The sequence below is a fragment of the Streptomyces sp. JLBJ103 genome, assembly GCF_058215575.1.
The window spans coordinates 5,033,246-5,263,931 of the sequence record NZ_CM177089.1 but is presented as its reverse complement, the minus strand read 5'-3'; the positions used below and the strand labels follow the sequence as shown (position 1 = coordinate 5,263,931).

The 230,686-nt window shown below is 71.3% G+C and carries 184 protein-coding genes, 5 tRNA genes and 5 pseudogenes (1 of these 194 only partly in view); 88 read left to right on the top strand and 106 right to left on the bottom strand.

All coding sequences use genetic code 11. From position 1 onward, the window contains the following. Window positions 1-701: the 3' portion of a hypothetical protein gene (locus AC4BEG_RS23190; RefSeq protein WP_490701662.1), read on the top strand. It extends 190 nt beyond the left edge of the window; the window shows 701 of its 891 coding nt (coding positions 191-891); its start codon lies beyond the left edge, outside the window; the stop codon is at window positions 699-701. Between the two features lie 119 nt (window positions 702-820). On the opposite strand, the gene holA is transcribed toward AC4BEG_RS23190, so the two are convergent. The 3 genes from holA to AC4BEG_RS23175 form a co-directional block, all read right to left on the bottom strand. After that, on the bottom strand, window positions 821-1,810 hold the full coding sequence (gene holA, locus AC4BEG_RS23185) for a DNA polymerase III subunit delta (RefSeq protein WP_490701661.1): 990 nt from the start codon (window positions 1,808-1,810) through the stop codon (window positions 821-823). Between the two features lie 84 nt (window positions 1,811-1,894). Then, the gene (locus AC4BEG_RS23180; RefSeq protein ID WP_490707168.1) at window positions 1,895-2,140 is read right to left on the bottom strand and encodes a hypothetical protein; all 246 of its coding nucleotides are present in this window, start codon (window positions 2,138-2,140) and stop codon (window positions 1,895-1,897) included. Between the two features lie 89 nt (window positions 2,141-2,229). Next, entirely contained in the window at window positions 2,230-2,898 is a 669-nt protein-coding gene (locus tag AC4BEG_RS23175; protein WP_490701660.1) for an O-methyltransferase, read from the bottom strand. 58 nt (window positions 2,899-2,956) lie between these two features. On the opposite strand from AC4BEG_RS23175, the gene AC4BEG_RS23170 reads away from it, so the two are divergent. After that, a complete protein-coding gene (locus AC4BEG_RS23170; RefSeq protein ID WP_490701659.1) occupies window positions 2,957-3,868 on the top strand; it encodes a winged helix-turn-helix transcriptional regulator in 912 nt (303 codons plus the stop codon). Window positions 3,869-3,877: 9 nt separating this feature from the next. Here the strand turns inward: AC4BEG_RS23170 and AC4BEG_RS23165 are convergent, their stop codons facing one another. After that, window positions 3,878-4,618 carry a TetR/AcrR family transcriptional regulator C-terminal domain-containing protein gene (locus AC4BEG_RS23165; RefSeq protein ID WP_490701658.1) on the bottom strand — a complete coding sequence of 247 codons (741 nt, stop codon included), beginning with the start codon at window positions 4,616-4,618 and terminating at the stop codon, window positions 3,878-3,880. Window positions 4,619-4,752: 134 nt separating this feature from the next. On the opposite strand from AC4BEG_RS23165, the gene AC4BEG_RS23160 reads away from it, so the two are divergent. Next, a complete protein-coding gene (locus tag AC4BEG_RS23160; RefSeq protein ID WP_490701657.1) occupies window positions 4,753-6,228 on the top strand; it encodes an MFS transporter in 1,476 nt (491 codons plus the stop codon). 143 nt (window positions 6,229-6,371) lie between these two features. Beyond that, window positions 6,372-6,836 (top strand): pyridoxamine 5'-phosphate oxidase family protein, encoded by a 465-nt coding sequence (locus AC4BEG_RS23155; protein ID WP_490701656.1) that lies wholly within the window; start codon window positions 6,372-6,374, stop codon window positions 6,834-6,836. Here the strand turns inward: AC4BEG_RS23155 and AC4BEG_RS23150 are convergent. The 9 genes and pseudogenes from AC4BEG_RS23150 to AC4BEG_RS23110 all read right to left on the bottom strand — a co-directional run. Beyond that, window positions 6,829-9,537 (bottom strand): annotated as a pseudogene (locus tag AC4BEG_RS23150) (ComEC/Rec2 family competence protein); the annotation flags it as partial. The gene AC4BEG_RS23155 and the pseudogene AC4BEG_RS23150 sit on opposite strands and share 8 nt — an antisense overlap. A gap of 29 nt (window positions 9,538-9,566) precedes the next feature. Next, entirely contained in the window at window positions 9,567-10,568 is a 1,002-nt protein-coding gene (locus tag AC4BEG_RS23145; RefSeq protein WP_490701655.1) for a ComEA family DNA-binding protein, read from the bottom strand. 234 nt (window positions 10,569-10,802) lie between these two features. Then, window positions 10,803-11,648 (bottom strand): DegV family protein, encoded by an 846-nt coding sequence (locus tag AC4BEG_RS23140; protein WP_490701654.1) that lies wholly within the window; start codon window positions 11,646-11,648, stop codon window positions 10,803-10,805. Between the two features lie 113 nt (window positions 11,649-11,761). Next, window positions 11,762-12,511, bottom strand: a complete 750-nt coding sequence (locus AC4BEG_RS23135) for a hypothetical protein (protein ID WP_490701653.1) — start codon at window positions 12,509-12,511, stop codon at window positions 11,762-11,764. Between the two features lie 147 nt (window positions 12,512-12,658). Next, window positions 12,659-15,535, bottom strand: a complete 2,877-nt coding sequence (leuS, locus tag AC4BEG_RS23130) for a leucine--tRNA ligase (RefSeq protein WP_490701652.1) — start codon at window positions 15,533-15,535, stop codon at window positions 12,659-12,661. Between the two features lie 351 nt (window positions 15,536-15,886). Beyond that, window positions 15,887-15,959: transfer RNA gene (locus AC4BEG_RS23125), tRNA-Ala, on the bottom strand. Between the two features lie 102 nt (window positions 15,960-16,061). Continuing rightward, a complete protein-coding gene (locus AC4BEG_RS23120; RefSeq protein WP_176183008.1) occupies window positions 16,062-16,295 on the bottom strand; it encodes a hypothetical protein in 234 nt (77 codons plus the stop codon). Window positions 16,296-16,300: 5 nt separating this feature from the next. Then, window positions 16,301-16,459, bottom strand: a complete 159-nt coding sequence (locus AC4BEG_RS23115; protein WP_201875593.1) for a hypothetical protein — start codon at window positions 16,457-16,459, stop codon at window positions 16,301-16,303. Window positions 16,460-16,536: 77 nt separating this feature from the next. Then, on the bottom strand, window positions 16,537-18,054 hold the full coding sequence (locus tag AC4BEG_RS23110; RefSeq protein WP_490701651.1) for an MFS transporter: 1,518 nt from the start codon (window positions 18,052-18,054) through the stop codon (window positions 16,537-16,539). Window positions 18,055-18,234: 180 nt separating this feature from the next. On the opposite strand from AC4BEG_RS23110, the gene AC4BEG_RS23105 reads away from it, so the two are divergent. Continuing rightward, window positions 18,235-19,176, top strand: a complete 942-nt coding sequence (locus AC4BEG_RS23105; protein WP_490701650.1) for a helix-turn-helix transcriptional regulator — start codon at window positions 18,235-18,237, stop codon at window positions 19,174-19,176. Window positions 19,177-19,248: 72 nt separating this feature from the next. Here AC4BEG_RS23105 and AC4BEG_RS23100 read toward each other — a convergent pair. From AC4BEG_RS23100 to AC4BEG_RS23070, 7 genes are all read right to left on the bottom strand, one after another. Further along, window positions 19,249-19,321, bottom strand: a tRNA-Ala gene (locus AC4BEG_RS23100). Between the two features lie 72 nt (window positions 19,322-19,393). Next, window positions 19,394-20,047 carry a histidine phosphatase family protein gene (locus tag AC4BEG_RS23095; protein WP_490707167.1) on the bottom strand — a complete coding sequence of 218 codons (654 nt, stop codon included), beginning with the start codon at window positions 20,045-20,047 and terminating at the stop codon, window positions 19,394-19,396. After that, the gene (gene rsfS / locus AC4BEG_RS23090) at window positions 20,044-20,487 is read right to left on the bottom strand and encodes a ribosome silencing factor (protein ID WP_490701649.1); all 444 of its coding nucleotides are present in this window, start codon (window positions 20,485-20,487) and stop codon (window positions 20,044-20,046) included. The genes AC4BEG_RS23095 and rsfS overlap by 4 nt, the downstream gene beginning before the upstream one ends. Window positions 20,488-20,649: 162 nt before the next feature. Further along, window positions 20,650-22,446 (bottom strand): LCP family protein, encoded by a 1,797-nt coding sequence (locus AC4BEG_RS23085; protein WP_490701648.1) that lies wholly within the window; start codon window positions 22,444-22,446, stop codon window positions 20,650-20,652. Window positions 22,447-22,459: 13 nt separating this feature from the next. Continuing rightward, entirely contained in the window at window positions 22,460-23,071 is a 612-nt protein-coding gene (gene nadD / locus AC4BEG_RS23080) for a nicotinate-nucleotide adenylyltransferase (RefSeq protein WP_490701647.1), read from the bottom strand. A 59-nt stretch (window positions 23,072-23,130) separates the two neighbouring features. Continuing rightward, entirely contained in the window at window positions 23,131-23,292 is a 162-nt protein-coding gene (locus AC4BEG_RS23075) for a hypothetical protein (RefSeq protein ID WP_490701646.1), read from the bottom strand. A gap of 138 nt (window positions 23,293-23,430) precedes the next feature. Next, complete coding sequence (locus AC4BEG_RS23070) at window positions 23,431-23,583, bottom strand: hypothetical protein (protein WP_490707342.1); 153 nt, start codon at window positions 23,581-23,583, stop codon at window positions 23,431-23,433. A 104-nt stretch (window positions 23,584-23,687) separates the two neighbouring features. On the opposite strand from AC4BEG_RS23070, the gene AC4BEG_RS23065 reads away from it, so the two are divergent. Continuing rightward, a complete protein-coding gene (locus tag AC4BEG_RS23065; protein ID WP_490701645.1) occupies window positions 23,688-24,860 on the top strand; it encodes a M48 family metallopeptidase in 1,173 nt (390 codons plus the stop codon). Between the two features lie 60 nt (window positions 24,861-24,920). Here the strand turns inward: AC4BEG_RS23065 and AC4BEG_RS23060 are convergent, their stop codons facing one another. The 5 genes from AC4BEG_RS23060 to proB all read right to left on the bottom strand — a co-directional run bounded on the left by AC4BEG_RS23060 (window position 24,921) and on the right by proB (window position 30,265). Further along, complete coding sequence (locus AC4BEG_RS23060) at window positions 24,921-26,000, bottom strand: SCO2583 family membrane protein (protein WP_490701644.1); 1,080 nt, start codon at window positions 25,998-26,000, stop codon at window positions 24,921-24,923. 175 nt (window positions 26,001-26,175) lie between these two features. Next, on the bottom strand, window positions 26,176-26,796 hold the full coding sequence (locus AC4BEG_RS23055) for an SCO2584 family spore wall biosynthesis protein (protein ID WP_490701643.1): 621 nt from the start codon (window positions 26,794-26,796) through the stop codon (window positions 26,176-26,178). Between the two features lie 106 nt (window positions 26,797-26,902). Continuing rightward, window positions 26,903-28,201 carry a glutamate-5-semialdehyde dehydrogenase gene (locus AC4BEG_RS23050; RefSeq protein ID WP_490701642.1) on the bottom strand — a complete coding sequence of 433 codons (1,299 nt, stop codon included), beginning with the start codon at window positions 28,199-28,201 and terminating at the stop codon, window positions 26,903-26,905. 91 nt (window positions 28,202-28,292) lie between these two features. Continuing rightward, window positions 28,293-28,775: a DUF8830 family protein gene (locus tag AC4BEG_RS23045; protein WP_490701641.1), complete on the bottom strand. Its 483-nt coding sequence runs from the start codon at window positions 28,773-28,775 to the stop codon at window positions 28,293-28,295. A 320-nt stretch (window positions 28,776-29,095) separates the two neighbouring features. Continuing rightward, window positions 29,096-30,265, bottom strand: a complete 1,170-nt coding sequence (gene proB / locus AC4BEG_RS23040) for a glutamate 5-kinase (protein ID WP_490701640.1) — start codon at window positions 30,263-30,265, stop codon at window positions 29,096-29,098. Between the two features lie 300 nt (window positions 30,266-30,565). Here proB and AC4BEG_RS23035 point away from each other — a divergent pair, with 300 nt between their 5' ends. Both AC4BEG_RS23035 and AC4BEG_RS23030 read left to right on the top strand, forming a co-directional pair. Beyond that, window positions 30,566-32,653: a hypothetical protein gene (locus AC4BEG_RS23035; RefSeq protein ID WP_490701639.1), complete on the top strand. Its 2,088-nt coding sequence runs from the start codon at window positions 30,566-30,568 to the stop codon at window positions 32,651-32,653. A 79-nt stretch (window positions 32,654-32,732) separates the two neighbouring features. After that, entirely contained in the window at window positions 32,733-33,989 is a 1,257-nt protein-coding gene (locus AC4BEG_RS23030; protein WP_490701638.1) for an IS30 family transposase, read from the top strand. Between the two features lie 280 nt (window positions 33,990-34,269). Here the strand turns inward: AC4BEG_RS23030 and obgE are convergent, their stop codons facing one another. The 17 genes from obgE to AC4BEG_RS22945 form a co-directional block, all read right to left on the bottom strand. Next, a complete protein-coding gene (gene obgE / locus AC4BEG_RS23025; protein WP_490701637.1) occupies window positions 34,270-35,703 on the bottom strand; it encodes a GTPase ObgE in 1,434 nt (477 codons plus the stop codon). 199 nt (window positions 35,704-35,902) lie between these two features. Continuing rightward, complete coding sequence (gene rpmA / locus AC4BEG_RS23020; protein WP_176182992.1) at window positions 35,903-36,160, bottom strand: 50S ribosomal protein L27; 258 nt, start codon at window positions 36,158-36,160, stop codon at window positions 35,903-35,905. A gap of 14 nt (window positions 36,161-36,174) precedes the next feature. Further along, window positions 36,175-36,495 carry a 50S ribosomal protein L21 gene (gene rplU / locus AC4BEG_RS23015; protein WP_201875579.1) on the bottom strand — a complete coding sequence of 107 codons (321 nt, stop codon included), beginning with the start codon at window positions 36,493-36,495 and terminating at the stop codon, window positions 36,175-36,177. A 263-nt stretch (window positions 36,496-36,758) separates the two neighbouring features. Continuing rightward, a complete protein-coding gene (locus AC4BEG_RS23010) occupies window positions 36,759-40,907 on the bottom strand; it encodes an Rne/Rng family ribonuclease (RefSeq protein ID WP_490701636.1) in 4,149 nt (1,382 codons plus the stop codon). A gap of 220 nt (window positions 40,908-41,127) precedes the next feature. Continuing rightward, entirely contained in the window at window positions 41,128-41,904 is a 777-nt protein-coding gene (locus tag AC4BEG_RS23005) for a TIGR03936 family radical SAM-associated protein (RefSeq protein WP_490701635.1), read from the bottom strand. A 137-nt stretch (window positions 41,905-42,041) separates the two neighbouring features. Further along, window positions 42,042-43,967, bottom strand: a complete 1,926-nt coding sequence (locus tag AC4BEG_RS23000) for a TIGR03960 family B12-binding radical SAM protein (protein WP_490701634.1) — start codon at window positions 43,965-43,967, stop codon at window positions 42,042-42,044. A gap of 106 nt (window positions 43,968-44,073) precedes the next feature. Next, window positions 44,074-45,654 (bottom strand): CYTH and CHAD domain-containing protein, encoded by a 1,581-nt coding sequence (locus tag AC4BEG_RS22995; RefSeq protein WP_490701633.1) that lies wholly within the window; start codon window positions 45,652-45,654, stop codon window positions 44,074-44,076. A gap of 60 nt (window positions 45,655-45,714) precedes the next feature. Further along, entirely contained in the window at window positions 45,715-46,917 is a 1,203-nt protein-coding gene (gene rodA, locus AC4BEG_RS22990; RefSeq protein WP_490701632.1) for a rod shape-determining protein RodA, read from the bottom strand. Continuing rightward, window positions 46,914-49,058, bottom strand: a complete 2,145-nt coding sequence (mrdA, locus tag AC4BEG_RS22985) for a penicillin-binding protein 2 (RefSeq protein WP_490701631.1) — start codon at window positions 49,056-49,058, stop codon at window positions 46,914-46,916. Before mrdA ends, rodA begins: the two co-directional genes overlap by 4 nt. A gap of 76 nt (window positions 49,059-49,134) precedes the next feature. Beyond that, window positions 49,135-49,851 carry a rod shape-determining protein MreD gene (gene mreD / locus AC4BEG_RS22980; RefSeq protein ID WP_490707166.1) on the bottom strand — a complete coding sequence of 239 codons (717 nt, stop codon included), beginning with the start codon at window positions 49,849-49,851 and terminating at the stop codon, window positions 49,135-49,137. A gap of 6 nt (window positions 49,852-49,857) precedes the next feature. Then, entirely contained in the window at window positions 49,858-50,811 is a 954-nt protein-coding gene (gene mreC / locus AC4BEG_RS22975) for a rod shape-determining protein MreC (protein ID WP_490701630.1), read from the bottom strand. A gap of 145 nt (window positions 50,812-50,956) precedes the next feature. Beyond that, a complete protein-coding gene (locus tag AC4BEG_RS22970) occupies window positions 50,957-51,976 on the bottom strand; it encodes a rod shape-determining protein (RefSeq protein ID WP_060944038.1) in 1,020 nt (339 codons plus the stop codon). A 319-nt stretch (window positions 51,977-52,295) separates the two neighbouring features. Beyond that, a complete protein-coding gene (ndk, locus tag AC4BEG_RS22965; RefSeq protein WP_201875571.1) occupies window positions 52,296-52,709 on the bottom strand; it encodes a nucleoside-diphosphate kinase in 414 nt (137 codons plus the stop codon). A 75-nt stretch (window positions 52,710-52,784) separates the two neighbouring features. Continuing rightward, entirely contained in the window at window positions 52,785-53,141 is a 357-nt protein-coding gene (locus tag AC4BEG_RS22960; RefSeq protein ID WP_490701629.1) for a DUF4233 domain-containing protein, read from the bottom strand. Window position 53,142: 1 nt separating this feature from the next. After that, window positions 53,143-54,654 (bottom strand): bifunctional tetrahydrofolate synthase/dihydrofolate synthase, encoded by a 1,512-nt coding sequence (gene folC, locus AC4BEG_RS22955; protein ID WP_490701628.1) that lies wholly within the window; start codon window positions 54,652-54,654, stop codon window positions 53,143-53,145. A 51-nt stretch (window positions 54,655-54,705) separates the two neighbouring features. Next, window positions 54,706-56,154, bottom strand: a complete 1,449-nt coding sequence (locus AC4BEG_RS22950) for a peptidoglycan D,D-transpeptidase FtsI family protein (protein ID WP_490701627.1) — start codon at window positions 56,152-56,154, stop codon at window positions 54,706-54,708. Window positions 56,155-56,319: 165 nt separating this feature from the next. Next, entirely contained in the window at window positions 56,320-58,953 is a 2,634-nt protein-coding gene (locus AC4BEG_RS22945) for a valine--tRNA ligase (RefSeq protein WP_490701626.1), read from the bottom strand. Window positions 58,954-59,060: 107 nt separating this feature from the next. Between AC4BEG_RS22945 and AC4BEG_RS22940 the strand changes: the two genes are divergently transcribed. The 3 genes from AC4BEG_RS22940 to AC4BEG_RS22930 are packed head-to-tail and all read left to right on the top strand — an operon-like array spanning window position 59,061 to window position 61,938. Further along, on the top strand, window positions 59,061-59,993 hold the full coding sequence (locus tag AC4BEG_RS22940) for a hypothetical protein (RefSeq protein WP_490701625.1): 933 nt from the start codon (window positions 59,061-59,063) through the stop codon (window positions 59,991-59,993). Window positions 59,994-60,022: 29 nt separating this feature from the next. Next, a complete protein-coding gene (locus AC4BEG_RS22935) occupies window positions 60,023-61,066 on the top strand; it encodes a hypothetical protein (protein ID WP_490701624.1) in 1,044 nt (347 codons plus the stop codon). A gap of 29 nt (window positions 61,067-61,095) precedes the next feature. After that, window positions 61,096-61,938, top strand: a complete 843-nt coding sequence (locus AC4BEG_RS22930) for a hypothetical protein (RefSeq protein WP_490701623.1) — start codon at window positions 61,096-61,098, stop codon at window positions 61,936-61,938. A 98-nt stretch (window positions 61,939-62,036) separates the two neighbouring features. Here the strand turns inward: AC4BEG_RS22930 and clpX are convergent, their stop codons facing one another. The 5 genes from clpX to AC4BEG_RS22905 all read right to left on the bottom strand — a co-directional run bounded on the left by clpX (window position 62,037) and on the right by AC4BEG_RS22905 (window position 66,797). Beyond that, window positions 62,037-63,323, bottom strand: coding sequence for an ATP-dependent Clp protease ATP-binding subunit ClpX (gene clpX, locus AC4BEG_RS22925; RefSeq protein ID WP_201875563.1), 1,287 nt, complete (start codon window positions 63,321-63,323; stop codon window positions 62,037-62,039). 179 nt (window positions 63,324-63,502) lie between these two features. Beyond that, entirely contained in the window at window positions 63,503-64,159 is a 657-nt protein-coding gene (locus tag AC4BEG_RS22920) for an ATP-dependent Clp protease proteolytic subunit (protein ID WP_176182974.1), read from the bottom strand. Between the two features lie 61 nt (window positions 64,160-64,220). Further along, window positions 64,221-64,823 carry an ATP-dependent Clp protease proteolytic subunit gene (locus AC4BEG_RS22915; RefSeq protein ID WP_490707165.1) on the bottom strand — a complete coding sequence of 201 codons (603 nt, stop codon included), beginning with the start codon at window positions 64,821-64,823 and terminating at the stop codon, window positions 64,221-64,223. 304 nt (window positions 64,824-65,127) lie between these two features. Next, window positions 65,128-66,564, bottom strand: coding sequence for a trigger factor (tig, locus tag AC4BEG_RS22910; protein ID WP_490701622.1), 1,437 nt, complete (start codon window positions 66,562-66,564; stop codon window positions 65,128-65,130). Window positions 66,565-66,720: 156 nt separating this feature from the next. Next, window positions 66,721-66,797 (bottom strand) — tRNA-Pro (locus AC4BEG_RS22905). 174 nt (window positions 66,798-66,971) lie between these two features. Here AC4BEG_RS22905 and AC4BEG_RS22900 point away from each other — a divergent pair. Then, window positions 66,972-67,045, top strand: a tRNA-Gly gene (locus AC4BEG_RS22900). A gap of 143 nt (window positions 67,046-67,188) precedes the next feature. On the opposite strand, the gene AC4BEG_RS22895 is transcribed toward AC4BEG_RS22900, so the two are convergent. Further along, window positions 67,189-67,383 (bottom strand): hypothetical protein, encoded by a 195-nt coding sequence (locus AC4BEG_RS22895; protein ID WP_490701621.1) that lies wholly within the window; start codon window positions 67,381-67,383, stop codon window positions 67,189-67,191. Window positions 67,384-68,003: 620 nt separating this feature from the next. Here AC4BEG_RS22895 and AC4BEG_RS22890 point away from each other — a divergent pair. Next, window positions 68,004-69,191: an acyltransferase family protein gene (locus AC4BEG_RS22890; protein ID WP_490701620.1), complete on the top strand. Its 1,188-nt coding sequence runs from the start codon at window positions 68,004-68,006 to the stop codon at window positions 69,189-69,191. Window positions 69,192-69,266: 75 nt separating this feature from the next. Here AC4BEG_RS22890 and AC4BEG_RS22885 read toward each other — a convergent pair whose 3' ends face one another. The 3 genes from AC4BEG_RS22885 to AC4BEG_RS22875 all read right to left on the bottom strand — a co-directional run bounded on the left by AC4BEG_RS22885 (window position 69,267) and on the right by AC4BEG_RS22875 (window position 73,898). Further along, window positions 69,267-71,792, bottom strand: coding sequence for an ABC transporter permease (locus AC4BEG_RS22885; RefSeq protein WP_490701619.1), 2,526 nt, complete (start codon window positions 71,790-71,792; stop codon window positions 69,267-69,269). Beyond that, window positions 71,789-72,631, bottom strand: coding sequence for an ABC transporter ATP-binding protein (locus tag AC4BEG_RS22880; protein ID WP_490701618.1), 843 nt, complete (start codon window positions 72,629-72,631; stop codon window positions 71,789-71,791). The genes AC4BEG_RS22885 and AC4BEG_RS22880 overlap by 4 nt, the downstream gene beginning before the upstream one ends. A gap of 124 nt (window positions 72,632-72,755) precedes the next feature. Next, window positions 72,756-73,898, bottom strand: a complete 1,143-nt coding sequence (locus tag AC4BEG_RS22875; protein ID WP_490701617.1) for a SpoIIE family protein phosphatase — start codon at window positions 73,896-73,898, stop codon at window positions 72,756-72,758. A 128-nt stretch (window positions 73,899-74,026) separates the two neighbouring features. On the opposite strand from AC4BEG_RS22875, the gene AC4BEG_RS22870 reads away from it, so the two are divergent. Beyond that, window positions 74,027-75,256, top strand: a complete 1,230-nt coding sequence (locus tag AC4BEG_RS22870) for a GNAT family N-acetyltransferase (RefSeq protein WP_490701616.1) — start codon at window positions 74,027-74,029, stop codon at window positions 75,254-75,256. Between the two features lie 17 nt (window positions 75,257-75,273). Here the strand turns inward: AC4BEG_RS22870 and AC4BEG_RS22865 are convergent, their stop codons facing one another. Then, the gene (locus AC4BEG_RS22865; RefSeq protein WP_490701615.1) at window positions 75,274-76,083 is read right to left on the bottom strand and encodes an Fpg/Nei family DNA glycosylase; all 810 of its coding nucleotides are present in this window, start codon (window positions 76,081-76,083) and stop codon (window positions 75,274-75,276) included. Next, window positions 76,083-76,571, bottom strand: coding sequence for a ribose-5-phosphate isomerase (locus tag AC4BEG_RS22860; protein WP_490701614.1), 489 nt, complete (start codon window positions 76,569-76,571; stop codon window positions 76,083-76,085). The genes AC4BEG_RS22865 and AC4BEG_RS22860 overlap by 1 nt, the downstream gene beginning before the upstream one ends. 182 nt (window positions 76,572-76,753) lie before the next feature. Here AC4BEG_RS22860 and AC4BEG_RS22855 point away from each other — a divergent pair, with 182 nt between their 5' ends. Next, entirely contained in the window at window positions 76,754-78,220 is a 1,467-nt protein-coding gene (locus AC4BEG_RS22855) for an amino acid permease (RefSeq protein WP_490701613.1), read from the top strand. A gap of 158 nt (window positions 78,221-78,378) precedes the next feature. Here the strand turns inward: AC4BEG_RS22855 and AC4BEG_RS22850 are convergent, their stop codons facing one another. Next, complete coding sequence (locus AC4BEG_RS22850) at window positions 78,379-79,002, bottom strand: biotin transporter BioY (protein ID WP_490701612.1); 624 nt, start codon at window positions 79,000-79,002, stop codon at window positions 78,379-78,381. A gap of 296 nt (window positions 79,003-79,298) precedes the next feature. Here AC4BEG_RS22850 and AC4BEG_RS22845 point away from each other — a divergent pair, with 296 nt between their 5' ends. Together AC4BEG_RS22845 and AC4BEG_RS22840 are read left to right on the top strand one after the other, a co-directional pair. Further along, window positions 79,299-80,720, top strand: a complete 1,422-nt coding sequence (locus AC4BEG_RS22845; RefSeq protein ID WP_490701611.1) for an amino acid permease — start codon at window positions 79,299-79,301, stop codon at window positions 80,718-80,720. 161 nt (window positions 80,721-80,881) lie between these two features. Continuing rightward, the gene (locus AC4BEG_RS22840) at window positions 80,882-81,523 is read left to right on the top strand and encodes a superoxide dismutase (RefSeq protein WP_490701610.1); all 642 of its coding nucleotides are present in this window, start codon (window positions 80,882-80,884) and stop codon (window positions 81,521-81,523) included. Between the two features lie 119 nt (window positions 81,524-81,642). On the opposite strand, the gene AC4BEG_RS22835 is transcribed toward AC4BEG_RS22840, so the two are convergent. Continuing rightward, the gene (locus tag AC4BEG_RS22835) at window positions 81,643-82,278 is read right to left on the bottom strand and encodes a mycothiol-dependent nitroreductase Rv2466c family protein (protein ID WP_490701609.1); all 636 of its coding nucleotides are present in this window, start codon (window positions 82,276-82,278) and stop codon (window positions 81,643-81,645) included. Window positions 82,279-82,442: 164 nt separating this feature from the next. Between AC4BEG_RS22835 and pepN (AC4BEG_RS22830) the strand changes: the two genes are divergently transcribed. Together pepN (AC4BEG_RS22830) and AC4BEG_RS22825 are read left to right on the top strand one after the other, a co-directional pair. After that, window positions 82,443-85,043 carry an aminopeptidase N gene (gene pepN, locus AC4BEG_RS22830; protein ID WP_490701608.1) on the top strand — a complete coding sequence of 867 codons (2,601 nt, stop codon included), beginning with the start codon at window positions 82,443-82,445 and terminating at the stop codon, window positions 85,041-85,043. A gap of 111 nt (window positions 85,044-85,154) precedes the next feature. Further along, window positions 85,155-86,186: a hypothetical protein gene (locus AC4BEG_RS22825; RefSeq protein WP_490701607.1), complete on the top strand. Its 1,032-nt coding sequence runs from the start codon at window positions 85,155-85,157 to the stop codon at window positions 86,184-86,186. Window positions 86,187-86,230: 44 nt separating this feature from the next. On the opposite strand, the gene AC4BEG_RS22820 is transcribed toward AC4BEG_RS22825, so the two are convergent. After that, entirely contained in the window at window positions 86,231-87,964 is a 1,734-nt protein-coding gene (locus AC4BEG_RS22820) for a TIGR03767 family metallophosphoesterase (protein ID WP_490701606.1), read from the bottom strand. Between the two features lie 364 nt (window positions 87,965-88,328). Here AC4BEG_RS22820 and AC4BEG_RS22815 point away from each other — a divergent pair, with 364 nt between their 5' ends. Next, window positions 88,329-89,354, top strand: coding sequence for an aspartate-semialdehyde dehydrogenase (locus AC4BEG_RS22815; protein ID WP_490701605.1), 1,026 nt, complete (start codon window positions 88,329-88,331; stop codon window positions 89,352-89,354). A 123-nt stretch (window positions 89,355-89,477) separates the two neighbouring features. Then, window positions 89,478-92,051, top strand: coding sequence for an aminopeptidase N (gene pepN / locus AC4BEG_RS22810; protein WP_490701604.1), 2,574 nt, complete (start codon window positions 89,478-89,480; stop codon window positions 92,049-92,051). A 153-nt stretch (window positions 92,052-92,204) separates the two neighbouring features. On the opposite strand, the gene AC4BEG_RS22805 is transcribed toward pepN (AC4BEG_RS22810), so the two are convergent. The 6 genes from AC4BEG_RS22805 to AC4BEG_RS22780 form a co-directional block, all read right to left on the bottom strand. Continuing rightward, window positions 92,205-92,414 carry a hypothetical protein gene (locus tag AC4BEG_RS22805; protein WP_490701603.1) on the bottom strand — a complete coding sequence of 70 codons (210 nt, stop codon included), beginning with the start codon at window positions 92,412-92,414 and terminating at the stop codon, window positions 92,205-92,207. Between the two features lie 229 nt (window positions 92,415-92,643). Beyond that, complete coding sequence (locus tag AC4BEG_RS22800; RefSeq protein WP_490701602.1) at window positions 92,644-94,680, bottom strand: tetratricopeptide repeat protein; 2,037 nt, start codon at window positions 94,678-94,680, stop codon at window positions 92,644-92,646. Between the two features lie 21 nt (window positions 94,681-94,701). Further along, window positions 94,702-95,676, bottom strand: coding sequence for an acyl-ACP desaturase (locus tag AC4BEG_RS22795; RefSeq protein ID WP_490701601.1), 975 nt, complete (start codon window positions 95,674-95,676; stop codon window positions 94,702-94,704). Window positions 95,677-95,955: 279 nt separating this feature from the next. Next, window positions 95,956-96,198, bottom strand: a complete 243-nt coding sequence (locus AC4BEG_RS22790) for a hypothetical protein (RefSeq protein WP_490701600.1) — start codon at window positions 96,196-96,198, stop codon at window positions 95,956-95,958. A gap of 9 nt (window positions 96,199-96,207) precedes the next feature. Next, on the bottom strand, window positions 96,208-98,364 hold the full coding sequence (gene malQ / locus AC4BEG_RS22785) for a 4-alpha-glucanotransferase (RefSeq protein WP_490701599.1): 2,157 nt from the start codon (window positions 98,362-98,364) through the stop codon (window positions 96,208-96,210). Next, a complete protein-coding gene (locus AC4BEG_RS22780) occupies window positions 98,364-98,648 on the bottom strand; it encodes a hypothetical protein (RefSeq protein ID WP_201875536.1) in 285 nt (94 codons plus the stop codon). The genes malQ and AC4BEG_RS22780 overlap by 1 nt, the downstream gene beginning before the upstream one ends. A gap of 387 nt (window positions 98,649-99,035) precedes the next feature. Between AC4BEG_RS22780 and AC4BEG_RS22775 the strand changes: the two genes are divergently transcribed. Then, window positions 99,036-102,026, top strand: coding sequence for a glycoside hydrolase family 84 protein (locus AC4BEG_RS22775; protein ID WP_490701598.1), 2,991 nt, complete (start codon window positions 99,036-99,038; stop codon window positions 102,024-102,026). Between the two features lie 56 nt (window positions 102,027-102,082). Here the strand turns inward: AC4BEG_RS22775 and AC4BEG_RS22770 are convergent, their stop codons facing one another. After that, window positions 102,083-102,619 (bottom strand): HNH endonuclease, encoded by a 537-nt coding sequence (locus AC4BEG_RS22770; protein ID WP_201875534.1) that lies wholly within the window; start codon window positions 102,617-102,619, stop codon window positions 102,083-102,085. A gap of 455 nt (window positions 102,620-103,074) precedes the next feature. Here AC4BEG_RS22770 and AC4BEG_RS22765 point away from each other — a divergent pair, with 455 nt between their 5' ends. The 14 genes from AC4BEG_RS22765 (at window position 103,075) to AC4BEG_RS22700 (ending at window position 122,158) form a co-directional block, all read left to right on the top strand. Then, window positions 103,075-104,154, top strand: a complete 1,080-nt coding sequence (locus AC4BEG_RS22765) for a mechanosensitive ion channel family protein (protein ID WP_490701597.1) — start codon at window positions 103,075-103,077, stop codon at window positions 104,152-104,154. 193 nt (window positions 104,155-104,347) lie between these two features. After that, window positions 104,348-105,568, top strand: coding sequence for an ROK family transcriptional regulator (locus AC4BEG_RS22760; protein WP_490701596.1), 1,221 nt, complete (start codon window positions 104,348-104,350; stop codon window positions 105,566-105,568). A gap of 26 nt (window positions 105,569-105,594) precedes the next feature. Then, complete coding sequence (locus tag AC4BEG_RS22755; RefSeq protein ID WP_490701595.1) at window positions 105,595-106,923, top strand: ABC transporter substrate-binding protein; 1,329 nt, start codon at window positions 105,595-105,597, stop codon at window positions 106,921-106,923. Between the two features lie 11 nt (window positions 106,924-106,934). Next, window positions 106,935-107,888, top strand: a complete 954-nt coding sequence (locus AC4BEG_RS22750; RefSeq protein WP_490701594.1) for a carbohydrate ABC transporter permease — start codon at window positions 106,935-106,937, stop codon at window positions 107,886-107,888. Between the two features lie 26 nt (window positions 107,889-107,914). Next, window positions 107,915-108,820, top strand: coding sequence for a carbohydrate ABC transporter permease (locus AC4BEG_RS22745; protein ID WP_490701593.1), 906 nt, complete (start codon window positions 107,915-107,917; stop codon window positions 108,818-108,820). Beyond that, entirely contained in the window at window positions 108,817-110,079 is a 1,263-nt protein-coding gene (locus AC4BEG_RS22740) for a 6-phospho-beta-glucosidase (protein WP_490701592.1), read from the top strand. Before AC4BEG_RS22745 ends, AC4BEG_RS22740 begins: the two co-directional genes overlap by 4 nt. Then, window positions 110,070-111,092, top strand: coding sequence for an N-acetylglucosamine kinase (locus AC4BEG_RS22735; protein WP_490701591.1), 1,023 nt, complete (start codon window positions 110,070-110,072; stop codon window positions 111,090-111,092). Before AC4BEG_RS22740 ends, AC4BEG_RS22735 begins: the two co-directional genes overlap by 10 nt. Before the next feature lie 262 nt (window positions 111,093-111,354). Beyond that, window positions 111,355-112,728, top strand: coding sequence for a GlnX family signal transduction membrane protein (locus AC4BEG_RS22730; protein WP_490701590.1), 1,374 nt, complete (start codon window positions 111,355-111,357; stop codon window positions 112,726-112,728). Beyond that, complete coding sequence (locus tag AC4BEG_RS22725) at window positions 112,725-113,771, top strand: glutamate ABC transporter substrate-binding protein (RefSeq protein WP_490701589.1); 1,047 nt, start codon at window positions 112,725-112,727, stop codon at window positions 113,769-113,771. The genes AC4BEG_RS22730 and AC4BEG_RS22725 overlap by 4 nt, the downstream gene beginning before the upstream one ends. Window positions 113,772-114,012: 241 nt before the next feature. Then, window positions 114,013-115,344 carry a hypothetical protein gene (locus AC4BEG_RS22720; protein WP_490701588.1) on the top strand — a complete coding sequence of 444 codons (1,332 nt, stop codon included), beginning with the start codon at window positions 114,013-114,015 and terminating at the stop codon, window positions 115,342-115,344. Further along, window positions 115,337-117,850: a serine/threonine-protein kinase gene (locus AC4BEG_RS22715; RefSeq protein WP_490701587.1), complete on the top strand. Its 2,514-nt coding sequence runs from the start codon at window positions 115,337-115,339 to the stop codon at window positions 117,848-117,850. Before AC4BEG_RS22720 ends, AC4BEG_RS22715 begins: the two co-directional genes overlap by 8 nt. A gap of 3 nt (window positions 117,851-117,853) precedes the next feature. Then, window positions 117,854-119,158, top strand: coding sequence for a PP2C family protein-serine/threonine phosphatase (locus tag AC4BEG_RS22710; protein ID WP_490701586.1), 1,305 nt, complete (start codon window positions 117,854-117,856; stop codon window positions 119,156-119,158). Between the two features lie 227 nt (window positions 119,159-119,385). Beyond that, window positions 119,386-120,744: a vWA domain-containing protein gene (locus AC4BEG_RS22705; RefSeq protein WP_490701585.1), complete on the top strand. Its 1,359-nt coding sequence runs from the start codon at window positions 119,386-119,388 to the stop codon at window positions 120,742-120,744. Between the two features lie 61 nt (window positions 120,745-120,805). Beyond that, entirely contained in the window at window positions 120,806-122,158 is a 1,353-nt protein-coding gene (locus AC4BEG_RS22700) for an FHA domain-containing protein (protein WP_490701584.1), read from the top strand. Window positions 122,159-122,200: 42 nt separating this feature from the next. Here the strand turns inward: AC4BEG_RS22700 and AC4BEG_RS22695 are convergent, their stop codons facing one another. Continuing rightward, window positions 122,201-123,265 (bottom strand): methyltransferase domain-containing protein, encoded by a 1,065-nt coding sequence (locus AC4BEG_RS22695; protein ID WP_490701583.1) that lies wholly within the window; start codon window positions 123,263-123,265, stop codon window positions 122,201-122,203. Window positions 123,266-123,345: 80 nt separating this feature from the next. Between AC4BEG_RS22695 and AC4BEG_RS22690 the strand changes: the two genes are divergently transcribed. Beyond that, a complete protein-coding gene (locus AC4BEG_RS22690) occupies window positions 123,346-123,750 on the top strand; it encodes a globin (RefSeq protein WP_201875520.1) in 405 nt (134 codons plus the stop codon). Window positions 123,751-123,823: 73 nt separating this feature from the next. Here the strand turns inward: AC4BEG_RS22690 and AC4BEG_RS22685 are convergent, their stop codons facing one another. The 7 genes from AC4BEG_RS22685 to AC4BEG_RS22655 all read right to left on the bottom strand — a co-directional run bounded on the left by AC4BEG_RS22685 (window position 123,824) and on the right by AC4BEG_RS22655 (window position 133,060). Beyond that, window positions 123,824-124,606, bottom strand: a complete 783-nt coding sequence (locus AC4BEG_RS22685; protein WP_490701582.1) for a DUF8185 domain-containing protein — start codon at window positions 124,604-124,606, stop codon at window positions 123,824-123,826. Next, complete coding sequence (locus tag AC4BEG_RS22680; protein ID WP_490701581.1) at window positions 124,603-125,055, bottom strand: acyl-CoA thioesterase; 453 nt, start codon at window positions 125,053-125,055, stop codon at window positions 124,603-124,605. The genes AC4BEG_RS22685 and AC4BEG_RS22680 overlap by 4 nt, the downstream gene beginning before the upstream one ends. A 4-nt stretch (window positions 125,056-125,059) precedes the next feature. Further along, the gene (gene ettA, locus AC4BEG_RS22675) at window positions 125,060-126,724 is read right to left on the bottom strand and encodes an energy-dependent translational throttle protein EttA (protein WP_490701580.1); all 1,665 of its coding nucleotides are present in this window, start codon (window positions 126,722-126,724) and stop codon (window positions 125,060-125,062) included. A gap of 258 nt (window positions 126,725-126,982) precedes the next feature. After that, window positions 126,983-128,377 carry a Cys-Gln thioester bond-forming surface protein gene (locus AC4BEG_RS22670; protein WP_490701579.1) on the bottom strand — a complete coding sequence of 465 codons (1,395 nt, stop codon included), beginning with the start codon at window positions 128,375-128,377 and terminating at the stop codon, window positions 126,983-126,985. Window positions 128,378-128,585: 208 nt separating this feature from the next. Beyond that, window positions 128,586-129,089 carry a single-stranded DNA-binding protein gene (locus tag AC4BEG_RS22665; RefSeq protein ID WP_490707164.1) on the bottom strand — a complete coding sequence of 168 codons (504 nt, stop codon included), beginning with the start codon at window positions 129,087-129,089 and terminating at the stop codon, window positions 128,586-128,588. Window positions 129,090-129,400: 311 nt separating this feature from the next. Next, the gene (locus AC4BEG_RS22660; protein ID WP_490701578.1) at window positions 129,401-131,443 is read right to left on the bottom strand and encodes a GTPase; all 2,043 of its coding nucleotides are present in this window, start codon (window positions 131,441-131,443) and stop codon (window positions 129,401-129,403) included. A 6-nt stretch (window positions 131,444-131,449) separates the two neighbouring features. Then, complete coding sequence (locus AC4BEG_RS22655; protein WP_490707163.1) at window positions 131,450-133,060, bottom strand: dynamin family protein; 1,611 nt, start codon at window positions 133,058-133,060, stop codon at window positions 131,450-131,452. A 382-nt stretch (window positions 133,061-133,442) separates the two neighbouring features. Between AC4BEG_RS22655 and AC4BEG_RS22650 the strand changes: the two genes are divergently transcribed. Further along, a tRNA-Arg gene (locus AC4BEG_RS22650) sits at window positions 133,443-133,515 on the top strand. A 279-nt stretch (window positions 133,516-133,794) separates the two neighbouring features. On the opposite strand, the pseudogene AC4BEG_RS22645 reads toward AC4BEG_RS22650, so the two are convergent. The 3 genes and pseudogenes from AC4BEG_RS22645 to AC4BEG_RS22635 all read right to left on the bottom strand — a co-directional run. Further along, window positions 133,795-133,959, bottom strand: a pseudogene (locus tag AC4BEG_RS22645) (IS1380 family transposase); the annotation flags it as partial. A gap of 134 nt (window positions 133,960-134,093) precedes the next feature. Further along, window positions 134,094-134,432 (bottom strand): GNAT family N-acetyltransferase, encoded by a 339-nt coding sequence (locus tag AC4BEG_RS22640; RefSeq protein ID WP_490701577.1) that lies wholly within the window; start codon window positions 134,430-134,432, stop codon window positions 134,094-134,096. Between the two features lie 35 nt (window positions 134,433-134,467). Continuing rightward, complete coding sequence (locus AC4BEG_RS22635) at window positions 134,468-135,457, bottom strand: pirin family protein (protein WP_490701576.1); 990 nt, start codon at window positions 135,455-135,457, stop codon at window positions 134,468-134,470. 121 nt (window positions 135,458-135,578) lie between these two features. On the opposite strand from AC4BEG_RS22635, the gene AC4BEG_RS22630 reads away from it, so the two are divergent. The 3 genes from AC4BEG_RS22630 (at window position 135,579) to AC4BEG_RS22620 (ending at window position 138,253) form a co-directional block, all read left to right on the top strand. Further along, window positions 135,579-136,118 (top strand): carboxymuconolactone decarboxylase family protein, encoded by a 540-nt coding sequence (locus AC4BEG_RS22630; protein WP_490701575.1) that lies wholly within the window; start codon window positions 135,579-135,581, stop codon window positions 136,116-136,118. 217 nt (window positions 136,119-136,335) lie between these two features. Continuing rightward, window positions 136,336-137,514: a low temperature requirement protein A gene (locus AC4BEG_RS22625; protein ID WP_490701574.1), complete on the top strand. Its 1,179-nt coding sequence runs from the start codon at window positions 136,336-136,338 to the stop codon at window positions 137,512-137,514. A gap of 244 nt (window positions 137,515-137,758) precedes the next feature. Continuing rightward, window positions 137,759-138,253 (top strand): hypothetical protein, encoded by a 495-nt coding sequence (locus tag AC4BEG_RS22620; protein WP_490701573.1) that lies wholly within the window; start codon window positions 137,759-137,761, stop codon window positions 138,251-138,253. Window positions 138,254-138,271: 18 nt separating this feature from the next. Here AC4BEG_RS22620 and AC4BEG_RS22615 read toward each other — a convergent pair whose 3' ends face one another. Then, window positions 138,272-139,270: a zinc-binding alcohol dehydrogenase family protein gene (locus AC4BEG_RS22615; RefSeq protein WP_490707162.1), complete on the bottom strand. Its 999-nt coding sequence runs from the start codon at window positions 139,268-139,270 to the stop codon at window positions 138,272-138,274. Window positions 139,271-139,519: 249 nt separating this feature from the next. Between AC4BEG_RS22615 and AC4BEG_RS22610 the strand changes: the two genes are divergently transcribed. The 4 genes from AC4BEG_RS22610 (at window position 139,520) to crcB (AC4BEG_RS22595) (ending at window position 141,903) form a co-directional block, all read left to right on the top strand. Continuing rightward, window positions 139,520-140,557, top strand: coding sequence for a polyprenyl synthetase family protein (locus AC4BEG_RS22610; protein WP_490701572.1), 1,038 nt, complete (start codon window positions 139,520-139,522; stop codon window positions 140,555-140,557). Window positions 140,558-140,666: 109 nt separating this feature from the next. Continuing rightward, window positions 140,667-141,167: a fluoride efflux transporter CrcB gene (crcB, locus tag AC4BEG_RS22605; protein WP_490701571.1), complete on the top strand. Its 501-nt coding sequence runs from the start codon at window positions 140,667-140,669 to the stop codon at window positions 141,165-141,167. Then, on the top strand, window positions 141,164-141,532 hold the full coding sequence (locus AC4BEG_RS22600; protein WP_490701570.1) for a DUF190 domain-containing protein: 369 nt from the start codon (window positions 141,164-141,166) through the stop codon (window positions 141,530-141,532). Before crcB (AC4BEG_RS22605) ends, AC4BEG_RS22600 begins: the two co-directional genes overlap by 4 nt. After that, window positions 141,529-141,903, top strand: a complete 375-nt coding sequence (crcB, locus tag AC4BEG_RS22595) for a fluoride efflux transporter CrcB (RefSeq protein ID WP_490701569.1) — start codon at window positions 141,529-141,531, stop codon at window positions 141,901-141,903. The genes AC4BEG_RS22600 and crcB (AC4BEG_RS22595) overlap by 4 nt, the downstream gene beginning before the upstream one ends. Window positions 141,904-141,957: 54 nt before the next feature. Here the strand turns inward: crcB (AC4BEG_RS22595) and AC4BEG_RS22590 are convergent, their stop codons facing one another. Continuing rightward, the gene (locus tag AC4BEG_RS22590; protein ID WP_490701568.1) at window positions 141,958-142,941 is read right to left on the bottom strand and encodes a LysR family transcriptional regulator; all 984 of its coding nucleotides are present in this window, start codon (window positions 142,939-142,941) and stop codon (window positions 141,958-141,960) included. A gap of 82 nt (window positions 142,942-143,023) precedes the next feature. Between AC4BEG_RS22590 and AC4BEG_RS22585 the strand changes: the two genes are divergently transcribed. The 3 genes from AC4BEG_RS22585 to AC4BEG_RS22575 are packed head-to-tail and all read left to right on the top strand — an operon-like array spanning window position 143,024 to window position 146,501. After that, window positions 143,024-143,791: a succinate dehydrogenase gene (locus AC4BEG_RS22585; protein ID WP_490701567.1), complete on the top strand. Its 768-nt coding sequence runs from the start codon at window positions 143,024-143,026 to the stop codon at window positions 143,789-143,791. Between the two features lie 2 nt (window positions 143,792-143,793). Continuing rightward, a complete protein-coding gene (locus tag AC4BEG_RS22580) occupies window positions 143,794-145,749 on the top strand; it encodes a fumarate reductase/succinate dehydrogenase flavoprotein subunit (protein ID WP_490701566.1) in 1,956 nt (651 codons plus the stop codon). Then, window positions 145,746-146,501 carry a succinate dehydrogenase/fumarate reductase iron-sulfur subunit gene (locus tag AC4BEG_RS22575; protein ID WP_490701565.1) on the top strand — a complete coding sequence of 252 codons (756 nt, stop codon included), beginning with the start codon at window positions 145,746-145,748 and terminating at the stop codon, window positions 146,499-146,501. Before AC4BEG_RS22580 ends, AC4BEG_RS22575 begins: the two co-directional genes overlap by 4 nt. On the opposite strand, the gene AC4BEG_RS22570 is transcribed toward AC4BEG_RS22575, so the two are convergent. Next, window positions 146,476-148,056, bottom strand: a complete 1,581-nt coding sequence (locus tag AC4BEG_RS22570; protein WP_490701564.1) for a PH domain-containing protein — start codon at window positions 148,054-148,056, stop codon at window positions 146,476-146,478. The genes AC4BEG_RS22575 and AC4BEG_RS22570 overlap by 26 nt on opposite strands. After that, window positions 148,053-148,556, bottom strand: a complete 504-nt coding sequence (locus tag AC4BEG_RS22565; RefSeq protein WP_490701563.1) for a PH domain-containing protein — start codon at window positions 148,554-148,556, stop codon at window positions 148,053-148,055. Before AC4BEG_RS22565 ends, AC4BEG_RS22570 begins: the two co-directional genes overlap by 4 nt. Before the next feature lie 100 nt (window positions 148,557-148,656). On the opposite strand from AC4BEG_RS22565, the gene AC4BEG_RS22560 reads away from it, so the two are divergent. Next, complete coding sequence (locus AC4BEG_RS22560; RefSeq protein ID WP_490701562.1) at window positions 148,657-149,262, top strand: TetR/AcrR family transcriptional regulator; 606 nt, start codon at window positions 148,657-148,659, stop codon at window positions 149,260-149,262. Window positions 149,263-149,309: 47 nt separating this feature from the next. Here AC4BEG_RS22560 and AC4BEG_RS22555 read toward each other — a convergent pair whose 3' ends face one another. From AC4BEG_RS22555 to iolC, 8 genes are all read right to left on the bottom strand, one after another. Then, window positions 149,310-151,391 carry an FUSC family protein gene (locus tag AC4BEG_RS22555; protein ID WP_490701561.1) on the bottom strand — a complete coding sequence of 694 codons (2,082 nt, stop codon included), beginning with the start codon at window positions 151,389-151,391 and terminating at the stop codon, window positions 149,310-149,312. Between the two features lie 58 nt (window positions 151,392-151,449). After that, window positions 151,450-151,911: a hypothetical protein gene (locus AC4BEG_RS22550; protein ID WP_490701560.1), complete on the bottom strand. Its 462-nt coding sequence runs from the start codon at window positions 151,909-151,911 to the stop codon at window positions 151,450-151,452. Window positions 151,912-151,992: 81 nt separating this feature from the next. Further along, on the bottom strand, window positions 151,993-154,701 hold the full coding sequence (locus tag AC4BEG_RS22545; RefSeq protein WP_490701559.1) for a type 1 periplasmic-binding domain-containing protein: 2,709 nt from the start codon (window positions 154,699-154,701) through the stop codon (window positions 151,993-151,995). Between the two features lie 141 nt (window positions 154,702-154,842). Then, window positions 154,843-156,336 (bottom strand): CoA-acylating methylmalonate-semialdehyde dehydrogenase, encoded by a 1,494-nt coding sequence (locus AC4BEG_RS22540; protein WP_490701558.1) that lies wholly within the window; start codon window positions 156,334-156,336, stop codon window positions 154,843-154,845. Between the two features lie 25 nt (window positions 156,337-156,361). After that, entirely contained in the window at window positions 156,362-158,248 is a 1,887-nt protein-coding gene (iolD, locus tag AC4BEG_RS22535; protein ID WP_490701557.1) for a 3D-(3,5/4)-trihydroxycyclohexane-1,2-dione acylhydrolase (decyclizing), read from the bottom strand. Then, window positions 158,245-159,150, bottom strand: a complete 906-nt coding sequence (gene iolB, locus AC4BEG_RS22530; protein WP_490701556.1) for a 5-deoxy-glucuronate isomerase — start codon at window positions 159,148-159,150, stop codon at window positions 158,245-158,247. The genes iolD and iolB overlap by 4 nt, the downstream gene beginning before the upstream one ends. 91 nt (window positions 159,151-159,241) lie before the next feature. Then, window positions 159,242-160,120, bottom strand: coding sequence for a Cgl0159 family (beta/alpha)8-fold protein (locus AC4BEG_RS22525; RefSeq protein ID WP_490701555.1), 879 nt, complete (start codon window positions 160,118-160,120; stop codon window positions 159,242-159,244). Between the two features lie 241 nt (window positions 160,121-160,361). Continuing rightward, complete coding sequence (gene iolC, locus AC4BEG_RS22520; RefSeq protein WP_490701554.1) at window positions 160,362-161,309, bottom strand: 5-dehydro-2-deoxygluconokinase; 948 nt, start codon at window positions 161,307-161,309, stop codon at window positions 160,362-160,364. Between the two features lie 280 nt (window positions 161,310-161,589). On the opposite strand from iolC, the gene AC4BEG_RS22515 reads away from it, so the two are divergent. From AC4BEG_RS22515 to AC4BEG_RS22485, 7 genes are all read left to right on the top strand, one after another. Then, window positions 161,590-162,600, top strand: coding sequence for a sugar ABC transporter substrate-binding protein (locus AC4BEG_RS22515; RefSeq protein WP_490701553.1), 1,011 nt, complete (start codon window positions 161,590-161,592; stop codon window positions 162,598-162,600). Window positions 162,601-162,607: 7 nt separating this feature from the next. After that, on the top strand, window positions 162,608-163,678 hold the full coding sequence (locus AC4BEG_RS22510) for an ABC transporter permease (protein WP_490701552.1): 1,071 nt from the start codon (window positions 162,608-162,610) through the stop codon (window positions 163,676-163,678). Window positions 163,679-163,683: 5 nt separating this feature from the next. Next, window positions 163,684-164,544: an ATP-binding cassette domain-containing protein gene (locus AC4BEG_RS22505; protein ID WP_490701551.1), complete on the top strand. Its 861-nt coding sequence runs from the start codon at window positions 163,684-163,686 to the stop codon at window positions 164,542-164,544. Between the two features lie 187 nt (window positions 164,545-164,731). Then, on the top strand, window positions 164,732-165,652 hold the full coding sequence (locus AC4BEG_RS22500) for a sugar phosphate isomerase/epimerase family protein (RefSeq protein ID WP_201875492.1): 921 nt from the start codon (window positions 164,732-164,734) through the stop codon (window positions 165,650-165,652). A 63-nt stretch (window positions 165,653-165,715) separates the two neighbouring features. After that, the gene (locus AC4BEG_RS22495; RefSeq protein WP_490701550.1) at window positions 165,716-166,735 is read left to right on the top strand and encodes a Gfo/Idh/MocA family protein; all 1,020 of its coding nucleotides are present in this window, start codon (window positions 165,716-165,718) and stop codon (window positions 166,733-166,735) included. A gap of 134 nt (window positions 166,736-166,869) precedes the next feature. Then, window positions 166,870-167,910 carry a Gfo/Idh/MocA family protein gene (locus AC4BEG_RS22490; RefSeq protein WP_490701549.1) on the top strand — a complete coding sequence of 347 codons (1,041 nt, stop codon included), beginning with the start codon at window positions 166,870-166,872 and terminating at the stop codon, window positions 167,908-167,910. 190 nt (window positions 167,911-168,100) lie between these two features. Continuing rightward, window positions 168,101-168,307 carry a MerR family transcriptional regulator gene (locus AC4BEG_RS22485; protein ID WP_490701548.1) on the top strand — a complete coding sequence of 69 codons (207 nt, stop codon included), beginning with the start codon at window positions 168,101-168,103 and terminating at the stop codon, window positions 168,305-168,307. 143 nt (window positions 168,308-168,450) lie between these two features. Here AC4BEG_RS22485 and AC4BEG_RS22480 read toward each other — a convergent pair whose 3' ends face one another. After that, a complete protein-coding gene (locus AC4BEG_RS22480) occupies window positions 168,451-170,754 on the bottom strand; it encodes an MMPL family transporter (protein WP_490701547.1) in 2,304 nt (767 codons plus the stop codon). A gap of 168 nt (window positions 170,755-170,922) precedes the next feature. Between AC4BEG_RS22480 and AC4BEG_RS22475 the strand changes: the two genes are divergently transcribed. The 3 genes from AC4BEG_RS22475 (at window position 170,923) to AC4BEG_RS22465 (ending at window position 174,416) form a co-directional block, all read left to right on the top strand. Next, window positions 170,923-171,579, top strand: coding sequence for a TetR family transcriptional regulator (locus AC4BEG_RS22475; RefSeq protein ID WP_490701546.1), 657 nt, complete (start codon window positions 170,923-170,925; stop codon window positions 171,577-171,579). 220 nt (window positions 171,580-171,799) lie between these two features. Beyond that, window positions 171,800-172,039 (top strand): heavy-metal-associated domain-containing protein, encoded by a 240-nt coding sequence (locus AC4BEG_RS22470; RefSeq protein ID WP_490701545.1) that lies wholly within the window; start codon window positions 171,800-171,802, stop codon window positions 172,037-172,039. Window positions 172,040-172,124: 85 nt separating this feature from the next. Further along, window positions 172,125-174,416: a heavy metal translocating P-type ATPase gene (locus AC4BEG_RS22465; RefSeq protein ID WP_490701544.1), complete on the top strand. Its 2,292-nt coding sequence runs from the start codon at window positions 172,125-172,127 to the stop codon at window positions 174,414-174,416. Between the two features lie 718 nt (window positions 174,417-175,134). Here AC4BEG_RS22465 and AC4BEG_RS22460 read toward each other — a convergent pair. Continuing rightward, window positions 175,135-176,424, bottom strand: a complete 1,290-nt coding sequence (locus AC4BEG_RS22460) for a citrate synthase (protein ID WP_490701543.1) — start codon at window positions 176,422-176,424, stop codon at window positions 175,135-175,137. A gap of 152 nt (window positions 176,425-176,576) precedes the next feature. After that, window positions 176,577-178,817, bottom strand: a complete 2,241-nt coding sequence (gene recD2, locus AC4BEG_RS22455) for an SF1B family DNA helicase RecD2 (RefSeq protein ID WP_490701542.1) — start codon at window positions 178,815-178,817, stop codon at window positions 176,577-176,579. 208 nt (window positions 178,818-179,025) lie between these two features. Between recD2 and AC4BEG_RS22450 the strand changes: the two genes are divergently transcribed. The 5 genes from AC4BEG_RS22450 to rbsD all read left to right on the top strand — a co-directional run bounded on the left by AC4BEG_RS22450 (window position 179,026) and on the right by rbsD (window position 185,009). Then, complete coding sequence (locus AC4BEG_RS22450; protein WP_490701541.1) at window positions 179,026-180,042, top strand: LacI family DNA-binding transcriptional regulator; 1,017 nt, start codon at window positions 179,026-179,028, stop codon at window positions 180,040-180,042. Further along, window positions 180,039-181,625: a sugar ABC transporter ATP-binding protein gene (locus AC4BEG_RS22445; protein WP_490701540.1), complete on the top strand. Its 1,587-nt coding sequence runs from the start codon at window positions 180,039-180,041 to the stop codon at window positions 181,623-181,625. Before AC4BEG_RS22450 ends, AC4BEG_RS22445 begins: the two co-directional genes overlap by 4 nt. After that, the gene (locus AC4BEG_RS22440; RefSeq protein WP_490701539.1) at window positions 181,615-183,564 is read left to right on the top strand and encodes an ABC transporter permease/substrate-binding protein; all 1,950 of its coding nucleotides are present in this window, start codon (window positions 181,615-181,617) and stop codon (window positions 183,562-183,564) included. Before AC4BEG_RS22445 ends, AC4BEG_RS22440 begins: the two co-directional genes overlap by 11 nt. A 117-nt stretch (window positions 183,565-183,681) precedes the next feature. Continuing rightward, on the top strand, window positions 183,682-184,608 hold the full coding sequence (rbsK, locus tag AC4BEG_RS22435) for a ribokinase (RefSeq protein WP_490701538.1): 927 nt from the start codon (window positions 183,682-183,684) through the stop codon (window positions 184,606-184,608). Further along, the gene (gene rbsD / locus AC4BEG_RS22430; protein WP_490701537.1) at window positions 184,605-185,009 is read left to right on the top strand and encodes a D-ribose pyranase; all 405 of its coding nucleotides are present in this window, start codon (window positions 184,605-184,607) and stop codon (window positions 185,007-185,009) included. Before rbsK ends, rbsD begins: the two co-directional genes overlap by 4 nt. Window positions 185,010-185,376: 367 nt before the next feature. On the opposite strand, the gene AC4BEG_RS22425 is transcribed toward rbsD, so the two are convergent. Together AC4BEG_RS22425 and AC4BEG_RS22420 are read right to left on the bottom strand one after the other, a co-directional pair. After that, the gene (locus tag AC4BEG_RS22425) at window positions 185,377-185,844 is read right to left on the bottom strand and encodes an NUDIX domain-containing protein (protein WP_490701536.1); all 468 of its coding nucleotides are present in this window, start codon (window positions 185,842-185,844) and stop codon (window positions 185,377-185,379) included. Then, entirely contained in the window at window positions 185,837-186,592 is a 756-nt protein-coding gene (locus tag AC4BEG_RS22420) for a DUF5919 domain-containing protein (protein ID WP_490701535.1), read from the bottom strand. Before AC4BEG_RS22420 ends, AC4BEG_RS22425 begins: the two co-directional genes overlap by 8 nt. 510 nt (window positions 186,593-187,102) lie before the next feature. Between AC4BEG_RS22420 and AC4BEG_RS22415 the strand changes: the two genes are divergently transcribed. The 4 genes from AC4BEG_RS22415 (at window position 187,103) to AC4BEG_RS22400 (ending at window position 188,545) form a co-directional block, all read left to right on the top strand. Continuing rightward, complete coding sequence (locus AC4BEG_RS22415) at window positions 187,103-187,414, top strand: hypothetical protein (RefSeq protein WP_490701534.1); 312 nt, start codon at window positions 187,103-187,105, stop codon at window positions 187,412-187,414. Continuing rightward, window positions 187,414-187,632 carry a hypothetical protein gene (locus AC4BEG_RS22410; RefSeq protein ID WP_490701533.1) on the top strand — a complete coding sequence of 73 codons (219 nt, stop codon included), beginning with the start codon at window positions 187,414-187,416 and terminating at the stop codon, window positions 187,630-187,632. Before AC4BEG_RS22415 ends, AC4BEG_RS22410 begins: the two co-directional genes overlap by 1 nt. Window positions 187,633-187,776: 144 nt before the next feature. Further along, entirely contained in the window at window positions 187,777-188,022 is a 246-nt protein-coding gene (locus AC4BEG_RS22405) for a hypothetical protein (protein ID WP_490701532.1), read from the top strand. Between the two features lie 100 nt (window positions 188,023-188,122). Then, complete coding sequence (locus AC4BEG_RS22400; protein WP_490701531.1) at window positions 188,123-188,545, top strand: hypothetical protein; 423 nt, start codon at window positions 188,123-188,125, stop codon at window positions 188,543-188,545. Here the strand turns inward: AC4BEG_RS22400 and AC4BEG_RS22395 are convergent. Genes AC4BEG_RS22395 through AC4BEG_RS22385 form a run of 3 tightly spaced genes read right to left on the bottom strand, consistent with a single transcriptional unit; the run spans window position 188,473 to window position 191,707 of the window. Beyond that, window positions 188,473-189,381: a sugar phosphate isomerase/epimerase family protein gene (locus AC4BEG_RS22395; protein WP_490701530.1), complete on the bottom strand. Its 909-nt coding sequence runs from the start codon at window positions 189,379-189,381 to the stop codon at window positions 188,473-188,475. The genes AC4BEG_RS22400 and AC4BEG_RS22395 overlap by 73 nt on opposite strands. Continuing rightward, on the bottom strand, window positions 189,378-190,550 hold the full coding sequence (locus AC4BEG_RS22390) for a dihydrodipicolinate synthase family protein (RefSeq protein ID WP_490701529.1): 1,173 nt from the start codon (window positions 190,548-190,550) through the stop codon (window positions 189,378-189,380). Before AC4BEG_RS22390 ends, AC4BEG_RS22395 begins: the two co-directional genes overlap by 4 nt. Continuing rightward, the gene (locus AC4BEG_RS22385) at window positions 190,547-191,707 is read right to left on the bottom strand and encodes a Gfo/Idh/MocA family protein (RefSeq protein ID WP_490701528.1); all 1,161 of its coding nucleotides are present in this window, start codon (window positions 191,705-191,707) and stop codon (window positions 190,547-190,549) included. Before AC4BEG_RS22385 ends, AC4BEG_RS22390 begins: the two co-directional genes overlap by 4 nt. A 179-nt stretch (window positions 191,708-191,886) precedes the next feature. Between AC4BEG_RS22385 and AC4BEG_RS22380 the strand changes: the two are divergent. From AC4BEG_RS22380 to AC4BEG_RS22365, 4 genes and pseudogenes are all read left to right on the top strand, one after another. Then, window positions 191,887-193,090, top strand: a pseudogene (locus tag AC4BEG_RS22380) (RNA-guided endonuclease InsQ/TnpB family protein); the annotation flags it as partial. A gap of 360 nt (window positions 193,091-193,450) precedes the next feature. Next, window positions 193,451-194,503, top strand: a complete 1,053-nt coding sequence (locus AC4BEG_RS22375; RefSeq protein WP_490701527.1) for a LacI family DNA-binding transcriptional regulator — start codon at window positions 193,451-193,453, stop codon at window positions 194,501-194,503. A gap of 155 nt (window positions 194,504-194,658) precedes the next feature. After that, the gene (locus AC4BEG_RS22370) at window positions 194,659-195,801 is read left to right on the top strand and encodes a methyltransferase (RefSeq protein ID WP_490707161.1); all 1,143 of its coding nucleotides are present in this window, start codon (window positions 194,659-194,661) and stop codon (window positions 195,799-195,801) included. 227 nt (window positions 195,802-196,028) lie between these two features. Then, window positions 196,029-196,703 (top strand): annotated as a pseudogene (locus AC4BEG_RS22365) (sugar phosphate isomerase/epimerase family protein); the annotation flags it as partial. Here the strand turns inward: AC4BEG_RS22365 and AC4BEG_RS22360 are convergent. After that, on the bottom strand, window positions 196,693-197,694 hold the full coding sequence (locus tag AC4BEG_RS22360; RefSeq protein WP_490701526.1) for an EamA family transporter: 1,002 nt from the start codon (window positions 197,692-197,694) through the stop codon (window positions 196,693-196,695). The pseudogene AC4BEG_RS22365 and the gene AC4BEG_RS22360 overlap by 11 nt on opposite strands. A gap of 110 nt (window positions 197,695-197,804) precedes the next feature. Between AC4BEG_RS22360 and AC4BEG_RS22355 the strand changes: the two genes are divergently transcribed. From AC4BEG_RS22355 to AC4BEG_RS22345, 3 genes are all read left to right on the top strand, one after another. Next, window positions 197,805-198,719 (top strand): LysR family transcriptional regulator, encoded by a 915-nt coding sequence (locus tag AC4BEG_RS22355; RefSeq protein ID WP_490701525.1) that lies wholly within the window; start codon window positions 197,805-197,807, stop codon window positions 198,717-198,719. A 180-nt stretch (window positions 198,720-198,899) separates the two neighbouring features. Continuing rightward, a complete protein-coding gene (locus tag AC4BEG_RS22350; RefSeq protein WP_490701524.1) occupies window positions 198,900-199,406 on the top strand; it encodes a hypothetical protein in 507 nt (168 codons plus the stop codon). A gap of 110 nt (window positions 199,407-199,516) precedes the next feature. Continuing rightward, on the top strand, window positions 199,517-201,460 hold the full coding sequence (locus tag AC4BEG_RS22345) for a glycoside hydrolase family 3 protein (protein ID WP_490701523.1): 1,944 nt from the start codon (window positions 199,517-199,519) through the stop codon (window positions 201,458-201,460). 137 nt (window positions 201,461-201,597) lie between these two features. Here the strand turns inward: AC4BEG_RS22345 and AC4BEG_RS22340 are convergent, their stop codons facing one another. After that, window positions 201,598-203,001, bottom strand: coding sequence for a S28 family serine protease (locus AC4BEG_RS22340; protein WP_490701522.1), 1,404 nt, complete (start codon window positions 202,999-203,001; stop codon window positions 201,598-201,600). A gap of 266 nt (window positions 203,002-203,267) precedes the next feature. Here AC4BEG_RS22340 and AC4BEG_RS22335 point away from each other — a divergent pair, with 266 nt between their 5' ends. Continuing rightward, window positions 203,268-203,711, top strand: coding sequence for a hypothetical protein (locus tag AC4BEG_RS22335; protein ID WP_490701521.1), 444 nt, complete (start codon window positions 203,268-203,270; stop codon window positions 203,709-203,711). A gap of 128 nt (window positions 203,712-203,839) precedes the next feature. On the opposite strand, the gene AC4BEG_RS22330 is transcribed toward AC4BEG_RS22335, so the two are convergent. Both AC4BEG_RS22330 and AC4BEG_RS22325 read right to left on the bottom strand, forming a co-directional pair. Continuing rightward, window positions 203,840-207,889 (bottom strand): ABC transporter ATP-binding protein, encoded by a 4,050-nt coding sequence (locus AC4BEG_RS22330; RefSeq protein WP_490701520.1) that lies wholly within the window; start codon window positions 207,887-207,889, stop codon window positions 203,840-203,842. A 114-nt stretch (window positions 207,890-208,003) separates the two neighbouring features. Next, entirely contained in the window at window positions 208,004-208,282 is a 279-nt protein-coding gene (locus AC4BEG_RS22325) for a helix-turn-helix domain-containing protein (protein WP_490701519.1), read from the bottom strand. Between the two features lie 77 nt (window positions 208,283-208,359). Here AC4BEG_RS22325 and map point away from each other — a divergent pair, with 77 nt between their 5' ends. Together map and AC4BEG_RS22315 are read left to right on the top strand one after the other, a co-directional pair. After that, complete coding sequence (gene map / locus AC4BEG_RS22320; protein ID WP_490701518.1) at window positions 208,360-209,127, top strand: type I methionyl aminopeptidase; 768 nt, start codon at window positions 208,360-208,362, stop codon at window positions 209,125-209,127. A gap of 234 nt (window positions 209,128-209,361) precedes the next feature. Further along, a complete protein-coding gene (locus AC4BEG_RS22315) occupies window positions 209,362-210,375 on the top strand; it encodes a helix-turn-helix domain-containing protein (protein ID WP_490701517.1) in 1,014 nt (337 codons plus the stop codon). A 91-nt stretch (window positions 210,376-210,466) separates the two neighbouring features. On the opposite strand, the gene AC4BEG_RS22310 is transcribed toward AC4BEG_RS22315, so the two are convergent. Further along, window positions 210,467-213,202: a glycosyl hydrolase family 65 domain-containing protein gene (locus AC4BEG_RS22310; RefSeq protein WP_490701516.1), complete on the bottom strand. Its 2,736-nt coding sequence runs from the start codon at window positions 213,200-213,202 to the stop codon at window positions 210,467-210,469. Window positions 213,203-213,313: 111 nt separating this feature from the next. On the opposite strand from AC4BEG_RS22310, the gene AC4BEG_RS22305 reads away from it, so the two are divergent. After that, the gene (locus AC4BEG_RS22305; RefSeq protein ID WP_490701515.1) at window positions 213,314-214,042 is read left to right on the top strand and encodes a hypothetical protein; all 729 of its coding nucleotides are present in this window, start codon (window positions 213,314-213,316) and stop codon (window positions 214,040-214,042) included. A gap of 81 nt (window positions 214,043-214,123) precedes the next feature. Here AC4BEG_RS22305 and speB read toward each other — a convergent pair whose 3' ends face one another. Further along, window positions 214,124-215,113, bottom strand: a complete 990-nt coding sequence (speB, locus tag AC4BEG_RS22300; RefSeq protein ID WP_490701514.1) for an agmatinase — start codon at window positions 215,111-215,113, stop codon at window positions 214,124-214,126. Between the two features lie 182 nt (window positions 215,114-215,295). Further along, entirely contained in the window at window positions 215,296-215,598 is a 303-nt protein-coding gene (locus tag AC4BEG_RS22295) for an SCO5918 family protein (protein ID WP_490701513.1), read from the bottom strand. Between the two features lie 280 nt (window positions 215,599-215,878). On the opposite strand from AC4BEG_RS22295, the gene AC4BEG_RS22290 reads away from it, so the two are divergent. Beyond that, window positions 215,879-216,082, top strand: coding sequence for a cold-shock protein (locus AC4BEG_RS22290; RefSeq protein ID WP_010986199.1), 204 nt, complete (start codon window positions 215,879-215,881; stop codon window positions 216,080-216,082). Between the two features lie 291 nt (window positions 216,083-216,373). Then, window positions 216,374-217,183 carry a phosphatase gene (locus AC4BEG_RS22285; RefSeq protein WP_490701512.1) on the top strand — a complete coding sequence of 270 codons (810 nt, stop codon included), beginning with the start codon at window positions 216,374-216,376 and terminating at the stop codon, window positions 217,181-217,183. A gap of 93 nt (window positions 217,184-217,276) precedes the next feature. On the opposite strand, the gene AC4BEG_RS22280 is transcribed toward AC4BEG_RS22285, so the two are convergent. The 3 genes from AC4BEG_RS22280 to AC4BEG_RS22270 all read right to left on the bottom strand — a co-directional run bounded on the left by AC4BEG_RS22280 (window position 217,277) and on the right by AC4BEG_RS22270 (window position 220,215). Further along, the gene (locus AC4BEG_RS22280) at window positions 217,277-218,164 is read right to left on the bottom strand and encodes an acyl-CoA thioesterase (protein ID WP_490701511.1); all 888 of its coding nucleotides are present in this window, start codon (window positions 218,162-218,164) and stop codon (window positions 217,277-217,279) included. Window positions 218,165-218,297: 133 nt separating this feature from the next. After that, entirely contained in the window at window positions 218,298-219,455 is a 1,158-nt protein-coding gene (locus tag AC4BEG_RS22275) for an acyl-CoA dehydrogenase family protein (protein WP_490701510.1), read from the bottom strand. A gap of 112 nt (window positions 219,456-219,567) precedes the next feature. Next, the gene (locus AC4BEG_RS22270; protein ID WP_490701509.1) at window positions 219,568-220,215 is read right to left on the bottom strand and encodes an SACE_7040 family transcriptional regulator; all 648 of its coding nucleotides are present in this window, start codon (window positions 220,213-220,215) and stop codon (window positions 219,568-219,570) included. A 99-nt stretch (window positions 220,216-220,314) separates the two neighbouring features. On the opposite strand from AC4BEG_RS22270, the gene AC4BEG_RS22265 reads away from it, so the two are divergent. Genes AC4BEG_RS22265 through AC4BEG_RS22250 form a run of 4 tightly spaced genes read left to right on the top strand, consistent with a single transcriptional unit; the run spans window position 220,315 to window position 226,216 of the window. Next, window positions 220,315-221,958, top strand: coding sequence for a carboxyl transferase domain-containing protein (locus tag AC4BEG_RS22265; protein WP_490701508.1), 1,644 nt, complete (start codon window positions 220,315-220,317; stop codon window positions 221,956-221,958). A gap of 14 nt (window positions 221,959-221,972) precedes the next feature. Beyond that, window positions 221,973-224,084: an acetyl/propionyl/methylcrotonyl-CoA carboxylase subunit alpha gene (locus AC4BEG_RS22260; RefSeq protein ID WP_490701507.1), complete on the top strand. Its 2,112-nt coding sequence runs from the start codon at window positions 221,973-221,975 to the stop codon at window positions 224,082-224,084. Further along, the gene (locus AC4BEG_RS22255; protein ID WP_490701506.1) at window positions 224,084-225,046 is read left to right on the top strand and encodes a hydroxymethylglutaryl-CoA lyase; all 963 of its coding nucleotides are present in this window, start codon (window positions 224,084-224,086) and stop codon (window positions 225,044-225,046) included. Before AC4BEG_RS22260 ends, AC4BEG_RS22255 begins: the two co-directional genes overlap by 1 nt. Window positions 225,047-225,049: 3 nt before the next feature. Beyond that, the gene (locus AC4BEG_RS22250; protein ID WP_490701505.1) at window positions 225,050-226,216 is read left to right on the top strand and encodes an acyl-CoA dehydrogenase family protein; all 1,167 of its coding nucleotides are present in this window, start codon (window positions 225,050-225,052) and stop codon (window positions 226,214-226,216) included. A 253-nt stretch (window positions 226,217-226,469) separates the two neighbouring features. On the opposite strand, the gene AC4BEG_RS22245 is transcribed toward AC4BEG_RS22250, so the two are convergent. After that, window positions 226,470-226,655 carry a zinc ribbon domain-containing protein gene (locus tag AC4BEG_RS22245; protein WP_490707160.1) on the bottom strand — a complete coding sequence of 62 codons (186 nt, stop codon included), beginning with the start codon at window positions 226,653-226,655 and terminating at the stop codon, window positions 226,470-226,472. A 208-nt stretch (window positions 226,656-226,863) separates the two neighbouring features. Here AC4BEG_RS22245 and AC4BEG_RS22240 point away from each other — a divergent pair. The 3 genes and pseudogenes from AC4BEG_RS22240 to glmS all read left to right on the top strand — a co-directional run. Beyond that, a pseudogene (locus AC4BEG_RS22240) lies at window positions 226,864-227,169 on the top strand (SHOCT domain-containing protein); the annotation flags it as partial. A gap of 61 nt (window positions 227,170-227,230) precedes the next feature. Then, window positions 227,231-227,506 (top strand): hypothetical protein, encoded by a 276-nt coding sequence (locus AC4BEG_RS22235; protein WP_176182841.1) that lies wholly within the window; start codon window positions 227,231-227,233, stop codon window positions 227,504-227,506. Between the two features lie 77 nt (window positions 227,507-227,583). Next, complete coding sequence (gene glmS, locus AC4BEG_RS22230) at window positions 227,584-229,416, top strand: glutamine--fructose-6-phosphate transaminase (isomerizing) (RefSeq protein WP_490701504.1); 1,833 nt, start codon at window positions 227,584-227,586, stop codon at window positions 229,414-229,416. A 517-nt stretch (window positions 229,417-229,933) separates the two neighbouring features. Here the strand turns inward: glmS and AC4BEG_RS22225 are convergent. Beyond that, entirely contained in the window at window positions 229,934-230,455 is a 522-nt protein-coding gene (locus AC4BEG_RS22225) for a universal stress protein (RefSeq protein WP_201875442.1), read from the bottom strand. Window positions 230,456-230,686 lie beyond the last annotated feature (231 nt).

The following is a 230,686-nucleotide window of genomic DNA, read 5'->3' as shown; positions in this document are numbered from 1 at the left end:
CGATGCCTCCGAAGGGCTCGGGGGGCGGCCCCGCGGGCGGCAAGGTCTGGCTGTGGGGGCTCGGCGGGGCCCTCGTCGCCTCGGCGGTCTGGGCCGGTGCCCTGATGGCCACCGGAGGGTTCGGCGGCGGCGACGAGGCGAAGGCCGATCTCGCCGGGTACACGTACACGGACGACCTGTGCGACCAGACCGACACCAAGACCTTCGAGGACGAGGGCTACGAGCTGGACGGCAAGGAAAGCCGCTCGAGCTCCAACCCGGAGCACAGCAGCTCTCAGGACCCGGCGCTGGACTCGATGGACTGCAACATCAACTTCAAGCCCGACGGCACGTCCAGCACCGAATACTCCACGCTGCGGGTCTACACCACGGCGTTGCTGCACAAGAAGACCGACCCGGAGCCCGAGTTCGAGGCCAGCTACCGGGCCTACGAGAACCGGAAGTCCTCCAGCTACGGCTATGACGTCAAGACGGTCGGCGGCCTCGGCGACGAGGCGTACGTGGTGACGCAGACCAACGAATCCAGCTCCAGCGGCGGGACGTATGTGATCCTCGGGGTCCGCGACGGCTGGATGACGTACCAGTCGACGTGGTCGGAGTATGTGTCCAGCTCGTCCGATGCCAAGGGCAAGACGAACGCCGAGGCCGTCGACCTGCTGAAGAAGAGCGCCAAGGCGACGCTCGAGAAGATGAAGGGGTAGGCGGGCCCGCCGCACAGGGGCGCTCGCCTCGCGGAGGCGTTCCCGCTCGCGGGAGCGTTCCCCTCGTGGGTGCGTTCCCGCTCGCGGGAGCCGTTCCCCTTGTGGGGCGCTCGCCTTCGTCAGGCGCGGCCTGAGCGGGCGGCGCGGGCGATGGTCACGACGGCCTTCTCAAGGGCGTACTCCGGATCGTCCCCGCCGCCCTTGACCCCCGCGTCCGCCTCGGCGACCGCGCGCAGCGCGACCGCCACACCCTCCGCCGACCAGCCGCGCATCTGCTGCCGGACCCGGTCGATCTTCCAGGGGGGCATCCCGAGCTCCCGGGCCAGATCGCCGGGGCGGGCCCCGCGCGGGGCCGAGGCCAGCTTGCCGATGGCGCGTACGCCCTGGGCCAGGGCGCTGGTGATCAGCACCGGCGCCACTCCGGTGGCCATGGCCCAGCGCAGCGCCTCCAGCGCCTCGGCCGCCCGCCCTTCCACGGCCCGGTCGGCGACGGTGAAGCTGGACGCCTCGGCGCGGCCCGTGTAGTAGCGGGCGACGACGGCCTCGTCGATGGTGCCCTCGACATCGGCGGCGAGCTGCGACACCGCGCTGGCCAGCTCGCGCAGATCACTGCCGATGGCGTCGACCAGCGCCTGGCATGCCTCCGGGGTGGCCGACCGCCCCGTACCGCGGAACTCCGACCGGACGAACGCCAGCCGGTCGGCGGGCTTGGTCATCTTGGGGCACGCGACCTCGCGCGCCCCGGTCTTACGGGCGGCGTCGAGCAGCCCCTTGCCCTTGGCTCCGCCCGCGTGCAGCAGCACGAGGGTGATCTCCTCGGCGGGGGCGCCGAGATAGCCCTTCACGTCCTTGATGGTGTCGGCCGAGAGATCCTGTGCGTTCCGCACCACGACCACCTTGCGCTCGGCGAAGAGCGAGGGGCTGGTGAGCTCGGCGAGGGTGCCGGGCTGGAGCGCGTCGGGGGTGAGGTCGCGTACGTCGGTGTCGGCGTCGGCCGCGCGGGCGGCCGCCACGACCTGCTGCACGGCGCGGTCGAGCAGCAGCTCCTCCTGCCCCACGGCGAGGGTCACGGGGGCGAGCGGATCGTCGGTCGTCGTCTTCCTGGCCATCGCGGTCCAGCATCCCACGGACCACCGACATCGCCCGCCGGGTGTCCGGGCGCCGGACGGCGCGGGCTTCGCGGGCCCGGGGCGTTACTCGGCCTCGAGCCAGCCCTCGTACTCCTCCGCGAACGCGTCCAGCGCCGCCGGGTCCAGCTCCCCGGCCGGGTCCTCGACCACGACCAGCCACTGGGCGTCCTCGGCGTCGTCCTCACCCGCCAGCGCGTCCCGGACCAACTGGGGTGCGTGGGCGGCGCGGAACCGCTCGGGCAGCGCCTCGGCGACCTCCTCCGCCGCGTCGCGGTCGGGCAGCACCAGGATGTGCCGTACGCCGTTCAGTCCTTCATCGATCACCGGGCCATTGTCCGGCATCATGCGTCCCGCGCAGGCGCCGGGCCGGGCCCCGGCCGGTGACCGGACCCGCCCGGTCAGCCGGTGACCAGGGCCAGCGCGAAACCGTCGTAGCCCTTCTCGCCGACCGTCTGCACCGCGGTGGCCGTCAGTCGCGGCTCCCGGGCCATCAGCTCGGTGAAACGCCGTATGCCCTGGACGTTCGGATCGGTGCTGGAGGGGTCGGCCACCGCTCCGTCCCGCACCACGTTGTCGCCGATGATCAGGCTGCCGGGACGGGTCAGCCGGAGCGCCCAGTCGAGATAGCCGGGGTTGTTCGGCTTGTCGGCGTCGATGAACACCACGTCGAAGGGGCCCTCGCCCTCCTCGGCCAGCCGGGGAAGGGAATCCAGCGCCGGTCCGGTGCGGATGTCGACCACCCCGGCCAGCCCCGCCCGTGCCACATTGGCGCGGGCCACCTCGGCGCACCCCGGATCGGCCTCCAGGGAGATCAGCCGTCCGTCCGCGGGCAGGGCCGTGGCCAGCCAGATGGTGCTGTAGCCGCCGAGGGTGCCGATCTCCAGCACCCTGCGCGCGCCCCGGATCCTCGTCAGCAGATGCAGCAGCTTGCCCTGGTTGGGCGCCACCTGGTGCGGCGGCAGACCGGCCGCCGCACTGAGGTCCAGCGCCGCGTCCAGAGCCGGGTCGGAGGGGGTGAGCAGGGCGTTGAAGTAGGCGTCGACCTCGGTCCATCGGGCCAGCGACATCAGTGAGTTTCCTTTCGGAACGTACAGGGTTTCGAAGGGGAACTTACTATGGATGACCATGACAAGGAAGCGAGACTTCGACGACGTCTGCGGCATCGCCCAGGCCGCGGCCGCGCTCGGCGACTGGTGGAGCCTGCTGGTCCTGCGCGAGGTCGCGCGTGGGCATACCCGCTTCGACGAGCTGACCCGGGAACTGTCCATCTCCCGCAAAGTGCTGGCCGAGCGCCTGAAGGAGCTGGTCGACCACGCGGTACTGGAGCGACGCCCCTATCAGGACCGGCCGGTCCGGTACACCTACGAACTGACCGAGCGCGGCCGGGCGTTCCTGCCCGTGCTGATCGGCATGCAGGACTGGGCCGACCGCTGGCTGCTCGGCGACGGCGCCCTGACCGCGACCGCCGAGGACAGCAGCGCGGAAACGGCCCGGGTCCGGGAGCTGGTGGGCACCGCCGTACCGCCCGGTCTCGCGCTCACCGGCACCGACGGCACCCACGGCCCTGACGGCTCCGTGCATGATGTGGTCGCGGAACACAGCGCCGTCACGGTGCTGTTCACCTATCCGGCGACCGGGGCTCCCTCTCCCCTCCCGGACAACTGGGCGGACATTCCCGGCGCGGTGGGCTGCACTCTGGAGAACCGGCTGTTCCGCGACGCCTGGGAGTCCTTCCGCGCGGTGGGCGCGGCGGTGCGCGGTGTGAGCACCCAACGCACCGATGAGCAGGCCGCCTTCGCCGCCGCCGAGAAGGTGCTCTTCCCCCTGCTGTCCGACAGTGAGCTGCGGTTTGCCGCCGCACTGCGGCTGCCCGCCTTCCGCGCGGCGCAGCAACTCCGCCTCAAGCGGCTGATCCTGGTGATCTCGGGCGCGGACCGCGTCATCCGGCACACCCTCTTTCCGGTGACCGACATCCCGGCAGCCGTGGACGAGGCCCTCGCCCTGGCCCGGGAGGTGGCCGGCGCCGCCACGGCGTGAGGTGGCCGCCTAGCGGTCCAGCTGGGCGCGGTCCAGCTGGGCGCGGTCCAGCTGGGCCTGGAGGCCGTCGAGGAGATAGCGCAGACCGGTGGTGAAGCTGCCGTCCCAGTCGTCGTCGTAGAGATAGCCGTTGGCGGCCAGGGACGGGTACCGGTCGCTGTTCAGCCGCAGTTGTTCCTGGCCGACGCGGCGTTCCTCATCGGTGATATGCAGGGCGATTTCGGTCGAGGCCGACCCCATGACGTGGTTGTAGAGCGCCCAGGTGGCCGCGGAGAGGCTCTTTCCGGTGAACCCGGCGCGAATGAGGGTCGCCTGGAGGAGTTCCATCCAGGCCAGGAAGTTGGGGCCGATGGTCGGGCGCCGCCGCGCGGGAACGGCGGCCGCCCAGGGATGACGCAGCAGCGCGCTACGCCAGGTGGTGAGCACGGTGGTGATGTCGTCACACCACTCGGCCGTCTGTCCGGCCGGGGGCGGGACCTCGCTGAAGACGGCGTCGACGGCGAGGTCGATCACATCGTCCTTGGTCTCGACATGCCAGTACAGCGAGGGGGCCACCACACCGAGCCGGTCGGCCAGCCGGCGCATGGTCAGCCGGTCGATCCCCTCCTCGTCGAGGAGGGCGACGGCCTCCTCGACGATGCGCGGGAGCGTGAGCGGCGGCTCCCCGCGCGTGGCACGCCGGGATCGCAGCCAGATGCTCCGCACACCGTCGTCCTGCCGCTGACCGCGCTTGCCACCCGCCGCAACCACCGTGCCTCACCCGTCACTTGATGTCGTCTCTGTCGTCCGACCGCTCGGGCCAGTGTAGTACGTTGTTCGCCGCCCCTAACAACGTTAGGGACTCCCATACGTTGATAGACGCACGGTGGTGAACGATGAGGGAGATGAGGGACAACATGGCGGATTCCGCTCCTGATCGACGGCGATGGTGGGCTCTGCTGGTGGTCAGCGCGGCGCAGCTACTGGTGGTCCTGGACGGGACGATCGTGAACATCGCGCTGCCGTCCGCGCAGAGAGCTCTGGGGATGTCCGACGCGAGCCGGCAATGGGCCATCACCGCCTATGCGCTGGCCTTCGGCGGACTGCTGCTGATCGGCGGCAGGGTGAGTGGTGCGGTCGGCCACCGGCGCACCTTCACGGCCGGGCTGATCGGTTTCTCGGCCGCGTCCGCATTGGGCGGGGCGGCGGTCAACCCCGAGATGCTCTTCGGGGCGCGGGCGTTGCAGGGAGTGTTCGCCGCGGGGCTGGCGCCCGCCGGGATGTCCCTGCTGGCCACGACCTTCACCGAACCACGCGAACGCGGCCGGGCCTTCGGGGTCTTCGCCGCGGTCGGCGCGGCCGGATCCGCCGTCGGTCTGATCGCGGGCGGACTGCTGACCGAGTACACCAGCTGGCGCTGGTGTCTCTACATCAACGTCCCCATCGGCCTGCTCGCCGTACTCGGCGCCACGCTGGTGCCCGCGGACCGGCCGATCCGGGACGGCGGTCGGCTGGACATCCCCGGTGCCCTGCTCGGCACCGGCGGTCTGGCAGCGGTGGTGTACGCGTTCAACCAGGCCGAACCGCACGGGTGGGGCTCGATCCAGGTGCTCGGGCTGCTGGCCGCCGGTCTGCTGCTCCTGGTCCTCTTCACGGCCGTCGAGCGCCGCGCCGCTGATCCCCTGCTGCCGATGCGGGTACTGCTGCACCGCGCCCGCGCGGGCGCGTTCCTGGCCATCACGCTGATGTTCATCGCGATGTTCGGCTTCTACCTGTTCATGAGCTACTACACGCAGACGGTTCTGGGCTATTCACCGGTCCAGGCGGGCTGGACGCTGATCATCAACGCCGCGGCCGCCCTGGTGGGTTCGACCGTCGTCGCCGGACGCCTCCATGGGCGGGTCGGGCCCGTGGCGGTCATCGTGCCGGGCCTGCTCGCCGCGGCGGCAGGCATGCTCGTCCTGACCCGGCTGACCGCGGACAGCGCACATGTCCTCCCGCTGTATCTGGTCCCGGCGCTCGTCCTCACCGGGGTCGGCCTGGGCTGCGTCATCGCCTCGACCGCGAGCCTGGCCATCGCCGGACTGCGCCACCATGACATCGGCGCCGGCTCGGCGGCCTACAACGCCGCACAGCAACTGGGCGCGGCCCTGGGCACGGCACTGCTCAACACCCTCGCCGCGAGCGCCGCCACGTCCTACCTGGCGGACCACACCGAGGCCACCCGGGCGGCGGCCTCGGTACACGGCTACACCACAGCGCTCACCGTGGCCTTCGCCATCCTGCTCGCCGCGGCCTGTCTCACCGCGCCCCTGCTGACCCGCCGCCGCACGGCGGAGGCGTCCCCCGTACGGGAGGAGGAGAACACCCCGGTCCCCTGATGGCCCGGGTCCGTCCGGGGCGTACGGCCGCGGTCCGTCCGGGCGTACGGCCCCGGCCCTACGCCGCATGCCCGAGGCACCGGACGCCGCCACGTGGATAGCGTGCGCTGAGGCAGACCGGTCGAGAGGGGAACGGACGGACCATGGGGAACGGTTCAGTGGCGATACGCGATCAACGGCAGCGCAAACGCGATCTGTTGGAGCGACTGGCGCGGGAGGCGGACATCTGGGTGGCGTCCGCCGACGGGCAGGGAGTGCCCTGTCTGGTGCCGCTGTCGTTCCTGTGGGACGGCGAGGCGATCTGGCTCTCCACCCGGCGGACCAATCCCACCGGCCGCAATCTGCGGGAGGTCGGCCGGGCCCGTCTCTCCCTGGCCGACACCCGTGATGTGGTGCTGATCGGGGGAACTGTGGAGGAGTTCGCCCGGGACGAGGTGCCGGTCGCCACCGCCGACGCCTTCGCGGCCAAGTCGCTGTGGGAGCCCCGCAGATCGGATAGCGGCTCCTACGCGTACTACAAGGTGGCACCCATCGAGGTACAGGTCTGGTACGAGGAGCCCGAGCTCCCGGCCCGCCACCTGATGCGGAACGGCGTGTGGGCCGTCTGAGCACCGCGCGCAGTGCGGGCCCCGTCACGGCGATCGGCCCGTCGGTGTCCGTCCGCAGCACGGCCGCCCCCTGGGCCCGCAGGGCCGCGATGGTGCGCGGGGCCGGATGGCCGTACGGATTGTCCGCACCGCAGGAGATCAGCGCGAGGCGCGGGCGGAGGCGGTGCATCAGCCGGGGGTCTTGATAGGCCGAGCCGTGGTGGGCGACCTTCACCACATCGGCCCGGGGCAGCTCGGGGTGTGCCGCCAGCAGGGCCCGCTGGGCGGGTGGTTCGAGGTCACCGAGGAGCAGCAGGGTCAGCCCCGCGGTACGCACGAGCAGAGTGACGCTCGCGTCGTTCGCCCCCTCCGTCGGCGGTACGGCGGGGGTGGCCGGGGACGATGCCGGAGGTGGCGGCGCGGGCCACAGGACCTCCCAGGACAGCGGGCCGAACCGGCGCCGCTCCCCCGGCTCCGCCGCGACCACCGGAACCTGCGCCGCCCGCGCACGGCGCCGCACGAACTCGGCCTGGCCCGGCGGATCCTCCAGGCTGGTCGTCTCGATGGCGCCCACCCCGCGCCCGCGCAGCGCACCGGCCAGCCCGGCCACATGGTCGGCGTGGAAGTGGGTGAGCACCAGCAGCGGGATCCGGACAACGCCCAGGGAGCGCAGACAGCGGTCGACGGCGTGGGGCTCGGGGCCGGTGTCCACCACGATGGCCGTGCCGGATCCAGCCGCCAGGACCAGTGCGTCGCCTTGGCCGACATCACACGCCACCAGCCGCCAACCGGACGGTGGCCAGCCGGTGATGACCCGGGCCAGCGGCGCCGGGCGGACCACCGCGAGCAGCAGGCCCAGCGCGCACACCGCGCACAGCCACCGGCGGTGCAGTACGCGGCGGCCCACCAGAACGGCGGCCAGGGTGGCGAGGGCCAGCAGCAGTCCGCCCTGCCACCCGCCCGGCCAGTCCAGCTCCGCCCCGGGCAGGGCCGCGCCCCTCCGGGCCACCTCGGCGATCCACTCCGCGGGCCATCCGGCCGGCCAGGCGATCCACCCGGCGAGCGGCGGAGCGAACGGGGCCACGGCGAGGGCGGCGAACCCGAGGACGGTGGCCGGGCCGACCGCCACCTCGGCCAGCAGATTGCAGGGAATCCCCACCAGACTCACCCGCTCGGCCAGCACCACGACGACCGGTGCGCAGACCGCCTGGGCGGCCGCGGCCGCCGCCAGCACCTCCGCCCATCGCCCCGGCACACCACGCCGGCGCAGCGCGTCCGACCACACCGGCGCGAAGGTGAGCAGCGCGCCAGTGGCCAGGACGGAGAGCGCGAAACCGTAGTTCCGCGCCAGCCATGGGTCGTAGAGGACCAGCGCGAGGACGGCGGCGGCCAGGGCGGGCAGCAGGGATCTGCGCCGTCCGGTACCGAGGGCGAGCAGGGTGATCAGCCCGCACACAGCCGCGCGCAGCACACTGGGCTCGGGACGGCACACGATGACAAAGCACAGGGTGAGCGCGCCACCGAGCACGGCCGTCGCTCTGAGCCGCAGCCCGAGCGCGGCGGCCAGCCCCCGCCGCTCGGCCCGTGCGGCAAGGCGGGGCGGACCGATCAGCAGGGCGAGAACGAGTGTCAGATTGCTGCCGGAGACCGCCATCAGATGAAACAGGTCCGTGGCCCGAAACGCCTCGTCGAGGTCGGGCGGCACCCGGGAGGTGTCCCCCACGACCAGCCCCGGCAGCAGCGCCCGCGCGTCCGAGGAGAGCCCGTCCGTCGCGGTCCGCAGCCCCGCGCGCAGCCGTCCCGCCTGCCGCTGGAGAGCGCTGGGCTCACCGATGACCCTCGGTGGCCCGCCCCCGTCGACCCGCACCACTGCCGCGACACGGTCCCCCTCGCGCAGCGGCGGCGCCAGCCGGCCGTGCAACCGCAGCCGGGTCGAGGGCAGCAACTCGAGCCAGCGTGCCCGCTCCCGCGCAGCCCTCGCCCGGACCGTCATCAGCACGGGGGCACGAGTGACGGTCGTTGTGCCGTCGGGTCCGGTGACCCGTCCAACCTCCGCCTCGATCAACACCGCCACGGGCGCGACCGCGGCGCCCCGCACCCGGGGGCGGGTGAGCCGGGGGTCACCGGTGACCTTCACCTCGGCGGTGATCCCGGCGTACTCCCGGGCCAGCGACGGAACCGGGCCCTTTCGCACCTCGGCCGCGTGCAGCGCGGCGACTGCCCCCGCCACCGCACCGCAGAGCAGCGCCGCCGCCACTGCCCCCGCAACGCTCCGACGCCGCCCACCGCCGTGCGTGGGGGAGTTGGTGGCGCGCGCAACCCCACTCCCGCCCGTGCGGGTCGCCGGGTCATGCCCCGGGAGCACGGCGCCGGGAGGGCGGGTGCCGTCGGGGCCGTGGCGGGGACGGGGTGTGCCCGCGCGTCGCGGACCAACCGTGCACGGGTGCGTTCTATGGCCGACCCCCAACAGGGCGCGGTCCCGGAGTAGATGGCGGGTCCAGAACGGGGGGCGGGCCCGGATCGGACGACGGGTCCTGAGCAGCAGGGCGGCTGCCGTGAGGCAGGCCAGCGCACAGACCACGGCGACGGTCCGGCCCGGCGTACCCAGGGCGATGGCTGCGGCGATCCAGGCCGTGACGGCGGGTGGCACCAACCGGAGGTCGGGCGGGCCCTCCTGACGAGGCTCGGACGCCCCGCGCGGAGAGGCGGCCGCGGCATGCACCGGTGCGCGGGCCCGGGTGGGCTGTGTCGTCATGGGCGGACCAGCGGACGCAGATCGGCGAACCGGCGCTCACCGATCCCATTCACCTCGCGGAGTTCATCGATGCTGCGGAAACCGCCGTGCTGGGTGCGGTAGTCGATGATGTGCCGCGCCAGGACCGGACCGACGCCCGGCAGGGTGTCGAGCTGCTCGGGGGTCGCGGAGTTGAGGCTGACCGGACCGCCCGGCGCACCCGGACCGCCCGGCGCGCCAGGAGCGCCATTACCGGGGCCCGTACCGGCTCCGGGGCCAGTGCCGGCTCCCGAGCCCGTACCGCCACCCGTGCCCGCGGCGTTTCCCCCTGCCGAGGGCGGGCCGCCGCCGAGGGCCTGGCCCGCCGGGGCGCCGACCACGATCTGTTCGCCGTCGACCAGCGGACGGGCGCGGTTCAGCCCCCTGGTGTCCGCACCCGGCCGTACCCCGCCCGCCGCCTCCAGAGCGTCGTCGACCCGTGCGCCGGACGGCAGCGTACGCAACCCCGGGCGGCGGACCTTGCCCGTCACATCGACCACGACCGAACGGCCCGCACCCGCGCCGGACCGCCCACCAGGGGTGGGAACAGGCCCGGCCGGTGCGGCGCGCGGCGGCTCGGGCTCCGGTGCTCGCACGGTCTGCGGACGGCCGGTCCAGAAGTGGTACACCGCGAAGGCCACCGCCACGAGCAGGGTGGCCGACAGTGCCGCAAGGGTTCTGAGCCGCATACCGCAGCGCACCTGGAGCCATGTCGGCAGCCGCTCCCGCAGCACCAGCCGGATCCGCTCGCGGCGCCGCACCGCCCCACCACCACCGGTCCCGGCTCCGGCCCCGACGCCGGTGGTCCCGGCTCTGACTCCGGCCCCGGCCCCGGCCCCGGCCTCACCGTCGTCCTCGGCCTCGACCGTGTCGGCCCACCGGGGTGCCGGACGCGCCGGAGCCTGCGCCTCGGGGCCGTCCCGGCTACCGAGGGCGACAGTGCCGCATCCGCTCTGCCGCCCAGCGCGGCCCGCGGGCAACAGAGCCGCGGCCCGCGCCGCAGACGACGGCTTTCCCGTCGGCGTGACCGCCCCACCCCCGCGATGACGACCGCGCTCCGCACCGATGATTACTGTCTGTGATCGTGACCTCATGCCTCCCGACCGTAGGCACATCCGGCTGATCCCGCTGAGCCGCCCCAAATCCCGGGGAAAACCCAGCGGTTGTGGATATCCCGTTCACCCCGACGGGTGACCCGCCCCAGCCCCCGGCCCCTACCGCGGCGAAACGATCGCGCCCAGCAGTCCCGGCCCGGTGTGGGCGCCGATCACCGCGCCCACCTCCCCCACATACAGCTCCACCAGCCCCGGCACCCGCTCCCGCAGCCGCTCCGCGAGCGCCGCCGCCCGCTCCCCCGCCGCCAGATGCTGCACCGCGATGTCCACGGAGCTCTGTCCGGCCCGATCCACCACCAGCTCCTCCAGCCGGGCAATGGCCTTCGAGGCGGTGCGCACCTTCTCCCGGAGTGAGATCCGCCCGTCGTCGAGCTGGAGCAGCGGTTTGACCGCCAGCGCGGAGCCGAGGAGGGCCTGCGCCGTGCCGATGCGGCCGCCGCGCCGCAGATAGTCGAGGGTGTCCACGTAGAAGTAGGCGGCGGTGCCGTCGGCCCGCTTCTGGGCCGACGCCACGATCTCGTCCAGCGTGCCCCCGCCGTCCGCCGCCTCGGCCGCGGCCAGCGCGCAGAAGCCCAGCGCCATCGCGACCATGCCGCTGTCCACCACCCGTACCGGCACCGGGGCGTCCTGGGCGGCGAGCACCGCCGCGTCGTAGGTACCGGAGATCTCGGCGGACAGATGGAGGGAGACGATGCCCGTCGCCCCCTCCGCGGCGGCGGCGCGGTAGGTCGCGGCGAACATCTCGGGGCTGGGCCGGGAAGTTGTCACCGGCCTGCGCTTCTGGAGAGCCTGCGCGAGGGAACGCGCCGAGATCTCGGTGCCCTCCTCCAGGGCCCGGTCTCCGAGCACCACCGTCAGCGGAACGGCGGTGATGCGGTGCCGCTCCATCGCCTCCTGCGGCAGGTACGCCGTTGAATCGGTCACGATCGCGACATGGCGGGACATGACAGGGAGGTTATCGGGGGACGCGCCGGGCCGACAGCTCGACCCCGCCAGATGATCACTGACCGTACCGGTCAGCCCCGATCCGGCTCGCATCGGCGCCTGTGCGATCCGCGTCAGGCCGTGTTCTCCGGACGGGCGGATTTCTGCCACGGCTTCTGCCAGGAGAAGCCCTCCGTCCGGGGCGTCGTAGCGATCGAGGGCGGCTCCGGCGACCTCGCCCGGTCGGAATCCCGGTCGGAACGCTCGGAACCCTCGGAACCCTCGGAACGCCCGGAAGCACCCTGGGAGACCCCCTGCGCCCCCCGCGGCTGCCCCGGCTCCTCCGACGTCCAGTGCCGCAGCGCGCCCGCCTCCATGTCGATCTCGCGGCCCAGTGTTTCCAGATCGTCCCGGGCGAACCGCTGGGCCCGGTCCTGCGCCGCCCATCGCAGCGAGTCCGCGGAGTGGGTGATCCGCTGGGTGCGCTCCCGCAGCTCGGGCAACAGGGCGGTGACCCTGGCCTTGTCGGGCTCCCGCTCCAGCCGCTTCAGGTCCTCCTCCAGCTCCTGCCCGTGCTCGGTGAGCCGCCGGAACAACCCCAACGACTCGGACAGCGAGCGGTCTTGCTCCGCCGAGGCGTTCAGCGCCTGCTCGGTGGCCTGCATCGAGGAGCGCAGGGACAGCCGCAGCTCGGCCAGCTCACCGGCGGTACCCGGCTGGGCGAACTGGCGGGCCCGCAGCCGGGTGTCCTCCACCGTGCGCCGGGCCTGGTGCACAGTGCGGTCGATGCCCCGCTTGGCCGCCTTGACCGCCCGCGCGGTCGCGTAGACCCCCATTCCGGCACAGACGAGGAACAGCACCAACAGGATCCAAACGGCTTCCATGCGCGCTCCTTCAGGCGTCGGTCACGGCGGCGGCACGCGTCAACGGGCACTCGTTCTTCCAGCCTAAACGGACCGGGCGGGCCGGGGGTTCCTGAGGAACCCCCGGCCCGCCCGTACGGGGAAACGATCACGCCGGACCGACAGCGATCACGCCGGGACGATGTTGACCAGCTTCGGCGCCCGCACGATCACCTTGCGGATGTCCGCGCCGTCCAGCGCCGCCACCACCGCCGGGTCTCCCAGGGCCAGCTTCTCCAGCTCGTCCTCCGAGACCGACGGGGACACCTCCAGCCGCGCCTTGACCTTGCCCTTGACCTGCACCACGCACGTCACCGTCTCGTCCACCACATACGCCGGGTCGGCGACCGGCAGGGACTCGTGGACGACCGAGGTGGTGTGGCCCAGCGTGCGCCACAGCTCCTCGGCGATGTGCGGGGCCAGCGGGGCGATCAGCAGCACCAGGCCCTCGGCCACCTGGCGCGGCACCTCACGCACCTTGGTGACGTGGTTGTTCAGCTCGGTGATCTTGGCGATGGCGGTGTTGAAGCGCAGGCCCACCATGTCCTGCCGGACCCCGTCGATCGCCTTGTGCAGGGCGCGCAGCGTCGCCTCGTCGGGCTCGGCGTCGACGACCACGGGCTCGCCGGTGTTCTCGTCCACGACATTGCGCCACAGCCGCTGCAACAGCCGGTACTGACCGACGACCGCGCGGGTGTCCCAGGGGCGCGAGACGTCCAGCGGGCCCATGGCCAGCTCGTACAGCCGCAGCGTGTCGGCCCCGTACTCGGCGCAGATCTCGTCCGGCGTGACGGCGTTCTTCAGGGACTTGCCCATCTTGCCCAGCACCCGGGTGACCTTCTCGCCCTGGTACCAGTATGCGCCGCCGCGCTCTTCGACCTCGGCGGCCGGAACGGCGACGCCCCGGCTGTCCCGGTAGACGAACGCCTGGATCATGCCCTGGTTGTACAGCTTGTGGAACGGCTCGGACGAGGAGACATGGCCCAGGTCGAACAGCACCTTGGACCAGAAGCGGGCGTACAGCAGATGCAGTACGGCGTGCTCGGCGCCGCCGATGTACAGGTCGACGCCCCCGGACGGCTGCCCCTCGCGCGGGCCCATCCAGTAGCGCTCGATGTCCGGGTCGACCAGCCGATCGTCGTTGCGCGGGTCCAGGTAGCGCAGCTCGTACCAGCACGATCCGGCCCAGTTGGGCATGGTGTTGGTCTCACGGCGGTACCGGCGGGGGCCACGGCCGTCGCCCAGGTCCAGCACCACGTTGACCCAGTCCTCGTTCCGGGACAGCGGGGTCTCCGGGGAGGTGTCGGCGTCGTCCGGGTCGAAGGTGCGCGGTGCGTAGTCGTCGACCTCGGGCAGTTCCAGGGGCAGCATCGACTCGGGCAGCGGATGGGCGATGCCGTCCTCGTCGTAGACGATCGGGAAGGGCTCGCCCCAGTAGCGCTGGCGGCTGAACAGCCAGTCGCGCAGCCGGAAGTTGACGGTGCCCTCGCCGATCCCGCGGGCCTCCAGCCACTCGGTGATACGCGCCTTGGCCTCGACAACGCCCAGCCCGTCCAGCGAGACGGACTCCCCCATGGAGTTGACGATCTTCGCGTCATAGGAGGCGAAGGCGTCATCCCAGGTGGAGGGGTCGGTGCCACGGTCGTCCGAGGGCTCGACCACACAGCGCATGGGCAGCTCGAAGGCGCGGGCGAAGGCGAAGTCACGGGTGTCGTGCGCCGGAACGGCCATGATCGCGCCGGTGCCGTAGCCCATCAGCACATAGTCGGCGATGAAGACCGGCACCGGTTCACCGCTGACCGGGTTGACCGCGAACGCGCCGGTGAAGACGCCGGTCTTGTCCTTGGCCTCGGCCTGCCGCTCCACATCGGACTTGGCCGCGGCCTGCTTGCGGTACGCGGCGACGGCCGCGGCCGGGGTGGCGTGCCCGCCGGTCCACACCTCGTGGGTGCCCTCGGGCCAGGCGGCCGGGACGATCTCGTCCACCAGGCCGTGCTCGGGGGCCAGCACCATATAGGTGGCGCCGAACAGGGTGTCCTGGCGGGTGGTGAAGACGGTGACCTTCGCCTCGGGGTGGTCGGCCACCGGGAAGTCCACCCGGGCACCCTCGCTGCGTCCGATCCAGTTGCGCTGTTGCAGCTTGATGGCCTCGGGCCAGTCCAGCGCGTCCAGGTCCGACAGCAGCCGGTCGGCGTAGGCGGTGATGCGCATGTTCCACTGGCGCAGCTTGGCCTTGAAGACGGGGAAGTTGCCGCGCTCGGAGCGGCCCTCCGCGGTGACCTCCTCGTTGGCCAGCACGGTGCCCAGCCCGGGGCACCAGTTGACGGGCGCGTCCGAGGCGTACGCCAGGCGGTAGCCGCCCAGGACGTCCGCGCGGTCGGCCTCGGTCAGCTCGGCCCAGGGGCGGCCGTCGGGGGTCGGGCGCTCACCGGAGGCGAACTGCTCGACCAGGGTGGCGATCGGGCGGGCCTTCCGCGCCTCCGGGTCGTACCAGGAGTTGAAGATCTGGAGGAAGATCCACTGGGTCCACCGGTAGTAGCCCGGGTCGATCGTCTCGAAGGACCGGCGCGGATCGTGGCCCAGGCCCAGTCGGCGCAGCTGGCGCCGCATGTTCTCGATGTTGGCCTCGGTGCTCACCCTGGGGTGGGTGCCGGTCTGCACCGCGTACTGCTCGGCGGGCAGGCCGAAGGCGTCGAAGCCCAGGGTGTGCAGGACGTTGTGGCCCGTCATGCGGTGGTAGCGGGCGTAGGCGTCGGTGGCGATGTAGCCCAGCGGATGGCCGACGTGCAGCCCCGCACCCGAGGGGTACGGGAACATGTCCATGACGAACTTCTTGGGCCGGGCGACGGCCTCGGCGTCACCGGCCAGGTCACCGCTTGGGTTGGCCGCGTCATACGTGCCGTTCGCGGCCCAGAAGTCCTGCCAGCGGGCTTCGATGTCAGCGGCCAGGGCGGCCGTGTAGCGGTGCGGCGCGGCCACCTCGGCCGCGGCATTGGTCTCGCTCATGATCCTCAAAGCTCCATCGGTCGTCTCTGCCTGCGGTAGGGAACGACTCCCTCTTGCCTCCGAAACAAAAAGACCCCTCGCACAGGAGGGGACGCCGCGCCGATGCCGACCGGAACTGTTCTCGGTCGGTACGTGATCAGCGCGGCCCGCTAAGCAGAAGGCGTACGGCACGCATGGAGCCAGGTTACCGCAGGGCACCAATGGCTCGCATCGAGGGAGCCGCGGTGGCGGGAAGAAGGAACGACGGGCGGAACGAAACCCGAAGAACCCCAAGCGACAAACTCGAGCGACAAACCCGAGTGACAAAAGAGACGGACCGCCCATATCGGACAGCCCGTCTCCTGGTAACTGTGGAGCTAAGGAGAATTGAACTCCTGACCTCCTGCATGCCATGCAGGCGCTCTACCAACTGAGCTATAGCCCCAGGTCTTGCTCCGCCCGGCTCCCCGCGGCGGCATCGCCTACATTACACGGACGCCCCGGCCTTCCGCCAAATCGATTGCCGCGAGGCCGGAGCGGGGCCGGGTTACGCCGTCGCGAACGAGTAGAAACGCTTGAGCGTGCAGTGCTCGTCGAGGAGCCGACCGTAGATCGGCTCCCCTTCCAGCTCCCGGTAGGTCTCGATGGGATCACCCTTGATGATCAGCGCCCGTGCGCACTCCGCGCACCAGTACTGGTAGTCGGAGTTGAGCGGCTCCATGTCGCGGACGATGGGTGTGCCGCTGCCGCACCAGTCACATTTCCGGCTGTGTGCTCCCATGTCACTCAGCTCCAGCTGTGGCCGCAGGCCGTACACACGTAGGAAACACCGCCGTTGTCGCCGAGGACCTGAGCCACTTTGCCGGAGCCGCAGGACGGGCATGCGATGCCCGGCCGGTCCGCGTCGGAAAGGTCCTCGATCGCGTCGAGGATGCTGGTCGGCATCCCACCTGCCCTCCCCATCGGACTGTCGGCCCCTGCCCCTCCGGCCGTCCGATTCTGCCACGGGACGACGCACCAGGTCAGCGGAGATGCCTCACCCGCCTCACAAGACTCGGCAGCGTTCCGCATGCTGCCGCCATGGCCAGTGCGACGCAGGTCACCCACAGGGCGTCCGCCGAGGCATGCGCTCCGGGCGCGGCCCCGTCCGTCGCGTTCAGGAACACCGTGCCGAAGACCGCGACTCCGCTCAGCAGACCGAGTTGAGCCGCCGTCACCAGAACGCCGCTGGCGTCCGCCGCGTCCTGCTGCCGTACGGTCGCCAACGTCCGCGTCAGGACGGGGCTGTAGGCGAGCGAGAGGCCCGCTCCGACGCCCACCAGGACGACGTAGAGCCACGGGCCGCCGTCGCCGCCGTCCCGCAGCGCCAGACCGAGCCCGAGGAATGACAGGGCCGCCAGCGTGAATCCGGCCGGTACCACGACCGTCTGCCATCGCACCGGCAGCCGCTGCCAGTTGAGGCCCAGCACGCCGAACGCCGCCGTCGTGGGCACGAAGGTCAGTCCGGCCCGCATCGCGCTGTAGCCAAGCCCGCCCTGCACGTGCAGGGTGCTGACGAACAGGAAGCCCCCGTTTGTCCCCATCGCCAGCACGATACGGAGCACCGCCACCGCCATTCCGGGCGCCCGCACCACCCGTGGCGAAATCAGCGGCCTGCCGCCGCGCCGGGCCAGCCGCGCCTCGTACGCCGCGAACAGCCCCGCCACGACCACGCTCAGCCCCAGCATGATCCAACCCCACAGCGGCCAGTCCCACTCCTGGCCGAGCACCATCGGCACCGTGAACAGCAGGACCGCCGCGGCCAGCAGCACCAGACCGGGCAGATCCAGGCCATTCCGGAGCGTGGTGGCCGCTCCGCGCGGTGCCTCCTCCGGGGAGTGCATCAGCCGCGGTCCGAGAACGAGCAGCAGCAGCCCGATCGGCACGTTGACCAGGAAGACCGGACGCCAGCCCGTGCCCATCAGGTCGGCCTCGACCAGCACCCCGCCCACGATCAGCCCGGCGGCGGCACCGGAGGCGAGCACCGCGGAGTACGCGCCGAGCGCCCTCGCCCGCGAACTGCCCGTGTACGTCCGCTGGATGAGGCTGAGCACCTGCGGCAGCATCATCGCCGACGCCGCGCCCTGGACGAACCGGAAGGCGATCAGCTGCCCGGTGCTGTCGGCCAGCCCGCAGGCGAGCGAGGCGGCGGTGAAGGCCGCGAGCCCGGACAGGAACATCCGCCGGTGGCCGAACAGGGCACCCAGTCGGGCCCCGGTGATCAGCAGTACGGCATAGGAAATCGTGTAACCGGCGATGACGAGCTGGAGTCCGGCGCCGGAGGCGTGCAGATCGGCGCGCATGGTCGGCGCCGCGACATTGACGATGAAGACGTCGAGCACGGCCATGAGCTGGCCGGTGAGGACGATGGCGAGCAGCCAGCCGGGGCGCGCGGTCCGCCGCTCGGCCGGGGCGGCGCCGGCCGGGATGTCAGTGGGGTGGCCTTTACTGGTCGCGGAGTCCTCTGCGGGGAGAGGGGTGGTCGGGGTGGTGTGGGTCATGAACCGAGCCTGCCGGCGCGCCGATACGGGTAACGAGAGCCCGCCGATGCTGGTAGTGGCAGCACCTGGCAGCCTCCGTCCGCCGCCGGGAGCATGGAGGACCGGCCGCCCGCGCGGGGGCCGTCACGGGAGTCGCCGTCACGGGGGACGGCGCCACCACGGGGGACATGGGGAGCGACGATGGCCGTGAACACCACCGCACAGCACCGGCAGACCGCCCGGCGACGGCGGCCCGAGCTGGCCGCCTTCCTGCGCAGCCGCCGCGCCCGGGTGACCCCCGCGGACGTGGGGATGGCGCCCGGGTTGCGCCGCCGCACCCCCGGGCTGCGCCGGGAGGAGGTCGCCCAGCTCTCCGGCGTCGGCGTCACCTGGTACACCTGGCTGGAGCAGGGCCGCCCGATCAACGCGAGTGTGCAGGTGCTGGACGCGGTCGCGCGTACCCTGCGGCTCGACACGGCTGAGCGCGAGCATCTGTACCAGCTGGCCGAGGTGCCGTACGTCCCGGACCGGACGCGGGACGCGGGCACGGTCGGCCCCGAGGTGCGGGGCATCATCGAAGCACTCGACCCGCTTCCGGCCGTGGTCTACAACGCTCGGTACGACATCCTGGCGTACAACGCCGGCTACCAGCTCCTCTTTCCAGCGACCGAGCTGAACGCCCCGCCGGAGCGGAACGTGCTGTGGCAGCTCTTCGTCGATCCGGGCTGCTGCGTCTCGCTGCTCAACCTGGACCAGGAGCTGCCGGTCCTCGTGGCGACGCTGCGCGCCGGGTACGGACGGCATGTGGGCGACCCCGCATGGGAGGAGTTCCTCGCCCGGCTGCTGGCCGCCAGCGACCACTTCGCCCGGCTCTGGCGCACCGGGGACGTCGTCCCGCCCGGTGCACGGATCAAGGTGGTGCAGCACGCCTCGGTCGGCGAGATGCGGCTGCTCTCGACGTCGATGCAGATCAGTGGTGCGCCCGAGACCCGGGTCGTGGTCTACACCCCGGACGACGAGGAGAGCCGGGGACTCCTGGAGCGGCTGCGGACCATCCACGACCCGCTCATCGGCTGCTCCGCCCATGCCCGGCCGCTCTCCGCGATGCGGGCCGAACGTGCTCAGCGCACCGAGCGGGCCTGACGGGCCGGGAACGGGCTGGGAAAAGCAGCGATCCCGCCCCCTCGGAGAGGGGACGGGATCGGCGCGGTGCTGTGGAGCTAAGGAGAATTGAACTCCTGACCTCCTGCATGCCATGCAGGCGCTCTACCAACTGAGCTATAGCCCCGCTGTTCTGTGCGCCGGAGCGCTTCGAACGAGAAGGAGCATAGCCGGTGACCTGCCGGAAAAGGAAATCCGCTCAGTCGTCGTCGCCGAGCACCGGCTCGGGCAGCGATCCGGCGTTGTGCTCCAGCAGCCGCCAGCCGCGCACTCCCTCGCCCAGCACCGACCAGCAGCAGTTGGACAGACCGCCCAGCGCCTCCCAGGTCCGGGGCTCCAGACCGAGCAGCCGGCCGATGGTGGTGCGGATGGTGCCGCCGTGGCTGACCACCACGAGCGTGCCGCCGTCGGGCAGCTTCTCGGCGCTCTCCAGCACCACCGGGGCGGCCCGGTCGGCGACCTCGGACTCCAGTTCGCCGCCACCGCGTCGCACGGGCTCACCGCGCTTCCACGCGCTGTACTCCTCGCCGAACTGCGCCATGATCTCGTCGTGGGTGAGCCCTTGCCACCGACCGGCGTAGGTCTCGCGGAGCGAGGCGTCGTGGGAGACCGTCAGCCCGGTGACGGCCGCCAGTTCGGCGGCGGTCGCCGCGGCCCGCTTGAGGTCGGAGGCGACGATCGCGTCCGGCTTCAGCGCGGCCAGCAGCCGGGCCGACCGGCGCGCCTGCGCTGTCCCGGTCTTGGTCAGCTCGATGTCCAGGGAGCCCTGGAAGCGGCGCTCGATGTTCCAGGCCGTCTGGCCGTGCCGCCACAGGACAACGCGGCGGCCCCGGCCGCCCGTGGTGCCGTTCAGCTGAGCTCACCGCCGACCGGGCCGCCGTCGGTTGCCTGCGCCTGCGCGTACTCCTCCGCCTTGCCCCGGGTGGCGACGGCGTCGGCCGGAAGCTCCAGCTGCGGGCAGTCCTTCCACAGCCGCTCCAGGGCGTAGAAGACCCGCTCCTCGCTGTGCTGAACGTGCACCACGATGTCCACGTAGTCCAGCAGCACCCAACGGGCCTCGCGGTCGCCCTCGCGGCGCACCGGCTTGGCGCCGAGCTCCTTGCTCAGCCGCTCCTCGATCTCGTCGACGATCGACTTCACCTGGCGGTCGTTGGGCGCCGAGGCCAGCAGGAAGGCGTCGGTGATCGAGAGCACATCGCTGACGTCGTACGCGATGATGTCGTGCGCGAGCTTGTCGGCGGCTGCCTGGGCGGCGGCGTTGATGAGCTCGATGGAGCGGTCCGTGGCGGTCACAGGCAAGCTTTCGGTCGTTGTCGTACCTCGAAGGTCTGGCACCCCAAGGGTCTCACGCCCCGCCGCCACCCCGCCGGGCCATTTCCCGCGGTGGCCCGACAGCGCCGCGGCGGCCGCCCGGAGGCGGCCGCCGCAACGATCCGGTGAGGGGGTCCGGGGCGCTCAGCCCTTGCCCGTGTAGTCCTGGCCGAGGACGACCGTGATGTCCGCGTTGGCCGCACCCTTGCCCTTGCGCACCGCGCTCGAGGGCAGGCCGAGCGTCTTGGCGACCTCCTTGGCCTGGGCCGCCTGGGCGGCCTCGGCGTAGGTGACCCGCGAAGCCGTCTGCGGGGTGCCCTTGCCCTCGGTCGCGGAGACGACCGTAAAGCCGCCGTTGACCAGCGTGACCCGGGCCGAACCGGCCGCGTCCGCGGTGCCGCCCTCGTTGGTCACACTGACCCGCGGGGTGTCACCGCCGGTGTTCTTGACCGTGCCGCCGAGGATGTCCTTGACCACATGGTCGGTGGCCCGGGTGCTGAGCGTTCCGTCCTGCTGGACCGGCAGCATCGCGGTGTTGTAGTCGCCGCTCTTGGCCTGCCCGGCCAGCCGGGCCAGCGAGGCGCCGAGCTGCTGCTCCGACAGCGACGGATCGGGGATCTGGGCCAGCGACTCCACGGTGTTGGTGGCGCCCTTCTCATCGCTGGAGAGCTTCTTCAGCGATGCGTGCATGACCTGCCCGAACCGGGCCAGCTGCTTGGTCTGGGGCTCACCCGGCGCGCGATAGGTGGCGTACGCCACAGCCGCCTGCCCGCCCAGAGGCTGATCCTGGCCCTTCTTCACCAGCGGAGCGGCGCCCTTCTGCCGGTCCGGCACGGTCGCGTCGGTGGTCACGGTGATCCCGCCGACCAACTCGACCAGGTTCTCCAGATACGGGGTGTCCAGCCGCCAGGTGCCCTGGATCTTCGAGCCCAGCAGGCTGCTCAGGGACTCCCGGGTGGAGTCCGAGCCCTCGTCGGTGACCGACTTGCCGAGCGTGGTGGAGCCGCCCTCCTCGGTGGAGACGGACAGCGCGTTGGGCAGCAGGACGGTGGTGCCCTTCTTGGTGGTCTCGTTGTCCACCAGCAGGGCGGTGGAGCTACGGCCGCCCCTGGTCTCGCGCAGATGGACCACGATCACATCGCGCTGCTGCGGACCGCCCGCCGTCTGGTCGGCGTTGCCGTCGGACAGGCCGGGCAGCTTGCCCACGGCCCAGAGGTAGCCGACCCCGCCGGCGGCCACCAGGACCAGCACCACGATCAGCGCGACCATGCGGTTGCGGCCCTTGCGCTTGCGCTCGTCACGCCGCTCGCTGCGGGTCTCGGCGAACTTCAGCCAGTCGATGACGTCGTCGGTGTCCTGGTCCTCCTCCTCGACGAAGGAGAACTGCTCGGTGCGGTAGTCCTCGTCGTGCTTCTTCGCCTTCGCCGCCCCCGGCTCGCGGCCCGGCTCCGGTTCGGCGGGGGGCTCGGGGCGCGACTCCCGCAGCGCCTCGGGGCTCAGCTCCTCGTAGGGGTTCGACTCGCGCTGCGGCGGCACGGTCGGCGTGTAGCCATAGCCGTAGCCCTGCTGCTGGGGGTCGTCGTACGCGTACTGCTGCTGCCCCTGCCCCGCGTAACCGTCGTACGGCTGGACCTGGGGATGGTGTTGGGTCTGGGGGTGTTGGGCTTGGGGGTGTTGGGCTTGGGGGTGTTGGGCTTGGGGGTGTTGAGTCTGCTGTGGCGCCTGCGCGTAGGGGTCGTAGCCGTAGCCGCCCTGCCCCTGCCGCCCGCCCTGGGACTGCGCCTGCCCGTACGGGTCGTAACCCGGCTGCGGGTCGTAGGTCTGCTGCCCCGCCTGCGGCTGGTAGACCGGACGCCCATAGGCGTCATAGCCGTAGATCCGCGGCTCCTGGCCGTACGGATCCTGTGCGTACGGGTCGTACGGGTGCTGTCCGTCATTCACCGGGCATGCCCCTTCAGCAGTCGTGCCGGTACAGCTCGCGCTTGTCGATGTAGCGCACCACACCGTCCGGCACCAGATACCAGACGGGTTCGCCATGGGCGACACGCGAGCGGCAGTCCGAGGACGAGATCGCCAGCGCGGGCACCTCGACCAGGGACACCCCGCCCTCCGGCAGACCCGGGTCGGCCAGTATGTGCCCCGGCCGGGTCACCCCGATGAAGTGGGCGAGCGAGAACAGCTCTTCGGCGTCGCGCCAGGTGAGGATCTGGGCGAGCGCGTCCGCGCCGGTGATGAAGAACAGATCCGCGTCACCGTTGGACGCCCTCAGGTCCCGGAGGGTGTCGGTGGTGTACGTCGGTCCGCCGCGGTCGATGTCGATGCGGCTGACCGAGAACTGCGGATTGGAGGCGGTCGCGATGACCGTCATCAGATAGCGGTCCTCGGCCGGAGAAACCTTCTTGTGGCTCTTCTGCCACGGCTGCCCGGTCGGCACGAACACCACCTCGTCGAGATGGAACTGCGCCGCCACCTCGCTCGCCGCGACCAGGTGTCCGTGGTGGATCGGGTCGAACGTCCCGCCCATCACACCGAGCCGCCGCTTGCCGGGCACCTTCTGCTCTTCCATGCGTGCAGACCCTACTGGGCCCGGTCCGCCGCCGGAGCCCACAGGGTCCACGGCCCCGGTCAGCGGTCCCGGTTGAAGCGGGTGGTGATCCACAGCAGCAGCAGGAGGATGACGAACGCGGCGCCACCGGTCATGTACGGGCTGATGCTCGCATGGGTGTCGGTGTGGTGCTCGCCACCTTCGGCGGCGAGGGTGGCCAGGGCGTGTGCGGTGCTGTTCATCGCAGGCACTACCTATCGGGGTCTAGGCGTCGAGTCACGTCGGGCACATCGTATGCGAGCCGGATTCCGCGCTGCTCTCCGTCCTGCGTCCGGCCCCGGCGCCCGGTCCGGCGGCCCCGTGGCGCCGGTCCGGTGGCGTCAGTCCTTCTTGCTGTATCCGCGCAGCAGGAACCAGGCGAGCAGAACCGCGCCCACCACACCGACGACGATGACCGTGCGCAACAGCGCTCCCGGTCCGGCGTCCTTGGAGGTGGCGGCGAGCACTTCGGTGAGGCCAGTCATATCGGGCATGTCTCCACGCTAACGCCCCGCCGGTCAGGGCCTAGGCTGGGGTCGGCCGGGGGACGGGGCAGTACCGAGGCAGTCCGGCGGAACATCGGCGACGAGGGGACCACATGGGCGACAACGGCAGCTTTGGACAGGGCGGGCAGGAACGGATGCCGAGCCGCAACCGGCGGCGGTTCCCGGGCATCTCCTCACGCGCGTACGAACATCCCGCGGACCGCTCGGCCCTGGTCGCCCTGCGCAAGCTGACCGGTTTCGACACCGCCTTCAAGGCGATGAGCGGACTGCTGCCCGAGCGCAGTCTGCGGCTGCTGTACCTGTCCGATTCGGTACGGGTGAGCGACCGGCAGTTCGCACACCTCAACGACATGCTGCGGGACGCCTGTTACATCCTGGACCTCCAGAAGGTCCCGGCCATGTACATCACTCAGAACCCGCAGCCGCAGGCGATGTGCATCGGCATGGACGAGCCGATCATCGTGCTGTCCACCGGGCTGGTGGAACTGCTCGACGAGGAGGAGATGCGGGCGGTCATCGGCCACGAGGTGGGCCATGCGCTGTCCGGCCACTCCGTCTACCGGACGATACTGCTCTTCCTCACCAGCCTGGCGCTGCGGGTGGCCTGGATCCCGCTGGGCAATGTGGCGGTGCTGGCCCTGGTGACGGCGCTGCGCGAGTGGTTCCGCAAGTCGGAGCTGTCGGCGGACCGGGCGGGGCTGTTGGTGGGCCAGGACCTCCAGGCGTCGATGCGCGGTCTGATGAAGCTCGCGGGCGGCCACCATCTGCATGAGATGAACGTGGACGCGTTCCTGGAGCAGGCGGAGGAGTACGAGTCCAGCGGGGACATGCGCGACTCCGTGCTCAAGATCCTGAACATGCTGCCGCGCAGCCACCCGTTCACCACGGTCCGCGCGGCCGAGCTGAAGAAGTGGGCCGCCACCCGTGACTACCAGCGGCTCATGGACGGTCACTACCCGCGACGCGACGAGGACAAGGACACCTCGGTCAGCGACTCCCTGCGCGAGTCCGCGAACCACTACGCGGAGTCGGTGCGCTCCAGCAAGGACCCGCTGATGACGTTCGTACGGGACGTGGCGGGCGGCGCCGGGGACCTGGGCAGCAAACTGCGCGACCGGTTCACCGGCGGCGGCCGGACGGGCGGGGAGACGTCCGAGGGCTCGGGTCCGGAGGACACCCGGCCCGAGGAGGGGCGCGAGGACGGACCCCAGGGCCGCCCCGAGGACGGACCTGAGGACGGACCTGACACCCCGCGTCGGGACTGAGCGCGCCGGAGGCGACCCGCAGCAGGCCCCGCGCGGCCCTCGCACAGCCCTCACGCGGCCTTACGAGCCGCCGCCCATACGGGGCTGGGAGCCGGGCGTCAGGGCGCCGCAGAGCGAGACGGTGGTCCGGCCCGGCGCGTAGGGGTCGGTGCCGCCCGGGGCGTCGCCCTTGGCGCTCTGCCCGGCGAGCAGCGGCCGCAGATAGCCGGAGGCGTTCGCCGCGCAGGTCTGCGGACCCGCCAGCACGGCACTCTGCACCAGCTCGAGATGGTGGTCGCGCAGATCCTCGCGGTCGAAGTGGAACCGCGTCTCGCGACGCACGGTGAACAGCGAGGCGTGGTCCGGGCCGCGCTCATGGGCCCGCTGTACCGCGTAGACGAAGATGTGGTCGGCGGTGACCTCCAGGGCGGCGGGGCTGCGCTCGACGACGGTGAGCGTGCCCTGCACCCGCACCGGGGTGTCGGCCAGGGCGACCTCGGCCGGGTTGAAGCGGGTGAGCCAGCCGGTGGCGGCATGGCGTCCGTCGTCCACCGGGTGCTCGAAACTCTGATCGAACTGATCCTGCTGGGCCGGGTCCAGCAGCAGCCGCACCGACCGCACCGGGCCGCCGGTGAGCACGCCCGGATCGATGGCCGAGGTGACCAGGTACTCCTTGGCGATGGTGAGCGCCGACATCACCTGGCTCTCGGAGAAGCTCTGGGTGCGCCGGGCCCCGGGCAGGGTGACCCCCTCGGCGCCGGTGCGGAACTCGGCGGCCGGGCTGTTGCGGAACAGCTCCGCCGGCGCCCCGCCGGGCACCTCACCGCGCGGCGCCAGCGGCACCACGCTGCTGTGCAGCGGCTCGACGGTCTGCGGCGGCGGGGCCTGGTACGGGTGGCGCACACCCATGTAGACGGCCGCGGCGAAGGCGAGGGCGATCAGCAGGATGAGGATGACGGCCTGCCGTGACGCCCCGGCCCGGGCCCAGGCATGGCGGCTGCGCACCGCCCGCGCATGCTCGCCCATCCGCTCCTGGGCGGAGAACTCCTGGAGCCGGGCAGCACGAACGAACGACTCGTCGAACACGACGGAGCGATACTCGTCCTCACCACCCGGGACGCCGTCGGGTGTCCCCTCGGGAGGGTCTCCACGCCCGGTCATACCTCAAGAGTAGGTCGCGGCGGGCAGCGGTAAACGCGGTGGTACTCCACAACTTCGGACGGCTCCAGGAGGAAACGCCGCATACCGCGCGGCATGCTAGGCCCCCGTCTGCACTCGTCTGCAAAGGGTGCCACGCCTGCGTCTGACGCCTGGCACGCACCTCGCCAAGGGGTGCTCAGGGCGACCGGGGCGCGGTGGAGGCGGGCGGCGCCTCGGACTCGGCCGTGGAGGACGCCGAGGGCTCCAGACGCGGCGGCCCGGTGGGGCTGCCGTCGACACCGCTGGTGGCGGGTGGCGGGGCCGGGTCCTGGCGGTTGCCCGAAGCGCCGCGGTAGACGGCGGTGAAGGCCAGCGCGACCACGCCGACGCCCATGAGGACGGCCAGCAGCCAGGCCACCGGGCGCTGCCAGCGGGCATGGCCGCGATAGGGGCGCCCGGCGCTGCCGTACCGCCCGTAGGGTCCGTACGGGCCGTAGAGGCCGTCCATCTCCCGGCCGTGGCCGAAGCGGCCGTCAGGATCGGTGCCGTCGGGGTCATAGCCGAACTCGGCCTCGCCGTCCGCGCCGTAGCCGTCCTCGAACAGCTCGTCCTCGGGGGGCACTCCGGCGGGACGCCGGCGGGACGCCTCGGCCGCGGCCAGTATCCGTTCCACCGCGGTCGGTTCATGGATGAGGGCCGACCGTACGAAGTCCTCGTCGAAGACCACGGCGGCGAACTCGTCGTTCGCCTCTCCGTGGCTGCGGTCGTCGGGCTCGTCGCCGTTCGGGAACGGCGTGCCCCCCACGTCGTCCGGCACCCATTCAGAGTAGACCGGACGGGTCAATTTGGGCAGGGCGAAATGGTATTCGGGGGAAGATCCACCCCAGCGGGGCCTGGAATCGGGTATCCCCCGAACGGGTGAGTCAGCGGGTGTGTCCGTCGCCGGTGACGATGTATTTGGTCGAGGTCAGCTCGGGAAGTCCCATGGGACCGCGGGCGTGCAGCTTCTGGGTGGAGATGCCGATCTCAGCGCCGAAGCCGAACTGCCCGCCATCGGTGAACCGGGTGGAGGCGTTGACGGCGACCGTGGTGGAGTCCACCAGCTGGGTGAAGCGGCGGGCGGCCGCCTGGGACGTCGTCACGATGGCCTCGGTGTGACCGGAGGACCACAGCCGGATGTGGGACACCGCGGCCTCCAGGGAGTCCACCACCGCCGCCGCGATGTCGTACGACAGGTACTCGGTCTCCCAGTCGTCCATCACCGCCGGGACGACGGTGGCCTTGCCGCCCTCGGCCAGCGCCACCACGCGCTCGTCGCCGTGCACGGTGACCCCGGCCTCGGCCAGCGCGTCCAGGGCGCGCGGCAGGAACTCCCGCGCGATGTCCTGGTGCACCAGCAGCGTCTCGGCCGCGTTGCACACACTCGGCCGCTGGGCCTTGGAGTTCACCAGGATGTCGACCGCCATGTCGAGATCCGCCTGCGCGTCCACGTACACATGGCAGTTGCCGGTGCCGGTCTCGATGACCGGGACGGTGGATTCCTCGACGGTGGTGCGGATCAGGGACGCGCCTCCGCGCGGGATCAGCACATCGACCAGACCGCGGGCGCGCATCAGCTCGCGCACCGACTCGCGGCTCTCGCCCGGCACCAACTGCACGGCGTCCGCGGGCAGTCCGGCGCCGCCGACGGCGTCCCGCAGGACCTTCACCAGCGCGCTGTTGGAGTGGTACGCGGACGAAGAGCCGCGCAGCAGTACGGCGTTGCCCGACTTCAGGCACAACGCGGCCGCGTCCACCGTCACATTGGGCCGGGCCTCGTAGATGATGCCGACGACACCGAGGGGCACCCGCACCTGACGCAGGTCGATCCCGTTGGGGAGCGTCGAACCGCGCACCACCTCGCCGACCGGGTCGGGCAGCGCGACCACGTCCCGGACGTCCGAGGCGATGGCCCGTACCCGCTCGGGGGTGAGGGTCAGCCGGTCGACGATGGCGTCGCTGGTGCCCGCCGCACGGGCCCGCTCCACATCGACCGCGTTCGCCTCGATGATCTCCTTGGTGCGCACCTCGAGGGCGTCGGCCATCGCGAGCAGCGCGTCGTCCTTGAGGGCGCGCGGCAGCGGGGCGAGATCGGCGGCCGCGGCACGGGCCCGGTAGGCGGCCTGGAGGACCGGGGACTTCGGCCAGGGGTCGGTGAGCGGCGACGTGGGTGCGCTGGTCATGAGGGCAGCCTACTGAGCCGGTGGGCCCGATCTCGCTGCTATTCCGCACTTCGAGACGGGGTTCTCGCATTCCGGGAGGGCACACAGGTCCTCAGAACGGATGCACGCCCACCGGGGAGGCGGGCGGCGGACCGTAGCCCTCCGCGATCCGCTGGTGATACGTATCACGGTCGATGACCTCAAGCCCCACGATCTCCCACGGCGGGAGGTTGGCCGTCGAGCGGTGCTCACCCCACAGCCGCAGCGCGACCGCCGCCGCGTCGTGCAGATCGCGGGCCTCCTCCCAGTAGCGGATCTCGGCATGATCGTTGGCGTAGCGGCTGGTCAGCAGGAAGGGGTGGTCATGGGCGAGCTGCTCCAGGGCCCGCCGGACCTCCCGCAGGGGCGCCTCGACGCCCGAGACGCTGAGAGTGATGTGCCACAGCCGGGAGATCTCGACGCGTCCGGCGGCCCGCTCCGTGGCGGCGCCGGGCCCCGCCTCCGCGGCCGCCGTCCCGGTGTCGCCCGTTCCCACACTGGTCAGGGTGCGCTCCGCCGCCCCTCTGGGCGACGCCCCCGGGCGCCCTCGTCTCACCGGCGGCCTCCTGTAGCTCGCTGCTCCGCTCGTCCGCGGGCGGAGCACTAGTGGCGGTGTGGCTGACGGTCCGCGGCTTCCGCTCCGGGGCCGCCGCGGCCCACCACGGGCCCGCTGCCCTCGCGGCCCCGTGGAACAAAGTTGACCAGTCCGGGCGGTGCCGCGGGGGCTTTTTGCGCAAGGTCTCCAAGGAATGACGCGGACTTGTCGCGAATCCTCCCCCTCACCCACGCGCGCGCGGCCCGGGAGAGCCGGTGCGCGGGCGCCGGACGCCGGGGCGCGCGCCCGCCGGCGCCCCCCGGGGCGCGGCCTCGGCGGCCTCAGCGGTCCAGCACCACCAGGTCGTCGCGGTGCACGACCTCGCGCTCGTAGGCGGGCCCGAGCTCACGGGCCAGCTCGCGGGTGGACCGCCCGAGCAGCCGGGGGATCTCCTTTGCGTCGAAGTTGACCAGCCCGCGGGCGACCGCCCGCCCCTCGGAGTCCCGCAGCTCCACGGGGTCCCCGGCGGTGAACTCGCCCTGCACGGACGCGATCCCGGCCGGGAGCAGCGAGGTGCGGCGCTCCACCACGGCACGCACCGCCCCGTCGTCGAGGGTGAGGGCGCCGCGCGGCGTGGAGGCGTGCGCGAGCCACAGCAGCCGGTTGGCGGAGCGGCGTCCGGTGCGGTGGAAGTACGTGCCGGTACGGCGCCCCAGCAGGGCGTCACCGGCCCGGCTGGCGGAGGTGAGCACCACCGGCACCCCGGCCGCCGCCGCGATCCGCGCCGCATCGACCTTGGTGACCATGCCGCCGGTGCCGACCCCGGAGCGCCCCGCGCTGCCGATCGACACCCCGTCCAGGTCCTTCGGGCCCCTGACTTCGTCGATCCGGGAGGTGCCGGGGCTCCTGGGGTCTCCGTCGTAGAGGCCGTCCACATCGGAGAGCAGCACCAGCAGATCGGCCCGCACCAGATGGGCGACCAGGGCCGCCAGCCGGTCGTTGTCGCCGAACCGGATCTCGTCGGTGGCCACCGTGTCGTTCTCGTTGACGATCGGCAGCGCGCCCATGGCCAGCAGCTGGTCCAGGGTGCGGGTGGCATTGCGGTAGTGGGCGCGGCGGCTGGTGTCGTCCGTGGTGAGCAGCACCTGCCCGACCCGCCGCCCGTAGCGGGCGAAGGAGGCCGTGTAGCGGGCCACCAGCAGCCCCTGTCCGACGCTGGCGGCCGCCTGCTGGCGGGCCAGGTCACGGGGGCGCCGGTCGAGGCCCAGCGGGGCCAGCCCGGCCGCGATGGCGCCCGAGGAGACCAGGACTATCTCCTTGCCGCCCGCGGCCGCCTCCCGGTCCCCCGCCTCGCCCTCGAGAACCTTCGCGAGTACATCGACCAGCGCGTCGACCCGGTCCGCGTCCAGACCCCCCGCCGCGGTGGTGAGGGAGGACGAGCCGACCTTGACCACGATCCTCCGGGCGCCGGCCACCTCGTCCCGTGCCGCCGACCCGTCCTGCTCAGTCACTCCGCTCCCCTGCTCCGTCCCCGGCCTCGTCACGCACCCGGACGCGGTCGTCACGCACCGTACGCCCCACAGAACGCGTGCCTTGCACACTCATCATGACAAGGTGGCAATCTACGCCAGGCGCGCCCTCGCCCGCCTGCGCATTCCGGCCCCCGGACGAGCCGCGAAAGCCCTGTCCGGTGATCGTTTGGACCCGGTTCGAGGCGGTTGGCACCTGCGCGGATTGCTACCGGGCCGGGCGGCGGCATACGGTCAGGGGTCCCCCTTTTCGTCCGTGCCCTCCTGCCAGGAGCCCTCCCAGTGCCCTCTGCCGGATTCGCCCCACGCCGGGTCGTACAGCTGACGGCGTTGCTCGCGATGGTGGTGTTCTTCACCACACAGCTCGTCGGCGCCGTGCTTCCGAACGTACCTCTCCTCATCGTCGCTTCGGCGTGCGGTCTCGCGCTCGATCTTTTCCTCCAGCACAAGCAGCCAGGGCTGCTGTCGCTCCTGGGCAAGGTCCGTTTCGACGTCACGGTGCGCCAGCTGTTCCGCGACATGCTCATCATGGTCGGGCTGCTGCGGATCGAGGGCATCAATCCGCTGCACGAGCAGGCGCCGCTCACGGTGGCCCTGCTCGCCTTCTACGTGGTGCACTTCGCGTGCCAGGCAGTGGCCATAATGGTCCGCCGCTCCCGGCAGCTGCCCTTTGTGACCCGCAACATCGACGCGTCCGCGCTGCGGCTGTCCGAGGCCCCGCCGCGGCTGTTCGCCCGCCAGCACGGCCGTCGGCTGCTGCGTCTGGCCACCCCGGTCACCGCCGGTCTGCTGGTCACCGCGGCCACCAAGAACGGCTGGTGGGGCGGTGCCGGTCTGGCGGTCGCGCTGCTGATCGCCCTCGGCGGCACCGTGCACCTCGGCACCTGGCTGCTGCCGCGCAAGCGGGTGGCCAACGAGGCCAAGGCCCTGGAGTGGCTGGACACCTGGCTGGCCGAGTACCGGCCGACCGTGGGCATGTACTTCTCCGGCGGTAACTCCTCCGCCTACCAGGCCAACATGTGGCTCTCCACGCTCGCCGCGCTCGACGGCAACCCGATCATCGTGCTCCGTGAGCGGTTCATGGTGCAGAAGATCGACGCCACCGATGTGCCGATCGTCTGCCTCCCGAAGGTCGCGCATCTGATGCGGCTGGAGCACTCCACGCTCAAGCTGCTGCTGCACCCGGCGAACTCCGGCAAGACCTCGCAGGTGCTGCGCATCCCCTCGATCAAGCACGCGTTCACCAACCACGGCGAGAGCGACAAGCTCTCCAGCTGCAACCCGTACGCCAAGGCGTACGACGAGGTGTGGGTCGCGGGCCCGGCAGCCCGCGAGCGCTACCAGCTCGCCGACATCGGCGTCGAGGACAAGGACGTGGTCGAGGTCGGCCGTCCGCAGCTCGCGCCCATCCGCCCCCACGCGGGCGTGCCCACGGGCGAGTTCACCACCGTGCTCTACGCGCCGACCTGGGAGGGCTGGGACGGCAACCCGGGCAACACCTCGGTGGTGCTCGCGGGCGAGAACATCGTCCGCGCGCTGCTGGCCGATCCCAAGGTCCGGCTGCTGTACAAGCCGCACCCGATGACCGGCTCCGTCGACCCCCGCGCGGGCAGCGCCAACGAGCGCATCAAGGCGATGATCGCCGAGGCGAACACCCGGCGCGACGGGACCCGGCCCGGCCCGGAGGCCGCCGCCGAGCTGGCTCAGCGGGCGGATGAGCTCAACCGGCTCACCAGCACCGCCTTCCGCCCCAGCGCGGACGAGATCGAGCGGATGAAGATCCAGGGCGCCCCGGATGACAACCGCGCGGCAGGCGTCGCCGCGGCCACGGCCGCCTGGGAGAGCGCCTACTGGTCCTCGCTGCCGGACTGGGAGCACCAGATCATCACCGGCCCGCGTCCGGCGATCTTCACCTGCTTCAACCAGGCCGATGTGCTGATCAGCGATGTCTCCAGCGTGGTCTCCGACTACCTGACGAGCGAGAAGCCGTACGCCGTGGCGAACACCAGCGGGCTGCCGGAGGAGGAGTTCCGGGCGGGCTTCCCGACGGTGCGCGCCGCCACCATCCTCACCCCTGAGGCCTCGGGTGTCGGGGAGCTGCTGGAGGCGGTCCGGAACCCGGAGAAGGACACCCTCGCGGCGGCCCGCGCCGAGCTGAAGGTGCACCTCCTCGGCCCGTCCGACCCGCCGTCGCTGGTGCGCTTCAACCAGGCGTCGCTGGATCTGTGCGCCAAGGCCGACGAGCGCCGCGCCCGGATGGCCACCCGGCTGTCGGACGAGATCCCCGCGCAGCGGGAGGCCCGTGACGCGGCCGAGGAGATGGAGCTGGAGCCCGGCTCCCCGGAGCCGGAGGAGACGGCGACCGTCTGATCCTCGCAACGGATGCGCGAAGGGCCCGGGAGATTCTTGAGTTCTAGTGGTCGTCGCAACACCCCACTTCAGGGGTGCGATGGACTTCAAGATCCGGGACGACCGGAAACCGCAGGGCCGGAAGCAGTTGGTCCGGGAGCGGGAGGAATACCTTCGGCTTGTGGATCAAGGAACCCCCTATGAGGACGCCTGCCGGATCGTCGGCATCAACTCGAAGACCGGCAGGCGATGGCGTAACGGCCGCAGTGCGTACCGCCATCAAAAGGCGGCACTACCTATCACCGGGGTGGTGCCGCCTCACCTCGTTCCCGTGGCTGAGGGGTCAGCCGGCCCCTCGCGCTACCTGCGTGAGGCCGACCGCATCCACATAGCCGACCGGCTGCGGGAAAAGGCCACCGTCCGGACGATCGCGGCCGAGCTCGGCCGCAGCCCCTCAACCATCAGCCGGGAGATCCGTCGAAACCGGACCACCCTCCCCGACGGTCGTTGGTACTACCGGCCGCACGCCGCCCAGCGCCGGGCGGACAAGCGCCGACCGAGGCCCAAGCCAGCCAAGATCGGGCAGAACCCCGAGCTGCGCGACTTCATCCAGGACCACCTGGCCCGGCGGTGGAGCCCGGAGCAGATCTGCCAGGCTCTGCGCAGACAGTTCCGTGACCGGCCGGAGATGCACGTGGTCCACGAGACGATCTACCAGGCCCTCTACGTCCAAGGCCGCGGTGAACTCCGACGCGAGCTGACCCGCGCACTGCGGACCGGACGAGCCGTCCGCAAGCCCCACCGCCACTCCGCCCGCCGCAGACAGCGATTCCCGCACCCCATGGCGATGATCAGCGAGCGGCCCGCCGAAGTGGCTGACCGGGCTGTCCCCGGCCACTGGGAAGGCGATCTCATCGTCGGCAGCAACTCCCGCTCAGCCATCGCCACACTCGTCGAACGCAGCACCCGCTACCTCATGCTGGTCCACCTCCCGAACGGCCACGCAGCATCGGCCGTCCGCCAGGCGCTGGCCGACACCGTCCAGACCCTGCCGCCCCACCTGAAGCGGTCTCTGACCTGGGACCAGGGTGCCGAGATGGCCGCCCATCACTCCTTCAGCCTCGCCACCGACATCCCGGTCTACTTCTGCGATCCGGGCAGCCCCTGGCAACGCGGCTCGAACGAGAACACCAATGGCCTGCTGCGGCAGTACTTCCCCAAGGGCACCGACCTGTCCCGACACAGCCGGGACGACCTCGACACCGTCGCCGCCGAACTCAACAGTCGCCCACGCAAAACGCTCGACTGGGAAACCCCAGCCGAGCGCCTCGCTAAGCTCCTGGCGACAGCCAGTTGATCACTGTGTTGCTACGACCCCTGGAATTCGCCATTCCTCCCGGGCCCTTTGTCATGGGCTGCCGTCCAAGGCCCGCACAGCGCCGCACAGCGGTCGTAGGGGCCCGGCTGCCAGTCCTGGTGCCGCGTCAGCCAAGGTTCGCCCCGCTCGCCGCCCTGGCACGGACGCTCGCCGCGTTGGCCGAAAGCCCGAGCAGGCCCACTGCGAGGGCTTCCGGCCGCCTTGCGATCGCACGCACCAGGACACCTCGCTACCGGGCAAACCCTGGCCTGACGCGGCACTAGAACGGCTTGAAGGAGTCGAACTCCTCCTCGGCCTCGTCCCGCTCCGCCTCGCGCTCCCGGCGCCGCTGCGCGGCCGGGCGCGGGGCCTCGAAGCGGTGGTCCTCGCCGCGGCGGCCCAGCATCTCCGCGCCCGCGCTCATGGTCGGCTCCCAGTCGAAGACGACCGCGTTGTCCTCCGGGCCGATGACGACCTCGTCGCCCGCGCGGGCGCCCGCCTTCACCAGCTCCTCCTCGACGCCGAGGCGGTTCAGCCGGTCGGCGAGATAGCCGACGGCCTCGTCGTTGTTGAAGTCGGTCTGGCGGACCCAGCGTTCGGGCTTCTCGCCCAGCACCCGGTAGAAGCCGTCCTCGGCCACCACCGTGAAGCCCGCGTCGTCCACGGCCTTGGGCCGGATGACGATCCGGGTCGCCTCCTCCTTCGGCTTGGCCGCGCGTGCGTCGGCGACGATCTTCGCCAGGGCGAAGGACAGCTCCCTGAGGCCGAGATGGGCCACCGCCGAGATGTCGAAGACCTGGTAGCCGCGGGCCTGAAGATCCGGGCGGATGATGTCGGCGAGGTCCTTGCCGTCGGGCACGTCGACCTTGTTGAGCACCACGATGCGCGGCCGGTTCTCCAGACCGCCGTACTGGGCGAGCTCCGCCTCGATGACGTCGAGGTCGGTCACCGGGTCGCGCTCGGACTCCAGGGCGGCGGTGTCCAGGACGTGCACCAGCACCGAGCAGCGCTCGACATGGCGCAGGAACTCCAGGCCCAGGCCCTTGCCCTGGCTGGCGCCGGGGATCAGCCCGGGGACGTCCGCGATGGTGTAGACGGTCGAACCGGCCGTGACCACACCGAGGTTGGGCACCAGCGTGGTGAAGGGATAGTCGGCGATCTTCGGCTTGGCGGCCGAGAGCACCGAGATCAGCGACGACTTGCCCGCGCTGGGGTAGCCGACCAGGGCCACGTCCGCGACGGTCTTGAGCTCCAGGACGATGTCCTCGGCCTTGCCGGGCTCGCCCAGCAGCGCGAAGCCGGGGGCCTTGCGGCGGGCCGAGGCGAGGGCGGCGTTGCCGAGGCCCCCGCGGCCGCCCTGGGCGGCGACATAGGTGGTGCCCTGGCCGATGAGGTCGGCGAGGACGTTGCCCTGCTTGTCGAGGACGACGGTGCCGTCCGGGACCGGCAGGACCAGATCCGTGCCGTCCTTGCCGGAGCGGTTGCCGCCCTCGCCGGGCTTGCCGTTGGTGGCCTTGCGGTGGGGGCTGTGGTGGTAGTCGAGCAGCGTGGTGACCGACTGGTCGACGACCAGGATCACATCGCCGCCACGGCCGCCGTTGCCGCCGTCCGGGCCGCCCAGCGGCTTGAATTTCTCGCGGTGCACGGAGGCGCAGCCGTGGCCTCCGTTACCCGCGGCGACATGCAGCTCGACGCGGTCCACGAAGGTGGTCATGACGGGTGCCTCCAGGGGGGTACGGAACGGGGTGGGTGGTGGTGGTCAGGGTCGCGGCGGGGCCGGTCCGGCTGGGCCGCTTCTGGGGCCCGTCGGCGCTCTCCCGCTCCCGTCAACGCGCCGAGGGCGGACCCGCTTCCCCGTCACGGGAAAGAGCGGTCCGCCCTCGGAAAGGTGTGCGGTGTCGCGCCGGGGCTGATTACTCAGCGACCGGAACGATGTTCACGACCTTGCGGCCACGGTGGGTGCCGAACTGCACCGCACCGGCGGCCAGCGCGAACAGCGTGTCGTCGCCGCCGCGGCCGACGCCCGTGCCCGGGTGGAAGTGCGTGCCGCGCTGACGGACCAGGATCTCACCCGCGTTGACGGTCTGGCCGCCGAAGCGCTTGACCCCGAGCCGCTGGGCGTTGGAGTCGCGACCGTTCCGAGTGGACGATGCGCCCTTCTTGTGTGCCATGTCTCCTCAGTCCCTTACTTCGCAGCCGAGTCGATGCCGGTGATCTTCAGCGCGGTGTGCAGCTGGCGGTGGCCGATGCGCTTGCGGTAACCGGTCTTGTTCTTGTACTTCAGGATGTCGATCTTGGCACCCTTGTGGTGGTCAACGACCTCGGCGTGGACCTTCACGCCGGCCAGCACCCACGGGTCGCTGGTGACGGCGTCGCCGTCGACGACGAGCAGAGTCGAGAGCTCGACGGCGTCGCCGACCTTGCTGTCGGACATCCGGTCGACCTCGATGACATCGCCCACGGCCACCTTCTGCTGGCGGCCGCCGGTGCGCACGATTGCGTACACGCGGTTCTCACTCTCTCGTTCGTAGACGGGACCTCTGATGCCAGCCGCTCCACATGACCCGCCGCGGGTCATGACAACCGAGTGATTCCTCGCGACGGACCGTCGCTTGCGATTCATCTGCGGCCAAGCGGCCTCTCCCGACGGAGCGGGAGGGATCTGCTCAGGGGTTTGGCGTACAGACGCCGAGGGTCAAGGCTACCAGAGCCCGCGAGGGGCACCTGCTCGGGTGAGGAGGCGCCCCTCGCGGGCCGATGACGCGGCCGTCAGTCGTCGGCGGCGGCCGAAACCGACTGCGGCATCTGCTGCTCCGCCGCCGCGGTCTTCTTCGACGCCGACTTCTTGGCCGTGGTCTTCTTCGCGGTCGTCTTCTTGGCCGTCGTCTTCTTGGCCGCGGTCTTCTTCGCCGCGGTCTTCTTGGCGGCCGTCTTCTTCGCCGGTGCCTTCTTGGCGGCCGTCTTGCGCGCGGTCTTCTTCGCCGGCGCCTCGGTCACCGCCTCACCGTCGGCCGGTGCGGCCTCGGCGGCCACGCTGCCGGTCCCGGACGCCGGGGCCGTCTCCGGCCCCGCCGCGGACCCGGCGACGACCACCACGGCCGCCTCCTCGGCGCCCGTCGGCGAGCCCGCCGGGGCGGACACCTTCCGGGTCACCCGACGGCGCGTACGCGGCGCGGGAGCGGCCTCGGGAGCCTCGGCGGGCTCCGGGGCGGCGGCGGGAGCGGGCACCTCGGCCGTGGCCGCGGCGGCCTGCTCCGGCTCCGCCGCCTTCTCGGCCTTCCCGGGCTTCTCGGCCTTCCCGGGGGCTTCCTTCTGCTCGTCCGAGCCGACGACCACCACGGCCTCCCGCTGTGCGGCGGCCTTGGGGGCACCCGCCGGGGCGGACGCCTTCCGGGTCACCCGGCGGCGGGTACGGCCACGGGTGGCGGCGGCCTCGGCCTCGGCGGCGCTGCTGTACAGCTCCTCGTCGGCCGCGAAGACCGGCTCCGGCAGCGCCGTGGGCGCCGCGGCCTCGGCGGCGGCCTCCTCGGCCGCCTCGACGAACGTCTCGCCCTCGGCCTCGGCCTCGGCTTCGGCCTCCGCCTCGGCGGCGGCCCGCTCCTGCTCGGGCGCCTGCTGACCGCCCCCGGACTTCTTCTTCTTGCGCTTGCCGCCACCGCCGCCGACCGACGTGGGCTGATCCATGTGGACGATCACGCCACGGCCGTTGCAGTGCACACAGCCCTCGGAGAAGGACTCCAGCAGCCCCTGGCCGACCCGCTTACGGGTCATCTGCACCAGACCCAGCGAAGTGACCTCCGCCACCTGGTGCTTGGTGCGGTCCCGGCCCAGGCACTCCAGCAGCCTGCGCAGCACCAGATCGCGGTTGGACTCCAGCACCATGTCGATGAAGTCGATCACGATGATGCCGCCGAGGTCGCGCAGCCGCAGCTGGCGCACGATCTCCTCGGCCGCCTCCAGGTTGTTCCTGGTGACCGTCTCCTCCAGGTTGCCGCCCTGGCCGGTGAACTTCCCGGTGTTGACGTCGACCACGACCATCGCCTCGGTCCGGTCGATCACCAGCGAACCGCCGCTGGGCAGCCAGACCTTGCGGTCCAGCGCCTTCATCAGCTGTTCGTCGATCCGGTAGGTGGCGAAGACATCGACGTCCGAGGTCCACTTCTGGAGCCGGTCGGCGAGGTCGGGCGCGACATGCGAGACATAGCCATGGATGGTCTCCCAGGCATCGCCACCGCTCACGATGACCTTGGAGAAGTCCTCGTTGAAGATGTCGCGGACGACCCGGACGGTCATGTCCGGCTCGCCGTAGAGCAGCGACGGGGCGTTGCCGCTCTTCGCCTTCTTCTGGATCTCCTCCCACTGCGCCTGGAGGCGCCGGACGTCGCGGGCGAGCTCCTCCTCGCTGGCGCCCTCCGCGGCGGTGCGCACGATCACGCCCGCGTCCTCGGGAACGATCTTCTTCAGGATCTGCTTCAGCCGGGCCCGCTCGGTGTCGGGCAGCTTGCGGCTGATACCGGTCATCGAGCCCTCGGGCACGTACACCAGATAGCGGCCGGGGAGGGAGACCTGGCTGGTCAGCCGGGCGCCCTTGTGCCCGATCGGGTCCTTGGTGACCTGGACCAGCACCGACTGCCCGGACTTCAGGGCGGTCTCGATCCGGCGCGGCCCGTTGGACAGGCCCAGCGCCTCGAAGTTCACCTCGCCCGCGTACAGCACGGCGTTGCGGCCCTTGCCGATGTCGACGAAGGCGGCCTCCATCGACGGCAGCACGTTCTGGACCTTGCCCAGGTAGACATTGCCGACGTAGCTGCTGGCCTGCTCCTTGTTGACGAAGTGCTCGACGAGGACGTTGTCCTCCAGCACCCCGATCTGGGTCCGCTCACCGCTCTGCCGGACCACCATGACCCGCTCGACCGCCTCGCGGCGGGCCAGGAACTCGGCCTCGGTGATGATCGGCACCCGGCGGCGGCCCTGCTCGCGGCCTTCGCGGCGGCGCTGCTTCTTGGCCTCCAGGCGGGTCGAGCCCTTGATGGACTGCACCTCGTCGGCGCCCGTACCGGACTCGGCTTCCTTCTTGCGGGGCTCACGGACCTTGACGACGGTGCGCTCCGGGTCGTCACCGCCCGCCTCGACATCGACGTCCCCGCTGCGACGGCGACGGCGGCGGCGACGGCGGCTGCTGCTGGAGCCCCCGGCGCCCTCCTCGGCCTCGGCGGCCTCCTCGGCCCGGCCGGTGCCGGACTCCTCGGCGCCCTCGCCCTCGGCGGCGGTCTCGTCCTCGTACCGCTCCTCGCCCTCGGCACGCCCCTCGGCGCCCTCGGTGTCGGCGGCCTCGCCACGGCGGCGGCGACGGCCACCGCGGCGACGGCGGCGGGCTGGGCGGTCACCCGGCTCCTCGTCGCCCCGCTCGTCCTCGGCCGACTGCTCCACGGCCTCGGCCGGCTCGGCCGGCTCGGCGGACGCGGCGGTTTCGGTGGGCTCCTCGGCCTCCGTGCGCTCCTCGACGGGCTCGCCACGGCGGCGGCGACGGCGACGGGTGGGCGCCGCGGCCTCGGCGGCGGGCTGCTCCTCCTCGGCCTCGGTCGCGGTTTCCTCGCCCTGGACGGCCGCGGCCTCGGCGGCGGCGCTCTCCGGGGTCTGGAACACCGGCTCGGTGAAGACCGGCGCCTGGAACACGGCCGTCGGGGGACGCGCGGCCCGGCGGCGGCGCGACGCGGGCTCCTGCTCGGGCTCCGCCTCGGCGGCCTCGGTCTCGGCGGGCGTGGCCTCAGGCTCGGCGGCGGCCGCCACGCGGGTCGCCCGGCGGCGGGCACGGCCGCGCGGCGCCTCCTCGGACACCACGGCGGTCTCCTCGGCGCTCTCGCTCTCCTGCTCCTGCTCCTGCGCGGCGGACGTCTCGGCGGCCTCCGGCGCACCGGACGGAGCGGTGGCCTTGCGGGTAGCGCGACGGCGGGTCCGCGCGGGCGCGGCGGGCACGGTCTCGGCCACCGCGGTCTCCTCCTCGGAAGCCGCCGCCTCGGGCTCCGGCTCCGGCGCGACCGCGGCCGTCTCCGGCTCGGCCGTCTGCGGCTCACCGGCCGGGGCGGTCGCCTTACGGGTGGCGCGGCGGCGGGTACGGCCGCGCGGTGCCTCCTCGGCCGGTTCGGCCGGGGCGTCGGCTGCGACCGCGGCTGAGGCGGCGGCCTCCTCACCACGGCCACCAGCGGTCGCCGTAACCGACGCGTCCTCGTCGGCCGACCGCGGAGCGCCCGCCGGAGCGGTCGCCTTACGGGTCGCACGGCGACGCGTCCGGGCGGGCGGCGTGGCCTCGGCGGACTCGGAAACGGGCTCGGCGGCAGACTCGGCAGCGGCCTCGGCGGGCTGCTCCTCAGCCGCCACGACCGTCTCGGCGGCCGCGGGCGCACCGGCCGGAGCAGTGGCCTTGCGGGTGGCCCGACGGCGGGTCCGCGCGGGCGGCACGGCCTCGGTGACCGGCTCGGAAGCGGGCTCGGCGGCGTCAGTGGCCTCCGCGCCAGGTCCGGCATCGGCGGCTACGACCGTTTCGGCGGCCGCGGGCGATCCGGCCGGGGCCGTGGCCTTACGGGTCGCACGGCGGCGGGGCCGGGCGGGGGCGGCGGAATCGGCCTCGGAGCCGGACGCGGCGGCCAGGGCGGCCCCGGCGGCGACCGGCTCGGAGGCGGTCGCCTCGGCGATCTCCTCGGCCGGTATGGCCGGCACGGCGGGGGTGACGGTCTCTGCGTCGCTCACCGCGCCCACCGGCGGACCGGCGGGCCGGGAGGCAGCCCTACGGCGGCGCGGCGGCAGGGTGTCACTGGGGGTGCTGTCCTGAATGTCCCCGGGTGCGCCGACAGGCGGCGCACTCTGTCCCAGGGGCTGGACAGGCTGGACAGGTTCAATCGGCTCAATCGGCTCGAGCATGCGGGCGGTTCTCCCGTCACGCTCCCGGGCGCCGCGCCTGCTTCCGGCCGCAGCCGCGCGGTGCGCGGATGCCGCCGTCCGGGGCGCGGGCGCCGCACGGGAGCTGTCGTCTCGCTCGCCGGGACCGGACACGGCCGGGACCGGCGAAAGTCTCCTGGTCAGTGCGCCAGCCGGACCCGGGTGGCTCCCAAGTGCATCGGCGGCGCATCGACGGCGGTCCTTACGCGGAACCTTCCGGCGCCATCGCGGCGGTCAGCTCGGCGGCCGTGGGTGGGGCGGCCGGGACTGCCTCGCGATCGGGCGCGAGCGGGTCGGTCACCGTGCCGGACTCCTCATCGAGCAGCCCCTGCGCCAGCCTGGTCACCGCTGCGGGGACCGGCGGCGCCAGGTCGGCCGTAGCGCGGAGACCGGACAGGACGTCGTCGGGTCGTACGGCAGGTGTCAGATGCCGTACTACCAGCCGCAGTATCGCACAGCCACCGTCCACCGGCCTATCGGTCGGGGCATCGACCGCCTCCAGCCGGACCACCGCGCCACGCGCGTCGAAGGTTCGCAACCCGTTTTTGGTCCGGCGCTCCACCTCGACCGTGTCGGCCTCGAGGAACGCCGCGACGGCCCGCGCGGCCTCCGCGTGGGGGACCCGGTCCAGCCGCAGTTCCCATACGGACGCCTCGAGCCGGTCCGCCAGACCGGAGGTTCTGGCCTCGACGGCGTCGATGACGTCCAGGCCGGGGGGCAGCGACTCGTCGAGAAGGGCGCGCAGCGTGCCGGGGTCACGCGCCTCGGTGAGCTGGATCTCCAGATACTCGGCCTCACTGCCGGTGCCGGTGGGTGCGGCATTGGCGTACGACACCTTGGGGTGCGGGGTGAAGCCCGCCGAGTAGGCCATGGGCACCTCGGCGCGGCGCAGCGCCCGCTCGAAGGCGCGCTGGAAGTCGCGATGGCTGGTGAACCGGAGGCGGCCGCGTTTGGTGTAGCGCAAACGGATGCGCTGCACCGCCGGTGCGGGCGGCGGGCCTTCGGGCTGTCGCTTGCCCAGGGGAGTGTCTCCTTGTGTTCCTTGGCTGTTCCGTGCCGGGCCCGCTCGGCCCGGCACGTTCCAGCCTACTTTGTGAGCTGCCGGTTACCGGTCGGCTACTTCACGACGGACAGCGGCAGCAGCTTGCGGCCCGTGGGGCCGATCTGGATCTCGGTCTGCATCTGCGGGCAGACGCCGCAGTCGAAGCAGGGGGTCCAGCGGCAGTCGTCGACCTCGGTCTCGTCGAGCGCGTCCTGCCAGTCCTCCCAGAGCCAGTCCTTGTCCAGGCCGGAGTCCAGGTGGTCCCAGGGCAGGACTTCCTCGTAGGTGCGCTCACGGGTGGTGTACCAGGCGACGTCCAGCCCGAAGCCGGGCAGCGTCCGCTCGGCGCACTCCATCCAGCGGTCGTACGAGAAGTGCTCGCGCCAGCCGTCGAAGCGGCCACCGTCCTCGTAGACCGCGCGGATGACGGCGCCCACCCGGCGGTCACCGCGGGAGAGCAGGCCCTCGACGATGCCGGGCTTGCCGTCGTGGTAGCGGAAGCCGATGGAGCGGCCGTACTTCTTGTCGCCGCGGATCCTGTCGCGCAGCTTCTCCAGGCGCGCGTCCGTCTCCTCGGCACTGAGCTGCGGCGCCCACTGGAACGGGGTGTGCGGCTTGGGGACGAACCCGCCGATCGAGACGGTGCAGCGGATGTCGTTCTTGCCGGACACCTCACGGCCCTTGGCGATGACCTTGATGGCCATGTCGGCGATCTGGAGGACGTCCTCGTCGGTCTCGGTCGGCAGACCGCACATGAAGTACAGCTTCACCTGCCGCCAACCGTTGCCGTAGGCGGTGGCGACGGTCCGGATGAGGTCCTCTTCGGAGACCATCTTGTTGATGACCTTGCGGATGCGCTCCGAGCCGCCCTCGGGGGCGAAGGTCAGGCCGGACCGGCGGCCGTTGCGGGTCAGTTCATTGGCCAGATCGATGTTGAACGCGTCCACCCGGGTCGAGGGCAGGGACAGACCGATCTTGTCCTCTTCGTACCGGTCGGCCAGCCCCTTGGCGATGTCGCCGATCTCGGTGTGGTCGGCGGAGGACAGCGACAGCAGGCCGACCTCCTCGAAGCCGGTGTTCTTCAGCCCCTTCTCGACCATCTCGCCGATCCCGGTGATGGAGCGCTCGCGCACCGGACGGGTGATCATGCCCGCCTGGCAGAAGCGGCAGCCCCGGGTGCAGCCGCGGAAGATCTCCACCGACATCCGCTCGTGCACGGTCTCGGCGAGCGGCACCAGCGGCTGCTTGGGGTACGGCCACTCGTCGAGGTCCATGACGGTGTGCTTGGACACCCGCCACGGCACACCCGAACGGTTGGGCACCACACGGGAGATCCGGCCGTCGGCCAGGTACTCCACGTCGTAGAACCGCGGTACGTAGACCCCGCCGGTGCGGGCGAGCCGGAAGAGCAGCTCCTCGCGGCCGCCGGGGCGACCCTCGGCCTTCCAGGCCCGGGTGATCTCGGTGATCTCCAGCACGGCCTGCTCACCGTCGCCGATCACCGCGCAGTCGATGAAGTCCGCGATCGGCTCGGGGTTGAACGCGGCGTGACCGCCGGCGACCACGACGGGGTGGTCCGCGGTGCGGTCGGCGGCCTCCAGCGGGATCCCGGCCAGGTCGAGCGCGGTGAGCAGGTTGGTGTAGCCCAGCTCGGTGGAGAACGAGACGCCGAACAGGTCGAAGGCGGCGACCGGGCGGTGCGAGTCCACGGTGAACTGCGGCACCTCGTGCTTGCGCATCAGCTCCTCGAGGTCCGGCCACACGCTGTACGTACGCTCGGCGAGCACGCCCTCACGCTCGTTGAGCACCTCGTAGAGGATCATGACGCCCTGGTTGGGCAGACCGACCTCGTAGGCGTCGGGGTACATGAGCGCCCAGCGGACGTCGCAGCTGTCCCAGTCCTTGACCGTGGAGTTGAGCTCCCCGCCTACGTACTGGATCGGCTTCTGCACATGCGGGAGCAGGGCCTCGAGCTGTGGGAAGACCGACTCGACAGACATCGTGTGGGAGATACCTTCGTGAGCTGACAGGGGTGACCCTCAAGCGTACCGGTCCGCGGGGCGGCCTCTCGCCACACCGCGGCCGGGGGCCTCCCGCGCGGGCGGCTCAGTGCCGCAGGGCCGCCCGGTGCGCGGGTCTTGAGACCTCGGCCCACAGCCCCGGCAGCTCCCGCTCGCGGGCGGCGGCCAGCGCCTCCTCCCGCCCGTGGAGCAGCCCGTAGGTGAAGGCGCTCTCCCCCGCGGCGTGCGACTGGACGGCCAGCTCGCGCAGCGCGTCCCGGGCCACCACGCTGTCCTGGTGGTCGCCGAGCAGCTCCTGCACCCCGGTCATCAGCGTGGCGAACCGCTTGGCGGGCTTGCCCAGCGCCGGGCGGGCCGCCTCGGCGGCGTAGCGGGCCCGCTTGGCGTCCTTGCGCGCCTCGTGGAGGGTGGTGTCGCGCTCGGGGCTCGCGGGGGCGTGCAGGCCCGTCTCGACGCGGTCGGCGAGCCGCTGATAGTCGCGCAGTACGGCCTGGAGGATCACTTCCCCGGCGGGGCGGGCGGCGGCCGGACGCAGTGGCGGGTCGGCGAGCAGCGCGTCGAGGCGGTCGAGGAGCGCGAGATAGCGCTCGCCGTCCAGGACCTCGATCAGCCGGCCGCGCGAGCCCTTGCGGCGCGCCTCGGACCAGATACGCAGCCGGGCGGCCACCGGCCCGAGCCGCAGCTCGACCGGGACTTCTGAGAGCCGTTCCTCGATCCGCGCGGTGAGCACTTCGCGGTCGCGGTCGATGCCCAGTTCGGCGGCGAGCCACTTCAGTTCGGCGCCGATGGGGTCGGTGACGGTCCGGTCCAGGACCTTGCGGTAGGAGCGGAAGGCGGAGCGCAGCCGTCGGGTGGCGACCCGCATGCGGTGGACGGAGTCGAAGGTGTCCAGGCGTACGGCGGGGTCGAGGGTGACGATGGCGGTGATCTGGCGGCGTACGTAGCCGAGGACCACATCGCCCGCGGTGGCCTCCGCGCCCTTCGCGCCCTTCGCATCCTTGGTGGGCTTCTTCGCGGGCTTCTTCTCCTTGCCGGGCTTCTTCGCCGACCGCGCCGGGTCGGTCTCGGCCAGCGCTCGGGCCAGCTTGGAGGGGGCGGCCGAGCGGCGCAGCCCGGCCGAGGTCAGCCGCGGCTCCAGCGCGTCCAGCAGCGCGGGGTCGCCGCCCTCGGCCAACTCCACCTCGTACTCGGTCCACCGGACCGGCTCACCGGTCTCCGGTGCCAGCCGCCGGGCCGTGACGCGGTCGGCGGAGACCTCGGCGAGCAGCGCACCGTCCGCGTCCACCAGGTGCTTGACGTCCCGTTCCGAGAGCAGGTGGACCAGGGGGACGAGCTCGGTGGAGCGGACGCGGGAGCGGACCAGCGCGGCGAGTTTGCCGGGCAGGGTGTCCGAGAGCGGGGCGCGGATCTCGTCCCGGGTGTCCGCGCCGACGGGCAGTTTGAGGTGCCAGCCCTCGTCGCCGCCGCCGGTGCGGCGGCGCAGGGTGATGCCGTCGGCCGCGAGGCGCCGGCAAGGGGTGTCGTAGTAGATGGCGTCCAGCGTGACCACGCCGCGGTCCGTCATGCCCGCGACCGCTCCGATTCCGGTCAGGTCCGGCACTCCGCCGTCCTTGGTGGCCTCGCTCGCCTCGTACTTGCGTTCGATTTCCCGCATCATGTCCACCATGAACCGAATTTAGTCGCCCCGGGGCCGGTGCGGGAGCCCCCGGAGCGACATCCGCTGACGTCAGGCGGACACCGGACGCTGCACCCTGATGGACTGGAGCAGGCCGATCGCGATCCAGACGGCGAACATCGAGGAGCCGCCGTAGGAGACGAACGGCAGTGGCAGCCCGGCCACCGGCATGATGCCGAGCGTCATCCCGATGTTCTCGAACGACTGGAAGGCGAACCAGGCGATGATCCCGGCGGCGACCACCGTCCCGTAGAGCTCGGTGGTGTCCCGGGCGATACGGCAGGCTCGCCAGAGCACGATGCCCAGCAGCACGATGATCAGGCCCGCGCCGAGGAAGCCCAGCTCCTCCCCCGCCACCGTGAAGACGAAGTCGGTCTGCTGCTCGGGCACGAACTGGCCGGTGGTCTGGGTGCCGTGGAACAGCCCCTTACCGGTGAGCCCGCCCGAACCGATCGCGATCCGCGCCTGGTTGGTGTTGTAGCCGACACCGGCCGGGTCCAGGGCGGGGTTGGCGAACGCCGCGAAGCGGTCGATCTGGTACTGGTCCAGCACGCCGAGCTGCCAGACGAGCACCGCGCCGATCACCGCGGTGAGGATCAGCCCGGCGACCCAGCGGTTGGAGGCGCCGGACGCGAGCAGTACGGCGAGCACGATCACCGCCATGACCATCACCGAGCCGAGATCCGGCATCAGCAGCACGACGGCGATGGGCAGCGCGGCCAGGCCGAGTGCCTGCACCACGGTGCGGTGGTCGGGGTGCACCCGGTCACCCGCGTCCACCCGGGTCGCCAGCAGTATCGCCATCCCCAGGATGATCGTGATCTTGGAGAACTCGGAGGGCTGGAGGGAGAATCCGCCGCCGATCTGGATCCAGGCGTGGGCACCGTTGATGGTCGAGCCCAGCGGGGTGAGCACGGCCAGGACCAGCACCACGGAGAGCCCGTACAGGATCGGGACCGCGCCGCGCAGGGTGCGGTGGCCCAGCCAGATGGTGCCGATGGCCAGCAGCAGCCCGATACCGGTGTTGAGGGCGTGCCGGACCAGGAAGTAGTACGGGTCACCCTGGTTGAGCTCGGTGCGGTTGCGGGTCGCGGAATACACCAGCACCGCGCCGATGGCGGACAGGGCGAGCGCGCAGAGCAGCAGCACCCAGTCCAGGCGGCGCACCAGCGAGTCGCGGGCGGTGAGCTTGCTCCAGGTGCCGCGTTCGGGGGTGAAGCGGCGGACGGAATAGTTGCGGGTGGACGCGCTCATCGCTGTGCTCCCCGGCGCCGTTCGTTCGCCGCGAGGGCGAACTGCTTGCCCAGGGGCTGGGCTTCGATGGAGCCATCGGACTCGATCTTGGGAAGGTCGGCCTGCGGCGTCGGCAGCAGCGCCTTCTTCTTGTCGATGCCGCCCTTGCTGTCGATGCCGTACAGGGCGTTGTAGATCTTGCGCACGGCCGGGCCGGAGGCCCCGGAGCCGGTACCACCCTGGGAGATCGTCATGATGACCGAGTACTCCTTGGTGTACGTCGCGAACCACGAGGTGGTCTGCTTGCCGTAGACCTCGGCGGTACCGGTCTTGGCGTGCATCGGGATCTTGTTCTGCGGCCAGCCGCCGAACCGCCAGGCGGCGGTGCCCCGGGTGGCCACACCGGCGAGCGCGCTGTCGATCTTCTGGCGGGTCGCGGCGTTCATCGGCAGCTTGCCGTGCGGGGTGGGCTTGATCTTCGTGATCTTCTTGCCGTCGGGGCTGATGACCGCCTTGCCGATGCTGGGGTCGTACAGCGTGCCACCGTTGCTGAGGGCCGCGTAGATGGTGGCCATCTGGATCGGGGTGACGAGGGTGTCGCCCTGGCCGATGGAGAAGTTCACCGAGTCACCGGCGCGCATCTTCATGCCCTCGAGGCAGTTCTCGTAGGAGAGCCGCTGGCCGTAGTTGCCGTCCTTCTTGGCGCTCTTGCACCAGGCGTCCTTGTTGGCCGTCCAGTAGTCCTTCTTCCACTTGCGGTCCGGGACCCGGCCGCTGACCTCGTTGGGGAGGTCGATACCGGTCTCCTTGCCCAGGCCGAACTGGTGGGCGGTCTTGTAGAACCAGTCCGCGGGCTTCTTCTTGGGCTTGTTGCCGCCGTCCTTTTTCCACTGCTCGTAGGCGAGGTGGTAGAAGACGGTGTCGCACGAGACCTCAAGGGCGCGGCCAAGGTTGATGGAGCCGTAGTTCTCCGACTCGAAGTTCTTGAAGACCTGGCTGCCGATGTTGAAGGAGCTGGTGCAGGGGTAGTTGCCGTCGAAGTCGTAACCGGCATTGACGGCGGCGGTCGTCGGGATCACCTTGAAGATCGAGCCGGGGGCCGCCTGGCCCTGGATGGCCCGGTTCAGCAGCGGGTAGTTGGAGCCCTTGCCGGTGAGCTTCTTGTAGTCCTTGCCGGAGATGCCGCCGACCCAGGCGTTGGGGTCGTAGGTCGGGTTGGAGGCCATGGCCACCACCCGGCCCGTCTTCGCCTCCATGACCACGACCGCGCCGGAGTCCGCCTTGTAGTTGGTCCCGGTGTTCCGGTCGTGCGTCTTGCGGGCGTCCCTCATCGCCTGCGCCAGCTCCTTCTCCGCGACCGCCTGGACACGTGAGTCGATGCTGGTGACGACGTTGTCGCCGGGCCGGGCCCGCTGACTCTCCCGCTGGCCGATCACCCGGCCGAGGTTGTCGACCTCGTAGCGGGTGACCCCGGCCGTGCCGCGCAGTTGGCTGTCGTACTCGTGCTCGAGACCGTTGCTGCCCACCTGGTCGGAGCGGAGCAGCGGGGACTTGGAGTGTTCGGCCTTCTTGATCTGCTCATCGGTGACCGGCGAGAGATAGCCCAGCACCTGGGCGGCGTTGGACCCGGCGGGCGCGGCGTACCGGCGTACCGCGGTGGGCTCCGCGCTGATCCCGGGAAAGTCCTCCTCGCGCTCCCGGATCTGGAGGGCCTGCTGGGGGCTGGCCTCGTCGGTGATCGGGATGGGCTGGTACGGGGAACCGTTCCAGCACGGCTGCGGGGTCTTGGCGTCGCACAGCCGGACCTTGTCCAGCACGTCCTTGGGCTTCATCTTCAGCACGCCCGCCAGACGGGTCAGGACGGCCTTTCCGTCGTCCGGCTCCTTCATCAGGGCGGTCCGGCTGGCGGAGACCACGAGCCGGGTCTCGTTGTCGGCCAGCGGCACACCGCGGGCGTCCAGTATCGAGCCGCGCACCGCGGGGTGGACGACCTGCTGGACGTGGTTGTTGGCGGCCTTCTTGGTGTACTCGTCGCCGTTGCGGATCTGGAGGTACCACAGCCGCCCGCCGAGGGTCAGCAGCAGCGAGAAGGCGAGGATCTGGATGGCGACGAGCCGGACGGTGACCCGCGTGGTCCGCCCGGTCTCGGGGATGTTGCTCATGGCGCTCCCATGAGGGCGGTGGTGGGCGACGGGTGGGAGGACGGCGGGAGGACGGTGGACAGCGCGGGGGCAGTGCTCACAGGCGCTTGACCCCCTTGATGCGTCCCGACCGGCCCTTGCCCACCTTGGTCAGCAGTCCGCCGCTCTGGCCGCCGATCCGGGCGCTGCGGCCGGTGCGCTTCAGACGGCTCAGCCGGCCCGCCCGCGCGGTGCGGACCCCGCCCGCCGCGCTGATCCAGCGGGACGCGCTGTCGCCACCGGGGCCGCCGCCCGCGCTGTCGGCCATCGGATCGTTCTCGGCCTTCCGGGCCAGCGCCATGATCAGCGGCACCGCGAAGGGGGCCAGCAGCAGGTCGTAGAGGGCGGCGGTGAACAGCAGCTTGCTCAGGCCCACATGGCGCGACCCGTCGTCGCCGACGAGCTCGCCGACGCCCGCGTACAGCAGGGTGGCGCCCATGGCGGCCGCGACGACCACCAGCATCGGGCCGGTGGCCGACCGGAGCTGACCGCTCTCCGGCTTGGCCAGCCCGGCCAGATAGCCGATGACGCACAGCACCAGGGCATAGCGCCCGACCGCGTGGTCGGCGGGCGGTGCGAGGTCGACCAGCAGTCCGGCGCCGAAGCCGATGAGCGCACCGCCGGTGTGGCCGTAGACCAGCGCGAGCCCGAGGACGACGAGCAGCAGCAGATCGGGGACGGCGCCGGGCAGTTGCAGCCGGGCCAGGACGCAGATCTGGGTCAGCAGGGCGAAGAGGACGAGGAGGGTCGACAGGAGGATCCGGTTGAGGTGCAGCATCGGTCAGTCCCTGTAGTCCCTGTTGGCGGCGTTGCTCGAGGGCGAGTTGGTGGGGGTCGCCGTCACGGTGACCGTCGGTGTCGGCTTGGGCTTCGCCGGCTTGGGCGGCAGTACGGTGTCCCGCGGGTTGGAGGGCGGCGGCTCGACCACCACACCGACGATGTCCAGCTTGCTGAACGACACGTAGGGGCGCACCTGGAGGGTGCGGGTGAGGTCGCCGCCGGTGGGGTCGACCCGGACCACCTTGCCGACCGGAACGCCGGGCACGAACGGCTTGTCCGCCTGGGAGCCGAAGGTGACCAGCCGGTCGCCCTTCTTGATCTTCGCCTTGCCGTTGAGGAGCTGGACATGGAGCGATCGGTCGCCGCGCCCGCCCGCGAAGCCGAGCTCACCGGACTTCTCCATCCGGGTGCCAACGGTGAAGTCGGGGTCGATGGCGAGCAGCACGGTGGAGGTGGAGGGGCCGACGGTGGTGACCCGGCCGACCAGTCCGTCGCCGTTGAGCACGGTCATATCGCGGCGGATGCCGTCGTCGCTGCCGACGTCGATGGTGACGGTCCAGGAGAAGCCCTGGGCGGCGCCGATCCCGATGACCTCGGCGCCCTTGATGCCGTACTGGCCGCGACCGGCGACCTTCCGCAGCTTGTCGAGTTCGACCACCCGGGCGCGGTTGCGGTCGTTGCTGCCGAGCCGCGCCTTCAGCTTGGCGTTCTCCTGCTCCAGGGCCTTGATGCGGTCGTGCCGTTCGTCGGAGTCACGAACGGCCGCCACCGCGTTGCCGACCGGGTCGACGGCGGACGCGACGCCGTCCTCCACCGGGCCGAAGACCGAAGCGGCGGCCTGGCGCGCGCCGTCGAGGGGTGAGTCCTCGCCGCCGCGGATGTCCACCGTGATCAGCGCGAACGCGATGGCGACCAGCAGCACCAGAAGCAGCCGGCTCTCTCGTGTGTCCCTCACGTGCGGCGACGTGCCTTCCTCGTCGGAGTCGGACCGGTCGCCGGCGATATGTGGTCTACGGCCGGTCCTGGGGAGCCTTATGCCTGTATATCAGCGTTCTGCCGTACGGGCTGCCATCCACCCGTACGGCCGATACACCGGATTGTCATCTGCGGGGCTGGGCGTCCAGCACCTGCTGGAGCGCCTCGAACTCCTCGACGCACTTGCCGGAGCCGAGCGCGACGGAGTCCAGCGGGTCCTCGGCGATATGGATCGGCATCCCGGTCTCCCGGCGCAGCCGCTCGTCCAGGCCGCGCAGCAGCGCGCCGCCGCCGGTGAGCACGATGCCGCGGTCCATCACATCGCCGGAGAGCTCCGGGGGGCACTTGTCGAGGGTCGTCTTGACCGCGTCGACGATCGAGTTGACCGGTTCCTCCATCGCCTTGCGGACCTCGGCGGCGGAGATGACAACGGTCTTGGGGAGCCCGCTGACCAGGTCGCGGCCGCGGATCTCGGTGTGCTCCTCCTGGTCGCTCTCGAATGCGGAGCCGATGGTGATCTTGATGTTCTCGGCGGTGCGCTCGCCGAGCAGAAGGCTGTACTCCTTCTTGATGTGCTGGATGATCGCGTTGTCCAGCTCATCGCCCGCGACCCGGATGGACTGGGCGGTGACGATGCCGCCGAGCGAGATGACGGCGACCTCGGTGGTGCCGCCGCCGATGTCCACCACCATGTTGCCGGTGGCCTCGTGGACCGGGAGGCCGGAGCCGATGGCGGCGGCCATGGGCTCCTCGATGATGTGCACTTGACGGGCACCCGCCTGGGTGGACGCCTCGATGACGGCACGGCGCTCCACACCGGTGATGCCGGACGGCACACAGACCACAACACGGGGCCGGGCGAGATAGCGGCGCTTGTGGATCTTCAGGATGAAGTACCGCAGCATCCGCTCGGTGATCTCGAAGTCGGCGATAACGCCGTCCTTGAGCGGACGCACGGCGACGATGTTGCCAGGGGTGCGGCCGATCATCTTCTTCGCCTCGGCGCCAACGGCAAGAATTCCACCAGTGTTGGTGTTGATGGCGACGACGGACGGCTCGTTGAGGACGATCCCGCGGCCCCTGACGTACACCAGCGTGTTGGCGGTGCCGAGGTCGACAGCCATGTCACGGCCGATGAACGACATGTTGTTCCCCATGAGGATACGTCAGGCCTTCCCTACTGGAGCGATTGCATGCTTGAGGTTCGGCAGGATGTGTGCGCTGCGAGGCGCGGAAGCTCTCATCGTAGTCACGCCCGCTCGAACACGCTGCGGGGGTCCTCCGCCATTGTCGGCAGAACACGAGCCCGCCCCCTCTAATGGTGACGTCGTGTCGCGGAGATGCGTTCCCCCGATCGGGCCGCATATGCAGAGGGGCGGCCGAGAAATTCGACCGCCCCCAGGTCAGCAGGGGTGTGACGAGTTGATGATCGTTTAGCTCAAGCCGGGTGGGAACCGGCGGGAATCAGGCGAGACCGGGAAAGAAAATCTTGATTTCCCGCAGCGCGGACTCCTCCGAGTCCGAGGCGTGGATGAGATTCTCCCGAACGATGGTGCCGAAATCGCCGCGGATGGAACCCGGGGCGGCGGCGATCGGGTCGGTCGGTCCGGCCAGCGCGCGAACACCCTCGATCACGCGCTCGCCCTCGACGACCAGCGCCACGACCGGGCCGGAGGACATGAACTCCACCAGCGGCTCGTAGAACGGCTTGCCCACATGCTCGGCGTAGTGCTGCTCCAGGAGGTCACGGCCCAGCTCACGCAGTTCCAGGGCGCTGATGGTCCAGCCCGCCTTCTTCTCGATCCGCCCCAGGATCTCGCCCACCAGACCACGGCGTACGGCGTCGGGCTTGAGAAGGACGAGAGTGCGCTGGGTCACGGTGCGGGCTCCTTTGGGAAGTGGCATACGGGTGAAGCTGTGCCGCAGAGGCTACATGGGTGAACAGCGGTCACGTTACGCAGCGTCAGCGGACGGGGTGGCCCCGGTACCGGCGAACCGGGCCTTGGCCGCGTCGACCTTCCGGCCGAAGTGAACCGAGGCCCACCACAACCCGGCGAAGACCGCGCCCAGGAAGAACATCACGGGGACCACAATGCCGCTCAGCACCAGGCCCAGCTGGAGGGCCCAGCCGATCTGCACCGCCCCGGGACGGCTGAGCATGCCGCACAGCAGTACACACAGCGCCATGGCGATACCGCAGACCGTCCAGACCGTGCCGGTCGACAGATCAGACGTCTTCATCGCGACCAGCCCCGCGAAGCCGATGACGAAGAACTCACCGATCAGGGTGGAGGCACACAGCGTTCGCATATCAGCCCTTTCCCAGAAGCAGCCGGGCCTCGCCGACCGTGATCACTGATCCGGTGACCAGGACCCCGGCTCCGGAGTATTCGCCCTCTTCCTCCGCCAGGGTGACAGCCTGCTCCAGTGCGTCGTCCAGCCGGGGCTCGACCTGGACCCGGTCCGCGCCGAAGACCTCGACGGCGATGGCCGCCAGCTCGTCCGCGTCCATCGCGCGATGGGTGGAGTTACGGGTCACCACGACCTCGGCGAAGACCGGCTCGAACGCCTCCAGCAGCCCGCGTACGTCCTTGTCGTCGCTGACCCCGACCACACCGATCAGCCGACTGAAGCCGAACGCCTCGGTGACCGCCTCGGCCGCGGCGTGCGCGCCCGCCGGGTTGTGGGCGGCGTCCAGCACCACGGTGGGACTGCGGCGCACCACCTCCATCCGGCCGGGCGAGGTGACCGAGGCGAAGGCGGTGCGGACGGTGTCGATGTCGAGCGTGCGGGCGTGCTGGGTGCCGATGCCGAAGAACGCCTCGACGGCGGCCAGGGCCACCGCCGCGTTGTGCGCCTGGTGGGCGCCGTACAGCGGGAGGAAGACATCCGGGTACTCGCCGCCGAGGCCGCGCAGGGTCAGCAGCTGGCCGCCGACCGCCACCTCGCGGGAGAGCACTCCGAACTCCATGCCCTCGCGGGCGACCGTGGCGTCCACCTCGACCGCGCGCTTGAGGATCACCGACGCGGCCTCCACCGGCTGCTGTGCCAGCACCACGGTGGCGTCCTGCTTCACTATCCCGGCCTTCTCCCGGGCGATCTGCTCCGGAGTGGTGCCGAGCCGGTCGGTGTGATCCAGGGAGATCGGCATGATCACCGCGACCCCCGCGTCGATCACATTGGTCGCGTCCCAGGTGCCGCCCATGCCGACCTCGACGACCGCGATGTCCACCGGCGCGTCCGCGAAGGCCGCGTAGGCCATACCGGTGAGCACCTCGAAGAAGGACAGCCGGTGCTCCTGCTGAGCGTCGACCATGTCCACATAGGGCTGGATGTCCTGGTATGTCTCAATGAACCGCTCGGCGGAGACGGGCGCGCCGTCCAGGCTGATCCGCTCGGTGATGGACTGCACATGCGGGCTGGTGTAGCGGCCGGTACGCAGCTCGAAGGCGCCCAGCAGCGACTCGATCATGCGCGCGGCGCTGGTCTTGCCGTTGGTCCCGGTGATGTGGATCGAGGGATAGGCCCGCTGCGGCGAACCGAGGATGTCCATCAGCGCCTCGAGGCGCACCAGCGAGGGGTCCAGCTTGGTCTCCGGCCAGCGCTTGGCCAGCTCCGCCTCCACCTCGCGCAGCGCGCGATCCACCTCGGGGTCGGCGGGCCGGGCCGGGATGCCGTCACCCTGCGGCGGCCCGGACTGGGTACGCAGCGTCCGGCTGCCGGCCTCGATCACCGCCAGATCGGGGTCACGGTCGGTCTCCGCTTCGACGATCTCGTCAAATTCGTCTGGTTCGCCGGTTTCGTTCTGGGGGCGCTCGCTCACGCGGTCCAGTCTACGAGGGAGGACTCTCGCGCCCGGGGCCGCCTCGTACCCTCACGCCAGCGTGGCCCGCATCACCGCCCGGGCGATCGGGCCCGCCAGACCGCCACCGGAGACATCGGCGCGCGCCGCGTCGCTGTCCTCGACGACCACCGCGACCGCGACCTTGTGGCCCTCGCCGTCATCCGCGTAACTCACGAACCACGCGTACGGGGTACCGCTGTTGTTCTCGCCGTGCTGCGCGGTGCCGGTCTTGCCGCCCACCTCCGTCCCGGGTATCCGGGCATTGGTGCCGGTGCCCCGGTCCACGACGGTCCGCATCGCCGAACGCAGCTGGTCCGCGGTGTCCCCGGACATCGCCCGGCCGTAGGTCTTGGCCTCGGTGCGGTCCAGGGCGGAGGCGCCACCGTCCGTCGTACGGTCCACCAGGTACGGCGTCATCAGCTTGCCGCCGTCGGCGATGGCCGACGTCACCATGGCCATCTGGAGCGGGGTCGCGGTGACGTCGAACTGGCCGATTCCGGTCAGCCCGGTCTGCGAGTCGTTCATCCCGCTCGGATAGACGCTCTTCGCGGCGCGCACCGGGATGTCCAGCTCGGAGTCGTCGAACCCGAACTTCTCCGCCTGCGCGGCCACCTTCTTCTGCCCCAGGTCCACGGCCATCTTCGCGAAGACCGTGTTGCACGAGTACTGGAGGGCGGTGCGGATCGTCGCGTCCTCGCAGGGCGCCGACGGGTTCTCGTTGCGCATCGTGGTGGCCGTGCCCGGCAGCAGATACGGGTCGGGGCTCTCGGTCCGCTCGTCCACCGAGTCGTACAGGCCGTCCTCGAGCGCGGCGGCGGCCACCACCAGCTTGAAGGCCGAGCCCGGCGGATACGTCTGGCGCAGCGCTCGGTTCAGCATCGGCTGCTTCTTGTCCTTCTGGAGCGCCTGCCATGCCTTCTGGTCGTCGGTGGAGGAGCCCGCGAAGCTGCCGGGGTCGTAGGAGGGCGTGCTGACCAGGGCGAGGATCCGGCCGGTCTCCGGGTCGATCGCCACGGCCGCGCCGGTCTTGTTCCCCAGCCCCTCGAAGGCGGCCTTCTGGGCGGCCGGGTCGATCGTGGTGATCACGTCGCCGGGCTTGGAGGGCTCACGGGTGACCGCCTCGAGGGGGTTCTTCAGCCTGCTGTCGGAGCCGTCGAGGACCGAGCGCTCCAGGGCCTCCAGCTGATTGCTGCCGTACGCCTGGGAGGCGTAGCCGGTGACCGGCGCGTACAGCTTCCCGTCGGTGTAGGTGCGCTGGTAGCGCAGACTGCCCCCGGTGGACCGGGAGCCGGTGATCGGCTTGCCGTCGACGACGATGTCGCCGAGGGGGTTCGCGTACCGGGCGATGGCGATGCGGGTGTTGTGCGGGTTGTCCCGGAGTTCACTGCCCCGCGCCATCTGGACATAGGTGGCCCAGACGATGAGGGACAGCACCAGCAGCAGGGCGAATACGGAGGCCTTCCGCAGCGGCTTGTTCATTCAGCCAGAGCTCCTTCCGGGACGTACATGGAGAAGACTCCCGGAAAGTCCGTTGTGGTTCCCGATGGGGCATACCTGTGCATCGACTGTGAAATCGATGTGTCACAACGCGTCAGCGCCCCCGCCGGCAATCGGCGGGGGCGCTGCGGTTGCGAACGCGGTGGATCAGCCCTTGGGCAGGCCCGCCAACTGGGCGGTGATCCGGGCGATATCGGCCTCGGCGGTCGCCTGCCGGGTGCGGATCTTCTCCACCACATGGTCCGGCGCCTTGGCGAGGAAGCCCTCGTTGGCCAGCTTCGCCGTGGTCTGCGCCTTGTCCTTCTCGGCCGCGGCCAGGTCCTTGGCCAGCCGCTTGCGCTCGGCCTCGACGTCGATCGCGCCGGACAGGTCCAGCGCCACCGTGGCGCCCGCGACCGGGAGCGAGGCGGTGGCGGTGAAGTCCTCACCGGCCGGCTGGAGGCGCAGCAGCGAACGCATCGCGTCCTCGTGGGCGGCCAGCTGGGTGCCGGACAGCTCGAGCCGCGCGGGAACCCGCTGGCCGGGCTGGAGCCCCTGGTCGGCGCGGAACCGGCGGACCTCGGTGACCACCTGCTGGAGGTTTTCGATCTCCCGCTCCGCCGCCTCGTCCCGGAAGCCGCTGTCGTTCGGCCAGTCGGCGATGACCACCGACTCCTGGCCGGTCAGCGAGGTCCACAGCTTCTCGGTGACGAAGGGGACGACCGGGTGCAGCAGCCGCAGCGTGACGTCCAGGACCTCACCGAGGACCCGGCGCGAGGCGTCGGCCTCCGCACCGCCCTTGGCGAAGGTGGTCTTGGACAGCTCGACGTACCAGTCGAAGACCTCGTCCCACGCGAAGTGGTAGAGGACGTCGGAGAGCTTGGCGAACTGGTAGTCCTCGTAGAACGCGTCGACCTCGGCGACGACCTTGTTCAGCCGGGACAGGATCCAGCGGTCGGTGGCCGAAAGCCGCTCGGGGGCGGGGAGTTCGCCCTCGACCGTGGCGCCGTTCATCAGCGCGAAACGGGTCGCGTTCCAGATCTTGTTGGCGAAGTTGCGGGACGCCTGGACCCAGTCCTCGCCGATCGGGACGTCCACACCGGGGTTGGCGCCGCGGGCCAGGGTGAAGCGGACCGCGTCGGAGCCGTACTGGTCCATCCAGTCCAGCGGATTGACCGCGTTTCCAAAGGACTTGGACATCTTCTTGCCGAACTGGTCACGGACCATGCCGTGCAGGGCGATGGTGTGGAACGGCGGGGTGCCGTCCATCGCGTAGAGGCCGAACATCATCATCCGGGCGACCCAGAAGAAGAGGATGTCGTAGCCGGTGACCAGGACCGAGTTCGGATAGAACTTCTCCAGGCTCTCGGTCCGCTCCGGCCAGCCCATCGTGGAGAACGGCCACAGACCCGAGGAGAACCAGGTGTCCAGGACGTCGTTGTCCTGCGTCCAGCCCGCGCCGCTCGGCGGCTCCTCGTCCGGGCCGACGCACACGACCTCGCCGTTCGGCCCGTACCAGACCGGGATCCGGTGGCCCCACCACAGCTGGCGCGAAATGCACCAGTCGTGGAGGTTGTCGACCCAGTCGAAGTAGCGCTTGGACATGTCCTCCGGGTGGATCTTCACCCGGCCGTCGCGGACCGCGTCGCCCGCCTCCTTCGCCAGCGGACCGACCTTGACCCACCACTGCATGGACAGCCGCGGCTCGATGGTGGTCTTGCACCGCGAGCAGTGGCCGACGGCGTGGGTGTACGGCCGCTTCTCGGCGACGATGCGGCCCTCGGCGCGCAGGGCGCCGACGATGGCGCTGCGCGCCTCCAGCCGGTCCAGGCCCTGGAAGGGGCCATGGGCGGTGATCACCGCGTGCTCGTCCATGACGGAGAGATTCGGCAGACCGTGGCGCTGGCCGATCTCGAAGTCATTCGGGTCGTGGGCCGGGGTGACCTTGACCGCGCCGGTGCCGAACTCCGGGTCGACATGGGCGTCGGCGACGACCGGGATCCGGCGGCCGGTGAGCGGCAGTTCGATCTCGGTGCCGATCAGGTGGCGGTAGCGCTCGTCGTCCGGGTGGACCGCGACCGCGGTGTCGCCGAGCATCGTCTCCGCGCGGGTGGTGGCGACGACGATCGACGCCTCCCCGTCGCCGTAGCGGATCGAGACGAGCTCGCCGTCCTCGTCGTCGTACTCGACCTCGATGTCGGAGATGGCGGTGAGACAGCGTGGGCACCAGTTGATGATGCGCTCGGCGCGGTAGATCAGCTCATCGTCGTAGAGCTTCTTGAAGATGGTCTGGACGGCCTTGGACAGCCCCTCGTCCATCGTGAAGCGCTCACGGTTCCAGGCGACGCCGTCGCCCAGGCGCCGCATCTGGCCGGAGATCTGCCCGCCGGACTCGCCCTTCCAGCGCCACACCCGCTCGACGAACGCCTCACGGCCCAGGTCGTGGCGGGAGGCCCCCTCCTTGGCCAGCTCGCGCTCGACCACGTTCTGCGTGGCGATACCGGCGTGGTCCATCCCGGGCTGCCACAGCGTCTCGTAGCCCTGCATCCGCTTGCGCCGGGTGAGCGCATCGATGAGGGTGTGTTCGAAGGCATGACCGAGGTGCAGCGAGCCGGTCACGTTCGGGGGCGGGATGACGATGGTGTAGGGCTCTTTGTCGCTCTTCGCGCTGGCCTCGAAATAACCACGCTCTACCCAGCGCTCGTACAACTGCCCCTCTACATCGGCCGGCGCGTACTGGGTCGGCAGTTCGGGGTGGCTGTTCGGCCCGCTGTCGGGGCGCTGCGAAGAGTTCTCGGTCACGACGGCAGTCTAAAGGGCGGGGGCACTCCGTTACGAACCCGTTGTGGCCCCGGCGCCGAGCCACGGCAACGCGTCGGGAAGGATGTTCCGCACCTGTCATGCGCATCATGGAGAGAGGCACGATGAGCTATCAGCAACCGCCGCCGCAGCCCGGCCCCTACGGGGGTCAGCCAGGGCCGTACGGCGCCGGTCAGCCACCTGTGCCCAATCCCTATGCCCAGCAGCCCGGCTACAACCAGCCCCCGCAGGGAGGCTACGGACAGTCCCCGCAGGGAGGCTACGGCCAGCCGGGCCCCTACAGCGCGCCGGGGCCGTACACACCGCCCCAGGCGCCCACGCCCTACGGCCAGCCTCCGCAGCAGGGGGCGGGCTACTACGGCGGACCGCCGCCCGCACCCGCGCCCGGCGGCCGCGGCAAGGGGCGGACGATCGGGCTCACGGTGGGGGCCCTGGTGGTCGTGGGCGGTCTGGCGGCGGGGGCCTTCGTGCTGTTCGGCGGGGACAGCGGTCCGTACAAGCTGACGACACCCAAGACGGTCGCCGCGGAGTACCAGCGCCAGGGAGCCGGCACCGACGACAAGGATCTGTCGGCGGCGGGCAAAAAGGACCTCCAGAGCATTCCGGTCGTCAAGGATCCGCATCTGGTGGCCGCCGACTACCAGACGTCCGGCAAGAAGATGATGAAGTTCACCGGCGTCTGGGGCGAGGTGACCGATCCCAAGCGGGGCGCGGACCTCGTACTCGCGGTCATCGTCAAAACCCTGCGGGACAACGGCACCGCCGAGGCCAACGGCTCGGCCCAGGAGTTCACTCCGGACGGCTTCGACGGAGACGTCCTGAAGTGCCAGTCGATGAAGTTCACCTCCCAACAGGGATCCATGGAGGCGCCCGCGTGCGTCTGGGGCGATAAGAACACCCTGGGCGTCACGGTGATGGCGGACCCGGCTGCCGCGGTTCTGGGCGACAGCATGTCCCTGAAGGACGCCGCCGATGTGACGGCCAAGGTGCGCGAAGACGCACGCGTCGCGCGAGACAGCTAGCAACACCCAAGTTCAAACGAAGGACTGACATGAGCTACAACCAGCCGGGCCCCTACGGGCAGCAGCCGCAGACGCCGGGACCGTACGGGCAGGGCGGTGCCGCGGGCCAGCCCGGCTACGGCTACCCGCAGCAGGGTGGCTACGGGCAGCAGCCCCCGCCGCCGAACCCCTACGGGCAGCCGCAGGGCCAGCCGCAGCCGGGCTACGGATACCCGCAGGCGCCGCAGCAGCCCGCCCCGCCGTACGGCCAGCCCCAGCAGCCGTACGGTCAGCAGCCGCCCTACGGGCAGCCGGGCATGCCGGGCCCGTACCAGCCGGGCCAGGACCCGAACAGCAACAAGAAGAAGGGCATAGCCCTCGCCATCGGCGCGGTGGTCGTGGTGGCCGCGGTGATCGGCGGTGTGGTGCTGATGGGCGGCGGTGACGACGACAAGGGTGGCAACAACGCCAAGGGCGGCGGCAAGGGCGGCAGCTCGAAGGTCGCCGACGACGGCAAGCGCTACAAGCTCACCACGCCCCAGACGGTGGCCACGGACTACACCAAGGAGCCCGGCAGCAGCGGCGAGTCCGAGAAGCTGAGCGAGAAGGACAAGCAGGACTTCGCCACCTTCGGGGTCACCAACCCGGAGGGCACCGGCGCCAGTTACAAGTCGGGCTCCGGCATGGACCTCAAGGCCCTGGAGTTCAAGGGCGTCTGGGGCGAGGTGAAGGACCCGGCGGCGGTCGTCGACGGCGCCTTCGCCAAGATCGCCAAGGAAGCGACGAATGACCCGTCGGCCGGTTCCAACGGCGCCAAGGCCGAACTGGTCGGCAGCCCCGAGGAGAAGTCCCCCAGCGGGCTGGACAACGCCGTGATGAAGTGCCAGAACGCCAAGTTCACGCCGGGTTCCGCCGGGACCAGCGGCGCCAAGCCGTTCACCATCCCGATCTGCATGTGGGGCGACCACAGCACCGTCGGCTACGTGGTCGTCTCCGACACGGCGTCCGCGGTGTCCGGCAGGGGCCTGTCGCTGGACGAGGCCGCCGAGATCGCAGCCAACGTCCGCAAGGACGTGCGTGTCGAGGTCAGTTAGCGAACCGGAAAGGGGAATCCCCAGCACCCATGAGCCACAACCAGCCACCGCCGCCGCCCGGTCCGCCGCCCGGACCGTTCGGTGGCGGTCAGCCCAATCCGTACGGCGGGGGCCAGCAGCCGTCCGCGGAGCCCAACCCCTACGCCCAGCCCCCGTCCTACGGCTACCCCCAGCAGCCGCAGGCACCCCAACAGGGGTACGGCTACCCCCAGCAGCCGGGACCCTACGGACAGCCGCCCTACCCGGGGCAACCCACGCCCGGCGGGGGGCGCAACAAGACCAAGATCATCGCCATTACGGCCGCCGCGCTGGTGGTGACGGGCGCGATCGTCGCCGGAGCCGTGGTGCTCACCGGTGGCAAGGACAAGCCCAAGGCGATGAAGCTGGTCACCCCCAAGGAACTCGACGACGGCGATTACAAGCTGGACAAGGGCACGACGGACCTCAAGAACGAGGGCACCAGCGTGCAGGACAGCATGCCCGACGGCGCGACCTCCGTCATGGCCCGCTACACGCAGGCCTCCGACGAGAACTCGGGGCTGGTCTTCTCCGGTATGTACGGCGAGATCAGCGACCCCAAGAAGGTCCAGGACTCGATGTTCAAGAGCTTCAAGGGCGGCGACAGCTCCCCGAGCGTCGAGCAGAAGCGGAAGAAGTTCCAGCCCAACGGCGCGGACGGCCCCGCCATCGAGTGCGAGGTCGTCAAGCTCTACGGCCGGCTCTACGCCCCGGCCTGCGCCTGGGCGGAGAAGACCGACGCGGCGATGGTGCTGGACGTCGACGGCGAGCGGGAGACCGCGTCCGACGTCGATCTGGAGGACTTCGCCAAGGTGACCGCCGGCATCTACAAGGACACCCGCAAGCCCGCCTGACGCGTCGCGGGGGCGCCCTCAGGCGCACACAAGAACAGGAAGAGGGCCCCGGGATACCCACCGGGGCCCTCTTCCTGTGTTCAACGTTCAGCAGGCGGTCAGGCGCTCTTCTCGTGGCGCTCGCCCGGCTCGCTGCCGCGGGTGCGCGGGACCAGGGTCGGGTTGACGTTGGAGTGCACGACCTCTTCGGTGATGACGACCCGGGCGACATCCTTGCGGGACGGCACCTCGTACATCGCCGACATCAGCACCTCTTCGATGATGGCGCGCAGTCCGCGCGCGCCGGTGCCGCGCAGGATCGCCTGGTCGGCGATGGCCTCCAGGGCGGGGCGGTCGAAGTCCAGCTCCACACCGTCGAGTTCGAACAGCCGCTGGTACTGCTTGACCAGTGCGTTCCTCGGCTCGACCAGGATCTGGAGCAGCGCCTCGCGGTCGAGGTTGTGGACGGAGGTGATGACCGGGAGACGGCCGATGAACTCCGGGATCATCCCGAACTTCACCAGGTCCTCCGGCATGACCTCCTGGAACTGGTCGCTGGCCTCGATCTCGCGCTTGGAGCGGATGGTAGCGCCGAAACCGATGCCCTTGGCGCCCGCCCGCGACTCGATGATCTTCTCCAGACCGGCGAAGGCGCCGCCCACGATGAACAGCACATTCGTGGTGTCGATCTGGATGAACTCCTGGTGCGGATGCTTGCGGCCGCCCTGCGGCGGAACGGAGGCGGTGGTGCCCTCGAGGATCTTCAGCAGCGCCTGCTGGACACCCTCACCGGAGACATCACGGGTGATCGAGGGGTTCTCGCTCTTACGGGCCACCTTGTCGATCTCGTCGATGTAGATGATGCCCGTCTCGGCCTTCTTGACGTCGTAGTCAGCGGCCTGGATCAGCTTCAGGAGGATGTTCTCGACGTCCTCGCCGACATAGCCCGCCTCGGTGAGCGCGGTGGCGTCGGCGATGGCGAAGGGGACGTTGAGCATCCGGGCGAGGGTCTGGGCCAGCAGGGTCTTGCCGGAGCCGGTGGGGCCGAGCAGCAGGATGTTGGACTTCGCCAACTCGATGCCGTCGTCGCGGTTGTGGCCGCCGTTCTCCCCCGCCTGCACCCGCTTGTAGTGGTTGTAGACGGCGACGGAGAGCGCCTTCTTGGCGGCCTCCTGGCCGACCACATAGCCCTCGAGGAACTCGTAGATCTCGCGCGGCTTGGGGAGTTCCTCCCAGCGCACCTCGGAGGTCTCGGCGAGCTCCTCCTCGATGATCTCGTTGCAGAGATCGATGCACTCATCGCAGATGTACACACCCGGGCCCGCGATGAGCTTCTTCACCTGCTTCTGGCTCTTCCCGCAGAACGAGCACTTGAGCAGGTCGCCGCCGTCACCGATGCGTGCCACGAGGTGCTTCCCCTTCGCCTTGGATCCGCTTTGCCCGGCGGACCCGGGTGCTTGCGCTGCGCTTTCTGCTTCTGTTACCGGGGGCCTGACCCGGCCCTCTATGACGGTACCTTGCCGGGCCCCCGGTTCGGGCCCCCCTTGGACCTACTCGGTCCAAGGGGGGCAATGTCACCGTTGCTTCACCCGAGGCCGACGGAGGTCTTGCGGGTCGAGACGATCTGGTCGATCAGACCGTACGACAGCGACTCCTCGGCGGTCAGGATCTTGTCCCGCTCGATGTCGTCGCGGATCTTCTCGATGGGCGTGGTGGAGTGCTTGGCCAGCATCTCCTCCAGCTGCGAGCGCATCCGCAGGATCTCGTTGGCCGCGATCTCCAGGTCGGAGACCTGGCCGCGGCCGGTCTCGCTGTAGGGCTGGTGGATCAGGATCCGGGCGTTGGGCAGCGCCATCCGCTTACCGGGGGTACCGGCGGCGAGCAGCACGGCGGCGGCGGAGGCCGCCTGGCCCATGCAGACCGTCTGGATGTCGGGCTTGACGAACTGCATCGTGTCGTAGATGGCGGTCAGTGCGGTGAACGAGCCGCCGGGCGAGTTGATGTAGACCGAAATGTCACGGTCCGGGTCCATCGACTCCAGGCACAGCAGCTGCGCCATGACGTCGTTGGCCGAGGCGTCGTCGATCTGCACGCCCAGGAAGATCACCCGCTCCTCGAAGAGCTTGGCGTACGGATCGTACTCGCGGATGCCCTGGGAGGTGCGCTCGACGAAGCGCGGCACGACATAGCGGGATTCGGCCATCGGGCGGTCGTAGATGCCGCTGCCGGGAAAGTTGTTCATCTGGGTCTTCACCATCCTGTGGCGATCTGAGGGCTGGAGGTCGGCTACGGGACGGCGGGACTCAGGCCCCAGTGCCGCCCCCGCCCGGAACGCTGGAGGCGGACAGCATGACGTCGTCGACCAGGCCGTACTCCTTGGCCTCCTCGGCGGAGAACCAGCGGTCACGGTCCGAGTCGCGGGTGATCTGCTCCACGGTCTGGCCGGTGTGGAAGGCGGTCAGCTCCGCCATGCGCCGCTTGGTGTGCAGCAGCCGCTCTGCGTGGATCTTGATGTCCGAGGCCGAACCCGCCAGGCCCGCGGAGGGCTGGTGGATGAGGATCTCGGCGTTCGGCAGCGCGAACCGCTTGCCCGGGGTCCCGGCACTCAGCAGGAACTGCCCCATCGACGCGGCGAGGCCCATGGCGATGGTGACCACGTCGTTCTGGATGTACTGCATGGTGTCGTAGATCGCCATGCCGGCCGAGATCGAACCGCCCGGAGAGTTGATGTAGAGGTAGATGTCCTTGTCCGGGTCGGCTGCCAGCAGGAGCAGCTGCGCCGTGATCTTGTTCGCGATGTCGTCGTCGACCGGCTGGCCGAGGAAGATGATCCGCTCGCCGAGCAGCCGGTTGTAGACCTGGTCGCCGAGGCCACCGATGGTCGGCTCGCCGGCGGCGGAAGGCATCGTATTCGTCACGTATCCACCTGCTCGTCTCTGACGGCGACTGGCCGTCTCAGCGTCTTCTTCTGGGCGCGGGGGACATGGCCGCCGGTGCGCCCCGGCGGGCTTGTGAGACTCCCCTGCCCTCGTATCTACGGACCCTAACGCGCTGGTCGGCGGCGGCCATCCCGCATCAGGAACTGTTCGCTCTGAGCGCATGTCCCACCGCGGCACGGGGCCGTGGGGGTACCGCTTCGCGGAACACGAACGGGCCCGGACGTGTCCATACGTTCGGGCCCGTTCGTACGGGCTGCGGAGCGGACGAGGGTCAGCTCTCGGTCTTGTCCTGCTCGCCGTCCTCGGCCTGCGTGTCGTCGGCGGACGCCTCGGCGCCCTCGGCGGCCTCCTCGGAGCCCTCCTCGACGGTGGCCTCGACGGTCTCGCCCTCGTCGTCCTCGTCGTCCAGGTCGACGGTCTCGCCCTTGTCGTCGACGACCTTGGCGGCCTCGACCACCACGGCCAGCGCCTTGCCGCGGGCGACCTCACCCACGAGCATCGGGACCTGGCCGCCCTCGACCACGGCCTGGGCGAACTGGTCCGGGCTCATCCCGGAGGACTGCGCACGGCGCATCAGGTGCTCGGTGAGCTCCTCCTGGCCGACCGAGAGCTGCTCCTTGTTGACCAGCTCGTCCAGGACGAACTGGGTGCGGATGCCCTTCTCGGCCTGCTCCTTGAGCTCGGCGTCGAACTCCTCGGCGGTCTTGCCCTGCATCTGGAGGTAGGCGTCCAGGTTCAGGCCCATCTGGCCGAGCTGGTGGTGCTCCAGGTTGTGCTTGCGGGTGTTGATCTCGTCCTCGAGCAGCTTCTCGGGGATCGGGACCTCGACCAGCTCCAGGAGGGCGTCCAGCACCTTCTCCTGGGCCTGGGTGGCCTGCTCGAACTTCTTGGTCCGCTCAAGGCGCTTGCGGCTGTCCGCGCGCAGCTCCTCGAGGGTGTCGAACTCGCTGGCCAGCTGAGCGAAGTCATCGTCCAGCTCGGGCAGCTCACGGGCCTTGACCTCGGAGACCTCGACCGTGACCTCGGCCTCCTTGCCCTGGGCGGAGCCGCCCTTGAGCTCGGAGGTGAAGGTGGCGGAGCCGCCGGCCTCCAGGCCGGTCACGGCCTCGTCGATGCCGTCCAGCAGCTCACCGGAGCCGATGGTGTAGCTGACGCCCTTGGCGACGCCGTCCTCCAGGACCTCACCGTCGACCTTGGCCTCGAGGTCGATGACGACGACGTCGCCCTCGGCCGCGGCGCGCTCGACGGCGGCGGTGGTGGCGAAGCGGTCGCGCAGCTGCTCGACCGACGTGTCGATGTCCTCGTCGGACACCTCGACAGAGTCGACGGTGACCTCGATGCCCGAGTAGTCCGGGATCTCGATCACGGGGCGGATGTCGACCTCGGCCGTGAAGGCCAGCAGCTCGTTGTCCTTGAGCTCGGTGATGTCCACCTCGGGCTGGCCGAGCGGGTTGAGCTCACCCTCGTTGACCGCTTCGGTGTAGAACTTCGGGAGCGCGTCGTTGACGGCCTCCTCCAGCACCGCGCCGCGGCCGAACCGCTGGTCGATAACGCGGGCCGGGATCTTGCCCTTACGGAACCCAGGCACCGTGACCTGCTGGTTGATCTTCTTGTACGCCGCGTCGAGGCTGGGCTTGAGCTCCTCGAAGGGCACCTCGACAGTGAGCCGAACCCGGGTCGGGTTCAGGTTCTCCACGGCGCTCTTCACGGTTCGGTCTCCTTGGGGCTGACGTGTGGTGTTCTGCTGCTTGCGCTGATGCGTCCGCAGCGGATCGCGCCCGGTAGAGATAAAGACACAGACGCGCAGCTTGCATAGTAACCGCACGGCTGACGCGCCCCACAATGCGATCTTGATCGCCTGTGCTGGTCGGGGTGGCCGGATTCGAACCGACGACCTTCCGCTCCCAAAGCGGACGCGCTACCAAGCTGCGCCACACCCCGTCGGTGCGACACGTAGGGTACATGGCCGCGGACGCCCTGGCCGCCGGTTATTCGACTGGTGGGCAAGGGTGTGCGGGAGAGCACCGGAACCCGCTACGATGCATGCCGTGCCGCGCTCCGGGGGATGATTCCCAGACGGCTGCCGTCCCGGCGTACCGGGCGGACGCGGCGCGCGCGGGCGTAGCTCAATGGTAGAGCCCCAGTCTTCCAAACTGGCTACGCGGGTTCGATTCCCGTCGCCCGCTCCACAGCCCTCGGCCCGGTTCCGGACAACTGTTCCGGACCGGGCCGTTGCGCGTTCCCGCGGGTTTCCGGCGCTCGGTTCCGTGCCTGGCCCCGCACCCGTTTCGCGCCAGGTTCGCGCCGGTTTCGCGCGCCCCCGCGGGCGGGGTCAGAGGTCTATGTCACTGATGGAGTTCGCGACCGAGTCCAGGAAGTCCTGGATGTTCGGTGCGAGATCCGAGGAGGCGAGCAGGAAGCCGAAGAGGATCGCGACGAGGCCCGGCCCCCACTTGATCGAGCCATTGCGGATCATCAGCACCAGGACGATGCCGACCAGCACCACCAATGACAGAGAAATGACCACAGCTGATCACGCACCCTCGGTCGCACATGTCTCTCCGGCCCCGGAAGCACGCGACCCCGCACACCCCCGCGGCCACCATCGTGCCACCAACTCCCGCTCCACAGCAGCGGGGTGAAGCGGCCAACGGCGGACGGCCCGCAGCCCACCCACCCCTTCGGTACCCGTCCGGTAATCCATCACACAAGTGGACACGGGTGACGCTGCCCACAATTCGAGGAGCCATCCGAACATCAATTTCAGACCCCACCGGATAGCCAACTCGACGCCCCGGGCGATCAATTCGGAATTCTTTTGGCGGTCGCTCGGGAGGGTGACAAAACATCAATGAATCAGACATTCCACCAGCGCCCCCTGAGGGGCATATGCCCCATTTAAGGGGTATGAAGCATGACAGAACGGACAGCAAGAGTGGCGAAATCGCCTCCCTGGATCGCTTTGTCGACTTGATCGCGGAAGGCCATCGACCGAGGTACGGAAGGTATTAGCCACAAAGAAGTGAAGGAGGTTTTACGCAATACAGGTTCCGGCGCTATCGTGCCTCAGATGTTCCACGCTGCCATGACTCCCCCGCGCGCAGTGAGGTCCCGGACGGTTTCTCCCAGTTCCTGGTGGGAGGGCCTGTGACCAACTCCCTGCGCCCGCACGGCTATCAGCGGGCTCCCCTCCCCCCGGCCCAGGAGGCGGCGCCCACTTCTCCCATCTCGCGGGACAACGAAGCAGGACACCGGGCGACCCCGCCCGCCCCGAGCGCCTCGGCCGGACAGCAGCCGAAGCAGCGCGACGCGTTCTTCGACAACGCGAAGTACCTGGCGATCGTGTTCGTCGCGATGGCCCACTCCTGGGAACCGCTCACCGATCACAGCCGCGTCGCGGAAGCGCTGTACATGACGGTGTACACCTTCCATATGCCGGCCTTCATCGTGATCTCCGGCTACTTCTCGCGCAGCTTCGACATGCGGCCGGACCGGCTCAAGCGGCTGATCACCGGGATCGCCGTCCCGTACGTGATCTTCGAGGTGGCGTACACCTTCTTCAAGCGCTGGGCCGATGACGACCCCACCTACGACTTCAGCCTGCTGGACCCCTGGTACCTCACCTGGTTCCTGGTCGCGCTCTTCGTCTGGCGGCTGTCGACCCCTATCTGGAAGCTGGTGCGCTGGCCGATCCCGCTCTCGCTGGCGATCGCCACGCTCGCGTCGGTCTCCCCCGACATCGGTGACGACCTCGACCTCCAGCGGGTCCTCCAGTTCCTGCCGTTCTTCGTGCTGGGCCTGTGCATGAAGCCCGAGCACTTCCAGATGGTGCGGCGGAACTCGGTGCGCTGGCTGTCGCTGCCGATCGGTCTGTGCGCCCTGCTGTTCGCCTACTGGGCGGCGCCGCGGATGAACTCGGCCTGGTTCTACCACCGCGACAGCGTCCAGGAGCTCGGCGCTCCGCCGTGGACCGGTCCGGTGATGACGCTCGCCCTCTTCGGCTGCTCGATCGTGCTGGTCAGCTGCTTCTTCGCCTGGGTGCCGCGGCGCCATATGTGGTTCACCGCGCTGGGCGCCGGAACGCTCTACGGCTATCTGCTGCACGGCTTCCTCGCCAAGGGCTCCCGGTTCTGGGGCTGGTTCGACGAGTACGAGTGGCTGCACCAGCCGCTCGGCGAGGTCACGGTCACGATCATCGCGGCGAGCGTGGTCACCGTGCTCTGCACGCCGCCGGTGCAGCGTGCCTTCCGCTTCGCGATGGAGCCGAAGATGGCCTGGGCCTTCAAGAAGGACCCCGCCGAGCAGGCCCGCAAGCGCACCACGACGGCGGCCTGAGGACCCCCCACCCGGGAACGCGCGACGGGAACGATGAGGGCCGGAGCCATATGGCTCCGGCCCTCATCGTGTCCCCTACAGGCCCCGGCGCTCCCGGCGCAGCGCCGCCCGCGCGGGCAACCCCGTCGCCACCAGGCCGAGCGCCACGGCCGTGCCCGCGAAGGCGCCGTAGGTGAGCGGCGGGATGTACGGGCTCTCCCCGGTCAGCCCGCGGGTCATCGGGGTGAGCGTCGCCAGGGCGATGGCCGTGCCCAGGACGATGCCCGCGGTGGCCACCAGCAGCGCCTCCCAGCGCACCATCCCGAGAATCTGCCGACGGGTGGATCCGATCAGCCGCAGGGTGCTCAGCTCGCGGCGGCGGTCGAGCACCGTCATCACCAGGGTGTTGGCGGCGGCGACGGCGGCGAAGCCGCCGAGGACCGCGGCCATGGTGGTGTTGGCCCAGGCGTTGAGCTCGCGCTCCTCGTCCTGGCCGGCCGCGTAGCCGTCCCGGTCGGTGACCTGCGCGCCGATCCGGCCGAGGGCCGCCGCGACGGCCGCCCGGTCCGCGCCCGCGTCGTCCCGTACCAGCACCGTGCTGTCGAAGGACGACGTCACATGGGCCGTCAGCGCCGCCCGGGGGAAGGTGACCCGGGCGAGGCCCAGACCCCGCCCATAGGTGGCGATCACCTTGGGCCGCACGGCGGTGCCGTCCGGGAGCCGCAGCCGCAGCCGGTCGCCGACCTCGACGCCCGCCGCCTCCGCCACGTTCGCGTCGACCGCCACCCGGTCCGGGCCGAGCTCGTCCAGCCGGCCGGTACGGAGGTCCAGGTCCTGCACCGCCGCCAGGGCGCGGCCGCCGCCCGAGACACCCTGGGCGGAGACGCCTTCCAGTGGACTGGCTCCGCCCGAGCCGGTCGGGACCAGGACGCCGGTGCGCAGGACGCCCACCGCCGCCGTGACGCCCCGGACGGACGCGGCCCGTTCGGCGGTGCCGGACGGGAGGCCGTCGGGTGCGGTGAGCACCTGGTCGGCGACGATGCCCGCCCGGGACTGCTCCGCCGTCACGTGGTCCTCACTGGTGTGCAGGAAGACCAGGGTGGAGGAGAAGGCCATCGCCAGCACGATCGGGGTGATCGCGGAGGCGAGGCGGGTGGCGTTGGCCCGGGTGGTGGTGGAGGCCAGATGGGCCGCTGCGGATCCCGCGCGCAGCGGCATCCCGATCAGCCAGGCGCACAGCCGGGCGATCTGCGGGCCGAGCAGCCCCACGGCGAGCATGAAGAGCATCACGACGCCGAGGGCGGCGTTGGCCGCGTCCTCACCGGTGGACGAGGCGGCGACCCCGGCGAGTACGAAGCCGCCGACGAGGGCGGCCAGGCCCAGTGGCGTACGGATCAGTCCGGGCCGCAGCCGTTCGACGGCCGCCTCACCGAGGGCCTGGCCCGGTGTGATCCGCGCGGGGCGGCGGGCGGCCACCAGGCCCGCCAGGAGAGCGGTCAGCAGGACCGCGCCGACGGCGATCGTCGGCGGCAGCCAGGAGAGCGCGAACTCCACCTCTTCAGGGACCGCCCCCTTGTCCTTGAGCTGTCCGAACCACCAGCGCGCCAGGGCGATTCCGGGCAGACAGCCGAGGGCGCCCGCGAGCGGTGCGACCAGCAGGGCCTCGGTGGCGATCGACCGGCGGATCTGGCGCGGGGTGGCGCCGATCGCGCGCAGCAGCGCGAATTCGCGGCGGCGCTGGCCGACGGAGAGGGCGACGGTGCCCGCGGCGGTGAAGACGGCGACGGCGGTGGCCACTCCGCCGAAGGAGCCGCCGAGGGCGATGAGCGTCTCCTTCGCCCCGGCGAGCGCGGGCTCCTCGACGTCGCCACGGCCGTCGCCGGTGTGGACGCCCGGTGCGTGGGCGGCGCCCCGGAAGGCCCGCTCCAGACGGTCGGCGAGCGTGTCGGCGGTGGTGCCGGGTCCGGGGCGGACGAGGATCGCGTCGACGTCACGGGGGTGGCCGCTGAGCGCCCCCGCCCGGCGGTCGGTGAACCAGGCGGCCGGACCCTCGTCCTCGGCGGAGTGCGCGGCGCCGGTGGTACGGGCGAGTCCGGACACCCGGAAGGTGTGGTCGCCGCCCGGTGCGGTCACGGTGATCCGCCCGCCCACGCCGGTGCCCGCGGCGCGGGCGGCGGCCTCGGTGAGCACCACCTCGCCGCCGCGCGGTGCGGTGCCCTTGGCCAGGGCGATACCGGTGAAGGGGGCCGCGCCCCAGCCGTGGCCGGTCAGCCCGCCGTGGGCGGTGCGCAGCGGGAAGGTCAGATCGGGCGCCGCGGCGGCGGCGCCCGGGGTACGGGCGGCGGTGGTGACGAGAGAGGCGTCGAGCCGGGCCCGGTCGGGGACCTGCTTGCTGTCGGCCATGTCCCCGCTGCCGTAGTCGATCTCCTGATCGGCGGTGGCCACGATGGGGGCGGCCGCGTAGCGCTCCGGCGGTACGGAGGCCCTCAGGCCGGTCTCCAGCAGGATCCCGCAGGCGGACACGATCACCGCGGCGAGCATCAGGGCGATGAAGGTGCCCGCGAAGGCGGACGGTTTGAACCGGACGGCGGCGCGGGCCAGTCCGTTGGTGAACGATCTCATCGGCCCGGTCCCCCGGCCATGGCAGCGGCGGCGGGGACCCGGCCGGTGAGCCGGGTCATCCGCTCGGCGATCTCGGCTGCCGGGGAGCGGGGCAGCCGGTCGGCGATGGAGCCGTCGGCGAGGAAGAGCGTGTGGTCGGCGTAGCCGGCGGCCACCGGGTCGTGGGTGACCATGACGACGGTCGCGCCGAGCGCGTCCACGGCGTGCCGCAGCAGGACGAGCACCTCGGCGGCGGTGACGGTGTCCAGGGCGCCGGTCGGCTCGTCGGCGAAGACGACGTCGGGGCGGGTGACGAGCGCGCGGGCGATGGCCACCCGCTGCTGCTGACCGCCGGAGAGCTGCCCGGGGCGGCGCTGGGAGTGCTCGTGCAGTCCGACTTGGGCGAGCACTTCGCGGGCCAGGCGGCGGTCGGGGCGGACGCCCGCGAGCCGCAGGGGGAGCAGCACGTTCTGCTCGACGGTGAGCGAAGGCAGCAGATTGAATGCCTGGAAGACGAAGCCGAGGCGGCTGCGGCGCAGCGCGGTGAGCTTGTTCTCGCTCATGCCGGTGATCTCGGTGCCACCCAGCCGTACGGATCCCGCGGTGGGCCGGTCGAGTCCCGCGGCGCACTGGAGGAACGTGGATTTGCCGGATCCGGACGGGCCCATCACGGCGGTGAAGCTGCCGCGCGGCAGCACGAGGTCGATCCCGCGCAGGGCGTGCACGCCGCCGCGGCCGCGGCCGTAACTACGGCGCACGCCCCGCAGTTCGACGGCGTGGTCGCGGGTTCCGGCCGCGTCGTACTCGCCGGTGTGCTGCCCGCTGATGTGATGCTCGCGTCGCCGCTCGCGCAGCCGCATGGTTTCCGCCTTCCGAGGAGTTCGCCCGATCCCCTCGAACGTACGGAGCGCGGAGTGGCCGCGGCCATGGCGGTTTCCGGTGTGTACGGGGTGGGGCTAACCCCCGGTGACCTGGGGGGCCGTCCTACTCGCGGCAGATCAGCAGCAGCGCGCGGTCGTCGTTGACGTCCTTGGCCACGGTCTCGATCAGATGCCAGGCCGCGCCCTGGAAGCCGGAGGAGACATAGCGGTCGGCCTCGCCGGTGAGGCGGTCGATGCCTTCGCTGATGTCCCGGTCGGCGGTCTCCACGAGGCCGTCGGTGAAGAGCATCAGGACGTCGCCGGGGCGGAGCGTGCCCTTGGTGGGGTCGAACTGGGCACCGTCGTAGACGCCCAGAAGCGGGCCGTCGGCGGCCTTCTCCTCCCATTTGCCGGTGCCCGCGCTGAGTTGGAGGGCGGGGAGGTGCCCGGCGGAGAACAACTCGAAGTCGCCGCTGTCGAGGTCGAGGACGAGGTGGACGGAGGTCGCGAAGCCCTCGTCCCAGTCCTGCCGGAGGAGATAGCCGTTGGCGGCCGGGAGGAAGCCGTGCGGCGGCAGGGAGCCGAGCAGACCGCCGAAGGCACCGGAGAGCAGCAGGGCGCGGGAGGCGGCGTCCATGCCCTTGCCGGAGACGTCGGTGAGGACGACCTCGAGGGTGCGTCCGCCGCTGGTGCGGGCGGCCACCACGAAGTCGCCGGAGAAGGACTGTCCGCCGGCCGGGCGCAGTGCCATCTCACGGTGCCAGCCGCGCGGCAGTCCGGGCAGCTTGCTCTGTACGCGGATGCGCTCGCGCAGGTCGAACAGCATGGTGCCGCCGCGCCGCCAGGGCACCCCGACCCGGCTGCGGAACTGGGCGATCAGCAGGCCGAAGAAGCCGACGGCGGCGACGACCAGGATGGTGCCCGGGGTGACCCGGGAGGAGGCGTCCTCCTCGGTGTAGGGGCCGAGGACGGCGGACTCCACGATCAGGGCGGTGGCGGCGGCCGCGTAGAGGGCGAGCAGACTGGCGGGGCGCAGCAGCAGACCGCCCGCGACGATGGGCAGGACGAGGGCGGAGGGGGCGCACCAGTCGGGCTGGGCGATGGTGCCGCAGGCGATGGCGGGGACGCCGAGCAGCAGCACGGCCAGGGCCAGCCGGTCGGAGCCCTCACCGCGGAAATAGTCCACTCCGGCTTTGCGCACGGCTGTGCGAGCCCGGTGCAGTGCTCTGCGCACCCGGGCCATCGGAGTGTCCACGCCGCCTGTCATTGCACCGGGACCCTACCCACCCGTTTGGACGCGCGTCGATTCGTGGCGCGTCGAACCACCCGCGCAGGGGGGCAATCATAAGCGAAATTCGTTCGCGTGTACGGGAAACCGCTGCTAGAGATGGGAATATGACGACTGCGCTACGCGTGCTCGATCCTGCGATTTGGGATGATTGGTACGGAAAGCTGCTCCTCGCATTCGGCGGAGTTCCCGAAGCGCCCGAGGAAATCGCGCTCTGGCGGGAGTTGACCGAATGCGAGCGGTCACTCGGGGTGTGGGACGGCGAGGACCTCGTCGGTACCGCGGGGCTGTTCAGCTTCCGGATGACGGTTCCCGGCGGGGCGTCGGTGGCCGCGGCCGGTGTGACCATGGTCAGCGTGCAGCCGACCCACCGGCGGCGCGGAGTGCTGCGCTCCATGATGAGACGCCAGTTGGACGACATCCGCGCGGCGGGCGAGCCGCTGGCGGTGCTGACCGCATCGGAACCGGACATCTACGGCCGGTTCGGCTACGGCATCGCCACCCAGAACTTGTACGCGGAGATCGACACCGACCGGGTGCGGCTGTCCGTCCCCGACGGCACCGACGCGGTGACCCTGCGGGAGGTGGCCCCGGCCGACGGGGCCGCGGTCTGCGAGGCGGTCTACGCCCGGCTGGTGCCCACCCGGCCGGGCATGCTGGAGCGCCTCCCGGGCTGGGAGCGGCTGCCGGTGCTCGACCCGCCGGGTGAGCGCGAGGGGGCGTCCCCGCTGCGCTGTGTGCTGGCCGAGTCGGGCGGCGAGGTCACCGGGTACGCGCGGTTCGCCGTCAAGGCGGACTGGGACCTGGCGGGGCCCAAGGGCATGGTCCTGCTGCGCGATCTGGACGCCCTGGACCCGGCGTCCCACGCGGCGCTGTGGCGCTTCCTGTTCGAGATCGACCTGACCTCGGTCATCCGTACCGAAGGCCGTCCGGTCGACGACCCCTGGCAGCACCTGGTCTCGGACATCCGGCGGTGCCAGGTGCGGCTGAAGGACCGGCTGCACGTACGGCTGGTGGAGGTGGGCGCGGCGCTGGAGGCGCGGGCGTACACCGCGCCGCTGGATGTCGTGCTGGAGGTCACCGACCCCTTCTGCCCCTGGAACGAGGGGCGCTGGCGGCTGACCGGCGACGCCAAGGGCGCCTCGTGCGCCCGCACCTCCGACGCCCCCGATCTCCGGCTCGGCGTCCGGGAGTTGGGCGCGGCGTACCTCGGCGGGGTGTCGCTGGACGCCCTGGCGGCCGCGGGCCGGGTGCGGGAGGCGCGTGAAGGGGCCCTGGAGGCGGCGTCGGCCGCTTTCCTGAGCACCCGGGCCCCCTGGCTCCCCCACGGCTTCTGAGGCGGCCGACGGGGCGCTCAGGCCCGCTGACAGCCGGGGCACCAGAAGAGATTGCGGGCGGCGAGGTCGGCGGTGCGGACCTCGCCGCCACAGATGTGGCAGGGCTGCCCGGCGCGGCGGTAGACGTAGACCTCGCCGCCGTGGTCGTCCACGCGCGGCGGGCGGCTCATCGCCTCGGGGGTGTGCTCGGGCCGGACGGTGTCGATCCGGTTGTTCCGTACGCCCTCGCGCATCAACTCCGCCAGATCCGCCCAGATCGCGTCCCACTCGGCGCGGGTGAGCCCGCGGCCGGGGCGGTACGGGTCGATGCCGTGCCGGAACAGCACCTCCGCGCGGTACACATTGCCCACCCCGGAGACGATCTTCTGATCCATCAGCAGGGCGGCAACACTGGCCCGGCTGCGGGAGATCCGGTCCCAGGCACGCTCGCCGTCGTCCTCCGGGCGCAGCGGGTCGGGACCGAGCCGGTCGTGCACCGCCCGCTTCTCGTCCTCGGTGATCAGCGCACAGGCGGTCGGACCCCGCAGATCCGCGTAGGCCCCGGAGTTGGCCAGCCGCAGCCGGACGGTGTCGGTGGGCGGCGGGGCGGGGGCCGGGCCGAAGCCGTACTTCCCGAAGAGGCCGAGATGGACATGGACCCAGCCGGTGCCGGCGAAGTCCAGGAAGAGGTGTTTGCCGTGGGCCTCGGCGTGGTGCAGCGGCTGTCCGTCGATCAGGGCGGCGCCGTCGGCGAACTTGCCCTGGGGGCTGCTGGCCCGGACGGGCCGGCCGCCGAACCGCTCGAGGTGGTCGGCGGCCAGCCGGTGGATGGTGTGCCCTTCGGGCATCAGGCGTGATCGGGGTGGTGGGCCGGGATCGGGGGCAGTTCGCCGGTGGTCTCGTACGCGGAGAGCATCTCGATCCGGCGGGTGTGACGCTCCTCACCCGAGTACGGGGTGTTGAGGAAGATCTCGACGAACTTGGTCGCCTCATCCTCCGTGTGCATCCGGGCGCCCACGCTGATCACATTGGCGTTGTTGTGCTCGCGACCGAGCGCGGCGGTCTGCTCACTCCACGCGAGAGCGGCCCTGACCCCCTTGACCTTATTGGCAGCGATCTGTTCACCATTGCCCGATCCGCCGATCACGACGCCCAGGCTGTCGGGGTCGGCGGCGGTCCGCTCAGCGGCACGCAGACAGAACGGCGGGTAGTCGTCCTGGGCGTCGTAGATGTGCGGGCCGCAGTCGACGGGCTCGTGCCCGCCCGCCTTGAGCCACTCCACGAGGTGGTTCTTGAGGTCGTAACCGGCATGGTCGGAACCGAGGTACACGCGCATGTCCTGAGTGTGACACGCGCGTGCAGCCCCTGCCGCGCCGGGTAGACGACCGCAAAACCCTCGCCTATACCAAGGAACCTCATGGAAAGCTCAGGTAACAATCCGGAATCAAAGGTTCTTCAATCCGTCTTCCTGAGATTCACTGGCGACGCTCGTAACCCGAGAGCAAAGGAATCGAGTCCATGAGCGCACAACCCGCGACCCCCGCGGAGCAGCAGAGGCCCGGCGACACCGGCCCCGGCTCCCCCGACAGTCTGAAGGCCGGACTCAAGAACCGACATCTGTCGATGATCGCCATCGGCGGTGTGATCGGCGCCGGCCTGTTCGTGGGCTCCAGCGCGGGTATCGCCAAGGCGGGACCCGGCATTCTGATCTCGTACGCCCTGGTCGGCCTGATGGTCGTCATGGTGATGCGGATGCTCGGCGAGATGGCCGCCGCCAACCCCACCTCCGGTTCCTTCTCCGCCTACGCGGACCGGGCGCTCGGCCGCTGGGCGGGCTTCTCCATCGGCTGGCTGTACTGGTTCTTCTGGGTCGTGGTGCTCGCCGTCGAGGCGACCGCGGGCGCGGTGATCCTCGAGGGCTGGGTACCGGCCGTTCCGCAGTGGGCCTGGGCACTGATCGTGATGGTCGTGCTCACCGCCACCAACCTGGTCTCGGTCGCCTCCTACGGTGAGTTCGAGTTCTGGTTCGCGGGCATCAAGGTCGTCGCCATCGCGGCGTTCATCGTGATCGGCGGACTGGCCGTGTTCGGCGTCCTGCCGGGCTCGGACAACCCGGGCGCGGGCCTGGCCCATCTGACCGACCACGGTGGCTTCCTGCCGAACGGGCCGGGGGCGATCCTCAGCGGTGTGCTGCTGGTCGTCTTCTCCTTCATGGGCAGCGAGATCGTCACCCTGGCCGCCGGTGAGTCCGAGGACCCGCAGCGGGCCGTCTCCAAGGCCACCAACAGCGTGATCTGGCGTATCGCGGTCTTCTACCTGGGCTCGATCTTCGTGGTCGTCACCCTGCTGCCCTGGGACTCCAAGGCGATCGCCGACAAGGGCTCCTACGTGGCCTCGCTGGAGTCCATCGGCATTCCGCACGCCGGACAGGTCATGAACGTCATCGTGCTGACCGCGGTGCTCTCCTGCCTGAACTCCGGCCTCTACACCGCCTCCCGGATGGCCTTCTCGCTCGGCCAGCGCGCCGACGCCCCGGCCGCGTTCGGCCGGACCAACTCCCGCGGTGTGCCGCAGGCCGCGATCCTCGGCTCGGTCGTCTTCGGCTTCATCGCCGTCTGGTTCAACTACCAGTGGCCGGACACGGTCTTCGACTTCCTGCTGAACTCCTCGGGTGCCGTCGCGCTCTTCGTCTGGCTGGTCATCTGCTTCACCCAGCTGCGGATGCGCGGGATCATCCTGCGCGAGAACCCGGAGAAGCTGGTCGTCCGGATGTGGCTGTTCCCGTACCTGACCTGGGCGACCATCGCGATGATCTCGTTCGTGCTGGTCTACATGCTCACCGACAAGGACGGGCGCGAGCAGGTCATCCTCTCCGCGCTGGTGGCCGCACTGGTGGTGGCCTTCGCCCTGGTCCGCGACAAGCTGTCGCCCCAGCAGCAGGTGGACGGCGCCGAGAGCCGTGCCAAGGAGTCCGTGGCCCCGTAAGCCGCCTCCCGGTCCACCGGGACTTCGGGTGCCTACGAGCCGCACAAACGGAGCCGGGGCCCGCACCATCCGCTGGTGCGGGCCCCGGCTCCGTTTGTGCGGCGCCTGTGTCCCGTGGGGCGCCGTACTGCCCCGCGAACACGGCGAGGCGTACCGGCTCAGCCCCGGCGGCCCACCAGCTTCCAGGCGGCGGGCAGCGCCCCCATCGCCAGCGCCGCCTTCAGGGCGTCCCCGATGAGGAACGGGGTCAGCCCGGCGGCGACCGCCTGGGAGAGCGAGATGTCGGCGGCCAGCGCCAGGTAGGGGACGCCCACCGCGTAGATGATCGCGGAGCCGACCACCATGGTGCCGGCGGTGCGCAGCACCCCGCGGTCGCCGCCGCGCCGGGCCAGGGCGCCCACGACGGTCGCGGCCAGCAGCATGCCCAGCACATAGCCGAAGGACGGGGCGGCGGCGCCGGAGCCGCCCTCGGCGAACCACGGCACACCCGCCATACCGACCAGGGCGTACAGCAGCAGGGACGCGAAACCGCGCCCCGCGCCCAGCGAGGTGCCCACCAGCAGGGCGGCGAAGGTCTGGCCGGTCACCGGCACCGGCGAGCCGGGGACCGGCACCGACAGCTGCGCGGCCAGCCCGGTGAACGCGGCGCCGCCGAGCACCAGCGCGGCGTCACGGGCCAGGGTGCGCCGGTCGGGGAGACCGGCCGCGCGGGCGGAGCGGGCGGGGAAGACCACGTCCGCGAGGACCGTACCGGTCGAGGCGGCGGGCGAAGCGGTGCTCATCAGCGAAGCTCCCAGGTGAGAGGTGGTGCAGCGGGGGGTGGACAAGTAAACCGACGCTAACCCGGCGCGACCGCCCCGATCACCGTCGGTTGACCACAAAGGGCGGACCCGGCGCTTGGCGGCTTCTGGCATAGCGCCGCGATACGGAGCGTCACTGAGACGTCCGGTATCCAGACAATCCAGCTCGAGGTGTTGTCCTCACCGGACACTCCCCCCACACTGAGTTCGTTTTGCATCCGTCCGCCCCCACCAGAGGGACAGACGTTCGCCCCCATCCAAGGGACAGAGAAGACCACATGAACCGGACACCTGCGTCCTCCGCGCCACAGCGCGACATGGAGGACACCGGCGCGGGCACACCTGCCTCGCCCGCGCTCTCCCACGGGCTCAAGCAGCGCCATCTGTCGATGATCGCCCTCGGCGGCGTGATCGGAGCGGGCCTGTTCGTCGGCTCCGGCGCCGGTATCGCCGCCGCCGGCCCCTCCATCGTGCTCGCCTATGCCCTGTCCGGGCTGCTGGTGATGCTGGTGATGCGGATGCTGGGCGAGATGTCGGCCGCCAACCCGGCCTCGGGCTCCTTCTCGGTGCACGCGGAGCGGGCGATCGGGCCGTGGGCGGGGTTCACCGCGGGCTGGATGTTCTGGGTGCTGCTGTGCGTGGGCATCGCGGCCGAGGCGATCGGCGCCGCCGGGATCATGGTCCAGTGGTTCCCGAGCACCGACTCCTGGATGTGGGTCGCCCTGTTCATGGCGGTCTTCTGCGGCACCAACCTGGCCGCGGTCAGCAACTTCGGTGAGTTCGAGTTCTGGTTCGCCGCGCTGAAGATCGCCGCGATCACGCTCTTCCTGGTCCTGGGCGCCCTGGCGATAGCCGGTGTGCTGCCGGGCACCGATGCCCCGGGCGGCTCCAACCTCTCCGGCGACGGCGGCTTCCTGCCCAACGGTATGGACGGCCTGGTGGTGGGTCTGCTCGCCTCGGTCTTCGCCTACGGCGGCCTGGAGACGGTGACCATCGCCGCGGCCGAGTCCGAGAACCCGGTCAAGAGCGTCGCCTCGGCCGTGCGCACCGCGATGTGGCGGATCGCCCTGTTCTACGTCGGCTCGATGCTGGTGGTCGTCACGCTGATCCCCTGGGACGACAAGGCCATCCTGACCAACGGCCCGTACGTGGCGGTCCTGGACCACCTCGACATCCCCGCGGCCGGCAACATCATGAACGTCATCGTGCTCATCGCCCTGCTCTCCGCGATGAACGCCAACATCTACGGCGCCTCCCGGATGTCGTACTCGCTGGTGGCCCGCGGTGAGGGCCCGGCCTTCCTGGGCAAGGTCAGCAGTGGTGTCCCCCGGCTCACCGTGCTCGCCTCGTCCTTCTTCGGCTTTGTGGCGGTGCTGCTGAGCTACTGGTGGCCGGACACCATCTTCAAGTGGCTGCTCAACATGGTCGGCGCCGCGGTGCTGGTGGTGTGGGCCTTCATCGCCGCCGCCCAGCTGCGGATGCGCAGCAAGCTCCAGCGCGAGGCGCCGGAGAAGCTGGTGGTGAAGATGTGGCTGTTCCCCTACCTCACCTGGATCGCGCTGGCCGCGACGATCGGCGTACTGCTGCTGATGCTGCGCGAGGCCGACACCCGCAGCCAGCTGTACGCGACGGCCGGGCTGACGGTGACGCTGGCGATCATCGGCTATGTCCGCCAGCGGGCGGTGTCCCGCAACGCCTGATCCCGTGATTCCCGCTGGGAGGCGGGGTGGGTCCTCGGTCCGAGGACCCACCCCGCCTCCTTCTTTTGGCCCGGAGATCCCGTCCCGCCCGGCGGAAAACGTTCTTGCTGATACTGTGCAGTTGCAAGTCAATTGCATTAAGCCGGTCCCGGAGGGCTCGCATGGCCATCTACACACTTCCTGAACTTCCGTACGACTACGCGGCGCTGGCCCCGGTCATCAGCCCCGAGATCATCGAGCTGCACCACGACAAGCACCACGCCGCGTACGTCAAGGGCGCGAACGACACGATGGAGCAGCTCGCGGAGGCGCGGGACAAGGACCAGTGGGGCGCGATCAACGGCCTGGAGAAGAACCTGGCCTTCCATCTGTCGGGCCACATCCTGCACAGCATCTACTGGCACAACATGACCGGTGACGGCGGCGGCGAGCCGCTGGCGAAGGACGGTGTGGGCGAGCTGGCCGACGCCATCACCGAGCACTTCGGGTCCTTCGCGGCGTTCAAGGCCCAGCTCTCCAAGGCGTCCGCGACCACCCAGGGCTCCGGCTGGGGGGTGCTGGCGTACGAGCCGGTGAGCGGGCGGCTGATCGTCGAGCAGGTCTACGACCACCAGGGGAACGTCGGACAGGGCTCGGTGCCGATCCTGGTCTTCGACGCCTGGGAGCACGCCTTCTACCTCCAGTACAAGAACCAGAAGGTGGACTTCATCGAGGCCATGTGGAAGGTGGTCAACTGGCAGGACGTGGCGCGCCGTTACACGGCCGCCAAGGAGCGCGCGAACAACCTGCTGCTCGCGCCATGACAGACCCCCTGCTTGCGTGATCGTCTTCTCACCGAACACCTGGCAGGCGGAGAAAAGGGGCCCCGCGCGGTCGACTCGCGCGGGGCCCCGCCGTCCGCGGACGGCAGCTCGGTCACGGCTCAGTCGAAGATCGGGCCGACCGTCCGCGTCCGCTTGATCTCGTAGAAGCCGGGGATGGAGGCGACCATCAGGGTGCCGTCCCACAGCTTCGCGGCCTCCTCGCCCTTGGGCGCGGGGGTCACCACCGGGCCGAAGAAGGCGACGCGCTCGCCGTCCGGGCCCGGTACGGCGATCACGGGGGTGCCCACGTCCTGGCCCACCAGGTCGATGCCCTCCTTGTGGGAGGCGCGCAGCTCGGTGTCATAGGCGTCGGAGTCGGCGGCGTCCGCGAGATCGGCGGGCAGCCCCGCCTCCTCCAGGGCGGCCACGATCGTCTCGCGGCTCTTCTCCAGGCCCTCGTTGTGGAAGCGGGTGCCCAGGGCGGTGTAGAGCGGGCCGAGCACCTGGCTGCCGTGCTTCCGCTCGGCGGCGATGCAGACCCGCACCGGGCCCCAGGCCGTCTTCAGCAGCTCGCGGTACTCCTCGGGCAGCTCGTCCAGCTTGGGCTCGTTCAGCACGGCCAGGCTCATCACATGCCACCGCACCTCGACCGGCCGGACCTTTTCCACCTCGAGCATCCAGCGAGAGGTCATCCAGGCCCAGGGGCAGAGCGGGTCGAACCAGAAGTCGGCGGGAGTCCTGGTGGTCTCGGTCACGGTCTCTCCTTGCGCAGACACATACGGAACGCATACGGATATCGGGGCTCTCCTTACGCCAACGCGGCCACGCTCGGGCGCCATTCCCCGATTCCCCCGGGAAGTGCGGCGTGACATGATGCGCGCTGTCCGATATTCGAGACGAGGTCGAGGGAGTCCGCGTCGTGCCTGGTGAGAACCTGACCCGTGACGAGGCCCGGGAGCGGGCGAGGCTGCTGACCGTGGACGCCTACGAGGTGGCGCTCGATGTGCGGTCCGCGGTCGAGCCGCACACCGGTCCCGGGCCGCGCACATTCCGTTCCACCACCACCGTGCGGTTCCGCTGCGCCGAGCCGGGCGCCTCGACGTTCGCCGATCTGGTGGCCCCCTCGGTGACCTCGGTGACCCTCAACGGGCGGGAGCTGGACCCGACGGCCGTCTTCGACGGCGCCCGGATCGCGCTGGACGGGCTCGCCGCCGAGAACGAGCTGACCGTGGACGCGCGGTGCGCGTACAGCAGGACCGGTGAGGGGCTGCACCACTTCGCCGACCCCGAGGACGGTGAGATCTACCTCTACACCCAGTACGAGCCGGCCGACGCCCGCCGGGTCTTCACCACCTTCGAACAGCCGGACCTGAAGGCCCCGTTCACCTTCGCGGTGACCGCGCCCGACCACTGGACCGTGCTCAGCAACGGCACCGAGGCCCGCCGTGAGGCGGCCTCCGAGGGCTCCGGCACCACCACCCACTTCACCCCGACCCTGCCGATCTCCACCTACATCACGGCGGTCGTCGCGGGCCCGTACCACTACGAGACCGACACCTACCGGCGTACCCAGCCCGACGGCTCGGTCCTGGAGATCCCGCTGGGCGCGCTGTGCCGCGCGGGGCTGGCCAAGCACTTCGACGCGGACGACATCTTCACCGTCACCAAGCAGGGCCTGGACTTCTTCCACGACCGCTTCGACTACCCGTATCCGTTCGGCAAGTACGACCAGGCGTTTGTGCCCGAGTACAACATCGGCGCCATGGAGAACCCCGGGTGTGTGACCTTCCGCGAGGAGTTCGTCTTCCGCGGCAAGGTCACCCGGGCCTCGTACGAGCAGCGGGCCAACGTCATCCTCCACGAGATGGCGCATATGTGGTTCGGCGACCTGGTGACCATGGAGTGGTGGGACGACCTGTGGCTCAAGGAGTCGTTCGCGGACTTCATGGGCGCCTTCTCACTGGTCGGCGCCACCCGCTTCACCGACGGCTGGATCACCTTCGCCAACCGCCGCAAGTCCTGGGCGTACCGCGCCGATCAGCTGCCCTCCACCCACCCGGTCACCGCCGACATCCGTGACCTGGAGGACGCCAAGCTCAACTTCGACGGGATCACCTACGCCAAGGGCGCCTCGGTGCTCAAGCAGCTGGTGGCCTACGCCGGACAGGACGCCTTCCTGGAGGGCGCGCGGCGCTACTTCAAGCGCCACGCCTTCGGCAACACCCGGCTGTCCGATCTGCTGGCGGTGCTCACCGAGACCTCGGGCCGGGACATGGCCGCCTGGTCGAGGGCCTGGCTGGAGACCGCGGGCGTCAATACGCTCACCCCGCGGCTCACCTGTGACGCGGCCGGGCACATCACCGAGCTGGCGGTGGTCCAGGAGGCCCCCGAGAGCCACCCTGCGCTGCGCCCGCACCGGATCGCCGTCGGGCTGTACCGCAGGGACGAGGCGGGGGCGCTGGTGCGCTACGCCCGCGCCGAGACCGACATCGACGGGCCCCGTACCGTCGTCGGTGAGCTCACCGGCGCCGAACGGCCCGACCTGGTCCTGGTCAACGACGACGACCTCACCTACTGCAAGATCCGCTTCGACGAGGGCTCACTGGCCACCCTGCGCGAGCACCTGGGCGAGCTGAGCGATCCGCTGGCCCGTGCGCTGTGCTGGTCCGCGCTGTGGAACCTGACCCGGGACGCGCTGCTGCCCGCTCGCGACTACCTGGGGCTGGTGCTGCGCTTCGCCGGGGCCGAGACCGACATCGGCGTGCTCCAGATGGTCCAGGCGTGGGCGCTGTCCGCCCTGCACCACTACGCCGCGCCCGACGCGCGCGAGGCGGCCGGAGCCCGGCTGGCCGAGCGTGCGCTCACCGAACTGCGGCGCGCCGAACCGGGCAGCGGACACCAGCTGGCCTGGGCGCGGTTCTTCGCCCAGCTCGCCACGGCCGACTCCGAACTGCGGCTGCTGCACGGGCTGCTGGACGGTTCGGCCCGGATCGACGGGCTCGATGTCGACCAGGAGCTGCGCTGGACCTTCCTGGCGTCGCTGGCCGCGACCGGGGCGGCCGACGAGTCGGTGATCGCGGCCGAACTGGCCCGCGATGACACCGCCTCCGGCAAGCGCCACCAGGTGCGCTGTCTGGCCGCGCGGCCCTCGGCGGAGGTCAAGGCGGACGCGTGGGCGGCCGTGGTGGATTCGGACCGGCTCTCCAACGCCCTGGTGGAGGCCACCATCGCGGGCTTCGACCAGCCGGCCCAGCGGGAGCTGCTGACACCGTACGCACCGCGCTACTTCGAGATGATCGAACGCATCTGGCAGGAGCGGTCGATCGAGATCGGGATGGCGATCGTGCGCGGTCTGTTCCCGGCCACCCAGGGCGACGCCGCCACGCTGAAGGCCACCGACGCCTGGCTGGCGGACCGGCCGGACGCGGCGCCCGCGCTGCGGCGGCTGGTGCTGGAGGCGCGGGACGATCTGGCGCGCGCCCTGCGCGGACAGGAGTGCGATACAAGGGCAGCCGTCTGACGGCCCGTTTTCGGCATTCGAACTCCCGTACTTTAGGACGGTGTTGTCCGGGTTTGTCGACGAGTTGGTAACAGCGGTGAGTGGGGTGGAACGAGCGGGAATGGCGGGGGCATGAGCCACAACACGCCGCTGTCCCCCCGTCCGCTCCACCACCTCACCGATGTCCAGCGCCGGGTTCTGACCACCCGTCAGCTACGCGAACACGGTGTCACCGCGGCCGTCGCCGCCGAGCGCTCCCGGGAGGGCGGACCCTGGCAGCAGATCCTGCCGGGCGTCCATCTGCTCCACCCCGGTCCGGCCACCAGCGAGGAGCGGCTGCACGCGGCGCTGCTGTACACCGCGAGCCGCCGCCAGACGGCGGCGGCCGACGGAAGCGGGGCCGGGGACGAGGGTCCGTACGGCGAGGCGATGGTCACCGGACTCGCGGCACTGGCCCTGCACCACTTCTCCGCCGCTCCCCCGCTGTCCGCCCTGGACCATGTCGATGTGCTGGTGCCGCGCACCCGGCGGCTGCGCGCCACCGGCTTTGTGCGGTTCGTCCGCGCGCAGACCCTGCCCGGCCCCCGGTATCTCGCGGGGGTGCCCACCGCTCCGGTCGCCCGCGCGCTCGCCGACGCGGTCGCCCGGATCGGCGACGCGGTGCTGGTGCGCAGACTGCTCACCGAGTCCGTACGCCACGGCCACTGCGAGGCGACGGCCGTGGTCAAGGAGCTGAGCCAGGCCCGGCTGCTGACCCGGCCGCATGTGATCGACGCGGTGGACGCGCTGCTGGCCGAGGGCCGGGCCATCGCCGAGGGGCGGCTGTACGACATGGTGCGCGGCTACGGGCTGCCCGAGCCGCTGTGGAACGTCGAGCTGCGGCTGCCCGGCGGCCACCGCCTCGGCGAGGTGGACGCCTACTGGCGCGACCAGGCGGTGGCGCTGGAGATCGACGCACGGGCGCCGCGCCATGACGAGTACGCCCTGCGCGGCGCCTACGCCCGCAAGCGCGAGCATCTGGAGGAGCTCGGCATCACGGTGGTGCGGGTCACCCCGCGGAAGCTGCGGGAGGGTCTTGAGGATCAGGCGGCGGTGGTGCGCACCGCCCTGATCGCGGCGGCCGACCGCGACCCTGCCCCGTATGTGGTCGTCCTGCCGCGGTGAGGGACACCGCGGTGGTGGCGGCGCGCTGGTGGCGGTGCAGGTGATCAGCCCTTGGGCAGCAGCAGTTCGGTGTTGCGGTCGTCCGGGTCCCCGGCGAGCTTCTGGCTGGCGCCGGGCGCGTTGAAGGACAGTTCGCGGTAGAGCGCGGCGAGACCGGTCTGGGAGAGGTCGGTGAAGTCCGTGCGGCGCGGGGCCGCCGCCTCGATGAGCGTGGTGAACAGCGACAGGGTGCCGTCGTGGTTGTCCACGATCTCGACGACCCGGGCCAGCTGGGGGAAGTCCACGTGCGAGGCGGTGGTGATCTCCCAGAAGGTGCCGTGCGGGGTGATCTCGTTCTGGTGGCTGTGGCCGTTGAGCCAGGCTCGTACCTGGGGGTGGCGCTTGAAGAGGGCGACGATCTCGTCACCGCCGTGCCGGGCCTCACCGGGGCGGGCCGGGTCGTGGTTCATATTGGTCATGCTGCGGCTGTAGTGGTGGCTGAAGACCAGGATGTGGTCGTCCTTGTGGGCCTTCAGGGTCCGCTCCAGCCAACGGAGTTGGGCGGTGCCGACCGAGCCGGTGTAGTGGCCGCCCGGGTCGGTGGTGTCCAGGCTGATGCCGATGACGTCGTCCGAGATCCGGAACGAGTAGTAGAGGGTGCCCTGCTCCAGATTGGCCTTGGTGTAGCCGTGGCCGACCGGGCCGGGGCCGGTGTGGGCCGGGTCGAGGTGCGCGGCGAGGTACTCACGCTGACTGAAGGGCGCGCGGCGCTCGTCCGGGGTGACCCTGCGCATGTCGCCCGCGTGGGCGCGCAGCAGTTCCTTCATGTCCTTGCCGCGCGGGTCGGCGCCTTCGCGCTCGCCCTGGTAGATCTTGGCGGCCTCGGCGGCCGGGATGATCTGGAGCTTGCGGCCGCCGGTGGCCAGCTCCTCGAGATAGCCGCCGCCGAAGGAGTAGACCCCGCCGCCCAGATCGTCGTGGTTGCCGATGGTCGAGTACCAGGGCAGCCGCAGTCCGGGGCTCTGCACCGTGCGCATCGCCGCCTCCAGGAAGCCGTCGATCCGCGGGAAGCCGCGCTGCTTGTCGGCGTCGCGCAGGGCCTGGTCCGGGTGCCAGAACTCCTTGATGCCGCTGTTCTGGACCCCCTCGTAGTGACGGGGGTCACCGGTGTTGGGGGTGATCCGGCCGCCGTTCATGACGGCCAGGAACCAGTCCAGCTCGATCTTGGAGTTGTTGTCGGTGTTGTCCCCGGTGGTGATCACGAAGGACAGCGGCGCCCCGGTGACCGGTCCACCGCGCAGTCCGTTGACCCGCTCGATGAGCGAGGCGGCCCCGACCACGGTCAGCGCCTCGTGCGGCCGCCAGGCCCCGGTGCGCCCCGAGCGCAGGAACTCGTAGCGCATCGGGTGCTGGACATCGGTGATGTGCAGATCGGTGAGCTGGACGAAGGAGGCGAGCGCGGTGCGCCGGTCCTCCCGGCCGCCCTTGCCCGCGACGATGTCGGTCCGTACCCCACGCGCCCAGCCCGGGCCGTCGGCGAGTCTGCGGTAGCCGATGCCGCCGCGCGCCGCGGAGAACGTCTCGAGCGTCGTACCGGCCCGGGAGGGGGCGGCGGGCGCCTCCACCACCCGGCCGGCCGCGGCGCCCGCCGTGCGAGGCTGCGAGGCGTCCGCGGAGCCGGTGCCGGGCCCGAAGGCGACCCCCAGACCGGCGGTGGCGCCAGTGGCCGTGGCGGCGGCCAGGAAGGTACGGCGGTCGAGGGCGGCGACGGCAGAGGTGGCTGACCGTATGCGGGACATACGCGATCTCCCCGAGTGGATACGCGGAAGCGGGCGGGCAGGGAACTGCCCCTCACTCCGGATCGTTGGCAGCGGGGATGGCCTGCGCGTGAACGCGACGGCAACGCCGGCCGCCGATCTCCACACGTGGATCTCCGGGCCGGAAAACGGTTACCGCACCCATGTGAGCAGGCATTCTTCCGCTCACCCGGTGTTCACCCGGGAGGGAACCCGGTGCGGAACACGGCGGCGTCGCGGCGGGCCCCGGGCCCGGACCGCGACGGCGCGCGACCGGGCGAAAGTCACGAGCGGGCTACATCACAGCCTGAGACACTGGCCGGTGGGTAGGCGCCCGGAACAGGCACGACCAAGGAAAAGGGTAGATATGAGGATCGGAATCGTCGGAGCGACCGGCCAGGTCGGCGGAGTGGTGCGCAAGATACTCGCGGAGCGCGACTTCCCGGCCCAGGAGCTGCGGCTGTTCGCCTCGGCCCGGTCCGCCGGGCGTACGCTTCCGTGGCGCGACGGCGAGGTCACCGTCGAGGACGCGGCCACCGCCGACTACTCCGGTCTGGACATCGTGATCTTCTCCGCGGGCGGCGCCACCTCCCGGGCGCTGGCCGAGAAGGTCGCCGGCCAGGGCGCCGTCGTGATCGACAACTCCTCGGCCTGGCGGATGGACCCCGAGGTCCCGCTGGTGGTCTCCGAGGTCAACCCGCACGCCGCGGTGGACCGCCCCAAGGGCATCATCGCCAACCCGAACTGCACCACCATGGCCGCCATGCCGGTGCTGCGCCCGCTGCACCGCGAGGCCGGTCTGACCGCCCTGGTGGCCACCACCTACCAGGCCGTCTCCGGCTCCGGTCTGTCCGGTGTCGCCGAGCTCGACGGCCAGATCCGCAAGACCGCCGACCGCGCGGCCGAGCTCACCCACGACGGCGCGGCCGTCGAGTTCCCCGAGCCCGGTGTCTACGCCCGGCCGATCGCGTTCAACGTCCTGCCGATGGCCGGGAAGATCGTCGACGACGGCCGCCACGAGACCGACGAGGAGCAGAAGCTCCGCAACGAGAGCCGCAAGATCCTGGAGATCCCGGAGCTGAAGGTCTCCGGCACCTGTGTCCGCGTGCCCGTCTTCAGCGGCCACTCGCTCCAGGTCAACGCCCGCTTCGAGCGTCCGATCAGCGTGGAGCGCGCCTATGAGCTGCTGGCCGCCGCTCCGGGCGTGGTCCTCTCCGAGATCCCGACCCCGCTCCAGGCCGCGGGTCAGGACCCGAGCTACGTCGGCCGGATCCGGGTGGACGAGACCGTCGAACACGGCCTCGCGCTGTTCCTCTCCAACGACAACCTCCGCAAGGGCGCCGCGCTGAACGCGGTGCAGATCGCGGAGCTGGTGGCGGCCGAGCTCGGCTGAGACGCCCCGAGGGGGGGCTGGAGCGGACGGGCCGACGTCCACTCCAGCCCCCCTTTATTGCACCGCCGCGAGGGGGGTGTCCGTGGAAGGATGGCCGGAAACGCGACACAAGGAGATTGCCAGGTGCCTGGAACGAACCTCACCCGCGACGAGGCACAGCAGCGGGCCCGCCTGCTCACCGTCGACTCGTACGAGATCGAACTCGACCTCTCGGGCGCGCAGGAGGGCGGCACCTATCGCTCGGTGACATCGGTGCGCTTCGACATGGCCGAGGCGGGCGCGGAGACCTTCATCGACCTGGTGGCGCCCACCGTGCACGACGTGGTGCTCAACGGCGAGTCGCTGGATCCGGCCGAGGTGTTCGCGGACTCGCGGATCGCGCTGCCGGCTCTGCTGACCGGGCGCAACGAGCTGCGGGTGGTGGCCGACTGCGCGTACACCAACACCGGTGAGGGGCTGCACCGGTTCGTCGACCCCGTCGACCAACAGGCGTATCTCTACACACAGTTCGAGGTGCCGGATGCGCGCCGGGTCTTCGCGAGCTTCGAGCAGCCCGACCTGAAGGCCACCTTCCAGTTCACCGTGACCGCGCCCGAGGGCTGGACGGTGATCTCCAACTCGCCGACGCCCGAGCCCAAGGACAACGTCTGGCACTTCGAGCCGACGCCGCGGATCTCCACGTACATCACCGCCCTCATCGTCGGCCCGTACCACAGCGTGCACAGCTCCTACGAGAAGGACGGCCGCTCGGTGCCGCTGGGCATCTACTGCCGTCCCTCGCTGGCCGAGTTCCTCGACTCCGACGCGATCTTCGCGGTGACGCGGCAGGGCTTCGACTGGTTCGAGGAGAAGTTCGACTACCCGTACCCGTTCGCCAAGTACGACCAGCTCTTCGTGCCGGAGTTCAACGCGGGCGCGATGGAGAACGCGGGCGCGGTCACCATTCGCGACCAGTACGTCTTCCGGTCCAAGGTGACGGACGCGGCGTACGAGACGCGTGCCGAGACCATCCTCCACGAGCTGGCCCACATGTGGTTCGGCGACCTGGTCACCATGGAGTGGTGGAACGACCTGTGGCTCAACGAGTCGTTCGCCACCTACACCTCCATCGCCTGCCAGGCGCACGCCCCGGGCAGCAGGTGGCCGCACGCCTGGACCACCTTCGCCAACTCCATGAAGACCTGGGCCTACCGGCAGGACCAGCTGCCGTCCACCCACCCGATCATGGCCGAGATCCGTGACCTGGACGACGTCCTGGTCAACTTCGACGGCATCACCTACGCCAAGGGCGCGAGCGTGCTGAAGCAGCTCGTCGCCTACGTCGGCATGGACGAGTTCTTCACCGGCGTCCAGGCGTACTTCAAGCGCCACGCCTATGGGAACACCCGACTGTCCGACCTGCTCGGCGCGCTGGAGGAGACCAGCGGCCGCGATCTGAAGACCTGGTCGAAGAAGTGGCTGGAGACCGCGGGCATCAATGTGCTGCGCCCGGAGATCACCACGGACGCCGTCGGCACCATCACCTCCTTCGCGGTCCGGCAGGAAGCCCCCGCGCTGCCGGCCGGCGCCACCGGCGAGCCGGTCCTGCGGCCGCACCGCATCGCCATCGGCCTGTACGACCTGGACGCCACCGGCAAGCTGGTCCGCTCCGACCGGATCGAGCTGGACGTGGACGGTGAGCTGACCGAGGTGGAGCGGCTGACCGGCAGCAAGCGCCCCGCGGTGATCCTGCTCAACGACGACGACCTGTCGTATGCGAAGGTCCGGCTCGACCCGGACTCGCTCGCCGTGGTCACCGAGCACCTGGGCGACTTCGAGGCCTCCCTGCCGCGCGCCCTGTGCTGGGCCTCGGCCTGGGACATGACCCGGGACGGCGAACTGGCCACCCGCGACTATCTGTCGCTGGTGCGGTCGGGCATCGCCAAGGAGTCCGACATCGGTGTCGTCCAGTCGCTCCACCGCCAGGTCAAGCTGGCCCTGGAGCTGTACGCGGCACCGGACTGGCGGCCGACCGGCCTGGCCACCTGGACCGAGACCACGCTCGACCACCTGCGGGCCGCGGCCCCCGGCAGCGACCACCAGCTCGCCTGGGCACGGGCGTTCGCCGCCACCGCGCGCACCGACGCCCAGCTGGACCTGCTCGCCGGGCTGCTGGACGGCACCGAGACGATCGAGGGCCTGGCCGTCGACACCGAGCTGCGCTGGACGCTGCTGGAGCGGCTCGCGGCCACCGGCCGGGCCGACGAGGCGGCCGTCGCCGCGGAGCTGGACCGCGACAAGACCTCGGCGGGCGAGCGCCACGCGGCGACCGCTCGGGCCGCGCGGCCGACACCCGAGGCCAAGGCGGAGGCGTGGGCCTCGGTCGTGGAGAGCGACAAGCTGCCCAACGCGGTGCAGGAGGCGGTGATCGGCGGCTTCGTCCAGACCGATCAGCGGGAACTGCTCGCGCCGTACACGGAGAAGTACTTCGCCGCGGTGAAGGACATCTGGAACAACCGCAGCCACGAGATGGCCCAGCAGATCGTGGTCGGCCTCTACCCGACCCTCCAGGTCTCCCAGGCCACCTTGGACACCACCGACGCCTGGCTCGCCTCGGCCGACCCCACCCCGGCCCTGCGCCGCCTGGTCATCGAGTCCCGCGCGGGCGTGGAGCGCGCCCTGAAGGCCCAGGCCGCGGACGCCGCAGCGGCGAGCTGACGCCACCGACGACCACCGCGGGCCGGGTCCTGTTGGGCCCGGCCCGCGGTGTCGTACGTAGCCAAGCGGCGCGGCACCACGGCGACGGGGCCGAGCGGCCCCGGAGGCCGTGGGCGCTGGTGTCATCGCGACCGGGCGCAGCGGCCGTTGGTGTCAGTAACGGCCGTGGTGCTCGTGGTGGTTGTTGTGGCCGTGATGGTCGTGGCCGTGCCTGTTGTCGTGCTGCGCGTGCCGCCCGTTGTGGTGCTGGTTGTGGTGGTTGTCGCCGCAGGCGTACGCCGCACCGCCGAACAGGCCCGCGATGGTTGCGGCGGCCACGGTCACGCCGGCAGCCGTGAAGGCGCTCTTGAGGGGCTTGAGCATGATTCACCTCATAGGGTTAGAGATCGAATATTCCCCCGCAAAGGACGCTAGGGCGCGGTGAGAAGCGGTGCCAGCGGTGGAGTCCGCGGTTGCCCCTGTCGAGTGAGCGGTGCCTCCCCTGCTCGGTGTGGATCCACTGCCGGAGTAGCCCCAAGCGCAGAACCATGCGGCTGGAGCATCGGGAAGGGGCGGGGTGGGGGACCTCGCCACCACCCCGCGGCGCCCGGTGTCAGTGCTGGTGGGTGACCTGCTTCAGCAGGGCGCGGATCTCGTCCAGGCTCATCCGGGCGCTGCCGTCCGGGTCGTGCTCGACGGCCTTCTCGAAGTGTTTCTCGGCCGCCTCCAAGTCGCCGCGGCGCCGGGCGATGTCACCCGCCAGGCGGTGGGCCGTGCGGTGGCCGGGGGCGTCCGCGAAGACCTCCGCCAGCACCTCGCCCGCCTGCTCGTCCCGGTCCAGACCGATCAGAACCTCGGCCAGGTCCAGCCGTGGGTCGTCCACCCCCAGCCGGGCCAGGGCGTCGTACTGGCGCAGCACCCGCGGATGGTTCTCCACCGCGCGGCGCAGCCACGGTTCGGCCTCCTCCACGCGGTCCAGCCCGCGCAGCGCCTTGGCGAGCCAGTACGGGGCCTCCAGGTGGTCGCCGTCGCAAGCGGTGTGCAGCAGCGGTTCGGCCTCCGCGTGGGCGCCGCGGCGGACCATGCTGCGCCCGGCCAAGAAGGCGGGCGGGACTAGCCCGGTGCGGGCGGCGCGGACGAACCAGCGCTCGGCGTTCTGCGGGTCGCCGCCGCGCTCCTGCGAGGTCCAGCCGAGCTGCCAGGCGGCGCGGCCGTGGCCCAGGCCCGCCGCGCGGTGGAACCAGATCTCCGCGGTGCGCTGGTCACCGGCCTTGTCGTGGATGACGCCGATCTCGTACGCGGCCTCCGCGTCGCCCTCGGCCGCCGCGGGCTCGTAGTACGGCGCCATGAGCGTGCCCTTGGCCCCGCCCGCCCCGTAGAGCATCCGGCCGAGGTCGAGCAGGGCGCGCGGGGTGCCCGCCGTGCGGTACCACTCGGCGGCCTCGGGGAAGCGGTAGAGCCGGTCGAGTGCGTCGGCGTAGGCGAAGCAGTCGTCCGGGCCGCCCTCTTCGGCGCGGGCGCGCAGTGCGGGGAGGCGCTCCCGCCAGGCGGCGGACGGCTGCCGCTCGGGGTCGGCGCGGATCGCGGCGACGTCCTCCAGGGCGCGCACGATCCGCTCCTGGCCCTCGTCGAACGGATCCCACGTGTCCTCGTCCACGCCGGTCGCGCGGAACCACCGCTCGGCCTCGTCCAGCCGCCGCTGGCGTTTGCACAGCATGCCGAGGTTGAAGCAGGCCCACAGGTGGCCGCCGTCCGCCTCGTGGGCGGTGCGGTACCACCGCTCGGCGGCGCGCAGATCGCCGCGCTCCTCGAACCAGACGCCGAGCACATAGGCCGCGCCGTCGTAGCCGCGTTCATGGCTGCGCTCGACGAGGGCGCGGGCCTCGTCGAAGCGGCCGGGGTCACGGGCGATGAAGATGGCCTGGTCCACCAGCGCCTTGGCGCTGCCGACCGCCGCGGCCCGCGCGTACAGCTCCTCGGCTTCGGCGACCATCCGGGGGTAGGTGTCGAACATGCTCTCCCGGTCGGGGTCGAGGAGTTCGCGCAATGCGTCGTAGGCGGCCTCGGGGTCGCCCTGGGCCTCGGCCGCGGCCAGCGCCTCCCGCCAGTCCTCGAGGTCCCCGAGGATCTCCTCGATGACCGCGCGGGTGCGGACAGCCACGTGGTCGCCCTCGTCGGACGCCTCGGCCAGCCGCTCCAGGGCGGTGTCCCACTCGCCCCGCGCGGCCAGCATCACCGCGCCGTTGGTCTTGCACTCGACGCTGCCCAGCCCGGCCCCGCGGCCGTACCACTCCTCGGCACCGGCGGTGTCACCCGACTCCTCCAGCAGCCGGGCGAGTCCGAAGGCGCAGCCGCCGTCCCGTTCGGCCGCGGTGCGGTACCACCGCTCGGCCTCCGCGAAGTCACCGCGGTCCTTGTGGCAGATCGCGAGGGTGCGTGAGGCGTGCGGGTCCCCGGCGTCGGCCGCGCGGGCCCACCAGGGCAGGGCCTCGTCCAACAGGCCCTGCCCGGTGAGGTGTTCGGCGTACGCCCGGTAGGCACCGGGTTCCCCGGCGGCCGCGGCGGTCCGCAGCGCGGCTGCCTCGGCCGTCTCCCCCGGGGTGTCGGGGGTCGTGCCGCCCGGCGTTCGGTGCGATGAATGTTCGACCATCGTCCGATGGTGCCAGAGTGATCAAACGCGCTCGGCACGGGCCCTGCGCCGGGCCAGCAACGCCTCTCGCTTCTCGTCGAACTTGGTGGCCTGGTCGTCCAGTCCACCCATGAACAGGCCCAGTTCCTCCTGCGCCTTCAGCCCCTCCGGGCCGAGGCCGCCGATCTCCAGGACCTTCAGGAAGCGCAGCACCGGCTGGAGGACGTCGTCGTGGTGAATGCGCAGGTTGTAGATGCCGCCGATGGCCATCTGGGCGGCGGCGCGCTCGAATCCGGGGATGCCGTGGCCCGGCATACGGAAGTTGACCACCACATCGCGGACGGCGGACATGGTCTGGTCGGGCGCCAGCTCGAACGCCTTCGCCAGCAGATTGCGGTAGAAGACCATGTGCAGGTTCTCGTCGTTGGCGATGCGGGCCAGCATCCGGTCGCAGACCGGGTCACCGGAGTGGTGGCCGGTGTTGCGGTGCGAGATACGGGTGGCGAGCTCCTGGAAGGCGACGTACGCCACCGAGTGCAGCATGCTGTGCGCGTTGTCGGACTCGAACCCCTCCGACATGTGCTGCATCCGGAACCGCTCCAGCTCGACCGGGTCGACGGCGCGGCTGGTGAGCAGGTAGTCACGCATGACGATGCCGTGGCGTCCCTCCTCGGCCGTCCACCGGTGGACCCAGGTACCCCAGGCGCCGTCACGGCCGAAAAGGGTGGCTATCTCGTGGTGGTAGCTGGGGAGGTTGTCCTCGGTGAGCAGATTGACCACCAGCGCGATCCGGCCGACATCGCTGACCTTGGACTGCTCGGGCGCCCATGCCTCGCCGCCCATCACCCCGTCGAAGTTGCGCCCGTCGCTCCAGGGCACGTACTCGTGCGGCATCCATTCCTTGGCGATCTTCAGATGCCGGTTGAGCTCGACCTCGACGAATTCCTCGAGAGCGAAGAGCAGCCGGCTGTCGCTCCACACGACCTGGCCGTGTCGACGGGAGGGGGCGAGAGTCACAGCGGGGCTCCTGGGGACGGGGGCGGCGGTCTTTACTTACGGCTCCGTAGGTTACGTCACCGTAGGTTAAAGCGAAAATAAACGGCCCTGGACCCCCGGGTGACCCATGGTGAACTCGCCGCGGCACGGCAGGAGTCGACGCGCGTGCGCCCGCGCACTGTGGCGGAGTCAACGCCCGGCAGTGGACCCGGCCGCACAGACGACAAAGGCGCCCCCGGCCGGATGGCCGGGGGCGCCTTCGCAGCGCCCGCCCAGGGCGCTTTCGTCGATCGCCCGGTGTCAGTCGGTCTGCTTGCCGGACTTCTTGTCTCCGACAATCACCAGACCGGCGATCACCAGGAAGAGCACAATCGGAGTGACGACGTAGAGGCCGAGCGTCGCGGCGACGCTCAGGCCCGGACCCGGGTCGTCACCGTCATCGGGGGTGAGCCCGAACGCGGGAGACGACATCAGCACCATCGCCGTCGTCGCGGCGACCACGGCCCCGGCGCGCACGGCGTTCTTTTTGACCTTGTTGCTCACGGACTCAACTTATCCGACGCCTCCGCGCGGGTCGTGCGCGGGGTGGCCCCGTAAGGCACCCCGCCTCCCCGGCGCGGCGGGCTGCTCCCGTACAGCGCGGGAAAGCTCGGCCATCAGGTCGTGCAGCCGGGGCGAGGCCACCAGCTCCTCCAGCGAGACGGGCCGCCCCGTGGCGTCGGCGATCGGCAGCCGCCAGTTGGGGTACTGGTCCCAGGTGCCCGGCAGATTCTGCGGTCTGCGGTCCCCCACCGCATCCGGCAGCCACACCCCCACCATCCGGGCCGGGGTGCGCAGCAGAAAGCGGTGAACGGCCCTGATGGCCGCCTCCTCGTCGCCGGGCCCCTCGGGCAGCAGCCCCAGCCGCCCCAGCAGCGCCAGCCACTCCGCGACCTCGACCGCGTCCGCGGCGCGCTCCTCGGCGAGCGGGCGGGTGAGCAGCCCCAGCCGGTGGCGCAGCTCGACGTGGTCGCCGGTGAACCGCGCGGCGGTGCTCGGCAGATCGTGGGTGGTGGCGGTGGCCAGACAGTCGGCGCGCCACTCGTCGGGGGCCAGCGGCCGGGGCGTACCGGCAGCCGGGCCGGTGTGATAGTCCCGCTCGAACCACAGCACCGAGGTGCCCAGCACCCCGCGCCGCGCCAGCGTCTCCCGTACGCCGGGCTCGACCGTGCCCAGGTCCTCCCCTATGACGACCGCGCCCGCGCGGTGCGCTTCCAGGGCGAGCGCCCCGAGCATGGCCTCCGCGTCGTAGCGGACGTAGGTCCCCTGGACCGGCTCCCGGCCCTCGGGGACCCACCACAGCCGGAACAGGCCCATCACATGGTCGATACGCAGCGCGCCCGCGTGGCGCAGCAGTCCGCGCAGCAGCTCGCGATAGGGGGCGTAGCCGGTGGCGGCGAGGGCGTCCGGGCGCCAGGGCGGCAGACCCCAGTCCTGGCCACGGGAGTTGAACGCGTCGGGGGGCGCCCCGATGGACATCCCGGAGGCGAACACATCCTGCTGGGCCCAGGCGTCGGCGCCGGAGGGGTGCACCCCGACCGCCAGGTCGTGCACCAGGCCGATGCCCATGCCCGCCTCGCGGGCGGCGCGCTGGGCGGCGGCGAGCTGGGCGTCGGTGAGCCAGGCGAGCCAGCAGTGGAAGTCGATGCGGTCCAAGTGCTCACCGCGGGCGCGGGCGGTGCGGGCGGAGCGCGGGTCGGACAGGCCGTCGGGCCAGCCGCGCCACTCGGGGCCGTGGGCCTCGGCCAGCGCGCACCACAGGGCGTGGTCCTCCAGGGCCTGGCCGCGCTCGGCGAGGAAGTCGCAGTAGGCGGCGCGGCGGCCGGGGCCGAGCGGCACGGTCCGCACCAGTTCCAGGGCCTCGCGCTTGAGCGCCCACACCGCGTCCCGGTCGATCAGCGCGCCCTCGGACAGGACGGCCGTGCGTAAGCGCGTGGCCGAGTCCAGGAGCTGGTCGGCACGCGTCCGGGCGGCGCCGCGCAGCTGGGCGTACTCGGGCACATCCTCGACCCGCAGATGGACCGGGTCGGGGAAGCGGCGCGAGGAGGGGCGGTAGGGCGAGGGGTCGGTGGGGGTACCGGGCACCGCCGCGTGCAGCGGGTTGAGCTGGACGAAGCCGGTGCCGAGCGCCCGGCCGGACCAGGCGGCGAGGTCGGCCAGATCGCCGAGGTCGCCCATGCCCCAGGAGCGGGCGGACAGCAGTGAGTAGAGCTGGACGAGGAAGCCGTGGCTGCGCGCGGGCGGGATGGGCATCCGGTTCGGGGCGGCGATCAGGGTGGCGCGGGCCCGGCGGCCGTCGGGCGCCCGCGCGGTCAGGGTGTGGGCGCCGGGCGGCAGCGCGGGCAGTCGCTCGGCGGCGGGGCCGTCCACCGGCCCCCACGTGTGCAGTGCGCCGTCCTCGGTGCGCACCCGCAGTACGGTGCCCTCGGGCACGCTCGGCCGGGGTGTGCCACCGGGGCGCACCACCACGCAGGGCGGCAGCAGCCGGTCGCGCTCACGGCTCGTATGCCGGGCGAGCGCTTCGGTGACGGATCGAGGGGTGGAGGCGTCCACGCCGAGCGCGGCGAGTACGGCGACGACGGTGTCCTCCGGCACCTGGACGGTGCGGCCCGGGGCGGGCTCGTAGGAGGTGGCGACACCGTGCAGCTCGGCGAGCCGCGCTCTGCCCATCAGAACTCCATCGGCTCCAAGCCCGCTCCGCAGGCGGCGGCGGTCGGCTCACTGGTCAGGGGAAGTTCGGCGGCGAGCGGGGGCTCGCTGGTCAGCGGAACATTGTCGGCGAGCGGAGGCTCGCTGGTGAGGGGCGCCTCGGTGGCACCGCCGGTCCCGAAGCCGTCCAGCCCGCACAGTCCGCAGTCGGGGTCGGAGACCCCGTGGAAGGGATCCGTGTCACTGGATGCCTCGGGCACGGGTTTGGACAGGGCGGAGAGCAGAAGCTGAGCTGACGCGGCCACACGGACCTCCGTGGGGTGTCGGCAGTAGGTCAACATCGCGCTTACCCACTCGCAACCGGTGCAGACGTAAACAACCCCCGGACGTGCCGTACCTCACATCCCGCCCGAGCGGCGATTTGTCGGCGACAGGGGATCGGGGACACAGAGTTTACGAACAGGACCACCCCTCGTCCGTCAGACTTGCGGGGCGTGCCGCATGGTGTGTGTCCGGCCGGTGCGGCCCCGACGCGGCCAGGGCGGCACATCGGTCGTCCGTGTTGACGCCCTCACCGGCGTGGTGGTGGGCTCATCGCCGGTCAGCGACGTGGGTGGAATGCCGTCTATCGGATCAGGGAGAAGCCGGTGCAGTTCGGGGGTAAGAGGCACAGGGCGGCGGGGGCGACGGCCATGGCGGCCGCGGTCATCGGCGGTCTGCTCGGCGGCGCTCCGGGCGCGAGTGCCGCACCCGTGGACCACGAGGGGCCCGGCACCTCCGCGCCGGACCGCGACAGCGACAGCAGGGTGCCCCCCGTCTGGCCGCGCCCCCAGTCGCTGCGCGCCCAGGGCGGCCAGGTCGCCGTGGGGGACGAGGCCACGCTCATAGCCGACGGCGACGCCGATCCGTACGCGCTGGACGCGCTGCGCGCCCTGCTGCACGATGCCGGGGCGCGCACGGTCCACGAGGTCACACCGGGTGGCCGCACCCCGGCGCGTGGACTAGTGGTGCACGCCGGAGGCCGCGGTGCGCAGTCCGCGCTGCGCGCCCTGCGCGCGCCCGAGCGCGGCGATCTCCCCTCCGGCGGCTATCTGCTGGCCACCGGGTCGGTGGACGGGCGGCCCACCGCGGCACTGTCCGGTGTCGGCCCGGACGGGCTCTTCCACGCCGTCCAGACGCTGCGACAGCTGCTGGTGGAGCGCCACGGCCGGAACGGCCGCGGACAGGACGGCAAGGCGTTCGCCGGAGTGACCGTCCGCGACTGGCCGGGCACGGCCGTACGCGGCACCACCGAGGGCTTCTACGGCTCCCCCTGGTCCAGGGCCGACCGGCTGGCCCAGCTCGACTTCATGGGCCGTACCAAGCAGAACCGCTATCTCTACGCGCCCGGCGACGACCCCTATCGGCAGTCCCGCTGGCGCGACCCCTACCCGGCCGCCCAGCGCGAGGAGTTCCGCGAACTGGCCACCCGCGCCCGCGCCAACCACGTCACCCTGGGCTGGGCGGTCTCCCCCGGCCAGCAGATGTGTTTCGCCTCCTCCGACGACGTCAAGGCGCTGCTGCGCAAGGTGGACGCGATGTGGGCGCTCGGAGTGCGCGCCTTCCAGCTCCAGTTCCAGGACGTCAGCTACAGCGAATGGCACTGCGGCAAGGACAGCGACACCTACGGCTCGGGACCGGAGGCGGCCGCCAAGGCGCAGGCCACGGTGGCCAACGCACTCGCCCGCCATCTGGCCGGGCGCCACCCCGGCTCCGTTCCGCTCTCCTTGATGCCGACCGAGTACTACCAGGACGGCGCCACCGACTTCCGGCGCGCGCTGGCCGCCGGTCTCGACCACCGCGTCGAGGTGGCCTGGACCGGTGTCGGGGTGGTGCCGAGGACGATCACCGGCGGCGAACTGGCCGGAGCCCGGTCCGCGTTCGGCCACCCGCTGGTCACCATGGACAACTACCCGGTCAACGACTACGCGCAGGACCGCATCTTCCTCGGCCCGTACACCGGCCGGGACCCGGCGGTGGCCACCCAGTCCGCGGGACTGCTGGCCAACGCCATGGAGCAGCCGACCGCCTCCCGGATCCCGCTGTTCACCGCCGCCGACTTCGCCTGGAACCCGCGCGGCTACCGGCCGCAGGAGTCCTGGGGCGCGGCCATCGACGACCTGGCCGGACCGGACGCCAAGACCCGCGCGGCACTGCGCGCCTTCGCCGGGAACGACGCCTCCTCGGTGCTCGGCGGCGATGAGTCGGCCGCTCTGCGCCCGCTGATCACGGCGTTCTGGTCGGCGCTCGGCGACACCGACGTGAAGCGGCTGGAGCAGGCGTCGGACCGGCTGCGCACCGCCTTCCGCACCATGCGCGACGCCCCCGACCGGCTGGCCGGGAAGCTGGGCGGCGATGTCCGCCCCTGGCTGGCCCAGCTGGGGCGGTACGGCGACGCCGGGGTGCGCGCCGTGGACATGCTCACCGCCCAGGCGCGCGGTGACGGCGCTGCGGCCTGGAAGGCCCGGGTCGCGGTGGAGGGGCTGCGCGAGAAGATCGCGGACAGCCGGGTGACAGTGGGCAAGGGCGTCCTGGGCCCCTTCCTGACCAAGGCCGTCGGCCACGCGGACACCTGGCTGGGGATGGACCGCGCCGGTACGGAGGGGCTGCGCACCTCCGGCGGCGACCGCGCGGCGGCCGACGGCAAGGTCACCACCGCGGTGGACGCCCCGAGCCGTCCGGTCACGGTGCGCTTCGGCCGTACCCGCCCCCTCGCCTCCGTCTCCGCGCTCACCACCCCGGTGGCCGACGGCTCGCCGGGCACGGTCGAGGCCCATGTCCCGGGCGAGGGCTGGCGGAAGCTGGGCGCGCTGTCCCGCGGCGGCTCCACCCAGGTGGCGGGCGAAGACATCCGGGCGGACGCGATCCGGCTCAGCTGGGCGGCGGGCGCCACCGCCCCGGACGTCCATGAGCTGACCCCCTGGTTCTCCGACACCCCGGCCGTGAAGCTGCGAATGTCGCACCAGGTGGCGGACGCGGAGATCGGCGGGCCACCCGCAGTGGTCGACGCCGAGCTCACCTCGCTGCGCCCCGGCGACGTCAACGGCGACCTCACCCTCCGTCCGCCGCGCGGTATCACCGTCCGGGCGCCCGACGGGGTGACGGCGCCGCGCGGCGGTACGGCCACGGTCCGACTGGAGATATCGGTCGCCAAGGGCACCAAGGCGGGCAGCTACACCGTGCCGGTCCGGTTCGGCTCGCAGCAGCGGACGCTGACCGTACGGGTCCTCCCGCGCACCGGCGGCCCGGACCTGGCCCGCGCCAAGGGCGCCAGGGCGACCTCATCGGGCGATGAGAGCTCCGGCTTCCCGGCCTCCGCCGCCGTGGACGGCAAGGCGGACACCCGCTGGTCCTCCCCGGCGAAGGACGGTGCATGGCTTCAGCTGGAGCTGGCCCGCCCGGCCCGGGTCGGGCGGCTCGAACTGCGGTGGCAGGACGCCTACGCCGCGCGCTACCGCGTCCAGGTCTCTGAGGACGGCCGCACCTGGCGTACGGCGGCCACGGTGGACCACGGCACGGGGGGCCGGGAGTCGGTCCGGCTGGACGCCCCGGACACCCGGTTCATCCGGATCCAGGGCGTGGAGCGGGCAACCCGCTCCGGCTACTCGCTCCGGTCGGTGTCGGCGTACGCGGTGGAGAAGTAGAGAGCACGCTGCCCGCCGCGGGAGACGCGGCGGGCAGACATGACGATGGCCCGGTCTCAGGCGGATTTGCCGTCGATCCGGGCCATGGCGTCTTCCGCGCCGTATGCCTGGAGGTATGGCAGCCAGCGCGGGTCCCTATGCCCGGTGCCGATGATGCGCCAGGCCAGCCCGGACGGCGGCGCGGGTTGATGACGCAGCCGCCAGCCGATCTCGGCGACATGGCGGTCGGCCTTGACGTGATTGCAACGACGGCACGCGGCGACCACGTTCTCCCAGGTGTGCTGACCACCGCGACTGCGCGGAATGACGTGATCGACGCTGGTTGCGACGCCACCGCAGTACGCGCATCTGCCGCCGTCACGGGCGAACAGAGCACGGCGGGTGAGCGGGACGGGGCCGCGAAAGGGCACCCTCACAAAGCGCTTCAGCCGGACAACGCTGGGAGCGGGTATGACGCGGGTCGCGCTGTGCATCAGGGCGCCTGAGTCCTCAAGGCTGACGGCCTTGTCGTTGAGGACGAGAATGAGCGCGCGGCGGAGCGGTACGACGCCGAGCGGCTCGTACGACGCGTTGAGGACCAGGACATGCGGCACGGATGCCTCCTTGTACGCCGGCGGCGCGTGGCTCGCGCCGGGACGATCTCCCCCAGTTTCCCCTGAACCCTGGCCGGAACGCCACTATCACCGGGTTAACGGTTGAGAGGCATTTCCGCGTACCCCGCGTATACCGTCCGCTCACCACGCCGCCCGACCCCCGTCCGGGCAGCCCGCACGGGGCCGTTGCGGTTCCGCGGACCGGCCCCGCGGACCGAGGGGGCGAGGCGGGGAGTGGCAAGAATCACGGGCCCCGGAGCCCGTACCGGAGCGCGCTTCCCGTCCAGCGGTAAAAGAGGGAGCTGAGGCCGGTCCGCCCGCTCATGAGCGCCCCCTGGACGCCCTCGCGCGCTCTCGAACACAGGAACGGCACATTCCTGCGCCCGGCTACTGTGTGAGAGGTTACGCGCGCGGGCGATCCGTGCGGGCATGTCGCACACGAAGGGTTTTCTGCTGTGTTCTGGTCCGCTGCTCTGGCCGCTGACTCGACGCCTCGTCCCACGACCCTCGACGACGCACAGGAGAGCGCCACCAACGCCGCGGGGTGGGTCGAGGAGAACTGGTCCACCTGGTTGAACGTCGGGCTGCGCATCGCCCTGATCCTGGTGATCGCGTTCGTGGCCCGTCACCTCGTCCGGCGTGCCATCACCAAGCTGATAGACCGGATGAACCGCACTGCCCAGGCGGTCGACGGCACCGCGCTCGGCGGGCTGTTGGTCAATGTGGAGCGGCGGCGGCAGCGGTCCGCGGCGATCGGCTCGGTGCTGCGCTCCGTCGCATCGTTCATGATCATGGGCTCCGCGGGGCTGATGATCCTCTCCGCCCTGAAGATCAATCTCGCACCGCTCCTCGCCAGCGCCGGTGTGGCCGGTGTCGCGATCGGTTTCGGCGCCCGCAATCTGGTCACCGACTTCCTCTCCGGTGTCTTCATGATCCTGGAGGACCAGTACGGCGTGGGCGACTCCATCGACGCCGGGGTCGCCTCCGGTGAGGTGATCGAGGTCGGGCTGCGCGTCACCAAGCTGCGCGGGGACAACGGCGAGATCTGGTACGTGCGCAACGGCGAGGTGAAGCGGATCGGCAACCTCAGCCAGGGCTGGGCGACCGCGAACGTCGACGTCCAGGTGCGGGCCGACGAGGACCTGGACCGGGTCCGCGCGATCATCACCCAGGTCGGTGTGGAGATGGCCAAGGACGAGCCCTGGAACGAGCGGCTGTGGGAGCCGGTCGAGGTGCTGGGGCTGGACGCGGTCTATCTGGACTCCATGGTGGTGCGGGTCTCGGCGCGCACCATGCCGGGCAAGGCGCTGGGCGTCGAGCGCGAGCTGCGCTGGCGGATCAAGAAGGCGCTGGAGGCGGCGGGCATCCGGCTGGTCGGCCATCCCCCGGAGGCCGCCCTGGAGACGGCGACCGGCGATCCGGCGGCCGGCGTGAGCGCGCCCTCGGTCCTGGCCAACCCCGAGTCCCCGCAGTCCCAGGCGGCCAGCTCGATTCCGCCGCCCGCCCCGGCGACCGCGCAGCCGCCCGTGAAGTGACACCCAGGGTTTCCGCCTGAGACGAACGCTCCCGCCCCCGCTTAAGGGGACGGGAGCGTTCGTCGTCCGGGACACGGGCGAGCCGGGCCCCGCCATACCCATTGACGCCGGATGGCCTGGCGCCTACGTTCCCTTTTATCAATAGGAAAGTTTCTTAACAGATCCGACCTCGCCAGAGCCAGGGAGCACCGCCATGGCCGCACCACCCGGCAAAACACCCGGCACCCCGCGCGTACTGCGCGCCATGAACGACCGGGCCGCGCTGGAGCTGCTGGCCGCGCACGGCCCGCTCACCCGGACCCGGCTCGGGGAGCTGACCGGGCTGTCCAAGCCCACCGCCTCCCAGCTGCTGTCCCGTCTGGAGTCCGCCGGTCTGGTCCGCACCACCGGCAATGTGACCGGGCGGCCAGGCCCCAACGCCCAGCTGTACGAGATCGATCCGGCCGCCGCCCACGTCGCCGCGCTCGCCGTGGACCAGGCGGGCATCACCGCCACCGTCGCCGACCTCACCGGCCGCACCGTCGGCGACCACCGGGTGGCCGCCCCCGCGGACGACCGGACGCCGAGCGCAGCTCCCGCCGAACTGGTGGCCAAGGTCGTCAACGGGGCACTGGCCGCCGCCGGTCTCGACCGCGGCGCGCTGCACTCCACCGTCATCGGCACCCCCGGGGCGCTCGACCCGCGCACCGGCACCCTGCGCTACGCGCCCCATCTGCCCGGCTGGCAGTCCCGCACCCTGCGGGAGGACCTGGCCCGGGTCCTGGGTACGCCGGTCGTCATCGAGAACGACGTCAATCTCGCGGCCGTCGCCGAACAACACCACGGCATCGCCCAGGACTTCGACGACTTCGTCCTGGTCTGGGCCGACGAGGGGGTCGGCGCCGCCATCGTGCTCGGCGGCGCCCTGCTGCGCGGGGCCACCGGCGGGGCCGGGGAGATCGGCTATATGCCGCTGCCGGGGGCACCGCTCGCCCGCGGCGGCCAGGACGACGCTGCCCGGCCGGACGCGGGCGGCGGGTTCCAGAAGCTGGTCGGCTCGCCCGCCGTGGTGGAGCTGGCCCATGACCACGGGATCGACGCGCCCAGCGCCGCCAAGGCGCTGACCGCGGCTCTGCGCACCCCCGGCGCGGGCGACGCGGTGCTCACCGAGCTGGCCCGCCGGCTGGCCACCGGGCTCGCCTCCGTCGTCGCGGTGGTCGACCCCGAACTGGTCGTGCTGTCGGGCGAGATCGCGCAGGCCGGAGGGGAGCGGCTGCGGGAGCTGGTGGAGGCCGAGCTGACCGGGCTCGCCCTGCCCAGGCCGGAGATACGGATCAGCGCGATCGAGGGGGATCCGATCCTGCTCGGCGCACTGCGACAGGCCCTGACCGATGCCCGCCACACGGTGTTCGACACCGCCCGCCTCGACGTCTGACTCCCCCGCCCCCGAAGGACGGCCCCATGCCACGACGAACGGCACCCCTCCTCTCGGTCCTGAGCGCCTGCGCCCTCCTGCTGACGGGCTGCGCCAACCCCGCCACCGGCAGCGCCGAAGACGATCCGACCAAGCCCGTGACCCTGCGGTTCTGGCACGGCTGGGCGGAGAAGAACGAGGTCAAGGCGATCAATGACAGCATCGCCCGGTTCGAGGAACGCCACCCCAACATCAAGGTCAAGGCCACCGGAAACGTCACCGACACCACCGTGAACCAGGCGCTGCGGGCCGGTGGGGACGATGCCCCCGACGTGGTCTCGTCCTTCGTCACCGACAATGTGGGGCAGTACTGCTCGTCCGGGATGTGGGTGGATCTCGACCCCTTCATGAAGAAGACCGGTCTGGACAAGCACCGGGTCTTCCCCACCACCCTGCTGGACTACACGAGTTACCGGGGCGAACAGTGCGCCCTGCCGCTGCTCGCCGACTCCTACGGCCTCTACTACAACAAGGACGCGTTCAAAGAAGCGGGCATCGAGCGCCCGCCGCGCACCATGTCGGAGCTGAAGCGCAACGCGGCCAAACTGACCCGGCGCGCCAAGGGTGGCGGTTATGAACGGGTCGGTTTCATGCCCAACTTCCGTCTCTACGAGAACAGCCCGGAGCGGCTGTTCGCCCAGTGGGGACCGTCCTATTTCGACAAGCGCGGAAAAGCACGGCTGGCGGAGGAACCGGCGGCCAGGGAGTTCTTCGCCACCCAACGGGAGCTGATTCGCCGCCAGGGCGGCTACGGCCCGCTGGAGCGATTCCGTACCTCCTTCGGTGACGAGATGTCCTCGCAGAACGCCTTTCTGACCGGAAAGCTGGCCATGCACCTGGACGGCGAATGGCGCGCCCGATCCCTCAAGGACGCCCCCTTTGAGTGGGGCACCGCTCCGCTGCCCGTTCCGGACGACCGGCCGGAGACCTACGGCCGGGGCTTTCTCACCGGCACGGTCGTGGGCATCGCCCAGAGCAGCGCCCACCAGAACGCCGCCTGGGAACTGGTGAAATTCCTGACCTCGGACACCGATCAGGTCGTCGCCTTCGCCAACGCCATTCACAATGTGCCGTCCACGAAGGCGGCGCTGGCGTCCCCCGAGCTGGACTCCGATCCGGCGTTCCGCACGTTCCTCCGTATCGCCGGGAACCGCTACAGCAGCGCCCTTCCGGCCTCGATCAACGGCGGCCAGTACGTGGTCTCCTTCCAGGACTTCGGCTATGCCGTGGAATCGGGACGGGTGCGCGACCTCGGACAAGGGCTGAGGACGCTGGACGAACAGATCGACGCCGACACTGTCCAGGCCCAGAACTGACGGAGTGCGCCATGACCCCTCTCACCTCCGCCCCCGCCCTGCGCCGCAAAGCCGTGCGCGAGCGGCTGCGCACCCTCGGCTTTCTCTCGCCCTGGCTGATCGGCTTCACGGTGTTCTTCGGCTATCCGCTGATCGCCACCGTCTATTTCTCCTTCATGCACTACAACCAGATCGAGACCCCCACCTTTGTGGGGCTGCGGAACTGGCGGTATGTGTTCGAGCAGATGCCGCTGTTCGGCCCGGCCCTGTGGAACACCCTGTGGCTGGTCGTGGTGATGGTCGCGCTGCGGGTGGTCTTCGGATTAGGCATCGGGCTGCTGGTCACCAAGGTGAAAACCGGGGTGGGGTTCTTCCGCACCGCGTTCTACCTGCCGTATCTGGCCCCGCCGGTGGCGGCCACGGTCGCGTTTGTCTTTCTGCTCAATCCCGGCACCGGACCGGTCAACGCGATCCTCGGGAATGTGGGCATCCACGCCCCCAACTGGTTCAACGATCCGGCCTGGGCCAAGCCCTCGCTGGTAATGCTCTCGCTGTGGGGCATCGGCGACCTCATGGTCATCTTCATGGCCGCACTGCTGGACGTCCCCCGTGAGCAGTACGAGGCGGCCGAGCTGGACGGCGCCGGGGCGCTGGCCACCTTCCGCTATGTGACCTGGCCGTCGATCACCCCGATCGTGATGTTCGCGGTCGTGACGGGTGTGGTCCAGACGATGCAGTACTACACCCAGGCGCTGGTGGCCGGAAAGCTGGCCTCCGGTGTCAGCGTCGGCCCCGGCTCGGTCATCCAGCCCGGCTATCCCGACCACTCCACGCTCACCGTGCCGCAGCTCGTCTACTCGCTCGGCTTCCAGAACTTCAACACCGGCGCCGCGTGTGTGCTCTCGCTGGTGCTCTTCGCCATCGCGATGGCCGTGACCACGCTGCTGATGCGCCGCCGCGCCGGCCTGCTGTCGGCCGAGGACTGAGCCGAGGACTGAGAGGACCGATCCGCATGACCGCGACCACCACCCTCCCGGCGCCCGCCGCCCCCTCGCGCCCCGCCGCCCGCCGCTCCCCCGCCCCCGCGGCCCGCCGCCGCGCGGCGCTGGAGTGGATAGCCGTGCACACCGTCGCCCTCGCCGCGGCGCTCTTCTTCCTGCTGCCGTTCGTCTTTGTCTTTCTGACCTCGGTGATGAGCGACGACCAGGCGATGAGCGGCGAGTTGTGGCCGCATGAGTGGCACTGGTCGAACTACGCCGAGGTGTTCTCCACCCCCGGTTTCGCGGACTGGTGGCGCAATTCGCTGCTGTACGCGGGACTCGGCACCCTTTTCACCGTCTGCTCCTCCGTTCCGGTGGCCTACGCACTGGCGAAATTCCGTTTCCGGGGCCGCCGGACCGCCATGCTGCTGGTCATCTCCACCATGATGCTGCCGCCCCAGGTCATCGTGATCCCGATGTATCTGGTCTGGGCGCAGCAACTCCATCTGTCGGGTTCGCTGTGGCCACTGATCATTCCGATGGCGTTCGGTGACGCGTACTCCATCTTTCTGTTGCGCCAGTTCCTGCTGACGATTCCGCGGGAGTATCTGGAGTCGGCCAGGATCGACGGCTGCGGGGAACTGCGAACCCTGCTCCGCGTGGTGGTCCCGATGGCGAAGCCGGGCATCGCGGCCGTCGCGCTCTTCCAGTTCTTCTACTGCTGGAACGACTATTTCGGCCCGCAGATCTACGCCGCGCAGAATCCGAGCGCCTGGACGCTCAGTTATGGCCTGGAGAGTTTCAAGAGCGCGCACAGCGTCAACTGGAATCTGACGATGGCGGCGACCCTTCTGGTCATGGCCCCCGTCATCGCCGTCTTCTTCTTCGCCCAGAAAGCCTTCGTCGAAGGCGTCACACTGACAGGAGTCAAGGGTTGAAGCTCGCAGTGGTGGGTGGGGGATCCACCTACACCCCCGAACTCGTGGATGGATTCGCCCGGTTGCGGGATCTGCTCCCGCTGGCGGAGCTGGTCCTCATCGACCCGGCCGCCGACCGGCTGGAGCTGGTCGGCGGTCTGGCCCGCCGGATCTTCGCCCGGCAGGGCCACCCCGGCCGGATCTCCTGGACCGCCGATCTGGACGCGGGTGTGGACGGCGCGGACGCGGTGCTGCTGCAACTGCGCGTCGGTGGACAGGCCGCGCGCGATCAGGACGAGACCTGGCCGCTGGAGTGCGGCTGCGTCGGCCAGGAGACCACGGGCGCGGGCGGGCTGGCCAAGGCGCTGCGTACGGTCCCGGTGGTGCTGGACATCGCCGAGCGGGTGCGCGCGCGCAACCCCCGCGCCTGGATCGTGGACTTCACCAATCCGGTGGGGATCGTCACCCGGGCGCTGCTGTCCGCCGGGCACCGCGCGGTCGGGCTGTGCAACGTGGCCATCGGCTTCCAGCGGAAGTTCGCGAAGCTGCTGGGCGTCGCGCCCGGGGAGGTGTCGCTGGAGCACATCGGGCTCAACCACCTCACCTGGGAGCGCGCCGTGCGGCTCGGCGGCCCGGACGGCGAGGACGTCCTGCCCAAACTGCTCGCCGAGCACGGCGACGCGGTGGCCGAGGACCTGCGGATGCCCCGCGCGCTGCTGGACCGGCTCGGTGTTGTCCCCTCCTACTACCTGCGCTACTTCTACCAGCACGACGCGGTGGTACGGGAGCAGCGGACCCGGCCGTCCCGGGCGGCGGAGGTCGCGGCGATCGAACGGGAACTGCTGGAGATGTACGGCGATCCGGCGCTCGACGAGAAGCCCGAACTGCTCGGCAGCCGCGGCGGGGCCTTCTACTCGGAGGCCGCGGTCGATCTGACCTCCTCGCTGCTGCGGGACACCGGCGAGGTGCGCATCGTCAACACGGTCAACGGCGGCACCCTGCCGTTCCTCCCCGATGACGCGGTGATCGAGGTGCCCGCGAGGGTGAACGCGCGGGGCGCGGAGCCACTGCCGGTGCGCCCCCTGGAGCCGCTGTTCGCCGGGCTGGTCGCCCAGGTGACGGCGTACGAGAACCTGGCGCTGGAGGCGGCTCTGCGGGGCGGACGGGAGCGGATCTTCCGGGCGCTGCTCGCCCATCCGCTCATCGGCCAGCTCGAGTACGCCGAGAAGCTGACCGACGACCTCATCGCGCACAACCGGGAGCACCTGGCGTGGATCTGACCCAGTCCGTATCCCCTCCGGCCACGGCGGGCCGGGCGGTCCTGGCGATCGACGCGGGCAACAGCAAGACCGATGTCGCGCTGGTCGCCCCGGACGGCTCGGTCCTCGGCACGGCCCGCGGCGGCGGTTTCCGGCCACCGGTGGTGGGCTCCGAGCGCGCGGTGGACGCGCTGGCGCCACTGGTGGAGCGGGCGGCCCGGACGGCGGGCGGCCCGGGACCCGCGCGGATCGGCCATATCTCGGCCTGTCTGGCCAACGCCGATCTGCCCGCCGAGGAAGAGGAGTTGACCGACGCGCTGACCGCCCGCCGCTGGGGCGCCGGTGTCACCGTGGCCAACGACACCTTCGCGCTGCTGCGGGCGGGGGTGGCGGACACCGGTGAGCCGACCGGTGTCGCCGTCGTCTGCGGCATGGGCATCAACTGCGCGGGGCTGGGCCACGGCGGCCGTACCGCCCGGTTCCCGGCCGTCGGCCGGCTCTCCGGCGACTGGGGTGGCGGGGGCTTTCTGGCCGAGGAGGCGCTGTGGTGGGCGGCGCGCGCCGAGGACGGCCGCGGCGAGCCGACCGCACTGGCCCGCGCCCTGCCCGCGCACTTCGGTCTGACCACGATGTACGAGCTGATCGAGGCGCTGCATCTGGGTGCGCTGAAGGCCGCGCGGCAGCTGGAGTTGACCCCGGTCCTCTTCGCGGTGGCCGCGTCCGGCGATCCGGTCGCGGGCGCGATCGTGGCCCGGCAGGCCGAGGAGGTGGTCACCCTGGCCACGGTCGCGCTGACCCGGCTCGATCTGCTGGCCGAGCCGACCCCGGTGATCCTGGGAGGTGGGGTGCTGGCGGCCCGTCATCCGCTGCTGGACGGCCGGATCCGCGAACTCCTCGCCGAACGCGCCCCCAAGGCCGAGCCCCGTGTCATCACCGCCCCGCCGGTACTCGGCGCCGCGCTGCTGGGCCTGGACCGTACGGGCGCGCCCGCGGGGGCGCACGCCCGGCTGCGCGAGCAGTACCGGCGGGGGTGAACGCCGCGGCATCGGCCGGAGCGGGAACCGGCCGGTGGTGCGTGGCGTGCTCACAGAGGGGACCCATGGTTCGGCCGGGGCGGTCACAGACCATCCGGACGCGATCGCGAAGCGGAGATCGCGATCCGAACAAGATCGAGGCAGTACCGATGACCCCGCCGGGGGCTGCGGTCATACTGCTGCCGGGGGATCCAGAGTTCGCCGCAGCCGGGCGGCGGGCCGCGAGAGCGACCGAGGGGTTCCGGACCGAGGGGGAGGTCTTGTGTCATATCCGCCGACCACCGGCAGAGCCGCGCCGCCGCCCGCGCCCGCGGCTCCGCCCCGCACCGCGTGGCGCGAGGGCGTCGACCGCGTGCGGGCGGCGGCCACGACCGAGCCGGGGCGGCTGCGCATCATCGGGGCCGTACTGGCCCTGCTGGTGGTGGCGTTCGGGGCGGTGACCGCCTGGCAGGTCACGGACCGTCAGTCGGCGGCGGACGCGGTGGCCGAGCGCAGCCAGCCGCTGAGCGCCGACGCCGCCCGGATCTACCGCTCCCTGGCCGATGCCGACACCACGGCGGCCAGCGGCTTCCTGGCGGGCAAGGAGGAGCCCGCGGAGGTCCGTAAGCGGTACGAGAAGGACATCAGCACCGCGTCCCAGTTGCTGGTGCGGGCCGCGGCCACCACCGACGGCGCGGCCTCCGCCCGGGAGGAGATCCGCACCATCAACCGGCTGCTGCCGGTCTACACCGGCCTGGTGGAGTCCGCGCGCGCCAACAACCGCCAGGGGCTGCCGCTGGGCGGCGCGTATCTGCGGTATGCCAACGACACCATGCGCGGCGGGCTGCTGCCCGCGGCCGGCCGGCTCTATGAGGCGGAGACGGCGCGCCTCGGCGAGGACTACGGAGACGCCAAGGCATGGCCCTGGGCGGCGCTCGGCGCCGGTGTGCTCGCGCTGGGGGCGCTGGGCTGGGCCCAGCGCCGGAACTACCGCCGGACCAACCGGGTGTTCAACCACGGTCTGCTGGCCGCCACCGCCGCCTCCACGGTGGTGCTGCTGTGGATGGTGGTCGGCCACGCCGTCGCCCGCGCCCAGCTGAACGATTCCGATGAGCAGGGCGCCAGGTCGCTGTATGTGCTCAACGAGGCGCGGATCGACGCCCTCCGGGCCCGTGCCGACGAGAATCTGACGCTGGTCGCGCGCGGCGCGGTCGTTGTCGACGACGGCGCCGACAAGGGCAAGGACGCCTATGAGGTCAGCTACGGCTCCCGGATGAAGAGCCTGGCCGGGGATCTGCGCGGGGCGCGGGAGGCCGCGGACGACAGCGCCGGACGCGATCCGGTGGACAGCGCCGTCTCGGCGGTCCGGGAGTGGCAGAAGCGGCATCAGGCCGCCCGCAGCGCCGATGACGCGGGGGACTACGGCGAGGCGCTGAAGAAGGTCATCGGCTCCGGTGACAGCACCGGTCGGTCCTTCGACTCCGTGGACACCCTGCTGGCCAAGGCCGTCGACCACGAACAGCGGGAGTTCCAGCGGGCGGCCGACGACGGGCGGGGCGCGTTCACCGCGATGGCCGCCGGGGCCGGGGTGCTGGCCGCGCTGGGGGCCCTGGGCGCGGTGCTGGGCATCGGCCGCAGACTGTCGGAGTACCGATGACGGTGATGGGGGGCATCAGCATGCGAGCGGTGCGATCGGCCGCCGCGTTGGCGGTGTGCACCCTGGCGGTGGCCACGGCGATCGTGGTGCCCGCCATGGTGGACGGGGACAACAACGGCCGCGGCGGCCGGAGCGAGGCGGCGGACCGGCGTCCGCAGGAACTGCGGGCCGGGCACCGGACCGCGGCGGACAGTTGCAAGAAGCCCGAGGCGAGTCTGCGGCCGTCGAGCGCGAGCGGTCCGGCCATCAAGCGCATCAAGAACCGTCGGATCAACGGCCACAAGGTCGGCAAGCTGATCGCGGGCGTCGACCAGAACAGCTACCGCTGGGGCTATCGCGACCCGGCCACCGGCGATCTCACCGGTTTCGACATCGACATCGTGCGTGCCATCGCCAAGGACATCTTCGGCGATCCGGACGCGGTCATCTACCGCACCATTCCCACCAGTCAGCGCATCAAGGCCCTTCAACAGGGCAAGGTGGACGTGGTGGTGCGCACCATGACCATCAACTGTGACCGGATCAAGGACGTGGCGTTCTCCACCGCGTACTTCCAGGCCGGTCAGCAGGTGCTGGTCGACGAGGACTCGGCCATCACCGGCTACAACCGGACGCTGCGCGGCAAGAAGGTGTGCACGGCGCAGGGGTCCACCGCCGAGGCCGAGTTGGACAAGCCGGGGGTCGGCGCCAAGGCACTCGGAGCGATCAAGGTCAAGCCGGTCCCCAATCAGCTCGACTGCCTGGTCAGACTGCAACTGGGCGAAGTGGACGCGGTGATCACGGACAACGCCCTGGCGGCGGGCCAGGCCGCCCAGGACCCCTCCGTCAAGCTGGTCGGCTCCCGATTCACCGATGAGCTGTACGGCGTGGCGATGAACAAGGACGACGACGACCTGGTACGCCGGGTCAACGAGGTGCTGGCGGACTACCGCAAGGGCGGTGACAACAGCCCCTGGATGCGCGCCTACCGCAAGTGGCTCGCGGAGGATTTCGGCGGCGCGCAGGAGAACCCCGCGCCGCCGAATCCCGTGTACAAGGACTGAGGGGTATGACGCGGAAACGGCCGAGGAGGGCACCGGAAAGGGGCGGCGGCGGAAGGCGGCGGAAAGAGGCTGTGGCGGACGGCGATTCGAGGATGACGGACCGGTAAGGATTAGCGCCCGACGCGCACGCGCAGGGATGACCGCACAGGGATGACCACGAGGCATGACCGCACAGGCATAACCGCGTAGGGATGACGCAGTAACGGATCACACAGCGGATACGGACACGGAGAGGTGATCGATGGGGGTCCCGGGACCCTTCCCCAGCTCAGCGGGGGCACCCGACGGGCCGGCCATGGGCCGCGAGGAGGTGGACCGCGTGCTGACGAGGCTCGCCGCCGAGCACGAGGCGATCGAGTCCTCGCTGCTCGCCCTCCAGGACCACGCGGGCAGAAGACTTCTGGAGGGCGCCGAGCTGACCGGTGTCACCAAGGAGCGCTGGGCCACCACCGAGCAGGCCGTATCCCTGCTGTGGAGCTACTTCGACGCGTACACCGACGTCCTCGGCCGCGCCCGTGAGGTGCGCGCCCGCCACCGCTGGCCCACCGCAGGCGAGTTGGCCGAGCTCACCGAGCTGCTGCGCGGCCCCGGGATCACCCTGCCCAGCAGCGCCACCCTCACCGGATCGCCGCTGCTGAGCGAGCAGTTGAGCCTGGACCGGCTGGTGGACCGGATGAACCGCTGGTACGCCGAGGCGCTGGACGTCATCGTCACCGCGGACGCCGTGTGGTCCGCGCTGCCCGCCCGGATCGACATGCTCTCCGCGGAGCTGCACCGCACCCGTTCGCTGGCCCATTCGGTGGGGGTGCGCCCCGGGGAGCACCCCTCGGGCGACGATCTGGAGCGGATCACCGACGAGTTGACCGCGCTTCGCGCGGACGTGGTCTCCGATCCGCTGGCGTTCTGGAAGCAGAAGAAGAGCGGCAGTTCGGCGCCGGGCGGCGGCTCCCCGGACACCGAGCGCTACGACCGCGCGGCGCGCGCCCTGGAGGATGTGCGGCGCGAGATCGAAGCGGTGCTGGATGTGCGGCAGGACGCGGAGCGGCGGCTGATGCGGCTGCGCGATGTGCTCTCCCGCGCGGACCGCACCCTGGCGGAGGCCCGGCAGGCACGCGGTGAGGTGCTGGCGAAGATCGCGGCGTCCGAGGTGCCCGCGGTGAGCGGCCCGCCGACCGCGCTGCACGAGCAGTTGGTGGCCGCGGCCGACTATCGCAGGCGCTCCCAGTGGCACCGGCTCTCGCCGCTGCTGGAGAGCCTGGAGCAGCGGGTCGACGACGAGCTGCTGCGGGCCCGGGAGTCCCTGACGGCGGTGACCGCGCCGCTCGCGGTCCGCGCCGAGCTGCGCGGTCGGCTCGACGCGTACAAGGCGAAGGTCGCCCGGCACGGTATGGCGGAGGATCCGCTGCTGGTGGAGCGGTACGACGCGGCACGCCGGATGCTGTGGAGCGCCCCCTGCGATCTGCGGGTGGCCGAGCAGGCGGTGCTGCGCTATCAGCAGGCCGCGGCCGACGCCCTCGTACCCCGCCAGGCGGACCCCACCGATCACGGCACCCAGGGGGCACGGCATGAGTGAAGTGGTCAGCTGCCAGCGGCGTGACTGCGGCGGTGCGTACGAGGACGTGGGCGGCGGCGAACTGTACTGCGACACCTGCGGAATGGCTCCGGTCGTCTCCCGGGAGGGGCTGGTCGGTTCGCCGCCCACCGGGGTGGCGGGCGGGGGCCGCGGCGGCTCCGCGCCCTCGGCCCGGTCCTCGCGCGGGTCGCGCGGTTCCCGGTCGGCGCGCTCCTCCTCGTCCCGGCGTTCGGTCTCCGGGAGGCTGTCCGGCACCTCGCTGTCGGGGCGTTCCACGGCGCGGTCGGTCTCGGTGCGCAGCTCCCGTTCCAGCTCCTCCGCCTCCGGGCGGAACGCCCTGGGCGCGGGTCTGGTCAGCGTCCCTGATGTGCCGCGCCCCGATCCGCGGACGGCGGTGCTGGCCGGCCCCGAGGTGCCGGAGCGGAAGCGGTTCTGTAGCCGGGGGGACTGCGGGGCTCCGGTGGGCCGGTCCCGCGGCGACCGTCCGGGCCGCACCGAGGGCTTCTGCACCAAGTGTGGTCATCCGTACTCCTTCGTACCGAAGTTGCGCCCCGGCGATGTGGTCCACGGGCAGTACGAGGTGGCGGGCTGTCTGGCCCACGGCGGTCTCGGCTGGATCTATCTGGCCATCGACCGCGCGGTCTCCGACCGCTGGGTGGTCCTCAAGGGCCTGCTGGACACCGGCGACGAGGACGCGCTCGCGGCCGCCGTCTCCGAGCGCCGGTTCCTCGCCGAGATCGAGCACTCGAACATCGTCCGCATCTACAACTTCGTCGAACATCTCGACCAGCGCACCGGCAGCCTCGACGGCTACATCGTCATGGAGTACGTCGGCGGCAAGTCGCTCAAGGACATCGCCAATGAGCGGCGCACCCCGGACGGCCGCCGGGATCCGCTGCCGGTGGAGCAGGCGTGCGCGTACGGTATCGAGGCGCTGGAGGCCCTGGCCCATCTGCACAGCCGCAATCTGCTCTACTGCGACTTCAAGGTCGACAACGCGATACAGCAGCAGGACCAGCTCAAGCTGATCGACATGGGCGCGGTCCGGCGGATGGACGACGAGGACAGCGCGATCTACGGCACCGTCGGCTACCAGGCACCCGAGATCTCGGACGCCGGTCCGTCGGTCTCCTCCGATCTGTACACGGTGGCGCGCACCCTCGCGGTGCTCACCTTCGACTTCCAGGGCTACACCAACGTCTACGCGGACAGCCTGCCCGACCCCGAAAACATCGAGGTCTTCCGGCGCTACGAGTCGTTCTACCGGCTGCTGGTGCGGGCCACCGACCCCGATCCGGGGCGCCGGTTCGCCTCCGCGCAGGAGATGGCCGACCAGCTGACCGGGGTGCTGCGGGAGGTCGTGGCAGTCCAGACCGGGCGGCCGCGGCCCGCCCTGTCCACGCTCTTCGGACCCGAACCGCGGGTGGTGGACACCGGGTTGTTCGCCGCGGAGGGCCAGGATCCGTCCGCGCTGGGCGCACGGGACACCGGGCGCCGGGGCACGGATGGCCGGGGCGCGGCGGGAGGAGGCCCGGCGGGACAGCCGCCGGGGCCGCCGGCCCTGCCGCTGCCCGCGCTCGCCCCGCTGGACACCCGGGCCATCGCCCTGGCGCTGCCGGTGCCGCTGGTGGACCAGGCCGATGCCAACGCCGGATTCCTGGCCGGGCTGCTGACCGCGGCGCCCGCCGAGCTGAGCGCCGCCCTTCAGAACGCTCCCGCCGACTCCCTGGAGCTGCGGCTGCGCCGGGTGCGCGCCCAGCTGGAGCTGGGCCGGGCGGAGGAGGCGGGCACCGCGCTCTCCGGTCTGGAGGCCGCGTACAGCGACGACTGGCGGATCGTCTGGTACCGGGGGCTGCACGCGCTGGCCACCGGCGACCATGCGACGGCCGCGCTCTCCTTCGACGCCGTCTACGACGCGTTCCCCGGTGAGCCCGCGCCCAAGCTGGCGCTCGCGGTCTGCGCCGAGGTGCTCGGCCAGCTGGACAACGCGGCGGAGTACTACCGGCTGGTGTGGACGACCGACCACAGCTTTGTGAGCGCCGCCTTCGGTCTCGCCCGGGTGCGGCTGTCCGCCGGGGACCGGGCGGGAGCGGTGCACGCCCTGGAGTCGGTGCCGGAGTCCTCGATCCACTACACGGCGGCGCGGGTCGCCGCTGTGCGGGCGCGGCTGCGCCAGCGCGCACCGCAGGACGCCCTGCTGGCCGATCTGACGGCCGCGGCCCTCCAGGTCGAGCGGCTGGGCGAGTTCGGACTGGACGCGGTGCGGCGCGAGCGACTCCGTACGGAGGTGCTGGGCAGTGCGCTGGATTGGGTACTGTCCGGCAACAGCGGAGCGCCCCCGGGTCACACCGGGCCGCCTCTGCTCGGCAGCAGCCTGGACGAGCGCGGGCTGCGCTTCGGATTGGAACGCTCGTACCGGGTACTCGCCAGGCTCGCGCAGCGGGGCGAGGAAAGGATCGAACTGGTGGAACGGGCCAACCGTTTCCGCCCCAGGACGTGGGTGTGATCGATGTCGCAGACGCCGCAGCTGCCCCAGCTGTCAGCCTGCCCGACCTGTGAAGAGCCGCCGCAGTCGGGAGACCACTACTGCGATAACTGCGGCGCCGACCTGACGGCGGCCGCGCCGCCGGGTACGGCTACGGCGCCCACGGGCGGCGCGTCCACCGGGGCGCCCGCCGCGGGCGGCATGTCCGCAGGCAGGGTGCCGGAGCCGGAGGACTATCCGCTGGCCGCCCCGGCCCCGGCTCCCCCGGCGGCCGACCCGCGCGCCGGGGCGGCGCTCGGCGCGCCGGGCGTACCTGGCGCCCCGGGCGTCCCGGGCACCTCCGGGGCGGCCGAGCGGACGGGCGGCGGCCCCGAAGCGGACCCCGGGCTGAACGGCGGCGGGGGCCGCCCCCGGTGTGTGGCGTGTCAGGAGGGCACCATCGACCAGGACGGCTACTGCGAGCATTGCGGCCACGCCCAGGCACGCGAGCGCGACCACATGGAGCGCGAGTTGGCGGGGGTGGCGGCGGCCAGCGACCGGGGCCTGCGCCACCACCGCAACGAGGACGCGTTCTCGGTGTCGGCCGCCGCGCTGCCCGACGGATCCCCGGCCGTGGTCGCCGTCGTCTGCGACGGCGTCTCCTCGGCCACCCGCCCCGACGACGCCTCGGCCGCCGCCGCCCAGGCCGCGGACGCCTCGCTGCGCGCCTCGCTCCCCCGCGGCGCCCATCCCCAGCAGGCCATGAACGAGGCGATCGTGGCCGCCGCCGACGCGGTCAACTCACTGGCGCTGGAGCCCGGTTCCGCCGCGTACGAGGAGCAGCAGCAGCGCCAGCAGAACGCCCCGGCGTGCACCATCGTCAGCGCGGTGGTCACTCCCGGCATCCTCACCGTGGGCTGGATCGGGGACAGCCGCGCCTACTGGGTGCCGGACGACCGGACGATCCCGGCCGCCCGCCTGACCGAGGACGACTCCTGGGCGGCTCAGATGGTGGCCGCCGGGCTGATGTCGGAGGCCGAGGCGTACGCGGACGAGCGGGCGCACGCCATCACCGGCTGGCTGGGCGCGGACGCCTATGAACTGGAGCCGCACACCGCGTCGTTCAAGCCGGACCGCCCGGGTGTGGTGGTGGTGTGCACCGACGGACTGTGGAACTACGCCGAGTCGGCGGAGGAGATGGCCCTCGCACTGCCGCCGGACGCCCGGTCCCGGCCGCTGCACAGCGCCCAGGTCCTGGTGGGCCACGCCCTCGACGGCGGGGGCCACGACAACGTAACAGTGGCGGTCGTGCCGTTCCCGGCTCCGCCGGGCAGGGCAGGATCCGCCTGACGGCTCGAGGGGGGTTGCGGGTCCCCGCCGGATGAGACGGACCTCCGCGACGGTTCGCGGAGGTCCCACGGAGCGCCGCGCGCTCGGCGAGCGCCGCGCCGTGGTGGTCTCCTCCGGCGGGGGCTGCCCGTGTGCTCGCCGCTCCGCTCAGCCCTTTTGTCGATACGACGATGTGTCCATAGATCGCTATGGAGCAGATCGCCAAGGAGCGCCAAGGAGCGGACCAGATGGCCACTTTCTCCAAGTCCCAAGCGCCGCGTTTCTCGGTCGAGGTCTACCAGAACGAGTACCTCCCCGAGGGGGGCCGCGAGGTGAACGCGATCGTCACGGTCACCTCGACCGGCGGCGGGACGACCGGAGGGATGCCGATCCCCACCCGGCTCCCGGGCCCGCGGGACGGCGGAGGCTCCGCCTCCGACGCGGCCGTGGTGATCATGGTCGACTGTTCCGGTTCGATGGACTACCCGCCGACGAAGATGCGCAACGCGCGGGACGCGACGGCCGCCGCGATCGACACGGTGCGCGACGGCGTCGCCTTCGCCGTTGTCGCGGGCACCCACAAGGCGGTGGAGGTCTTTCCGGGCGACGGTCGGCTGGCGACCGCCGATCCGGAGACCCGCGCCCTGGCCAAGGACGCGCTGCGCACGCTGAGCGCGGGCGGCGGCACCGCGATCGGCACCTGGCTGCTGCTGGCCGACCGGCTGCTCGCCTCCGCCGATGTCGCCATCCGGCACGGCATCCTGCTCACCGACGGCCGCAACGAGCACGAGAAGCCGGAGGACCTGCGGGCGGCGCTGGACACCTGCGCGGGCCGCTTCACCTGCGACGCCCGCGGCGTCGGCACCGACTGGGAGGTCAAGGAAGTCACCGGGATCGCCTCCGCCCTGCTCGGCACGGCCGATATCGTCGCCGATCCCTCCGGGCTGTCCGCCGACTTCACGCGGATGATGGAGACGGCGATGGGCAAGGAGGTCGCCGACGTCGGTCTGCGGCTGTGGACCCCGATGGGCGCCGAGGTGGCGTTTGTGAAACAGGTCGCACCGACGGTCGAGGATCTGACCGCCCGGCGCACCGAGGCGGGTCCGCGCGCGGGCGACTATCCGACGGGGTCCTGGGGGGACGAGTCCCGCGACTACCACGTATGCGTCCGGGTGCCCGCGGCCGAGGTCGGCCGGGAGATGCTCGCGGCGCGGATCTCCCTGGTGCTGCCGCAGCCGGACGGCGCCCCCGCGGACCCGCTCGCCCAGGGGCTGGTGCGGGCCGTGTGGACGGATGACATGGTCGCCTCCACCGCGATGAACCACCAGGTCGCGCACTACACAGGTCAGGCCGAACTGGCACAGGTCATCCAACAGGGAATGGATGCCCGCAAGTCGGGCGATATCGAGGGGGCCACCGCCAAGCTGGGGCGGGCGGTGCAGCTGGCCGGCGCGTCGGGGAACGAGGACACCGCGAAACTGCTTGCGAAGGTGGTGGACGTCGTCGACGCGGCGACAGGTACTGTGCGACTGAAAGCGAAGGTCGCGGAAGCGGACGAGATGACACTCGAAACGCGTTCCACCAAGACGGTTCGCGTGAAGAAGTAGCAGAGAAATCAGCTCATCCAGCAGGTAACGCCAAGAACGGCACAAGAGGGGGATCACCGACATGCCGACCTGCCCTAACGGCCACGCATCGGCGGCCGACGACTGGTGCGAGGTGTGTGGGCACCGAATGTCGGGGACGCCCATGCCCACCGGCGCCGTCCCCCCGCCCCCGCCGCCTCCGATACCGGGCGGCCCGGGCGCCCCGCACACCCAAGGCGCCCCCGGCGGTTACGGCTTCCCGGGCCCGGCGGGCCCGCCACCGCCCGGTGGACCGGGTGCGCCTCCGCCGCAGGGCGGGCCCGGCGCTCCCCCGCCGCCCGGTGGCCCTGGCATGCCACCGCCCGGTGTCCCCGGCATGCCGCCGCCTCCGCCCGGCGGTACGGGCGGTGGTTACGGCTACCCCGGCGCGCCGACGCCGCCGCAGCCGGACGCCACCTTCCAGGCGGAGCTGTGCCCCCAGTGCCGTACCCCGCGTGAGGCGCAGGCTCCGTTCTGTGAGGAGTGCCGCTTCAACTTCCTGACGCAGGCGCCCACTCCGTACTCACCGCCCTCGTCGGGCGGGTTCGCCCCGCCGCAGCCGCCCCAGCCGCAGCCGGGGCCGTCGCAGCCGTTCCCGCCGCAGGGCCAGCAGCCTCCGCACGGCGGTGACTACCAGGCGTCGCGCCCGTCCCAGATGAACCGCCCGGCCGAGCCGCTGCCCAGCGCGGAGCCCGGCCCGCCGTCCGGCCCGGCATTCGGCAACGACGACGACTGGACGCTGCCGCCGCCGCAGACCGGTGCGGCCGGTCCGGCCGCGCCCGCGCCCCCTCAGCAGCCGCAGCACGGATACGGCTTTCCGCAGCCGGCGCCGGGCGCGGCACCGCCGCCGCCCGCGCCGCCGTACGGCAACGAGGAGTTCCCGGGCGCCATGCCGCCTCCGCCGTCGCCGCAGGGGCACCCGGGACCGCCCCCGCCGCAGCAGTCGACGCCGCCCTCCCCGTTCGAGTACGGCGGGGCTCCGCCGTCGCCCGGCGGTTGGGTCGCGGTCGTCGCGCCGGACCGCGAGTACTTCATGGCGATGATGCACCGCAGCGGTCCGGAGGCGGCCGGGCTGAACCTCCCGGCGTACTCCCCCGAGCAGCAACTGCCGCTCACCGGCCAGCAGATCACCATCGGCCGCCGCCGCAACAGCACGGGCGAGTCCCCCGACATCGACCTCGGGCGCCCGCCCGAGGACCCGGGTGTCTCGCACCAGCACGCGGTCCTCGTCCAGCAGCCCGACGGCACCTGGTCGGTCGTCGACCAGGACTCGACGAACGGCACCACGATCAACGGCGGTGAGGAGCCGATCCAGCCGTACGTCCCGGTCCCCCTCCAGGACGGCGACCGCGTCCATGTGGGCGCCTGGACGACGATCACGATCCGCCGCGGCTAAGGCCCTGTCCGGTGGGTCTTTGAGGCGGGGCTCCGGGCCCGGTCAGACGGCCGGGCCCAGCCGCCAGCCGTACGGGCCCTCCGGGTCGTCCAGCCAGGCCCACTGGCGGTCGCCCCGCATCGTCACGCCGTAGCGCTCACGCCCCGGCCGGTCCTCGTGCTCCCAGAGCGCGAGGGCCTCGACCGGCTCCATCCGGCCCGCGACCAGGTGCAGCAGGAAGCGGAAGGAGTCGTCCAGCAGCGGCCGGGGCGGAATGCCGTGGGTGGACACCGCGGGCGGCGGACCGATGCCGCGCAGCGGGACGAAATAGGCGGGACCGGACAGGAATCGCCCCTCCGCATGCCGGGCGTCGGCGACCCTCAGCGCGATCAGCCCGGTCGCCAGCGGCGTCAGGATCAGCGCGCCCGGCCGGCACTGACCGAGCCACACCCGCGGGACGAACGGCACCGCGCAGGTGACGATGATCCGGTCGTAGGGGGCACGGCCGGGCCAGCCGCGTACCCCGTCACCGGTGACGACCGCCGGGCGGAATCCGGCCGCGGCCAGCTGGTCGCGGGCGGCGTCGGTGATCTCCGAGTCGAGGTCGACGGTGGTGACCCGGTCGTCGCCGAGCCGGTGGGCGAGCAGCGCGGCGTTGTAGCCGGTGCCCGCACCGATCTCCAGCACACGGTCCCCGTCGCGTACGTCCAGGGCCTGAAGCATCCGCGCCATCACCGACGGCTGGCTGCTGGAGGAGATCAGCTCCCCCTCGCGTACCCGCGTCGCCAGGGGCACATCGGCGTACGCCCCGGCCAGCCAGCGCGCCCGGCGCCACGGATCCGGGTCGTCGCGCCACAGCCGGGTGTAGACAACGCTCCCCGGCGCCGCGTACGCCCCGCCCCGCTCCTCCCCCGCCTCCCCCGCCTCGTAGTAGCAGGGCACGAACACATGGCGCGGTACCGCCTCGAACGCCGCCCGCCAGCGGGGGTCGGTGAGCGCGCCGCCCTCCGTGAGCTGCCGCACCAGCCCGGCCCGCGCCTCCGCCGCCGCGGCGGCGTCGGGGTCGGCCGCCGCGGTGTGCGGGCCGGTGTCCGGCGCACCGCGTGTACGACCGCCCGTGCTGCCCATGACTCCACTGTCCTGCGCCCGCCTCCCGGCCGCGACCCACGCCCCCTTCCCCCAGCCGGGGGGTCTGAGAGCATGGAGGCGTGAAAGACATTCCGCGCGGCACACTTCAGGAGCAGACCTTCTACGAGCAGGTCGGCGGCGAGCAGACCTTCCGTCGTCTGGTGCACCGCTTCTACCAGGGGGTCGCGGAGGACCCGCTGCTCCGGCCGATGTACCCCGAGGACGATCTGGGACCGGCGGAGGAGCGGCTGGTGCTCTTCCTCATGCAGTACTGGGGCGGCCCCCGCACCTACAGCGACAACCGCGGCCATCCGCGGCTGCGGATGCGGCATGCCCCGTTCACGGTGAACCGCGCCGCCCACGACGCCTGGCTGCGCCATATGCGCGACGCCGTGGACGAGCTGGAACTCGCCCCGGAGCTCGAGCGGCAGCTGTGGAACTACCTCACCTACGCCGCCGCGTCCATGGTCAACACCGAGGGATGAGCCAGTGTGCCGCCGGGCGGGGCCGGCGGCACAGGTCAGGCGGGGTGGGTCGGGCGGAGGCTCGGGCAGGGGCTCAGGCGGGCGTGACGCTCAGACCGGGCAGACCCGAGGTGCGGACAGCCACCGAGCCGTAGGGGGTTCGCAGCCGCAGCCAGCCGCCTGCGGACAGCAGGGCCAGCGGCTCGGCCACAGGGGCGACCGCCGTGGTACTGCCGACAGTGGTGCCCGCGCCGCCGACGGGCGCCGCCGCCCGGACCGGGCGGAGGAAGCCCAGCGACTGGGCCGCGTGCACCGCGCGCAGCGGCAGCCCGGTGCCGCCCAGCGTGCGCGACCAGATCTCATGGCCGATACGGTCGCGCTCGGCACGGGTCCGGCGCTCCTCGGGCAGTGCCTCGTCACGTGCCCGGAACTCGGCGACCGCGGCGGCCACCGCCGCCCGCGCCTCGTCCGCGCCGGGCAGCCCCTCGACCCGGCGCCAGCCGCCGCGCGGTGGCAGCACCCCGGCCCACGGCGGACCGGTGACGGCGGCGGGCACGCAGACCACCAGCGGGCCCTCCCCGGCGGTGGGCCGCACCGCGAGCGCCGTGTCCAGCGCGTCCGCGAGCTCACCGGCCGAGACCGTGGTGTCCAGGAAGCCCGCGGCACCGCCGTTGGTGACCGTGGCCTCCAGCCGCGCCGTACGGATCGCGAGCACCTCGAAGGACGGCGGACGGCCGAAGACGGCGAGCACTCCGCCGCCCGCCTGGAGCCGCACCGCCGCGGCGCGGTCGTAGTGGATCAGCCGGGCCAGGAAGGCGGCCAGGTCGGCCGCCTCCCCGGCGTCGGCGAAGTGGAGCTCAGCGCGGGCAACCGTCATACCGCGAGGGCCCCCTCCGGCCGCTCACGCCGCCCGGCCTGGCCCGGTTCCAGATACGCCGTGAGGAACTCCTCCTCCTCGCGGCTGACCCGGCGCGGGCGCCCCTGCTCGAGATCGAAGGGGACGAGTCGGGTGGCGGCCCGTACATAGACCGTGTCCTCGTCCTTGATCTCGTACCGCAGGGTCAGATACGCGGCACGGATCTCCGTCACCCAGGTCTCGATGGTCACCGGGGCGTGCCGGTGGACGAGGGGCTTCAGATAGTCGATCTCGTGCCGGGAGACCACCACACCGCCGGTGAACGCCTTGCTCCCGTTCCCCGGCGCCAGTCGCCACATGAAGTCGACGCGCGCCTCCTCCAGATAGCGGAGGAAGACCACATTGTTGACATGGCCGAACGCGTCCATGTCGGACCAGCGCAGGGGGCAGGAGTAGAGATGCCGCGCCATGCACTCAGCCCCGGGTCAGCTTCTTGTAGGTGGCGCGGTGCGGACGGGCCGCGTCCGGGCCGAGCCGCTCGACCTTGTTCTTCTCGTACGACTCGAAGTTGCCCTCGAACCAGAACCACTTGGAGTCGCCCTCGTACGCCAGGATGTGCGTGGCGACGCGGTCGAGGAACCAGCGGTCGTGGGAGACGACCACGGCGCAGCCGGGGAACTCCAGCAGCGCGTTCTCCAGCGAGGACAGGGTCTCGACGTCGAGGTCGTTGGTCGGCTCGTCGAGGAGCAGCAGGTTGCCGCCCTGCTTGAGGGTGAGCGCGAGGTTGAGGCGGTTGCGCTCACCGCCGGAGAGCACCCCGGCGGGCTTCTGCTGGTCCGGGCCCTTGAAGCCGAAGGCCGAGACATAGGCGCGGGACGGCATCTCGACCTGGCCGACGTTGATGTAGTCCAGCTCGTCGGAGACGACGGCCCACAGCGTCTTCTTGGGGTCGATGTTGGCGCGCGACTGGTCGACGTAGGAGATCTTGACGGTCTCGCCGACCTTGATGGTGCCCGCGTCCGGGTTCTCCAGCCCCTGGAGCATCTTGAACAGGGTCGTCTTGCCCGCGCCGTTGGGGCCGATGACACCGACGATGCCGTTGCGGGGGAGGGTGAAGGAGAGGTCGTCGATGAGGACCTTCTCACCGAACGCCTTGGAGAGGTTCTCCACCTCGACGACCACATTGCCCAGACGCGGGCCCGGCGGGATCTGGATCTCCTCGAAGTCCAGCTTCCGGGTCTTCTCCGCCTCGGCGGCCATCTCCTCGTAACGGGCCAGTCGGGACTTGGACTTGGCCTGGCGGCCCTTGGCGTTGGAGCGGACCCACTCCAGCTCTTCCTTGAGGCGCTTGGCGCGCTTGGCGTCCTTCTGCCCCTCAACCTTCAGACGGGTCTGCTTGGTCTCCAGGTAGGTGGAGTAGTTGCCCTGGTAGCCGATGGCGCGGCCGCGGTCGAGCTCGAGGATCCACTCGGCCACGTTGTCCAGGAAGTACCGGTCGTGGGTGATGGCGACGACGGTGCCCGCGTACTTGGCGAGGTGCTGCTCCAGCCACTGGACGGACTCGGCGTCCAGGTGGTTGGTGGGCTCGTCGAGCAGCAGCAGGTCGGGGGCCTCCAGCAGCAGCTTGCAGAGCGCGACGCGGCGCTTCTCACCACCGGAGAGGTTGGTGACCGGCCAGTCACCGGGCGGGCAGCCGAGGGCGTCCATGGCCTGCTCGAGCTGGGCGTCCAGGTCCCAGGCGCCCGAGTGGTCCAGGTCCTCCTGGAGCTTGCCCATCTCCGCCAGCAGCTCATCGCTGTAGTCGGTCGCCATCTGCTCGGCGATCTCGTTGAACCGGTCCAGCTTGCGCTTGGTGTCCGCGACACCGTCCTGGACGTTCTCCAGCACGGTCTTGGACTCGTCCAGCGGGGGCTCCTGGAGCAGGATGCCGACGCTGTAACCGGGGGAGAGGAAGGCGTCACCGTTGGAGGGCTGCTCCAGACCGGCCATGATCTTCAGCACCGTCGACTTACCGGCGCCGTTGGGGCCCACGACACCGATTTTCGCGCCGGGCAGAAAGCTCAGCGTGACGTCATCGAGGATCACCTTGTCACCGTGCGCCTTGCGCGTCTTGCGCATGGTGTAGATGTACTCAGCCAAGAGAAACCGTCCGGCAGTCTGGTAGGTATCGAGGTGCGGCCCCGCCGCGTGGTCCTTGGGCGGCTCCCACCGCGGGAGGGCAGATACACCCCATCTTGCCGTACGCCAAGCCCGAGGCGGAAACCGGTTGTCCGCCGCCCGCGTGCGAAGGGCCGGAGTCCCCGTGGAACTCCGGCCCTTCGCCGTGCCATCACTGTGAGTCGCCGGCGATCACGCCCATCGGGCGCGGTGCGCCGGCGACCGAGGGTGACGCGGAGGTCACTCGCCCGTGGACGCCTTCTTCTTGCGGACGAAGAAGATCGCGCCGCCACCGATCACGACGAATGCCACGGCGATGCCCGCGATCACCGGAGTGTTGCTGCTGCTACCGGTCTCGGCGAGGTCGCCACCGCCGGTGCTGCCGCTGCTGCTGCCACCGGCCGACGCCGGGCTCGGCTTCGAGGGGGTGTCGTCGCTGCCGCCGCTGCTGGAGGTCTTGCAGTCCAGGACGCCGGAGAAGGTCTTCTTGAAGCCGTTCGGACCCTTGATGGTGAAGGTGTAGCTCTGGTCCTCCTTCACCGGGGCGGTGACGGTCTTCGACTGGCCCGCCTCGATCGTGTACTTCTGGCCCAGCAGCTCGAAGGTGAACGCCTGGTCGCCCTTGTTGGTCGCGGTGATGTCCACGCCGCCCTTGGCGCAGTTCTTCTCGGCGGAGACCGCCGGGATCGCGCCCTTCTTCGCCCAGTTCGCGGTGGCGGTGGCGGTGACGGTGCTCTCGCTGGAGCCCGCGAGTATCTGCGTCTGGCTCTTGGTGGCACTGGCGAACGCACGGCCGACCGGAACCTTGGTGGCGGCCTGGGCGGTCAGCGTGGCGGTGCCGTCGGCGGCGCCCTTCGGAACGTCGAAGTACACCTCGCCGTTGTTGGCGGCGCTGGTGATCTTCTTACCGCTCTTGTCGACGAGCTTGACGCGGGAAGCGGAGGACTCGATGCCCGGGGTGAGGGTGACGCTGTCCGCGTTGGTGCGGACCTTGACCGGACCGAGCCGGTCACCGGCCTTGCCGGAGACGGCGGGCGGGTCCAGGGTCAGCGACGCCTTGGGCTCCTGGAGGTTCTGAGCGCTCTTCTGGAGGTAGTCGGCCAGCTTCTCGGCCGCCGGGTCGACCGCCTCGACATCCGCCTTGTCGGAGAAGCGCCAGATGGCGACCTGCGTGCCCGCGGCGGCCGTCTTCTCGCTGAGCGGGCCGGACTTCGCCTTCTTCGCCAGCTCGGAGAGGTCGTTCACCTGCGGATAGGAGTTCTGGAGAACCCAATTGATCTTGCCCGCGTCGGGGTTGCTCGCCAGCGAGGTGGCACTCCAGGACTTCTCTTCGTACTTCGCCTTGTCCTGCGTCGGGTTGTGCAGGTCGATGCAGTACGTCTGGATGGTGCCGCCGTTGTCGACCGCCATCTCGAAGAGCCCGGCGCCGACGCGCTGGTCCTTGCCACCATCGTGAATGACGGCCTTGTCGAAGGTCTTGAGACCGCTCAGCGTGGCGGTGGCGCCACCCTGGTTCGGGACCGGGTCATCCGCGGCGGCGGTACCGGCAGCGGCTATCACACCTACCGCGACCAGACCGGACGCCAGCAGGGCGGCGCCCAGGCGGGCCGAGCCCCGCCTCTTTACAGCAATCATGGTTTTCCCTTCGGGCGAGCGCCAGTCGGTGGGTGCGCCTCGCCAGCGAACTCAAAACTCAGGAACCCCCGTTGGGCACTCAGGGATCTTAGGGAGAAAGAAACCACTCGACCCCCGCCTGTACCTGGACCCCACCGATCCGAATCGGAATTGTTATCTCCGCCTGACGACCCGGTATGACCTGGGATTATCGACAAATCATCGACAATCAGGGGGAAGTTACCCTGCTCGGTACACTGAGCAGAGGTTTGGCCTGCGAGACCCGTCGAAAGGCTGACGTACCGCGTGAAAGGTCATGGCCCACGGCGACCGCGTCGATCTCCGCGGTGATCCAGCGAGTGGCCCCTCCAGCGCCACTTCCGCCCGTGCCCCCCATCCCCCCACGCTTCTCCTCTTCCTGAGGCGACGGAACCCCCCGCTCCGCCCTTTCTCTTCTCATCCGGTCCTGTGACTGGTCCCGCACCTGGTCCCGTTCTCTCTCCCGCAGCCGCAAGGTGCCGTGGACAAGGAGCGGTTCACCCAGCGATACCGAACCCGCCACGTTCGCCGCGAGCGACCGCCAGGTCCAGACCGTGTAGAAGCTCGTATACGCGTCCGCCCAGGTCTCACGCCTGCGGTCCCAGCGGCGCACCGTCACCGCCAGCCGGAAGCGGGCCACCGCGACCCCCGCCGCCGTCTCCCGGAAATCCGGCCGTGTCGCGGCATTGCCCACCACGGTCACCCAGCTCTCATTCACCGGTCACGCCTCCCCCGTCATCTCGCGGACCGTCGTCACGCGGCGCCGCCGTGCTGCTTGGTCCTCATGCTGCACGCGTTCGCGAGATCCCGCCGGGCCCTGTGCACGACCCCCAGGCTGTGGACAACTCGGTGCCCCGGCCGGGTGAACCCCCCGGCGGACTCGGCCGCTTCAGCGTTCCGTCGGGCTCCCGCGGCGCTCGATCAGCTCGGGCGCCACTCGATCAACCAACTCCCGCACCGCTCCCGCAACTCCCCCACCACCACGTCAGCTCCGGAACCGCCCCGTCAGCTCCCACCCGCCGCGATGACGTACTGCGCCCGCACCTCCCGGTACCGCGCCAGCTCCGCTCCCACCGGCTCCAGCACCCGCGCCCGGCCGCATGTGACCGCAGCCTGGCGCCGCCGCGCCTCCGCCAGCTGCCCGTACCGCCGTGCCGGACCCCGCGCCACCACCCCGCACCCCCACGCCAGCCCCGCGCTGACCGCCACCGCCCCCGAGAGCAGCATCCCGGGCACCCACCACTCCCGACCGCCGAACAGCCCCGACACGATCCCCACCAGCCATACGAGCGCCACCACTTGCACCAGCAACAGCGCCACCTGCGCCGACGCCACCACCGACCACCACCCGGGGCGCACCGGGCGGCGTCCCCACGAAACGGACGCCACCGCCTCGTCGATCGCGTCCGGCAGCCCTCTGCCGCCCCACCCCGCCGCCTCCCGCACCGCCTGGGCCCAGGGGCCGGGCAGCCCCGCCGTCGCCTCGTCCGCCAGCGTCCGTACCGCCTCCTCCACCGCGGGCCGGGCCGTGACCGCCTCCACCGCCGCCGCCTTCGCCCGCGCCCCCGGGATCTCCCTGGCGTCCTCCACCCGCCGCCCCGTCGACCGCGCGGTGCCCGTCGACCCCGTGGACCGCCCCAGGGAGCCCTGCGCACTCCGGGCGCCCCGCGCTCCCCACGGCCCGCGCTGGGCGACCCGTCCCCAGGGCGTTCCGCACGCCCACTCCGCATCCCGCAGCCAGGCGCGCTCGGCCGCCTGCCCGGCCGCCGCCGCGCCCGCGGCCTCGGCGAGCCGGTCCTCGAACTCCGTCCGCGCCCGTTCGCTGAACCCGATCGAACCGCCGTCCGCGACGTACTGCGGTCGCAGCCGCGCGGTCGCGCCGTCCACATCGGCGGCGAGCCGCCGCTCCGCGGCCCCGCACTCGGCCGCGAGCCGCCCCAGCATGTCCCTCAGCTCGCCGACGCCCTCCCCGGTCAGCGCGGACAGCGCCAGTACGGCGGCCCCCGGCTCCCCGTGCTCGCCGAGCGCAAGCCCGTCCTCGTCCAGCAGCCGCCGCAGATCGTCCAGCACCTGGTCGGCGGCGTCGCCCGGGAGCCGGTCGACCTGATTGAGCACCACGAAGGTCACTTCGGCGTATCCGGCCAGTGGCCGCAGATAGCGCTCATGGAGCACCGCGTCCGCGTACTTCTCCGGATCCACCACCCACACCACCGCGTCCACCAGCCCCAGCAGCCGGTCCACCCGCTCCCGGTGCCCCGCGGCGGCCGAGTCGTGATCGGGCAGATCGAGCAGTACCAGCCCGCGCAGCGCCGGGTCGTACGGATAGGCCGGGCGGCGCCGGTCGGCCATCGGGATGCCGAGCCGGTCCAGCAGGCCGTCGGCGTGGTCGGTCCAGGCGCAGGCCAGCGGGGCGGCGGTGGTCGGGCGGCGGATCCCGGCCTCCGAGAGCTGCGTCCCGGCCAGGGCATTGAACAGAGTGGACTTGCCGCTTCCGGTGGCTCCCGCGAGAGCGATGACGGTGTGGCCGAGCGGATGCCTTCCCCGTGCGTCGGCCTCGTCCAGCACCCGTCCGGCCCCGGCCAGTGTGCGCCCGTCCAGCCGGGTGCGGGACAGTCCGACGAGCTGCCGCAGGGCCTCCAGACGCGGCCGCAGGGCGCCCGTGACGAAGCCGCGCGCGCCGGGCCCGTACGGGCTGTACGAGGGGCTGCCGTACGCTCCCCGCCCGCCTGCCGTACGGGCGTCCCCTGGCACACGCGAGCCGAACCCCGTCCCCGGCCCCATGCCCCCCGTCGCGCCGCCCGCGGCCCGGTCCGGTCCGCCGCCGTCCCCGGCGCGCCCGTCCTCCCCCCACAGGTCCCCAGAACCCGCGACGTCGTCCCTCCCGTCCCTCCCGTCCCCCAGGTCCGCCGCCTCCGCGCCCGCGCCCCCGCGCGCCGCGCTCCCCTCGGCCCGCCGCTGGGCGCGCCGGGCGATGAGGCCGTCGTCCCAGGTCTGGCACGGCCGGTCGGCCGCGGGGTGGTCCGCTCCGTGGCCCTCAGTGGCGGTCACCTTCGGTCACCTCTCCTTCTGTAGTACGGACAGCGCGGCGATCAGCTGGACCTGGTGGTCCGGCGTCACATCCAGGGTGTCCAGGGGCGCCAGCCGCCGGTCGCGCTCCGCCTCCAGGGCGCGGGTGACACAGCCGTCGAGCAACTGCCCGCCGCGGTCGCCCAGGTTCAGCGCCCCGTGGGCGCCCAGGGTCTCCGCCAGCCGCTCGCCCGCCGTACGGGCGCGACGGCCCCCCAGCAGGGACGCCATCAGCAGGGCGGCGACCTCGTCGGGGGCGCATCGGCCGCCGCCCTCGGCGACCCGCGTGCGCACCTCCTCCTCGGCCAGTTCCTCGACGCACCGCCGCCAGTGGCGCACGGCCACGCCGATCCGCTCCCCCGCGCCGCGTGGGTCGCACGGCGCGAGCCCGGCCCGCGCCACCGGATCCCGCTTCCCGGTCTCCGCGACCCGCTCGTCGGCGGCGGCCGCCGCGCTGCGCAGCAGGGTCGCCAGGGAGTCGGCGAGGGCGCGGAGCAGTTCCTCGGGGGTGCTGTCGTGCGGCAGTCCGTGCCAGTGGGTGAGCGCGCCGCCCGCGAGCGCCGCGCCTCCGGCGATCTCCCGCCGCACGCGCTCGAGCGCCTCCCCGTACGCCCCCTCGACCCGCTGGACCAGCCGTACCGCCGCCGCGTGCTGGGCGGCGGCCGCACCGGCCAGCGCGGGCATCCGGGAACGTAGTGAGGCGAGCACCCCGGCGGCCGTACGAGCGGCCGCCACGCTCCGGGCGTGCGGGTCCTGGGCGTGCTGGGTGAGCCAGGACCGCAGCGCGGCGACGGCGGTGGCGGGCAGCAGCCCGCTGCCCCCGCCCGCGGACTCGGGCAGCTCGGGGATGGTGAAACGCGGCACATCGCCGAGTCCGGCGGCCGTGAGGAGGGCCGCGTACTGCCCCGACACCTCCGCGGCGAGCTGGTGGGGCACCCGATCGAGCACGGTGACGAGGGTGACGTCGTACTCCTTCGCGGTACGCAGCAGATGCCAGGGGACGGCATCGGCGTAGCGGGTGGCGGTGGTGACCAACACCCAGATGTCGGCGGCGCAGATCAGCTCGGCGGCCAGATCGCGGTTCCGGGCGACGAGGGAGTCGATGTCGGGCGCGTCGAGCAGCGCGAGCCCGCGCGCGAGCTCCGGATCCGTCTCGATCCGCAGCGCCCGCGTGCCCTCCTGGCCCCGGTCCTCGTCGTCGTACGCCCCCTCCGCCCGCTCGCCCTGTGCCGGTACCCACACCCGGGTGAGCTGCGGCAGCACCCGCTGCCCGGCGAACCAGGGGCGGTCGTCCGGGTGGCACACCAGCACCGGCGTACGGGTGGTGGGGCGCAGCACCCCGGCCTCGGTGACCCGGCGGCCGACCAGCGAATTGACGAGCGTGGACTTCCCCGCCCCGGTGGACCCCCCGATCACCGCCAGCAGGGGCGCTTCGGGGGCACGCAACCGGGGCACGAGGTAGTCGTCCAGTTGGGCGAGCAGCTCGGCGCGGCTGCGACGCGCGCGGTCGGCACCGGGAAGGGGGAGCGGAAACCGTGCGGCGTCAACGCGATCACGCAGTGCGGTCAACGCGTCGAGCAGCCGGGGCCGTACGTCCAAGATCGCCACGTGGTGAAGAATGCCCGTTTTTGATGTCTTTTTGAAGCGTATGCTCACTCGTGCGCGTCAAAGAGACCCACCCGGATCACCCCAGAAGGGGCACGAGGCGGGCGGGGCGACTGGGACCCAGGCATAACGAGTAGACAACACCCGCCCGATGAGGCGTGAAAAACGATGCGAGTTTCGGACCTGCCTGCGATTATCAGACCGCTTCACCGAACCTCCACAACGTGCCACGGAGGTGAAGCAACCGGGGCGAGGCGCAGGGAGCCCTATCCTTGTTCCCGGCAAGGTCACGGTCCGCCGAGCCCGGCCACCCGCACCACGGCCGCACCGACGGCATCGCGGGCACCGGGGGCTCGCTGTTCCATGACCACCACCGGCCCCCGTAGCTCAGTGGATAGAGCAGGCGCCTTCTAAGCGCTTGGCCGCAGGTTCGAGTCCTGCCGGGGGCGCAAAAAGGTGCCTCACCTGCGGAAACGTTGGTGAGGCTCTTCTGTGTCCGGAAGCACGCCGCTCGTGGGTCAAGCGCTTTTGACCGCCCACGACCAGGGTTCGTGGAGAGCCCGGACACGTTCCTCCGCCCGAGCAGCGGGGCGGGCTCACCCAGCCACCGCGCTTGGGACAGCGTTCACAGGCGTGCATTCTCGAGGGATTGATTGTTGGGGGTGATGCCCGTGCGCCATTGTCGGGCACGTGAGTGCTGAGGACCTGCCGCGAGCATCAGGGTCGCGAACATGCTCGCGGATGTGAGCCCGAGCCGTACGGATTGCGGCCAGGACCCGCTTCCCGCCTGCCGCGAGCGTGTCGATCAGCCGGGAGACCGTGGGGTCGGAGGCAACCGGCCCGAACACGGACGGCTCGGCCCGCAGCATGCCGATGTCGGCCAGGCAGTCCCCTGCTTCTCCACCTGGGAAGTGCTTCTTTCCTCGCAGCCAACCGGACTCTCGACAAGCCCTATCGTTGCAGGGTCAGGAGCGCTTCTCGCGTTTCTGATCAGCCCTCGGACAGTCCACCTCGTGGAAGCGCGAGGTCAGGGCAGCTCGCCCCTGAGCCACTGAAGGATCACAGGGGTCACGGGGTCGGTGATGTCGGCGAACTCGTTGTGCTTCTTGAGGTACTTGGCCACGTAGGGGCAGACAGGAACAATGCGCTTACCGCTCTCGCGTACGTCGGTCAGGGCCGCGGTGACGAGAACCGAGGCCAGGCCCTGCCCGGCAAAGGCGTCGTCGATTTCCGTGTGGTAAAAGACCCGCTGTCCGTCCCGGTCGCGGTAGACGGTGAAGCCTGCGGTCGCGCCGTCCACCTTGATGGCGTACCGGTGCTTTGCATCGATTCGCTCCACGACGGGAGCGGAGGCGTTTTGTGTCATGGCGTGTCCTTCAACTGGTTGTGGCAGCGGGTGGTTCAATGCCGCGACGGGTTCCCGCGCGGCTGGATGGTGGCGTTCGGCAGGGTGGGCGCCGGGAGTCGGTCACCGGTGTATCCGTGGACGACGCCGAAGCGTTCGGAAGCGCTCTCCCAGTCCTCGCGGGCCTTGATGATGTCCTCGTGGCTGCGGCCGATGAAGTTCCACCACATGACGATCTCCTCCTCGAACGGTGTGCCGCCGAGCAGCAGCAGCCGTGCCGTGTCATCGGAGGTATTGGTGAGCGTCAAGGTGTCGGTACCGGGGCCGATGTAGCCCAACTCTGCCCTGAGTACGGGGGTTTCGCCCAGGCGGATGCTCCCCTGGTCGACCAGAACGCCGTGCTCGAAGCCGGTGTCCACGGCGAGCGTGACTCTCGCGTGCGAATCGAGGAGGAGCTCGGCGCCGAGCAGGGGGGTGAAGGTCCGGACCGGGGAGACATTCCCGGTGAGCGCTCCGAGGAAGACCCTGGCCTCGCCCCCGTCCAGACGGATGGGCTCGGGAACGTAGTGCTGGAAGTCGCGGTCCGCGTGTCGGTGTTCCTTGGGCAGCGCCACCCACAGTTGGGCGCCGTGCAGAATCGTGGTCCGCGGGGTCGAGACCTCCGTGTGGCTGATGCCGCGCCCGCCCGTCATGAGGTTGAGCTCGCCAGGACGCACCAAAGCGTGACTGCCCAGGCTGTCGCGATGCTCGATCTCCCCGCTGAAAAGCCAGGACACCGTCTGCAGCCCTGTGTGGGGGTGGGGTGCAACATCCATGCCGCCTGTCTCGGCGACGTTGTCAGGGCCGTAGTGGTCGGCGAAGCACCAGGCGCCGATCAGGGTGCGGTTCCGCTGCGGCAGGGTGCGCCGCACCGTCATCGCCCGCGGGCCGCCCAACGGCACCTCGCGCGCGGACAGCACCTCGACCTTCGACATGCCGTCGCCATGTCCGTCATTCACCGAAGCCGCACAGCGCACCTCGGCCGGCTCCGTCTCAGCGTTGCTCACTGCTGGTCACCTCCAACACGGAACTTGTTTTATATTCAACTACCATGCTTGGATCTTAGGACACCACCGTCCGAAGCGCACGGCAAGGCGGGCGAACCGTCACAGCCAGAAGGAGGCCGTAGTGAGCGACGCGACGATACCGCCGGACAATCGGCGGATCTTCATCGACAAGCAGTCCCCCAAGCCCTACCGCGCCCTGGTCCAGACCTCCGAGGCGGTCCGCTCGACTGCCGCCGACGCGGGCCTGGACCGCACGCTCGTGGAACTGATCAACCTCCGCGTCTCGCAGCTCAACGGCTGCGCCTACTGCCTCGACGTACACACCAGGGCGGCGCTCCGCGCGGGCGAGTCCACGCAGCGCCTCGGGGTGCTGGCGGCCTGGCGGGACGCGGAGATGTTCACACTGCGGGAACGCGCGGCACTCGCTCTGGCGGAGGCGACCACTGATCCCGTGAACGCCGCCGTGCAGGAGGCCGCCTACGACGCGGCCTGCCAGGTGTTCACCGATGATGAGATCTCCGCGGTGATCTGGGTGGCGATCACGATCAACGCCTTCAACCGAGTCTCCACTCTGAGCAAGCACCCGGTACGCGGGGCACCCGGAATGCCGACCACGGGCGACTGGCGCTCTCCCGCACCGGCGCCGAACGGGAAAAGTTGACCGACTCCACTACTTTGGGAGAGATGTTGCGCGCGGCGGTCACTCTTGGACTGGACGGGCTCACCCTTTGCTGCGGTCATCATGAGCCATTCAGCATGGGTGCGCTCCCCGGCTCAGCCTGTTCTCCACGACGTCGCTGCGGGCGGAGCGACGTGGAGGCGATGGCGTGAGTCAAGGTCAAGGGGCGAAGGGAAAGCGTGGCCTGCGGGTCGAGCCCATGGTCGAGCAGAGCGCTGCTACCACGCTGGAGCTCTTCTTCGACTTGGTCTTCGTCTTCGCTCTCACGCAGATCACGAAGCTCATCTCCTCAGACCTGACCGGCATCGGAGTGTTCCACGGTTTCCTCGTCCTTGCGATCGTCTGGTGGTGCTGGGTGGACTACTCCTGGCTGGCCAACGTTGTCAAGGCCGACGAGGGCGTGACCCGGGCAGCGATGCTCGCCGCTATGGCGGCGATGTTCATCATCGCCTTGGTGATCCCCGAAGCGTTCACCGACCTGCCCGGTGGTCTGAGCGGGCCGACGGTCTTCGCATGCGCTTACCTTGTGCTGCGTGCAGTTCATGTCGCGCAATTCGTTGTTGCCAGTCGCGATGATTCGCATCTGCGACGGCAAGTGCTCTTGTTCGCGGCGACCATGGTCGGCTCGACAGCTCTGCTCCTTGCCGCCAGCTCCATGGACGGGGCCGCGCAGACCGTGCTGTGGTGCGCGGTCGTAGTCGTCGACTACGGGGGAACACTGGCCATCGGCAACCAAGGTTGGCGAGTCAATTCCGCGAAGCACTTCGCGGAACGCCACGGTCTGATCGTGATCATCGGCCTGGGTGAATCGATCGTCGCCGTTGGCGCTGGCGTAGCGCACCTCCCGATCTCATGGCCGATCATCCTGGCCGCGGTGCTCGGACTGTCCCTGTCGGCAAGCCTGTGGTGGGCATACTTCGACACGACAGCACTACGCGCAGAGCACGCACTGACGCAGGCCCGAGGCCACCACCGTTCCGCGATGGCACAAACGGCCTACACCTACCTCCACCTGCCGATCATCGGAGGCATCGCGTTGGTCGCGCTCGGCATGGGGCATGTTCTTGAATACGTCGGCGGACACGGACACCACGACCTCTCCGACCCGCTGAAAGGCATCCCCTTGGCCGCGCTCCTCGGCGGCGCGGCGCTTTACCTCCTCGCCGGCGCCGCTTTCGGAAAGCGAACCTACGGCGAATTCAAAACAGTCAGGGCAGTCCTTGCAGCGGTACTTCTTGCCTTGTACCCAGCAGTCTCCCTGCTCCCCGCAATCGGCGCGCTGGCCACCGTGACCGTCCTGTTGGCCGGACTGAATCTCTACGAGACCCTTCACCACCGCCCTCTGCGCCACTCGGTCCGTCACGGGCACCATGTCTGAACGCCGGTCATGAGAACGAGGAAGAGGATCGCAGCGGGTGCGGAACCACCAGCCCTCGCTTGTGGCTCCTGCCGGGGGCGCACCGAGCACACGCTGTCCACGCCCTCCCTCCGGGAGGGCGTTTCTCCTGGTCGGGTGCACATGAGCGAGTGCCGCGTAGCGTGGGCGTAAGCGTGGGCCGTGTGCGGTCGGCGCGGCCGGCCAACTCCTGAGAGGGCGCGTGATGTTCCACTGCCGTTTGGAGATGCCGTCCCCCCGCTACGCGGACAGTGGTTCCACCCCCGTGTGGGAGAACGTCGGCCACACCTACGACTGCCTGGTCATGGAGGGGTGCAGACAGCTCGAGGACACCGACTGCCGGTTTGTCATCGGGGGGTTCGGGCAGCGGTGCTGGCGGTTCGACGTCGGCTACGACATGTCGTCCCTGGTCGAGCAGTTGCCGGAGCTGCTGTCCTCGGTGGCCGGCGGAGCAGCGGTGACCGTCGATCTGTATCCGCAGGGCATCGAGCGCGCCCTGACCTTCGTACCGCGCGACGGCGACCAGGTCGAGATCGTCTGTGTCTCCCGCACTCCCTGGGTGCCCGATCCGGCACGGGAGACCGTGGGGCGGGCCGAGCTGATGGAGATGCTGCGGCGGCTTGCGGTGGACTTCGCGCGGGCGCTGGATCTGGTCGTGCCCGACATCGCCCGGCTGGAGCCGTTCTCCTCATGGCGGTCGGGCGTGGTGGTGCCCTGCTGACGCGGTCGTGGTGACCCGCTACAGCGGGGTGTGCGGCATGGTCAGGACCGCGACGCCGGTCACCCGGTCCGCCGCGAGGTCGTCCAGGGCGGCGTCCGCGCGGTCGAAGGGGTACGGGGTGATGGTGGCGCGGATGCGGTGGGCGGACGCCGCGGCCAGGAACTCCCGGCCGTCCTCACGGGTGTTGGCCGTGACGCTGCGCAGGGTGCGTTCGCGGAAGAGGTGGCGCTCGTAGTTCAGGGGCGGGATGTCGGAGAGGTAGATTCCCGCGACGCTGAGGGTGCCGCCGCTGTCCAGCGCCTCCAGAGCCACCGGCACCAGCTCGCCCACCGGTGCGAAGAGGATGGCCGCGTCGAGCGGCTCGGGCGGCCGGTCTGCGGCGTCGCCCGCGGAGGCGGCGCCGAGCTCGAGGGCGAGGGCGCGGGCCTCGGCCGAGCGGGTGAGCACATGGACGACGGCGCCCTGGGCGATGGCCACCTGGGCGGTGAGGTGCGCCGAACCGCCGAAGCCGTAGATGCCGAGGCGGCCGCCCGGCGGGAGGTCCGCCCGGCGCAGGGCGCGATAGCCGATGATCCCGGCGCACAGCAGCGGGGCCAGTTCCTCGTCCGCGTATCCGGCGGGCAGGTCGTAGGCGTACGCGGCCGGCACGGTGACGTACTCGGCGTAGCCCCCGTCCGCGTCCCAGCCGGTGTACTCGGACGAGGGGCACAGGTTCTCCTGGCCACGGCGGCAGTACACGCAGCGGCCGCAGGTGCGGCGCAGCCAGGGGACGCCCACCAGGGTGCCGAGCCGCCGTCCCCCGGCCTCCGGGCCCGCCGCGACCACCTCGCCGACCACCTCGTGGCCGGGGACGACGGGGCTGCGGTGCGGTGGCAGATCGCCGTCCCGCACATGCAGATCGGTACGGCACACCCCGCACGCCCGCACGCGGACCAGCAGTTCGTCGTCGGCGGGCCGGGGCACCGGCAGCTCCGCCCGGTCGATCCGGCCGGGGGTGCGGACCACCCAGGCGCGCATGGTCGGGGGGATGTCAGCGTTCGTGGCAGCCGTCACGGGTCACAACGTAGCGCCGTGGTGGTGGGTCCGGCGGTCAGGGCGCGCCCGTCCGGCCGCCGGGCGAACCGTGCCAGGAAGGTGCCAGGAGCTTCCGCCGACGGCGGTGCGGGCCGCCCTGTCCCCGGCTCCGCGCGCCGCGCCGGCCCGCCCCGTGGCACCTTCCTGACACACACCGCGATTCCGGCGTATTCCTCGCTTAGTGTCCGCAGCATGGTCGCGTCGTTCGCCCACACCGCGCGCGGTGGTTTCCTGGCCGGGGAGTTGGCCGCCCGCGAACCCGCTCTCACCGTCCGCCTCCAGCACGGTCTGGGCGCCGCGGAGGAGCGGCTGCGAGGGTTCGCCGCCGAGGCCGAGGATCCCTATGTCGCCCGGATCGTCGGACATCTCATCGGCACCGGTGGCAAGCGGCTGCGCCCGCTGCTGGCGCTGGTCGGCGCGGAGTTCGGGGAGCGGGATCCGGGCATCGCGGTGGACGCCGCCGCACTCGCGGAGCTGGTGCACGTCGCCTCGCTCTACCACGACGACGTCATGGACCAGGCCCGCACCCGGCGCGGGGCGCCGAGCGCCAACGCGATGTGGGGCAACTCGGTGGCCGTGCTGGCGGGCAACTGGCTGCTGGCGAAGGCCGCCCGGGTCGCGGCGGAGCTCGGCCCGGAGATCCTCCAGCTCCAGGCCAGGGTCACCAACCGGCTGGTGACGGGGCAGATACGGGAGCTGACGGGCGCCTCGACCGGTGAGGACGCGCTCTCGCACTACTTCGCGGTGGTCGCCGGGAAGTCCGCCTCGCTCATCGCGATGGCGTTGCAGAGCGGTGCGATACGGACGGGCGCGCCCGAGACCACCGTGCAGGCGCTCGCGACGTACGGCGAACACCTCGGCACCGCCTTCCAGATCGCCGATGACATCCTCGACATCACCGCCGCGTCCGACGTCTCCGGTAAGGAGCAGGGCAAGGATCTGGCCGTCGGCGTCGCCAGCCTCCCGGTGCTGCTCGCCCTGGCCGACGAGGGCCCCGGGGCGGAGGAGCTGCGGGAGCTGCTCACGGCCGCCGGGCGCGGGCAGGAGGGCGCCGCGGTGGTGCCGAGGGCCGTGGCCCTGCTGCGCGACGGCGGTGCGCTGGCGGAGGCGGAGGCGATGATGCGGACCCGGATGCTGCGGGCGCGGAGTGCTCTGGACAGACTGCCGGAGGGGGCCGCGACCCGGATGCTGTACGCGCTGTGCGATGTGGTGGCGGACCGCGACCACTGAGCCGCGCGCGCCATGCGAGCCACGCGGGCCATGCGAGCCGCCTGACCCGTAGGAGCCACGGGATCCGCCGGTCCGGCCGCCGATCGCCCGACCACGTACGCTGAGCCCTATGGGCAGCTCATGGTCTCAGGGGGTGACGGACGAGCCCCTCGACCCCGACACCGCAACCCCCGCGCCCGCCGGGCCCGGTGTGTGGCGCGGTCAGGGTGCGGTGGTGGGCGCGGTGGCGGTCGGCGGCGGGATCGGAGCGACCGCGCGCTACGGCGCGTCGCTGCTGTGGCCGACCCCGGCGGCCGCGTTTCCCTGGACGACCCTGCTGGTGAACACCGTCGGATGCGCCCTCATCGGCGTCCTGCTGGTGCTGGTGGACGAGGTGTGGGGGGCGCACCGGCTGCTCCGGCCGTTCTTCGGGACCGGGGTGCTGGGCGGGTTCACCACCTTCTCCACGTACGCCGTGGACTTCAAGCGCCTGTTCGACGAGGGCCGTGCCCCGACCGGGCTGCTCTATCTGGCCGGGACGCTGCTGGCCGCGATGACGGCCGTCTGGGCGGGGGTCATGGCGACCCGGCGCGCGCTGGCCTTCGGCGGATACGGCCGGGGGCCGCGATGAGCACGCCGTCCGCACCGGGCAACGGCCCCGGGCCGGTGGCCAACGGGCTGCGGCTGACCGTCTTCGTCGGCGAGCGCGACACCTGGCACCACCGCCCGCTGTTCGCCGAGATCGTGCACCGCGCCCACCGCGCGGGGCTCGCGGGGGCGAGTGTGTTCCGCGGGGTGGAGGGCTATGGCTCCTCCTCGATGGTGCACACCTCACGGCTGCTGTCGCTCGGCGAGGATCTGCCCATGGCCGTGGTGATCGTCGATACGGAGGAACGGGTGCGGTCCTTCCTGCCCGGCCTGGAGGAGATCGCGGGTGACGCCCTGATGATCGTGGACCCGGTCGAGATCGTCGGCCGCCGAGGGCAGGCCCGGTGAACTGGCTGCTGGTGGTGGTCGGGGGGATGGCCGGGGCCCCACTGCGCTATCTGACCGACCGTGCGGTGCAGTCCCGGCACGACGCGATGTTCCCCTGGGGCACGTTCACGGTGAATGTCATGGGCTCTCTGGTGCTGGGGCTGCTGACCGGCGCGGCGGCCGCCGGGGCCGCCTCCTCACAGCTCCAACTGCTGCTGGGCACCGGGCTGTGCGGGGCGCTCACCACGTACTCGACCTTCTCGTACGAGACGCTGCGGCTGGCCGAGGACGGTGCGTGGCTGTTCGCCGCCGCCAATGTGACCGGGAGTGTGGTGGCGGGGGTGGGCGCCGCTTTCGCGGGCGCTGGGCTGGCCGAGGCGGTCTGGGGCTGAGCCGCGGCCGACCCCGGGGCCCGGGGCCCAGTGCGGAGATCGGCAGGACAGGGCCTAACCGTCCGCGCCGCGCCGCACCGCCGTATCGCCGTCCGCCGCCGCCCGGGACAGCAGTGTGGTGCTCGGCGGCAGGCCCTCGCCCTCACCCGCCCCCGCCGTACGCAGATGTTCCAGCAGCACCCGGCGCAGCTCCCGCGCGGCGCGGGGCGGTGCGACGTCCTTGCGGTGCGCCACGGCGATGGTGCGGCGCATCCGGTGGCCCGCGAACGGGGTGATCCGCAAGCCGGACCGCTCGGCCACCATCCCCGGCAGCACGGCGATGCCGAGCCCGGCGCGGACGAAGCCGAGCACCGCGTCCATCTCACCGCCCTCGACGGAGAACGTGGGCTCGAACCCGGCCGCGCGGCATGCCGCCGTGGTGAACTCCCGTAGGTCGTACCCGCGCCGGAACATCGCCAGGGGCTGGTCCCGTAGGTCCTCCACCCGGATCCGGCGGCGCCGGGTGGGCGGCGGCCCAGCGGGCGAGGAGGCCACCACCAGCTCCTCGCGCAGCAGCTCGGTGGCGGCCAGGGCGGGGGCCTGGCCCGCCAGCGGGGTGATGATCAGGGCGAGGTCCAGCTCGCCGGCGGCCAGGCTGCGCACCAGGTCCTGCGATCCGCCCTCGTCCACGAACAGCTCGATCCCGGGGAACGCGTCGTGGAAGCGGCGCAGCACATCGGGGACGAGGCTGGCGCACAGGCTGGGCGGGGCGCCGAGCCGTACCCGGCCGCGCCGGAGCTGGGCGACCTCCTGGACCTCCCGGTGCGCGGTCTCGGTGTCGGCGAGGATCTGGCGGGCCAGCGGAAGCAGTGCCTCCCCCGCGTCGGTGAGCGCGATATTGCCGCGGGCGCGGTGGAACAGCTCGGCCCCCAGCTCCCGTTCCAGCGTTTTGATCTGCTGGGAGAGCGAGGGCTGGGCGACATGGAGAAGCTCGGCGGCGCGGGTGAAGTGGCGGGTGTCCGCGACGGTGGCGAAATAGCGGAGCTGCTGGAGTCGCACGCAGCAATGATAGTCGGCACCTATGGAAACCAGCCATAGCATGTCTTGGACTAATCGCCAAGGGCTGCCTAGCGTCGATGTCATGGCACTGGCGACAGGCACGGACGCGGACCCCAAACGGCCCGGCCATCAGCGAAAGCCTCCGGGACGGCCGCAACGGAAGGCGCCTCGGAAGCCGTCCCTCATCGGCTCCGTCTGGCGCTCGACCGTGGGCAAGAAGGCGGTGATGGCCGTCACCGGGCTGATCATGCTGGCCTATCTGGTGGCCCATATGTACGCCAACCTGAAGATCTTCCTCGGGCCCGACGATCTGAACGGCTACGCCCACTGGCTGCGCACCCTCGGCGAACCGTTCCTCCCCCATGAGGGGTTCGTATGGCTGGCCCGGGTGGCACTGCTGACCGCCGTAGTGCTGCACGCGGTGTCCGCGGCGCAGCTCAGCCGCCGGGACAGGGCGGCCCGGCCGAGCGGCTATGCCCATCGGCGGCAGCGGGCGAGCTATGCCACCCGCACCATGCGCTGGGGCGGGGTGATCCTCGGGCTGTTCATCGTCTGGCACATCCTGGACCTCACCACGCTCACGGTGAACGAGCGGGCCGAGCCCGGCCACCCCTACGAGAACGTCGTGGCGTCCTTCTCCACCTGGTACGGCAACACCATCTACATCACGGCGATGCTCGCCCTCGGTCTGCACGTCCGGCACGGCTTCTGGAGCGCCGCCCAGACCCTCGGCGCGGGGCGGCCGCGCCGCGACAAGGCCCTGAAGATGGCCGCGAATGCCCTGGCCGCTTTGTTGACCTGCGGCTTCATCGCCGTCCCTGTGGGTGTGATGAGTGGAGTGGTGAGCTGAAGATGAGTGCCTACACCGACTACCGGACCGGTGCGCCGATCGCCGACACCGCGGCGCCGGACGGTCCGATCGAGGAGCGCTGGAACCGCCGCCGCTTCGAGGCGAAGCTGGTCAACCCGGCCAACCGCCGTGGCTACAAGGTCATCGTCGTCGGCACCGGGCTGGCGGGCGGCGCGGCCGGGGCCACCCTGGCCGAACAGGGCTACCAGGTGGTGCAGTTCTGCTACCAGGACTCACCGCGCCGGGCGCATTCCATCGCCGCCCAGGGCGGGATCAACGCCGCCAAGAACTACCGCAACGACGGCGACTCCATCCGCCGGCTGTTCTACGACACCGTCAAGGGCGGTGACTTCCGGGCCCGCGAGTCCAATGTGCACCGGCTCGCCGAGGTGTCGGTGGAGATCATCGACCAGTGTGTGGCCCAGGGCGTGCCGTTCGCCCGGGAGTACGGCGGGCTGCTGGACACCCGCTCGTTCGGCGGGGTGCAGGTCTCCCGTACCTTCTACGCCCGCGGCCAGACCGGACAGCAGCTGCTGCTCGGCGCGTACCAGGCGCTGTCCCGGCAGATCGCCGCGGGCCGGGTGGAGATGCACGCCCGGACCGAGATGCTCGATCTGATCGTGATCGAGGGACGGGCCCGCGGCATCGTGGCCCGGGATCTGATCACCGGGCAGATATCCACCCATCTCGCCGACGCCGTGGTGCTCGCCTCCGGCGGCTACGGCAATGTCTTCTACCTGTCGACGAACGCCAAGAACTCCAACGCCACCGCGATCTGGCGGGCGCACCGGCGCGGCGCCTACTTCGCCAACCCCTGCTTCACCCAGATCCACCCCACCTGTATCCCGCGCTCCGGCAGCCACCAGTCGAAGCTGACGCTGATGAGCGAGTCGCTGCGCAACGACGGCCGGATCTGGGTGCCGAAGGCGAAGGGCGACACCCGGCGGCCGGAGGAGATCCCGGAGCACGAGCGCGACTACTACCTGGAGCGGATCTATCCGGCGTTCGGCAATCTGGTGCCGCGTGACATCGCCTCCCGCGCCGCGAAGAACGTCTGCGACGAGGGGCGCGGGGTCGGTCCCGGCGGCCAGGGGGTCTATCTGGACTTCGCCGACGCCATCGCCCGGATGGGGCGCGCGGCGGTGGCGGAGAAGTACGGCAATCTCTTCGAGATGTACGAGCGGATCACCGCCGAGGATCCGTACCGGGTCCCGATGCGGATCTATCCCGCGATCCACTACACGATGGGCGGGCTGTGGGTCGACTACGACCTCCAGACCACCGTGCCCGGTCTGTTCGCGATCGGCGAGGCCAACTTCTCCGACCACGGCGCCAACCGGCTCGGTGCCTCGGCCCTGATGCAGGGGCTGGCGGACGGCTACTTCGTGCTTCCGGCCACCATCAACGACTATCTGGCCCGCCATCCCCACGGCGAGACCGCCGAGGCCGACCCGGCCCATCCGGCGGTGACCGGGGCGGTGGTGGAGGTGTCCGAGCGGCTGCGCCGGCTGCTGGAGAACAAAGGCGACCGCACCCCCGACTCCTTCCACCGGGAGCTGGGCGAACTGCTGTGGGACGAGTGCGGGATGGCCCGCACCGAGAGCGGACTGCGCAAGGCGCTGGACCGTATCCCCGCGCTGCGCGAGGAGTTCTGGCGCCGGATCAAGGTGCCGGGCAGCGGTGCGGAGCTGAACCAGTCGCTGGAGAAGGCCAACCGGATCGTCGACTATCTGGAGCTCGCCGAGCTGATGTGCCTGGACGCACTGCACCGCGAGGAGTCCTGCGGCGGCCACTTCCGGGAGGAGAGCCAGACGAACGACGGCGAGGCGGCGCGGCGGGACGAGACGTTCTCGTACGCGGCGGCCTGGGAGTTCACCGGCACCGGCGGCGCGCCCGTACTCCACCGCGAAGAGCTGGTCTTCACTGACGTCCACCCCACCCAACGGAGCTACGCATGAGGCTCACCCTGCGGATCTGGCGCCAGGGCGGCCCCGAGGAGCCGGGCGCCCTGACCACCTACGAGGTCGACGGCATCTCGCCCGAGATGTCCTTCCTGGAGATGCTCGACACCCTCAACGAGGAGCTGATCCTCAGCGGGTACGAGCCGGTCGCCTTCGACCACGACTGCCGCGAAGGCATCTGCGGCGCCTGCGGCATGGTGATCAACGGGCAGGCACACGGGCCCGAGCGCACCACCACCTGTCAGCTCCATATGCGGCACTTCGCGGACGGCGACACCATCGATGTCGAGCCCTGGCGCGCCGCCGCGTTCCCAGTGGTCAAGGATCTGGTGGTGGACCGGTCGGCGTTCGACCGGATCATCGGCTCGGGCGGGTTCATCTCCACGCCGACCGGCAGCGCCCCGGAGGCCCATGCCACCCCGGTGCCCAAGCCGGTGGCGGACCTCGCCTTCGAGCACGCCGAGTGCATCGGGTGCGGGGCCTGTGTGGCCGCCTGCCCCAATGGCTCGGCGATGCTCTTCACCTCGGCGAAGGTGGTCCATCTCAACGCGCTGCCACAGGGGGCGCCGGAGCGCGAGTCCCGGGTGCTGGACATGGTGGAGACGATGGACGAGGAGGGCTTCGGCGGCTGCACCAACACCGGTGAATGCGCCGTGGCCTGCCCCAAGGGGATTCCGCTCCAGTCCATTTCACGGATGAACCGGGAGTTCCTGCGGGCGAGCCTCAAGGGCGGCGGCCGGGCGGACTGAGCGCGTCCGCCCGCCCGTCCCCGCCCCCGTCCCCGCTCGTGTCCTCTGGCGTCACCAGGAATGCGTCGAGGATCCCGGGGGCAGCCGCGGCCGCGAAGGGCACGGCGTCCCCGGCCGCCATGTCCGGGGCGCGATAGCCGTCCTGGCCCGCCGCGACGGCGGCCGTCACGGTGGTGAGACCGGCCCGCCGGGACAGCGGGTTGTCGGTGAAGCTCCAGGCGAGCACGGCGTCGCGCTCCAGCGCGACGGTGTCCCGGCTGAAGGTGCCCGAGCGGATCAGCAGATGACGGCCGGTCACCCCGTGGCCGAGGGAGCGGTGGGCGTCCCGGGCGAGCACCAGCACCACGGGCGTGGCCAGCAGGGCGTAGCCGAGCGCGCAGTACAGCAGCACCGGGGTGAGCAGCGCGCCGAGCACGGCGAGGGCGGCGGTGCCGGGCAGGACGACCCAGATGATCCCGCGGCTGATCCGGCGGCGGTGGGCGGCGGCGGGGTGGGGGCGCAGCGTGGGCCGGTCGAAGAGGGTCCGGGCGTCGCCGCCGGATCCGTGATCCAGCACTCCGGCGGCCACCCGCAGCGCCTCGGCGCGGGGCGCGGGCGGCAGCACCTGGCTGCGCTTGCAGTTCTCCTCCCGGCTGCCGAGTCCGCCCGCGACGGCCCGTACGGTGGCTCCGCCGCCCATGCGCAGCAGCAGGGGTTCGCGGAGCACCGCACCGCGCAGCCGGGAGCGTTCGAAGGAGACCGAGCGGGTGGTGAGCAGTCCGCGGCGGACCCGCAGGGTGCTCGCGTCCGTCCACTCCAGGCGGTACTTCCACCAGTTCTCGGCGTACAGCGCGACCGCGCCGAGGCTGCCGACAGCGGCGATCCCGAGCAGGGCGAGCGGCACGGTGAGCCACAGCGCGCTGTTGCCGAACTCCTCGAAGGCGTCCCGGACCACCCCGATCCGCCAGGGCTCGACGCCGATGTCGCTGAGCACCCGCCAGACGGTGCCGAGGACGGCGAAGACCCCACCGAAGATCCAGAAGGTGAGCGGGGCGTAGCGCAGCCAGCGCCGGTCCACGGTGGCGAGCACCGGCTCCCCGGCGGTGGCCGTGCTCCCGGCGCGGGCCAGCAGTTCGGCGCGCAGCCGCTCGGCGGCGGGGCGGGTGAGCGCTTCCAGGGTCAGCGCGCCGTCGGCCGTGGTACCGGCGCGCAGCACGGTGAGGCCGAAGAGCCGCTGGACGGGATGGGCGGTCAGATCGACATTGCGGATACGGCGCAGCGGGATGGCGCGCAGCCGCCGGGTGAACAGCCCGGTGCGCAGTTCGAAGGCGTCGGCGGTGATCCGGTAGCGGGTGCGCCACCAGCGCAGCACCCCACCGGTGGTGACAACGGCGAAGCTCGCGGCGATACAGCCGAGGGTGATCCAGGCGCGGGCGTCCAGCCGTCCGTGGGTGGCCAGGGCGGTGAGCCCGAGGGAGCCGAGCGGGGCGGCCATCCAGCTGAGGTGGACGGCGACGGTGCGCGGATCGAGGGGGCGCCACTCCGGCACCGGGGCGGTGGGGGCGGTGCCGTTCACGCGGCATCACCGGGCACCAGCTGGGCGGCCTCGCCGATCCGGCGCGAGAGCTCCTCGGCGTCGGCGTCGGACAGGCCCGCGATCCGGATGTCGCCCGCGGTGGAGGCGGTGGTGACGGTGACGGTGGCAAGGCCGAACGCCCGCTGGACCGGGCCGCGCACGGTGTCCACGGTCTGCACCCGGGAGAGCGGGGCGATCCGCCGGGTGCGCCAGAACCAGCCACCGGCCGCGTAGACGGCGCGGTCTCCCAGTTCCCAGGCGTGCACCGCGTACCGCCACTTGGGCATGAACCACAGATAGCCGAGGCCGGGCAGTACCAGGACGGCCAGCAGCAGCGGGCCGAGCCAGGGCAGCGCGCCCGGGAAGAAGAGCAGTGAGAGGACGGTCAGGGTCAGGGCGGTGAGCAGCGCCGGGCCACTGAAGACGAGCAGGGCCTGCACGGTCCACCAGCGGCGGGCTCGAGGGTCGACTCGGTGGCGCGGCGGCCTGAGTTCGGGCATCGCGGTTCCCCGTAAACTTTTTCAAGTCAGCTGTATTGAACGGGACTACTATAGCAATACAAGTGACTTGCCAAAACCGTCATGCGGGAAGGACCACGGGGTGCCCAAGCGGGTGGATCATGAAGAGCGGCGCAGACTGATCGCCGAGGCGCTGTGGCGGATCGCGGCCGCCCGCGGCCTGGAGGGCGCGAGCCTGCGCGATGTCGCCGCCGAGGCGGGGATCTCACTCGGTCAGTTGCAGCACTACTTCACCAGCAAGGACGAGATGCTGAGCTTCGCGCTCGAGCACATCGGGGAGCTCGCCGGGCAGCGGATCCGCGGCCGGATCGAGGCGCTGCCGGGCGAGCCGACCCCGCGCACCGTGCTGCGCGAAACGCTCGCCGAGATGCTGCCGCTGGACGAGAACAGCCGGATCGGCCAACGGGTGCAGATCGCCTACTTCGTCCGGGCGCTCTACGACGAGCGGCCGCGCGCCCACGCCCGGGAGGGCAACCGTGCGCTGCGTGCCTTCCTCGCCGGACAGGTGGCACGGGGCGTCGAACGGGGCGAGGTGGCCGCCGACCTGGACCCGGAGCGTGAGGCGTCCCTGCTGATGGGCCTGGTCGAAGGGGTGTCCGGGCACACCCTGATGGAGCTGCACACCCCCGAGGAGGCCATGGGGCTGATCGAACTGCATCTGGAGCGGCTGTTCAGCGGTCCGGCCTGACCACGGCTCAACCACGCACGGCTCAACCACGCACGGCGCGGCACGGCTCAGCCGCGGCTCGGCTTGGCCACCGTCAGCGCCTCCGCCAGCTCCTCCAGGGCCTCCACCAGCAGCTCGGCGCCGCGCACCGCCACCCCGGGCCGGTCCCCGGCCCTCCGCTGCCAGCGCTCCAGCACCTCCCGCAGCGGCTCCCAGTCCGGCGGACGCCGCTCCCGTACCGCGGCAGCGGCCTCCGGCACCGCCGTACGCAGCGCCGCGGCGAACTCCCCGGCCTCCGCGGACGGTGGCGCGGCGCGGTCCGGAAGGTGGGCCTCCAGCAGCATGGTGACCCGTCCCGTGGTGGACAGCGCCGCCTGTGCCTCCCGCGCCGCCCGCCGGGACAGTCCGCGGTGGCGCACCGGCTCCCGCTGGGCCCGCGCCTCCAGCTGTTCCCAGGCGGCCCGCGCCGCCCGCGCGTCCAGCAGCGCCTCGCGCACCTGGCGGGGGCGGCGGTCGGCGGGGCGGGCGTGAGCGTCGAACACGGCGGTGGCGTAACGGCCGTTGGCGGTCAGCCAGTCCGCCAACCGGTCCCGCAGCAGCGGTGTCTCCCAGGCCGGGAAGACCACGTACGCGGCCATCGCCAGCACCCCGCCCAGCAGGGTCAGCGCCACCCGCGCCTGCACCGTCTGCCCCCAGGCCGCGCCCGCGATGCCGAGCAGAAAGACCACATAGGCGCCGATGCACGCGGAGGCCACGATGAAACCGGTGCGCATCAGCAGATACAGCGAGCCCACACACACCACCGCCAGCAGCGCGCTCACCCAGGGGGCGGGGTCGGCCAGCGCCACCACCACTCCGGCGACCAGCACCCCCGCCAGCGTTCCGGTGAAACGGGCCACCCCGCGCGAGAAGGTCTGGCCGAAATCGGGCCGCAGCACCATCACCGAGGTCAGCGGCGCCCAGTAGCCATGGCCCCAGGGCAGCGCGCTGCCCAGCAGATAGCCGCCCACGGCGACCACGGAGACCCGCACCGCGTGCCGGGAGACGGGTGAGGACCAGCGGGTCTCCCGGCGCAGAGCGCGCCAGGCCACCCGCACCATGCCGACGGCCGTGGGGCGCGGCAGATAGCGGCGGTCCCGGCCGCCGTCGGCGGTCATCGTCTCGACCGGTTCGTCCGAGGACTCCACCACGTCGTTCACCAGCGCCATCAGCCGCAGTGCGGCGCGGCGGGCGGCGCCGTCCAGCTTGGGGCCGGTCGGCGGCACCTCCAGCACCGCCATCGCCTCCGGCGGCAGCCGTACCGGTACGCCCTTGCGGATTGCGTGGGCCACGGCGTCCAGCACGGTGGCGGTGGCGCCCAGCAGTTCCCGCGCCCGGTCACGCTCGGGTCCCTCGGCCGCGGCGCCGACCACCGGGTCGGCGAGCGACGCCAGCACCGGCCGGATCCGCTCGGCCAGCAGCCGGTAGCCGCGCAGCTGGCGCGGCCGCCGCCGGGCCTGGCGGGGCGTCAGCGCGGCGGCGCTGCGGGCGTCCATCAGCGGGGTGGGGTCGAACGGCGCCACGGGGTCCTGGCGCAGCCGCCGGGCGTAGTCGGCGACGGCGGCGAGCGCGTCGGCCAGCGCGTCCCGCTGGACGCCCCACGGGCGCACCGGGAACAGCACGATCAGCGCGGCCTGGACGACCCCGCCCAGGCCGATCAGCGCGGCGTGCTCCAGGGCGCCCAGCAGCGAGGTGGGAAGAGTGACGGTCACCAGCATCACGGCGACCATCTGGGTCGCGACCAGCCCGGAGACCGGGCCGACCGCCCACGCCATCCCCGTCAGCAGCGTCCAGACGGCCAGCATGACCACGAAGGTGGCGGTGTGGGCGGCGGCCAGATAGCCCAGGAAGGTGCTCACCGCGAGACCGCCCGCGGCGGCCAGGGCCAGCGCGGGGCGCGGCCGCCAGCTGCGCTGGAAGGTGGCGATCCCGGCGGAGAACGCGCCGAACGCCGAGGAGACCGCGAGCGTCGGCGACCCCAGCCACAGGGTCAGCCCGATCACGATCGCCACCCCGCACGCACCGCGCAGCGCGACCAGCGGCTCCAGCCGGGTGCGTTCGATGGACAGCCCGTCGCGCGCGGTCTCCTTCAGCGCACGCGACCAGGTCATACGGCGAGACTACGGCCCCGGCCGGCGGAACCGGGCCCCGGTCCGGCCGGGGGCGCCATCAGCCCCCGGGCGTACCGCAGTCCACGTCGAGCAGCTCCATCGGGCGGCTGCCGTCGAGGTCGACGTAGGCGGTGAAGGACGAGGTGGTGGCTGGGTGGCCGCGCCAGTGGGTCGTGACCGTCGCCCAGCCGACCCGCGCGGACTGCGCCGTGGTCACCTCGCCGATGTCGATGCGCTTGGGGGTGTTCTGCGCGCACAGCAGCACGTCATAGCCGGGGTTCTGGTCGGCCTTCTCCTTCAGCTGGTCGGAGACCAGGTGCTCCCGCTCCCAGGGGCGCGGGCCGTGGTTGCCGTAGAAGCCCTCCAGAAAGTGGTGGATCTCCTCGGCGGTGTAGCGGTCGTTCGGGTCGGTCCTGGGGGTGTGCGCGGAGGCGGGCGCGCCGGCGGCGAGAACGAGTCCGAGGCCGAGCGCGGCTGTGCAGCCGCCGGTCACCACCGAGGAACGAAGCAGGCGAAGCATGAGAATTCCCCCTATTTGGGCCGTGCGCCCATTATTCGGGCGAGCACTCACACAGACCCATGAGGCGCTCTCATGGTTGTGTCAGCCGTCCCGCGGACAGTCGAACTCCCCGTGCGGCCCCCAGCGCTCGATCCGCCCCGCCGGATTGCGGGCGAACGCGCCGCAGTACAGCACCGGCCGGGAACCGTCCGCGGTATGGCGCAGGATGACCAGCGGCTTGTCCCGTGAGACGCCCCGGTCGCCCCGCTCGAAGTGCAGATAGCCACTGGCGCCTTGCTTCCGGACGCCGTTGTCCAGGCTGAGCTGCACATTCGAACGCCCCACGGTCTCCGTGCTCCGGTACGCGGTGTTCACGGCGGCGGCCATCAGCTGCATCGCGTCGTAGGCCAGAGCGGCCCGCCCGTCATTGCGCCACAGGTCGTGGCTGCCGAACACGTGCGCGTACTCGGCGTTGAACACCTGGGCGACATCGCTGGCCCGGGGATGGCCCGCGGGCAGCACATGCACCGTGTGGTACAGCCGCAGCCAGGGCCGGTCCGCATACTCCCCGGACAGCGCGGCGGTGGTGAGGTCGTTGCCCGCGAGCACCGTGAGCTTCCGGCCCTCACATGCGGTGTCATCCCCGAAGTCGTCGAGGAACGCGCTGAATTCGGCGGCCCGGGAGGCCCAGTAGACGACGGTACGGGGGGCTTCGATGATGCGCTCGCACACCGCGTCGGCCAGCTCACCGATGCTGTCCTTCACGACAACACGGTCGTCGCCCGGCATCTGGGCATGGCCCTTGTCCCGGCCGCCCGGGGTGTACTCCAAGGTGGCCGGGCGCCCGCCGAACCGCTGGGCGAACAGCCCGCCGATCTCCTGGCTGTACAGGTCCCGCGGATCCTTGACCACCACAGCGGCCTCGGCCGGGGTGCAGTTGCCCGAGCCGTCGTCCACGATGCGGCCCCGGTGCGCGAACGCGGCTTCGACCGCGGCCTCACGGCTGTTGATCGGCGCCACCCGGCGGTAATAATCACTCGCCTGCATCGCGTCGGCGGTGGCAGTGGTGCCGACCATGGGAATCCGCGCCTCGCCCAGGATCCGGACGGCGTCCTGTGTCTGCCTCAGGCTGTGGGAGAAGCCCACCACACCGATGATTCCGGAATTCTTCTTCCGCGCGTCCGCCACGATCTGCCGCGCGACTCGCTCCGCGTGGGCGAAATCGTCGCCGGCGGGACGGTTGACCACACGCAGCCACACCTTCCCGGGGTTGTTCTCCGCCTCCTTGTTCAGTGACCGCTGCGCGAGCGCGATCCCGCGCAGCTCGGGCACGGCGCCGTTGTACCGCTCCCCCTCCTGGTGACTGGCCACGTCCGCGCCGATGTGCACGACCGTGCGGACCGTACCGCCGCGCTCCCCGGCCTTCTGGTGCACCCGGGCGTTCTCCTCGTCGATCATCTGCGCGGCTTGCTCGTACTCCTGCCGGGGCGTGGAGTCGCTCGGCTGCGCCCGGCCGGTGACGGCCTCGCTGGAGGCCCCGCCCAGACAGGTGCGGTCCTCCTCGGTCGTGACCCGCTCGAAGAACCACACCCCCGGCACGCTCAGCAGAGCCGCCACCAGCGTCCCGGTCAGGGCCAGCTCGGCGGCGGGGGCGAACCGGAAGGTGCGCGGTGCGACGGGGGTGAGCTCCATTTCGTCCGGCGACGCCGACGGAGGCTCGGGCAGCACCGCCCGCAGCGGCTCCGGCGCCTCCGTCGGCAGCCCGGACGCCGCGCGCAGCCGGTCCGCCACACCGGCCAGGCTCCGGCGCTCACCCGCCGCCGCGCCATCGGCCGGAGCCACCGCGACGACCACGGCCGCCGCGCACCGGGTGTCCCGGGCGGCGGCCCCGTACCGCTGGAGGAAACGCTCCCCGGCCGCCACGCCGCCGCCTTCCCCGGGCAGCTCCAGCAGCACCGCGAACCGGGTCAGCCTCCGGCGCCGCCACGGCGAGATCCGGCCGGGCCGGGTCGCGCGCCGCAGATCGGTCAGCAACGCGCGCAGCAGCAGCTCCTCGAACCGGCCGACGCCCGCCTCCTGGCCCTGGCAGCGCTCGGAGCGGATCAGCCGCGCGGCATCACCGAAGAACTCCTCGGCGGTCCGACCATGGCTGATGCCCCGCCAGTCGGCGTACCACCCCCGCTTGCGGGAGCGCAGCAGCCTTCGGGTGCACCGGCGCCCCCACCACCACCGGGGCAGCAGCTGGAACAGCGGCTGAGCCAGGAACCGCTGAAGGTGTGCCAGCCAGCCCGGGGCCGACGCCCCGCCGTCGGCGCTCTGCCCGCCGAGCGCCCAGAGCGCCCGGAGAACGAGCCCCCGTTTGAGGCGCTCCGCGTAGGCATGGTCCCGCAGCCCGGTCGCGTCCGGCTCGGGCGCCTCCGGGTCCAGTGCCCGCTCCACGATGTCCCGGGCCAGCCAGAAGTCGGGCAGCCGCAGTCTCCCGGTGTGCCGCGGCACATCGGCCGCCAGCTCCCTGCCGAGGTCCAGACTCAGCGGCCGCTCCCCCGCGGCCTCGCGGATCTCATCGGCGCCGAGCATCGCGTACGGAACGCGCTTGGCGCCCTCGGGATACAGACACCAGCGCAGCCCCCGCACCACCCGGCCCGCCCGCGCCGCCGCGCGCTCGTCCTCACCCTCGCCCTCGCCCTCGACGAGCAGCAGGACGGGCGGGATCAGATCCCGGGCCGGTAACTTTCCGCCCTGGGGCACCACGGCGCTGCTGAACGCCTCGAGGAACTCCCGGGCCCCCTCTCCCCGTACAAAACCGTGCACGCTGCTTCCCCCGTATCCCCCCGGCTCGCGCTTGTGCCGCCTGATTGCCCGGCACCCACGACAGCGAAACCCCCCGCCGGACCAGGTCCGGCGGGGGGCCGTGAAACCACTCAGACGTGCGAATCTGCTGTCACATGCGTATCAGTGGTTGCTGGGGAAGCCCAGGTTGATACCACCGTCGCTGGGGTCGGGCCAGCGGGTGGTGACGACCTTGCCACGGGTGTAGAAGTGCACACCGTCGTTGCCGTAGATGTGGTGGTCGCCGAAGAGCGAGTCCTTCCAGCCACCGAAGGAGTGGTAGCCCACCGGCACCGGGATCGGTACGTTCACGCCGACCATGCCCGCCTCCACCTCCAGCTGGAAGCGGCGGGCGGCGCCGCCGTCCCGGGTGAAGATCGCGGTGCCGTTGCCCCAACGGGAGCTGTTGATCAGCTCGATGGCCTCGTCGTAGGTCTCGGCGCGGACCACGCACAGCACCGGGCCGAAGATCTCGTCGCGGTAGGCGTCGGCGGTGGTGGGCACCTTGTCCAGCAGTGAGACACCGATGAAGAAGCCGTCCTCATGGCCCTCGACGGTGTAGCCCGTACCGTCCACGACCACCTCGGCCCCCTGGGCCGCGGCCCCGTGCACATAGGAGGCGACCTTGTCGCGGTGCTCCTTGGTGATGAGCGGACCCATCTCCGAGGCCGGGTCGTTGCCGGGGCCGATGCGAAGCTTGGCAGCGCGGTCGGCGATCTTCTTCACCAGCTCATCGCCGGTGTTCCCGACGGCCACGACCACCGAGACCGCCATGCAGCGCTCACCGGCCGAGCCGTAGGCGGCGTTGATGGCGTTGTCCGCGGCGAAGTCCAGGTCGGCGTCGGGCAGCACCAGCATGTGGTTCTTGGCGCCGCCGAGCGCCTGCACCCGCTTGCCGTGCTCCACGGCCTTGGACTGGATGTACTGGGCGATCGGGGTGGAGCCCACAAAGCTGACGGCGGCGATGTCCGGGTGCTCCAGCAGCCGGTCGACGGCCACCTTGTCACCGTGGACGACGTTCAGCACGCCCTCCGGCAGCCCGGCCTCGGCGGCCAGCTCGGCCAGCAGGAGGGAGGTGGAGGGGTCCTTCTCGCTGGGCTTGAGGACGAAGGTGTTGCCGCAGGCGATGGCCACCGGGAACATCCACATCGGCACCATGGCCGGGAAGTTGAACGGGGTGATGCCCGCGACCACGCCGAGCGGCTGGCGGATCGAGGAGACGTCGACCCCGGTGGAGACCTGGGTGGACAGCTCGCCCTTGAGCTTCTCGGCGATCGAGCAGGCCAGCTCGACGATCTCCAGACCGCGGGCCACCTCACCCAGCGCGTCGGAGTGCACCTTGCCGTGCTCGGCGGTGATCAGCTCGGCCAGCTCATCGCGGTGGGCGACGACCAGTTCGCGGAACTTGTACAGGATCGCGGTCCGCTTGGCCAGGGAGGTCACGCTCCAGGAGCGGAACGCCTCCTTGGCCGCGGCTACCGCCGCGTCGACCTCGTCCACGGAGGCCAGGGCGACCTGGGTGTCCTGGGCGCCGGTGGCGGGGTTGTAAACCGGACCGAAGCGACCGGTCGCGCCCTCGACGGCCTTGCCGCCGATCCAGTGGTTGACGGTCTTCATGGGTGGGCCTTTCTCTCGAAAAACGTCAGAGGTGGCGGCGGCGGGCGGCGGCCTGCCGGTCGTAGTCCTCACGGGCCTTCACGGCGGCCGGACGCGTCGCGGTCTCGGCGACGGGCACATCCCACCACGCCTGTGCCTCAGGCGGGCTGGACACTGTGTCGGCTGTTTCGGTCTCCACATAGACACATGTGGGACGGTCCGAGGCGCGGGCCGCGGCCAGCGCCTCACGCAGCTCGCCCACGCTCCCCGCGCGCAGCACGTCCATGCCGAGCGAGGCGGCGTTGGCAGCCAGGTCCACCGGCAGCGGATCGCCGGTGTAGGTGCCGTCGGCCGCCCGGAAGCGGTAGGCGGTACCGAACCGCTCGGCGCCGATGCCCTCGGACAGGGCGCCGATGGAGGCGTAGCCGTGGTTCTGGAGCAGCACGATGTTGATGTTGATGCCCTCCTGGACCGCGGTGACGATCTCGGTCGGCATCATCAGATACGTACCGTCGCCCACCAGCGCCCACACCGGGCGGTCCGGGGCGGCCAGCCGCACCCCGATCGCGCCGGGGATCTCGTAGCCCATGCAGGAGTAGCCGTACTCCAGGTGGTACTGGCGGGGCGAGCGGGCGCGCCACAGCTTGTGGAGGTCCCCGGGGAGCGATCCGGCCGCGTTGATCACCACGTCCTCGTCGCCGACGAGCGCGTCCAGCGCGCCCAGCACCTGGGTCTGCGAGGGGCGCACCGCTTCGTCCTCGGCGGCGAACGCGGCGTCCACCCGGCGCTCCCAGGCGGTCTTGCCGGTGCGGTACTCCGCCTCGTAGGTCTCGTCCACCCGGTGGCCGGAGAGTTCGCGGGTGAGCGCCTCGAGCCCGGCGCGGGCGTCGGCCACCAGCGTGGTGGCGCTCAGCTTGTGGGCGTCGAACGGGGCGATGTTGAGATTGACGAAACGGACCGCGGGGTCGGCGAAGAGGGTCACGGAGGCGGTGGTGAAGTCGCTATAGCGGGTGCCGACGCCGATGACCAGGTCCGCGGTGCGGGCGAGGTCGTCCGCGACGGCGGTGCCGGTGTGCCCGATACCGCCGATGTCGGCCGGGTGGTCATGGCGCAGCGAGCCCTTGCCCGCCTGGGTGGAGGCGACCGGGATACCGGTGGCGTCGACCAGGGCGCGCAGGGCGTCCTCGGCCTCGCTGTGGTGGATCCCGCCACCGGCGACGATCAGCGGTCTGCGGGCGGACCGGATCGCCTGGGCGGCGACGGCCAGTTCGGCCGGATCGGCGGCCGGGCGGCGTACGTGCCAGACCCGGTCGGCGAAGAACTCCTCGGGCCAGTCGAAGGCTTCGGCCTGTACGTCCTGCGGCAGGGCGAGGGTGACCGCGCCGGTCTCGGCCGGGTCGGTGAGCACCCGCATGGCCGCCAGGGCGGCCGGGATCAGCGCCTCGGGGCGTACCACCCGGTCGAAGTAGCGGGAGACCGGGCGCAGACAGTCGTTGACCGACACATCGCCCGCGGAGGGGATTTCGAGCTGCTGGAGCACCGGGTCGGCGGGGCGGGTGGCGAAGGTGTCACCGGGCAGCAGCAGCACCGGCAGCCGGTTGACGGTGGCCAGCGCCGCGCCGGTGACCAGATTGGTGGCGCCGGGGCCGATGGAGGTGGTGACGGCCTGGGCGGCGAGCCGGTTGGACTGCCGGGCGAAGCCCACGGCCGCGTGGACCATGGCCTGTTCGTTGCGGCCCTGGAGGTACGGCATGGCCTCCGGACCGGACTCCAGGAGCGCCTGCCCGATCCCGGCCACATTGCCGTGGCCGAAGATGCCCCAGGTGGCGTCGATCAGGCGGTGCCGCTGTCCGTCCCGCTCGGTGTACTGGTGGGCCAGGAACTCCACCAGGGCCTGGGCGACGGTGAGACGGCGCACTGCCGAGGCGTTCATCGGGGGCCTCCATCGGGGGCTTCGTAGAGCGGGAGTCGGGGGTCGACGGGCTGGTCCGGCCAGGTGGAGCGGATCCAGGCGTGGTCGGGGTGGTCGCAGATGAGCCAGGCGCGCTCCTCCCCCGGGCCCGCCATGACGTTGAGGTAGTACATGTCGTGACCGGGGGCGGCGATGGACGGGCCGTGCCAGCCGTCCGGGATCAGAACGGCGTCACCGGAGCGGACCTCGGCCAGCACATCGGTGCCACGGCCGCGGCCGGAGGGCGAGACCCGCTGATAGCCGATGCCCTCACTGCCGTGGGCCTCGGCGATCTCGAAGTAGTAGATCTCCTCGAGCTCGCTCTCCTCGCCGGGGCGGCACTCGTCGTGCTTGTGCGGCGGGTACGAGGACCAGTTGCCGCCGGGGGTGAGCACCTCGACGGCGATCAGCTTGTCGCACTCGAAGACCCCAGCAGCGCCGAAGTTGTTGACCTGGCGCGAGCAGTTTCCGGTGCCGCGCAGTTCGACCGGTACGTCCTCGGCGGGGCCGTAGCGCGCGGGCAGCCGCCGCTCGCAGCGGGCGCCGGTGAGCGCGAACCGGCCGCCCGCGCCACTGGCGATCCGGGCGTGCGCGTCGCGCGGCAGATAGACGAAGTCGCTCACTCCACTGAACACGCTGTCCCGGCCGTGGAGTTCGAAAACCTCGCCCTCGGTGACCACGGTGCAGCCGCCGCTGAGCGGCAGCACGATCCACTCGCTGTCACCGGTGGCCAGGGAGTGCGAACCGCCGGGCGGCAGCTCGAGCACCCGCAGCGAGGAGTAACCCCATCCGGCCCGCTCGGGGCCGATGTCCACCAGGTAGGGACCGTCGGCCGCCTTACCGGCCTGGACATGGAAACCGGTCGAAGGATCGGTGCTGGTCATGACGTCTGTTTCTGCCTTTCCTCCAGGGGCGGGGCCCATGGTGCGGGGCGTTCGGCGCGAGGCGTTCGACGCGAGGCGTTCGGCGCGGTGTTCAGAGCAGTCCGACGGCGGTGTCCACGGCGGTCTCGACGCTGCCCTCCGCCGGGTAGAGCAGCGAGCGGCCGACGACCAGGCCCTGGACGGTCGGCAGCCGCAGAGCCTTGCGCCATCGCTCGTACGCCCCTTCCTGGTCCCTTCCCACCTCACCGCCGAGCAGTACCGCCGGAAGGGTGCTGGTTTCCATGACCGCGGCCATCTCGTCGGAGTCGTCGGTGACCGGCACCTTCAGCCAGGTGTAGGCGGAGGTCCCGGCGAGGCCGGAGGCGATGGCGATGGACTTGGTGACGGCCTCGGCGCCGAGATCGTTGCTGACCCGGCCGTCCGTCCGCCGGGATATGAATGGCTCGACGAAGACCGGCAGCCGGTGCTCGGCCATCTCGTCGATCGCGCGGGCGGTGCTGACCATGGTGGTCAGCGAGCCCGCGTCGGAGTAGTCGATGCGCAGCAGCAGCTTGCCCGCGTCGAAGCGGAGCCGGGCGAGGTCCTGGGGGCGGTGCCCGGTGAACCGGTCGTCCAGCTCGAAGGTGGCACCGGCCAGCCCGCCGCGGTTCATCGAGCCCATCACGACCTTGCCCTCGAGGGCGCCGAGCAGCAGCAGGTCCTCCAGGATGTCGGCGGTGGCGAGCACCCCGTCGACACCGGGGCGGGACAGCGCCGTGCACAGCCGCTCCAGCAGATCGACCCGGTTGGCCATGGCCAGCTTGTGGTCTCCGACGGCGAGTGCGCCGCGCGCCGGGTGGTCGGCGGCCACGATCATCAGCCGGCCGCTGTCACCGATCAGGGGACGGCGGGCCCGGCGGGCGGCCGCCTCGGCGATGGCCTCCGGGTGGCGGCTGCGCACCGTGACGAGGTCGGAGATGCTGATGCTCAAGGGGTGTTCCCTTCTATTTTTTTGGGGGGCTCGGCTCGCCGCCGGGGCGCTGAACCCCCTGTCGACGGTCGACCGTGCTCGGCCGCTCGTTCCTCGCGGCCTCCGCGCGCTCTCCCTTTCAACAGGGTCGCGCCCCTTTGGCTCGCTCGCCGGTAGGCCACAGAACCCGGAGCTCTGAGGCACCCCATGGGGCACCCTTGTTGGTCCACCGGGGGGACTCCGGAACTCCATGGCATGGTGGTCAGTCCCCGGACAGCAGGGCCTCGACCTCGGCCGCCGTGGGCATCGCGGAGGAGCAGGCGAGCCGGGACGCGACGAGGGCGCCCGCCACGTTGGCGTACCGCATGATCCGTTCCAGGTCCCAGCCGGAGAGCAGGCCGTGGCACAGGGCGCCGCCGAACGCGTCGCCCGCGCCGAGCCCGTTGACCACCTCCACCGGGACCGGAGGGACCTCGGCGGTGCTGCCGTCGCGGTGCACGGCGAGGACGCCCTTGGGTCCCTGTTTGACGACGGCCAGTTCAACGCCCGCCGCCAGCAGCGCCTCGGCGCAGGCGGTGGGTTCACGGACCCCGGTGGCGATCTCGCACTCGTCCACATTGCCGACGGCGACGGTGGCATGGCGCAGCGCCTCGGCGTAGAAGGGGCGGGCGGTGTCGGGGTCGCGCCAGAACATCGGCCGCCAGTCGAGGTCGAAGACGGTGGCACCGCTCCTGGCGCGGGCGGCCAGGGCGGCGAGGGTGCTGGTGCGGCTGGGTTCCTCGCTCAGACCGGTGCCGGTCATCCAGAAGATCCTTGCCGCGCGGATGGCGTCGAGGTCCAGTTCCCCGGGGTGGATTTCCAGATCGGGTGCCTTGGGGCGGCGGTAGAAGTACAGCGGGAAGTCGTCCGGCGGGAAGATCTCGCAGAACGTGATCGGGGTCGGATACTCCTCGACCGGGGTGACGAACCGGTCGTCCACCCCGAACGCCCGCAGCTCCTGGTGGATGTAGTCGCCGAAGGGGTCCGCCCCGGTGCGGCTGATGACCGCGGAGCGGCGGCCGAAGCGTGCGGCGGACACCGCGACATTGGTCGCCGAGCCACCGAGAAACTTTCCGAACGACTCGACCTGCGGCAGAGGGACACCGGTCTGGAGCGGATAGAGATCCACTCCGATCCGGCCCATCGTGATCAGGTCGTACGGCTCACTCATGCGTGCCCCTTCGGGAAAGACGCAGCTCAGGGTGGTGGTCCAGAGACACCGGACGGCGCCCGGCGCCTTCAGGTCTAAACGTGCTCCAGCCCCCGTGTCAAGACTTTGTCATTACATTCGGACGTGACACACAGGGCGGGTGGCAGGCGTTATCGCGTCGTTACGTCCAGATGAAATGTTGTCATGACAAACCCTTGACAGCCGATGGCCGGGAGGAGTTGGCTCCCGTTCTGCAACGGCCGTGTGAACAACGGTCCTGGCTTGAGAGGTGCTGGAACAGATGGACCTCAGAATCAACCGACGCCGCGGAGCGGGAATCGCCGCACTCGCCACCGCAACCGTCCTCCTCGCCGCGGGATGCAGCAGTCAAGGCGGCAAGAAGGCACAAGAATCCGGCGACGACATCACCGCCGGAAAGGCGAACACCCCCCGGCTGAAGATCGCCATGATCACTCATGCGGCACCGGGCGACACCTTCTGGGACACCGTCCGCAAGGGCGCCAAGGCCGCCGCCGCCAAGGACAACATCGACCTGGTCTACTCCAGCAACCCCAATGGCGCCGACCAGGCCAGCCTGATCCAGAACGCCATCGACCAGAAGGTCGACGGGATCGCCGTCACGCTGGCCAAGCCGGACGCGATGAAGGGCGCGATAGCCAAGGCCGAGAAGGCCGGGATCCCGGTCGTCGCCTTCAACGCGGGGCTTGAGCAGTGGAAGGACATGGGCATCCTGGAGTTCTTCGGGCAGGACGAGTCCATCGCCGGTGAGGCGTTGGGCAAGCGGCTGAACGAGGAGAAGTCCAAGCACAACATCTGCGTGATCCAGGAACAGGGCCATGTCGCCCTGGAGGCCCGGTGCGCGGGTGTGAAGAAGACCTTCAAGGGCAAGACGGACATCCTGTATGTCAACGGCACCGATATGCCGTCGGTGAAGTCCACCATCACCGCCAAGCTCAAGCAGGACTCCAGCATCGACCATGTGGTCACCCTGGGCGCCCCGTTCGCGCTGACCGCCGTGCAGTCCGCCGAGGAGGCGGGCGGCAAGGCCAAGGTCGCCACCTTCGACCTCAACAAGGACCTCGTCGCCGCCGTGAAGAGCGGGGATGTGCAGTTCGCCGTCGACCAGCAGCCCTATCTCCAGGGCTATCTGTCGATCGACTCCATGTGGCTCTACAAGTACAACGGCAACTTCAGCGGCGGTAGCCAGGAGCCGGTGCTGACCGGTCCGGCCTTCGTCGACAAGGACAACGTGGACACCATCGCGAAGTTCGCACAGAAGGGTACGCGGTGATCAAGCGATGACCCATACCGTCACGCCGGCGGCGGCAACGCCGCCGGCCTCCCCCGCCACGGGGCCGAAGAGCCGCACCGCCGAACGCTCGCTGGCCCGCCGGGCACTGGCCCGGCCGGAGATCGGCGCGCTGGTCGCGGCCATCGGCGTCTACGTCTTCTTCTTCGCCGTCGCCCCGACCTTCCGGCAGGCCGACTCCTTCGCAACCGTCCTCTATCAGGCGTCCACCATGGGCATCATGGCACTCGCCGTCTCCCTGCTGATGATCGGCGGCGAGTTCGATCTGTCGGCCGGTGTCGCCGTCACCTCCTCGGCGCTGGCCGCGTCCATGCTCAGCTTCCAGCTGACCACCAATGTCTGGGTGGGCGTGGGCGTCGCCCTGCTGGTGTCGCTCGGTGTGGGCCTGATCAACGGACTGCTGCTGATCCGGACCGGACTGCCCAGCTTCCTGGTCTCCCTCGCCAGCTTCCTGATGCTCCAGGGTGCCAACCTGGCCGTGACCAAGCTGCTGACCGGCAATGTCGCCACCGACACCATCAATGACATGGACGGCTTCGACCAGGCCAAGTCGGTCTTCGCCTCCGAGGTCCCCATCCTCGGTGTCGATGTGAAGGTGACCGTGTTGTGGTGGCTCGCCTTCGCGGCCATCGCCACCTGGGTGCTGCTGCGCACCAAGTTCGGCAACTGGATCTTCGCGGTGGGTGGTTCGAAGGAGAGCGCCCGTGCCGTCGGCGTACCGGTGAACCTCACCAAGATCGCGCTGTTTATGACCGTCGGCTTCGCCGCCTGGTTCGTCGGTATGCATCTGCTCTTCGAGTACAACACCGTGCAGGCGGGCGAGGGCGTCGGCAACGAGTTCTACTACATCATCGCGGCGGTGATCGGCGGCTGTCTGCTCACCGGCGGCTACGGCTCCGCGATCGGCGCGGTCCTGGGCGCCTTCATCTTCGGGATGGTCAACCAGGGCATCGTCTACGCCAACTGGAACCCCGACTGGTTCAAGTTCTTCGTGGGCGTGATGCTGCTGCTCGCGACGCTCGTCAATCTGTGGGTGCGCCGTCAGGCCGCCAGGAGGTGATCACCATGGCATCGAAGCACACCGCCGAGATCGGCGGGGCCGATGAGCCGGTCGTCCAGCTCAAGGGCGTCGGCAAGCTCTACGGCAACGTACGCGCCCTGGAGGGCATCGACCTCGACGTCCGGCCGGGCAAGGTGACCTGCGTCCTCGGCGACAACGGCGCCGGGAAGTCCACTCTGATCAAGATCGTGTCCGGGCTGCACCAGCACGACGAGGGCGAGTACCTCGTCGACGGCAAGCCGGTGCGGCTGAACAACCCGCGCGAGGCCCTGGACCTCGGCATCGCCACCGTCTACCAGGACCTGGCCACCGTGCCGCTGCTGCCGGTGTGGCGGAACTTCTTCCTCGGCTCCGAGCTGACCAAAGGCCCGTGGCCGTTCCGCCGCCTGGACATCGAGCGGATGAAGCGGACCACCGACGAGGAGCTGTCCGCCATGGGCATCCACCTCGACAACCTGGAACAGCCCATCGGCACCCTCTCCGGCGGCCAACGGCAGTCCGTGGCCATCGCGCGGGCCGTCCACTTCGGCGCCCGGGTGCTGATCCTGGACGAGCCCACCGCGGCGCTCGGCGTCAAGCAGTCGGGTGTGGTGCTCAAGTACATCGCGGCGGCGCGCGAGCGCGGGCTCGGGGTCATCTTCATCACCCACAATCCGCACCACGCCTACATGGTCGGCGACCACTTCTCGGTACTCCGGCTGGGTGCCCTGGAGATGAACGCCGCGCGCGAGGACGTCAGCCTCGAGGAGCTGACCAACCACATGGCCGGTGGCGCCGAACTGGCCGCCCTCAAGCACGAGCTCTCCCAGGTCCGCGGGGTCGATGTGGAGGAGCTGCCGGAGGTCGTGAACACGCCCGGCTCCTGAGCCGCCCCTCTGATCGCCGTCTGACATGACGTCCGAATGTCCTGACGAACCCTTGACGACCGCCCGCCCGTCGCGTGAAGCTGCCCAAAACAGTACGACACGGGCACCCGATCCTCGATCGAGCACAGGAATCCGCACCGCCCCCCTTCCCCGGTCGCCCATGACCGGCGAGAGGAGACCCTCCCCCATGACTGCCGCCGCCTCTCCCGTACCCGCCCTGGACCGCATCCGGGTCGGCTCGGCCCCCGACTCGTGGGGGGTGTGGTTCCCCGACGACGAGCAGCAGGTCCCCTGGCAGCGCTTCCTCGACGAGGTCGCGGAGGCCGGTTACTCCTGGATCGAGCTGGGCCCGTACGGCTATCTGCCGACCGATCCGGCCCGGCTCACCGAGGAGACCACCCGCCGCGGGCTCACCGTCTCGGCGGGCACCGTCTTCACCTCACTCCACCGCGGACCCGACGTCTGGGACGCCACCTGGGCGCATGTCTCCCAGGTCGCCGAGCTGACCCAGGCGATGAACGCGAAGCACCTGGTGGTCATCCCCTCCTTCTGGCGGGATGACAAGACCGCCGAGATCATCGAGCCGGCGGAGCTGACCGCCGAGCAGTGGCGCCATCTGTCCACCGGGATGGAACGGCTCGGCCGGGAGGTGCGCGAGCGCTACGGGCTCGAGATCGTCGTCCATCCGCACGCCGACACCCACATCGACACCGAGGAGAACGTCGCCCGCTTCCTGGACGCGACCGACTCCGGTCTGGTCAACCTGTGCCTGGACACCGGGCACTACGCCTACTGCGGCGGCGACAGCGTCAAGCTCATCGAGACCTACGGCGAGCGCATCGGCTATCTCCACCTCAAGCAGGTGGACCCGGAGATCCTGGCCGACGTGGTGAAGAACGGGGTGCCGTTCGGCCCGGCCGTCCAGCGCGGGGTGATGTGCGAGCCGCCGAACGGGGTCCCCGCGCTCGGACCGGTCCTCACCGCCGCCCAGAAGCTGGATGTGGACCTGTTCGCCATCGTCGAGCAGGACATGTACCCCTGCCCACCCGACCAGCCGTTCCCGATCGCCGAGCGCACCCGCCGCTTCCTGCGCTCGTGCGGCGCCTGACACCCCCGTCCCGGCAGACCACAGCACCGGCGAGCAGACCGGCAGAAGGAGAAGAGACCGCATATGACCCAGCAGGGGACGCTCGGGATCGCCGTCATCGGGACGGGCAAGATGGGCGCCGACCATGTCCGCCGGATCAATGACGTCATCAGCGGCGCACGGGTGGCCGCCGTGGTCGACATCGACGAAGCGCGTGCCAAGGCGGTCGCCGACACCGCCGAGGGCTGCCGGGCGTTCACCGACCCGGCCGCGGCGATGGCCGCGCCGGGGGTGGACGCCGTACTGATCGCCTCCCCCGGCCCCGCACACGAGGCCGCGCTGCTCAGCGCGTTCGAGCGGGATCTTGCGGTGCTGTGCGAGAAGCCGCTCACTCCGGATTCGGCATCCGCGCTACGGGTCCTGGAGGCCGAGCAGAAGCTGGGCCACCGCCGGGTCCAGGTCGGCTTCATGCGCCGCTACGACTCCGAGTTCATGAAGCTCAAGGCGCTGCTGGCCACCGGCGAGCTGGGCCGTCCGCTGATGCTGCACTGCCGTCACCGCAATGCCTCGGTGCACTCGTACTTCACCACCGAGATGCTGATCAGCGACGCGGTGGTGCATGAGATGGACCAGTCGCGCTGGCTGCTGGAGCAGGAGATCACCGCGGTGACGGTGCTCAAGCCGACGCCCAGCGGATACGCGCCCGAGGGGCTCGGCGACCCCCAGTTGGTGATCTTCGAGACCAGCGGCGGTGCGCTGGTCAATGTCGAGATGTTCGCCAGCTGCGGTTTCGGCTACCAGGTGCAGGCCGAGGCGGTCTGTGAACGCGGCACCGCGCGGGTCGGCGACGCCCACGGCATGCTGGTCAACCGCCCCGGCACCTGGGGCGGCGAGATCGCCCCGGACTTCGTGGCGCGCTTCGAGGAGGCGTACGACCGGGAGGTGCAGACGTGGGTCGACGCCACCCGGCGCGGGGAGGTCGTGGGGCCCAGCACCTGGGACGGCTATGCCGCGGCCGCCGTCTGCGAGGCGGGGCTGCGGGCCCAGAAGACCGGTGAGCGCACGGCCGTGGAGATGATCGAGCGCCCCGCCCTGTACCGCTGACCCCCACCTCTGACCATCCGTCATCCTCTCCGACCATCCGTCACGGCTGACAACCGCAAGGGCCGGCCGCCGCCACGGCCGGCCCTTCGCTGTCCCCGACGCGACTCCTCACTCACCAGACGGGACCACACATCATGCGCATCGGATTCCTCGGCGCCGGGCGGATCGGCTCCTTCCATGCCGCCGCCCTCGCCGCCACGGACGGCGTCGACGAGTTGCTGATCGGGGATGCCGACAGCACGCGGGCCGCCGAACTGGCCGCGCGGATCGACGCGGAGGCCGATGTACCGGTGACCGCCGCCGCATCGGTGGACGCGGTCTTCGACGGCGGGATCGACGCCGTGGTGATCGCCACCGCGACCGCCTCGCACGCCGAGCTGATCACCCGGGCGGCACGGGCCGGGCTGCCCGCGTACTGCGAGAAGCCCATCGCCCTGGACCTGGCCGGCACCGTCCGGGCGCTGAGCGAGGTCGAATCGGCCGGGACCATGCTCCAGATGGGCTTCCAGCGGCGGTTCGACGCCGGATATCGGGCCGCGCGGGAGGCGCTGCGCGCGGGGAGGCTCGGCCGGGTGCACACCATCCGGGCGATCACCTCGGACGCCGCTCCCCCGCCGCCGGAGTTCCTGCCCCACTCGGGCGGGCTGATCCGGGACTGTCTGGTGCATGACTTCGACGCCGTGCGCTGGCTGACCGGGCGGGAGGTGGTGGAGGTGTTCGCGTCCGGTTCGGCGGGCGGTGCCGCGTTCTTCCGGGAGGCGGGCGATGTGGACACCGCGGCGGCGCTCCTGACGCTGGACGACGGCACGCTGGTGACCGCGACCGCCACCCGCTACAACGGCGCCGGATACGACGTGCGGATGGAACTGTCGGGCGAGCACGACCAGTTGGTGGTGGGGCTGGACGGCCGTACGCCCTTCACCTCGGCCGAACCGGGCGGACCCACCGGTCCCGACCGGCCCTGGGCGCACTTCCTGGAGCGGTTCGAGGACGCCTACCGGGCGGAGCTGGCCGCGTTCGTCCGGGCCGCCCGGGGCGATGCCCCCAACCCCTGCTCCGGTGAGCAGGCGCTCTACGCCCTGCTGGTGGCCGAGGCATGTGAACTGTCGCGGCTGGAGCACCGTCCGGTGCGGCTGGAGGAGATCACCAAACGGATGTCCGAGCTGAGGGCTTGAGCGTCACTCCGGTGTAACGGCCGTCACATCTCCGCACGCCTTCGTCACAGGTGTTCAACAGCCCCTGTCCGACGGTCACTCAGCGTCGTTCACCGGGCACAGGCTGAGAGATCGTCAGCAGGTCCGCCGTGGCTCCCCCGACGGCCCCACCGGGGCCGTGGTCGCGGTGTCTGCGGGAAGGGCGCGAGAGATGACCGACCGGAGGCTGTGGTCGTACAAGGAGATCGCCGCGCATATCGGGGTCCAGACCGACACCGTACGGTCGTATCGCAAGCACGGGCTGCTGCCGCCCCCCGATCTGGTGGAGCGCGGCAAACCGTACTGGTACGGGGACACCGTCCGGTCCTGGGTGGCCCGCAGACCGGGCAACCGGCGCGGTCGCCGCGACGAACCCTAGGGTCCGCCGTCGAAGGACGCTCCCTTCGACGACGGACCCTGGCGCCGGCCACCTCTGAATCCCCGCGCGGGAGGTGCCCCTTGCGCACCGGCACCTGATGTCCCCGGCGCCTTACGGAAGGGGCGCAAGCCACCCGGAAGGCGTCAGTGCCCCGCGCGGACCGGGTCCCGCAGCTCCTCCTCGCTGCGGGGCCCGGTGTCATCCCCGCTGCCGCCACCGCCCGGGGCCGGGGCGGACTCCCCCTCGCTCAGCCCGATCCTGGCGTGCAGCCGGCGCAGCGGGCCCGGCGCCCACCAGGTGGCCCGGCCGGTCAGCCGCATCACCGCGGGCACCAGCAGACTGCGCACCACCATGGCGTCCATCAGCACCGCCAGGGCGATACCCAGGCCCAGCATCTTGGTGTTGGTGACCCGCGAGGTGCCGATGGCGACCATCACCACGGCGAGGATCAGCGCCGCCGCCGTGATCAGCCCGCCGGTGCGCCGCAGCCCGAACTCCACGGCCGAGGTGTGGTCCCCGGTTCGGTCGAACTCCTCCTTGATCCGGGAGAGCAGGAAGACGCCGTAGTCCATGGAGAGACCGAAGGCGACGCAGAACATCAGCACCGGCAGGGTGGTCTCGATATCGCCGGAGGTGGTGAAGGACAGCGGGCCGGACAGATGTCCGTCCTGGAAGACCCACACCACCGCGCCGAACATCGCGGTGAGACTGAGCGCGTTGAGCAACACCGCCTGGATCGGTATCAGCACACTGCCGGTGAGCAGGAAGACCAACAGCAGGGTGACGGCGGCGATGATCGCCGCGGCCCAGGGCAGCCGGTCGGCTATCGAGTCCTTGGTGTCGACCAGGACGGCGGCGGTGCCGGTCACCGAGGCGCGGAACGGGGGGTGCTGGGCGCGGATGTCGCGCACCAGGTCCTGGCTCGTGGCGTCCACCGCCTCACCCTTGGGCAGCACGGTGAGATACGCACTCCCCCCGGCCGCGCGCGCCGCCTCGGCCGGGCCGGGCTTGGCCACCTGACGGCCGCCGGCGAAGTGGCCCGCGGGGCTGTCCACCCGCCGCACATCGGGGAGCCCCGAGAGCTTGGCGCTGTAGTCGACGAGGGACCGGGGGCCGAGGCGGCCCTCGGCGATGATCTCGACGGCGCCGCCGGGTCCGCCGGGGAAGCCGTCCCGGATGTGCTGCTGGACCACATGCGACGCGGCGCTTTCGGGCAGCTGACGGTCGTCCGCGGTGCCGAACTCCACCCGCAGGAAGGGCAGTCCGAGCGCGGCCAGCCCGGCGACAGTGGCCAGCGCGAACAGCGGGGCGCGCCGCATGACCAGCCGGGCGAGCCGCCCCCAGCCGCGGCCGGGCTCACCAGTACGGGCGGGGCGGCCGCGGCGCAGCAGCTTCATCAGATCGAGGGAGTTGACCCGGTCGCCGAGGAGCACCAGCGCCGCGGGCAGCACCACCAAAGCGGCGCCCGCCGCGATCAGCACCACGGCGATGCCCGCATAGGCGAAGGAGCGCAGGAAGTACTGCGGGAAGACCATCATGGCGGCGAGCGAGACGGCGACGGTCAGCGCCGAGAAGAGCACGGTGCGCCCGGCGGTGCGCAGGGTGGCGGCCACGGCGGGCAGGGCGGCGGCGCCGGTGGCCAGCTCCTCGCGGAAGCGGCGCACGATGAACAGGGCGTAGTCGATGGCCAGTCCGAGGCCGAGGGCGGTGGTCAGGTTCTGCGCGAAGACCGAGACATCGGTGAATTCGGTGAGACCGCGCAGCACCGCGTCGGTGCCCAGGATGGCGATGATGCCCACGCCGAGCGGGAGCAGGGCCGCCACCGCGCTGCCGAAGACCATGACGAGCAGCACCAGGGTGATGGGCAGGGCGATCATCTCGGCCCGCAGCAGATCCTCCTGGATGGTGGTCTGGAGCTCATGGCGGACCGCGACCATGCCGCCGATCGAAACCTCGACCGGCCCATGGTCCCCCCGGTAGTGCGGGGCGAGCCGCTCCAGCGTCTTGTTGGCCGCGGACTCGTCGCCCACGATGCGCGCGGCGATGATCGCCTCGCCGCGGTCCCGGTGGCGGAGGGCGGGCGCGCCGGTGTCCCAGTAGGAGGTGACGCCGGTGACCAATTCCTCCTTCGCCAGCTTCTTCGCGAGCGCGCGGCCCTCGGCGGCGACCTTGGGATCGTCCACGGTGGCTCTCCCACTGTCGACCAGCAGGATCAGATTGGGCTGAGAGGTCGGGAAGCGCTTCTCCAACTCCTTGGTGGCATAGGAGGACTGGGAGGCAGGGTCCTCCCAGCCCCCACTGCCCATCCGGTCGGCGACACCGCTGCCCGCCACGACGGCGAGCGCGGTAAAGAGCAGGGCGAGCAGCAAAGAGAGCCGGGGGCGCGCCGTGACCAGGCGGGTCCATCCTCCGATCCGGTCCCCCGACGGTCGGTTGACAGTGGTCATGGCACGGTGTCCCCTTCACCTGTGCCCAGGCCACCGCACGACGTCCGGGCAGGCAGCATGGGTCGTTGATTGCCATAGACTGGCAGACACGAGCGATCGCTCGCGTTTACAAGAATGCGAGCGAGCACTCGCGTTTGTCAATCGAACACGAAGATCCGGAGATTGCGCGTGACCGAGAGCAAGGCAGCCCAGCCCGAGGGAGCCGCCAAGCCGCGTCGCAGGCAGGCACGCGGGGAGCGCCGGGTCCAGCAGTTGCTCGACGCGGCCGCCAGCGTCTTCTGCAAAAGCGGCTACACCGGCGCGAGCACCAACGCCATCGCCCGCGAGGCGGGCGTCTCCCCGGGCACGCTGTACCAGTTCTTCCCGAACAAGGAGGCCATCGCGGTCGAGCTGGGCGAGCGGCTGACCCATCAGATGCGGCAGGCCCACGGCCTGGTCTTCACGGTCGAGAACGCCTCACTGCCGCTGGGCGAGATGCTGGACGCGGTCCTGGATCCGATGATCGAGTTCAACTGCGCGAATCCCGCCTTCCTCGCGCTGATCCACTCCACGGAGGCGCCCGGCCGCGTCATCGAGGAGCACGACGCACTGCACGTCACTCTCCGGACCCGGGTGGAGGAGCTGATCGGGGTCAGCAACCCCGATCTGCCCGCCGACCGCCGAACCCGCACCGCCGCCATGGCGTTCGAGCTGTTCAAAGCCGGTCTCGATCTGATCCTTTCGCATCACGGAGAGGAGCGGGCGGCGTACACCGCCGAGACCAAGGCCGCCCTCTACGGCTATCTCGCCCCGATCATCGGCACCGAGGGCGCCCCCGCCCCCTGACACCCGCTCCACCCTCCACCGCCGCAGGAGCGTCGGGCGCGTCGGGCGCGTTTGCGTGCAAGGGGAGCGCGCGCGGGCGTTGCGCGCCGTCCAGGAACCGGCGCACCTCCGGCTTCCGGGAATACCCCCTAGGGGTATAGAGTTAGAAGAGTCAGGAGACCCTGGGGCATCCGGCGTCTCCTGCGTCCCAACCATCACGCCACCCCACAGGAGAAAGTCCATGAGCTCCGAGGCGAACATCGGCTCCGGCGTCACCACCGTCTACCAGGTGACCGGTATGACCTGCGGCCACTGCGAGAGCGCCGTCACCGAGGAGCTCGGCGCCCTCGGCGGCGTCTCCTCCGTCAAGGCCGTGGCCTCCACCGGACAGGTCACCGTCGTCTCGGCCGCCCCGCTGGACGACGAGGCCGTCCGCGCCGCCGTCGACGAGGCGGGCTACGAGCTCGCCGGCCGGGCCTGAGCACCCCGACTCCTCCCGCCGGGCCGTACCGCACTGCTCATACAGCCGCCGTACGGCACCGGCCCTCCTCCCAGGAGACCCAGACATGACCACCAGCACGGCTCCCGAAGCCGGGCGCACAGCACAGGTCGAACTCGCCATCGGCGGTATGACCTGCGCCTCCTGTGCGGCACGCATCGAGAAGAAGCTCAACCGCATCGACGGAGTGTCCGCCACGGTCAACTTCGCCACCGAGAAGGCCAAGGTGTCCTACGGCGCCGGGGTCGAGGTGGCCGACCTGATAGCCACGGTCGTCAGAACCGGCTACACCGCCAAGGAACCGCGCCCACCCCAGCCCGAGCCCCCGGCCGCCTCCGCCGAGCCCTCCGACGGCCCGCAGGACCGCCCCGGCCGCGGCGAGGACGGGCCGGACCCCCTGCGCCACCGCGTGCTCGTCTCCCTCGCGCTGTCCCTGCCCGTCGTCGTGCTGGCGATGGTGCCCTCGCTCCAGTTCGAGAACTGGCAGTGGCTCTCGCTCACCCTCGCCGCGCCCGTTGTCGTCTGGGGCGGCGCGCCCTTCCACAAGGCCGCCTGGACCAATGCCCGGCACGGCGCGGCCACCATGGACACCCTCGTCTCCATCGGCACCCTGGCAGCCCTCGGCTGGTCCCTGTGGGCGCTGTTCTTCGGCGACGCGGGCATGCCCGGAATGCGGCACGGCTTCGACCTCACCGTCTCCCGCGCGGCCGGATCGTCCTCGATCTATCTCGAGGCCGCCGCCGGGGTGACCACCTTCATCCTCCTCGGCCGCTTCCTGGAGGCGAAGTCCAAGCGGCGGGCCGGGGCCGCGCTGCACGCCCTGCTCGAACTCGGCGCCAAGGACGTGGCCGTCCTGCGCGACGGCCGGGAGGTCCGCGTCCCCATCGGCGAGTTGGCGGTCGGCGACCACTTCGTGGTCCGTCCCGGCGAGAAGATCGCCACCGACGGCACGGTCGTCGAGGGCGGCTCGGCCGTGGACGCCTCGATGCTGACCGGCGAATCGGTGCCGGTGGACGTCGTGGTGGGCGACGCGGTGGCGGGCGCGACCGTCAACACGGCGGGCCGGATCGTCGTGGCGGCCACCCGCGTCGGCACCGACACCCAGCTCGCCCGGATGGCCAAGCTGGTGGAGGACGCGCAGAACGGCAAGGCCGAGGTGCAGCGGCTGGCCGACCGGGTCTCCGGGATCTTCGTACCGATCGTGCTGCTGATCGCCCTCGGCACCCTGCTGGTCTGGCTGGGCGCCACCGGGGACGCCACCGCCGCCTTCACCGCCGCCGTGGCCGTCCTGATCATCGCCTGCCCCTGCGCCCTGGGCCTGGCCACCCCGACCGCGCTGATGGTCGGCACCGGCCGTGGCGCCCAACTGGGCATCCTCATCAAGGGACCCGAGGTGCTGGAGTCGACCCGCCGGGTGGACACCGTCGTCCTGGACAAGACCGGCACCGTCACCACCGGCCGGATGCGGCTGCGCGGGGTCGTCACCGCGCCCGGCACGGACGAGGACGAGCTGCTGCGCCTCGCCGGTGCCGTGGAGCACGCCAGCGAGCACCCGGTCGCCCGCGCGGTCGCGGACGGCGCGGCCGAGCGGGTCGGCGCCCTCCCGGTGCCCGAGGACTTCATCTCCGTCGCCGGACTCGGCGTACGGGGGGTGGTGGACGGACACAAGGTGCTGGTCGGCCGGGAGAAGCTGCTCGGCCAGTGGTCCGTCGAACTGCCCGGGGAACTGGCCTCCGCCAAGGCCACCGCCGAGACGGAGGGCCATACGGCCGTCGCCGTGGCCTGGGACGGCGAGGCGCGCGGCATCCTGCTGGTCGCCGACGCGATCAAGGAGACCAGCGCCGAGGCCGTCGCCCAGCTGCGCGCCCTCGGCCTCACCCCGGTGCTGCTGACCGGGGACAACCGGCTGGTCGCCGAGTCGGTGGCGCGCGAGATCGGCGTCGAGGAGGTCATCGCCGAAGTCCTGCCGGAGGAGAAGGTGGACGTGGTCAAGCGGCTCCAGGGCGAGGGCCGTACGGTCGCCATGGTGGGCGACGGCGTCAACGACGCGGCCGCCCTGGCCACCGCCGACCTCGGACTCGCCATGGGCACGGGGACGGACGCGGCCATCGAGGCCGGGGATCTCACCCTGGTCCGGGGCGACCTCCGGGTCGCGGCGGACGCGATCCGCCTGGCACGCCGGACGCTGACCACCATCAAGGGCAATCTTTTCTGGGCGTTCACTTACAACATCGCGGCGCTTCCGCTCGCTGCGGCCGGAATGCTCAACCCTATGATCGCGGGAGCGGCCATGGCGTTCTCGTCGGTTTTCGTCGTCACCAACAGCCTGCGACTGCGGACCTTCACGACATCCACATAACTTCACCGGCTCCCCATAAGCCGCACAACACCCATACACAAGAGCCTCGATCTTCAAATCGAGGCTCTTGCCCTTGTACGCCCCTTATGGCAAGAGACGCAGATCACACGCAACCCAACGTAACCATTTCAAGGGGTCGCGAGTCTAATGGGACGGTGGGGATTCGTCTTGGGGGACGCGTCCCGCTACGCGTGGCCGGGGCGAGGTACTCGGGGAGCTTTGAGCGGCCCTCCCGTAGGTACTCGTCCCGGCAGATCGCGCCGTAACGCCGCCTGTGCGGCCCGTGGACGCCCGGCCGGATCCCGTGGGGGGAATCCGATCCGGGACATGGGAAGCGCCCCGCTCCGACCCGTGGGGGGATCGGAAGCGGGGCGCTTTCTCTTTTGATTGGGGGCTCGGTTCGCCTCCGGGGCGCTTCAGCCCCTGACGACGGTCGACCCTCTTTTTTTCAGGGGCTCGGTTCGCCTCCGGGGCGCCTCAGCCCCTGACGACACTCGACCGTGCTCGGCCACTCGTTCCTCGCGGCCTCCGCGCGCTCTCCCTTTCGTCAGGGTCGCGCCCCTTCGGCTCACTCGCCGGTCGGCCACAGAACCCGGAGCTCTGAGGCGCCCTTACCTGCCTCCGGGGCCGCCCGGACGGGGCAGGCACCCATGACGAAGGGCGCCCCCAGAAGGGCGCCCCGTGCCGGAACGAGGTCCGGCGGCCACAGGTGGAGCCGTCAGCGCTGCTCGACCGGGACGAAGTCGCGCTGGACAACGCCGGTGTAGATCTGGCGCGGGCGGCCGATGCGGGAGCCGGGCTCCTTGATCATCTCGTGCCACTGGGCGATCCAGCCCGGCAGCCGGCCGAGCGCGAACAGCACGGTGAACATCTCGGTCGGGAAGCCCATCGCCCGGTAGATCAGACCGGTGTAGAAGTCCACGTTCGGGTAGAGCTTGCGCTCGACGAAGTAGTCGTCGGCGAGGGCGTGCTCCTCGAGCTTGAGCGCGATCTCAAGAAGCTCGTCCGACTTGCCGAGGGCGGAGAGGACATCGTGCGCCGCCGACTTGATGATCTTCGCCCGGGGGTCGAAGTTCTTGTAGACGCGGTGCCCGAAGCCCATGAGCTTCACGCCGTCTTCCTTGTTCTTCACCTTGCGGATGAAGGTGTCGACGTCGCTGCCCGACGCCTGGATGCCCTCCAGCATCTCCAGGACGGACTGGTTGGCACCGCCGTGCAGGGGACCCCACAGGGCGCTGATGCCCGCCGAGACGGAGGCGAACATATTGGCCTGCGAGGAGCCGACCAGCCGGACGGTGGAGGTCGAACAGTTCTGCTCGTGGTCGGCGTGCAGGATCAGCAGCTTGTCGAGGGCACTGACGACGATCGGGTCGAGCTCGTACTCCTGAGCCGGGACCGAGAAGGTCATCCGCAGGAAGTTCTCCACGTAGCCAAGGTCGTTACGCGGGTAGACAAACGGGTGGCCGACCGACTTCTTGTAGGCATAGGCCGCGATGGTCGGCAGCTTGGCCAGCAGCCGGATCGTCGAGAGGTCGCGCTGCTTCTCGTCGAAGGGGTTGTGGCTGTCCTGGTAGAAGGTCGACAGGGCGCTGACCACCGAGGAGAGCATGGCCATCGGGTGGGCGTCGCGCGGGAAGCCGTCGTAGAAGCGCTTGACGTCCTCGTGGAGCAGCGTGTGGGTGGTGATCTGGTCGCGGAACGCGGCCAGTTCGTCCACGGTGGGCAGCTCGCCGTTGATCAGCAGGAAGGCAGTCTCCAGGAACGTGCTGCGCTCCGCCAGCTGCTCGATGGGGTAACCGCGATAGCGCAGAATGCCCTTCTCACCGTCAAGATAGGTGATCGCGGATTTGTACGCGGCGGTGTTGCCGTAACCGGAGTCCAGGGTCACCAGACCGGTCTGGGCGCGCAGCTTCCCGATATCAAAGCCCTTGTCGCCGACGGTGCTGTCGACCACCGGGTAGGTGTACTCGCCGTCCCCGTACCGCAGTACTACAGAGTTGTCGCTCACGTCATCCCTCACCGACGTCCTGGTTCTCTTCTTCGAGGTGCCCTGACTCCCCCCACCTTCCCCCATCCGGACGATGGATGTGCACTCGGGGTCGGCCATAGGGCCTTTTGGCGGCACTCAGTGCCGCTTCCACGCCCATCCTGCCCCGTTCGTCATCGTTCGGAAACCCTTGCGGCATCCTCGACTCGTACATCACCGCCGAGCCGGTGGTCCAGTGCCGTGCAGCGCCGTCCCGCCGAGACCGTACGTACCGCCTGCCCCAGCGCACGCCGCGAGCCGACCAGCACCACAAGGCGCTTGGCGCGGGTCACCGCCGTGTAGAGCAGATTGCGCTGCAACATCATCCAGGCTCCGGTGGTCACCGGAATCACAACGGCCGGGTACTCACTGCCCTGGGAGCGGTGGATGGTCACCGCATAGGCGTGAGCCAGCTCATCCAGCTCATCGAAGTCGTACGGCACCTCCTCGTCCTCGTCCGTCAGCACGGTCAGCCGCTGCTCATCGGTGTCGAGGGAGGTGACGACTCCAACCGTGCCGTTGAAGACTCCATTAGCCCCTTTCTCATAATTGTTGCGGATCTGGGTCACCTTGTCGCCGACGCGGAAGATCCGGCCGCCGAAACGGCGCTCCGGGAGGTCGGGGCGGGCGGGGGTGATGGCCTGCTGAAGCAGTCCGTTCAGCGCGCCCGCGCCTGCCGGGCCGCGGTGCATCGGGGCGAGAACCTGCACGTCACGCCGGGGGTCCAGACCGAATTTGGCGGGGATGCGGCGGGCCGCGACATCGACCGTGAGCCGCCCGGTCTCCTCGGTGTCGTCCTCGACGAAGAGGAAGAAGTCGGAGAGCCCCTGGGTGAGCGGCGGCACCCCCTCGTTGATCCGGTGAGCGTTGGTGACCACACCGGACTGCTGGGCCTGGCGGAAGATCCGGGTCAGCCGCACCGCCGGAACCGGGCTCCCGGGGGACAGCAGATCGCGCAGCACCTCCCCGGCGCCGACGCTGGGCAGCTGGTCCACATCGCCGACGAAGAGCAGATGCGCACCTGGCGGGACCGCCTTGACCAGCTTGTTGGCCAGCAGCAGATCGAGCATGGACGCCTCGTCGACCACCACCAGGTCGGCGTCGAGCGGGCGGTCCCGGTCATACGCGGCGTCGCCGCCGGGCTTGAGCTCCAGCAGCCGGTGGACGGTGGACGCCTCGGCTCCGGTCAGCTCGGCGAGCCGCTTGGCGGCCCGGCCGGTGGGGGCGGCCAGCACCACTTTCGCCTTCTTGGCGCGGGCCAGCTCCACCACCGAACGGACGGTGAAGGACTTGCCGCACCCCGGGCCGCCGGTGAGCACCGCTACCTTCTCGGTGAGCGCGAGCCGCACCGCCTCGCGCTGCTCGGGGGCCAGCTCGGCGCCGGTGCGGGCGGCCAGCCAGGTCAGCGCCTTCTCCCAGTCCACGCCCTGGAAGTCGGGCATCCGGTCCGCCTCGGTGCGCAGCAGCCGCAGCACCTGCCCGGCCAGGGAGATCTCCGCGCGGTGGAAGGGGACCAGATAGACCGCCGCGACCGGATCGCCGCCGTCCGGGGCGGGGACGCGCTCGCGCACCACCCCCTCCTCGGCGGCGAGCTCCCCCAGGCAGTCGATCACCAGACCGGTGTCGACCTGGAGCAACTTCACGGCGTCCGCGATCAGTTGCTCCTCGGGGAGATAGCAGTGGCCGTTGTCGGTGGACTGGGACAGGGCGTACTGGAGACCGGCCTTGACCCGGTCGGGGCTGTCGTGCGGGATACCGACCGACTGGGCGATCTTGTCGGCGGTGAGGAAGCCGATGCCCCAGACATCGGCCGCCAGCCGGTACGGCTGGTTCTTCACCACGGAGATCGAGGCGTCCCCGTACTTCTTGTAGATCCGCACCGCGATGGAGGTGGAGACACCGACGCCCTGGAGGAAGACCATGACCTCCTTGATGGCCTTCTGCTCCTCCCAGGCCGCGCCGATCATCTTGGTGCGCTTGGGGCCGAGCCCGGGGACCTCGATCAGCCGCTCCGGCCGCTCCTCGATGACCTCCAGGGTCTCGATGCCGAAGTGCTCGGTGATCCGGTCGGCGATCCGCGGGCCGATCCCCTTGATCAGGCCGGAGCCCAGATAGCGGCGGATGCCCTGGACGGTGGCGGGGAGGACGGTGGTGTAGTTCTCCACGGTGAACTGCTTGCCGTACTGCGGATGGGAGCCCCAGCGGCCTTCCATCCGCAGCGACTCGCCCGGCTGGGCCCCCAGCAGCGAGCCCACGACGGTCAGCAGATCGCCCGCGCCGCGGCCGGTGTCGACGCGCGCGACCGTATAGCCGTTCTCCTCATTGGCGTAGGTGATCCGCTCCAGGACCCCTTCGACCACCGCGAGTTTGAGCATGGACCGACCGTACCGCCGGGGCCCGACAGACGGTCCGGAGCGGTGCGCGGCTGTGGAAAAACCGCCGGTTGTGGAAAGCGCGGCGGCGTTCCGGCGGCGGCCAGTACGGAATATCACGATCCGGTTTCGGGGCGGACCGAGCTCTTGTCCGAGTCCCGTGTAATCGATTCCAATCCTCCGTGTAATCGATTCCACGAGGAGGTGGACGATGCCGGCCATCAAGGACGTGGCGCAACGGGCCGGGGTCTCCGTCGCGACGGTTTCGCGGGTGCTCAACCAACACCCCTCCGTCCGCGCGGACACCCGGGAGCGCGTGCTCGCCGCGGTCGCCGAGCTCGGCTACCGCCCCAACGCCGTCGCCCGCTCGCTGCGCACCGACCAGACCCGGGCGCTCGGACTGGTCATCAGCGATGTGCTCAATCCGTTCTTCACCGAACTGGCCCGCTCCGTCGAGGACGCGGCCCGCGCCCTCGGCTACAGCGTGGTGATCGGCAACGCCGATGAGCGGCCCGATCTCCAGGATCACCACGTACGCACCCTGATGGACCGCCGTATCGACGGGCTGCTGGTCTCCCCCACCGACGGCGGCTCGCCGATGATGCTGGACGCCGCCCGCACCGGTACACCCATGGTGTTCGTCGATCGCTGGATCGAGGACGAGAGCCTGGCCGCGGTACCGGTGGTGCGCACCGACGGCCGCGGCGCCATCCGCGACCTGGTGGCCCATCTGCACGCGCTCGGCCACCGCAGGCTCGCCATCATCGCGGGCCCGGCGGCCACCACCACCGGACGCGAGCGGGTGGACGCCTTCCGCGCGGCGCTGCGGGAGTTCGGGCTCGCGCTGGACGACGGCCACATCGGCCAGGGCGACTTCCAGGCGGACAGCGGACGCCGGGTCACCGCCCGCTTCCTCGATCTGCCGCGGCCCCCGGACGCGATCTTCGCCGCGGACAACCTGATGGCGCTCGGCGCGATGGACGAGATCCGCGCTCGCGGGCTGCGGGTCCCCGACGATGTCGCGCTGGCCGCGTTCGACGACATCCCCTGGTTCGTCCACACCGATCCGCCGATCACCGCCATCGCCCAGCCCACCGGGGAGCTCGGCCACGCCGCCGTCCGCGCGCTGGTCGACCTCGTCGAGGGCCGCCGCGCGGAGTCGGTGACCCTCTCCGCCCGCCTGGTCACCCGCCGCTCGTGCGGCGAGCCCGAAGGGAGCACGCCATGAGCACGACGCCCCGTGTCACCGAAGAGCCGTCGCGGCCGGAGTCCGAACTACTGCGGATGGAGGGCGTCCGCAAGACCTTCCCCGGTGTGGTCGCCCTGGACGGCGTCGACTTCGATCTGTGCCGCGGCGAAGTGCACGTCCTGCTGGGCGAGAACGGCGCGGGCAAGAGCACGCTCATCAAGATGCTCTCCGGCGCCCACCGCCCCGACGGCGGCCGCATCCTCGTCGACGGCTCCCCGGTGCGCATCGACGGCGCCCAGGACGCCGAACGGCTCGGAATCGCCACCATCTACCAGGAGTTCAACCTCGTCCCCGACCTCAGCGTCGCCGAGAACATCTTCCTGGGCCGCCAGCCGCGCCGCTTCGGCATGATCGACCGCCATACGATGCACCGCCGCGCCGCCGAACTCCTCGCCCGGGTCGGGGTGGACGTCTCCCCCACGACCCGGGTGCGGGACCTGGGCATCGCCCGGCTCCAGATGGTCGAGATCGCCAAGGCGCTCAGCCTGGAGGCGCGCGTACTGATCATGGACGAGCCGACCGCGGTGCTCACCACCGAGGAGGTCGACAAGCTCTTCCGGATCGTGCGCACCCTGCGCGAGGACGGGGTCGGGGTCGTCTTCATCACCCACCACCTGGAGGAGATAGCCGCCCTGGGCGACCGGGTCACCGTGCTGCGCGACGGCCGCAGCGTCACCCAGGTCCCGGCCGCCACCGAACAGGACGAGCTGGTGCGGCTGATGGTCGGCCGCTCCATCGAGCAGCAGTACCCGCGCGAGCGCGCCGAGGCCGGTGAGCCGCTGCTGAAGGTCGAGGGCCTCACCCGCGACGGCAGCTTCCACGACATCGCCTTCGAAGTGCGCGCCGGTGAAGTGGTGGGCTTGGCCGGTCTGGTGGGCGCGGGCCGCACCGAGGTGGTGCGGGCACTGTTCGGCGCCGACCCCTACGACTCCGGCACCGTCGAGGTCGCGGGCCGCCCGCTGCCCCGCCATGACGTGGTGGTCGCCATGGCTGCCGGTGTCGGTCTGGTACCGGAGGACCGCAAGGGCCAGGGCCTGGTCCTAGACGCCTCTGTACAGGAGAACCTCGGCCTGGTCACCTTGCGTTCCGCGAGCCGGGCGGGCCTGGTCGACCGGGCCGGGCAGCGGCGCGCCGCCGAGCGCGTCGCGGAACAGCTGGCCGTCCGGATGGCCAGTCTCGACCAGCGGGTGCGCACCCTCTCCGGCGGCAACCAGCAGAAGGTCGTCATCGGCAAATGGCTGCTCGCCGAGAGCAGGGTGCTGATCCTCGACGAGCCGACCCGCGGGATCGACGTGGGCGCCAAGGTCGAGATCTACCAGCTCATCAACGAGCTCACCGCATCGGGCCACGCGGTCCTGATGATCTCCAGCGACCTTCCCGAGGTGCTGGGAATGAGCGACCGCGTCCTGGTCATGGCCCAGGGCCGGATCGCCGGAGAGCTGACCGCGCGGGAAGCGACCCAGGACGCCGTGATGGCCCTGGCAGTGAAGGACGTCAAAGACGCCAAGGACGCCGTCGAAGGCGTCGGCGTCACGGAAAAGGAGGGCCCCTGTGGCAACTGACACGCGTAACGCCACGAAGGACCCCGGGGGCCCGGCCGCCGTGCGCCGCGTGCTGCTCGACAACGGCGCGCTGAGCGCGCTGGTACTGCTGGTGGCGGCCATGTCGCTGCTCTCCGGCGACTTCCTGACCACCGACAATCTCCTCAACGTCGGTGTCCAGGCGGCGGTCACCGCGATCCTCGCCTTCGGCGTCACGTTCGTGATCGTCTCCGCGGGCATCGATCTGTCCGTCGGCTCGGTGGCCGCGCTCTCGGCCACCGTGCTCGCCTGGTCCGCGAGTTCACAGGGGCTGCCGGTGGGGCTGGCGGTGCTGCTCGCCGTCGGCACGGGCATCGCCTGCGGTCTGGTCAGCGGTGCGCTGGTGTCCTACGGCAAACTGCCGCCGTTCATCGCCACGCTGGCGATGCTCTCGGTCGGCCGCGGTCTGGCGCTGGTGATCTCGCAGGGCAGCCCGATAGCCGTCCCCGACTCGGTCTCCAACCTCGGTGACACCCTCGGCGGCTGGCTGCCCGTTCCGGTGATCGTGATGATCGTGATGGGTCTGATCACCGCGGGGGTGCTCGGCCGTACCTACCCGGGCCGCGCGATGTACGCGATCGGCGGCAACGAGGAGGCGGCCCGGCTCTCCGGGATCCGGGTGGCGCGCCAGAAGCTCGTCGTCTACGCGCTCTCCGGCGGTTTCGCGGCCGTCGCGGGCATCGTGCTGGCCTCCCGGCTGTCCTCGGCGCAGCCCCAGGCGGCGGTCGGCTACGAACTGGACGCCATCGCCGCGGTCGTCATCGGCGGCGCGAGCCTGTCCGGCGGGGTCGGCAAGGCGTCCGGCACCCTGATCGGCGCGCTGATCCTCGCGGTGCTGCGCAACGGGCTCAACCTGCTGGAGGTGTCCGCCTTCTGGCAGCAGGTCGTCATCGGTGTGGTCATCGCGCTCGCCGTACTGCTGGACACCCTGCGCCGCCGCGCGGGCTCCCGTCCGGCCACGTCCGGCGATCCGGCCGGAGGACCGGAGGGGCCGGGGCGTAAGGCGGCCGCCACGGCGGGGCGGTTCGCGGTGGCGGCGGTGGCCGTCGGCGCCGTGGTGCTCGCCTCCTCCTTCCTGCACTCGGGCGGCTCCGGGGGCAAGGACACCAAGGTGGGTCTGTCGGTCTCCACGCTCAACAACCCCTTCTTCGTCCAGCTGAAGGCGGGCGCGCAGGAGGAGGCCAAGGCCGCCGGGGTGAGCCTGACCGTCACCGACGCCCAGAACGACGCCTCCCAGCAGGCCAATCAGATCCAGAACTTCACCAGCCAGAACATGAAGTCGATCATCATCAACCCGGTCGACTCCGATGCCGCGGGCCCGTCGGTCAAGGCGGCCAACAAGGCCGGTATCCCGGTGCTCGCCGCCGACCGCGGCGTCAACAAGGCCGATATCGAGTCCCTGGTGGCCTCCGACAACATCGCGGGCGGCAAGCTGGCCGCGAAGACGCTGGCCGAACAGCTCGGCGGCAAGGGCAAGATCCTGGTGCTCCAGGGCGTCGCCGGAACCTCGGCCTCGCGGGAGCGTGGCCAGGGCTTCGCGGAGGGGCTGAAGGCGTACCCGGGCATCAAGGTCGTCGGCAAGCAGCCCGCCGACTTCGACCGGGCCAAGGCGCTGGACGTGACCACCAATCTGCTCCAGTCCCACCCGGGTGTGGACGGGGTCTTCGCCGAGAACGACGAGATGGCGCTCGGCGCGGTCAAGGCGCTGGGCTCCAAGGCGGGTAAGTCCGTCAAGGTCGTCGGCTTCGACGGCACCCCGGACGGCCTCAAGGCGGTGGAGAACGGCACGCTCGCCGCGACCGTCGCCCAGCAGCCCCGCGAACTGGGCAAGATGGCCGTGCGGAACGCGATCCGGGCCGCCAAGGGCCAGGACGTCGACACGACGGTGAAGGTGCCGGTGAAGGTCGTGGCGGCCAAGTGAGCCCGGGGCGCGCCCGCTTGGCGGCGCATCCGCCAGAGGGTGCGCCCCCTTGGCGGCGCATCCGCCGAAGGGCGACCCGCCGACACCCGTAACGCAAACGCGAAGGGACAGACACCTATGCACGACTACGACCTGTTGGTCGTGGGATCCGCCAACGCCGATCTGGTGATCGGGGTCGAGCGCCGCCCCGGGCCGGGCGAGACCGTCCTCGGTTCCGACCTGGCCGTCCACCCGGGCGGCAAGGGCGCCAACCAGGCCGTCGCCGCCGCCCGTCTGGGGGCCCGGACAGCCCTGCTGGCCCGGGTCGGCGACGACGACCACGGCCGTCTGCTGCTGGACTCACTGCGGACGGCCGGGGCGGACACCTCCGGTGTGCTCACCGGAGGGGCGCCCACCGGGGTCGCGCTGATCACGGTGGATCCGTCCGGCGACAACAGCATCGTGGTCTCCCCCGGCGCCAACGCCCGGCTCGCCCCGGAGGACGTACGGGCCGCGGCGCCGCTGCTGGCCTCCGCGCGGGTGGTCTCGCTCCAGCTGGAGATCCCGTTGGAGACCGTGGCCGAGGTGGTCCGCGCGGCGGACACGGGCTCGGACGGGCGGCCGGGGCCGCGGGTGGTGCTCAACCCCTCACCGGCCGCGCCGCTGCCCGGTGAGGTGCTGGCCTGCTGCGATCCGCTGGTGGTCAACGAGCACGAGGCGCGGTTCCTGCTCGGCGACGATCCGGCGGGCGGCTCCACGGAGCCCGAGGAGTGGGCAGCGGCCCTGCTGACGCGCGGCCCGCGCTCGGTCGTGGTGACCCTGGGCGAGCGGGGCGCGCTCGTCGCCGACGGCGGTCGTACGGTCCGGGTGCCCAGCCTCCCGGTCGAGGCCGTGGACACCACCGGCGCCGGGGACGCCTTCACCGGGGCGCTCGCCTGGCGTCTGGGCGTCGGCGACGACCTGGAGACGGCGGTGCGGTTCGCGGTGCGCGTGGGCGCCACCGCGGTGACCCGGGCCGGTGCCCAGCAGTCCTTCCCCACCGCCGAGGACGTGGCGCGGCGGTGAAACGGGCAGGAGTCATCAACCGCCACCTCAGCGCGGGGCTGGCGCTGTTGGGCCACACCGACACGGTGATGGTCTGCGACGCGGGTCTGCCGATCCCCTCCGGCCGCGACGGCCCGGTCGTCGTCGACCTCGCCTTCGTCCTGGGGATGCCGTCCTTCGAGCAGGTGCTGACCGGGCTGCTGGACGAGCTGGTGGTCGAGGGGGCCACGGCCGCGTATGAGGTGCGGGACCACAACAAGGAAGCGACCGCGCTGCTGACGGGGCTCTTCCCCGACCCGGCGCTGACGCTGGTACCGCACCAGGAGCTGAAGGCGCTGACCGGCCGGGCACGGCTGGTGGTCCGCACCGGGGAGGCGCGGCCGTACGCCAATGTGCTGCTTCGGTGCGGGGTGCCGTTCTGACGCGCGACGCCGTGGCGCACCGTCGCTTACGCACACTTCTGAGCACACTTCGAGGGGCCCGGTCCGCAGACCGGGCCCCTCGTATCCCCCTCCTCAGGGCTTCCCCTCGATCCCCCCGGATCCCTCCCCAGGAAGCCCGACGCCCCGTACGACCTGCCGGGGCCCGGAAGGGTTGCACGATTTCCCCGAGTTATCGATCCGTTACCTGAAGCCCGTCGGCCGACCGCCTCCGGACCGCGTCGGATGTCCGGAAGACAGCGGCTCGTCTCGCGGTTAAACCTTGTCAGGGACGGCGAGGCCATAGAACGCCATGCCGACACGACGACGGCCCCGCCGGGCGACGAGGCCGTATGTCCGCACGTGCCGACTACCGAGCGGCGGGCATATTGCCGTCGCGCCAGTCATTCACCCGCTTTCGGATGCTGGGAACCATCGGGAGCGCGTCGACCTCTCCGGGCTCGAACCAGCGCACATCCGTGGACTCCTCGGACACCGCCAGTTGCCCGGCCACAGGACGCGCCAGGAAGCAGATGGAGAACTCTTGCCGTACCTCACCATCGTCGTAGGCAAAGACGTGATGCGGGTTGGTGTAGGTGCCGACAATGCCGATGATCTCGACGTCGAACCCCGTCTCTTCGCGTGTCTCCCGAACCGCGCACTCCGGCAACGACTCTCCGATGTGCATAGCACCACCGGGAAGCGCCCACATGTCGTTGTCACGCCGACGCTGTAGCAGGATGCGCCCGGCACCGTCGAGGACGACGACGGAAGCAGCCGGAACCAAGCTGTTCGCGGCCGGGGCATTCGGGTCGTCCTCGTAGTCACGCCTACCCACACTTTTCCCCTTCCCATACCGGAGCGCCCCGCTTCCACAGTTCCTCGACATGCGACGCGAAGCGATCAAACATGCCGTTGTCCTGGTGACGGCGCAGATGCAACGTGGGGGCGTCGTACCCCACGCTGTGAGTCAGCAGAGGCGTAACGATCATGTCGTCATCGAAGCGGAACACGGATAAGTACGCGTGCCCGTCGCTGTACCTCGCATCGATGCCCGGCTGACTTCTGATCTTCTCCAGTTCGGCGAGCGTCACGCGAATGCGCGTGGACAACGTGAGCGCGACGCCTTCATCCTGTTCGCGCGACCGCGTGAGATCACCATCAGGGTCACCGAGCAGGAAGCGCACCCGGCATCCTTGGGCGGCCTTACGTCGCAGCGCGGTACCGAAACGAGCTTGTTCGAGCCACAGGAAGTAGTTCGTGTAGCCCGCGAAGGTCAGCTCTCGCTCAGCCTTGGTGATCAAAGACCGCCACAGCGAGGCCGGGCAACCGGACCGATACGGATAGACGGAAACGACCTCACGGTCCGGACCAACCTTGATCGCCTTCTTCGCGGCTGCTGGCCATAACACCGCCTCGTCCTCTCCGAGTGCTTCGCAGACGGCCCACCGGTGGCGGGCACGGGGCACCCGCCCGGTCTCGGTGATCCACCGTCCGACGGTCTTGATATCGACACCGCAGCTCTCTGCCAACTGCCGGTCTGTCATTCGGGCTTGAAGCATGGCCCGGCGCAGTGCTTCGTTCACGGGTACCCCCTGGGACGTTAGGCACGCTTCACACGGTAAACGTGCTCCGTGCCTAACGGTCACCGAACGAGGTAGGAACGCACCACCAGGGGCGGGAGTGTAGGGGGAGTAACGCATGGACCCCCGCGACCGTGGTTGGACGGCCCGGGGGCGTGGCCATCAACCCTGGGAGGTTGACGACATGCATGACCTTACTCACCGTGTACTCGTTTGGGTGAGGGCGGTTTGCGACTTACGGCCTTCCGGCCGTCACCGGGCCGTTCCGGTCGTCCTCAAGCCCTATCCGGCGCCTTCCCGGCCTGTGGCACGGGCCGCGGACTCCGCGACCGCCGGGTCCCGACTGGTCCCCGTGCGCCTGCATGGCGACTCCCCAACTCTCGAACTGCGCCTGCCACTGGATGGCGAGCTGCCCGCGATGGTGCGGCCCTACGTCGCTGCCCACGAGCAGCGACGGAACAGCGGGCCCCGCGTTGAGCCGGTGTGTGCCCCGCACGGCATGCTGGTGACCCGGTGACCGCCAACGGCCGAACCACGCCCGCCCCTGGCTGCGCTCTGTGCGCCACCCCCGGCGACTTCGGGCACCGGGACCCCGCAGACCCACCGTCGGGTCTGTGCCCGGCGTGTATCGCGGCGGGCAAGCCCACCCGCGACGGCCTGGAACAGGCCGTCGTCATCGTCGCCGGACAGAGCCTCGCCGCCGCTGAGTCCCTGAGTCTGGCCACCGCCACATCCGAACAACTCGCCTACCACCTGGGCGCGGTGAAACGCAGCCTGCGCGCGGTCCTCCAACTCCTGGCCCCCGTCGGGGAGGGAGGCAGGTGATGGGCGACAACCGGCCGCACGGGGACGAGCGGCCTCGGATGACGATGCGCGTCTACACCGTGGCGCGCAACGGCATCGTGACCGCGCAGCGCGCGATGGTGGCCGTCCTCGTCTCCAAGGACAGCATCGACCCCTACGCGTTGGGGCAGGCGTGGCCGCCGTGCCAGTGTCCCCGCCACCGCGACCACAACAGGCCGGACCGCCACCGGCGGACCTGAGACGGCCGTCCGTCCTGCGCCTCTCCCCCCCTGACGCAGGACGGACGGTCCCCAGGTGGCCCCGGTCGCCGTGCTCCCCCGTGGCAGACGACCGAGCCACCCCCAACACCCCCGCCACGAACGACCGAACGGAACACCACCCCTGTGATCTCGCACATCACGATCGACCGGCGCGACGCCCGCTACGACCACCACGCGGAGCAAGCCGTCCTGCCCGTGACCGTCCACCACCGTGACGGCCGGACCGAACCCACCCGCCTCGTCATGAAGCCCGGCCAAATCGAGCTGTACATGATCCAGCTTGAACAGATCATCCACGCGCGAACGAACGAGGGGAAGCGGGACCGGGAAGCGACCGGGACAGTGAACCAGCCCGCGCACCGGAGGTAGGCCACCCCAAGCGCGGAGTCACCGGCCCCCGGCCCGTCGCCGAACTCCCCTGGCTGAACTGTTAGTTTCATGTCCTTTGCGTTCCGACGGAGGGATGAACATGAACGGGGCGATCGAGGAGAGCGTGTGGGTGACGCGGGCACAGCGCAAGCGCGCCTGCGGGGCAGGACTGCTGTTTCTGGCGGGGCTGAGCTGGGCGGTGCTGGCCCTGCTGATGTTCACCCCGTTCGAGACCGGGGAGTACTCCAACCACTGTGACGCGCCCGCCTTCCGCGATCATGTCTACGAGGACTGCGAGGAGGAACGTCCCTGGACGACCATGACCGGGATCCTCGCGGCCTCCGTCCCGCTCGGCATGCTGGGCATGGGGCTCTACACCAGCGGCACCACGACCCTCCGGGTGCGGGAGTACGTCTCCGAGGTGATGATCGCGGCCAAGGCGCCGTCCGGTCAGCCCGCCGGGTCGGGTGGTCCGGACGGGACCGGTGAGGGCGACGGCTCGGCCGGCGCCAAGGACGCGTAGCGGTCGGCGACTTCCGCCAGCACCTCCGCCCCGTCCCGCTCCCACAGTGCCGGGTTGAAGATCTCGACCTCGATCGGCCCGTCGTACCCGGCCGCGTCGACCCGCTCGCGGAACCAGCGCAGATCGATCGAGCCGTCCCCGAGCTGACCTCGGCCCAGCAGCACACCCGCCGGGAGCGGGGTGATCCAGTCCGCGAGCTGGAAGGCGGCGATCCGGCCACCGGCGCCCGCGCGGGCGATCTGCGCGGCCACGGTGTCGTCCCACCACAGGTGGTAGGTGTCCACGACCACGCCCACCCGCTCGGCCGGGAAGCGCTCGGCCAGGTCCAGCGCCTGGGCGAGGGTGGAGACCACACAGCGGTCGGCGGCGTACATGGGGTGCAGCGGTTCGATGGCCAGCCGCACCCCGCGCTCGGCGGCGTACGGGCTCAACTCCCCCAGCGCGTCGGCGATCCGCGCGCGGGCGCCGGGCAGATCGCGGCTGCCGGGCGGAAGGCCACCGGAGACCAGGACGAGGGTGCCGGTGCCGAGGGTGGCGGCCTCGTCGATCGCCGCGCGGTTGTCGTCGAGGGCGGCGGCTCGCTCGGCCGGGCCTGTGGCGGTGAAGAAGCCGCCCCGGCACAGCGAGGTGACGGCCAGCCCGGCGGTGCGCATCAGCCGCGCGGCGGCCTCGACCCCGTACGCCTGGACGGGCGCCCGCCACAGGCCGACACCGGGCACCCCGGCCGCCGCGCAGCCCTCGGCCAGCTCGGGCAGCGACCACTGCCGGATGGTCTCCTGGTTGAGACTCAGACGGCTCAGACGGCTCAGGTGCTCCGGCCGGTTGCCACCGCTCACTGCGCGACCCCCTGGACGATCAGCAGATGCCGCATCCGCTCGGCGGCCCGCTCGGGATCCGGGAACAGCCCGAGCCCGTCGCCCAGTTCGTACGCGCGCGCCAGATGCGGCAGCGAACGGGCCGACTGGAGGCCGCCCACCATCGTGAAGTGCGCCTGGTGCCCGGCCAGCCACGCCAGCAGCACCACCCCGGTCTTGTAATAGGGGGTCGGTTCCTGGAAGAGATGGCGGGCCAGCTCCACCGTCGGGTCGAGCAGCGCGCGGAAGCCCGCCACGTCGCCCGCGTCCAGCGCGCGGACGGCCTCCGCGGCCAGTGGCCCCAGTGGGTCGAAGACGCCGAGCAGGGCGTGGCTGGCGCTGTGGTCATCGCCCTCGATCAGCTCGGGGTAGTGGAAGTCGTCGCCCGTGTAGCAGCGCACCTCGTCCGGGAGCAGTCGGCGCAGTTCGATCTCGCGGCGGGCGTCGAGCAGGGAGACCTTGATGCCGTCGACCTTGGCCGGGTGGGCGGCGATCAGCTCCAGCACGGTGCGGGTGGCGGCGTCCAGGTCGGCGCTGCCCCAGTAGCCCTCCAGCGCCCGGTCGAACATCGGCCCAAGCCAGTGCAGGACGACCGGAGCGGACACCTGGTCCAGCAGCCGGCCGTAGACCTCCAGGTAGTCCTCGGGTCCCTTGGCCACGGCGGCCAGCGCCCGCGAGGCCATCAGCACCGCGCGGGCGCCGGACTCCTCGCAGACGGTGAGCTGTTCCTCGTAGGCGGCGCGCACCTCGTCCAGACCGTACGGCCATCCGATCCCGGTGACGGCGAGCTGATCGGTGCCCGCACCGCAGACGATCCGCCCGCCCACCGCCCTGGCCTCGGCGGCCGAGCGGCGGATCAGCTCGGCCGCGCCGGACCAGTCCAGGCCCATCCCGCGCTGCGCGGTGTCCATCGCCTCGGCCACGCCGAGGCCGTGGGACCACAGATGGCGGCGGAAGGCGAGGGTCGCGTCCCAGTCCACGGCGGCCGGACCGCCGGCGCCGGTGTCGGCGTACGGATCGGCCACCACATGGGCGGCCGCGAACACCACGCGGGAGGTGAGCGGGGCGCCGTCGGGGGTGAAGCGGGCGGGTTCGGTGCGCGGCCGATAGGGGCGGGTCGCGCGGCCCGGCGCGGGGAGGCGGAGGATCACAGGCTCAGCTCCGGTACGTCCAGCCGGCGGCCCTCGGCCGACGACCTCAGCCCCAGCTCGGCGAGTTGGACCCCGCGGGCCCCCGCCAGCAGGTCCCAGCGCCAGGGCTCGTCGAGTGCGACATGGCGCAGGAAGAGCTCCCACTGTGTCTTGAAGCCGTTGTCGAACTTCTCGTTGTCCGGGACCTGCTGCCACTGCTCGCGGAACGCCTCGGTGGCCGGGAGGTCGGGGTTCCACACCGGCTTGGGGGTGGCCGAGCGGTGCTGGGCGCGGCAGTTGCGCAGGCCCGCGACGGCGGAGCCCTCGGTGCCGTCGACCTGGAACTCGACCAGCTCGTCGCGGTTCACCCGCACCGCCCAGGAGGAGTTGATCTGTGCGATGGCGCCGCCCTCGAGCTGGAAGACGCCGTACGCGGCGTCCTCGGCGGTGGCGTCGTACGGTTTGCCCCGCTCGTCCCAGCGGGTCGGGATGTGGGTGGTGGCCTGCGCCTGAACGCTGCGCACGGCGCCGAACAGCTCGTGCAGTACGTACTCCCAGTGCGGGAACATGTCGACGACGATGCCGCCGCCGTCCTCCGCGCGGTAGTTCCAGGACGGTCGCTGGGCGTCCTGCCAGTCGCCCTCGAAGACCCAGTAGCCGAACTCCCCGCGCACGGAAAGGATTCTGCCGAAGAAGCCGCCGTCGATGAGGCGCTTCAGCTTCAGCAGCCCCGGGAGGAAGATCTTGTCCTGGACGACCCCGTGTTTGACGCCCGCCGCGCGGGCCAGCCGGGCCAGTTCCAGGGCCGCGTCCAGGCCGGTGGCCGTCGGCTTCTCGGTGTAGATGTGCTTGCCCGCCGCGATGGCTTTCTTGAGGGCTTCCTCGCGGGCCGCGGTGATCTGTGCGTCGAAGTAGATGTCCACGCTCTCGTCGGCCAGGACGGCGTCCACATCGGTGGACACATCGGCGACCGGGTCCAGCCCATGGCGCTCGGCGATCGCCTTCAGCGCGCACTCCCGGCGGCCGACGAGCAGCGGCCGCGGCCACAGCACCCGCCCGTCCCCGAGGTCGAGGCCGCCCTGTTCCCGCAGGGCGAGGAGGGACCGGACGAGATGCTGGCGGTAGCCCATCCGGCCGGTCACACCGTTCATGGCGATCCGCACGGTCTGGCGTGTCACCGAACCTCCCGGAGGATGCCCCAGGCTTCAGCCTGAGGCGGAATCCGGCTTCCCGCGGAGCGGGGCAGGGAAAGCCGAATCGCCGCCGGGCGATTCGGCGTCCGCCATCCGCGCTGGTGAGGAACACGGCAAAGATCAATAGGGCTCAACTGTCAGTCCTCCCGGATAGGTTCGGGTACATGACGACAGAAGCGACGACGGAGAACGCCGGGCACGCCCGGTACACCTTCCGTGTTCGCCTGTCGGTGACGGCCCGGCGCGCACTCGAAGCCGAATGGGACCGGTGCCGCTGGGTGTGGAATGAGTGCGTCGCGAAGTCCAAGCAGGTCCACCGGGTCGCGAAGGCCACCGGCGAGAAGTTGACCTGCGGACCGGCTCAGCTCGACAAGATGCTGACCGACGCCCGCAGGATGACGCCGTGGCTGCGTGAGGGAAGCTCGGTTCCACAGCAGCAGCTCATACGCGACTTCGGCAAGTCCCGATCCAAAGCGCTCAAGGACATCAAAGACCGGCTGCCGATGCGGCAGCGGGCCGGGATGCCGAAGTACAAGAAGAAGCGCGATGCCCTTCCGACACTGAACTACACCCAGCGCGGATTCCGGTTGAAAGACGGGCGCCTGCGCCTCGCGGGCGGGATCGTCGTACGCCCGGTGTGGTCGCGTGAGCTGCCCGAGCCGCCGTCCAGCGTGCGCGTGTACCGCGACAGTGTGGGGCATTGGTGGGCGAGCTTTGTTGTCCCCGCGCAGACCGAGAACCTGCCTGCCACCGGCCGTGTGATCGGCATCGACTGGGGCGTCAGGGAGACCGCGACCACCACATCCGACGAGTACGACCTTCCCCACGCGCAGCACGGGACGAAGGCTGCGGCGAAGCTGACGCGGTACGACCGCATGATGGCCCGGCGCAAGCCGAAGAAAGGCCACGCCGCCTCGAAGGGCTACCGCGAGGCGAAGAAGCTGCGGGCGAAGCTGCACAAAAAGATCGCCCGCCAGCGCGAGGACACCGGCCGTAAGTGGGCGAAGAAGGTCGCGACCGGCCACGAAGCCATCGCCGTGGAGGACTTCCGCCCGAAGTTCCTCAGCCGTACCACCATGGCCCGCAAGGCCGCTGACGCGGCGATCAGCGCCACGAAGAGGGCCCTGATCGAGATGGGCCGCAAGCACGGCCGTGCCGTGCACCTGGTACACCCCGCGCACACCACCATGGACTGTGCGCAGTGCGGAGCGAGAACCAAGCACGCACTACCTCTTTCCGAGAGAACGTATGCCTGCACCGCGTGCGGAGCCGTCTCGCCCAGAGACAAGAACTCCGCCCGCGTGATGCTGGTCCGGGCTGGTCTCGTACCCGGCTAGTGCAGATCGTGTAAGACCTGCTGGTCCGCCGGGCCGCAGGCGACGTGAGCTAGGAATCCCCCTCCTTCACGAGGGGGAGGAGTCAAGTGGTTTCTTCTCCTCACGGGACGGCACGGTAAGCGCTTTCTGGATCTTTCAACGCTAGCCGTCCCGCACCAGCCTGTACAGATGGGACACCCCGGGCGTCATGGGACGCCCCGACCCTCATGGGGCAGTTCAGGCCATGCGGCGAGGGTCGGCGCGCCGGGACGAGGAGCGGACCACGCCGGACCGCAACGGATGGGCCAACGCCCGGCATCCCAGGCCACGGTGAGGGTGGTCGGTGAGACCATGGACGCCGTCCAACCGGCGCGCTCGGCAGACCACCAGGTGACCAACCGACGGAGGAAACATGGCAGTGACCCTGGCCGATGTGGCGGCACGGGCTCGGGTCTCGGCGGCCACCGTGTCGCGCGTCCTGAGCGGCAACTACCCGGTTGCCGAGTCGACCAGGGCCCGGGTGCTGCGCGCCGTCGACGAGTTGGAGTACGTGGTCAACGGTCCGGCAAGCGCTCTCGCCGCCGCCAGCTCCGATCTGGTCGGGGTCCTGGTCAACGACATCGCCGACCCTTTCTTCGGCATCATCGCGGGCGCGGTGCAGTCCGAGATGGGCGCGCCCGGCGGCGGGCCGGGGCGCGGGGGCGAGAAGCTGGCCGTCATATGCAGTACGGGCGGTTCGCCCGAGCGCGAGCTGAGGTACCTCACCCTGCTCCAGCGGCAGCGCGCGGCCGCGGTCGTACTGACCGGCAGCGCGGCCGAACAGCCCGACCACGCGGCGGCGGTGGCCACCAAGGTCTCCCGGCTCGCCGCGTCCGGCACCCGGGTGGTGCTGTGCGGGCGCCCGCCGCTGGAGGACGCGGTGACCCTCGCGTTCGACAACCGCGGTGGGGCACGTCGGCTGACCGAGCATCTGGTGACCCTCGGCCACCGCCGGATCGGCTATGTGGCGGGCCCCGCCGAGCGCACCACCACCCGTCACCGGCTGGAGGGCCACCGCGCCGCGCTGGCCGGGGTCGGGCTGGAGGGGGACGCCGAGCGGCTGACCGTGCACGGCCTGTACGACCGCCCCTCCGGTTACGACGCCACCCTCGAACTGCTGCGCCGGGACAGCGGCTTGACCGCGATCGTGGCGGCCAACGACACGATCGCGCTCGGTGTCTGCGCGGCGCTGCGCGACCGGGGGCGGCGGATCCCCGAGGACGTGTCGGTCGCGGGCTTCGACGATCTGCCGTTCAGCGCGGACGCGGTGCCCTCGCTCACCACGGTCCGGCTCCCGCTGCACGAGGCGGGGATACGGGCGGGACGGCTGGCGCTGGGCCGCGAGCCGCAGCCGCCGGGCGGGGTGGCGATGGTGCGCGGCGAGCTGATGGCGCGGTCCTCGACAACGCCGCCGCCGCGCGGTTGACGTGACGTCACCTGTCAGCATTGACGTGGCTGGTTGACGCGCTGGGTTGCCCCGGGGCGCCCGTCCGGAAAACCGCTCGCGCGGCGGGGCCGGTGCGGCGAGGATCGGACCGGACGAACGGCGCACAAGCACGCGCATGAGCAAAGGGCTTTCCCCTGACTACGCAGCACTTCATCCACTGGACCGAGGACGGCCGGTCCCACTCCGCCCACTGGCGCTCCGAGAGCGGCGCCCCGCCACCGCGGCGGGTCGCACTCGCGGACGACCGGACGGCGGCCGACACCGCCTACCGGCTGGTCTGCGAGGGCACCGCGCTGCTGTGGCGCGGCGACTACCAGGGCGCGCGTCAGCTGTTGACGGCGGTGGCGCGCCGGGTCGACCGCGGCCCGCGCCGGGCCCGCGACCGGCGGGCGCCCGCGGACACCCCCGCCGAGACGTTCCACCGGCACCGCCAGGCGCAGTCCCGGCGGGCCCGGCTGCTGGGCATGCTGCTGGTGCCGCTGGACGCCGACTTCCGCGTTCCGCTGCGCCGTGCGCCGGATGTACGGGAGGCGTGCGCGGAGGCGTACGGCCCGGCCGACGCGCCCTCGGTCACCTCGCTGCGCGAGTTGCTGGGCCTGATCGGCGCGTACGAGTGGCGCCGCAAGGGCGTCGAGGTACCGGCGCTGGGCGGCGACCGCATCCATCCGCACTACGGGGTCTTCTCCCCGGTGCGCGGCGAGTACGTCGACCTGGTGGCCGAGGCGCCGCTGCCCCCGGGCGGGACCGCGTTCGACATCGGCACCGGCACGGGTGTGCTGGCGGCCGTGCTGGCGCGGCGGGGGATCGCCCGGGTGGTGGCCACGGACCAGGACCCGCGGGCGCTGGTGTGCGCCCGGGAGAACGTCGCCCGGCTGGGCCTGTCCGACCGGGTGGAGGTGGTCCGGGCCGACCTCTTCCCACCGGGCCGCGCCCCCCTGGTCGTCTGCAACCCGCCCTGGGTACCGGCGCGCCCCTCCTCCCCGGTGGAGTACGCGGTGTACGACCCCGGGAGCCGGATGCTCCACGGTTTCCTGGGGGGCCTCGCCGCCCACCTCGCCCCGGGCGGCGAGGGCTGGCTGATCCTCTCCGACCTGGCCGAACACCTCGGGCTGCGGTCGCGCGCGGAGCTGTTGGCCGCGGTCGGGTCGGCGGGCCTGAAGGTCGTGGCCCGCCACGACACCCGCCCCACCCACCCCCGCGCAACGACCCCGGACGACCCCCTCCACACGGCCCGCGCCGCGGAGGTGACATCCCTGTGGCGCCTGACCACGGCCTGAGCCCCTGAGACTCCGAGGTTCCGTGGACCGGGCCCACCACCCCTGGCACACCCGTGCCGCCCTGCCCGCCCCCTCACGCCCGGATGGGGCATGGGCCCGGGGCCCCCACGCACCACGACGCGGCGGCCCCGGGGCGTGGCGGGATTGACCACGCCCCCGCCCCTGCTTAGCGTCCCGTTGAAGATCCCCGACTCGTACCGCCCCCACACACGAGCAACGGAGCCCCTATGAAGCTCGCCTTCTCCACCCTCGGCGTCCCCGGTATGGCCATGCGCGATGTGGTCCGGCTCGCCGCCGACAGCGGGTATCACGGGGTTGAACTGCGTGCCCACCCCGAGGAGCCGGTGCATCCCGGGATCGGGGGCGGGGAGCGGGCGCAGGTGGTGAGGGAGTTCGCGGGGGCTGGGGTGGAGGTTCTGACGGTCGCCGGGTATGCCGGGGTCGCCGCGGCCGGGCCGGACGGGCCGGTGCTGGCCGAGCTGGGTGAGCTGGTGCGGCTCGCGCACGATCTGGGCGCGCCGAACGTCCGGGTGTTCCCCGGCGGCGGTGACCAGGACACCGCCGAGGCCGACGCCACGGCCGCCCGGCGGCTCGCCGCCGCCGCGCCCCAGGCCGCCGAGCTGGGCGTACGGCTGCTGCTCGAGACCCATGACTCACATCCGGCCGGGGCCGACGCGGCACGGGTCCTCGGGCCGGTCGGCCACGGAAGCGTCGGGGCGCTGTGGGATGTGATGCACACCTGGCTGGCCGGGGAGGACCCGGCGGCCAGCTATGCGGCGCTCGCCCCGCAGTTGGGCTATGTGCAGGTCAAGGACATCGCCTCGGCCGACGACACCACCCCACTGCCGCTGGGCGCCGGGGTGCTGCCGCTGACCGAGTGTGTGGAGTTGCTCAGCCGTGAAGGCTGGGACGGCTGGCTGTGCTGGGAGTACGAGAAGCGCTGGTACCCGCAGGCTCCGGAGCTGCCGGGGCTGCTCGCTCCGGGCCGGGAGCATCTGCTGCGGCTGCTGGCCGACGCCGCCTGAGCAGACCGCGCAGCCGGGCGGCCGGGAACGAGGTCAGCGCCACGCCGCCGACCAGCAGCGCGGCCGCCAGCCAGCGCAGCGGGCTGATCCCCTCCCCCAGCACCAGCGCCGCCGAGGACATCCCGAACACCGGCACCAGCAGCGAGAAGGGCGCGACCGCCGAGGCGTCGTAGGTGCGCAGCAGGAAGCCCCACACACCGAAGCCGAACACCGTGGTGATCCAGGCGACGTAGACGATCGTGCCCGCCCCGGCCCAGTCGATCCGGGCCAGCGCCCGGAGGTCGGGCTCGGCGCCCTCGAACAGCAGCGAGAGCCCGAGCAGCGGCAGCACCGGCACCAAACTCACCCACACCATGAAGCTCAGCGCGTCGGGCGGCGCGGCCTTGCGGGTGAGGACGTTGGAGACGCCCCAGAACGCCGCCGCCGCGATCACCAGCACAAAGCCGAGGAGCGGACCGGAGGTGCCCTCGTCGGCGGCGGCCACCGCGATCCCGGTGAGGGCGACGCCCATGCCCAGCAGCCGGATCCGGGTGGGGCGTTCGGCCAGGACGACGGAGGCGAACAGCGCGGTGAAGACGGCCTGGATCTGGAGCACCAGCGAAGACAGCCCGGCGGGCATGCCCTCGTGCATCCCGATGAACAGCATCCCGAACTTGGCTACTCCCAGCGCCAGTCCGACCCCGAGGATCCAGCGCCAGGCGACCCGTGGCGGTCCGACCAGGAACACCGCGGGCAGGGCCGCCGCGAGGAACCGCAGGGAGCAGAAGAGCAGCGGCGGGAAGTGGTCGAGCCCCACCTCGATGACCGTGAAGTTGACGCCCCATACGGCGGCGACGAGTACGGCGAGGGCGATGTGTGCAGGTCGCATGGGTCGAGGATCACGTCCGATGACCTTGTAGCACCAGCGCGGATATCTGCATGGTTGGATGCAGTGAACGTAAAAGATGCGGCGAACGTCGAAGGTGAGAGGGGCGCCCCATGCTGGATCTGGCCCGGCTGCGGGCCTTGCACGCGGTCGCCGTGCACGGGTCGGTGAGCGCCGCGGCGACGGCGCTCGGCTACACCCCGTCCGCGGTGTCGCAGCAGATTGCCAAGTTGGAGCGGGAGACCCGTACGACCCTCCTGGAGCGCCAGGGCCGGGGCATCGCGCTGACCGACGCGGCCCAGCATCTGGCCGCCACCGCCCAGCAGTTGCTGGCCATCGTCGAGCAGGCGGAGACCACGCTGGAGGAGCGGCGCGGCCGTCCCACCGGGCGGCTGGTGATCGGCGCGTTCGCCACGGCGGCCCGCGGGCTGATGCCCCCGGTGCTGGCGCGGGTGCACGAGGAGCACCCCTCGCTGGACGCCCGGCTGCTGGAGGTGGATCCGCATCTGTCGGTGGACCTGGTGGCGCAGGGCGTGATCGACATGGCCGTCGCCCACGACTGGGACATCGCACCACTGCCCGCCCCGGAGGGTCTGGAGCGGGCGGTCATCGGGGACGACTCCTGCGACATCCTGACCCCGGCCGGACATCCGCTGGCCGAACGCGGCCGGGAGCGGCCGCTGAGCCGCGACGATCTGCCGGGCCAGCGCTGGATCTGCCAGCCGCCGGGGTCGGTGTGCCACGACTGGCTGGTCCGTACGCTGCGGGCGTCGGGCCATGAACCGGACCTCGCCTATCAGGCAGCGGAGAACCACACCCAGATCGCGCTGGTCGCGGCCGGTCTCGGGATCGCCCTGATGCCGCGCCTGGGGCGCGGCCCGCTGCCGGAGGGGGTGCGGGCGGTCCCGCTCGAACCGGTCCCGGTACGACGGCTGTACGCCCTGTGGCGCACCGGCGCCGCCCGCCGCCCGGCCATTACCGAGACCGTCCGCCTGCTGCGCGAACTCTGGCCCCAGCGGACCACCTGACCCGACGCGTCGGGGGCTTCGGTGACGGGCGGGGCCCGGGGGCGCTGCCACTATGGGCGGGTGTGTCCCGTTCCTCACCACGACCCTCACCGCGGCTCTCGCCACGGCCCTCAGCACGGCAACAAGTCCGCACCGCACCCGGAACCGCCCCGGCGGGCCGGGCGTCCAAGCGGCATGCTGATGGGGAGTCTCCGCAGAGCGGTATCGGCCTCGCTGCTGGCTGCGTCGCTGATCACCCTCTCCGCCGCCTGCGGCCAGCAGCATCCCGCCGCCGGCGCGCACCCCTCCCTGAGCGCCGGCGGCGTCTCCCCCTCCCGCGGCGCCGGGCGGATCGACACCGGGGCGGCCTACTTCACCAGCGCCTCCGGCGGTGTCCCGGAGATCCACACGGTACTGCGCAACACGGCCGAACTCGACGCCTTCGCCCAGCACTTCGGCAAGCGGGCCGACGCCATCACGGCCAAGGCCCGGGACACCGACTTCTCGCGGACCGCGCTGGTCGGCTGGTCCACCACCACGGGCTGTGCGCAGTGGCCGTCGGCCACGCTGCGGCGGTCCGGGGAGCGGCTGACGCTCATCGCGGGGCGGCATCCCGCGCCACCGCCGGAATGCTTCGCGCCGTTCCATATCATCGCCATCTTCGTGGTGCCGAACGAGCGACTCCCATCGGAACCGGTCTTCTCCTGACCGAAGTCGCACCGAAAAGGCCATTCCCATTGACCCGGATCTGCTTTCCACTGAACGGTGTCAGAGCACACGCCAGCCACCCCCTCCAGACCCCGACGGAAGGAGTGCGGGTGCCCGAGCCCACGTCACGCCGCGCCCTGCTCGCCGCCACCGTGGCCGCCGCCGCGACCGCCTGCGCCCCGGGGGCGCTCGGCGGCACCCCGGCGCGCCACCCGTCCCGCTCCACCACCCCTCCGGCCACCCGTCCCGGTGCCGGGCCCGGTACGGCCGGGGACCGGGCCGCGACCCGCGACGGGGGCACCACCCGCGACCACCACCGCGACCGCGTCGACGTGCTCATCGGGCGGATGACGCTGGACCAGAAGATCGGCCAGCTCTTCGTGATGCGGGTGTACGGGCATTCGGCCACCGCGCCCGACCCCGCCGATGTCGCGTCGAACCAGAAGGAGCTGGGTGTCGCCAACGCCGCCGAGCTGATCGCGAAGTACCACGTCGGCGGGATCATCTACTTCGGCTGGACGCACAACATCCGCGACCCCCACCAGGTCGCCGCGCTCTCCAACGGCATCCAGAAGGCCGCGCTGGAGGACCGCCGGGCCCCCGCCGTGCCGCTGCTGCTCTCCACGGACCAGGAGCACGGCATCGTGGCCCGCGTCGGCGCCCCCGCCACCCTCCTGCCCGGCGCGATGGCGCTCGGCGCGGGCGGCAGCACGAAGGACGCGCGCACCGCGGGCCGGATCGCCGGGGCCGAACTGGCCGCGCTCGGCATCCGCCAGGACTACGCCCCGGTCGCCGACGTCAACGTCAACCCTGCCAACCCGGTGATCGGCGTACGGTCCTTCGGGGCCGACCCGCGGGCCGTCGCCCGCCTGGTCGCGGCCCAGGTCGCGGGGTACCAGAGCGCGGGGGTGGCGGCCACGGCCAAGCACTTCCCCGGGCACGGCGACACCACCGTGGACAGCCATGTGGGGCTGCCGGTGATCACCCACTCCCGCAAGGAGTGGGAGCGGCTGGACGCCCCGCCGTTCCGGGCCGCCATCGAGGCGGGCATCGACTCGATCATGACCGCGCATCTGCTGTTCCCGGCCCTGGACCCGGCCGACGACCCCGCCACCCTCTCCCGGCCCATCCTCACCGGTGTGCTGCGCGAGGAACTCGGCTACGACGGGGTGGTGGTCACCGACTCGCTCGGCATGGAGGGCGTGCGCAAGAAGTACGGCGACGACCGGGTGCCGGTGCTCGCCCTGAAGGCGGGCGTGGACCAGTTGCTCAACCCGCCGGATCTGTCCGCCGCCTGGCGCGGGGTCCACAAGGCCGTACGGGACGGCGAGATCACCGAGCAGCGGATCGACGCGTCCCTGCGGCGCATCCTGGAACTCAAGGCACGCCGCGGCCTGTTCGACGATCCGTACACCAGCGCGCGGGAGGTGGACCGCACGGTCGGCATCCGCAAGCACCGCGCCGCCGCCGACCGGATCGCCGAGCGCACCACCACCCTGCTCACCAACCGCGAGCGGCTGCTGCCGCTGTCCCGCAAGCGCCACCACCGGCTGCTGGTGGTGGGAGTGGACCCTGCCTCTCCGTCCGGGACCGGCGGGCCACCGACGGCCGTGCTCGCTCGCGCCCTGAACGGTCTCGGGTTCTCGGCGGAGGCGCTGTCCACCGGTACGGGCACCGCGCCCGATCCGTCGCCGGGCCGGATCGACGAGGCGGTCGCGGCGGCCCGGGGCCGGGACGCGGTGGTCGTGGCGACGTACAACGTGGGCGCCGGATCGGCGCAGCGGACCCTGGTCTCGGCGTTGGTGGCCACCGGGAAACCGGTGGTGCACCTGGCCATCCGCAATCCGTACGACATCGCGCGGCTGCGCGGTGCGGACACCGAGCCCGGGGCGTCGCTGGCCGCCTACTCATGGACGGATGTGGAACTGCGCGCGGCGGCCCGGGTGATCGCGGGCAAGGCGGATCCGCGCGGACGGCTGCCGGTGGCGGTGCGGGACGCGGACGAGCCGTCCCGGGTGCTGTACCCGATCGGGCACGGTCTGTCCTACGACTGACGCGAAAGCGGAAGGAAACAGAAGGAAGCCGAGGGAAGCCGAGGGAAGCCGAAGAAAGCGGAAGGGACCGGGGGCTGTCGCCCCCGGCCCCGTACACCTCCGTCCCGCCGGAACGGGGACGAGGGCTCCGCCCCGCTTTACGGCCGCAGGGCCGGCCGGCGCTCGATCTCGCGCTTGTCCAGCCGCTTGTCGGCGTGCGCCAGCGGCTTGCCGGCCGGGGAGACCCCCGCCCACCGCTGGACCGCCTCGGTGGCCTTGGTCTTCTCATCGGCCGTCAGCCCGGCGATGTTCGAGCCGTGGTTGCCGCCCGCGACGGTGTAGATGTACGAGTCCTTCACGCCCTTGCCGAGCCGGAACGGCTCCGCGCCCCACGGGTCGTTCTGCCCGTACACGAACATCATCCTCTGCGAGTCATGGCGCACCCAGCTGTCCACATCACGCATCGAGCGGCTCTTGAAGTGCATGGGGATGTCCCGGGGGACGTAGTTGCGCGGGGCGTAGATGCCCGGGTAGCGCAGCAGCCCGTCCAGGTGCGGGGTGCGGAAGGAGGGCGAGCCCAGCTCGGTGCCCGCCTGGTAGTAGTACGGCGTGTAGGTCTCAAGACCCTGGTCGGTGTAGGCGGAGAAGCCGGAGATCTCGTCGATGAAGCTGTAGAGCTCATCGGTCGAGGCGGTGGCCGCGGGAACGTCCGCGCAGTCCTTCTCCAGGTGGTACTGCCAGAAGGCCCACACCAGGTCCAGCACCACGTTCTCGTACGCCTTGTCCGCGCTGCCGACGACGGTGAAGGTCTGCTTCTCCTCGTCGGCCCACTTCTGGTAACGCGCCACGATCTCGTCACGGCGCACCAGCGCCTCCCGCTGCACCGCGTTGAGCTTGGTGCGGCACTCGGCCGTGCCGACGGTGCGGAAGAAGCGGTCGTAGGCCGAATCCTCCTTGTTCACCACGTCGTTGGGGGCGACATAGGCGATCGTTCCGGCCATGTCGCGGGGGAAGAAGCGGCGGTAGTAGGTCGCCGTCATACCGCCCTTGCTGCCGCCGGTGGCCAGCCACTTCTTGCCGTAGACGGGCTTCAGCGCCTGGTAGAGGCGGTGCTGATCGCTGGCGGCCTGCCAGATGTCCAGCTTCGACCAGTCCGCGGGCTGCGGCCGGGAGGGAGTGAAGAATCGATACTCCATCGACACCTGGTTGCCGTCGACGAGCTGTGTGGGCTCGCTGCGGCGCGGAGTGGTGTTGACGTTGTAGCCCGAGGTGAAGAAGACCGTCGGCCGGTCCGTGGCCTTGTGCAGCAGGGTGAACCGCTGCTGGAAGGTCCCCTTCGACGGATGCCGGTGGTCCACCGGCTGGGTGTAGTTGAAGACGAGGAAGCGGTAGCCCTCGTAGGGCTTCTCCTCGACGAAGCTCATCCCCGGAATGCCGAGGACACGCTCCTTGATGTCCGGCTCCTTGGGGGCGGCCGAGTGCGCGGAGGCGTTCCCCGCACCCCATCCGGCCGCCCCCACGAGTATCACCAGCGACACCAGCCATCTGAGCGCCTTGCCCATGCGGCCTCCTCTTCTTCCCCTGGTTTCACATGAATACGCATAGGTCGCCGAGAACCTACTCGGGCCACACCCGGAGCCGCTAGGCCCCGTCCTGTCGATCTTCGTGGATCAGCCCGCGGCGTGGTGCCGTGGATCGCGCTCGCGGCCGGACGCCCCTTGGGGCACGGACTCTAGGGGTCTCCCTCATTGCCAACAGGGGGCCGAATACGGAGAGTTGTTGCCCCCGCCCTCTTTCGTAGCGGGCTGTGATGGCCCATGCTGCGTACATGGACCGAGACGAACGGCACGACCGGAGTGAACGGGCCGAGCGGCTGACGCGGTATCTGACGGAGTTGCAGGAACGGATCGATCCGCGCTCGCTCGAGCTGCTGATGCGGCTGCTGCGCGAGCTGAGCACCTCACCGGCCGTCCGCGGGGGGACCTATGAGCTCGGTATGGGTCCGGAGGAGAAGGAGCTGTTCACCCCCGCCTTGCAGGCCGAGTTGCTGGTGCTGTTCGGTCTGCTCACCTCCCAGGACGAGCGGGTGGTGGTCGACCTCGGCGACAGCCCGCACGCCAAGGGGATGAAGGTGCTGGTCCCCCAGGAGCGGGCGGGCGACCCCGATTTCCTGTACCGCCACAAGCAGCGGGTGGCCGCCGAGGCGGAGCAGCGGGAGCGGGACCGGCGCGAGGTGGAGGGCATAGCGCGGGCCAGCGGCATGGAGATCTGACCTCACCCTGCGTCATCTCGGGCGGATGCCGAGAGTGACGGACGGCGGGGCGACCGGCGCGACCGACCGGACCGCCGCGCCCCGCGCCGTACAGCCTTCCGTGCGCCCCCCGTGCGCCGACCGCCCGGTTACGCGCCGACCGGCGCCGCCTCGCCGGTGAAGGTGCGCCACAGCTCGGCGTAGCGGCCGTCCCGCGCCACCAGCTCCTCATGGGTGCCGTCCTCGACGACCTTGCCGTGGTCCAGCACCACCACCCGGTCCGCGCGGGCCGCGGTGGTCAGCCGATGGGCGACCACCAGGGTGGTGCGGCGCCCCGCCAGCCGGTCGGTGGCCTGGTTCACCAGCGCCTCGGTGGCCAGGTCCAGCGCGGCGGTGGCCTCGTCCAGCAGCAGGATGTCCGGGTTCACCAGCTCCGCCCGCGCCAGGGCGATCAACTGCCGCTGTCCGGCGGAGAGATTGCGTCCGCGCTCGGAGACCGGATGCAGATAGCCCCCGTCCAGCGAGGCCACCATGGCGTGGGCGCCGACCGCCCGCGCGGCCGCCTCCACCTCGGCGTCGCTCGCGTCGGGCCGTCCGTAGGCGATGGCGTCGCGCACCGTTCCGGGGAAGAGATACGGCTCCTGAGGGACGACGCCCAGGCGGTTGCGGTACCCGGTGAGGTCCAGTTCCCGCAGATCCGTGCCGTCGACGCGCACCGCGCCCCCGGTCGGGTCGTAGAACCGGGCCACCAGCTTGACCAGCGTGGACTTGCCCGCGCCGGTCTCCCCGACGAAGGCCACGGTCTGGCCCGCGGGGATGGTGAGCGAGATGCCCGTCAGCGCCTCCTCACCCTCCCCGCCGTAGCGGAAGCGCACATCCTCGAAGGTGACGTCGCCGCGGACGGCGGACACCGCGCGGGGGGCCTCGGCCGCCGGTGTGGTGGTCGGCTCGCGCAGCAGCTCCTGGATCCGGCCGAGCGAGACACTGGCCTGCTGATAGCCGTCAAAGACCTGGGAGAGCTGCTGCACGGGGGCGAAGAACAGATCGATGTAGAGGAGGTAGGCGACCAGCGCGCCCGCGCTCAGCGTGCCGTCCCCGACCCGTCCGGCGCCCACGATCAGCACCAGCGCCGCGGCGGTGGACGACAGCAGCTGCACGAAGGGGAAGTACACCGAGATCAGCCACTGGCCGCGCACCCGCGCCTGGCGGTAGTCGTCGCTGCGCCCGCTGAACCGCTCCCGGCCGGAGCCCTCACGGCGGAACGCCTGCACGATCCGCAGCCCCGCCACGCTCTCCTGGAGATCGGCGTTGACCACGCTGACCCGCTCACGCGCCAGCTCGTACGCCTTGACGCTCTGCCGCCGGAAGAAGACGGTGCCGATGATGAGCGGCGGCAGGGTCGCGAAGACCACCAGCGCCAGCTGGACGTCGATCACCAGCAGCGCGACCAGGATGCCGAAGAAGGTGAGCAGGCTGACCACGGCGGTGACCAGACCGGTCTGGAGGAACGTCGACAGCGCGTCCACATCCGTGGTCATCCGCGTCATGATCTTGCCGGTCAACTCGCGCTCGTAGTAGTCGAGTCCGAGCCGCTGCAATTGCGCGAAGATCTTGACGCGGAGGGCGTAGAGCACCCGCTCACCGGTGCGTCCGGTCATCCGGGTCTCGCCGATCTGCGCCGCCCACTGGGCGAGCACCACGACCAGGGCGAGCCCGGAGGCGGCCCACACCGCCCCCAGCGCCAGCCGCTGGACGCCCTCGTCGATGCCGTGCCGGATGAGGACCGGCAGCAGCAGTCCGGCGACGGCGTCGATGGAGACCAGGAGCAGCGAGATCAGCAGCGGTGTGCCGAAGCCGCGCAGCAACTGCCGCAGTCCGTACGCCTTCTCGGAGCGCACCGCGCGCTCCTCGTCGACGTCGGGGGTGTCGTCGGCGGGCGGCAGGGCCTCGACCTTGGCGAGCAGCTCGGGGGTGGCGGGCATCCCGGCGAGCGCCCCGGCGATCCCGGGGCCGGGGGCGGGGGCGGCGGTGGTGGTGCCGCCGTCCTGCACGGCGGGCCCCGGGTTCCGGTCCGCGCGCCGCACCCACAGTTCGGGGGTCACGGCGGGGGTGGCGGCCGGATCGGCGCCGTCGGCCGCGGCGGCGTGCTCGGGGTCGTCACCGCCGTGCGGACGCCGCCGGGCCGCCGCGGTCAGCCCGGTCAGATCGGGGGTGCGGTGGCCGTCGGCAGCGTGGTCCCCGTTCACCGAGGGCGGCTGGAGACCACCGACCGCCGAGGCGTCGAGCTCCGGTTCGGCCAGGCCGGTGGCCGACGCCTCGCCGTCGAGGGCTCCGGCGGACACCTCCCACCGCTCGTGGCCGTTCCGGTCCGCCACCGGGGAGGTACGGCCGGGGTCGGCACCGTCGCGGGGGGTGAGCTGCCCGGCCGGGTCACGGGTGATGCCGCCGAGCTCGTCCGGGTCGGTCAGCAGCCGCCGGTACAGCGCACACCGCTTCCGCAGCTCCTCGTCAGTGCCGATGTCCGCCAGGCGGCCCCGGTCGAGGACCGCGACCCGGTCGGCGAGCGCGAGGGTGGAGAGGCGGTGGGCGATCAGCAGGGTGGTGCGCCCGGCCATCACCCCGCGCAGCGCCTCGTGGATCTCGTGCTCGACACGGGCGTCGACCGCGGAGGTGGCGTCGTCGAGGACCAGCAGCCGGGGGTCGGTGAGGATCGCGCGGGCCAGAGCCAGGCGCTGGCGCTGGCCGCCGGAGAGGGTGAGCCCCTGCTCGCCGACCTGGGTGTCGTAACCGTCGGGCAGTGCGGAGATGAAGCCGTCGGCCTGGGCGGCGCGGGCGGCGGCCCGGATCCGCTCCTCGGTCGCGTCCGGCAGCCCGTAGGCGAGATTGGCGCGCACCGTGTCGGAGAAGAGGAAGCTGTCCTCCGGCACCAGCCCGATCGCCGCGCGCAGCGAGGCGTAGCTCAGCTCGCGGACGTCATGGCCGCCGACCCGGACCGCGCCGGAGGTCACGTCGTAGAACCGCGGCAGCAGCATCGACAGGGTGGACTTGCCGCTTCCGGAGGCGCCGACGACGGCCAGGGTCTCGCCCGGCTCGATGCGCAGCGAGACCTCGGAGAGCACCGGGTGGGCGGGGTCGTAGCCGAAGGTGACCCGGTCGAACTCGACGGTGGCGGGCGCGTCCGCGGGCAGCTCCCGGGCGTCGGGGCGCTCCTCGATGGCGGGCTCGGTGTCGATGAGTTCGAAGACGCGCTCCACTCCGGCTCGGGCCTGCTGGCCGACGGTCAGCATCATGGTGAGCATCCGGACCGGGCCCACCAGCTGGGCGAGATAGGTGGAGAAGGCGACGAAGGTGCCGAGGGTGATCTGATGGCGGGTGGCCATCCAGCCGCCGAGGGCCAGCATGGCGACCTGGCCGAGGGCGGGGACGGCCTGGAGGGCGGGGGTGTAGCGGGAGTTGAGCTTGACGGTGCGCAGCCGGGCGGCGAACAGCCCGCGGCTGACCTCCCGCAGCTTGCCGGTCTCCTGGCGCTCCTGTCCGAAGCCCTTGACCACGCGGACGCCGGTGACGGCCCCGTCGACGACCCCGGCGACGGCGGCCGCCTGCCCCTGGGCGTACCAGGTGGCGGGGAAGAGCCGGACGCGGCTGCGCGAGGCGATGACCCACAGGGCGGGGGCGACGGCGAGCGCGACCACGGTGAGCAGCGGTGAGAGTACCGCCATCACCACGAGGGAGACCAGGAAGAGCAGTACGTTGCCGATCATCATCGGCACCATGAACAGCAGTCCCTGGATCAGCTGGAGGTCGCTGGTCGCCCGGCCGACGATCTGGCCGGTGGACAGCTCGTCCTGGCGTCTGCCGTCCAGCCGGGAGATGGAGGCGTACATCTCGGTGCGCAGATCGTGCTGGACGTCGAGCGCGAGCCGTCCGCCGTAGTAGCGGCGGACGTAGGTGAAGGCGTAGACCGCGAGGGCGGCGACGATCAGCAGGGTGGCCCAGGGGGCCATCGACCGGTCATGACCGACGATCACGTCATCGATGATCAACTTGGTGACGAGCGGGACGAGCGCCATGACGGCCATCCCGCCGAGCGAGGAGCCGAGAGCCAGCAGCACATTGCGCCGGTACCGCCAGCACCAGCGGGTCAGCCGCCGCACCCAGCCCTGTTGTATCTCCGGCTCGTCCGCCACCACGTCCGTCACCCCGTGTCCTCCCGACTCTCCACGTCCTGCCGGAAGGCACCAACACACAGATGTGCGGATTTCATCCTGCCGCAACAAAAGCCGCCCAGGGACGGGCGCCCGGAGTGGGCCGGATCACGCCGCCGCGCTGCCCTCCTCCGGTGGGATGGCGACCTTGGCGCAGCGCGCGGCGATCTCGTCCAGGCCGAGTCCGAGGGTGGTGGCCAGGGCCGCGATGGTGAAGAAGGCGGGGGTCGGGGCCCGGCCGGTCTCGATCTTGCGGAGGGTTTCGGCGGAGATTCCGGACGCCGCGGCGATCTCGGCCATGCTGCGTTCGCCGCGGGCCTGCCGCAGCAGGACACCGAGGAAGCGGCCGCGTTCGCGTTCCAGCGGAGTGAGAGGAGTGCGCACCATGACCGTGATACTAATACCGGTATAAGAATTGGGTCACCGGGAGCCTCGCCCCCGGCGGTGACGGAAGGCAGCAACCCATGGTGGAGATCAAGACCGACGCGTCCCTGGACGCCATGCGCGAAGCGGGCCGGGTCGTGGCCGCCGCGCTCGCCGCCGCGCAGGGGGCCGCCGCGGTCGGCGTGTCGCTGCGCGAGCTGGACGAGGCGGCCCGCGCGGTGCTCGCCGAGGCCGGGGCGGACTCCCCCTTCCTCGGCTACCGGCCGCATTTCGCGCCCACCCCCTTCCCTGCCGTCATCTGCGCCTCGGTCAACGACGCGATCGTCCACGGCATCCCGGACGGCTACCGGCTGCGCGACGGCGACCTGGTGACCGTGGACTGCGGCGCGACGGTCGACGGCTGGGCCGGCGACGCGGCCGTCAGCTTCACCGTCGGCACCCCGCGCCCGGACGATCTGCGGCTGATCGAGACCACCCGGCAGGCCCTGGCGGCGGGCATCGAGGCGGCAGTCGTAGGGGCGCGCCTGGGCGATATCTCGCACGCCGTCGGCTCGGTCGGCCGCGCCGCGGGCTACGGCATCCCGGCGGACTTCGGCGGCCATGGCATCGGCCGCCGGATGCACGAGGACCCGCCGGTGCCCAACGAGGGCCGCCCCGGCCGGGGTCTGCCGCTGCGGCACGGGCTGGTGCTGGCCATCGAGCCGATGTTCCTGGCGGGCGGCCGGGACACCTACATCACCGACCCCGACGGCTGGACCCTGCGCACCGACGACCGCACCCGCGCCGCCCACAGCGAGCACACGGTGGCCATCACCGAGGACGGCCCGCGCATCCTGACCGCGCCATGACGGCGTGGGGCGGGGACTCGGTCTTCCAGGGCCGTTTCCTCCGGCAGTGCTGCCAGGGCCCGTCCTCAAAGGGGGCGTCCGGCCGTGCGGACAAGGGCGCACGGGGGATCGGACGGATACACGTCGAATCGGGCGGATGCGGACTGTTCGCCCTGGAACCGTTCATCAAACATTGATGCCCGCCAGGGATGATCGCACTGAGCGATGACCTGATACGGGAGGGTGATGACGGGCATGGTGCTCCCTAACGACAACATCCCGCCCGCGGAGCGGTTCGCGGCATGGCGTGCCCGGTGCGACGAGGGGACGATCCCGATCGAGCTGCGCTCCGACCACGAGCACGACTTCCGCGCCACCATGAGCGGCGTCGGCCTGGGCGATGTCTCGCTCTCCCGCACCTCCGTGCCGTCACTGCGGAACCACCGGTCGGCGGCCCACATCCGGCGCTCGGACCCGGAGCTGTACCACCTGATGCTGGTGGTGGGCGGGGAGACGGATCTGTCGCACGCGGGTCACCACACCACGCTCGGCGTACGGCAGTTCATGCTCATCTCCACCTCCCGGCCGTGCCACGGGGCCAGTGTGCGGGGCCGGGTGCAGGAGATGTCGGTGGCGATCCGCCCGTCGCTGCTGCCGTTCCCGGCGGCGGAGCTCGACCGGCTGCTCGGACGGTGTCTGTCGGGGCGGGAGGGGATCGGGGCGATGCTCGCCGACTTCCTCACCCGGATGGCGGCCGAGGCCGAAGGTCTGCGGCCGTCCGACGCCCCGCGTCTTGGCATCGTGGTGCTCGATCTGCTCACCGCGATGCTCGCCCATGAGCTGGACACCGGGGAGGGCCGGAGCGGCGCGGCCATCACCCCCGAGAGCCGTCGGCGCGCCCTGTTCCTGCGGATCGAGGATTTCGTCCGGCGGAATCTGCACCGGCCCGAGCTGAGCCCGGCCTGGATCGCCGCGACCCATCACATCTCGCTGAGATATCTCTACCGCCTCTTCGAGCAGGAGGGTCACACCGTCTCGGCGTGGATCCGCGGTCAGCGGCTGGAGCGCTGCTGCCGCGACCTCGCCGACCCCGCGCGGAGCGACACCCCCATCCACGCCATCGCCGCCCGCTGGGGGTTCAGTCATGCGGCGGACTTCAGCCGCGCCTTCCGCGGCGCCTATGGGGTCACGCCCCGGGACTTCCGCCAGGAGGCACTGGCAGCAGGCAGGCAGGGCTCCCCCCGTCGAAGCCCTGCCTACCTGACCTGATCAGCATGGCCGGACGGGGGCGGGGTGTCATTGGCATCCCCTGCACACTCCTTGACACCCCGTGCACAGCGTCCCAGCCCCGCCGGCCCGCTCAGTCCTCGCGCGTCACCCTCAACTCCTCGACGCCCGCCCGCTTCGTGTCGTCCGCCGACCGCACCGTGACCCGGACGTAGCGGGCCGGACCCGAGCCCGCCGGATGCCAGTGGCGGCCGTCGGCCGAGGTCCGCACCCGGTACGAGGCGGGCCGTACCGAGGTCCACTCCGCAGTGACCTTCGCGCCGCGCACCACCCGGCCGAGGTCGGCGGTGAGCGTGCCCCGCGCCACGTTCGGCACCCAGGCGGTGGCCGCGCTGCCGTCCACAGCGCCGCCCGCGTACATACCCGGCTCCTCCGAACTCGCCGTCGCCTTGCGGCAGCGGGCGAGGTTGGACGTCGGCTCCAGGTCCGGACGGCGGGTCTTGAGCACGGCGGGGGCGTCCCGGCTCACGATCTGCTTCCCGGCGGGCGTCTCGATCGTGAACGGCTCACCGCCGGTCAGCCGCACCGTGGTCTCGCGCGGGCCGATCGCCACGTCGTAGCTACGCCCCTGCCAGCGCAAGCCCCGCAGGGTGACACCGTCGTGGAGCTGCGGCGGCAGCACCGGGTTCAGCCGCACCCGGTCCTCCGCCATCCGCAGCCCGGTCAGCCCGTGGGTGAAGACCTGGAGGAAGCCGCCCTTGCCGGTGAGGAAATCCTGCGCCGGGGAGCCGGCCAACGGGTCCTGCGCGCCCGCCTTCCGGCCCCGCGCCTCGGAGAACTGGCGGAACGGCCCGCGGACGAACGGCCTGATGGAGCGCGTCAGATAGGTGTACGAGGAGCAGCCGGGTTCGCCGATGGCGGCGGCGTCGATCGCGTGCACCGAGTCCGTCATGGCGGGGCCGTCCGGGTCGGTGCGCGCGGCGTAGTAGTCAAGAGTCCGGGCGGCGGCCTGGTCCGGCATCGGCCACTGGAGCGGGTACATCAGCAGTACGGTGTCCGCCTGCTTGATCATCGAGCCCTGGTAGCCCTGGTACTGCTGGAAGATCCCCTTCTTCTTGTCGTAGAGGATCCGCAGCCGGTCGGCGATCCGGGTCCAGGAGGCGGGTGCGTCCTCGCCTAGCAGCCGGGCGGCGCGGGCCGCGTGGCGCAGCACGGTGGCGGCGCCCGCGTTGGTGAAGACCGCGTCGTCCACACCGTTGCTGTACTCGTCCGGTCCGGCCACATTCTTGATGGAGTAACTGCCGTCGCTGTTACGGGTGACGCGCCCGGCCCAGAACTCGGCGATCCCCTTGAGCACCGGCCAGCCGCGGTCGCGCAGCCAGTGGGTGTCCCCGGTCGCCTGGTAGTACTGCCAGGCGGCGAGGGCGATATCGCTCTGGAGGTGGTTCTGGGTGCGGCAGTGCGGCGGGTCCCAGCTGTGGCACTCGGTCCACAGCCCGCCCTTGCTCGCACTGGTCCAGGGGTAGAACAGCCCCGGGTAGCCCAGCTTGCGGGCGTTGGCACGGGCGCCCGCGCGGGTCCGGTAGCGGTACTCGACCACGGACCTGGCCAGTTCGGGGTTGGTGGCCAGCAGCCCCGGATACATCCAGGTCTCGGCGTCCCAGAAGATCAGACCGCCGTAGTTGTCGCTGGTCAAACCGGTCGGCGCGATGCTGTCACGGGATCCGGCCCGGGTGGCGGACAGCAGCCCGTACCGGGCCGAGCGCACCCAGGAGCGCAAGGAGGCCCGGTCCCGCCCGGCCACCTCGACGTCCGAGCGCCACAGCTTCCGCCAGGCGGCGGAGTGCGACGCGAACAGCGCGTCCCAGCCGCGGTCCGCGGCGCGCCGGGAGGCGTTGAGGGCGTCGGCGCGCGGGGCGCGGGAGGTGAGGGCGGTGTCGACGCCGACGTACTTGGTGAACGCGTAGGAGCGGCCCCGCCGGACCGGGAAGCGGAGGGCCTGACGCGCGCTCAGCCTGCCGTCGGGGCCGGGGGTTCCCTGGACCCGCGCCCAAACTCCCGGGCCGGGGCGCAGGGTGGAGGCGACGGTCCCGTCGGTGCGGGTGCCGTCGGTGCGGAAGCCGACGTCCACCGAACCGCCCCGGTGGGCACCGCCGCCGGTCCCCGTCATCCGCCGGGCGCCACGTCCGTCGAGCCGGTCGGTGACGGTGGCGTTGCCGCTCCAGTGCGGGGTCATCCGCAGCCGTACGGCCCCGACATGGGCGTTGCGGCGGTCGGCGAGCACGTCGTAGGTGAGGTCGGTGGCGCGTCCGTCGGACGCGGTCCAGGTGAGGGAGGTACGGACCAGGCCGCAGCGCATGAGGACGGTCTGCCGGTAGTGGGAGATCCGCCCTCGGGACGTCCCGGAGCCGAAGGTCTCGCCCGCGGCGCCCCCGGTGGCCACCTCGAGAGTGGACCAGGTCGGGATGGCGGCGGCGACCTGCCGGTTGTCGGTGGTCTTCGTGTTGTGCGCGTAGAGCCCGGAGACGAAGGAGCCGTCGTAGCGCGGGGTGAACAGCGGCCAGCCGGTCTTGTCGCCTCCCCCGGTGTAGCCGGTGCCCTGGGGCGGGACCCGCTGTCCGAGATATCCGTTGCCGACGTAGGCGTGGTAGCTGTCCTTCGGATCGATCCGGGTGGACGACAGCGACCAGCCGTCGGACGCCCGGCCGCCGGAGCCGCGCGGACAGGACCCCGCGCCCTCCTCGGCCGCAGGGGACGATGCGGGCACGGGTCCTGCCGAGGCGGTGGGCATCGCGGCGATCAACCCGCAGACGACAAGCGGAGCGATCAGCCGGGCGGTGCGGGGTGGCCGGGGGGTGGAGTACCTCATTGTTCTCCGTCGTGGTTCGTGGTTCGGCGATGACACATCCGATACACGTCACCTTGCCAACACCCGTACCTTGGCGGGGGGATGTCGGCGGCCGGGCCTAGTCTTCCCGCCATGATCGAAAGCCGTCTGGAAACGCTGCTGACCGCCGGGTTCACCGACCGCCTGAGCGAACGCGACATGAAACTGCTGGCCCGCCGGGCCACGCTCAAGTCCTGCGGGGAGAGGCCGCCGCGCCGTCTCGACCTCGGCTGGTGGTACGCGGTGCCCGGCGAGAGCTACGAGGGCCTGTTCACCGCCCTGGATCTACATGACCGGGTTCCGGTCACCTTCCACGAAGGGGTGGACGTGCAACGTATGCGAACCCACCCCGGAGCGGTCCCCGTCTTCATCACTCCCGAACTCGACGGCTGGCGGCTGATCTTCGGCCATCTGGAGAGTGTGATCGGCATCGAGTGGGAGGACATGATGGGCGCCGTGGAGCGCCTGAGCGCCCATTGCGGCGAGGCGCAGATGTTCTTCGAGGACCCGGCGGGCGGGGCGAACATCTGGGTGGTCGCCGAACAGGGCGCCATCCGACGCCGGTACGCGCGGGAGAGCGATCCCGAGTGGGTGGGTGAGCCGCTGCCGTGGGAGGAACGGTGGATGGACAGCGAGGACTTCGACCCCGAGTACGACGAGGCCGAGCCCAACGAGGGCACCGCGGGCGTCGCCACCGCGTGCGGCTGTCTGTCGGTGGACCCGACCCGGCTCGGCCCGGACACCGAGGTGCGCGGCCACGGCTGGCTGGCGCTGGACGCACCGGCGGTGGGCCACCGGGATCTGGACATGGTCGTCTGCTAGGGCTGGCTGGCTAGGTGTGCGCCGGGCCGGTCAGCGTCGCGCGGACGGTGACCGGCCCGGGTCAGAAGCGGTCGGCCCCGCTCATGCGCCCCGCGCGGCCGCGATCTGACGGGCCATGATCGTGGTCAGCTCGTACGCCGCGTGGGAGGCGGCGACCGAGGTGATCTCCGCGTGGTCGTAGGCCGGGGCGACCTCGACCAGGTCGGCCGAGACCAGCTGGCAGCCGGACAGGCCGCGCAGGATCTCCAGCAGTTCGCGGGAGGTCAGACCGCCCGCCTCGGGGGTGCCGGTGCCGGGGGCGTGAGCCGGGTCGAGGACGTCGATGTCGATGGAGATGTACAGCGGGCGGTCACCGATGCGCTGGCGGAGCTGGTCGCTGATCTCATCCACCCCGCGTCGCATGACATCGGCGGAGGTGACGATGCCGAAGCCCATCTTCTGGTCGTCGTCCAAGTCCTTCTTTCCGTACAGCGGACCCCGGGTACCGACATGCGAGAGGGCGGAGGTGTCGAGAATGCCCTCCTCCACCGCACGCCGGAAGGGCGTGCCATGGGTGTACTCGGCGCCGAAGTAGGTGTCCCAGGTGTCCAGGTGGGCGTCGAAGTGGAGCAGGGCCACCGGACCGTGCTGACGGGCCACCGCGCGGAGCAGCGGAAGGGCGATGGTGTGGTCGCCGCCGAGGGTCATCAGCCGGGCGCCGGTGTCCAGGAGGTCATCGGCGGCGGCCTGGACGGTCTCGACGGCCTCGTTGATGTTGAACGGGTTGGCGGCGATGTCACCTGCGTCGGCGACCTGCGCGAGGGCGAAGGGAGAGGCGTCCTGCGCTGGGTTGTAGGGGCGCAGCAGCCGGGACGCCTCACGGATGGCGTTACCGCCGAAGCGCGCGCCGGGCCGGTAGGAGACACCACTGTCGAAGGGCACTCCGACCACGGCGACGTCCGCGGTGCCGCCGACCTCGTCGACGCGCGGCAGCCGGGCGAAGGTCGCGGGGCCGGCGAAGCGCGGGACACGGGAGGAGTCGACGGGGCCGACGGGGGCGGTGGGGGACGACTGTCGGGGTGCTGTGGTCATACGGAGGAGCCTAGGCAGATCCACCGCCGTGCCACATGTACGGATCCGAGGACCCGGAGCCGGTTATTTGGACACCGCGTCCAGGTGCCTCCAGGGGGCTGGCCCGCGCGGTCCGGCGCGATCCAGCACGGTCGACCGGGGCAGCTGCCGCCGGCCACCACAGGTCGGCTGTCCTTCCCGGGTCAGCTGTCCTTCGTCGGTCCGCCCAGCAGCCCGGAAGCGTTCTCGACGGGGTCTAGCGGGGTGGGCTCGGGGGTCGGGTAGCAGGTGAAGCCGAGACGCTTCATGGCGCGGGTGACCTCGCCCGCGGTGAAATCGCGGCGGTCCTGCCGGGTGATCACCGCTCCGACCTGCTTGACCGGGTAGGTGCGGCGTCCGATGCGGACCGAAGGGCCGGTGACCGGTTCGGGGCTGATGCCACTCATCGCGTCCGTCACCTCGCGCGCGGTCAGGTCGAAGGCGAAATTGGCGATAATGCAGCGCATAGTGCCTCAACGGGGAGAGGGGGAATCCGGGAACACCAGCGTCCCACAACGGGCAGCCCACGGGAAGCGGCAGATTCCAAGATTCCCACTGCTCGGCAGCGACACGTGGTACCGTCTTTCCAGTTGCAGTTTTGGTACCCATGAACTTTGTGTGCGCCTGACGGGATGTAGCCTTCAGGCGCATTTTGTTTTCACCGGTCATTTCCGGATGGGGTCATTGCGGCGACACGGAATCCGACGAATGCGGGTTCCGACTCGGCCCCTATCAAAGGAGATTGACATGGCGACCGGTACCGTGAAGTGGTTCAACGCGGAAAAGGGCTTCGGCTTCATCGAGCAGGACGGCGGCGGCGCCGACGTCTTCGCCCACTACTCGAACATCGCCACCCAGGGCTTCCGTGAGCTCCAGGAAGGCCAGAAGGTGACGTTCGACGTCACGCAGGGCCAGAAGGGCCCGCAGGCCGAGAACATCGTTCCCGCCTGACGCGTCGCATCACAGCCGGGGCCCGCACCTGAAGAGGTGCGGGCCCCGCGCTGTGCCCGCGGACCATGCCGAGCCACACCCCGGACGGCTCCCGCCCCGCGGTGACTCTCGTCACACCGGATCAGGGCGGTGCGACGACCCGTCCGATGGGCGGCGCGGACATCATCCCGTGGACCGCCCGGATCCACTCCGCGGACCCGGCCCAGGGAGCGGGCGCCATGGCATTTCGCCATGACCGCGCCATGTCCGCCCTGCGGCGGAGGCCGCCATTCCGCCCCCACAGGGGCGACAATGGGCCACATGCCCATACCCAGTACCGTGCCCAGTCGTGCCGAGCTGATCGACCACCTTGTCCGTACCCGCATCGCCGGCGATGTCGCCACTCCCCGGGAGAACAACCTCTCCCACTACCGCGAGCTGGCGAACGGCGACCGCCACTACTGGCTCGGCCTGGAGCTGGGCGACCGCTGGACCGACGAACAGGACGTACTGGCCGTCATGGCGGAGCGGTGCGGGGTGATCGACGATCCGCAGCACCGGTCGGGGCAGGACACCATCGACCCCGAGCTGACGGTGGGCGCGCTGGACCGGATGGCGTCGGTGCTGCGGAAGGCGGCCGAGACACAGGAGCGGGTGCTGTTCGCCACCGGCCACCCGGGCGGACTGCTGGAGGTCCACCGGGCCACCGCGGCGGCGCTGCGCGCCTCGGGCTGCGACATCGTGGAGATCCCCGGCGGGCTCCACGCGGACGAGGGGTATGTCTTCCAGTTCTGCGACGTGGCGATGCTGGAAAGAGGGGCGACCCTCTGGCACACCCACTCCCCCGCCCCCATGGCGGCGATCCTGGACGGGCTGGCCCGCGAGGGACGCCCGCAGCCGGATCTGGTGGTCGCCGACCACGGCTGGGCCGGATGTGCCGGACAGCGGGGCATCGACGCGGTCGGGTACGCGGACTGCAACGACCCGGCCCTCTTCCTCGGCGAGTCCGAGGGCACCCTCTCGGTGGTCGTCCCGCTGGACGACCATGTCACCGATCCGCGGTTCTACGCCCCGATGACCGCCTATCTGCTGGACGCGGCCGGGCTCGAGGCCCGCTTCTGACGCGTCCGTCCCGACGCCTCGGCTCCTGACGCACGGGCGCGCGTCCCCGCCGCGCGCCGAACCCCCGGGGCCCCGGGCGCCCGCCGCGCCGCCTCATGCCGTGCGCGGCACCCGCATGACCCCCTCCTGGATCACGGAGACGGCCAGCCGCCCATCGGCGGTGAAGATCCGGCCCTTGGCGAGGCCCCGGCCACCGGACGCCGAGGGGCTCTCCTGGTCGTACAGCAGCCAGTCGTCCACCCGGAACGGACGGTGGAACCACATGGCGTGGTCGAGGCTGGCGCCGACGATGTCCCCCACCACCCAGCCGCCCCGGCCGTGCGCGAACAGCACCGAGTCCAGCAGGGTCATATCGGAGACATAGGTGGCCAGGCAGACGTGGAGCAGCGGGTCGTCGGCCACGCCGTCCAGTTTGCCGTTGGTCCGGAACCACACCTGCGACTTCGCCTCGCGCGGCTGTCCGACGCTGCCGTACGGCGGCTCGCCGACGTAGCGCAGATCGATCGCGGCCCGGGCCAGCAGCATCCGTTCGCTGATCTCCGGCCGGATGACGTGCTGGTAGCGGGGCAGCAGTTCCTCGGCGGTCGGCAGGGAGAGCGGATCCGGTACGTCCGGCATCGGCTCCTGGTGCTCGAGCCCCTCCTCGTACGTCTGGAACGACGCCGAGAGATGGAAGATCGGCTGTCCGTGCTGGACCGCCACCACCCGGCGGGTGGTGAAGGACCGGCCGTCGCGGATCCGGTCGACCGTGTAGACGATGGGCGCCCCGGGGTCGCCGGGCCGCAGGAAGTAGGCGTGCAGCGAGTGCGCCGAGCGGTCGTCCGGGACGGTGCGGCCCGCGGCCACCAGGGCCTGTGCGGCGACCTGGCCGCCGAAGACCCGCGGCACCAGGGGCGCGGCGTCGCTGGTGCCGCGGAAGATGTCCTCTTCGATCCGCTCGAGGTCGAGCAGTTCGAGCAGACCCTGAAGTGCGTCATTCATGGTTCAAGCAGTCTCGCAGAGCGGTGTTGCGGCGCTGTTGCCGACGGGCGGGGCGGGTGCCATCACAGGGCGAGTGGCCACCACAGGGCGGGTGCCATCGCGGGGCGGGTGGCCACCACAGGGCGAGCGGCCATCACAGACCCATCGACTTGGCGACGATGGACCGCATGACCTCACTGGTGCCACCGTAGATGCGGTTGACGCGGGTGTCCGCGTACAGCCGGGCGATGGGGTACTCCATCATGTAGCCGTAACCGCCGTGCAGCTGGAGGCACTTGTCGATGACGACATTGGCGCGCTCGGTGGTGAACAGCTTGGCGGAGGCGGCGTCGGCGGCGGTCAGCTCACCGGCGTCATGCGCGTCCAGGGCCCGGTCCACGACCGCCTGCATCGCGTCCACCTCGGACTTGCAGTCGGCGAGGGTGAACTTGGTGTTCTGGAAGGACGCCACCGACGTGCCGAAGACCGTGCGGTCCTGGACGTAGCTCTTGGCGAACTCCACGGCCGCCGCGGCCTGGGCGTAGGCGCCGAAGGCGATGCCCAGCCGCTCCTGGGGCAGGTTGTGGGTGAGGTAGCCGAACGCCTTGCCCTCCTCACCGAGCAGATCCTCCACCGGCACCTTGACGTCGGTGAAGGACAGTTCGGCGGTGTCGGAGGTCTTCAGGCCCAGCTTCTCCAGCTTGCGGCCGACCACATAGCCCTCGCTCCTGGCGTCGACCACCAGGATGGATATGCCCCCGCGGCGGTCCTCGGCGGTGGCGGGGGCGGTGCGGGCGCAGACCAGCACCCGGTCGGCGAGCACCCCGCCGGTGATGAAGGTCTTGGCGCCGTTGAGGACGTAGTGGGTGCCGTCCTCGGAGAGCTTGGCGGTGGTCTTCATACCCGCCAGGTCCGAACCGGTACCCGGCTCGGTCATGGCGATGGCGGTCATCATGTCGCCGGAGACGAAGGGGGGCAGCCAGCGCCGCTTCTGCTCCTCGGTGGCGTACGCGAGCAGATAGGGGAGGCACAGCGCGGTGTGCACCCCGCTGCCGCCGAAGCTGACCCCGGCCCGTGCGCACTCCTCGGTGATCACCGCGTTGAACTTGAAGCTGGTCTCGCCCGCGCCGCCGTAACTCTCGGGTACCTCGATCCCGAAGACGCCCAGCTCACCGAGTTTCTTGTAGAACGCGCGGGGGGCCTGACCCGCCTCACGCCACTCGTCGTAGTACGGCACGACCTCGGCCGCGATGAAGTCACGGATGGTCTGCCGGAACGCCTCGTGGTCCTCGTTGAACACCGTGCGGCGCATCAGCCACTCCCTACTCGTTCCCACGGCTCCACCACCGCCGCTCGCGCGGCTGCGACCGCTCGGCGCCGTGGTCGCACCATGCCGGGTTGCCGGCAAGCAGCTAAGCGCTTGCTCAGCGAAAGCTACCGGCCGGTCCGTGACCCTGTCCAGAGGAACCGTCCGAGGCATGGGCGGCGGCGAAGGCGCCCAGCGCCAGCCGGTGCAGCAGGGCGGCGGTGGCCTCACGCCCCGGAAGGGCTCCGGGGCGGCCGAGGTGGGGGGTGGAGTTGAGCAGCCCGAAGACGGCGTGCACACAGGCGCGGGCCTCGGTCTCGGCGAGCCCCGGGTAGACCGTGCGCACCACCTCGACCCACAGCTCCACGTACTGCCGCTGGAGCGAGCGCACCAGCTTGCGGTCGGTGTCCCGGAGCCGGTCCAGCTCGCGGTCGTGGAGGATGATCAACGGCCGGTCGTCGATGGCGAAGTCGATATGCCCCTCGACGAGGGAGTCCAGCACCTCGGCCGGGGTCAGCCCGCCGCTCTCGGCCTCGGCCGCGCGCTTCTTCCCGCCGGTCAGCAGCCGGCCGCTGATGCCCACCAGCAGCTCGGCGAGCATCGCCTCCTTGCCCGCGAAGTGGCGGTAGAGGCCAGGGCCGCTGATGCCGACCGCCGCACCTATCTCGTCGACACCGACGCCGTGGAAGCCACGCTCGGCGAAGAGCCGCGCGGCCTCCTTGAGGATCTGTTCACGGCGGGTCGGGGCAGGGGCATGCGTGCTCATGGAAGCAATTCTAGACAGCGGGGTTAGTGGTCGTTAACCTGATGGGTGGGTTAACGCTTATTAACCGATTCGGCGGACCGAGCAAGGGGGCTCGTAGCGATGGAGCAGGCACCGGTGCTGCGAAGCGGCGCCGACCCGGCGTCCGACGCCTGGAAGGCCAATGAGGCCGCACACCGCGAGCTGGCCGCGCGCCTGCGCGAGAAGCTGGCCGCGGCGCGGCTGGGGGGCGGCGAGAAGGCGCGGGCACGCCACACCTCGCGCGGCAAGCTGCTGCCGCGCGACCGGGTGGACACCCTGCTGGATCCGGGCTCCCCGTTCCTGGAGCTGGCCCCGCTGGCGGCCGACGGGATGTACGACGGGCAGGCACCGGCGGCGGGTGTGATCGCCGGGATCGGCCGGGTCGCGGGCCGCGAGGTGGTCGTGGTCGCCAATGACGCCACCGTCAAGGGCGGCACCTATTACCCGATGACGGTGAAGAAGCATCTGCGCGCCCAGGAGGTCGCGCTGGAGAACCGGCTGCCGTGTGTCTATCTGGTCGACTCCGGCGGCGCCTTCCTCCCCATGCAGGACGAGGTCTTCCCCGACCGCGACCACTTCGGGCGGATCTTCTACAACCAGGCGCGGATGTCCGGCGCCGGGATCCCCCAGGTCGCGGCGGTGCTGGGGTCGTGCACCGCGGGCGGTGCCTATGTCCCGGCGATGAGCGACGAGGCGGTCATCGTGCGCGGCCAGGGCACCATCTTCCTGGGCGGGCCTCCGCTGGTGAAGGCGGCCACCGGCGAGGTGGTCACCGCCGAGGAGCTGGGCGGAGGCGAGGTCCACTCCCGGGTCTCCGGGGTCACCGACCACCTCGCCGAGGACGACGCCCACGCGCTGCGGATCGTGCGCGACATCGTCGCCACCCTGCCGCCCTCCCCCACCCAGCAGGGCACGCTGCCCTGGCGGGTGGAGCCCTCCGAGGAGCCCGCGGTGGACCCCGCGGGGCTGTACGGAGCGGTTCCGGTCGACTCCCGCACGCCGTACGACGTGCGGGAGGTGATCGCGCGGGTGGTGGACGGCTCGCGGTTCGCCGAGTTCAAGGCCGAGTTCGGCACCACCCTGATCACCGGCTTCGCCCGGATCATGGGTCATCCGGTGGGCATCGTCGCCAACAACGGCATCCTGTTCTCCGAATCGGCCCAGAAGGGCGCCCACTTCATCGAGCTGTGCGACCAGCGCGGCATCCCCCTGGTCTTCCTCCAGAACATCTCGGGCTTCATGGTGGGCCGCAGCTATGAGGCGGGCGGTATCGCCAAGCACGGCGCCAAGATGGTCACCGCCGTGGCCTGCACCCGGGTCCCCAAGCTCACGGTGGTGGTCGGCGGTTCCTACGGCGCGGGGAACTACTCGATGTGCGGCCGGGCCTATTCGCCGCGCTTCCTGTGGATGTGGCCCAACGCCAAGATCTCGGTGATGGGCGGTGAGCAGGCCGCCTCGGTGCTCGCCACCGTCAAGCGCGACCAGTTGGAGGCGCGCGGCGAGGAGTGGAGCGCCGAGGACGAGGAGGCGTTCCGCGCACCGGTCCGCGAGCAGTACGAGACCCAGGGCAGCGCCTATTACGCCACCGCCCGGCTGTGGGACGACGGAGTGATCGACCCCTTGGAGACGCGTACGGTGCTCGGCCTCGCGCTCACCGCGTGCGCGAGCGCCCCGCTGCCCGAAAAGGACCCCGCGGCGCCCGGCTACGGCGTCTTCCGGATGTGAGGGGAATGCACCCGATGTTCGAGACAGTCCTGGTGGCCAACCGCGGTGAGATCGCCGTGCGTGTCATCCGCACCCTGCGTCGGCTCGGGGTGCGCTCGGTCGCCGTCTACAGCGACGCCGACGCGGACGCCCGCCATGTGCGGGAGGCGGACACCGCCGTGCGGATCGGCCCCGCCCAGGCTTCGGAGAGCTATCTGTCGATCGAGAAGCTGCTTCAGGCCGCGGCCCGCACCGGCGCCCAGGCCGTCCACCCCGGCTACGGCTTCCTCGCGGAGAACGCGGCGTTCGCCCGCGCCTGCGCCGATGCCGGGCTCGCCTTCGTCGGCCCCCCGGCCGACGCCATCGAGCTGATGGGCGACAAGATCCGCGCCAAGGAGACGGTGCGTACGGCCGGAGTGCCAGTGGTCCCCGGCTCCTCGGGCAGCGGACTGACGGACGCCCAGCTCACCGAGGCGGCACGGGAGATCGGAATGCCCGTGCTGCTCAAGCCCTCGGCGGGCGGCGGCGGCAAGGGCATGCGGCTGGTGCGGGACGAGGCGCTGCTCGCGGACGAGATCGCGGCCGCCCGGCGGGAGGCGCGCGGCGCCTTCGGCGATGACACCCTGCTCGTGGAGCGCTGGATCGACCGGCCCCGCCATATCGAGATCCAGGTGTTGGCCGACGGCCATGGCGGGGTGATCCACCTCGGGGAGCGCGAGTGCTCACTCCAGCGCCGTCATCAGAAGATCATCGAGGAGGCGCCCAGCCCGCTGCTGGACGAGGCCACCCGGGCGCTGATGGGCGAGGCGGCGGCCTCGGCGGCGCGGTCGTGCGGCTATGTCGGCGCGGGCACGGTGGAGTTCATCGTGCCGGGCGACGACCCCTCCGCGTACTGCTTCATGGAGATGAACACCCGCCTCCAGGTCGAGCATCCGGTGACCGAGCTGATCACCGGGCTCGATCTGGTGGAGTGGCAGCTGCGGGTGGCCGCGGGCGAGCCGCTGCCCCACGCCCAGCGGGACATCACCTTCACCGGCCATGCCGTGGAGGCCCGGATCTGCGCCGAGACCGCGCGTGCCACCGGCGAGCGGGTCGACTTCCTGCCCTCGGCGGGCACCGTGCTCGCGCTGGACGAGCCCGGGGGCGAAGGTGTCCGGGTCGACTCGGGGCTGAGCACCGGCACCGAGGTCGGCACCACCTACGACCCGATGCTCGCCAAGGTCATCGCCCATGGCCCGGACCGGCCCACCGCGCTGCGCAGGCTGCGGGCCGCCCTCGCCGAGCTGAGTGTGCTCGGCGTGGACACCAACGCGGGCTTTCTGCGCCGACTGGCCGCCCATCCTCAGGTGGTCTCCGGCGAGTTGGACACCGGTCTGGTCGACCGCGCGGCGGCCTCCCTGGTCCCGGAGCTGGTCCCGGACGAGGTCTATGTGACGGCGGCGCTGCTGCGCCAGTCGGCCCTTGAGCCCGCTGGGGCCGGTGTGCCGGATGACGCCCGCCCGCGGTCCGGTGGCTGGGTCGACCCGTTCTCGGTGCCGACCGGCTGGCGGCTGGGTGGCACCCCCGCCTGGACCGTCCACCGGCTGCGGATCTCCGGCCACCCCCCGGTCACGGTCCGGGTGCGCGGCCGAGCGCATGACGCCGAGGTCGTGCTCGAGCGGCAGGACAGCGCCCCCGCCGCCCAGGACGCGGCCCCGGCCGAGGCCCTGCGGGCGCGGCTGACGGGGCACGGCGGGCACGGCGGACGGGTCGTGCTCGATCTGGCCGGGGTCACCTACCCCTTCCGCCATGTCGCGGACGGCGCGAGCCAGTGGCTGGGGCGCGAAGGGGACACCTGGCGCGTGGTGGGCCACGACCCGGTCGAGGAGGCGCTGCGCGGCGGTGCGTCCGCCGCCCACGCCGGGGAGCTCACCGCCCCGATGCCCGGCACCGTCACCGTGGTCAAGGCGGCCGTCGGGGACGAGGTCACCGCGGGCCAAGGCCTGTTGGTGGTCGAGGCGATGAAGATGGAGCACCTCATCTCCGCCCCGCACGACGGCACCGTCACCGAGCTCGATGTCGCCCCCGGCAGCACGGTCGCCATGGACCAGCTGCTGGCGGTCGTCACCCCGTCCGAGACGCCCAGCGAGACCGAGGAGCGTATGTGATGTCCGCGCCGGACACCCCCGCCGGACCGGCCGGGCTCCCCATGACCGTTCCGGCCCCCGGGCTGCCCGCCCGGGTCCGGATCCATGAGGTGGGCCCTCGGGACGGCTTGCAGAACGAGAAGACGCTGGTGCCGGTGGTCATGAAGGCCGAGTTCATCCGGCGGCTGGCCGAGGCCGGTCTGGATACGGTCGAGGCCACCAGCTTCGTCCACCCCAAGTGGGTGCCCCAACTGGCCGACGCCGAGCAGCTGATGCCGCTGATCGACGATGTCTCCGCGCGACTGCCGGTGCTGGTGCCCAATGAGCGCGGTCTCGAGCGGGCCCTCGCTCTCGGCGCCCGGGAGATCGCCGTCTTCGCCAGCGCCACCGAGTCCTTCGCCAGGGCCAATCTCAACCGCACGGTCGACGAGGCGCTGGAGATGTTCACTCCGGTGGTCACCCGCGCCCGGGAGGCGGGGGTGACGGTGCGCGGCTATCTCTCGATGTGCTTCGGCGACCCCTGGGAGGGGCCGGTCCCGGTCTCCCAGACCGTCTCGGTCAGCCGCCGCCTGATCGACATGGGCTGTGCCGAGGTGAGTCTCGGCGACACCATCGGCGTGGCCACCCCCGGCCATGTCCAGGAGCTGCTGGCCACCCTCAATGAGGCGGGCGTGACCAACGACCGGCTCGCCGTCCACTTCCACGACACCTACGGCCAGGCACTCGCCAACACCCTCGCCGCGCTCCAGCACGGCGTCACCACCGTCGACGCCTCCGCCGGGGGCCTCGGCGGCTGTCCGTACGCCAAGAGCGCCACCGGCAATCTCGCGACCGAAGACCTGGTGTGGATGCTCGACGGCCTCGGCATCGAGACCGGGGTCGACCTCGGCCGTCTCACCGCCACCAGCGTGTGGATGGCCCGGCACCTGGGGCGCCCCAGCCCGTCCCGTACCGTCCGCGCACTCTCCCAGAAGGAGATCTGAGTCATGACCATCGACCACCGTCTCTCCGCCGAGCACGAGGAACTCCGCCGCACCGTCGAGGAGTTCGCGCATGACGTGGTCGCCCCGAAGATCGGGGAGTACTGGGAGCACCATGAATTCCCGTACGAGATCATCCGGGAGATGGGCCGGATGGGCCTGTTCGGCCTGCCGTTCCCCGAGGAGTACGGCGGTATGGGCGGCGACTACCTCGCGCTCGGTCTGGCCCTGGAGGAGCTGGCGCGGGTCGACTCCTCGGTCGCGATCACCCTGGAGGCCGGGGTCTCCCTCGGCGCGATGCCGATCTACCTCTACGGCACCGAGGAGCAGAAGCGGCAGTGGCTGCCGGGGCTGTGCTCCGGGGAGTCGCTGGGCGCCTTCGGGCTGACCGAGCCCGGCGGCGGTTCGGACGCGGGTGCCACCCGCACCACCGCGCGGCTGGACGAGGCCACGGGCGAGTGGGTGATCAACGGCTCCAAGTGCTTCATCACCAACTCCGGTACGGACATCACCGCGCTGGTCACCGTCACCGCCGTCACCGACCGCGCGGCCGACGGCCGCCCCGAGGTCTCCTCGATCATCGTGCCCTCCGGCACCCCCGGCTTCAGCGTGGCCGCCCCCTACTCCAAGGTGGGGTGGAACGCCTCGGACACCCGTGAGCTGTCCTTCACCGAGTGCCGGGTCCCGGCGGCCAATCTGCTGGGTGAAAAGGGCCGCGGCTACGCCCAGTTCCTGCGGATACTGGACGAGGGCCGGATCGCGATCTCGGCGCTGGCCACCGGGCTGGCCCAGGGCTGTGTGGACGAGTCGGTGTCGTACGCCAAGACCCGTGAGTCGTTCGGCCGTCCCATCGGCGCCAACCAGGCGATCCAGTTCAAGCTCGCGGACATGGAGATGCGCGCCCATATGGCCCGGGTGGCCTGGCGGGACGCCGCGTCCCGGCTGGTGCGCGGTGAGCCGTTCAAGAAGGAGGCGTCGATCGCCAAGCTCTACTCCTCCGGTGTCGCGGTGGACAACGCCCGCGAGGCGACCCAGATCCACGGTGGCTATGGCTTTATGAACGAGTACCCGGTGGCCCGGATGTGGCGCGACTCCAAGATCCTGGAGATCGGCGAGGGCACCAGTGAGGTCCAGCGGATGCTGATCGCCCGGGAGTTGGGCTTCGCGGGCTGACCGTGATGGTCCCCATCGGGGTCCGCCACCCCCGGTTCAGGATGTGGGCCAGGGGACCTGCGGTGAGCGGTAGTAGGTCATGCCCAGGACGTCCAGTGGGGCCCCTGGGCGGCCAGCCGCACTTGTAGGAGTCCCAGTCGTGGGTGGCCTGCGGCGACCAGCCGAGTTCGGCGATCCCGGGCAGCCGGGGGGGAAGGGGAAGGCCATGTACTCGATGTGACTCCTCCACCCCCGTAACCGGGGTGGCTTCTCGCTATGCCGGTGCGGCTTCGCGACGGACCAGCCCGGCCCGTAGAACGTTCCGGGCGCCCACTGTGTCGGCGCGCGCGTTGTGGCCGCACGAGACGCAGTGGAACTTCTCCTGTGTGGGTCGGCTCTTCTTGGCGGTGTGCCCGCACTCGGGGCACCGCCGGGAGGTGTTGCGGGGGTCCACCGCCATCACTTCCCGTCCGGCCCACTCTGCCTGGGCGGTCAAGATCGCGAGGAACACCCCCCATCCGACATCGGCTATCGAGCGGTTCAGCCCCGCCTTGGCAGCGGCCCCGTTGGGCAGGAAGTTGCCCGGCTTATCGGGGTCCGGCTTCGGCTCGGGAGCCTTGCTCATGTTGCGGATCTTGAGGTCTTCGTGCGCGATGAAGTCGTGCTCACGCACCAGCCCGGCGATGGCGCTGGTCGCGGCGGCCGTCACGGCCCGGCTGCCGCATCCGGGCGCCGCCGGGGCCCCGGCGGCCGAGCCCGCCGACGCGGCCCCGGCGCTCCCCGCGGGTGACCGGCACCAGAGCCCACATCACACACATAACGGGCAGAGCGCGGCAGACGGACCCGGCGGCGGTGACACAGATCACGACGCCCTGCTGCGGCGACTGCGGCAGCTCGGCGATCTCCACAACAGCGGGGTGCTCACCGAGGAGGAGTTCACGGCCGCCAAGCAGGCCGCGCTCAGCCGCTTCTAGCCCCTGCCCGATATCGGGCAGGATTCTTGCGAAACGACCCTCTTCCCCGCAGTATCGACGGGTGCTCGATCGCCGTATGTCCCACGATGACCTTGTCGACCATCTGGTCCGCTCCACGCCGCTGAGCCGCGGCGAGGCGGCCCGGGTGGTGCTGGACGTCCTGGCGTACTTCGACGAGACGACCGAGGAGTTCGTCCGCCGCCGCCACCGCGAGCTTCAGTCCGGCGGGCTGACCAACGCGGACATCTTCGAGCGGATCACGGCCGAGCTGCCGTACCGCGCGGTGGCGCCGCCCGAACTCTCGCTGCGGCAGCTGCGCCGCATCGTCTACGGCTGACACCACGCCCGGCGGCCGCCACCGCCGCCCGGACCCCGAGCACCTGTGAACGATCCACTAGGGAGGGCCTGAACACCATGTGCGGAATCGTCGGATACATCGGCAAACGCGACGTGGCACCGCTGCTGCTGGAGGGACTCCAGCGGCTGGAGTACCGCGGCTACGACTCCGCGGGCATCGCGATCCAGGCCAAGCCCGCCAAGGGCGCCCAGGGCGCCGGGCTGAAGACCGCCAAGGCCAAGGGCCGGGTTCGTGAGCTCGAGTCCCGGCTGCCCAAGCGTTTCGCGGGCACCGTCGGCATCGCCCACACCCGCTGGGCCACCCACGGCGCGCCCAACGACATCAACGCGCACCCCCACACGGACGCCGACGGCAAGGTCGCCATCGTCCACAACGGGATCATCGACAACGCCTCCGATCTGCGCGCCAAGCTGGTCGCCGACGGGGTGGAGCTGGTCTCCGAGACCGACTCCGAGGTAGTGGCGCATCTGATCGGCCGCTCCCAGGCGAGCACCCTGGAGGAGAAGGTCCGCCACGCGCTCACCCTGATCGAGGGCACCTACGGCATCGCCGTACTGCACGCGGACTTCCCTGACCGCATCGTCGTCGCCCGCAACGGCTCGCCCGTGGTGCTGGGCATCGGCGAGAAGGAGATGTTCGTCGCCTCCGACGTCGCCGCGCTGGTCAGCCACACCCGCCAGGTGGTCACCCTGGACGACGGTGAGATGGCCACCCTCAAGGCCGACGACTACCGCACCTACACCACCGAGGGCAGCCGCACCTCCTCCTCCCCCACCACCGTGGAGTGGGAAGCCGAGTCCTACGACATGGGCGGCCACGACACCTATATGCACAAGGAGATCCACGAGCAGGTCGACGCCGTGGACCGGGTGCTGCGCGGCCGGATCGACGACCGTTTCTCCACCGTCCGGCTGGGCGGGCTCAACCTGGACGCCCGCGAGGCGCGCGGAGTGCGCCGGGTGAAGATCCTCGGCTGCGGTTCGGCGTACCACACGGGTCTGATCGGCGCCCAGCTGATCGAGGAGCTGGCCCGGATCCCGGCCGACGCCGAGCCCGCCAGCGAGTTCCGCTACCGCAACCCGGTGGTGGACCCCGACACCCTCTACATCGCGGTCAGCCAGTCCGGCGAGACCTACGACACCCTGGCCGCCGTCCAGGAGCTCAAGCGCAAGGGCGCACGGGTGCTGGGCGTCGTCAACGTGGTCGGCAGCGCCATCGCGCGCGAGACGGACGGCGGGGTGTACGTGCACGCGGGCCCGGAGGTGTGCGTCGTCTCCACCAAGTGCTTCACCAACACCGCCGTCGCCTTCGCCCTGCTCGCCCTGCACCTGGGCCGGATCCGCGATCTGTCGGTCGCCGACGGCAAGCGGATCATCGCCGGGCTGCGCAAGCTGCCCGAGCAGATCGCCGAGGTGCTGCGCGGCGAGGAGGAGATCAAGAAGCTCGCCGCGGAATACGCGAACGCAAAGAGCATGATGTTCATCGGCCGGGTCCGCGGCTACCCGGTGGCGCGTGAGGCGTCCCTGAAGCTCAAGGAGGTCAGTTACGTCCACGCCGAGGCGTACCCGGCGTCCGAGCTCAAGCACGGGCCGCTGGCGCTCATCGAGCCGGAGGTGCCGACCGTGGCGGTTCTGCCCGATGACGACCTGCTGGAGAAGAACCGCGCGACCCTGGAGGAGATCAAGGCCCGCAGCGGCCGGATCCTCGCCGTGGCGCACCAGGAACAGGAGAAGGCGGACCACACGATCGTGGTACCCCGCAACGAGGTGGAGCTCGATCCCATCCTGATGGGCATCCCGCTCCAACTGCTCGCCTATCACACGGCGCTTGCGCTGGGCCGGGACATCGACAAGCCCCGCAACCTCGCCAAGTCGGTGACGGTGGAGTAACTCGAGCACGCTTCCGGCGGTCCCCGCGTATGCCACCACACACGCGGGGGCCGCCTTCCTTGGCCGGCGTCGCCCTTCCGCCGGCGGCGGCCGCCCCGCGGGAACCGTCACTTCCCGCGCGGCAGCGCGAATGATGCGTACGTACCCTTTACACACACCCGATCCACCTCTACGCACCAGTAGACTTATCGACTGTCAAGATGGACTTGACGCCATCTCACCTGCGGTCGAGGCAAGTTCGGGGTGTCCGATTCCTGGCGCATGGCCAATCGGATCCACTCGGCGGCGGTTTGGCGCGGCCCGCACCGGATCGAGGTGAACTCGGGGGGCCTTCAAGAGGTCCTCAACGGCCGCTCGAGCGGAATCCAGCGGGAGTCAGCCGACCGTCGACCAGCGCTCAGGCGCCCATCAGGCCATCCTCAGGGCATGGTTCATCAGGCAGCCCTCAGGGGATGGAAGAGAAACCGCGGAAGGGGCGCTCAGAAGAGGACCGCGGAAGGGATCCGTCAGCGGACGGTCAGGGGATGACCACGACGGGCCGCTGCGCCCGCCGCGCGAGCCGCCCGGCCACCGAGCCGAAGATCCGCCCCACCAGCCCATGGGTGGAGCCGACCACGATGGCGTCGGCCTCGTACTCCCGGCCGACCTCCTCCAGCTCATGGCAGATGTCCCCGCCCCGCTCGACGAGGATCCACGGCACCTCGGAGAGATGGTCGGCGCACGCCAACTCGAGCCCCAGCACCTCGGTGCGGTGATCGGGGACATCGACGAAGACGGGCGGCTCACAGCCCGCCCACACGGTCGTCGGCAGTCGGTTGGCGACATGCACGATGATCAGGCCCGAGCCCGAGCGCCGGGCCATCCCGATCGCGTAGGCGAGGGCGCGCTCGCTCGAGGTGGAACCGTCGAAGCCCACCACAACGCCGTGCTGGAACGCTGGATCGCAGGAATGACGTGTTTCTTCCGCCGCTTCGGGGTGCGCCATGTGATCGGCGACCCGCTTGCGGTCCGCGGGTTCGGGGATTTCGTGACCGGCCATCGGTGTCTCGGCGAAGGATGTCCTCGTGCGGAGGGAATCGGCGGGAACTGGGGTTGGAGTTGTCGGGGGACGGGAACTCCGCTGGAGCTCGGGGACGGAGATCGAACGAACCAAATCCGTCCGGGATTCATCTATCCAAGCCCTTACCCCTCAGGGTACGGCGCCATTCGTCGTCTGCCCAGAGGCCGCTTCGGCAGCGGAGCGCCCGAAGCGTTCCCCGGAGCATGCCGG

Excerpts from the sequence above, each read along its gene's own strand:
- AC4BEG_RS23140 (WP_490701654.1), bottom strand. The coding sequence starts at position 11,648 with ATGTCCCGCCATGTCGCGATCGTGACCGATTCAACGGCGTACCTGCCG.
- recD2 (WP_490701542.1), bottom strand. The coding sequence starts at position 178,817 with ATGCTCAAACTCGCGGTGGTCGAAGGGGTCCTGGAGCGGATCACCTAC.
- AC4BEG_RS22310 (WP_490701516.1), bottom strand. The coding sequence starts at position 213,202 with ATGAGGTACTCCACCCCCCGGCCACCCCGCACCGCCCGGCTGATCGCT.
- AC4BEG_RS22445 (WP_490701540.1), top strand. The coding sequence starts at position 180,039 with ATGAGCACGACGCCCCGTGTCACCGAAGAGCCGTCGCGGCCGGAGTCC.
- AC4BEG_RS22255 (WP_490701506.1), top strand. The coding sequence starts at position 224,084 with ATGTCCGCGCCGGACACCCCCGCCGGACCGGCCGGGCTCCCCATGACC.
- AC4BEG_RS23120 (WP_176183008.1), bottom strand. The coding sequence starts at position 16,295 with ATGGGAGCACACAGCCGGAAATGTGACTGGTGCGGCAGCGGCACACCC.
- AC4BEG_RS22260 (WP_490701507.1), top strand. The coding sequence starts at position 221,973 with ATGTTCGAGACAGTCCTGGTGGCCAACCGCGGTGAGATCGCCGTGCGT.
- AC4BEG_RS23110 (WP_490701651.1), bottom strand. The coding sequence starts at position 18,054 with ATGACCCACACCACCCCGACCACCCCTCTCCCCGCAGAGGACTCCGCG.
- AC4BEG_RS22555 (WP_490701561.1), bottom strand. The coding sequence starts at position 151,391 with ATGACCTGGTCGCGTGCGCTGAAGGAGACCGCGCGCGACGGGCTGTCC.
- AC4BEG_RS22725 (WP_490701589.1), top strand. The coding sequence starts at position 112,725 with ATGACGGTGATGGGGGGCATCAGCATGCGAGCGGTGCGATCGGCCGCC.
- AC4BEG_RS22615 (WP_490707162.1), bottom strand. The coding sequence starts at position 139,270 with ATGCGCGCCTGGGTGGTCCGCACCCCCGGCCGGATCGACCGGGCGGAG.
- AC4BEG_RS23135 (WP_490701653.1), bottom strand. The coding sequence starts at position 12,511 with ATGGAAGCCGTTTGGATCCTGTTGGTGCTGTTCCTCGTCTGTGCCGGA.
- AC4BEG_RS23115 (WP_201875593.1), bottom strand. The coding sequence starts at position 16,459 with ATGCCGACCAGCATCCTCGACGCGATCGAGGACCTTTCCGACGCGGAC.
- AC4BEG_RS22715 (WP_490701587.1), top strand. The coding sequence starts at position 115,337 with ATGAGTGAAGTGGTCAGCTGCCAGCGGCGTGACTGCGGCGGTGCGTAC.
- AC4BEG_RS22995 (WP_490701633.1), bottom strand. The coding sequence starts at position 45,654 with ATGGTGGACATGATGCGGGAAATCGAACGCAAGTACGAGGCGAGCGAG.
- AC4BEG_RS22565 (WP_490701563.1), bottom strand. The coding sequence starts at position 148,556 with ATGCCCGAACTCAGGCCGCCGCGCCACCGAGTCGACCCTCGAGCCCGC.
- AC4BEG_RS22515 (WP_490701553.1), top strand. The coding sequence starts at position 161,590 with ATGGACCTCAGAATCAACCGACGCCGCGGAGCGGGAATCGCCGCACTC.
- AC4BEG_RS22245 (WP_490707160.1), bottom strand. The coding sequence starts at position 226,655 with ATGGCGGTGGACCCCCGCAACACCTCCCGGCGGTGCCCCGAGTGCGGG.
- AC4BEG_RS22335 (WP_490701521.1), top strand. The coding sequence starts at position 203,268 with ATGGACCGAGACGAACGGCACGACCGGAGTGAACGGGCCGAGCGGCTG.
- map (WP_490701518.1), top strand. The coding sequence starts at position 208,360 with ATGGTGGAGATCAAGACCGACGCGTCCCTGGACGCCATGCGCGAAGCG.
- AC4BEG_RS23075 (WP_490701646.1), bottom strand. The coding sequence starts at position 23,292 with ATGAACAGCACCGCACACGCCCTGGCCACCCTCGCCGCCGAAGGTGGC.
- AC4BEG_RS22760 (WP_490701596.1), top strand. The coding sequence starts at position 104,348 with ATGGCCGCACCACCCGGCAAAACACCCGGCACCCCGCGCGTACTGCGC.
- AC4BEG_RS22695 (WP_490701583.1), bottom strand. The coding sequence starts at position 123,265 with ATGGGCAGCACGGGCGGTCGTACACGCGGTGCGCCGGACACCGGCCCG.
- AC4BEG_RS22920 (WP_176182974.1), bottom strand. The coding sequence starts at position 64,159 with ATGAACAACTTTCCCGGCAGCGGCATCTACGACCGCCCGATGGCCGAA.
- AC4BEG_RS22585 (WP_490701567.1), top strand. The coding sequence starts at position 143,024 with ATGGCACTGGCGACAGGCACGGACGCGGACCCCAAACGGCCCGGCCAT.
- AC4BEG_RS22470 (WP_490701545.1), top strand. The coding sequence starts at position 171,800 with ATGAGCTCCGAGGCGAACATCGGCTCCGGCGTCACCACCGTCTACCAG.
- AC4BEG_RS22360 (WP_490701526.1), bottom strand. The coding sequence starts at position 197,694 with ATGCGACCTGCACACATCGCCCTCGCCGTACTCGTCGCCGCCGTATGG.
- AC4BEG_RS22495 (WP_490701550.1), top strand. The coding sequence starts at position 165,716 with ATGACCCAGCAGGGGACGCTCGGGATCGCCGTCATCGGGACGGGCAAG.
- AC4BEG_RS22340 (WP_490701522.1), bottom strand. The coding sequence starts at position 203,001 with ATGGGCAAGGCGCTCAGATGGCTGGTGTCGCTGGTGATACTCGTGGGG.
- rbsK (WP_490701538.1), top strand. The coding sequence starts at position 183,682 with ATGCACGACTACGACCTGTTGGTCGTGGGATCCGCCAACGCCGATCTG.
- AC4BEG_RS22885 (WP_490701619.1), bottom strand. The coding sequence starts at position 71,792 with ATGAGATCGTTCACCAACGGACTGGCCCGCGCCGCCGTCCGGTTCAAA.
- mrdA (WP_490701631.1), bottom strand. The coding sequence starts at position 49,058 with ATGAGCAACATCCCCGAGACCGGGCGGACCACGCGGGTCACCGTCCGG.
- AC4BEG_RS22720 (WP_490701588.1), top strand. The coding sequence starts at position 114,013 with ATGGGGGTCCCGGGACCCTTCCCCAGCTCAGCGGGGGCACCCGACGGG.
- AC4BEG_RS23000 (WP_490701634.1), bottom strand. The coding sequence starts at position 43,967 with ATGTCTGTCGAGTCGGTCTTCCCACAGCTCGAGGCCCTGCTCCCGCAT.
- AC4BEG_RS22500 (WP_201875492.1), top strand. The coding sequence starts at position 164,732 with ATGACTGCCGCCGCCTCTCCCGTACCCGCCCTGGACCGCATCCGGGTC.
- AC4BEG_RS22400 (WP_490701531.1), top strand. The coding sequence starts at position 188,123 with ATGAACGGGGCGATCGAGGAGAGCGTGTGGGTGACGCGGGCACAGCGC.
- AC4BEG_RS22870 (WP_490701616.1), top strand. The coding sequence starts at position 74,027 with ATGACGACTGCGCTACGCGTGCTCGATCCTGCGATTTGGGATGATTGG.
- AC4BEG_RS22285 (WP_490701512.1), top strand. The coding sequence starts at position 216,374 with ATGGGCCACATGCCCATACCCAGTACCGTGCCCAGTCGTGCCGAGCTG.
- AC4BEG_RS22485 (WP_490701548.1), top strand. The coding sequence starts at position 168,101 with ATGACCGACCGGAGGCTGTGGTCGTACAAGGAGATCGCCGCGCATATC.
- leuS (WP_490701652.1), bottom strand. The coding sequence starts at position 15,535 with ATGAGCGAGACCAATGCCGCGGCCGAGGTGGCCGCGCCGCACCGCTAC.
- AC4BEG_RS22250 (WP_490701505.1), top strand. The coding sequence starts at position 225,050 with ATGACCATCGACCACCGTCTCTCCGCCGAGCACGAGGAACTCCGCCGC.
- AC4BEG_RS22610 (WP_490701572.1), top strand. The coding sequence starts at position 139,520 with ATGGTCGCGTCGTTCGCCCACACCGCGCGCGGTGGTTTCCTGGCCGGG.
- AC4BEG_RS22820 (WP_490701606.1), bottom strand. The coding sequence starts at position 87,964 with ATGTCCCGCATACGGTCAGCCACCTCTGCCGTCGCCGCCCTCGACCGC.
- AC4BEG_RS22580 (WP_490701566.1), top strand. The coding sequence starts at position 143,794 with ATGAGTGCCTACACCGACTACCGGACCGGTGCGCCGATCGCCGACACC.
- nadD (WP_490701647.1), bottom strand. The coding sequence starts at position 23,071 with ATGGAAGAGCAGAAGGTGCCCGGCAAGCGGCGGCTCGGTGTGATGGGC.
- AC4BEG_RS22315 (WP_490701517.1), top strand. The coding sequence starts at position 209,362 with ATGGTGCTCCCTAACGACAACATCCCGCCCGCGGAGCGGTTCGCGGCA.
- AC4BEG_RS22680 (WP_490701581.1), bottom strand. The coding sequence starts at position 125,055 with ATGGCGCGGCATCTCTACTCCTGCCCCCTGCGCTGGTCCGACATGGAC.
- AC4BEG_RS22875 (WP_490701617.1), bottom strand. The coding sequence starts at position 73,898 with ATGACAGGCGGCGTGGACACTCCGATGGCCCGGGTGCGCAGAGCACTG.
- AC4BEG_RS22265 (WP_490701508.1), top strand. The coding sequence starts at position 220,315 with ATGGAGCAGGCACCGGTGCTGCGAAGCGGCGCCGACCCGGCGTCCGAC.
- glmS (WP_490701504.1), top strand. The coding sequence starts at position 227,584 with ATGTGCGGAATCGTCGGATACATCGGCAAACGCGACGTGGCACCGCTG.
- AC4BEG_RS22750 (WP_490701594.1), top strand. The coding sequence starts at position 106,935 with ATGACCCCTCTCACCTCCGCCCCCGCCCTGCGCCGCAAAGCCGTGCGC.
- AC4BEG_RS23070 (WP_490707342.1), bottom strand. The coding sequence starts at position 23,583 with ATGCCCGATATGACTGGCCTCACCGAAGTGCTCGCCGCCACCTCCAAG.
- malQ (WP_490701599.1), bottom strand. The coding sequence starts at position 98,364 with ATGGGCAGAGCGCGGCTCGCCGAGCTGCACGGTGTCGCCACCTCCTAC.
- AC4BEG_RS22880 (WP_490701618.1), bottom strand. The coding sequence starts at position 72,631 with ATGCGGCTGCGCGAGCGGCGACGCGAGCATCACATCAGCGGGCAGCAC.
- AC4BEG_RS22745 (WP_490701593.1), top strand. The coding sequence starts at position 107,915 with ATGACCGCGACCACCACCCTCCCGGCGCCCGCCGCCCCCTCGCGCCCC.
- AC4BEG_RS23050 (WP_490701642.1), bottom strand. The coding sequence starts at position 28,201 with ATGACCAGCGCACCCACGTCGCCGCTCACCGACCCCTGGCCGAAGTCC.
- AC4BEG_RS22755 (WP_490701595.1), top strand. The coding sequence starts at position 105,595 with ATGCCACGACGAACGGCACCCCTCCTCTCGGTCCTGAGCGCCTGCGCC.
- iolC (WP_490701554.1), bottom strand. The coding sequence starts at position 161,309 with ATGAGTGAGCCGTACGACCTGATCACGATGGGCCGGATCGGAGTGGAT.
- AC4BEG_RS22270 (WP_490701509.1), bottom strand. The coding sequence starts at position 220,215 with ATGAGCACGCATGCCCCTGCCCCGACCCGCCGTGAACAGATCCTCAAG.
- iolB (WP_490701556.1), bottom strand. The coding sequence starts at position 159,150 with ATGACCAGCACCGATCCTTCGACCGGTTTCCATGTCCAGGCCGGTAAG.
- rpmA (WP_176182992.1), bottom strand. The coding sequence starts at position 36,160 with ATGGCACACAAGAAGGGCGCATCGTCCACTCGGAACGGTCGCGACTCC.
- obgE (WP_490701637.1), bottom strand. The coding sequence starts at position 35,703 with ATGACCACCTTCGTGGACCGCGTCGAGCTGCATGTCGCCGCGGGTAAC.
- AC4BEG_RS23105 (WP_490701650.1), top strand. The coding sequence starts at position 18,235 with ATGGCCGTGAACACCACCGCACAGCACCGGCAGACCGCCCGGCGACGG.
- AC4BEG_RS22960 (WP_490701629.1), bottom strand. The coding sequence starts at position 53,141 with ATGCGAACGCTGTGTGCCTCCACCCTGATCGGTGAGTTCTTCGTCATC.
- AC4BEG_RS22275 (WP_490701510.1), bottom strand. The coding sequence starts at position 219,455 with ATGCGCCGCACGGTGTTCAACGAGGACCACGAGGCGTTCCGGCAGACC.
- AC4BEG_RS22710 (WP_490701586.1), top strand. The coding sequence starts at position 117,854 with ATGTCGCAGACGCCGCAGCTGCCCCAGCTGTCAGCCTGCCCGACCTGT.
- AC4BEG_RS22280 (WP_490701511.1), bottom strand. The coding sequence starts at position 218,164 with ATGAATGACGCACTTCAGGGTCTGCTCGAACTGCTCGACCTCGAGCGG.
- AC4BEG_RS22850 (WP_490701612.1), bottom strand. The coding sequence starts at position 79,002 with ATGAGCACCGCTTCGCCCGCCGCCTCGACCGGTACGGTCCTCGCGGAC.
- AC4BEG_RS22685 (WP_490701582.1), bottom strand. The coding sequence starts at position 124,606 with ATGACGGTTGCCCGCGCTGAGCTCCACTTCGCCGACGCCGGGGAGGCG.
- AC4BEG_RS22855 (WP_490701613.1), top strand. The coding sequence starts at position 76,754 with ATGAGCGCACAACCCGCGACCCCCGCGGAGCAGCAGAGGCCCGGCGAC.
- AC4BEG_RS22705 (WP_490701585.1), top strand. The coding sequence starts at position 119,386 with ATGGCCACTTTCTCCAAGTCCCAAGCGCCGCGTTTCTCGGTCGAGGTC.
- AC4BEG_RS23175 (WP_490701660.1), bottom strand. The coding sequence starts at position 2,898 with ATGTCGCTGGCCCGATGGACCGAGGTCGACGCCTACTTCAACGCCCTG.
- AC4BEG_RS22325 (WP_490701519.1), bottom strand. The coding sequence starts at position 208,282 with ATGGTGCGCACTCCTCTCACTCCGCTGGAACGCGAACGCGGCCGCTTC.
- AC4BEG_RS23060 (WP_490701644.1), bottom strand. The coding sequence starts at position 26,000 with ATGACCGGGCGTGGAGACCCTCCCGAGGGGACACCCGACGGCGTCCCG.
- AC4BEG_RS22775 (WP_490701598.1), top strand. The coding sequence starts at position 99,036 with ATGGCGGCCGCGGTCATCGGCGGTCTGCTCGGCGGCGCTCCGGGCGCG.
- AC4BEG_RS22305 (WP_490701515.1), top strand. The coding sequence starts at position 213,314 with ATGATCGAAAGCCGTCTGGAAACGCTGCTGACCGCCGGGTTCACCGAC.
- AC4BEG_RS22860 (WP_490701614.1), bottom strand. The coding sequence starts at position 76,571 with ATGCGCGTGTACCTCGGTTCCGACCATGCCGGTTACGACCTCAAGAAC.
- AC4BEG_RS22815 (WP_490701605.1), top strand. The coding sequence starts at position 88,329 with ATGAGGATCGGAATCGTCGGAGCGACCGGCCAGGTCGGCGGAGTGGTG.
- iolD (WP_490701557.1), bottom strand. The coding sequence starts at position 158,248 with ATGAACGCCTCGGCAGTGCGCCGTCTCACCGTCGCCCAGGCCCTGGTG.
- holA (WP_490701661.1), bottom strand. The coding sequence starts at position 1,810 with ATGGCCAGGAAGACGACGACCGACGATCCGCTCGCCCCCGTGACCCTC.
- speB (WP_490701514.1), bottom strand. The coding sequence starts at position 215,113 with ATGACCACAGCACCCCGACAGTCGTCCCCCACCGCCCCCGTCGGCCCC.
- AC4BEG_RS22930 (WP_490701623.1), top strand. The coding sequence starts at position 61,096 with ATGAGCCACAACCAGCCACCGCCGCCGCCCGGTCCGCCGCCCGGACCG.
- AC4BEG_RS22940 (WP_490701625.1), top strand. The coding sequence starts at position 59,061 with ATGGAGAGAGGCACGATGAGCTATCAGCAACCGCCGCCGCAGCCCGGC.
- AC4BEG_RS22620 (WP_490701573.1), top strand. The coding sequence starts at position 137,759 with ATGCCGTCCCCCCGCTACGCGGACAGTGGTTCCACCCCCGTGTGGGAG.
- AC4BEG_RS22970 (WP_060944038.1), bottom strand. The coding sequence starts at position 51,976 with ATGTCGTTCATCGGCCGTGACATGGCTGTCGACCTCGGCACCGCCAAC.
- AC4BEG_RS22640 (WP_490701577.1), bottom strand. The coding sequence starts at position 134,432 with ATGACACAAAACGCCTCCGCTCCCGTCGTGGAGCGAATCGATGCAAAG.
- AC4BEG_RS22550 (WP_490701560.1), bottom strand. The coding sequence starts at position 151,911 with ATGCTTCGCCTGCTTCGTTCCTCGGTGGTGACCGGCGGCTGCACAGCC.
- AC4BEG_RS23160 (WP_490701657.1), top strand. The coding sequence starts at position 4,753 with ATGAGGGACAACATGGCGGATTCCGCTCCTGATCGACGGCGATGGTGG.
- AC4BEG_RS23065 (WP_490701645.1), top strand. The coding sequence starts at position 23,688 with ATGGGCGACAACGGCAGCTTTGGACAGGGCGGGCAGGAACGGATGCCG.
- AC4BEG_RS22825 (WP_490701607.1), top strand. The coding sequence starts at position 85,155 with ATGAGCCACAACACGCCGCTGTCCCCCCGTCCGCTCCACCACCTCACC.
- AC4BEG_RS22800 (WP_490701602.1), bottom strand. The coding sequence starts at position 94,680 with ATGGTCGAACATTCATCGCACCGAACGCCGGGCGGCACGACCCCCGAC.
- AC4BEG_RS22950 (WP_490701627.1), bottom strand. The coding sequence starts at position 56,154 with ATGAACAAGCCGCTGCGGAAGGCCTCCGTATTCGCCCTGCTGCTGGTG.
- AC4BEG_RS22480 (WP_490701547.1), bottom strand. The coding sequence starts at position 170,754 with ATGACCACTGTCAACCGACCGTCGGGGGACCGGATCGGAGGATGGACC.
- AC4BEG_RS22295 (WP_490701513.1), bottom strand. The coding sequence starts at position 215,598 with ATGCGCTGCATTATCGCCAATTTCGCCTTCGACCTGACCGCGCGCGAG.
- AC4BEG_RS22845 (WP_490701611.1), top strand. The coding sequence starts at position 79,299 with ATGAACCGGACACCTGCGTCCTCCGCGCCACAGCGCGACATGGAGGAC.
- AC4BEG_RS22375 (WP_490701527.1), top strand. The coding sequence starts at position 193,451 with ATGGCAGTGACCCTGGCCGATGTGGCGGCACGGGCTCGGGTCTCGGCG.
- AC4BEG_RS22505 (WP_490701551.1), top strand. The coding sequence starts at position 163,684 with ATGGCATCGAAGCACACCGCCGAGATCGGCGGGGCCGATGAGCCGGTC.
- AC4BEG_RS23030 (WP_490701638.1), top strand. The coding sequence starts at position 32,733 with ATGGACTTCAAGATCCGGGACGACCGGAAACCGCAGGGCCGGAAGCAG.
- AC4BEG_RS22915 (WP_490707165.1), bottom strand. The coding sequence starts at position 64,823 with ATGCCTTCCGCCGCCGGCGAGCCGACCATCGGTGGCCTCGGCGACCAG.
- AC4BEG_RS22450 (WP_490701541.1), top strand. The coding sequence starts at position 179,026 with ATGCCGGCCATCAAGGACGTGGCGCAACGGGCCGGGGTCTCCGTCGCG.
- AC4BEG_RS22410 (WP_490701533.1), top strand. The coding sequence starts at position 187,414 with ATGGGCGACAACCGGCCGCACGGGGACGAGCGGCCTCGGATGACGATG.
- AC4BEG_RS22840 (WP_490701610.1), top strand. The coding sequence starts at position 80,882 with ATGGCCATCTACACACTTCCTGAACTTCCGTACGACTACGCGGCGCTG.
- AC4BEG_RS22805 (WP_490701603.1), bottom strand. The coding sequence starts at position 92,414 with ATGCTCAAGCCCCTCAAGAGCGCCTTCACGGCTGCCGGCGTGACCGTG.
- AC4BEG_RS23155 (WP_490701656.1), top strand. The coding sequence starts at position 6,372 with ATGGGGAACGGTTCAGTGGCGATACGCGATCAACGGCAGCGCAAACGC.
- AC4BEG_RS22865 (WP_490701615.1), bottom strand. The coding sequence starts at position 76,083 with ATGCCCGAAGGGCACACCATCCACCGGCTGGCCGCCGACCACCTCGAG.
- AC4BEG_RS23010 (WP_490701636.1), bottom strand. The coding sequence starts at position 40,907 with ATGCTCGAGCCGATTGAGCCGATTGAACCTGTCCAGCCTGTCCAGCCC.
- AC4BEG_RS22670 (WP_490701579.1), bottom strand. The coding sequence starts at position 128,377 with ATGATTGCTGTAAAGAGGCGGGGCTCGGCCCGCCTGGGCGCCGCCCTG.
- AC4BEG_RS22350 (WP_490701524.1), top strand. The coding sequence starts at position 198,900 with ATGGGGAGTCTCCGCAGAGCGGTATCGGCCTCGCTGCTGGCTGCGTCG.
- AC4BEG_RS22290 (WP_010986199.1), top strand. The coding sequence starts at position 215,879 with ATGGCGACCGGTACCGTGAAGTGGTTCAACGCGGAAAAGGGCTTCGGC.
- AC4BEG_RS22540 (WP_490701558.1), bottom strand. The coding sequence starts at position 156,336 with ATGAAGACCGTCAACCACTGGATCGGCGGCAAGGCCGTCGAGGGCGCG.
- AC4BEG_RS22510 (WP_490701552.1), top strand. The coding sequence starts at position 162,608 with ATGACCCATACCGTCACGCCGGCGGCGGCAACGCCGCCGGCCTCCCCC.
- crcB (WP_490701571.1), top strand. The coding sequence starts at position 140,667 with ATGGGCAGCTCATGGTCTCAGGGGGTGACGGACGAGCCCCTCGACCCC.
- AC4BEG_RS22575 (WP_490701565.1), top strand. The coding sequence starts at position 145,746 with ATGAGGCTCACCCTGCGGATCTGGCGCCAGGGCGGCCCCGAGGAGCCG.
- AC4BEG_RS22355 (WP_490701525.1), top strand. The coding sequence starts at position 197,805 with ATGCTGGATCTGGCCCGGCTGCGGGCCTTGCACGCGGTCGCCGTGCAC.
- AC4BEG_RS22700 (WP_490701584.1), top strand. The coding sequence starts at position 120,806 with ATGCCGACCTGCCCTAACGGCCACGCATCGGCGGCCGACGACTGGTGC.
- AC4BEG_RS22465 (WP_490701544.1), top strand. The coding sequence starts at position 172,125 with ATGACCACCAGCACGGCTCCCGAAGCCGGGCGCACAGCACAGGTCGAA.
- AC4BEG_RS22225 (WP_201875442.1), bottom strand. The coding sequence starts at position 230,455 with ATGGCCGGTCACGAAATCCCCGAACCCGCGGACCGCAAGCGGGTCGCC.
- AC4BEG_RS23170 (WP_490701659.1), top strand. The coding sequence starts at position 2,957 with ATGACAAGGAAGCGAGACTTCGACGACGTCTGCGGCATCGCCCAGGCC.
- AC4BEG_RS22625 (WP_490701574.1), top strand. The coding sequence starts at position 136,336 with ATGGTCGAGCAGAGCGCTGCTACCACGCTGGAGCTCTTCTTCGACTTG.
- rodA (WP_490701632.1), bottom strand. The coding sequence starts at position 46,917 with ATGAGCGCGTCCACCCGCAACTATTCCGTCCGCCGCTTCACCCCCGAA.
- AC4BEG_RS22935 (WP_490701624.1), top strand. The coding sequence starts at position 60,023 with ATGAGCTACAACCAGCCGGGCCCCTACGGGCAGCAGCCGCAGACGCCG.
- AC4BEG_RS22490 (WP_490701549.1), top strand. The coding sequence starts at position 166,870 with ATGCGCATCGGATTCCTCGGCGCCGGGCGGATCGGCTCCTTCCATGCC.
- AC4BEG_RS22600 (WP_490701570.1), top strand. The coding sequence starts at position 141,164 with ATGAGCACGCCGTCCGCACCGGGCAACGGCCCCGGGCCGGTGGCCAAC.